This window comes from Buchnera aphidicola (Symydobius americanus), assembly GCF_964059135.1.
GTDB lineage: Bacteria > Pseudomonadota > Gammaproteobacteria > Enterobacterales > Enterobacteriaceae > Buchnera_L > Buchnera_L aphidicola_AJ.
In genome coordinates, this window is record NZ_OZ060393.1 from 57,672 (window position 1) to 288,357 (window position 230,686).

Sequence of the window (230,686 nt, forward strand, 5' to 3'; positions counted from 1 at the left end):
AGTATGTATTGATATATTTATTAATTTTTTTATAATTTTTATATGTTAATATTCTAATTTTAGGTAATTTTATTATGGAATCATTCAAAGAAAAAATTTTGAAGTTACGTATATTATTACGTTATCATGATTATTTATATTTTTCTTTAGATAGTCCTATTATTTCTGATTTAGAATATGATATTTTATTAAAAAAATTAGAAAAATTAGAAACAAAATCAGGTCTTTACTCGTTAGAAAAAAAATATCATCCAATTGGTTCAGTATTATCATATAATTTTGATACATGTAATCATATTGTTCCCATGTTATCATTAGATAATACTTTTACTGTCCAGGGTTTGAAAAATTTTTACCGAAATATTTATAAGAAGATTAATAATAATCAAAAAATAAATTTTTTTTGTGATTTAAAATTTGATGGGTTAGCTTTAAGTTTATTATATAAAGACGGAAAATTTATTAGAGCATTAACTCGTGGAAATGGAATTAAAGGGGAGGATGTTACTCAAAATGCTAAATTTATAAATAATATACCATTATTTTTATCTGGAGATGATATACCAGACTTATTAGAGGTTAGAGGTGAAGTATGCATGTTAAAGTCTGATTTTCATCGTTTAAATTCTTTAGCTATTAAAAATAATGATCGTATTTTTTCTAATACTCGTAATGCTGCGTCTGGCTCTTTACGTCAACATGATGTTTTAGTCACCAAAAAAAGAAATTTATTTTTTTATTGTTATGGATATAGTTATTTAAAAGGATTGCATAATTATTATTTTCATTCAGAACAATTAAAGATTTTACGTCAGTTTGGTTTTTTCATCCATGATTATTGTTTATTGACTTCAACTATAGAAGAAATATTAGATTTTTATTTTAATACTATTAAAATACGTGAATCCTTAAGTTTTGATATTGATGGAGTTGTTATTAAATTGGATTCTATTATTTTACAAAATAAAATAGGATATACTTCAAAATTTCCAAAATGGGCAATTGCTTTTAAATTTTATTCAAAATCAGCATATACTAAGATTATTAATGTAAAGTATCAAGTGGGTCGAACTGGTATTATTACTCCAGTTGCTTATTTTCAGCCAGTATTTTTATCTGGTGCTTTTATTCAAAAAGCTTCTTTATATAATAAACGGGAAATGAGTAAACTAAATCTCCGTTTTGGTGATACAATTATTATTGAAAGAATTGGAGATGTTATACCAAAAATTACAGGTGTTCTTACTTCGAAACGTTCTTATAATATGAAAAGAATAGTTTTTACGAAATTTTGCCCTTCTTGTAATTCTATTTTGTATCATAATAAAAATAACACATTTTCTAAATGTTATGCTTTCGATATTTGTATGGATCAAAAAGTACGAGTTATTGAACATTTTTTTTCTAAATTTGCATTGAATGCTGTAGGTTTTGGTATTAGTTTAATTCGTACTTTAGTATTTCAAAAATATATTAATAAACCTATCGATTGTTTTTATTTAGAAATAAATAATTTATCTAAATTAAAACATTTAGGAAAAAAATCTCTTACAAAAATTGTTTATGCTATTAAAAAGTGTAAGTATACTACGTTAAATAGATTTATTTATGCTTTAGGTATCGATGACATAGGAATAGAGTCTTCTAATTCTATTGCAAAATATTTTGGTTCTTTAGAGAAGATTATGAATTGTAATCTTCAACAGTTACATGATATTAAATATCTTGGATCAGTCAGTGCTAATAATTTTTTTAAATTTATCCAGAATGATCGTAATATCAAAGATATAAATGATTTGATTTTACAGGTTGGAATTGTATTTATTCAACAAGTCCCCTCGAAACTAATGCTTGAATCCAGTTTTTTATTGAATAAACGTGTTGTATGTACTGGAACTTTTAGTAGATTTTCTCGATCTCAAATAAAAGATCGACTTTTAAATTATGGTGCTATTTTTTCTAACAATGTTTCTAAAAATACTGATTTTTTAATATCTGGAAAAAATCCTGGTTCAAAGATTTTACGAGCTCGTCAATTAAATATAAAAATTATTAAGGAAAACGAGATAGATGATTTAATAAAATAATTTTTTTTTTTTGGGTCGTGCAGGATTTGAACCTGCGACCAATTGATTAAAAGTCAACTGCTCTACCAACTGAGCTAACGACCCGAAATTTTTATGGGTAATGACGGGTTCGAACCGCCGACTTCCTCCGTGTAAAGGAGGCGCTCTACCAACTGAGCTAATCACCCGTAAAATAACAAATTATAATATATTTTAAAGGGCAAATAAAAACTAGTCAATCTTTTTAATTGAAAATATTGATTTTTTTTTATTTAATTTACAAAATTATTAAAACTCATTTGAAAATTTGATAATTTTTACAAGAATATTTATATATGAAAATTAAAACTCGATTTGCGCCTAGTTCTACGGGTTTTTTACACCTTGGAAGTATGAGGACCGCTTTGTATTCATGGTTGTTTGCAAAGCGTTTTAATGGATCTTTTGTGTTACGTATTGAAGATACTGATATTAGTCGATCAAATACAGTATATATAAAAAATATTTTAAGTACTTTAAAATGGTTAGGTATTACTTGGGATGAAGGACCATACTTACAAAGTACGAGATTAAGATTTTATAAAAAAGTTATTCATTATATGTTGGAATCAAATCTTGCTTATAAATGTTATTGTTCTATTGATAGACTAAATATGATTCGAAGAAATCAAATATTAAATGGAAAAAAACCTCGTTATGATAGAAAATGCAGAGAGATTTTTTTTAATAATCGTAATAATGAATCTTATGTTATTCGATTTAAAAATCCTTTAGATGGGCAAGTAATTTTTGATGATCAAATTCGAGGAAGAATTATTTTTAATAATCATGAATTGGATGATTTAATTATTCAACGTCGAAATGGTATTCCAACTTATAATTTTTGTGTAGTTATGGATGATTTAGATATGCAAATTACTCATGTTATTAGAGGAGAGGATCATATTAATAATACTCCTAGACAAATTAATATTTTAAAATCTTTAAATGCTAATATTCCAATTTATGCTCATGTTTCCATGATAATCAATCATGATAAAACTAATTTATCTAAACGAAAGAATTCTGAAAGTCTCTTAGATTATAAAAAAGAAGGAATTCTTAAAGAAGCAGTTTTAAATTACTTATTAAAATTAGGATGGTCTCATAATGATCAAGAAATTTTTAGTCTTGAAGAAATGAAGCAATTTTTTTCTTTAAAAGGAATTAGTAAGTCTTCTAGTACTTTAAATAAAAAAAAACTTTTATGGTTTAATCATTATTATTTGAACCATTTACCAATTGATTCTAATTTGATTGATAATTTTAAGAAATGTTTACATGCATTAAATATCTCTTTTGAAAATGGTCCAGATTTATTTTTGATAATTAGTATTTTACGAGATCGGTGTAATACTTTAAAACAAATGGCATTGCAATCCAAATATTTTTTTAGTGATTTTTTTGATATAAATACTAATTTATTAAGAAAATATTCGTCAATACATTTCTATAATCTCTTAAGTATTATATATAACAAATTATCGTATTTTTCTATTTGGAATGCTAAACATATTATGTTATTAGTTGACGAAATATCGTTAAAATATAAATTTTCTTTAAAAGATATATATGTATTATTACGTATATCAATTACTGGTTCAAGTGTTTCACCTAGTATAAGTAAAGTGATGGAAATTATTGGTCAATCATCTTCTTTAGTTAGAATTAAAAATATGTTGTTTCTTATTCAGGATTAGTTTATTTTATTACATTTATTATATTATAAATATTTCTTTAATTTTATGATGTATTTATAGGGGCTATAGTTCAATTAGGTAGAATTTTTGCATGGCATGCAAAAGGTTAGTGGTTCGAATCCGCTTAGCTCCAAGATGATTTTAATATATTATTTTTATAAGATTTTTAGAATAGATTTTAAATAATTTTTTATTCTTTTAATATATTAAAATCTTTGATGTATTTTATTTAATTTTAGTTTCTTTGTATAAGACATGTTTTCGTTTAATTGGGTCATATTTTTTTAATTCTATTTTTTCTGATTTAGATTTTTTATTTTTAGTGGTAGTGTAAAAATGTTTAGTACCAGATGAAGAAATAAGTTTGATATTTTCTCTTTTACTTTTTGCCATGTTTTTTTCCTATTTTATTCAGATTTTTTATAGTTTCTTCAATACCTTTTTTATCAATTATTCTGATTCCTTTTGCTGAAATTTTTAATTTAATAAATTTTTTTTCTTTAGGTACCCAAAATCTGTGATATTGTAAATTAGGTAAAAATTTTTTTTTTGTTGCATTCATTGCGTGTGACCGGTTATTTCCAAACATAGGTTTTTTATTAGTTACTTGACATTTTTTGCTCATTTTTGATCTCTTTAAATAAATATATTATGATATGTAGTATTTTTTTATAATATTAGATATTCGTTTATTTTTATTTTTTTTTAAATCGATTAATTGATAAATTAATTTCTTTTTTTGCGGATTTAGAATCTTCAAATCCTATAATTTTTACCCATTTATTTTTTTCTAGATCTTTATAATGTTTAAAAAAATGAACTATTTGATTTTTAATGTGATTGGATAAATCTTGAATATCTAAAATATTTTTAGATTCTGGATAGATTTGTTCATTGGGAATAGCAATAATTTTTGCATCTTCTCCCGATTCATCTACCATTTTTAATATTCCAATAGGTTTACATTGAATGACGCATTTTGGTTCTAACCGGTATGGTATAGGAATAAGTACATCTAATGGATCTCCATCTTTAGAAATTGTTTGATTAATATATCCATAATTACAAGGATATAGCATTGGAGTAAGTATAAATCTATCTACAAATAATATTTCTGATTTTTTATCAATTTCATATTTTACTGAGTGAGAATGTAGAGGAATTTCAATAATAACATATATATCATTTGGGATATTTATCCCTGATATAATATTTTTAAGATTCATAGTATTTTTTACTTTATTGAATATATAAATAAATTATTTTCATAATATCATAAACTTTAATTAAATACTATAATAATCTTTTAAGGGAATTTTATGCAATATGATCTTAATAAATTATGGAATAATCAAAGTGATTTTAAAGAACTAATTTTATATATTTTGAGTATTTTAAAAAAAGATACTCATAGTTCTGAAGTAGTTATTAAAAAAACTCTCGGTATTAGTTTAAATACTAGAAATTATAAAGTAGAAAATGTAGAGTTTCGGAATGATAATTTGATTTGTATTACTGTATATAAAAATTTTAAAAAAGGTGTTTCTTTTTCAACTGATTTAAGTATACAAGGTATTCAAAAAACAGTAAATGCTGCCTTAGATATTATGAAACATACTTCTGAAGATTATTTTTCTGGTTTACCGGATCCTAATTTATTATCTTTTAAAAGTGTTAAAATTAAATTATTTTATCCCTCGAATTTTAATATTTTAGAAGCAATAAAACGTTCTAATTTAATCGAAAAATATTCACGGGATTATGATTCCAAAATTTTAAATATTGAAAATATAAATTTTTCAAGTTATATGAATAGTTATGTTTTAGGTAACAGTTATGGAATGTTACAGGGGTATGAAACAACCTTACATTCAATTTCTAATACAGTTATTTCTCGAGCAAGTACAGGAATGGAGCGTGCTTTTTCTTATACTCTTTCGCGCGAATTATGTGATTTAAAAGATTGCAAATGGATAGCTCATGATGCTTCTAAGAAATCAATCTCTCGTTTATATTCTCGAAAAATAAAAACAATTAAATCTCCAGTAATTATATCGTCTGAAATTACAGATGATTTTTTTTCATATTTTGTTTCTGCAATTAGCGGAATTAATGTTTATAGAAAATCTACTTGTTTATTACATTCTTTATACAAAAAGATTTTTCCAGATTGGTTAAGTATTACAGAAAATCCTCATATAGATAAAGGTTTATTTTCTAAACCTTTTGATTCTGAAGGAGTGATGACTCAAACAAGGATTATTGTCAAGAAAGGTATTTTAAATACTTGGTTGTTAAATAATTATTATGCAAAAAAGAATAATCTTGTTACTACTGGTCATGCTGGTGGAATTTATAATTGGTTTGTATCGGGGTCTTCAAATATTAGTTTTAAAAATTTATTAAGAAAAATGTTCTCTGGACTAATAGTTACTGAATTTTTGGGGGAGGGTGTAAATATCGTTACTGGTAATTATTCTATAGGAGTTTTTGGATATTGGGTGGAAAAGGGAGAAATAATTTTTCCAGTACATGAAATTACTATTTCTGGAAATTTAAAAGATATGTGGAAGAACATTTTGGATATTAGTAATGATTTTGAAGATAGAACATCTATTCACTGCGGTTCGATATTATTGTCTGAAATGCAAATTTCAGGTATATAAAATTTATAAATTTTATTTGAAGTTGACCAATAAGCCGGGTTCTGTTTTAGACAGTCATTTATCTAGACCAAAAATTTCTTTATGGTTCAAGCGGTCTACCCAGATTATGCGTACGAGTCATACATTAATCTTGTTTGACCTTTCTCCAGGTGGAGTTTACATTGCCATACTTATTACTAAATATGCGGTGTGCTCTTAACACGCCTTTTCACCCTTGCTTAATTATGTGAAATCATCATATTTCAGCGGTTTTTTTTCTGTTGCACTTGTCGTAAGTATTATACTTCCCAGGTGTTACCTGGCACCATGCTCTATGGAGCCCGGACTTTCCTCTGATTAATCATTTATTTTTTTAATCAGCGACTGTCTGGTCAACTGTTTTAATTATAATATATTTTTAGTTATTTGTCATATTTTTTATAATAAATTTATATAAATCATTTTTATTTATTTTATATATTGATGCAGTCAGTTTAATTGAGGTTTTTGTTGATAATTCCTGTTTTAATATTAGAAATGTATTGAAAATTTTTGAAGAAAATATTTTTTTTTTTTTTTTTTCTCCTTCAATAATAATTACTATTTCTCCTTTTTCTCCATATTTATCATTTTTTAACCATGATAATATTTCAATTGGTTTTCCATATTTTATTTTCTCCCATTTTTTAGTTATTTCTTTGGCGATAACTATATTTTTTTTATTTCCTATGATTAAATCAATATCTTGCATGGTTTTTAAAATTCTATGACATGATTCGTATAATATTGTTGTTTTTGATTTTTTAGAAATTTTTTTTAAAAAATTTATTCGTTCAGTTTTTTTTTTAGGTATAAATCCTTCATAACAAAATTTTTTATTTGATATTCCTGATGCGCTTAATGCAGAGATTGCTGCACATGGTCCTGGTATGGGGTGGATAATAATATGATTTTTATGACACATTTTTACTAATTGATATCCAGGATCGTTTATAGTAGGAGTACCAGCGTTTGAAACTAAGGCTATTTTTTTTTTTTTTAATATTTCAATTAATTGAGGTATTTTTTGATTTTCATTGTGTATATGTAATGAAATTATTTTTTTATTAATTTTAAAATTTCTTAAAAGATTCTTTGTATGTTGAATATTTTCTGCCGCAATTAGGTCTACTTTTTGTAAAGTATTAATCGCTCTTATACTAATATCTTGTAAATTTCCAATTGGTGTTGCGATAACATATAATGTTCCATTATATTTTTGATTCATATATTTATATTTTTAATTTTTTAGTTTGAAATTTTATATACCATAATTATATTTTATTAACATTGTTTTATATAATTTTTTTAATATTTTAATGATTTATTTAAAATTATTGATATCGAAATATATTAATTTGGTTAAAGTATATTTATTCTAAATTATTAAATTAATCATAAATATATTATTTATTAAATTTTCATTTTCGTATAACATTTATAATTAATTTATAACTAAAATTGTTAGGATTTTTTAGTGAAACGTGTTGTAATTACTGGAATGGGTATTATTTCTAGTATTGGAAATAACAAGGTAGATGTTTTATCTTCTTTAGAGAAACAAAAATCTGGAATTGTTTTTTCTCCCGAAATGAAAGATTTTGGTATGAAAAGTAATGTATGGGGGGAAATTAAATTACCAAAACAAAATTATATTAAAAGAGATTTATTTCGATTTATGAATGATGCATCATATTATGCTTATTTATCAATGCAACAGGCAATTAGAGATGCTAATTTAAAAAATAATATTTATAAAAAAAATCCTAGAATAGGATTGGTTGTAGGTTCTGGGAATTTTTTTATTAATAAAATATTGTATGATATTAAAAAATTCTCTATATCAAACTATAAAAAAATATTTCATCCATATTTCTCTATACAAACTATGCATTCTAATATATCTGCTTGTTTGTCAACTGCTTATAATATTTATGGTATTAGTTATTCTATTAGTTCCGCCTGTGCTACTTCAGCTAGTTGTATTGGACATGCAGTTGAATTAATTCGTTTTGGAAAACAAGATCTTGTTTTTGCGGGCGGATCCGAAGCATTAGATTGTGAATCAGTGTTTGGATTTGATATAATGAACGCTTTATCGGTAAATTATAATCATGTTCCCGAACATGCTTCTCGAGCGTATGACATTAATAGGGATGGTTTTGTTGTTTCTGGAGGATCAGGTATTTTGGTCCTTGAGGAGTTATCACATGCGCTACTCCGAAATGCTCGAATTTATGCTGAAATTATTGGTATTGGTATGAATTCCAGCGGAGATCATATGTATTTACCATCAAAATCAGCATATATTCGAGTGATGGATATGGCAATGTTGGATGTTAGTTGTTCTTCTATAGAATATATTAATACTCATGCTACTTCTACTAAGATTGGTGATATAATTGAATTAGAAGCTATTCAAGAAGTGTTTAAAAAGAATAAGCCATATATTTCTTCTACAAAATCGATTACTGGTCATTCTTTAGGAGCTTCTGGTGTACATGAAATAATTTATATGTTATTAATGATGAATAATAATTTTATTGTTCCTAGTGTCAATATTGATAATTTAGATTCATTTTCAAAAAATATGAATATTTTAATCTCGAAGAATAATTTTAGATTTTCAGTAGGAATGTCTAATACATTTGGTTTTGGTGGTGTAAATGTATCCATTGTAATTAAAAAATATATTTGATATTTTAAATGTTTTAGTTTTAAATATTAAATAAATAATATTTTCATTTGTTTTATTTATAGGATAGATTAAATGAATCAATTGTTAGCATTGAAAAAATTTACAAAGATTGTGGTTGACAGTGGTGATCTTAATGAGATTATTAAATATCAACCAGAGGATGTCACTACTAATCCTTCTCTAATTTTAAAAATTATAGATTTACCAATCTATCAAAATTTAGTTATTAATGCTATTTTATATGCTAAAAAAATTGGAGGAAATACTAATACTCAAATTATTAATGCTACTGATAAGATATTGGTAAATATTGGAAAAGAAATTTTAAAATATATATCTGGTAAAATTTCTAGTGAAATTGATTGTAGATTATCTTTTCATAAAGATTTATGCATTACTCGAGCAAAAAAAATTATTTCTATGTATGAAGAAGAGGGTATTGATAGATCAAAAATTTTAATTAAATTAGCTGCTACTTGGGAGTGTATTCGGGCCGCTGAAGAATTAAAAAAAGAGAATATTAATTGTAACTTAACCTTATTATTTTCATTTGCTCAAGCGAGAGCATGTGCCGAAGCTGGTGTATTTTTAATTTCTCCTTTTGTAGGTAGAATTTATGATTGGTATTCCGAAAGAAATCTTTTAAAATCTAAGAATAATATGAATGATCCGGGTGTCTTATCTGTAAAAAGGATATATAAATATTATAAAAAGCATAATTATAAAACTATTATTATGGGCGCTAGTTTTAGAAATATTAATCAAATACTATCTCTTGTGGGATGTGATTATTTAACTATTTCTCCTAATTTATTGAATGAATTAAATAAATATCAAGGAATCATTAAAAAAAAATTATCTTTACCAACAATATTTTATGAACAACCTATTCCCTTAAATGAATCTGATTTTCGTTGGGAACATAATTCAGATTTAATGGCTGTTGAAAAATTATCTTATGGAATATATCAGTTTAGTCAAGATCAAGAAAAGTTAGAGAAAATTTTATATTCAATGATGTAATAAAATTTTTTATATTTTACTTTATTTATGATAATGAAAGGATAATTAATATGTATTCACGAAAAGAATTATCTAATGCGCTTCGTATATTAAGCATTGATGCTATTCAAAAATCAAATTCTGGACATCCTGGTGCGCCAATGGGTATGGCTGATATCGCGGAGGTATTATGGAGAAGTTTTTTAAAGCATAATCCTAGCAATCCGTATTGGGATAATAGAGATCGTTTTGTATTATCTAATGGTCATGCTTCTATGTTATTATATAGTTTATTACATTTAACTGGTTATGATCTTTCAATTGATGATTTAAAAGATTTTAGGCAGTTATATTCTAAAACTCCTGGACATCCTGAATTTGGGCATACTCCTGGTATTGAAGTTACTACTGGACCTTTAGGTCAGGGTTTAGCTTCTGCGGTAGGTATGGCTATTGCAGAAAAAATTCTTAGCATGCAGTTTAATCGTAAAAAATATAATATTGTTGATCATTATACCTGGGTTTTTGCTGGAGACGGATGCCTTATGGAAGGAATTTCGCATGAAGCTTGTTCTTTAGCTGGTGTTTTAGGATTAGGAAAATTGATTTTATTTTATGATAATAATCATATTTCAATTGATGGAAATACAAAAGATTGGTTTAATGATAACACTGAAAAAAGATTTGAAGCATATAACTGGCATGTTGTTTCTGGAATTAATGGTCATAATTCTGATGAAATTTTTAGATCTATTCAAATAGCAAAACAAGTTATTGATAAACCTTCTATCATTATCTGTGATACTACGATTGGTTTTGGTTCTCCCAATAAATCTGGACAAGCGGATGTTCATGGTGCTCCTTTAGGAGAAGAGGAGGTGGATTTATCCCGAAAAGAATTAAATTGGAAATATCCCCCTTTTTATATTCCTGATGAAATTTATCATGCTTGGAATGCTAAAACGGACGGTTTGAAAGCAGAAACTCAATGGGACGAATTATTTGCAGAATATAAAATTGATTATCCAGATTTATCAGATGAATATGTTCGTCGTATGTCTGGTTTATTACCTGAAAATTGGGAAAAAAATATTTTTAGATATCTTGAAAAAATTAATAATCATCCTATTAATATTGCTACTCGACAATCATCTCAAGGTGCATTAGAATTATTTGGTAAATTATTACCTGAATTAATTGGAGGATCTGCAGATTTAACGCCGAGTAATTTAACCACTTGGTCTGGTTCTGTTTCTATTAAAAAAGATTATTCTGGAAATTATATACATTATGGTGTACGAGAATTTGGTATGACTGCAATAGCTAATGGTATTGCGCATCATGGTGGATTTATTCCATATACTGCTACTTTTTTAGTATTTTCAGATTACGCAAAGAATGCAATTCGAATGGCATCTTTAATGGGTACTCGGCAAATTTTATTGTATACTCATGATTCTATTGGTTTAGGTGAAGATGGTCCAACTCATCAACCAATAGAACATTTATTTCATTTACGTTCTATACCTAATATGAGTGTTTGGAGACCTAGTGATTCTGTAGAAACTATTATTGCTTGGAAAAATGCTATTGAAAGGTATCAAGGTCCAACTGCTTTAGTGTTATCTCGACAAAATTTAAAACAATTTTCAAGGACAAAGCAGCAAATTAAAGATATTAATCGTGGTGGATATATATTAAAAGATTATGGAAAAAATATTGATATTATTTTTATATCTACTGGATCGGAACTAAGTTTAGCTATTTTATCTGCAAAACGATTATATCAATTAGGATATCATTCTCGTGTAATATCCATGCCTTCTATTGATTTATTTGAAACCCAAGATCAAAATTATAAAGAATCGATTCTTCCAAAATATGTATTGAATAGAATTATTATAGAAGCCGGAATATCAGATTCTTGGTATAAATATATTGGGTTAAATGGAATTTGCATTGGAATGGATACTTTTGGGGAGTCTGCTCCTGCTCATGAATTATTTAAAACATTTGGATTTACTGTAGATAATATCGTAGAGCAGTCAATAAAATTATTAAAAAAATAAATTTATTGATTATGATATAATATATTATTTTTAATTATATTTTTATTTAAAAATATATATATTATCAGAAGAGTATTCAAAAATGGATTGTCCTATTGTTAATTTAGCAAAAGAATTAATTTCTATTCCATCTATTAGTCCATCAGATTTAGGTTGTCAAAAAATTATTTCAGATCGATTATCTTATATGGGTTTTAAGTCAGTATATTTAAATTATAATAATACAAATAATTTATGGTCTTATCGTGGAGAGGGGGTGACATTATCTTTTGCAGGACATACTGATGTTGTTCCTGCAGGAAATGTCAATTTTTGGCATTCTCCTCCGTTTATTCCTACTATTCGTCATGGATGTTTATTTGGTAGAGGTGCTTCTGATATGAAAGGGGCATTAGCAGCTATGATTATAGCAGCTGAAAGATTTATTTATTCTTTTCCGAATTATAATGGAAGGTTGTCTTTTTTAATTACATCTGACGAAGAGTCTACTGCTGTAGATGGTACGGTAAAGCTTGTAAATTATTTAGAATCTATTCAAGAAAAAATTGATTATTGTATTTTAGGTGAGCCTTCCAGTACTAACATTATTGGAGATATGGTTAAAATTGGACGTCGAGGATCATTAAATGTAGATTTATTTATTTATGGTTCGCAAGGTCATATTGCTTATCCTGAAAATGCAGATAATCCAATACATAATTCTTTATCTTTTTTAAACGAGTTAACTTCTTTTCAATGGAGTCATGGAAATAAGGATTTTTCTCCTACTAAATTACAAATTTCCAATATTTCTTCTGGAACAGGTAGTGATAATATCATTCCAGGAGAATTAAGGGTTAGTTTTAATTTTAGATTTGGTTCAGATATTTCTTTACATAATATCAAGAACCATGTTTTATATTTATTATCAAAGCATAATTTGAAGTATAAAATTTTATGGAGATTATCAGGAGAGCCGTTTTTGAATATATCTCATAACTTAGCAGATATTGTTATGCATTCTGTAAAAAAAATTTCTAATATTGATACAACCTTTTCCACAACAGGAGGAACTTCCGATGGTCGATTTCTTTCCAGAATATGTTCTGAATTAATTGAATTAGGTTTAATAAATAATACTATTCATCAGATTAATGAACATGTTAAAATTACAGATTTAAAGTGTTTAAGTTTGATATATGAAAATATTATGAAAAAAATATTAGTATAATTGCATCATATCTCTATTATTTGAATTATATAATATGTCATATGAGATATATTTATATATTTTTCAGAGTATCTGTTTTTGATACTCTGTTTTTCTTATATATTACTTTAAAATATAAAAATTTTTTAAATTGATTGTAAATATTTTAATTGAGATATAATTTTTTATATATTTTTAAAGTGGTTTTTAATATTTGATTGTTTTAAAGCTTTTTTTAAGATGTTTTGAGAATTAAACGATAAGGGTGTTAATGGTAATCTTAATGTATGATATTTAATCATACCTAATTTCCAAGCAGCCCACTTAATTGGTATTGGATTTGATTCTATAAATAGTGCTTCATGTATTGATTGGAGTTTATTGTTGATAATTCGTGCATTGATAAAATCATTTTTTAATGCTAAATTACACATTTTGGACATTTGTTTGGCGGCAATGTTAGCTGTTACGGATATTACTCCGTTACCTCCTAGTTGTATAAAATCTAATGCAGTGTTATCATCTCCACTAATAAGCAAAAAGTTTTTATTAACGTTTTTTTTAATTGTATTTATTCTAGATAAATCTCCAGTAGCTTCTTTAATACCTATAATATTATTTAATTTAGATAATTTAATTACTGTTTTAGGTAACATATCACAGCCCGTTCTGCTGGGTACATTATATAAAATTTGAGGTATATCTGTATTTTCTGAAATTAATTTAAAATGTTCGTATAGTCCCTTTTGTGTGGGTTTATTATAATAAGGAACTACTGTTAAACAACCTAGAATTCCTGATTTTTCGAATTTATTTGTTAAAATAATAGCTTCTGAGGTAGAATTTGCACCTGTTCCAGCGATGATTGGAATTTTCCCTTCCGAAAATTCTAACATTAATAATACGGTATGAACATGTTCTTCTTGATTTAAAGTGGATGATTCTCCTGTTGTTCCAACAGCTACTATACCTTTTGTTTTATTTTTAATATGGTATTGTATAAGGTTTTTTAAGCTGGTTTTGCAAATCTTTCCTTTTTCATCCATAGGTGTAATTATTGCAACGATACTGCCTTTAAGCATTTTTTTCTCACAAATATTGATTTATTTTTTAAAATATTTATTTTCCGCATTGTGCTTTAAATCTTAATATATGATCCATTATTACTATTGCTACCATTGCTTCTGCAATTGGTACTGCACGAATTCCCAAACATGGATCATGCCTTCCTTTTACTTGGATATTAGTTGCCTTTCCGTCTTTTGTTATTGTATTAATTGGTATATTAATGCTTGATGTTGGTTTAATTGCAATTTTAGTAATAATTTGTTCTCCATTACTAATTCCTCCTAATATTCCACCAGCGTGATTACTTGTAAATCCATTTGGGGTGATTTCATCTCTACTGTTACTTCCAAATTGTTGGATTACAGAAAACCCATCTCCGATTTCTACTCCTTTAACAGCATTAATACTCATTAATGCATGTGCTAAATCTGCATCTAATCGATCAAATACAGGTTCTCCTAATCCTATTGGGACATTTTCGGCAATTATGGTTACTGCGGAACCAATGGAATTTCCGTTTTTTTTAAGATTTTTAATAATATTTTTAATGTTTTCGAGATTCTGTTCATTTGGACAGAAAAAAGGATTATTATTAACATCATTCCAAGATCGGAATTTGCATACAGTAGATCCTATTTCTGATAGATACCCCCGAATTTGAATATTATAAATTTCTTTTAAATATTTTTTTGCAATTGCTCCAGCTGCAACTCTCATTGTTGTTTCTCGGGCGGATGATCTTCCTCCTCCTCGATAGTCTCTAATTCCGTATTTTATACTATATGTATAATCTGCATGACCTGGTCGAAATTTATTTTTAATATCATTATAATCTTTTGATCTTTGATCGTTATTTGTAATCGTTAAACCAATACTTGTTCCTGTCGTTATTCCTTCAAATGTTCCAGAAAGAATATTAATTTTATCTTCTTCACGTCGTGGTGTAGTATATCTTGATTGACCTGGTTTTCTTCTATCTAATTCTTTTTGCAAATCTTGTTTCGATATTTTAATCCCTGGTGGCATTCCATCTACTATGCATCCTAGTGCTAATCCGTGTGATTCCCCGAATGTATGAACGCGGAATAGTTTACCAATTGTATTTCCAGCCATTCTGTATCCTTAAAAATATTTTTATTATAATAAAATTTTAATGTATTTTATTTATCTTTTAAATTATTATGTTGAATATAATATATATATTCTTATTTAAATACATAATATATATTATATTTTAAATTAATATATTAAAATATTTTTTTTATTTAAGAAAATACTTTATTATAATTATATTATTTAAAAGATTTAAAAATTAATTTTAATTTGGCATAAATTTTTATGAATAAAAATTCTGATTTTTTTTCTGAAGATATTTCTTTTTTTTATAAATATCTCACCGGAGTTCGTAAAATTAAACAAGATACTGTTTTTCATATTTCTAAGAAAAAAAGTAATAAGAATGTTTCTTTAAGAAAAGAAATTGAAGAACAAGAATCTCATAGCTACTTTTTTAATAAAAATTCTTCTAATCATTATTTTTTAAATAATCCTATTTCATATGTTAGGACAGTGTTATTTAAATCAGAGTTAAATAAATTAAAATCGGGAGGATATATTCCAGATATTTGTATTGATTTACATGGTTTAAATCAATATGAAGCCAAAAAAGAATTAGGTAAAATAATTTACTTATGTTGTAAAGAAAATTTTTTTTGTTTTTTAATTATTCATGGACATGGTAAGAACATTTTAAAATATACTATTCCTATATGGTTATCTAAACATCCAGATATTTTAGCTTTTCATCAAGCTTCTAAAAATTTTGGTAGTAGTGCAGCTTTGTTAGTATTGATCCAAAAGAACAGGTGATAAATTATAGTTATATATATTATCATTATTATTATTTCCATGATATATAATTATAATAATTATATATGTCAATTTAATAAATGTTGATTTTTAATAATATTTTATTCTTATAAGGTAGTTTTATGTTAAGTTCAAATCGATTATGTATTGCGATGCAAAAATCAGGTCGTTTAAGTAAAGATTCTAGGGAATTATTATTTCGATGTGGAGTTAAAATTAATTTGAAACGTAAACAATTAATTTCTTTTTCTGAGAATATGCCTATTGACGTTGTTCGAGTTCGAGATGATGATATCCCTGGATTAGTTATGGATAAAGTAGTAGATTTAGGTATTGTTGGAGAAAATGTCGTTAAAGAGGAATCCTTAAAGCGACAGGCAAATTTTCAGGAATTTAGTTATAAGGTTATAAAACGTTTAGATTTTGGTATGTGTAGATTATCTTTAGCTATTCCAAGAAATAAATCATATTTTGATATAAATTCCTTAAATAATTCTCGTATTGCTACTTCGTATCCTTATTTATTAAAAAAATATCTTTTTAAGAAGGGAATTAAATTTAATTTTTTTATATTAAATGGTTCGGTTGAAGTTGCCCCAAGAGCAGGTTTAGCAGATGCAATTTGTGATTTAGTATCTACAGGTGCTGCTTTGGAGGCAAATGGTTTACGAGAAATTGAGGTTATTTATTCTTCAAAAGCTTGTTTAATATCTCGTACGGGAAACTATTCTATTGAAAAAAATATATTAATTAGCAAATTGATCACAAGAATTCAGGGGGTAATAAAGGCTAGAGAATCTAAATATATTATGTTACATGCCCCATCATCAAAATTAAATGAAGTAATGTCTTTATTACATGGAGCAGAATATCCTACTATATCTAATTTAGCGGGAGAGACAGATAAAGTAGCTTTGCATATGGTAAGTAGTGAAACAGTTTTCTGGGAAACTATGGAAAAATTAAAAGCTTTAGGTGCAAGTTCTATTTTAGTTTTACCTATTGAAAAAATGATGGAGTAAATATATGATTTTTAATTGTGAGGTAATTCATTGGAATATTTTAAATGATTTTCAAAAAAAAAATATTTTATCTAGGCCTGGTATCTCAAGAATGAACAGATTAAAAAAAGAGGTAGAAAAAATTATTTTTAACGTTCGTAATTTTGGAGATATTGCACTTAAAAAATATACCACTAAGTTTGATAATATTTCATTAAATCATTTTAAAGTACCTCAAGATAGAATTAATCAATCTGAATATCAAGTTAGTTCAGAATTTAAAAACGCTATTTTAACTTCTTTTAAAAATATTCATTTTTTTCATAAACAGCAAATTAATCAAACAATTGATGTAGAAACTTCAAATGGTGTTCGTTGTCAACAAATTACTTCACCCATTGAATCAGTAGGATTGTACGTACCTGGCGGTACTGCTCCATTATTGTCGACTGTTTTAATGCTAGCAATACCTGCTCAAATTGCTGGTTGTAAAAATATTTTATTATGCTCTCCTCCACCAATCATTAATGAAATTCTGTATATTGCTAAAATATGCGGATTGAATAATATTTTTGAGGTAGGTGGAGCTCAGGCAATTGCATCTTTTGCGTTTGGAACAAATACTATTCCCAAGGTTGATAAAGTATTTGGTCCAGGAAATGCATATGTAACAGAAGCAAAATCACAATTAAATCAATTGTTACCAAATTTTTCTATTGATATGGCTGCTGGTCCTTCAGAATTACTTATAATTGCTGATGATCAATCGAATGCTTCTTTTATTGCATCGGATTTATTATCGCAAGCTGAACATGGTATAGATTCTCAGGTTATATTATTAACTACTAGTATAAATATAATAAAACATGTCATATTAGAAATTAATAAACAAATATTATATTTATCTCGATCTCAGATTATTATTGAGTCATTAAAACATAGTAAATTTATTTTGACTAAAAATTTGCTACAATGCGCAAAAATATCTAACATGTATGCGCCAGAGCATTTAATTATTCATATCAAGAAACCAAGAAATTTATTAAAAAGTATTACTAATGCTGGTTCAATTTTTTTAGGACCTTGGTCTCCAGAATCTGTAGGCGATTATTCTTCTGGAACAAATCATGTTTTACCAACCTATGGGAGTGCAACTTATTCCTCTGGATTAGGATTGATGGATTTTCAAAAAAGGATAAATATACAAGAATTAACTTATTTAGGTTTAAAAAATTTGTCTCATATTGTTAAGTCTCTATCTTTATCTGAAAAAATGGATGCGCATAATAATGCTATTCAATTACGAATTGATTCTATCAGGAATAAAAATGAATAATTATATAAAAAAAATTGCATGTAAACATATTCGATCATTAAAGCCATATAAATCGGCTAGAATGATTGGTGGGGTTGGGAGCATTTTTTTAAATGCTAATGAATTTCCTATACCAATTCCATTTAATTTAAATAATTCAATGTTTAATAGATATCCTGAATGTCAGTCAAAAGATTTACTTTTAAAATATGCTAATTATTCTTCTGTTTCTATTCAAAACATTTTGATTAGTAGAGGTTCTGATGAAGCTATTGAATTATTAATGAAAGTATTTTGTACCCCTAAAAAAGATTGTATTATTACTTTTCCCCCTACGTATTCTATGTATTCCAAAATTTCTGAAATATATAATATTAAAAATAAATCTATTTTTTTAAATTTTGATCATGGTTTTAGTCTATCTAATTTCATGAATGCTCTTGATGATGTGAAATTAATTTATATTTGTCGACCAAATAATCCCACTGGTGAATTTTTAAGTTTTTCTAATATTATTAATATTCTAAATGTTACATATAAAAAAGCATTAGTTATTATTGATGAAGCATATATTGAATTTTGTTATTCTTATAGTTTAGTATATTTATTAAATTTTTATTCTCATTTAGTTATATTAAGAACTTTATCGAAATCTTTTGGTTTAGCTGGTATCAGATGTGGTTTTACATTAGCGAATAAACAGACTATTAATTTATTAAAAAAAGTAATTGCCCCATATCCCTTACCATCTCCTGTAATAGATATTGCGATTCAAGCGTTAAGTAATTTTCATATTAATATCATGAAAGATAGAATTTTAAAATTAAATCGTAATAAAATATGGTTATTACAGAATTTAAGAAAAATTTCAATTATTGAAAAAATATTTAATAGTGTAACTAATTATATATTAATTAAAACTATTTCTTCGAAAAATGTATTTCAAATTTTATGGAAACAAGGAATTATAGTTCGTAATCAAGATCATGAATTTAGTTCTAAAGGATATATTAGAATATCGGTTGGAACTACTATGGAATGTTTAAACATCATTCATTCACTAAAAAATATTAAATAATATTTTTATTAAATATTTTTTTATAAGGTTTATATATGCAGGAAAAAACATTATTTATTGATAGAGATGGAACATTGATACATGAACCCATGGATAATTTTCAAATAGATTCTTTAGAAAAGTTAGTTTTTGAGCCTCATGTAATTTCTGTTTTAAAAGATTTGATTCAACGAAATTTTAAATTAGTTATGGTAACTAATCAAGACGGTTTGTATACAAGAGGTTTTTCTTATGATTCATTTATTCTTCCGCATAAATTTATGTTAGATACATTTTTTTCGCAAGGAGTTTATTTTCATGATATTTTAGTTTGTCCTCATTTTGTTAGTGACAATTGTGATTGCCGAAAACCTAAAACCGGTTTAGTCCAATATTGGATTTCTAATAATCTTTTAGATAAAAAAAATAGTTATGTGATCGGAGATCGATTAACGGATTTAGAATTTGCAAAAAATATTGATATTAATGGTATTTTGTATAATCAAAAAACTATGAATTGGCTTCATATTCAAAATATTCTATCTAGTCAAGATAGATCTTCTGAGATTTGTCGTATTACAAAAGAAACTCGAGTTGTAATTAAATTATGGTTAGATCGTTCTCAGAATAGCATTATTCATACTGGTATAAAATTTTTTGATCATATGTTAGATCAAATTGCTGTACATGCTAATATTACTATGCATATTAATGTAGATGGTGATTTTGATATTAATGATCATCATATAATAGAAGATACTGGTATCGTTTTAGGTAAATCTATTTTAAAATCTTTAAGAAATAAGCATGGAATTGGAAGATTTGGTTTTTATGTTCCTATGGATGAAAGTTCTTCTTATTGTTTATTAGATTTATCTGGCAGGCCTTATTTAAAATTTTTAGGTAATTTTGGTCATCAATATGTTAATGATTTTAGTACGTGTATGGTAGAACATTTTTTTAGGTCTTTATCAGTTTCTATGAAAAGTACAATTCATTTAGTGAGTACTGGAAATGATGATCATCATCAAATAGAAAGTTTATTTAAAGCATTTGGTAGATCTTTAAGACAGGCAATTGTTATTGAAGGAAATCAATTACCTTCTTCAAAAGGGATTTTATAGTTATGTCTATAGTAATATTAGATACAGGTTGTGCTAATCTTGCTTCAATGAGATTAGCGATTGAGAAATTAGGATATTATCCTATCATTACAGATAATCCCAAAATTATTTCTTCTGCTAAAAAAATGTTTTTACCTGGAGTTGGAAGTGCTTCGTCAATTATGAATCGATTAATTAAAAAAAAATTAGTTTCACTTATTAAAAATTTAACTTTTCCTATATTAGGGATATGTTTAGGAATGCAGATATTTTCTTCGTTCAGTGAGGAATCTCGCGGGATTAACATGTTAAATATTATTGATGAACCTGTTGTATTATTGGATACTAATAATTTACCATTACCACATACAGGTTGGAATCAAGTTTTTTATTATGTAAGAAATCCATTATTTCATGGTATTAAAGAAGGTTCATGGTTTTATTTTATTCATAGTTATGCATTTAAAATTAATAAATATAGTTCTTCTCAAACTTATTATGGAGCTTATTTTACTTCAGTTATTCAAAAAAATAATTTTTTTGGTGTACAGTTTCATCCAGAAAAATCTGGTAAAGTTGGTTCTCGTTTATTATTAAATTTTTTAGAGATGTAACATAAATGATTATTCCAGCGTTAGATATTATACAAAATAAAATAGTAAGGTTATATCAAGGGGATTATAATTTGATTAAATATTATGATTATAATATTCATGATATGTTAGAACAATATCAATTATTAGGTGTTAAAACAGTACATCTTGTTGATTTAGATGGTGCCCGTAATCCTCGATTAAAACAAAAAAGTTTTTTTCGAGATATAATAAATTATTTTCCAGATTACATACAAGTTGCTGGTGGTATTCGAGATGAACGTGATATAGATTATTTTTTATCCTTAGGGGTAAAAAGGGTTGTTATTGGTTCTTCTGTTATTCAAAATATTGAGACAGTTAAGAAATGGATTAAATATTATGGCAACGAATATATTGTAGTTGCATTAGATATTCAAATCGATAAAAATAATATTAAAAAAGTTTTTATTCATGGATGGAAACAAGATACAGGAAAAAAAATAGAAGATATTTTGCAAGAATTATTATCTGTACAGATTAAATATGTATTATGTACGGATATTTCTCGAGACGGAACGTTATCAGGACCAAATTTTCGGTTATATCAAGAGATGATTCATCAATTTCAAAATATTAATTTTCAGGCTTCTGGCGGTGTTAGTTCAATAGATGACTTATCTAAATTAAAAACAATTGGAATACATGATGTGATTATTGGAAAGGGTTTATTAGAAAATAAGTTTACTATTTTAGAGGCAATGCAATGCTGGCAAAACGAATTATTCCATGTCTTGACGTAAAAGAAGGGTTAGTAGTTAAAGGAATACAATTTAAAAATCACAGAGTTGTTGGAAATATTCTTCAATTAGCTGAAAAATATGCTCTTGAAGGTGCGGATGAATTAGTATTTTATGATATTTGTGCTTCGTCTGATAATCATTTAGTGGATAAAAGTTGGATTATCAAGGTAGCTGAAGTTATCGATATTCCATTTTGTGTTGCGGGTGGTATAAAAAGCGTTCAAGATGTTAAAGAAATTTTATCTTTTGGGGCTGATAAAGTATCAATTAATTCTCCGGCAATCAATGATCCTGATTTAATTACTCGTATTGCAGATCAGTTTGGTCAGCAATGTATTGTTGTTGGTATAGATTCTTGGTTTGATGAATTTACCAAATGTTATTACGTTTATCAGTACACAGGTCGTTCAGAATTTACTAAAAAGACTATATGGGATACTATTTCATGGGTAAAAGAAGTGCAAAAAAGAGGAGCTGGAGAAATTGTATTAAATATGATGAATCATGATGGTATGCGACATGGATATGATTTAAAACAATTAAAAAAAATTAAATCTGTATGTAAAATACCATTAATAGCTTCTGGTGGTGCGGGCAGTATGCAAGATTTTTATAATGTTTTTCAGGAATCTAATGTGGATGGCGCTTTAGCGGCTTCTGTTTTTCATAATAATATTTTTAGTATTCAGAAATTAAAAAACTTTTTAATTAATATGGGAGTAACTATCAGAAGATGTTAAATGATGAAAAACTATCAAGTATTGATTGGGAAAAAGTATCTGGATTAATTCCATGTATTATACAAAATATTTTTTCTAGTGAAGTATTGATGCATGGATATATGAATCCAGAAGCATTATCTATTACACAAAAGGAAAAAAAAGTTACTTTTTATTCACGAACTAAAAAAAGACTATGGACAAAAGGAGAAAAATCAAAAAATTTTTTAAATGTTGTAAAGATTATATTAGATTGTGATCAAGACAGTTTATTAATTTTAGTTAATCCTATAAATCAAACGTGTCATTTAAATGAAAATAGTTGTTTTATTGGACAAAGATCATATTTTACTGATTTTTTTTATTTAGAGAAGAATATTAATGCTAAAAAAAATAGCAATTGTAATCTTTCTTATACTGCTCGTTTACATTCTACAGGAATTTCAAGAATTGCTCAAAAATTAGGAGAAGAAGCGGTGGAGTTAGTTATTTCTTCTTTAAGTAATAATAGAATCGACATAATTAATGAATCTTCTGATTTAATTTATCATTTGATTGTTTTATTACATCAAAAAGATTTGGATTTTTTAAGTGTAATTAAAAATTTAATTCAAAGAATATCAAAATGATATTTTTAAAATTATTTTTTGAATTATATAAATTTTTGATATCTTATTTTTAATAATTTATTTTTATTTTTAAAAAGTTACTTTAAAATCAATAGGGATCAATACTAATGAAAAAAAATGATATTGGTGTATTAGGTATGGCAGTTATGGGTCGAAATTTAGCTTTAAATATAGCAAATCATGGATATAATGTTTCTTTATTTAATCGAACATCGAAAAGAACAAAAGATGTTTTTCTAGAAAATCAAGAAAAAACAATTTTTCCATATTTTTCGATCCAAGATTTTGTCTATTCTTTGAATTCCCCAAAATGTATTTTATTAATGGTACAAGCAGGTTCTGCTACTGATGAAATTATTTCTAATTTAATTCCCTTTTTAAAGAAAGGAGATATTATTATTGATGGCGGAAATTCTTTTTATAAGGATACTGTAAGAAGATATCATGATTTATTAAATTATAATATTAATTTTATTGGATCTGGAATTTCTGGTGGAGAATATGGAGCGTTAACAGGACCGTCAATTATGCCTGGAGGGAAAAAGGAAGCATATGATATTATTTCTCCTATTTTAAAATCCATCTCTGCACATGTTGAAAGTGAACCTTGTGTATCTTATATAGGTCCAGATGGTGCTGGTCATTATGTAAAAATGGTTCATAATGGGATTGAATATGCAGATATGCAATTAATTTCAGAAACTTATGCAATATTAAAAAATCTTTTATTTTTAAATAATCAACAGATTTCTGATGTATTTTGTAATTGGAATAAAGGTGAATTAAGTAGTTATTTAATTGAAATTACTAAAAATATTTTTCTTAAAAAAGATAATGATGGAAATGATTTAATAGATATTATTGTAGATGAAGCTTCTAATAAAGGAACTGGAAAATGGACTTGTTTGGATGCTTTAGAATTAAATGAACCATTAACATTAATTACCTCATCAGTTTTTTCTAGATATTTATCTTCTTTAAGATCTCAAAGAGTTTTAGCTTCTAAAATATTGAAAGGACCGAAGGTTAATTCTATCTCGATGAATAAAGATTTTTTTATTGAACAAATTCGAAAATCTTTATATTTAGGAAAAATTATTTCTTATGCTCAGGGTTTTTCTCAGTTGCATTGCGCATCAAATAAATATGATTGGAATTTAAAATATCATAATATTGCTAAAATTTTTCGTGGAGGATGTATTATTCAAGCATCTTTTTTAAAAAAAATAGTCAAAATGTATGAGTCTGACAATGCGATAATTAATTTATTGTTTTCTTCATATTTTCAGGAGATTGCTAATAATTATCATACTGCATTACGTGAAGTAGTATCTTATGCTATTCAACAAGGTCTTTCTGTTCCTGCTTTTTCTGCTGCTATTTCTTATTATGATGGATATCGTACTTCTTTTTCATCAGCAAATTTAATTCAAGCTCAGAGGGATTATTTTGGTGCTCATACGTATAAACGATATGATAAAAATGGTTCATTTCATACTAATTGGTTATAACAGATTATTTAGATTTAATATATTAATTATTTGTTTTTTTTGTTTATTAAAAAATATTTCAATATGATATAATATTTTACAAAAGGTTTGTATATATTATTATCAATTGATAATTATTTTTTTAAAAAAAATTATATTAATTTTATTCTAAATTAATTATTACTAAAAATATTTATGTATTTTCATATTAACGCAATATTACTTTTATTTTATAATTATGAATATATTAAAAAAAAAATTTTAGTTACCTGCGCATTACCTTATGCTAATGGATCTATTCATATAGGGCATTTATTAGAGCATATTCAAGCAGATATATGGGTTCGTTATAAAAAAATGATAGGTCATGAAGTGTGGTTTTGTTGTGCTGATGATTCTCATGGTACAGCAATTATGATAGAGTCTAAAAAATCGTGCATTTCTCCAGAAAGTTTAATATCTTGTGTTTCTAAAGAACATCAATCTGATTTTAAGAAGTTTAATATTTCACACGATCATTATTCTTCTACTAATAGTAGAATTAATAAAAATTTTGTAAAAAATATATATCTTACTTTAAAAAAGAATAAATTCATTATAGAAAATAATGTTGAACAATTATATGATTTAAAAGAAGGTATGTTTTTACCAGATAGATTTATCAGGGGAATATGTCCAGTATGTTATCAAAAAGATCAATATGGAGATAATTGTGAATCATGCGGTTCTATTTATAAGGCAGTTGAATTAATTAATCCAATTTCTAATCTTTCATTAACGAAACCAGTTTTAAGAAATACAGTTCATTTGTTTTTTAGTTTATCTGCATTAGAAGATAAATTAAAAAAATGGGTTTTTTCTGGTGTAATTGAACAAAAAGTATTAAATAAATTGAAAGAATGGTTTCAATTTGGATTAAAAGATTGGGATATTTCTCGGGACTCTCCTTATTTTGGATTTAAAATACCAGATTTTTTAGATAAATATTTTTATGTTTGGTTTGATGCTTTGATTTCTTATATTAGTTCTTTTCAAGAACTATGTCAAAAAGAACAATTAAATTTTTATGAATTTTGGAAAGAAAATTCTAATGTTGAGCTATATCATTTTATAGGGAAAGATATTATTTATTTTCATGCTTTGTTTTGGCCTGCCATTTTAGAAGCTATTAATTTTAGAAAACCAACTAAAATTTTTGTTCATGGTTATTTAACTTATCAAGGTATCAAACTTTCCAAGTCTAGAGGATCAATTATTTCAGCAAAAAAATGGATTAAATATCTAGATTCCGATAGTTTAAGATATTATTATGCTTCTAAGTTATCTTCTAATATGGATGATATTGAAATGAATTTAGAAGAATTTACAAAAAAAATTAATTCTGATATTGTAAATAAAATTGTTAATTTAGCCGCTCGAAATGCAAGTTTTTTGAATAATTTCTTTGAAAATCATCTATCTTCTCAACTAGATGATATAAATTTATATCAATTTTTTGTTAATTCTACTCATGCTATAGGTCGATATTGGGAAGATAGAAAATTTAATTTAGCTATTCGAAAAATTATAGAATTATCTGATTTAGCAAATGAGTATATTAATAACAAAAAACCCTGGAATATATCAGATATAACAATTAATTCTGATTTGCATAATATTTGTTCAACTGGGATAAATTTTTTTCGTATTATTATAATTTGTATTAAACCTGTTATGCCTGATTTAATTAAACGTTCTGAAAAATTTTTAATAACTAAATTAAATTGGGAAAGCATTAAATTTCCTTTATTAAATCATAAAATTTCTATTTTTAAACCATTATATAAAAGAATTGATTTTAATTTTTTAAAAGATCATTTTTAAGTAATATAATTACTCCATGAAATTTTCCAATATTTTTTTTTAGAATTATTATATTGATATTTAGGTAAAACTAATATTCCAAGTATTGAAACTAGTTCATTATTGTAAAATAAACAAGGTATTTTATTTCTCATCCAGGGTGGAATATTATTTTCTTGCCAGATTATTTTTATTTTTTTTTTATATTTTTCATGAATTAATATTTTTTTTTCTGTTTGAAATCTAATATTAACCAGATCATTTTTTTTGGGATGAATTATTTTTGTTCCATTTGGATCTTGATTGATATTTCCTAGTTCTTGTGGTAGTTTTAGTGGTTTATTACTTTCTTTCCAAAATAATATTAAGTTTTTAATTGATGGATTTATTGGTATTTGGAACAATTGATTTTTATATTTATTTATTTGAAAATTTTGTATATTTACTTTGTGTTTTGTTTTCTCATTATCATGATTGATTAAGAATTGGTAAATTTCCTGTGTTTTTTTATAAGAGATAATTATTTTTTGATATAAATATATCCATCTTCGGATTAATAATATCTTTGTATTTGTTTTTATATTTTTAAATATTTTTGTATGTAATATATTATTGAAAGTAGAGTACTTTTTAAGCATTGTATCTAAAAATTCATTTAAAGATTTTATTTCATTTTTGCAAATTTTCATACTTTTAAAGCAGTTTTTAATAAAAAATGGCCATTTTTTTTGTATTTTATAAATAATTTTATTTCTAATAAAATTTCTATCGTATTTATCACATAAATTACTATCGTCTTCAATCCATTTTATTTTGTTTAATACAGCCCAATTTTTTAATTCGATTTTACTGTATGGTAGTAATGGTCTAATAATATTTTGTTTTTTATGAAAGATACTTACATATGATATTCCAGATATTCCGTTTAAACCGCTTCCTCTTTTAAGTGATAAAAATAAATTTTCGCATTGATCATTTAAATGATGTCCTGTAACTAATATTTCTTCTGGAAGAATACTTTCTTTAATTGCTTGATATCGTAATTTTCTTGCTATAGATTGTATATTTTTTTGATTTTGAATTTTAATTTTTTTTGAAATAAATTCTATTTTTTTTTTTTTACATACTTGTTTACAATGTTGATTCCATATATCTGATTGTGGGTTGATTTGATGATCAATATAAATTGCTCTTATCTTTATAAATGGGTATTTGTTTGTAAATTTTAATAATTGATATAATAGAACAGTCGAATCTAGCCCACCACTATACGATAATAAAATTTTTTGATATTTTTTAATAGAATTTATAAAATTTTTTATCAATTTATAATACTCTTTTTTTTGGATATAAATATTTATGTGTTTTTTAATTTATTTTTTATATATAATTTATACGTTCGAGTGGAATTGAACCACCGACCCTCACCGTGTCATGGTGATGCTCTAACCAACTGAGCTACGAACGTAAATATATTTAATATATAATAACATATATTTAAATTTAATATAATATAATTATAATAAATTTTATTTTTATTCTTTCTAACTTTTTGGGGGTATTATGTTTACTGGTATTATACAAGGTATAGGTACTGTTTTTGATATAAAAAAAAAAAAGAATTCTTACATTGTGCAATAGAATTTCCATGTAATTTATTATTTAATTTAAAAATTGGTGATTCTATATCAAATAATGGTTGTTGTTTAACAGTTGTAAAAATTTTAAATAATCTTGTGTATTTTGATATTGTGAAATCAACTTTAAAGATTACTAATTTTTATTTATTATCTGTTGGTTTGATAATTAATATTGAAAGAGCATTAAAATTTGGAGATGAAATTGGTGGACATTTAGTATCTGGTCATATCACAAATACGGCAATTGTATGTGATATTTTACATTCTAAAAATAATAAAAAAATATATTTTAAGCCGAATGATATATCCATTATGAGGTATATTTTTTCCAAAGGTTTTATTACTATTGATGGAGTAAGTTTAACTGTATATGATATTTTAAAAGATATGTTTAGTGTGTATTTTATTCCAGAAACTTTATTAAAAACCAATTTATCTCATAGAATAATTGGAGATATTGTTAATATTGAAGTAGATTATTATACTAAAATTATTGTGGATCAAGTAAAAGATTATTCTGAAGGTATAAAAAAAATAGTTTAATAAAACAATATAGCTGTAAATTATTTTTTTATAATTATGATATAATGATTTTTTTAACAAATTAATACAAAATATTTACTATATTAATTTTTTTAAATATATGAAAAATTTAAATATTTTAAATGAATTAAAAATAAGAGGTTTTATTTCTCAAATAAGTAATATCAATGATTTTGAAAGGTTTTTACTTTTTAATCAAATTTCCCTGTATTGTGGTTTTGATCCCACTTCTGATAGTTTACATGTGGGACATATTTTACCTTTAATATGTTTAGCATGGTTTAAAAAATATAATCATAAAGCGATTGTTTTAATAGGTGGTGCTACAGCTTTGATTGGTGATCCTAGTTTTAAAAATCAAGAAAGGTTATTACATGATTCGAATTTTACATCTTTTTGTAGTAAAAAGATTATAGATCAAATATTATTATTTTTTAAAAATATTAATCTTTCTCCACCTATAATTGTAAATAATTATGATTGGTTTAAAAAAATTAATCTTATTTCGTTTTTAAGGGATATTGGAAAATTTTTTTTAGTCAATCAAATGATAAGTAAAACATTTGTTAAAGATAGAATCAATCGATCAGATCAAGGAATATCATTTACAGAATTCTCTTATAATCTGTTACAATCATATGACTTTTTAGAATTATATAAAACGTATAAAGTTCATTTACAAATAGGAGGATCTGATCAATGGGGAAATATTTTATCAGGAATTGATTTAATCCGTAAATTATATCATGACCAAACATTTGGTTTAACTGTTCCGTTACTCACTCAACCGAATGGCGTAAAATTTGGAAAAACAGAAAAAGATAAAATTATTTGGTTAAATCGCGATAAAACTAGTCCTTATGCTTTTTATCAATTTTGGTTAAATATTCAGGATGAAAGTATTATTGATTTTTTAAAATTATTTACTTTTTTAGAGATTTCAGAAATTCAAAAAATTAAATATGATTTTGATATTTTAAGTAAAGATTATTTTTATTTTAAATCCATTTTAGCTGATCATATTACAAGGATTATACATGGTCAACATGAATTAGATGCTGCTAAACGAATTACAAATAGTCTGTTTTTTGGAAATATAAATCATTTAAAAGAATCTGATTTTGATCAATTGAGACAAGACGGTATTCCTTCTATTGATTTAAATGGTTCAGAAGATTTACGTCAGGCATTAGTTTTATCAGGTTTATCTTCATCTCGAAATGATGCATATAAATTAATTAATTCCAATGCAATTTCTGTTAATAATAAGAAAGAAAAAAATCCAAATTATTTATTTCATGCTACAGATAAGTTATTTGGTAAATTTACAATATTGCTAAAAGGAAAAAAGAAATATTCTTTATTATGTTGGCGAGGATATTAATATTAAAAATATTTATTTTGGAATAATATTAAAACTTTCTCCACAACCACAAGATTCTTTCGCTTGAGGGTTGTTAAATTTAAAACTCATGTTAATGCCATCACTTTCTACAAAATCTATTTTTGTTCCATCAATGAGTTTCATATTTTCATTTTTAATGTATATTTTAGCATCTTGGTTTTGATAAATATAAAAATTTTTCTTATTTATTTGTGTTTCAAGATATATTAGTGATAAATAATATCTAAATCCAGCGCATCCTGATTTTTTTATGTTGATTTGAATGCCTTTTATATTTTGATGTTTTTTTATTAAATTTTTAATTTTTTTATATGCTGTTTGTGTTAGACTAATTCCTTTCCATTTTTTTTGATTAATGTTTTTATTCATATGATTTTTATTTTTTAATATATTTAAAAGATTGTATTTTTAATATCTCAAATGATATAAATATTAATTTTACGTTTTAATGTAATTATAATATATTTTGTAAGATATTTACAATAATTTACGTATTTTAAATGATTATTTTTTTTGTTTGTTTTTTATTGAAACATGTTTATTTTTTTAAAATATCAAAATTTTTTAAATAATTAATTTGAATTTGTGTATTTATTAGTTTACTTTAATATCATAATCATAATGATATAATATTAACTTTAAGTAAATTAATTAATTTTAGAGAATAAAATGAAAAAAACAGATGAACTGCGTACCATACGAATTGATTCATTAGTTACTCCAGCTGATTTAGCAAAACGTCATTCTTTAACCCCAGAAATTATTAAAAATGTTATTACAGCTAGAAAAAATATTTCTAATATTATGACAGGAAAAGATAAGCGTTTATTGGTTGTAATTGGACCATGTTCGGTACATGATCCAATTGCTGCTATTGAGTATGCAAATCGTCTGAATGTGTTGCGAAAAAAACATTATTCTCGACTTGAAATTATTATGCGTACTTATTTTGAAAAACCTAGAACTGTTGTTGGTTGGAAGGGATTAATTTCAGATCCGGATCTTGATAATAGTTTTCGGGTAAATCATGGTTTATCTATTGCTCGTAAATTATTATTAGATATTAATTCGTTAGGTATGCCTGCTGCTACAGAGTTTTTAGATATTGTAATTGGACAATTTATTGCTGATTTAATTAGTTGGGGCGCAATTGGAGCTAGAACTACAGAAAGTCAAATACATAGAGAAATGGCTTCTGCTCTTTCCTGTCCAGTGGGATTTAAGAATGGGACAGATGGAAATATTAGTATTGCTATAGATGCAATTCGCGCAGCTCAGGTGCGTCATTTATTTTTTGCGCCGAACAAAAATGGTCAAATGACTATCAATCATACCAGTGGTAATCCATTTAGTCATATTATTATGCGTGGAGGTAAACGTCCAAACTATCATTCAAAAGATATTCTATTAGCGGTCGAAAGATTACGCGAGTTTTCCTTACCAGAATATTTAATGGTGGATTTTAGTCACGGAAATTGCTTAAAACAACATATTTTACAATATCAAGTTGCCGATTCAATTTGTAAACAAATTCGCGATGGTTCAAATAGTATTACAGGAGTAATGATTGAAAGTTTTTTAGTAGAAGGATCTCAGAAAGTTATTAATAAAAAAGAATTATCATATGGTCAATCTATTACCGATCCTTGTTTAGGTTGGGAAGATAGTATCTCAATTATTTCTGAATTAGCAAAAGCGATTAATAATCGTTTTTAATCTTTTTGATACCAGTCACAATTGACTGGTATCGTATATATTTTATATTTATTTAATAATATTATTTATTAAAAATATAGTATTTTAAATCTAATGTAAATTAAAATACGTTTTTAAAATAAATTAGAAATTAACTATTTAGATGATTATGAACATATCATTTGTTTAATATTTTATTAGGTTTATATTTTTATAAAAGTGATTTTTATATTCATTCAGTTTTTAAAATTCATAAATATTATTTTTAAATCCTAAATTAAATTTTTTTTTGTATTTTTTTTTGGATTAAGAAATTTTAATAAAATATCATAAAAAATTTATTAAATATGTTAATTTAATTATCATTAATTATTTGAATGTTTAAATAATGTTAAATTTATGAAAAATAATGATCACAGAATAATTAACAAAAAAATGAAGTTGTATCATTCTCAAGAAGAAGCTGCTGGTATGATATTTTGGCATCATAATGGTTTGATTATTTTTAAGGAATTAGAGAATTTTATTCGTTTTCAATTAAAAAAATGGAAATATTATGAAGTTAAAACTCCATTAATTATGAATAAATTATTGTGGAAAATGAGCGGCCATATTGATAATTTTGATCATTCCATATTTAATATGGTATCAGAAGGTCAAGAATATTGTATTAAACCAATGAATTGCCCGGCTCATATACAAATTTTTAATTATAGTTTAAAATCATATCGAGATCTTCCCATAAGAATGGCAGAATTTGGAATATGTCATCGAAATGAGCCTTCTGGTGCGTTACATGGTTTAATGCGTTTAAGAAGTTTTACGCAAGATGATGCTCATATTTTTTGTACTCCAGATCAAGTTCAACATGAAATACAAAAATGTATTCAAATGATTTTTGATGTTTATAAAATTTTTGGTTTTAAAAAAGTTCATGTTAAATTTTCAACCAGACCAAATAAAAGAATTGGTAATGATCAAATATGGGATCAAGCAGAAGAAAATTTAAAAAATGCATTATTGACGAATAATGTTGATTTCCAATATCAATCAGGGGAGGGTGCTTTTTATGGTCCTAAAATTGAGTTTATTTTAGAGGATTCATTAGATAGATTTTGGCAATGTGGTACAATCCAGCTTGATTTTTATTTACCAAAAAGATTTGGTTCTATTTATATTGATGATAGTAATCATCGAAAAACACCCATTATGATTCATCGTGCAATATTAGGATCAATAGAGCGTTTTATTGGTATTTTGCTAGAGGAATATTCTGGATTTTTACCGGTTTGGTTAGCACCAGTTCAGGTTGTAATTATTAATATAAATATTAATCATATAGAATATGTATCTACATTATATAAAAAAATTTTTAACTTAGGAATTAGAGTCCAGCATGATATTACCAACGAAAAGATGAATTTTAAAATTCGAAAATATACAATTCAGAAAATTCCGTATATTTTAATTTGTGGTGATCGCGAAGTGCAAAATCATAGTATTAATGTTCGTAATAATATTAAAAATATTATTGAATCATTAGATTCTGAAAATTTTATACAGCGATTAAAATTGGAAATTAAAAATCGTGATTGTTATTTATAGAAAGGGAGGAATCAAGTATTAAATTTGGAAAACAAATCAAATCAGTTAAATCTAATCGTATTAATGATGAAATTAAATCAAATAAGGTTAGATTAATTGCGATCAATGATGAACCAATTGGAATTGTTGATTTAGATTATGCTTTAAAAAAAGCAGAAGAGTTAGCTTTAGACTTAGTCGAAATTAGTCCCAATTCTGATCCGCCGGTTTGTAGAATTATGGATTATGGAAAATTTTTATATAAAAAAAATAAGAATATTAAAGAACAACGAAAAAAACAGAAAGTTTTACAAATTAAAGAAGTCAAATTTCGACCTAGTACTGATGAGGCGGATTATCAAGTTAAATTACGTAATTTAATACGATTCTTAAATAATGGAAATAAAGTAAAAATTACTTTAAGATTTCGAGGGCGTGAACTGGCTCATCAAAATCTTGGTGTTCAAGTTTTAAAAAGAGTCCAGAAAGACTTAATAGAATTATCTACTTTAGAATCATTTCCTTTTAAAATAGAAGGACGTCAAATGGTGATGATTTTATCTCCTAAAAAAAAATAATTTAAATTATTTTGAATCATGTAAACTCAGGTATGAAAAAATTATGCCTAAAATGAAAACATTAAAGAGTGCTTCTAAAAGATTTAAAGTTACTGCTTCCGGTCAGTTTAAACGTAAACAATCTAATTTACGACATATTTTAACTAAAAAAACATCTCATCGAAAAAGACACCTTCGTCCTAAAATAATTATTTCAAAAGGAGATAAATCATACATGCAATCTTTTTTTCCATATATTTAATTAATATTTTATATTTGAAGCTATTTTTTTTATTTTAGAAGGGGATGCAATGGTTCGTGTTAAACGAGGTGTAACTGCTCGCGCTCGACATAAAAAAGTTTTACAAAAAGCAAAAGGATATTATGGAGCTCGATCGCGTGTTTATCGAGTTGCTTGTCAAGCAGTTGTAAAAGCTGGCCAATACGCGTATCGCGATAGACGTCAGAAAAAGAGACAATTTCGAAAATTATGGATTACTCGAATTAATGCGGCAACTCGAAAAAATCAAATTTCGTATAGTAATTTTATTTATGGTTTAAAAAAATTACATATTCAAATTAATCGGAAAATTTTATCTGAAATTGCTATTTCAGATCAAAGAACATTTAGTACGTTAATAGAACAGGTAAAAAATAATTTATAATTTTTTATTTTTTATTAATATTTATATATTTTTTAATATAAGCTTCCTTTTTTGGAGGCTTATATAATAATTATATTTTGGTGATAATATTGCACGTTAAACATGTATCGTTTGATAAAATTGGATTTATTAATTCATTTAATATGGATATTAATGTTATAAATGATCATAAAGAATTAGAAAATTTGAGGATTAAATATCTTGGTAAAAAGGGGTTAATCGCTCATCAAATAAATTTATTAAAACATTTACCCCTTGTAGAGCGTAAACGGTTTGGGAAAATAATTAATAATGTAAAACATTATATTTATACCAAAATTAATAATAAAAAAATATTTTTAGATGATTTATTAATTAATAAAAATATATCTTTAAATAATTTAGATCTTTCTCTTCCTGGTAGAAGAAGTAATATTGGTTCTATGCACCCTATTACTAGTACTATTTATTATATAGAGCGTTTTTTTAATAGTTTAGGTTTTGATATTCTTTCGGGGGGTTTTGAATTAGAAGACCAGTATCATAATTTTGATGCTTTAAATATTCCAATATATCATCCCGCTCGGAATGTTCAAGATACTTTTTGGTTTGATTCTAATTTTTTATTAAGAACACAAACTTCTAATATGCAAATTCATGAAATCAAAAAAAATAAATTTCCAATTCGAATGATTATATCGGGAAAAGTTTATCGTAAAGATTCTGATAAAACTCATAGTCCAATGTTTCATCAGGTAGAGGGATTGGTAATTGATAAGAATGTTAATTTTTCTAATTTAAAGTGGGTAATCAGTAATTTTTTAAATGATTTTTTTAAAAAAAATATAGAAATTCGATTTCGTTCTTCTTATTTTCCTTTTACGGTATTATCTTGTGAAGTAGATATTAAAAGTTCTGACGGTTCATGGTTAGAAGTTTTAGGTTGTGGAATAGTACATCCAAATATTTTAAAAAGATTTAATATTAATTCCAAATTATATTCTGGTTTTGCTTTTGGAATAGGGGTAGAAAGAATTATTATGTTATATTATGGGATTAAAGATTTGCGTTGTTTTTTTAAAAATGATATAAAATTTCTTTCTCAATTTAAGAAAAATAGGTATTTTTAATGCGTTTTAATGAAAAATCGTTACGTAAATGGATTAACCCCCAAATTGGAATTGATATGATTTGTAATCAGATTACTAGATCTGGTTTAGAAGTAGAAGATATTCAAGATTTATTAAATTTTGGTGGTGATTTGATTATTGGTAATATTGTTTCATTTCGTAAAGATATAAGTTTGAATCATTTATATATAGTATGTGTTCAAATAAGTGAAAAAAATATACTTACTGTTATATCTGATGCAAATAATATTCGAAATAATATGAAAGTTGTTGTTGCTCCAATTGGTTCTAAAATTTTTCCCGATAAAATAATTAATGCATTTACATTAAGCAATATCACTTCAGAAGGAGTATTATGTTCTTTTTTTGATATAAATATGTTTGGTAGTAAATCAGAAATTATTGAATTACCTAAGAATGCTCCTTTAGGAAGGAAATTAAAAGATTATGATTTTTATCATGATAAAATTATTAAATTGAGTATTACATCAAATAGAATGGATGTTTTTGGAGTATTTGGAGTCGCAAGGGATGTATCAATATTAAATAATTTATCTTATCCTATATTTACAGAAAAGAATATTTCTGTTTCTATTTCAGAAAAATGTATTATAAATTTACAAGATTGTAATTTTGTTTGTAAATATAGAGGAAGATTAATAAAAAATATTAATTTACGTGTTAAAACTCCTTTATGGATAAGAGAATACTTAAGAAGATGTTTTGTTCATCCAGTAAATGTTGTTGTAGATATTTTAAATTACGTATTTTTAGAGCTGGGGCAATCTGTAAATGTTTTTAGTTATTTTAGTAATCTAAAAAATGTTTTTCTTAGATTTGCTAATAATAATGAAACCATTAAAATAAATAAAAAAAATCAATTGATTTTGAATAATAAGGTTATAGTTATTTCTGATGAGAAAAATATTATTTCATTTCTTGGAAATGTTAATTTTGATATATTTCCTATAAATTTAGATTATACAAATTTATTTATTGGTTCTATTTTTATTGATCCTGAATTATTACAATATTCAAATTATAACTTAAAATTAAATAATCCAAATTTAATATTGAATGATTATAATATTGATCCTGGATTTCAGATAAAAACTATAGAATATGTAACGTATTTATTTCTTAGTATTTGCAAGGGGGAGCCTGGTCCTATTGTAAAATATACTTCTTTAAATTATTGTACTTTTATAAAAAAAATACGGTTATATTTTACTCATATTAAAAGAATTTTAGGATATGATATTCATTCTACTATTTTATATAGTATTTTAAATAAATTAGGTTATCAAGTTGTTCAATCAAACAATTATTTTATAGTTACTCCTCCTACCTGGAGATTAGATATAGCCATTGAAGAAGATGTCATTTCTGATATCATGAGGATTTATCAATATGATAACATTGTTTCTGAAAAATTATGTATTTTTAAAGAAGATATTGTTTATGATTTACCCCAAAGTATGTTGAAAAGAGTTAAATTTTTATTAATAGATAAAGGTTATCATGAAGTAATTAATTATAGTTTTGTTGATCCAACAATACAAAATGTACTTTTTAAAAATCAAAAATTTGTATCATTAAAGAATCCTATTTCATTTGATATGTCTTCTATGCGATTTTCGCTTTTTTCTGGTTTAATTAAAAATATTTTGTATCATCAAAATAGACAACATGAAGAAATTCGGTTATTTGAGAGTGGTTTATGTTTTTCTTCTGATTTAAATAATACATTATGTATTAAACAGGATTTTATGCTTGCTGGTGTAATAGGGAGTATAAATTATAAAAAATATTGGAATGTATCTGATTATAAAGTAGATTTTTATGACCTAAAAGGAGATTTAGAATCTATCTTTGATGTTCTTGGTTGTTTTGAAGATATTCGGTTTACTTCAGGAAAAATAAATTTATTACATTCACATCAAAGTTTATTAATTTTATTTAAAAATGAAGTAATTGGTAGTTTAGGTGCATTAAACCCATTTTTGTTACGACAATTTCGTTTAAATTATTCTATATTTTATTTTGAATTATTTTGGGATAAGTTATCTTTTCAAGAGTTGGTGAGTATTAAAAATATTTCAGAATTTCCAAGTAGTAAAAGAGATATTTCTGTAATAGTTTCTGAAGATATCTTAGTTGGAGATATTCTGGAAGCTTGCAAAAATGCATTGTCAGATAATCTTGTTGAAATTAGGATTTATGATATATATCGAGGAAGTACTATTCCTATCAATAAGAAAAGTATATCTTTTTCATTGATTTTTCAACACATGAGTCGCACATTACAAGAAAATGAGATTGACTTTATGATAAATATTTGCATAAATATTTTAAAAATAAAATTTCAAGCTATTTTAAGAAATTAAAGATAAATATTATTTATTTTTACTAAATACGTATTAATATAATTTATTTTTTGTGATCCAATTATAGATATTTATCAATTTTTAAATTATGGATATAAATATGCTTCTTAAATATTTTTCATTTCATGTTCCAAAATCATTAATATCTTTTTACCCACATAATATTAGAACTCGTTCTAGATTACTATCTATTAACGGACAAACTGGAAAGATCACTCATGGAATATTCTCGGATATTGTTCATAAATTTAAAACGGGAGATGTATTAGTTTTAAATGATACGAAAGTTATTCCAGCTAGATTATTTGGTTATGTTTCATTTAAAAGTAAAAAGATAGAATTTTTAATTCAAAAAATTATTGATCAAAAATATATTTTAGTATCGACAAATGATTATAAATCTATTTCTATTGGAGATTTAATTCTTTTTAAGAAAGATATAGAAATTACAGGAAGAGTCGTTTCTTTTAAAAATAATTGTTTTTTAATTTTATTTAGTTATTTTGGTTCTATTTTTGATCTTTTAAATAAAATAGGATATATTCCATTACCTCCGTATATTAAGAGAAATTTGCAATCTTTAGATGATTATGCGTATCAAAATGTTTATAGTAAAAAATTAGGATCTATTGCAGCTCCTACTGCAGGATTGCATTTTGATCAGGATTTATTGCATACTATTATTAATAAGGGTGTAAAAATATGTTTTATTACTTTACATATTGGATCTTCTACTTTTAAATTAGTACATTCAGAAGATATTTCAAAACATGTTATGCATGAAGAGTATATGGAAATATCTTTTGATACAGTGAATTTAATTCATGAAGAAAAGAAAAAGGGTAATCGCATTATTGCGGTAGGTACAAGTACTTTACGTGCTTTAGAAAGTGCGAAATGGTTTGTTTTAAATAATCCTATTTCTTCTATTTCTTTAAATACTAATATTTTTATCATACCTGGATATCGTCATAAAATTGTAGATATATTAATTACAAATTTTCATTTTCCAAAGTCTACATTAATTATGTTGGTATCTTCTTTTTTAGGGTATCAATATACTATGTATGCTTATAAAGTAGCAATTAAAAATAAGTATAGGTTTTTTAGTTATGGTGATGCAATGTTCATTACAAAAAATTATAAAGCTCCTTTTGAAAAAATATTACATATTGAAAATAAAATAAATAATTTTTAATTTTATAAATTATATATATTAAAATTAGTTTTTTGGAGAGAGTATGAAATTTCAAGTATATAAGAATGATGGATATGCTCGATATGGTATATTATCTTTTTATAATCAAAATATTGAAACTCCTTTATTTATGTCGGTTGGCACTTATGGAGCTATAAGAAGTTTAAGTATTGATGATTTATTACTTACTAAAACTCAGATGATTTTGTCTAATGCTTTGCATTTATTTTTGAGGCCTGGTATAGATATTATAAAATTACATGGTGATTTACATAATTTTATGAATTGGCATGGACCTATTTTAACTGATTCAGGGGGTTTTCAAATATTTAGTTTATCGAAATTTTGTTCTATCATAGAAAAAGGTGTATATTTTAAAAACCCTATTAATGGGAAAGTGCTATTTTTTACTCCCGAATTGTCTATTGATACCCAGTGTTATCTTAATTCAGATATTGTAATGGTATTTGATGAATGTATTAATTCTTTTTCTTCTTTTAGAGAAGTAAAAAAATCTACGGAAATGTCATTAAGATGGGCATTGAGAAGTAAATATAGATTTGAATTTAAAAAAAACAAAAATGCTTTATTTGGTATTATCCAAGGTGGAATTTACAAATCTTTGCGAACATTTTCTATTAATGAATTACTTCAGTTAAATTTTGATGGATATGCCATTGGGGGGTTATCTGTTGGTGAACCTAAAGAAATCATGTACAATTTATTAAAATATATTTGTTGTAATTTACCGTTAGATAAACCTAGATATTTAATGGGTGTTGGTAAACCAGAAGATATTATAGAAGCTGTTCGTTGTGGTGTTGATATGTTTGATTGTGTAATTCCTACCCGACATGCTAGAAATGGATCTTTATTTACTACTTTTGGTGTTATAAATATTCGAAATAAAAAATACAAAACAGATATTTCAGTTTTAGATAAAACATGCAAGTGTTATACTTGTATGAATTATACGAGATCTTATTTGCATCATTTATTTCGTTGTCGTGAAACGCTAAGTTATAAATTAAATTCGATACATAATTTATATTATTATCAATCTTTAATGTGTGATATAAGAAATTCTATTCAAAATAATACATTTGATGATTTTTGTTATGATTTTTATAAAAATATAAAAATAAATAAACATTTTAAATAATTTTTTATTTAATGAAATAATATATTTTTTAAAAATCAGCAATGTTTAAAAATAATTTCTTTGCTTCTATTAATAATGCAATTCTATTAATTTTTATATTTTCATTTTCATATTCAATAGAAATTTTATCTAAGAAATTATTTATAAAAATATTTAATTTAAATAAACTATGTAATATTTCATCATATTTTTTGTTCTTAATAAAGGGATAGATTGTTTTTTTTGTTTTTTGGATTTCTTGAAATAATATTTTTTCTTCTTTTTTTTTCATTAAATTAAAAGAAACTTGTTGGTATCGATTAATGTTGCAATTTAATTTTTTTATTAGTTTGTTTATTCTTTTTTTTGTTACTATTAAGTTTTTAAATGATATTTCATGTTGAAATTTAGAGATTGTTTGAATTTTTTTATGTATATCTAATAGGTTCTCATGATTACATATAAATACCGACTGAATAATATTTGTATTATATTTTTGTTTTTTATACCATATGTATAATCTATTGAATATGAATTCTATGATTTTTTTTTTGATATTTTCGTTGTTGTTTAATAAGTTATATGTATTTATTGATTTATCGATTAATTTATGTAAATTAATATTAATGTTTTTTTTTATAATAATTCGTATTATTCCAATAGTTAATCTTCTAATTCCAAATGGGTCTTTTTTTTTTTTAGGTTCTTGGTTTATTAAAAAGAATCCTACAATACTATCTATTTTATCGGTAATAGATAATGAATATCCAACTTTATTAGATGGTATTTTATCTCCCGAGAATGTAGGTTGATATTGTTCTTTTAAGGCAATTGCAACATTTTTAGATTCTTGAGAATAATTAGCATAGTTCATACCTACTATTCCTTGTAATTCTGGGAATTCATATACCATTTGTGTTTTTAAATCACACTTTGATAAATATGCTGATCTTATGCTATCTTTTGGATCGGCTTTAGTATAACGAATAACATATTGAATTAATTGAATTAATCGTTTAGATTTTTCATACATTGATCCTAAATTTTCATGAAAAATAATTTTTTTAAGAAGAGGAAAATATTTTTCTATTTTATTTTTTATATCATTTTCTAAAAAGAAATGAATATCAGATAATTTTGCGTGTAATACTCTTTCGTTACCAAGGATTATATGGTTTTTAATTTCAGAGATTGTATTAGCAATAATGATAAAATAATTGGTTAGTTGATTATTTTCATGATATATTGGAAAACATTTTTGTACGGATTCAATAACATATATAAGTATTTCTTTTGGAATTTTTAAAAAATTTTTTTGAAATTTTCCATATAAAATTACTGGCCATTCTACTAAACATGCAACCTCTTCTAGCATTTGATTACTAATATTTAGTTTTCCATTTAATTTTTTTGCTATTTCATTTGAATTATCAAATATTATTTGTTTTCTTTGTTCAAAATTTGCAATTACTTTTCCTTTTTCATAAAGTATTTTTTCATATTCTTTTGCGTGAGAAATTTTGATTTTAGATGGTATGGTAAATATATTTCCATATAAAAATTTTTTTGAGTTAATTTCAAGAATATTCGTTTTTATAGATTTTTTATCCAATAGAATTGTGATACTTCTGACGGGTCTTATAAATTTTATATGTTGTTTATTCCATATCATGTTTTTATATTTTTCTAGCTTTTTAATTGAAGAAATAATAATTTTAATTAATATATCTTCTATATTGGTATTTTGTTTATAGCTTTCGTATAATAACCATTCTCCTTGATTAGTAATCATTTTTTTTGTTTGTTGAATGTTAATATTCATTTTTTTTAACCACTTTAATGCAGATATGGTTAATTTACCTGTATCGTCGAATGAACTTTTTATTGATGGCCCCCGATAGGTATTTTTTTTTTTAATAATATATGTATTTAATTTTTCAATATTAATCGCTATTCTTCTTGGTGAATGAAATAAATTAATTGTAGAATATTTGATTTTATTTTTATTTAATTCAAATTTGAAATTATTATAAAAATTTTTTGAGATTTCTATAATTAATTTCGGTGGCATTTCTTCAGTTCCAATTTCTATTAAAAAAGTTTTATTATTCATGATTCTATTTTTTACCATTTAATAATAATGGAAATCCTTTATTTTTTCTAAATTCATAATAACATTTTGCAATGCTTATTGCTGTTGACCGTATTTTAAAAATATATTTTTTTCTTTCAATGTTTCCTAAAATTTGCCTTGCATCTAATAAATTAAAATTATGTATAGCTTTTAAAATATTTTCATACGCGGGTAAAATTAATGGTTGTTTAAATGAAATTAATCTATTAGATTCTAGTAAATATTGTTCAAATAAATTTAATATAGATTGTGTATTTGAATATTGAAAGTTATATAAAGAATGTTCTAATTCGTTTTGGTAAAATAACTCTTTATAGGTCATTTGATATATTTTATTTTGATCCCAAATTACATCATAAACATTATTTACATTTTGAATATTCATTGCTATTCTTTCAATACCATATGTTATTTCTACACTAATTGGTTCACATTCTATTCCTCCAATTTTTTGAAAGTAAGTAAATTGTGTAATTTCCATTCCATTTAACCATATTTCCCAACCAATTCCCCAAGCTCCTAAAGTAGGGTTTTCCCAATTATCTTCTACAAAACGGATATCATTTTTTTTAATATCTAAGTTTATTTTTTTTAATGACTGTAAATATAAATTTTGGATATTTTCGGGAGCTGGTTTTATGATTACCTGAAATTGATAATATTGTTGTAATCTATTAGGATTATTCCCATATCTTCCATCAGTTGGTCTTCTTGAGTTTTGTACATATGCCATATTTAATGGTTCGGGTCCAATAGAACGTAGAAAAGTACAATAATGAAATGTTCCCGCTCCTACAGATATGTCTAGTGGTTCTACTATAATAGATCCTCTTTTTGACCAGAATTTTTTTAAATCTGAAATTAAATTACAACATGTGTATGTTTTTTTTATTTTCATAATGATTTAGTGGGATTAAAATGTATTAAAATACATTATTTTTATTATGATTTAAATATATTAAATTATATTTAATGTTTTTATTTGATTAGTTTATATTTTAATAATACGAAATATATTTTTAAAATTATATTTATCTATTATATTATTATATTTTTTTATATGTGTGTTTATTTTTTTTGTGTATTGAATTTTTTTATATACAGTGATATATTATTAAATTAAAATATTTTATTTTTTATTTAATATATAATACAAATATATATTTAGGAAGATTATGTTTTTAATACATGGTATTAAACGTATAAAAACAGGGAAAAGTGCTAGTAGACAGTTAAGAAGAATAAGTAATCAGATTCCGAGTATTATTTATGGTATTAAAAAACCAGAAATATATATTTCGTTAAATCATGATGAGATTTTTAATATGCAAAAACATCCTGATTTTTATTCTAGTAAAATTACTATTAAAATTCAGGATATTAATTATTTAGTTTCTATTAAGAATATTCAATATCATTGTTTTAAATCAAGATTATTACATATTGATTTTTTACATTTATAAAAATATATTTTTTCGGTACGTAGCGCAGCTTGGTAGCGCACTGTCATGGGGTGTCAGTGGTCAGGGGTTCAAATCCTCTCGTACCGAATAGATATATTTATTTTAAAATTTTTTGAACCTAAAAATAAAATATTTTCATCAAAATTTCTTTAATGATCATGATATGGTTCATGTATTTTTTTATGTAAAACAATCCTATCATACTAATGATTAAGTTAGTTATTGCCAATAATATTAGTTTTTTTTTGGATATTTTTTCAAATAATTTATATTTTTTTTTATTATTCCAGCACGACCATATTAACCAACAATTTATCCAAATAAAAATTAATAAACTTATTAAAATCCATTTAATGGAATTATTCTTTTTATAACCAGGGTGTTTAATAATTATTCCAGTAATTATTCCTGGAAGGAAATATATTAATGGCCAAAAAAAAGATCCAATTAAACTAGGTAGTATAAATTTTTTAATTGGTAGTTTTATCATTCCGGCAATCATTGGCACTAATGGTCTCATTGGTCCAATGAATTTCCCAAAAAATATAGTAAACATACCATATTGATATAAAGTTTGTTTAATTTTATTAAATAATAAAATATTTTTATTAATTAAATTTATTTTTTTTATCCAGTTTTTACATTTCCATCCTACATAATAGGATAAATAATCTCCTAATAAGCATCCTATCATTCCAATAATCCAAGCAGGATGAATTGGAAGTTGGTCATTTCCTATAAGAGCGCCTAATGTTGTCATAAATACAATACCAGGTAAAATTAATCCTATTAATGCTAATGATTCTAGAAATGTTACTAAAAAAACTATTATTAAAGCATGTGATATAGATTGTGTAACTATATATTGCAACCAGTCTTTCATAATATTGTTCATTTTTCATGTATTCTGTTAGATAAAATTTTTATTAAAATTTTTAACTATTTGATTTTAATATATTTATTATTATTTGATATTATATTAATCATATATTTAAAATAAGTTGTAAAAACTTTTCAAACAAAATAATATTTATAATTTTAATATTTTAATTTTTAAAATATTTAAGTTGATTAAATATTTATAAATATATTATTTTAAAATTAATATAATATTTAAAAATATTATTTGAAATATTTTCAATATAATTATTAATTTTGATTTGGATATTTAACACATATTTAATATGTTTATATTTTAAAATAATAATGGAAATTATTTATGTATTTTTTTATTTCTAAAGAATATATACCAAAAAAACGTTTTGGTCAAAATTTTTTATATGATAGAAAGATAATTAATCAAATTATGAATGTTATTTTTCCTCGTTCTAGAGAATTATTTATCGAAATTGGACCAGGTTTTGGTTCTTTAACAAAACCTATGTGTAATATTGTGGAGCAATTGATTGTAGTAGAATTAGATAAAGATTTGTTACATTTTTTAAAACAGAATAATTTTTATAATAAATTACAAATATTTTTACAAGATATAAATACATTTAATTTTAAGAAAATTTTTAAAGAGAAAAAAATTTTATTGCGTATTTTTGGAAACTTGCCATATAACATTTCTGTAAAATTTTTATTGTATTCGATTCAATTTTCAGAATATTTTTTTGATTTAAATATTATGCTTCAAAAGGAAGTTTCGAAACGTTTATTAGCTTCTATAGGATCAAAGGAATATGGGAGGTTATCTATCATTTTACAATGTTATTATGATATTTTTTTTTGTTTTGAAATTCTTCCAAAATCATTTTTTCCTATTCCAAAAGTAAAATCACATTTTATTAGAATAAAACCTAAAGTTTTTCCATTATATCCAATTAACCAATGTGATCATTTACGATTGATTACATGGTTAGCCTTTCAAAAAAGAAGAAAGATGATACGAAATAGTTTATCAAGTATTTTTACTGAAAATATGTTGATAAATTTAGGAATTAATCCTTGCTTACGAGCAGAGAATTTATCAGTATATCAATATTGTAAATTAGCTTATTTTTTTAATAAATATCTTTAATAAGTATACAGATACTTGTGTGACTTAATTTTGATGGTTTTATATTTTAAAAGTATTTATATAAAATATTAGATTTTTAAATTTATCGATTTTAAAGAATATATTTATTTTTTTAAATTGTAATTTATTTTTTTATTGATTTGTTGTATGTTATTTATATTTTTGTAAGGATTAATTTGTAATGACATAATGGTAGCAAAAGCTGCATTTAATGTAGTGTCATAATGGACATTATACTCTAAAGCAACTGCACAAATTAATTTAGAGTATTGCATATTATTTGATATTCCTGTATTGATAATATAACAATATTCTTGATTTTTTAAATGATCTTGAATATTTGGTCTACCTTCTCGAATTTTATTTACTATTCGGGAATTGATTCCTGTTTTTTTTAATATCAAATAAGTTCCTTCAGTTGCGTCTAAATGAAATCCGAGTTTAATAAGTTGTATTGCTAAATCAGGTGCGTGTTTTTTATCTTGATCTTTTATAGATAATAATACTCTTCCTTTTTTTTTAATTTTTACTTTTGCGCCTAACAGGGCTTTAGAAAATGCATATTTAAAATTTTTACCAATTCCCATCACTTCTCCAGTAGATTTCATTTCGGGACCTAAAATTGGGTTAATTCCTTGAAATTTATTAAATGGAAAGACAGATTCTTTTACAGAAAAATATGATGGATTTATTTTATATAGAGAGTTTTGTTCTTTTAATGTTTTTCCATTCATGACTTTGGCTGCAATTTTAGCTAGTGGAATCCCGGTAGCTTTTGAAACAAAAGGAATTGTTCGAGCTGCTCTGGGGTTTACTTCTAAGATATATATTTTTTTGTTTTTAATAGCTAATTGTATATTCATTAGTCCTTTTACAGATAACGCAAAAGCTAGCTTGGTCACCTTTTTTTTAATGGAATTTTGAATATTTTCATTTAATGTGTATGTTGGTAAAGAACATGATGAATCTCCTGAATGTATTCCTGCTTGTTCAATATGTTCCATAATACCTCCAATTAAAACATCTTTTCCATCACAAATAATATCAACATCTATTTCTGTAGCATTTTCTAAATAATGATCTAATAATATTGGTGTTTTTTGAGATGGTGTTAATATATTTTGAAAGTATTTTTCTAATTCTTTTTGATTATATACTATTTCCATAAATCTTCCTCCTAATACATAGGAAGGTCTAACCATAATAGGATATTTTATTTTTTTAGCTTGTAATATACCATCTTTTATACAAGTAATGGTAGAATTTTTAGGTTGTTTTAATTGTAAGGATGATACAATTTTTTGAAATTGATCTCTGTTTTCTGATTGATCGATAGATTTAGGGCTTGTTCCAATAATTGGAATATTAAGTTTATGCAGTTTGTTTGCTAATTTTAATGGAGTTTGTCCACCGTATTGTATTATTAATCCTTTTGGATTTTCTATTCTTACAATTTCTAAAATATTTTCTAATGTAATTGGTTCAAAATATAAACGATCAGATATATCGTAATCTGTTGATACTGTTTCGGGATTGCAATTTATCATAATAGTTTCACAACCATCTTCTCTTAAAGCTTGCACTGCATGTACACAACAGTAATCGAATTCTATTCCTTGACCAATACGATTCGGACCTCCTCCTAAAATAATAATTTTATTTTGAGAGTTTTTGGTAGGTCGAGATTCACATTCATCTTCCCATGTTGAATACATATATGCCGTTTCTACATCAAATTCTGCAGCACAGGTGTCAATTCTTTTATATACAGGATGTAAATTAAATTTATAACGTAATGCACGAATTTCATCTTCTTTTGAATTCGTTAATTTTGCAATTCTTAGGTCAGAAAATCCAGACCTCTTTAGGGTTTTTAAAAAATTTATATCTATGTCATAATTTTTTTTATGAATAATTTGTTTTTCAAGGTTGATTATTTCTTGAATTTGAGCTAAAAACCAAGGATCGATTTTTGTTAATTCGTAAATTTCTTGCATTGATAGTCCAATTCTAAAGGCATCACCAATATACCATAATCTTTCAGATCCTGGGTTTTGTAATTCATATTTAATTTTTTTAATCATTTTGAAGTCATTAGTATTTACTTTAGAATCTAATCCGGTTGCTCCAATTTCTAATCCTTGTATTGCTTTTTGAAGAGATTCTGGGAATGTCCGACCTATTGCCATGACTTCACCAACAGATTTCATTTGTGTTGTTAATCGATCATTGCATCCTAAAAATTTTTCAAAATTAAATCTTGGTATTTTAGTTACAATATAATCTATAGATGGTTCAAATGATGCTGGTGTATTAATTCCTTTTATATCATTTTTTAATTCATCTAATGTGTATCCAATAGCAAGTTTTGTTGCTATTTTTGCAATCGGAAATCCTGTAGCTTTAGAGGCTAAAGCTGATGATCGAGAAACTCTTGGGTTCATTTCAACTACTATCATTTTTCCTGTATTTGGATGAACTGCAAATTGTACATTAGATCCTCCTGTTTCAACACCTATTTCTTCTAAAATTTTTATAGATGCGTTACGCATAATTTGGTATTCTTTATCAGTTAAAGTTTGTGCTGGTGCTACTGTTATTGAGTCACCTGTATGAATACCCATAGGATCTATATTTTCAATACTACAAACTATAATACAATTATTATTTTTATCTCGAACTACCTCCATTTCATATTCTTTCCATCCTAATAATGATTCATCAATCAATAATTCTTGTGTAGGAGATAAATTTAAACCTCTTTCGCAGATTTCCTTAAATTCTTCCTGATTATATGCAATTCCTCCACCTGATCCTCCCATAGTAAAAGATGGTCGAATAATACATGGAAATCCAATATTTTTTGATATTTTTAATGCAGATTTCATATTATTTGCAATTCCACATTTTGCAGTATTTAATCCAATTTTTTGAATAGCATTTTTAAATAAATTTCTATTTTCTGCTTTTTTAATTGCATCAATACTTGCTCCAATCATTTTAATTTTGTGTTTGGATAAAATTCCTTTTTCATATAATTTTAAAGCACAATTTAATGCAACTTGTCCTCCCATAGTAGGTAATAATGCATCAGGTTTTTCTTTTTCAATAATTTTTTCGATAATTTTCCAATGGATGGGTTCAATATATGTTACATGAGACATTTCAGGATCAGTCATAATAGTTGCGGGATTAGAATTTACTAAAATTACTTTATATCCTTCTTGTTTAAGCATTTTACAAGCCTGTGTACCAGAATAATCAAATTCACATGCTTGGCCTATTATAATAGGTCCTGCTCCAATAATTAAAATAGATTTAATATCAGTACGCTTTGGCATTTTTTCCTCTATTTTATTAGATTTTGTTTTTGTTTTTTTATACTATTAATAAATTTATTAAATAGTGATTCTGCTTCATTTGGTCCTGGACTTGCTTCAGGATGTCCCTGAAAACCAAAAGCATTTTTTTTATAGATACGAATACCTTGTATGGTTTGATCAAATAATGAAATGTGTGTTATTTTAATTTTTTTGGGGAGTGTAGTAATATCAATTGAAAAATTATGGTTTTGTGAGGTAATCATTACTTTATTAGATTTTTTATGTTTTACAGGATGGTTGCACCCATGATGTCCAAATTTCATTTTTATAATTTTTGCACCATAAGCTAATGCTAGTAATTGATGTCCAAGACAAATACCAAAAATTGGTATATTTGTTTTTAATAATTCTTGGATTGATAAGATTATATTAGAGTATAATCTAGGATCTCCTGGTCCATTTGACAATAGAATTCCGTCTGGTGAAAATTTTAATATTTCTTTAATTTGTGTTGTTGATGGTACAACTGTTATGTAACATCCTCTTTCAACTAACATTCTTAATATATTTTTTTTTACTCCAAAGTCATATACAATTATATGAAATAGTTTTTCTTTTTTTTTATGTATAGATTGTTTTTCGTAATAAATTGATTTTTTTCCCTTGTTCCATGTATAAATATTTTTTGTACTAACCTTTTTAACTAGATCTATTGTTTTAGTATTTGGTTTTTTTTCTGTTTTATGATTTTTTATTATATGATAGATTTTATTATTACTATATATATATCCATATTGAGTACCTTCATCTCGTAATATACGCGTTAATTTTCTGGTATCAATTTCTGAAATTCCTATAATGTTATTTTTTTTTAGGTATTCAGATAAATTACTTTTACTTCGATAATTACTTGCAATCAGTGATAGTTTTCGAATAATGATACCTTTAACTTGAATATTATCAGATTCTTCATCTTCTATATTAATTCCAGTATTTCCTATGTGAGGAAAAGTGAATGTAACTATTTGATTTTTATATGATGGGTCAGTTAATACTTCTTGATATCCTGTCATAGATGTATTAAATACTATTTCACCGCATGTTTTTCCTAATGCGCCAATTGATATTCCTTTAAAAATTATTCCATTTTCTAAAATTAATACCGAAGGTGTCTGCAAGACGTTCTCCAAATTATATAAAATATTATATTTTTATAAGGTTGTATTATGATTTGAAGTAATTACAACAATTAATTTGATTTATTTATTTTTTATTTTTGTTTATTTAATACATGAAGCATATTATATAGACCGGGTTTTTTATCTAATAACCAAATTGCTGCTTGAATTGCTCCTTTGGAGAATGCATTTCTATTATTTGCACTATGTTTGATTTCAATTTTTTCTCCCATATTTGAAAACATTACTGTATGTTCACCAATAATATTTCCACTACGTATAATAGAAAATCCGATTTCGTTTGTTTTTTTTGGTTGTTGATTTTCTTTTTTTCTATATATACTGCATTTTTTTAAATTCCATCCTTTATTTCTTGCAATAATTTCTCCCATAGTTAGCGCAGTCCCTGAAGGGGAATCGATTTTATTTTTATGATGTGCTTCTATAATTTCAATGTCATAAGAAGAATCGAGTATATTAGTTATATTTTTTAATAACCTAAAAATGAGATTAATTCCGATACTAAAGTTGGATGAAAACACAATACCAATATTTTTAGCGTAATTTTTAATAATATTTTTTTCTATTTCATTAAATCCTGTAGTTCCAATTACTATTTTTTTTTTATATTTATTACAAAATTTTAAATTATTTAATGTTGTTTGTGGATTACTAAAATCTATTAAAATATCAAATGAATTCTGATAATTTGTTATTTCTGAGATATTTTCAATTATATTAATTTTTTTTTGATTTTTTAGAATAATTGTTTGATTATTTTTTTTAACTATTGCATAGTTTAATATAATATTTTTATATTCCTGAATTTCTTTTATTATATTTTTTCCCATCCTTCCGTATGCGCCAGATATTGCAAGTTTAATTGTCTTTATGTTCATTTTTTTATTTCAATACAGTTAAATAATTAATTTATATTATTTATTTGATAGTTTGGTTTAAGATATTAAAGTATGGATATTTTAGTCTCAATATTTAATATATGTTATGTTTAAAATTTAAAAATATTATCATTCCTATGAATATGCTTAGGTCTGATATATTAAAAATTGCAAAGTGATAATTTTTAATATGAATATCTATAAAATCAATGACATATCCATAATATAATCGATCAAATAGATTTCCTAAAGATCCTCCTAAAACTAAAATATATCCAATATTTTTATTAAAAACTGGATATTTTTTTATAATATATATAATAATTATTATATTAATTATAAATAATATATATTTAAAATATTGTGAATTTCCTTCGAAATAATTAAATGCTATTCCATAATTTTTAATATAAATAAAATTTATAAAATAACATATGAATTTTGATTCATATACCTTGAAATGATTTTTTATACATACTTTAGTTAGATAATCTAATATAAAGATTGTGTATAATAATACTAAATTAACATATTTAGACAAAATTTCTTTCTTCTTCTTTTTTATAAAGATTTTGATCGCATCGATTACAAAGATTTTTATCTTGATTTTGGAGATTTGTAAAATTAAAATAATGCCAACATCTTGGACATTTTATTCCTATATATTTTTGAACGTCAATTTTTAGTCCTTTGATGGTTTGATTTTTTTGAATATTCAGGGGGGATGATTTATAATTTTTAATTTTTGTAGAAGATACTAATAATATAAATTTCAATTCATTTTTTAATAAATTTATAACATTTAATAATTCTTCTTTGATATATAATATTACTGTTAATTCTAATGAATTACCAATAATTTTTTTTTTTCTTTTTTCTTCGATAATTTTATTAACTTCTGCTCGAAGTAGTATTAGTGTTGACCAGTTTTTGTTATTAATTATTTCTTTTTTTGAAAATGGGGTTAATAAGTTATACCATTCTTCAATAAATATATATTTTTTATTATTTTTTGGTATGTAATTCCAAACTTCATCTGCTGTAAATGGTAAAATTGGTAATATCCATTTTACCATGGATTGTATAATATGATACATTGCTGTTTGACAGCTTCTTCTAGCTCGACTGTTTTTTTGAAATGTATATTGTCGATCTTTAATGATATCAAGATAAAATGATCCTAATTCAATTGAGCAAAATTTTATAATTTTTTGTATTATTTCATAGAATTTATAATTATTATATAATTTAATAATTTTTTCTTGGATTATATATGTTTGACCAATGATCCATTTATCTAAAATAATCATATCTTGGTATTTTATGATATTTTTTTTAGGATCAAAATCATTTATATTAGCCAATAAAAATCGATGAGTATTACGAATTTTTCTATATTGATTAGAGATTTGTTGTAATGTTTTTTGGTTTACATAGATATCATTAGTATAATTATTTGACGCAATCCAAAATCTTAAAATATCTGCCCCAAAAGATTTAATAATTTCGTTAGGTGTAATAATATTACCTAATGATTTAGACATTTTTTGTCCTTTTTTATCTATTGCGAATCCATGTGTTAATACAGTTTGATAAGGTGCAGGTATATGTATAGCTTGTGATATAATTAATGAAGACATAAACCATCCTCGATATTGATCCGATCCTTCAACATACATATGGTGATTTTTTTCATTAAGATCTTGATATTCTTTTACGTTTTGTGTACAACCAGATTCAAACCAAACATCTAATATATCCGTTGATTTTTCGTATTCTTCGTGATTTTCTGGGATAAGATTTTTTATATCTAATTTCCACCATATTTCTGAACCATATTTTTTAATTTTTTTTTCTATTTTTTTGATTATTTGATTCATCTCTGGGTGTAATATACCATTTTTTTTATGTATAAGAATTGTTATTGGTACCCCCCATGTTCTTTGTCTTGAAATACACCAGTCGGGTCTTTTTATGACCATATTTTTCATATGATTATAACCCCATTGAGGTATCCATTTTACATCACGAATTGCATTTATTGATTTCTTTTTGAGTGAACTATTTTCGATATTAATGAACCATTGTTTGGTTGCTTTTATAATAATTGGTGTTTTATGTCTCCAGCAGTGAGGGTACGAATGATTAATTTTTGTTTGGTGTAATAATTTGTTTTTTTTATTTAATAATTCAATTATTGTTTGATTAATATTTAAAATATTTTTTTTATTGATCTTTGGATGTATATTATCTATATATTTTCCTTCATCATCAATAATGTTGGTCATGGGTATTTTATATTTTAGACTAATATCATAATCGTCATTTCCATAATCGGGAGCTATATGTACAACACCAGTTCCTAATTCTAGGGTTACATGTTTAGATAATATAATTGGTATTTTAATTTTTAAAAATGGATGTATGCATGTAGTGTTTTCTAAATTTTTTCCAATTGTTGTTCCAAGAATTTTCCAAGAATTTACATTAATTTGTGACATGAGACTTTTAACTAAGGATTTTGCAATAATTAAAATATTTTCTTTAAATTGAATTAGTTGATATTTATATTCTGGATGTACTGCGATTGCTCGATTTGCTGGAATAGTCCAAACCGTTGTGGTCCATATAATAATATGGATATTTTTTATTTCGATAGATGTTAAAAAAATTTCTTTTAATCTATTGATATTTTCAATTGGAAACATAACCGTTATTGCGGTTGATTGTTTATCGTAATATTCTACCTCTGCTTCTGCTAAAGCAGATTTACAACTTAGACACCAATGTACTGGTTTAAAGCCTTGATATAAATATTTATTTTGTATTATTTGACCTAATATATTGATTACGTTTGCTTCTAAATGTGGATCCATTGTTAGTTTGGATTTTTCCCATTCTCCAAATATACCTAATCTAATAAAATCATTTTTTTGTTGTTTTACTTGTTTAGTTGCGTATATTTTACAAATTTCTCTAAATTTTTTTTTTGTAATTTTTTCTCCTGGCTTTCCAAATTTAGATTCAATTTTATGTTCGATTGGTAGGCCATGACAATCCCAAAATGGAATATATGGTGCATCAAATCCAGATAGTGTTTTTGATTTGATAATAATATCTTTTAATACTTTATTTATTGCATGACCAATATGAATTTTTCCATTTGCATAGGGTGGTCCATCGTGTAATAAAAAAATTTTTTTACCTTTTTTTTTGTTTCTAATTATTTGATAAATTTTATTTTGATTCCATTTTTCTAAAATTTTTGGTTCTTTGTTTGGTAAATCTCCTCTCATTGGGAAATTTGTTTTAGGTAGATTTAAAGTATTTTTATAGTGATTCATTTTTTTTCTCATATTAGCCTGGCATTCATTTGAAGATTTTATTTTTGAAAATATTTTATTTTTTATATAATTTTTTTTGAATCATAAATTTTGAAATATTTTATTTTTAATTTTATTTATATGATATATGTGTATATTAATTTTGAAATAAATTAAGTATATTATAATTTTTTATGTATTATATTATTTATTTGTTTATAAATAATTGTAATAATATTTATTCTCATGTATATTTATTATATTCTATTTGTATTTGTTTGATTTTGATGATTAAAAATATATTTTTTTTGGAGAGATTTGGATTATGTCAAATATTAAGTCATCTCAAAAACATGCTATAAAATCTAAAAAACGACGGAATCATAACTTTAGTCGTAAATCTATGTTACGTACATTCATGAAAAAATTTTCTTCTTTGATTAACACTGGTGATTTAGTAAAGATAAAAAATTTATTTCATAAATTACAATCTTTATTGGATCGTTTTTCAAGGAAAGGTTTAATTCATAAAAATAAAGCTTCTAGGCACAAATCAAGATTATTTTTAAAAATAAAACATCTCTCAGGTTATACCAAGAAATAGATATATCAGTATTGCTCCAAATCATTTTTAAATGAAGCAATACTACAAAAAATTTTCATTTTGTTAAATTATCAAAAAATTTTTTTACTCCATCAAAAAATCTTTTTGATTTTGGGTTATTTGTCACTTTTTTTTGTTGATTTAAACTATTTCCTAGTTCTCTAAGAAGTTCTTTTTGTTTTTCGTTTAATTTTACAGGCGTTTCTACTATTACTCGACATAATAGGTCTCCTACCCTTCTTGTTCGTATTGAATTTACCCCTCGACCTTTAATTCTGAATAGTTTTCCTGATTGTGTTTCTGATGGTATTTTTAGTTTAATTTTTCCATCTAATGTTGGTACTTCAATATTTCCACCTAATGCAGCCATAGAGAAATTTATTGGGACTTCACAATAAAGGTTGTTCTCTTGCCTTTCAAAAATATGATGTTTTTTTACTGAAATTTGAATATATAAATCTCCAGATGCTGCGCCGTTTTTTCCTGCTTCTCCTTCATTTTTTAATTTAATTTTATCATTAGTGTCAATTCCTGCTGGTATTTTAATTGCGATTTTTTTGGATGATTGAACTCTTCCATTTCCTTTACATGACATACAAGGATGGGTAATAACTTCTCCTTTTCCTTGACAATTTGAGCAAGTTTGTTGTACTGAAAAAAAACCTTGTCTTATATGTATCTGTCCACTACCTTGACAGGAATAACATTTTTTTGGTTGTTTTCCAAGATGTGAACCACTGCCATGGCATGCTAGGCATTTTTGTAATTTTGGAATAAGAATTTCTTTATTAATACCTCGTACTGCTTCTTCCAATTCTAGTTCAATATTATATTGTAGATCTGATCCTCTTCTGGATCTGGATGTTTGGTGATTTCCAAATATATCTCCAAATACATCGCCAAATATGTCATTAAAGTCTGCAGAATTACCAAAATGATGTTCAAATGAACTATTTGAATTGCCCTGTTTAAATGCAGAATGTCCATATTGATCATATGCTGTTCTTTTTTCAGGATTAATTAATATTTCATATGCTTCTTTAATTTCCTTAAATTTTTTTTCGGCATTTTTATCACCTTGATTTCTATCTGGATGATATTTTATTGCTAATCTTTTGTAAGATTTTTTTATTTCTCGGTCATTTGCTGATTTGGAGATTCCCAAAATTTGATAGTAATCTTGTTTTGTCATTCGTATGTTCTCACATAACATATATTTATACGAACGAATTATTCGTTCGTATAGTATTTCTAGAAGAATTTTATTAATTAAGTATGATAATTATTGTTTTTTATTTTTTTGGATCTTTTACTTCTTCGAATTCTGCATCGACAACATTATCTTCTTTTTGAACAGAAGATTCATTTTTATTTGGTTCTGTATTTTGATTTTTATTTTTTTCTAATTCTATTAATTTTGAAGATTCTTTAATCAGGGTTTGTATTTTATTTTCTATATCAGATTTATTTTCTGTTTTTAATGCTTCATCTAATGCATTGATTGATTTTTGAATATTTTCGTATTCTGTAGTACTTAATTGATCTTTAAGGTTTGATAATTGTTTTTTTGTGCTATGAGAAATTTGATCTCCTTGATTTCTAATTTTAATTAATTCTTCAAATTGTTTATCGGATTCAGAATTTTCTTCTGCATCAGAGATCATTTTTTTAATTTCATTTTCATTAAGTCCAGAAGAGGATTGGATTTTGATTTTTTGTTCTTTTCCTGTTTTTTTATCTTTTGCAGAAACATGTAATATTCCATCAGCATCAATATCAAATGTTACTTCGATTTGTGGTATTCCCCGTGGTGCAGGTTGAATGCCATCTAAATTAAATTGACCTAATGATTTATTATCTGATGCTCTTTTTCTTTCTCCTTGTAATACATGTATTGTTACGGCAGATTGATTGTCTTCTGCTGTTGAAAATACTTGACTATGTTTAGTAGGAACTGTGGTGTTTTTATTAATTAATTTTGTCATTACTCCACCCATGGTTTCAATTCCTAGTGATAATGGAGTAACATCTAGTAGTAAAACATCTTTGACATCTCCTGATAATACTCCACCTTGTACTGCTGCACCTATTGCAACTGCTTCGTCTGGATTAACATCTTTTCTTGGTTCTTTTCCAAAAAATTCTGCTACTTTTTTTTGTACCATAGGCATTCTAGTTTGTCCACCAACTAGTATAACATCATGTATATCAGTAACAGATAATTTAGCATCTTTTAATGCAGTTTTTAATGGGATAATTGATCTTTCAACTAGATCTTCGACTAGTGATTCTAGTTTTGATCGAGTTACTTTAATATTTAAGTGTTTTGGTCCATTCGAGTCTGCTGTTATATATGGTAAATTCACATCTGTTTGTTGAGTAGAAGATAATTCAATTTTTGTTTTTTCAGCAGTTTCTTTTAATCTTTGCATGGCTAAGGAATCTTTTCTTAAATCTATTCCTTGTTCTTTTTGGAATTCGTTGACTAAAAAATTGATTAATCGACTATCAAAATCTTCTCCTCCTAGATGTGTATCTCCATTGGTTGCAAGCACTTCAAATGTTTTTTCTTGATCGACATTATCAATTTCAATGATGGAAATATCAAATGTTCCTCCCCCTAAATCATATACTGCGATTATTTTATTTCCTGAACTTTTATCTAATCCGTAAGCAAGTGCTGCTGCTGTTGGTTCATTAATAATACGTTTGACTTCTAATCCAGCAATTCGACCAGCGTCTTTGGTTGCTTGTCTTTGTGCATCATTAAAGTAAGCAGGTACAGTAATTACGGCTTCTTTTATTTTTTCACCTAAATAATCTTCTGCTGTTTTTTTCATTTTTTTTAAAACTTCTGCAGAAATTTGTGGTGGAGCCATTTTTTTTCCTGTTATGTCAATCCAAGCATCTCCGTTATTGGAATTAATAATTTTATATGGCATAATTTTCAAATCGCGCTGAACTTCTTCATCTTGAAATTTTCTACCAATTAATCGTTTAATTGCAAATAATGTGTTTTGTGGATTAGTAATTGCTTGTCTTTTTGCTGGTTGTCCTACTAAAATTTCTCCATTTTTAGTATATGCAATTATAGATGGTGTAGTTCGTTCTCCTTCAGAATTTTCTAAAACTTTAGCTTGTTTTCCATCCATAATAGCTATGCAAGAATTGGTGGTTCCTAAATCGATTCCAATAATTTTGCTCATTTTTTATTTTCCGTAAAATATTGATTGTATTTATTATAATATATTTATATTGTTTTTAATCAAATTTTTTTTATATTTGCTTATATTTAAAATAAATGGGGTCTTTTTATTATCCATCAAGGGTTTATAATAAAAAAAATATATTATTGATTATATTATTATCAATATTTGAAATATTTATTATTCTCAAATAATGATATCATTGTATTTTTATATAAATATTATATTTAATATGGATTATAATTATATATTATTTAATATATTTTAGTTATATAGTAAATTTTTTTGGAGAAGATTAATTGTGCGATCAAAATTATAGTTTTTTATTTTTTATTTGTTTTTCTTTTTTTGTTTGTTTTATTATGTTATTAGGAGGATGGCTTTTAGGAAGTCGATCTATTTCTCGTAATAAACATACTCCTTTTGAATCTGGTATTGATTCTTTTGGTAATACTAATTTAAAATTATCTATAAAATTTTACTTAATAGCTGCATTTTTTGTTATTTTTGATGTAGAATCATTATATTTATATGCATGGTCTATAAATATTACAAAAATTGGTTGGTGTGGTTTTTTAGAAGTTTTAACTTTTGTTGGGGTTTTATTATTATCGATTATATACCTTACTCTTAATGGAGTTTTTGATTGGGTATCAAATAAATCAACTATACATTATTAAGATAACTTTATAATATCATATTTTATATAATTTTGAATATTTATCAGGAAATATCATGAAATATACTTTAACTCGCATTAATTTAGATAATAGTAAAGAAAAATATCCACTACATACTAAAAAAATAGTAGACGATCCTTTACAAGTTCGATTACAGAATAATATATTTATGGGAAAATTAACACAATTATTACATAAATTGGTTAATTGGAGCCGAAAAAATTCTTTATGGCCATATAATTTTGGATTATCATGCTGTTATGTCGAAATGGTTACTTCATTTACTGCTGTTCATGATATTGCTAGGTTTGGATCGGAAGTATTACGATCTTCTCCTAGACAAGCGGATGTTATGATTATTTCTGGTACTCCATTTATTAAGATGGTGCCTGTTATACAAAGATTATATGATCAAATGTTAGATCCCAAATGGGTAATTTCTATGGGATCTTGTTCTAATTCTGGTGGTATGTATGATATTTATTCGGTCGTACAAGGTGTTGATAAATTTATTCCGGTGGATGTATATATTCCAGGTTGTCCTCCAAGGCCGGAAGCTTATATTGATGCTCTAATGTTACTCCAGAAATCTATTTCTTATGAACGTCGTCCTTTATCTTGGGTAATGGGAGATCAAGGTGTTTATAAAGCAAATTTAAAATCTCAAAAATTAAAGAAAAATGATATTCGTTCTCAAGTAAAAGATTTACGTACTCCAAATAATGTTTAAATTATATTATATCTTATTTTAAAGTATTTTTTTTGAAATATTTTAATATTTATTTTATTTGTAATAATTCTTGTGACTGATACAATTGTTTATATTGAATATATTTTTGAGTTATTTATGACCAAATCTATTATAAAAGAATTGTATAATTATTTTTCAAATCAAATATTATATAATCAAAAGACATTAGTTGGGTGTCCAGTCATTTGGATTCAGAGAGAGATATTATTAGAGTTGAGTCAATTTTTAAAAAAAAATCCTAGATCTTATTCTATGTTATTTGATTTACACGGTATTGATGAAAGGTTAAGAGTATATCGTAAAGATTTTCCTATTGCTGATTTTTCGGTATTTTATCATTTTTTTTCTCTTGAGCAAAATATTGATATTTTAATTAAAGTTCCTTTATTAGAAAATGATTTAAATATTCCAACTTTAACAAGTATTTTTAAAAATTCAAATTGGTATGAACGTGAAACTTGGGATATGTTTGGAATTAATTTTCAAAATCATCCTAATTTAACTCGTATTTTGATGCCTAATACTTGGGTTGGTCATCCGTTAAGAAAAGATTATCCTGCACGAGCTACTGAACATCTTCCATTTTTTTTAGATGCATCTAAAGAAAAGAAAGAGATGGATGCTTTAGTTTTTAATCCGACAGAATATGGTATGCATGTAAAACATAAAAATTCTGAATTTATGTTTTTAAATCTTGGTCCAAATCATCCATCAGCTCACGGAGCTTTTCGTATTATTTTACAATTAGATGGAGAAGAAATTATAGATTGTGTGCCTGATATTGGTTATCATCATCGTGGAGCTGAAAAAATGGCGGAACGTCAATCTTGGCATACTTATATTCCATATACTGATCGTATTGAATATCTCGGTGGTTGTGTTAATGAAATGCCATATATATTAGCTGTAGAGAAATTAGCTAATATTTCAGTTCCAAAAAAAGTGGAAGTAATTCGTGTTATGTTATCTGAGTTGTTTCGAATTAATAGTCATTTATTATATATTTCAACTTTTATTCAAGATGTTGGAGCTATGACGCCTGTATTCCTTGCATTTACTGATCGTCAAAAAATATATGATTTGATTGAAGCAATTACTGGAGCAAGAATGCACCCCGCTTGGTTTAGGATTGGGGGTCTTGCAAATGATCTTCCGAAAGGTTGGAATCATTTATTATATGATTTTCTTATTTGGATGCCTAAAAGGTTAGATGATTATATTAAAGTTGCTTTGAAAAATGTTATTTTAATTAATCGATCTAAAGGTATTGCTTGTTATGATCGAGAATCAGCTTTATCTTGGGGTATAACGGGTGCTGGTTTACGAGCTACTGGAATTGATTTTGATGTTAGAAAAAAAAGACCATATTCTGGGTATGATAATTTTGATTTTTTGATTCCAGTAGGTAATGGAGAAAGTGATTGTTACTCTAGAGTGATGATTAAAGTAGAAGAAATACGGCAAAGTTTAGTAATTTTAAAGCAGTGTTTGCATAATATGCCATCTGGTCCATTTAAAGCTGATCATCCATTAACTACACCTCCTTCCAAAGAATTAACTTTACAACATATTGAAACTATGATTTCGCATTTTTTACAAGTATCTTGGGGTCCTGTGCTTCCTCCCAATGAAAGCTTTCAGATGATTGAAGCCACTAAAGGTATAAATAGTTATTATTTAATTAGTGATGGTAATACAATGAGTTATCGAACCAGAATTAGAACACCAAGTTTTCCACATTTACAGCAAATTCCTTCTGTTATTCGTGGTAGTTTAATTTCTGATTTAATTGTTTATTTAGGAAGTATTGATTTTGTAATGTCGGATGTTGATCGATAAATTATTTTCAATATCAAATTATATAAAATATAAATTATGTTAAATAAAAATATATTAACTGATTTTGAGTTGTCTCAAATTGAAAAAGAACTTACACATTATGAACACCCCAGAGCAGTATTAATTGAAGCTTTAAAGATTGTACAAAAAACAAGAGGATGGGTATCTGATAATTTAATTAAAGAAATTTCTCGAGTTTTATCAATTTCTGTTGTTGAAGTTGAAGAAATAGCGACCTTTTATAGTCAAATTTATCGATGTCCAGTTGGTAGAAATATTATAAAATATTGTGATAGTGTTGTGTGTTATGTAATGGGTTATAAGAATATTAAAAGAAAAATACAAAAAATTTTGAATATAAAACCAGGGCATACTACTAATGATAATAAATTTACTTTATTACCTATTTCATGTTTAGGAAATTGTGATAAAGCACCTGTAATTATGATTAATAATCATACTTATTCAAATGTAAATATTGATTTTATTCCTATATTACTAGAGAAATTTCAATGAAAGAAATATTACGTTTTCCTGAAACACATCCTTTAACATGGTGGTTAAATGATGTTCAAGATAGTGTTTTTATCTCTGAATATTCCAAAAAAAATGGATATTCTGCTTTAAAAAAGGTTTTTAAACAGATGACTCCTCAGGAAATTATAACCATGGTTAAATCTTCAGAATTAAGAGGTAGAGGAGGTGCTGGATTTTTTACTGGTATAAAATGGGGTTTAATGCCTTCTAAAAAAGAGGGTGTACCACGGTATTTAGTTTGTAATGCTGATGAAATGGAACCCGGGACCTATAAGGATAGATTTTTATTAGAAAAAATTCCCCACCAGTTAATTGAAGGTATGATTATTGCTGGATTTGCATTACAAGCTTGTAAAGGATATATTTTTTTACGTGGGGAATATATAGATGCAAAAAATATTTTAAAACGTTCGCTGATTGAAGCAAAAAATATGGGGTATTTAGGGAAAAATATTCTTGGTAGTTTTTTTAATTTTGATATTATTTTGCACACTGGAGCTGGCAGATATATTTGTGGAGAAGAAACAGCTTTATTAAATTCTTTGGAGGGTTATAGGGCAAATCCTAGACTTAAACCCCCTTTTCCTGCCGAGATTGGTTTATGGGGTAAACCTACTTGCGTTAATAATGTAGAAACATTATCAAATATACCATCTATTATTTTAAATGGTCCTAAATGGTATAAAACATTATCAAATAGTAAAGATCATGGAACGAAATTAATGGGATTTTCAGGAAAAGTGAATAATCCTGGATTATGGGAAGTACCCTTTGGAATATCTGCCCGAGAAATTTTAGAACGTTATGCGCGCGGGATGAAAAAGGGTTTTTCACTTAAAGCATGGCAGCCAGGAGGGGCAGGTACTGATTTTCTTACTGATAAGGATATTGATGTTCAAATGGATTTTGAAAATATTCAAAAGATAGGCAGTAGATTTGGAACTGGTCTTGCAATGGCTGTGGATCATACTATTAATATGGTCTCTTTAGTTCTTAATTTAGAAAAATTTTTTTCCCGAGAATCATGCGGTCTTTGTACGCCCTGCCGGGATGGATTGCCTTGGATAGTAAACATCTTAGATTCTTTAGAGAAAGGTTGTGGTCGACCAGGTTCTATTGAAATATTAGAAGATTTATGTTTTCAATTAGGTCCTGGTAAAACTGTATGCGCACATGCCCCTGGGGCAATTGAACCTTTACAGAGTGCAATGAAACATTTTAGATCTGAGTTTAGTCAAGGAATTAATTTGAAATATCATTCAATCTATCATAACTCAGTTGGTATTTCTGGTATTCAATCAAATTATTTTAAGCTTGATTTATGATGTATTAAAATTCAAGTTTCAATAATAAAATTAATTTTGTTTTGTACATTCATATTTTACTTTGTTCTTGGAATATGTAATTATGGCTATAATTTATATAAATGATACTAAATATAATGTAGATATATCAAAAAATTTATTAGAAACATGTCTATTCTTAGGAATAGATGTACCATATTTTTGTTGGCATCCCGCTTTAGGGAGTGTAGGAGTATGTAGGTTATGTGCGGTAAAACAATATTTTAGTGCTGATGATGATATAGGAAAAATTGTCATGTCTTGTACTTTATCAATTGTGGAAAATATGAGAATTTCAACCGTTGATTTTGAGGTACAAAAATTTCGAAAAGGAATTATTGAATTAATTATGACTAATCATCCTCATGATTGTCCAATTTGTGAAGAAGGAGGAAATTGTCATCTTCAAGATATGACAGTAATGAATAATCATTATCATCGTCGTCATACTTTTGCAAAACGTACACATAATAATCAATATTTAGGGAGTTTTATATCTCATCAGATGAATAGATGTATTGGTTGTTACCGTTGTGTTCGTTATTATAAAGATTATGCAGGCGGGACAGATTTTGGAGTGTATGGTATTAGTAATAATATTTATTTTGGTCGATTTCAGGATGGTGATTTACAGAATGAATATTCTGGGAATTTAATTGAAGTTTGTCCTACTGGGGTATTTACAGATAAATTATATTCTAAAAATTATAATAGAAAATGGGATTTACAGTATTCTCCTAGTATTTGTCAGCACTGTAGTATTGGTTGTAATATTTCTGTTGGAGAACGATATGGAAGATTAAATAGAATAGAAAATCGATATCATAAACATATCAATCGTTATTTTTTGTGTGATTTAGGTCGATTTGGGTATGGTTATGCGAACTTAATGGATCGAATTTATCAACCTGTACAAAATATTCGTTTTGAAAAAGAAATATATATCGATTCAACGCAATCAATTAGTTTAATTACAAATATATTAAAATATTCTTCTAAAGTAATTGGAATAGGATCAGTTCGTTCTAGTATAGAAAATAATTTTTCTTTAAGAAAATTAGTTGGAAAAAATAATTTTTCTACTGGTATGTCAAATATTGATCATAATTGTATTAAATTGATTATAGATATTTTACAAAATAGCGGTATTTATGTGCCAACATTAAGAGAGATTGAAAGTTATGATACTATCTTAATCATAGGGGAAGATATTACTCAATCATCTTCTTTAATGGCTCTTTCAATTCGACAAGCTATGAAAAAAAATAATATTGATCAAAACGCTTTTAAGAATATTCCAGAATGGCATAGTGCTGCTATTTTAAATATTTCTCATGTAAATAAGAAATCTTTATATATTATATATAGTCACGAAACGCGTTTAGATGATTTATCTGGTTTAAGTTATTTTGGTTCTGTTCAAGATCAGGAAAATTTTGTACATGCTATTTCTAATATAATTAATAATTTACCAGAGGTTGTAAATCACGTCAGTTCTGTTTTTAAAAAGGAAATTTCTATTATTTCGGATGCATTATGTTCTTCTAAAAAGCCGTTAATTATTTCCGGATCACACTCTGGGAGTATAAATTTAGTAAAATTTGCAACAAATATTGCGCAAGGATTGAGAGTTTTAAATAAAAATGTTGGATTAGTTTTTTTAACCCCCGGTGTAAATAGTTTAGGGGTTGGTATGCTTTCAGATCTTTCATTAGAGAATGTAATAGATAAATGTATTAGTTCAGAGGTAGATACTTTAATTGTATTAGAAAATGATTTATATCGTCATTCTATGAGCAGAGATATAGATCTTGCATTAAAAAAAGTAAAACATTTTATTATTTTTGATCACCAATTAAATAAAACTGTTCAAAAAAGTACTTTATTTTTTCCAACATCCAATTTTGCAGAAGGATCAGGAACAGTTGTGAATTATGAAGGTAGAGCGCAAAGATTTTTTTCTACTTTTAATCCAATGACATATAATCCAAATTCTTTTATTCAAGAAGGTTGGAAATGGATATATAAAATATATTTTAGCATTCATAATATATCTAATAAAAATATTTATTTAGATGATGTAGTTCGGGAGTATGTAAAAGATATTTCTTTTTTTTGTCAAATTAAATATCTTGCACCAGGTGCAAATTTTCGAATTGTTGGTCAAAAAATAGCTCGTTTTCCTCATCGAGCGAGTAGTAGGACTGCTTTTTATTCTAAAGTGAGTATACATGAACCTGGTCAAATAAAAGATCAGGATACTATGTTTTCTTTTTCCATGGAAGGAATTCAAAATATTCAAAATAATTCTGAATATATTCCGTTTTTTTGGTCTCCTGGGTGGAATTCTTCTCAATCATCTAATAAATATATTGGTAAAATAAATTCTTTTAATTCTGGCATACGTTTATTTAAAAAAAATGATAAAAATACGAAGTATTTTTTTGATTTTTTAAAAATTAAAAATATTTCTAAGGTAGATTGGAATATTATTCCGTATTATTTGTTATTTGGAAGTGAAGAAATGAGTTATTATTCTCCTGAAATTAATCAAAAATGTTCTAAAGTTTATGTTTTAATAAATATAGCATATGAATCAATTTTAGATTTAAAAAAATACTCTATGATTGAATTTGATTGTTTAGGTGAAATTTTTAAATTTTCATTTAAATTTTCTAATAAATTACCATTACGACATATAGGATTACCTATTGGTTTTCCAGGTTTACCTCGTTCTTTAATTGGTAATTCAGTTAAAAGAGTAAGAGGAATAATATAAAAATTTTATGATAATTTTATTAAGTAATACTGTAAAACCAATTGTTATCGTTTTATTGGTTATTTTTTTTGGAGCAATGTTAAGCCTTGTTGAAAGAAGATTATTAGCGGTATTTCAAAACAGATATGGTCCAAATAGGGTTGGTTATTACGGTTCGTTGCAATTGTTTGCAGATATAATTAAAATGTTATTCAAAGAAGATTGGGTTCCTATTTTTAGTAGATCTTTTATTTTTATTATAGCTCCTGTTATATCGTTTATTTCTTTTTTATTAGTGATGGGTATTATTCCGATAGATTATAATTTTTTTATTATTAATTTAAATATTGGTATTTTGTTTTTTTTAATGGTAGCTTCTTTATCTGTGTATGCTATATTATTTGCTGGTTGGTCTAGTAATAATAAATATGCTTTATTAGGATCGATACGCGCAGTTGCTCAAACATTAAGTTATGAGGTTTTTTTAGGATTATCTTTAATGGGGGTAGTTGCTCGCGCTGGTTCATTTAATTTAATTGATATCGTTAATTCTCAGAAATGTTTATGGAATATTATTCCTCAATTTTTAGGTTTTTTAACTTTTTTTATTGCTAGTTTAGCATTATGTCATCGTCATCCATTTGATCAACCTGAGGCTGAACAAGAATTAGCTGATGGATATCATATTGAATATTCTGGAATGAAATTCGGATTATTCTTTATTGGTCAATATATTTCTATGATTTCTATTTCCTCATTAATTACGACATGTTTTTTTGGTGGTTGGTTTGGTCCATTTTTTTCAGGATTTTTCTGGTTTTTAATAAAAACTATGTTTTTTTTAGTTTTTTTTATTTTAATTCGAGCTTCTTTACCCAGACCGCGATATGATAAAGTATTATCTTTTAGTTGGAAAATATGCTTGCCAATTACATTGTTTAATTTGATATTTACTGCATTAATATTATTATATTAACTTATATGGATTATTTTATGACAGTAAAAGATATTATATTTGGTTTTTTTAATCAGGTTTTTAGTATATTTTTAACGATGAAAAATATTTTTAAGACACGTGAAACGCGTTTATATCCTGATCATTCGATTTATCTTGCTCCTAGATATCGGGGTCGAATTATATTAACAAAAGATCAAGATGGAAATGATCGATGTGTTGCTTGTAATTTATGTTCTGTTGTTTGTCCTGTTGGTTGTATATCTATTCAAAAATCTAAAACAAATTCTGGTCGTTGGATTCCAAAATTTTTTACAATTAATTTTTCACGTTGTATTTTTTGTGGATTATGTGAGGAAGCTTGTCCTACTGCTGCTATTCAATTAATTCCTGAATTTGAATTAAGTGAATTTAATAGAAAAGACTTAATATATGAAAAAAATAATTTATCTATTTCGGGTTCTGGAAAGTATCCAGATTACAGTTTTTATAAACGGTCAGGTGTATATATTACGGACGATCAAAAAAAAGATATTAATATATATGCTAAACCTATTAATGTGAAAGATTTATTACCTTAGGAATGAGATAAAATGGAATATTTTTTTTTCATACTTTCATTGTTTACGATTATTTTTACGATTTTATCTGTTTTTCAGACACATGCAATATATTCATTATTTTATTTTTTTTTATCTATTATAACTACTGCGAGTATATTTTTTTTATTTAGTTCTTATTTCATAGGATCGTTACAAATTATTATTTATGCTGGTGCAATTTTGGTTCTTTTTGTTTTTGTGATGATGATGTTTGATAATTATGAGTTGATTGAAAGTGTAAATTGTTGGAAGTTTATTTCTACTTTTTTTATATATTTAATAATATTATTTTTTTCTTTTATTATATGCATGGTGCATATGTTATTTTTTTTACAAAATAAATATATTAATTTAACAACAGTTTATTTAAAATCGTTAGGTTTAAATTTATTTGGTCCTTATATATTGGTTACTGAATTTTCGTCAATATTATTATTATCTGCTTTGGTTATTATTTTTATTGTTTCGAAAAATCAAAGATTTTTGAAATCATCTATTACTACAATTAATCATCAGGATTTATAAATATATGGTGTCTTTATTTTATCCTCTTTTATTGTCTTCTATTTTATTTATTATTGGGATAATTTCTTTAATTGTTCGTAAGAATTTATTGTTTATATTAATTAGCTTAGAAATTATGATTAATTCTGTTTCATTAGCATTAATTTCTGTTAGTAGTTATTGGGACCAAATAGATGGACAAATTATGTATATTTTATTAATTACTTTATCTGCTTCAGAAGCAAGTATTAGTTTAATATTATTATTACAATTTTTTCGTAATAAAAATACCTTAAATCTTGTTAAATTGAGTGAGATTTATAAATGAATCTTATTTATTTAGTAGTTTTATTTCCATTAATAAGTTTTGTAATAATATCTTTTTTAAAACAATTCTTGTCTTATTTTTATGTTACTGTAATTAGTATAGGATCTATAATATTATCTTTAATAACATTAATTATTTCTGGAAAATATTTTTTATTTATTTCAGATGGTGTTTTATCAAAAAAATTATGGGTATGGTGGACTATAGCTAATTTTAAAATTAATATCTGTTTATTATTAGATAGTTTATCATTATCATTTTTAAGTATTATTATTGGAATAGGGTTATTAATTCATATATTTTCTATTTGGTATATGAATCATCAATGTAATAAAAAAATATTTTTTGCATTAATAAATTTATTTATAGCTAATATGTCTTTGTTGGTATTATCAGATAATTTTATTTTAATGTATTTTGGTTGGGAAGGTGTAAGTATTTGTTCTTATTTATTGATTAATTTTTATTATTTTAAAAAAGATGTTGGTTTTTCTGCGATTAAATCTTTTTTAATGACTAGAATTGGTGATTTATTTTTAATGATCGCAATATTTATTTTATATTTTTATTTTTCTACCGTTAGTTTTTATAACATACAGTTTTTAATTAAAATTCATTTAATTAATTATAAAATATTTTTAAATTGTATAACTCTTTTATTATTATTTGGTGCTATAGGAAAATCAGCTCAAATTCCATTACAAACTTGGTTACCTGAGGCGATGGTTGGTCCTACTCCAGTGTCTGCATTAATTCATGCAGCTACTATGGTAACTGCTGGTGTTTATTTAATTAGTAGAAACCACGATTTATTTATTTTAACACCAAATATATTATATTTAGTTGGAATTATTGGTATTTTAACTTTTTTTTGTTCTAGTTTTTCTGCTTTGGTGCAAACAGATATCAAGCGAATATTAGCTTATTCTACAATGGGTCAAATTGGATTTATGTTTGTATCATTAAGTATTGGGGCTTGGGGTGCAGCAATTATACATTTGATGACACATGCAATTTTTAAAGCTCTTTTATTTTTATCAGCTGGTTCGTTGATTTTAAAATGTAATCATGAAAAAAATATTTTTAAAATGGGTAATAATTTATGGAAGAAATTACCTTTTTTATATATTTGTTTTCTGTTGGGTGGTTCATCTTTATCTGCTTTTCCTTTTTTGACGGCTGGTTTTTATAGTAAAGGAGATATTTTATTTAGTCTTTTCATGAGTCATTCAAAAATTTTTTTTATATTTTCTGTTTTTTCGTCATTTTTAACAGTGTTTTATATTTTTCGTTTGATTTTCATTGTTTTTCATAATAGATCGAATATTATTCATATGCATACCTCAAATTCTTGGATTAAAAAATTATCTATATCTTGGATTCATAATATTCCGTTAGTAATTCTTATGTTATTTTCTACTGTATTGATGACATATATTTTTCCGATTTTATCAGGTGTATTTCCTGAGAATCATATAAATTATAATAAACAATTTTATTTTGAGTATTTTTCTGGAGTATGTGTAATTTTTTCTATATGTATGACATATTATTTTTGTTGTTTTAATATGTTTTTTATTCAAAAAATATCAAATTTTAAATATTTTTATTGGTTTATTAGGTTTTTTTACAATGGTTGGGGATTTTATAAACTTTATAATACGATATTTTTAACGTCATATTTAAAATTTAATTCATATTTTTCTATTGATCCTATTAATAGTTTTATTAGTATTATTTTAATATGTATTAAAAGAATTAATCTTTATTTGTTATTACTTGAAAATAGATTTTTAAATGTATATATTAGTTTAATAATTTTTTCATATATTTTAATTATGATTCTTATTTCTTTAAATATTAGCATATAATAATTATAATGATATTTAATGTGATAAATAGGGTATTATTACATGTTACTTTTTTTATTAATTATTATTCCATTGTTGGGCGGTTTATGTTGTGGTAAATCGGATTATTTTTCGGTTAAAATACCTCGATTGATAGCTCTAACAATTACTACGATAGTATTTTGTTTATCTATTCTATTATGGTTAAAATATTTTTATTATCATGATTTTTTATTATGTCATGAACATTGGAATGAAGAATTATTAATTCCTTGGATACCACGATTTGGCATTTCATTTCATCTAGCTATAGATGGTTTATCTCTAGCAATGATCATATTATCTAGTTTTTTAGGGATAATATCGGTTTTATGTTCTTGGAATAATGTAAAAGAAAAACATGGTTTCTTTTATTTTAATTTAATGTTTATTTTGTTTGGAACAATCGGAGTATTATTATCGATAGATCTATTTTTATTTTTTTGTTTTTGGGAAATTACGTTAATACCTATGTATTTTTTAATTGTTTTTTGGGGCGATAGTCACAGTAGTCAAAAAACAAGAGCATTTTTTTCTAATAAATTTTTAATTTATACTCAATTGTCTAGTTTAATTATGTTGTTTTCGATTATATTGTTTTCTTCCATATATTATTACAACATGCATATTTGGACATTTGATTATAATCAATTATTACATTTTTCTATTAATTATAAATTAGAATTTTTAGTTATGTTGGGTTTTTTTATTGCTTTTGCGGTAAAAATGCCAGTTTTTCCTTTTCATAGTTGGTTACCTGATGCACATAATCAGTCCCCAGTAGCTGGTTCTGTAGATTTATCTGGTATGTTAATCAAATTAGCTGCTTATGGTTTATTAAGATTTAATATTAATCTTTTTAAATATTCTTCTGAGAAATTTTCGATGGTTGTTATGTTATTAGGTATTATGACTGTTTTTTATGGGTCATGGATGGCCTTTTCTCAAAATAATATAAAAAAAATATTAGCTTATAGTTCAATTTCTCATATGGGTTTTATTTTAACCGCAATATATTCTCAGAATGAAATTGCATATCAAGGCGCAATTATTCAAATGATTTCAAGTGGTTTATCAAGTTCTGCATTATTTATTTTATTTAGTCAGTTATATGTTCGATTTAAAACAAAAAATATTATTAAGATGGGTGGTTTATCTGCTTGTATCAATTGGATTCCAGGGTTTTTTTTATTTTTTATTTTTTCTAATTTGGGTATTCCTGGTACTGTGAATTTTATTGGTGAGTTTACTATTCTTTTAGGATTGTTTCATACATTCCCTATTATTGCTTGTATATTAGTTTTTGGTTTATTATTTTCTGCAATTTATTCATTAAATATTATGCATAAAGTTTTTTACGGACCTTTAGTTAATCAGGATTATAAAAATTGTACTCAAATTAATAATCTTGAGTTTTATATAATAATTGTTTTAATTGTAATTACATTACTCATTGGATTGTTTCCTCAAAATATTTTAAATGTTACTCATTTTTTAATGAAATAATATTTATGTCCCATTTAACTATTTAAGGTTTTTATAAAGATGATGAGTTCGATTTATTTGGCAATTGCATTAATTCCATTTGTAATTTTAATGATAAGTATATTTATTATTATATTATCTATGATTTTTAAGCGTAATCATATGTTTGTTGCTATCGTTTCTGGTATGAGTTTAATTTTATTATTATGGTCGTTATTTATAATTCGTCGTATTATTCCTATATATATTACGTCTTTAATTTATATTGATTTTTATACATTATGGTATGTTTTTATAATTGTATTTTCTGGATTATTTATTAACATATTAGCTTATTTTAGTCTTAGAAATGTATTTCTATATAAAGAGGAATTCTATTTATTATTTCTTATTTCTATATTGGGTGCGATATTTTTAGTTTTTTCCAATCATATGTTTTCTTTATTTCTTGGAATAGAATTAATGTCATTGCCTGTTATAGGTTTAATGACATATTCTTATTTTCAAAAAAAATCTATTGAGGTTGCATTAAAATATATAATTTTATCTATTATTTCATCTAATTTTATGTTATTTGGAATTTCTTTAATATATGTTACATGTGGAAATTTAGATTTTAGTAGTATAAAAATTTCTTTTTTAATAGATAATTTATCAAATAATAAAGTTTTACTTTTTGGTATAGGATTTTTATTGATATCATTTTTTTTTAAACTTTCTTTATTTCCTTTGCATTTTTGGATTCCTGATATTTATAAGTATACTTCTCCTGTAGTTTTATGTTATTTAACTACGGTGATCAAGGTTTCCATGTTTGGAATATTAATTAAATTATTTTTATATTTTCCTTATCATCAATCTAAAATATTATATCTTTTAATATATGTAGTTTCAATTTTTTCAATTTTTTTTGGTAGTGTAATGTCATTATTTCAAAATAATATAAAAAAATTGTTAGGATATTCTTCTATTTCACATATAGGTTATATTATTATTACGTTATTGATAATTGAAAAATATAAAATTGCTAACGAATCTGCTTTAATATATCTGATTAGTTATACTATTAGTAATGTAAGTATTTTTGGAATATTAAGTATTTCAGAAATATTGCAGGATGTTAAACAAATTAGGATAAATGATTCTTTAAGTTATTTAGGTTTTTTTAAGGAACAGCCTGTATTATCGATTGCAATGACTATTGTTATGCTTTCTTTTTTAGGAATTCCTATGACATTTGGTTTTATTTCTAAATTTTATATTATTATGTTATCTACTTTAGAGCATTTTTGGTTAATAAATTTTTCTATATTAATTAATTCAGTTTTAAGTCTGTATTATTATTTACGGATAATTATAAATTTATATTCTACTAATAAACAAGCAAATTTAAATTATAGTTTTCTTGGATATTTAAGTTTTAATATTCAAATTGTTTTATTTGTATTAATCTTATTAATTATATTGTTAGGTATTTTCCCTCAAATAATAATTAATTTTTTTTAAATAAATTATTTTGATATCTTATAATGTTTTTTAATTATATGAATTTATATAATTATCTTTAAAAGGTTTATTATTTTTCTTGAACCATGAAAGGTGTATCTCTTGAATTTTATTCATTATCCTATTTTGTTAATAGGATTTTTTATAATAGTAATTATTGGTATTATAATAGATATTTTTTTTTTAAAAAAATATTTAGTTAAGTATGATGGGTTTAAACATTCCTGTATTATTTGTATTTTTTGGATTTTTTTATCTTTTTTATTTTCTATTTTTTTATGGATATATTTTAGATATTTTTTTGGTTTATTTATAGCGAATAACAAAATTATATTGTTTTTAATTTGTTATTTTATTGAACAATCTCTTTCGATAGATAATGTTTTAACATGGTTTTTGTTATTTCAATATTTTTCTATTCCTTTACAGTTTCAAAAAAAAGTATTATTTTATGGATTGATTGGCGCAATCTTCTTGAGAAGTATTGTAATTTTTTTTGGGTCATGGTTATTATTAAATTGGAGTTGGATACTTTTTTTATTTGGATTAATTTTATTATTTACTGCTATTGAATTACTTGTTTTAAAACATGATGATATTAATAATTTTAAAGATAATTTAGTATTAAAATATATTCAAAAAATTTTTCCAATTACTTATACTTCATATCAGGAAAATTTTTTTATTTGCAATAAGAATAATTGGCATATTACGCCATTATTTATTGCATTATTAATGATTGAATGTAGTGATATAATATTTTCTATTGATAGTATTCCTGCTATTTTTTCAATCACGACTGATTCTATCATTGTTTGGACTTCAAATATTTTTGCAGTTTTGAGTTTGCGTGCTTTTTATTTTTTAATATCTAATATAATTAATCGTTTTTCTTATATAAAACCTATTTTATCTCTAATTCTAATTTTAATTTCTATAAAAATGTTATTTGAAAATTTTGTTTATGTTTTTCATGGTGTTTTTCCGATGTTTTTTAGTGTATTAGTAATTATATTTTTGGTATATAATTTTATTTTAAAATATTTATCATAATGATGTTTATAATATATTTATAACATTTTTAAACTGATTGTGTTATGAATGCTCGGAATATTATACGTTCTAGATCATTAGATGATTGGTTATTATATATTGAGAATATATATACTAAAAATATTCATTTTTCTTTGCATAGAATTAAGTTGGTTGCAAAAAAATTAAATATATTAAATTTTAAATCGTTTGTTTTTACTGTATCCGGAACAAATGGGAAAGGAAGTACTTGCGCAATTTTAGAAAGATTTTTTTTAAATGCAGGTTATCAAGTGGGATTATATACTTCGCCTCATTTAATTCATTATTATGAACGAATCAGAATTAATGGAAAATATTTAAAAGATGATTTATTACACATTAAAGTTTTTCAAACTGTAGATACAGTTCGTCAAGGTATTCCATTAACATACTTTGAGTTTATTACTTTATCTGCATTATTAATATTTCAAGAATATAGTTTAGACATTATTATTTTAGAAGTAGGGTTAGGTGGAAGACTAGATGCAACAAATATTATCGATCCTAACATTTCTATTATTACTAATATTGCTCTAGATCATACAAATATTCTAGGTGATAGCAGAGAAAAAATTGGTTTTGAAAAGTCTGGTATTTTTCGAAAAGATATTTATGCTATTTTAGGTGATAGAAATCTACCTAATTCTATATATCAAAAATCTCATTCTCTAAATACCTGTCTTCATCGTATTTATTATGAATGGGATTGGCATAAGATAGGTGATGTTTGGAATTTTTATGATCATCGTGGGGGATTATACAATTTACCTATTCCGAAAGTTTCTTTGCCAAGTGCTGCTATTGCTTTATCAGCTTTAAGAACGTCTAATTTTACTTTTGAAAAAAGAATTTTTTCAAAGTCTTTAAAGGAGGTTTATTTACCCGGTCGGTTTCAAATAATTTTAAATCATCCTCGAATTATTGTAGATGTTGCTCATAATCCTCATGCTGCGTATTTTTTGCGTAAACAACTAGAAGAACTATTGTTACATGAATCTAAAAATGTTAATTTATACGCAGTAATTGGAATGGTTTTTGAAAAAGATATTAAAAGTACGTTATTTCCTTTTTTTGATATTATTAATTATTGGTACTTTTCAACTATTAAAACCAATCGAAGTTCAACTTTTTCTGTTTTAAGAGATATATTACCCAAAAATTCTGTTGCTTGTTCTAGTATATCATCTGCTTTAAATATATTAATTAACCAAGTACGTAAAATAGATATAATATTAGTATTTGGTTCGTTTTTTACAGTTTCTGAAGCAGTTTTATTTATTAAACAAAAATATCATTTTAAAGGCATCTAAATTTTTTGTATTTTATTGTTTTAAATATGTTTTCATAGATTTTTGGTATTCAAACATTGCTGAAATCGATTCTTCGTTTTTAATGCGAAGAATTGCTTCTGCAAGCATTTCCGAGACAGTTAGAGTTCTAATTTTTTTTTTGGATATAATTTCTTTTTCTAAAGGGATAGTATCACATACAATAATTTCATCGATATTTGACTGTTCAAGCTTTTCTGCAGCATTACCAGATAAAATAGGATGAGTTGCATATGCGAATATTTTCTGTGCTCCATGATTTTTTAAAGCTCTTGCAGCTTTACATAAAGTATTTCCTGTATCAATCATATCATCTACTAAAACACAATCTCTATTAGAAACATTCCCAATAATATTCATGACTTCCGAAACATTTGGTTTTGGTCTTCTTTTATCAATTATTGCCATGTCTGTATCGTATAATAGTTTAGCAATTGCTCTGGCTCGTATAACCCCTCCAATATCGGGAGAAACTATTACTGGATTTTTTAAGTTTAGTTTTAACATGTCTTCTAATAAAATAAAGTTTCCAAAAATATTATCTACTGGAATATCAAAAAATCCCTGGATTTGTTCAGCATGTAAATCTATAGTAAGTATTCTATCTATTCCAACATGAGAAAAAAAATCTGCTATAATTTTTGCTGTTATTGGCATACGAGCAGATCTAATTCTTCGATCTTGTCTAGCGTATCCGAAATATGGAATTACAGCAGTAATTCGTCCTGCTGATGCTCTTCTTAAAGCATCTACGATAATTGCTAATTCTATAATATTATCATTTGTTGGAGAACAGGTTGATTGTACAATAAAAATATCATCTCCACGAACATTATCATGAATTTGTACACTAATTTCTCCATCACTAAATTTACTTACAGTAGCTTGACTTAAATTTTTGTATAATTTTTGTGCAATTAATTGTGCTAATTTTGGTACAGAATTTCCAGAAAATATTTTCATATTATTCATAATTATCTCTTTATGGTAAATTTAATTTTTTTTGATTGGAATCTTATAAATTTATGATCGTTTATAAATCTTGTTTTTTAAATAAAATCATTTCATATATATATCAAAATATAATATAATAATTTAGTTTACATAATTTTTAATCGTTTTAAAATTTTTAAATATTTATATTAAAATATTTTATATGATATTTTTATTTATTTATTCTTTAGGATGTTTATTTATGAAAGATTCTATAATTGTTAAGTTAGAGGGATTATATGAGAAATTTAAACAACTTGAATCTATACTCTCTAAACCAGAAATTATTTGTGATCAAAAAAAAGCGCAAAAATTATCTCAAGAATATTTAAAATTATCTAATTTAGTTCATTGTTTTTTAGATTGGAAAAATATTAACCAAGAAATTAAATCTTTAAAATCATTATTGAACGATTCTGAAATGTTTAATATTGTTTTAGAAGAGTTAAATATATTAAATAAAAAACATATAATTTTAGAAAATAAGTTAAAGAGTATGTTGATACCTGAAGATCCTGAAGATAAAAAAAGTTGTTTTATAGAAATTCGCGCTGCTACAGGTGGTAATGAAGCTGCAATTTTTGCTGGTGATCTTTTTCGTATGTATGGTCGTTATGCAGAAAATTGTAATTGGAATATAGATATTTTAAGTTGTCATGAAGGAGAACAAGGTGGATTTAAACAAATTATTATTAAAATAAATGGATTAGGTGTGTGTGGTAGATTAAAATTTGAATCAGGTGGTCATCGCGTTCAACGCGTACCCAAAACAGAATCTCAAGGAAGGATTCATACATCTACTTGTACTGTGGCAGTAATTCCAGAGGTCCCCCAAACAAATAAGGTTATCATTAACCCCTCTGATTTAAAAATAGATACTTTTCGTTCTTCAGGCGCAGGAGGTCAGCATGTTAATACTACCGATTCTGCTATTCGTATTACTCATATACCAACTGGAACTGTAGTAGAATGCCAAGATGAGCGTTCACAACATAAAAATAAAGCAAAAGCATTATCAATTTTATCGGCAAGAATTCTTGCAAACGAGAAATCAAAACAACAAAAGGAGAATTCTTTTATTCGACGTAATTTATTAGGTACTGGTGATAGATCTGACCGAAATAGAACTTATAATTTTCCACAGAATCGTATTACTGACCACCGAATTAATTTAACTTTATATTGTTTAGATGATGTATTAAATGGTAATTTAAATCTTTTAATAGAACCAATTACACAAGAATATCATGCAGATTTATTATCTAATTATGAATGATTGAATATCATATGAATATTAAATCATGGTTAAAATATGCTGTATCATTACTTTCTCATTTAAATACTCCCTTATTAGATGCGGAGGTATTATTAAGTTATGTTTTAAGAAAACCCCGAGCTTGGATTATGGTATTTAATGATTTTTTATTAAGTAATACTCAACTAAATCTTTTATATAAATTAATTCACCGTCGCGTAAAACATGAACCAATTGCTTATATTACTAAAGAAAAAGAATTTTGGTCTTTATCCTTTCAAATTTCAAAGGGTGTTTTAATTCCCCGTCCTGATACTGAGATTTTAGTTGAGAAAATTTTAGAGAGAATGTCAACGAATGATTATATTTTAGATTTAGGGTGTGGTTGTGGAAATATTGCTTTATCTGTAGCTTATGAAAGATTAGATTGTTTTGTTTTTGGAATTGATTGCCTTCAAGAAGCAATTGTACTTTCTAAAAAAAATTCAGTTATTTTAAATATTAATAATGCAAAATTTTTTTATAGTAATTGGTTTTCAGAAGTACAACAAAAGTTTAATATTATTATTAGTAATCCTCCTTATATTAGTAGTAAGTCTATTTTTTATTTGGATAAGGAAATTTTGTTCGAACCTAAGATATCGTTAATTTCTCCAGATAATGGGTTATCGGATATAAAATTAATTATTAAATATTCTAAAAATTATTTATTTTCAAGAGGTTGGTTATTAATAGAGCATGGGTGGAATCAGAAAAATCAAGTCATTGAATTATTTAAAAAATATAATTTTTCTGATATTACGTCTTATCAGGATTATCATGGTCAAGATCGTATAGTTTGTGGAAGAAATCATTTTTAAAATAAATTATTCTATTATTATATTTTTAAAATTTATATATAAATTTAATTATAATATTTTTAAAAGTATTTAAATGCTTTTATTTCTTAAAAATATTTAAATAATATTTTATTTAATATTTGGTGTAATTATGTTAAAAAATTTAATATTAGTTTTGAATTGTGGGAGCTCTTCTGTAAAATTTGCTGTTTTAAATCCAATTAATAAAAAAAAATATTTATTTGGATTAGTAGAGCGATTATATATTTCTCGTTCGATGATTACATGGAATACAAAAGAAATTCGAAATCAATTAGTTATTGGAGATAATTTATCACATGAAAAAGCTTTTCATTTTATTATTAATAAGATTTTTAATTGTGAGAAGAGTTTATTTTCTCGGATTTTAGCAGTTGGTCATCGTGTTGTACATGGTGGTATGAGTTTGAAAGAATCAGTAATTATTAATGATTTTGTGATTCAGGAGATTAAGAAAAATATTATTTTTTCTCCTTTGCATAATCCTATAAATTTATTAGGAATTGAAGCATCTTTAAAATATTTTCCACATTTATCTAAAAAAAATGTAGCTGTTTTAGATACTGCTTTTTATCATACTCTGCCAGAATCCTCTTATTTATATGCTATTCCATATAATCTATATTCTAAGTATGGCATTCGTCGTTATGGAGCTCACGGGATTAGTCATTTTTATGTTTCTCAACAAGCATCAAATATTTTAAATATTCAATTTCAGGGTTTAAATGTTATTAGTTGTCATTTAGGGAGTGGTTCATCTGTTACAGTAATTAAAAATGGAAAATGTATGGATACTTCTATGGGATTAACACCACTAGAAGGTTTAGTAATGGGAACACGTAGTGGTGATATTGATCCTGCTATCATATTTTTTATGAATAAAGAAATTGGAATGTCTTTGATCGATATTGAAGATATTTTAATAAATCAATCAGGTATTTTAGGTTTAACCGATGGAATTACCAGCGATTTTCGATATATTGAAAATAATTATGATACTGACACGATATCACAAAGAGCAGTAAATATTTTTTGTCATAGGTTAGCAAAATATATTAGTGCTTATACCTCTTTATTAGACGGAAGGTTAGATGCAATTATATTTACAGGAGGAATTGGTGAAAATTCTACTTTAGTTCGAGAGATTATTATATCTAGATTATCTATCTTTGGAATGAAAATCAATAATGAGCTAAATAGATCTACTCGATTTGGAAAATCCGGGTTTATTAATAAACGAAATACTATTCCTATTTTAGTAATTCCTACTAATGAAGAATTAATTATTGCTCAAGAAACTATCAAATTATTTAATTAGTTTTTTATACTATTAAATTAACATGATTATTGATATAATATTTTAAAATTTATATATTATATGGATGATTTTACTGTGACACGTACGATTATATTAGTTCCTGTTGGATATCATATTGGTCTTACAAGTGTTAGTTTAGGTATAATTGATATTTTACAACAAGAAAAGAATAAAATTTTGTTTTTTAAACCTGTTTTTGAATATTCTAATGATTGTGGTAAATTAGATGATACTTCTTCAATCATTAAAAAATATTCTATTACATCATATTTAAAACCTATTGATTGTAACATTCTTGAAATAGTATCATCTACATCTAAGGAAAAGTATTTTTTTAAGAAGAATTTAGATTTATATTTTTTATATCAAAATAAATATGATATTATTTTGATTGAAGGTATTAAGAGTAAATCGAAGCATTTTTTAATTAATGATTTAAATTTTAAGTTAGCGAATCATTTACATGCAGAATTAATTTTTGTTGTTTCTAATCATTCGAATTATACTTCATGGTGTATACAAAAAAAAAATATTTTTAATAAATATATTAATATTAAATATAATATTTTAGGGACAATTATTAATCATATTTTTTTAAATTATAAAAAAATATATATTCATAATTTTGCTAAGGATTTAAATTTTAAACAAAATAATAAAAAATTAATTGAAAATATTTTTTTTTCTCCTATTATTGGAGATATTTCATGGAATAAGGATTTGATTTATCTTCCAATTGATAAAATTTTTAGATATCTTCAAATTAATACGTTGCAAAATAATTGTAATATGCATTTAATAAATTCTTTTTTATTGTATAATGATTCTATTTTAAATACTATAACAAGTTACGAAAATACTGTATTAATAATTCCATTTAATATTTTTTATAAAAAATGTTCTATTTTGTTTTTTGATATTTTAAATAATTTAAATTTTCATTCCATTTTGTTTACTGATAAATATTGTATGAGTTTTTCACAACGCAATATTTTTTTAGAGTATTTACATAATACTATAAATATTTTTTATACTGTTTTAAATCTTCAAAATGTTGTATTTCTTTTAAAGAATTTTAAATTAAATATACTACAAAAAAATAACATTCAAATTAAAAATTCAAATATTTATTTTTCAAAATGTATTAATGAAAATTTAATTTTATCTTCTAATCAATCTTCAAAATTTACTAATTTTAAGACAATGTCTCCTTTTTATTTTTCTAATCATATTAAGTCATACGCCAAAAAACTTAAACGATCAATTTTATTTCCTGAAGGTCATGATCTTCGTATTATACAATCTGCTTCTATTGCGACAGATTTAGGGTTAGCAAAATGTATATTATTAGGAAACAAAAAAAGAATACACGAAATTGCTTCTCGTGTGGGTATTAATTTTTCTAAAAAAATTAAAATTATTGATCCTGATTTAGTTCGTTTAAATTATATTCCTGCCTTATTAGAACTTCGTCATTCTAAAGGTATGAATCATCAAATAGCTCAATCTAGTGTTTATGATAATATGGTATTAGGTTCTTTAATATTAATGAAGGAAAATTTTGACGGATTAGTTTGTGGAATAAAATATACTAGTTCTCATGTATTACGTACTGCTTTACAATTAATTGGAGTAAGATCACATATGCATAAGTTTTCTCTGGTTTTTTCAAGTTTTTTCATGTTATTACCAGATCGTGTATTAATATATGCTGATTGTGCAATGAATATTAATCCAAATGCAAATGAATTATCTGAAATAGCAATTCAATCTGCTGATTTTGCGAAGATACTTGGTATTGAGCCTAGAATTGCCATGCTTTCTTATTCCACTGGTGATTCTGGTCAAGGAGAAACTGTTAATAAAGTAGCTCAAGCAACCCTATTAGTTCGTAAAAAACGACCTGATTTGATTATTGATGGACCAATACAATATGATGCATCAGTAAATATTATTATTTCTAATATTAAATCTCCATCATCTCCTTTACATGGAAATGCTACAGTTTTTATTTTTCCTGATTTAAATTCTGGAAATATTTCATATAAAGTGATACAACAATCTTTAAATATTATTTCGGTTGGTCCGGTTTTGTATGGTTTAAAAAAGCCGGTTAATGATTTATCCCGAGGAGCATCGATTGATGATATAATTTATACTATTTGTATGACGGCAATTCAATCAGATTATTTTCATTTAGATCAATAAATTTTAATTATATTCAAATCAATAAAAATATTTTATATAACATATTAATTTAATACTTTCATTTTATTTTCAGAAATTTTTTGTAGTGCAACTACTTTTTCTTGTTTTGATGTTCTAATTAAGATGACACCTTGTGTATTTCTACCTAATATACTAATTTCGGATACTCTCGTTCTAACTAAAGTGCCTGCATTTGTAATCATAACAATTTGATCAGTTTCGTGAACTTGTATTGCGCTTATCATCAAACTATTTTTATTTGTAATTTTGATAGATCTTATTCCTTTCGTTGCACGCGATTTAATAGGGAATTGTTCAATATTAGTTCGTTTTCCATATCCATTTTCTGTAACCGTTAAAATTTCTCCTATTTTATTTGGTACTATTAAAGATACTACTTGATCATCATTTTCAATTTTTATTCCTCTTACTCCTGATGCTGCTCTTCCCATTTTACGAACTTCTTTTTCAGAAAAATGCACTACTTTTCCTTTTTTGCTAAATAGCATGATATTATTTTTTCCATTAGTTAATGCAGCACCGATGAGTTCATCATTATCTCTTAAATTAATTGCAATGATCCCAGTAAATCTTGGTTTTTTAAATACATTTAATGAAGTTTTTTTAACAATACCTTGAGCGGTTGACATGAAAACATTGATATTATTTTTAGATTCATTTAAATTAAGAATTGCTGTAATACGTTCTTTTTTATTGAGCGGTATTAAATTGATAATAGGTTTTCCTCTTGCGTGTCTGGAAGCTTCTGGTAATTGATATACTTTTATTCGATATAAAATTCCCTGATTTGAAAAGCATAAAATAGTATCATGCGTATTAGTTATTAATAAACTTTCTATGCAATCTTTTTCTTTGGTTTTTGCTGCAGAACGTCCTTTTCCTCCACGATGTTGTGCGTTGTAGTCTGATAGTGGTTGATATTTTACATATCCTGAATGTGATAAGGTTACTACTACGTTTTCTTTATTAATCATATCTTTTATGTTTAAATCAGTATTACTTTCTTTAATTTCAGTTTTTCGATTATCTCCAAAGTTTTTTTTAATTTCTTGCAGTTCTTCTTGCATTATTTCTAACATACATGTTTCATTATTTAGTATGTTTGATAATGATGCAATTTTTTTTGATAATAGATTATATTCATGTAATATATTTTGATTTTCTAACGTAGTTAATGTATGTAATTTTAACTCTAAAATTGATGTTACTTGTTTTTTGGTAAATTGATATGTTTTTGGTTGAATTGTATACTGTTTAAATTTTGTTTTGTTCATTAATTCGTTCAATTGAGTATTAATTTTCCATTTTTGATTGAGTAATATACGTTTTGCATGTTTTGGTTTTTTAGATATTTTAATTAATTGAATAATCTTATCAATGTTATCTAGTGCAATATTTAATCCTTCTAATATATGTGCTCTTTCTTGTGCTTTTTTTAATTCAAATATACTTCGTCTAGTGATAATGTTTTTTCGATGCAATAAAAAAAATTTTAAAATGTTTCTTAAAGACATTACTCTTGGTTGCCCATGGTATAGTGCTACCATATTGATACCAAATGAAACCTGCATTGGTGTAAGAGTATATAATTGATTTAATAGTATTTCTTTCATAACATCTTTTTTAATTTCTATAACAATCCTCATTCCTTCTTTATCGGATTCATCTCTTAAAGCATAAATTCCTTCTATCTTTTTTTCTTTGATAAGTTCTGAAATTCTTTCAATTAATTTAGATTTATTAATTTGGTATGGAATTTCATATATTATTATCGATTCTCTTCGATTTTTGGGGTTGATTTCAATTTTGTGTTTTGCTTTGATATAAATTTTTCCCTTTCCAGTACGGTATGCATTTTTAATTCCATTTTTTCCACTGATAATTCCAGCTGTAGGAAAGTCTGGTCCTGGAATATGTTTCATTAATTCTTTTAATGAAATTTGATTATTTTGAAGATATGCTAAGCATCCATTGATAATTTCTGTTAAATTATGTGGTGGAATATTTGTAGCCATCCCGACTGCAATTCCGGAAGATCCATTAATTAATAAATTTGGTATTTTTGTTGGTAGTACTTCTGGTATTTGTTCTGTTTCGTCATAATTGGGTAAAAATTCAACTGTATTTTTTTCTAAATCACTTAACATTTCATGTGCTATTTTTGACATTCTTATTTCTGTATATCTCATAGCAGCTGCTGCATCTCCATCAATTGATCCAAAATTTCCTTGCCCTTCAATCAAATTGTATCTTAGAGAGAAATTTTGAGCCATTCTTACAATCGCTTCGTATACTGCAGTATCTCCATGGGGATGATATTTTCCTATTACATCTCCTACAATTCTTGCGGATTTTTTATATGGTTTATTCCAGCTATTTTTCAAAATATTCATTGCAAATAATATTCTACGATGTACTGGTTTTAATCCATCTCTTACGTCTGGTAGAGCTCTTCCGATTATGACTGACATTGCGTAATCAAGGTAGGAAGATTTTAATTCTTCTTCGATATCGATTTGTGTGATATTTTTAGAAAAATTTTGCATAAATTTATTTTCTCTTAAAATTAATATATTATTTTATTTAATTTAAAATTATATCATAATAGTAGTATTCGGTGAATGTGAAAAATGTTTTAATTTTATTTTTTTTATATAATTACTAACATTAAAACGTTTTAATTAAATATTTTATAAGCATATAAATATGTTATATATTAACATATAGGTTAATAATATTAATAAGGATTATATGAAAAATTCAGAAAAAATATTAATACAAAATTTGTTTGATCGATTAAGAAGCATGGAAAAAACAGCATCAGATAAAGATAAAGAGGCATGGAAATTTATTGAAAGTTTATTAGATCATCAAAAAAATTCTATATATTATATGGTTCAAACTATTTTAATACAGGAAACTATTATTCATGATTTGAAAAATAAGATTAATTTTTTAGAAAAACAAGTTGCAAATTATAGTCAATCTAGTTTTTTATCACCGTCTTTACAAAAACAAGTTTTAAATGATGATCATTGCTCTTCTGTAAAGAATTCAAAAAATATTCAGGATGATACCAATTATAATATTCAAAACAAGAGAACAATATCTAGCTTTCTAGGGAATGCTTTACAAACAGCAGCAGGTGTTGCTGGAGGAATATTTGCTGGAAATATATTAACAAATCTATTTAGTTATCCTCAAGAAAATAGTTCTGTGGATACTATAGATAATATACATCATAATCAATCAGACCATGAAAACTCTCAACATTTTTCTGAAAATCATGTTGTGAATCAAGATGAATCATTTGATTATGATACAGATCAAAATAGTGTTGAATATATTGATTATTATGATGATGATTATGATTCTATTGATAATTAATTATATTTTTTCTATAATGTAATTTTATTGATTGTTTTAAAAAACCAGCATTTTTGCTGGTTTTTAAGTTTATTTTGTTTTGATACTATGATGAATCGTTTTTATTCAAATATTTTATTAATCCTTTTTGTGAAGGGTGGATTGTTTTTTCTCCATTTTTCCAATTTGCTGGACAGACTTCTCCGTTATTTTCATAAAATTTAATTGCATCTATCATGCGAATTATTTCGTTAATATTTCTACCAAATGGTAAATCATTGACTATTTGATGTCTGATAATCCAATTTTTATCAATTAAAAATGATGCTCTTAATGCAACACCTATTTCTGGATGGACTATATCGTAAGCACTTTGGATTTCTCCTTTAATATCTGATATCATGGTATATTGAATATTTCCAATTCCACCTTGTTTAATCGGTGTATTTCTCCATGCATGATGCACAAATACGGAATCTTTTGAAATTCCAATGATTTCTGTGTCTCTTTTTACAAATTCAGAATATAATTTATTAAAGGCGATAATTTCTGTTGGGCATACAAATGTAAAATCCATAGGCCAAAAAAATAATACTACTAATTTATTTTGAATTTGTTCTTTCAAATTAAATTCATTAATAATTTTTCCATCTTTTAATATGGCAGGTGCAATAAAGTTAGGAGCGGATTTGGTTACTAAGTTCATAATTTTTCCTTTAAAAAATATTTATTTTATTAAACAATATATTTTTTATAATTCAATTATTTTTTATAAATATTTCTTAAATTTATCTTGATTTATTATAATAATAAATTTGATTATAAAAATATATGCTAATATTTTAATTTTGTTTGATAATTTAATTATATATATTATATATAGTTAAATAATTTTGTATAATAATATAATATCGTTAAAATATAAATAATTTTTTATGAATTGGAAATATATTTTTTTTCAAGAAAGAGGGGTATTATCTAAAATTTTATTAAAAGTGAAAAAAGAACGCTTAAAAAAAATTATTTATCCCCCAGAAGAGGATGTATTTAATGCGTTTTATTTAACCCCATTTAATACAATTAAAGTAGTAATTATTGGGCAAGATCCCTATTTTCATAAAGATCAGGCTCATGGTTTAGCGTTTTCTGTTCGATCAAATTGTTCTATTCCTCCTTCTTTAAAAAATATTTATAAAGAAGTAATCAATGATTTATCTTTTCCCGTTACGTATTATCGTAATGGGTGTTTAGATTCATGGGCACGGCAAGGAATTTTATTACTTAATTCTGTTTTGACTGTGGTTTCTGGTTGTCCAAGGTCTCATATTGCTTTAGGTTGGGAGGATTTCACAAATAAAATTATTTGGTATATTAATATTTATTTAAAAAATGTTATTTTTTTATTATGGGGAAATGATGCACAACAAAAAAAACACATTATTGATTCTAAAAAGCATCATATTTTAAAAACTTCTCATCCATCTCCATTTTCAGCTCATTTAGGTTTTTTAGGGTGTCGTCATTTTTCTAAAGTAAATAAAATTCTAATTAATCAAGGAAGGAATACAATCCTTTGGTAAGTATCAATGTTATTGAATGATTTGATATATTCAAGTATTTTATATTAGGATTTATGTTGTTGAATTTTTTGTAAAGTATTTGATATTGATTTTATTGTTAGAATAATACCTTGTACTGTTGCATTTTCATTCAATGCATGATTTTGAGATAATTCTAATATTGTATCAAATTTTTTGGTAATTTTAATTAATTTATTTACAAAATCTTCAAAATTTTTTTTTTGAATTTCTTCTATTTTTGTTTTTGTTTGTTTTTTAAGATTTTCAAGATTAGCTTGTGTTCTTAATATAATATCTTTTTGTTTTTGTTTGAGTTTTATTAATTCGTTTTTAAGTTGATTGGATTCTTTTGAATGATCCATTTGATTGGATTCTTTTGAATGATCCATTTGATTGGATTCTTTTGAATGATCCATTTGATTGGATTCTTTTGAATGATCCATTTGATTGGATTCTTTTGAATGATCCATTTGATTGGATTCTTTTGAATGATCCATTTGATTGGATTCTTTTGAATGATCCATTTGATTGGATTCTTTTGAATGATCCATTTGATTGGATTCTTTTGAATGATCCATTTTCATAGTATTTTAGTCCTTAATATTTTATTTAATTTTACATTTTATTATAAGAATTTTAATGATAAATTCAAGTATATATTATATGTTATTAACTTTTATTTATAAAGAAGAATAATATGAGTAATGAAAAAAACATGCAATGGATTTCTATTTTAGGGTATCCTAGACAGAAAAGTTCATTTCTAACTCATAAAACCTTGTATGATTGGTTGATACATCAAGGTTATAATGTTGTTACAGAATATAATATTGCAAAAACCTTAAATTTAAAAAAAATACATGTTTTAAAATTAGATGAAATTGGACAAAAATGTGATTTAGCTATTGTGGTGGGTGGTGATGGAAATTTATTACGTATCGCTAGAAAATTATCTTATTATTCTATTAAAATTATTGGGGTGAATCGGGGAAATTTAGGTTTTTTAACAGATCTGAATCCTAATAATGTAATTGTTATGTTATCTAAAATTTTAGATGGAGAATATTTTTTAGAAAAGCGTTTTTTATTAGAGTTAAATATATTTAAAAAACGTACTGGTGGGATAAAAAAGATTATTGTAGTTAATGAATGTATTTTGCATCCAGAAAAAATTTCTAATATGATAGAATTTGAAGTTTATATTAATAAAAAAATAGCGTTTTCTCAGAGGTCAGATGGTTTAATTATATCCACTCCAACTGGTTCAACAGGATATTCTTTATCAGCAGGGGGACCCATTTTATCTACTTTATTGGATGCTATTTTATTAGTTCCAATGTTTCCCCATACTCTATCTTCTCGTCCTATAGTATTGGATGGAAATAGTATAATTATGTTAAAAGTATTTAATTTCGAAAAGAAAATTAAAATTACTTGTGATGGTCAAACTATTTTTTCTATTTCTCGAGGAGATAAAATTATAATTCGAAAGAGTAAATATTGTTTAAATTTAATTCATCCTAAAAGTTATAGTTATTTTCAAGTATTAAATTCGAAATTAAATTGGTCAAAAAAATTATTTTAGTTTTTGGAGCTGGCGGGATTTGAACCCGCGTCCAAAACCTCTTCAACTTTAGTACTACATGTTTAGTTTTTTATTTTTTTCAGTATTTTAGTATAAAAAACAATACGTAAAATATGTATTCTAAAAGGTATTAAGTAAATTTATCTTGAATAAGATTTTTAAATATTATAATTATTTCAATTAAGCCTTTATATATTAATTTTATAAAAGTATTAAAAATTAAAAAAAAGGCTATATAATTCTTTAAGCTGCTAAAGCGTATTTTTCTTGTTTTGCATTTATTAAATTACGGTTTTTATCGAGGCAACCGTTCCTCGACATGCACTAAAAGTTTTTGAAAATTTTGTCGAATCCAAATATCAGCCCCATCGTGTTTACTTTATACATTTAAATTTAAATTTTTAAAATTTATATTTAAACTTTTTATTTATTATCCTTATAATTATTATTAGTGTCAATATAAATTTTTTATTATATTAATGTTAATTTCAATAACTATTTAATAAGAGTATAATATGGATGTTATTAAAAAAATTAAAAAACAAATTAAAGATAATTCTATTTTAATTTATATGAAAGGTTCACCTGATTTTCCAAGTTGTGGTTTTTCTGCAAAAGTCGTAGAGATTTTATCTAACTTAAACATTCGATTTGCTTATGTCGATGTTTTAGAAAATGACGATATTCGTTCTTCTTTACCGCAATATTCTAATTGGCCTACTTTTCCTCAATTATGGGTTCATGGTGAATTAATAGGTGGATGTGATATTGTAGTAGACATGTTTAATAATGGAGAGTTAAAAAAAGTATTAGGTCTTGATAAATAATTTTTTTAAATTAATATATTTTTTTTAGATGAATTTTTCATATTTCTAAATAGCATTTTATGATTTTGAATTTTTAGGGGGCCATCCTCCTAATTTTTTCCATTGATTTACTAATTTACAAAATAAATTTGCTGTTTGTAAAGTATCATATAGTGCTGAATGCGCTTTATTATTATCAAATGATAATCCAAACGCTTGACATGCTCTTGCTAGTACTGTTTGTCCAACGGCTAATCCGCTTAATGTAGCAGTATCAAAAGTAACAAAAGAATGAAATGGATTATTTTTTATTCCACATCTTTTTGAAGCTGCCATTAAAAAACTATGATCAAAATTTGCGTTGTGTGCTACAATAATTCCTTTATTACATTTGTTAGTTTCAATTCGTTGACTAACTATATTAAATATGAATTGGATCGCTTCTTTTTCATTTACAGCTTGTCTGAAAGGGTTAAAGGGATCTATTTTGTTAAATATTAATGCATCTGTTTTAATTAATGACCCCCGAAATGGTTTAATATGAAAATGTATAATTTTTTCTTTTTTTAACCATCCATATTTATCCATTTTTAATGTGATTACTCCAATTTCGAGTAAAGCATCATGATTATGATTCAATCCTGCTGTTTCAAGATCAATTACCACAGGATAAAAATTACGAAATCGATCTTTTAAAGAGCTTAATTCTTTCATAATTTATATTATTATTTTATTTCATAAGAATATAATAAATATTATATTCTGTTTTTATTTTTTTTTAGAAAAAAAAATAAAAATTATTTTAATTTTGATATTTTTTGTATACAAATATTTTTGATTCATTTAATATTTTGTTTTTATTTGAAAGGAAATTAAATTTATGTTTTATAAACTTCCTGTATTATCATATTCATATGATAGTTTAGAGCCGTTTTTTGATGAAGAAACAATGAAATTACATCATTTAAAACATCATCAAACATATGTAAATAATTTAAATCGTTATATAAAATATACAAATTTTTTAAATCTTTCGATTGAAGATGTTGTAAAAAATCTTGATCGAATTGATGTAAAATATAGAGATATTATTAAAAATAATTCTGGTGGTCATATTAATCACAGTTTTTTCTGGAAATTGCTAAAGGTTGGTACTAATATATCAGAGGAGTTAGAAAAGGTAATTAATAATCAATTCGGATCAATAGATGATTTTAAACAAGAATTTGAAGACAAGGCTATGAGTCGTTTTGGATCTGGTTGGATATGGTTATTATTACAAGATAATCATTTAGTCATTGATTCTACCGCAAATCAAGATAATCCTTTGATGGGAATAAGATTTTCTGGTACTTTTGGATATCCTATACTTGCATTAGATCTTTGGGAACATTCATATTATTTAAAATATCGAAATAAAAAATTAGATTATATTAATGCTTTTTGGGAAGTGATTAATTGGGATGTTGTTTTAGATCTTTTGAAGAATATTACTTATATTAGGTTTTAATTATTTTTATCAAATTATTTTTTAAATATTTTATTAGGAAACTTATTTTGTCACATATTAAGATGATAGTAGGATTAGGTAATCCTACTTTAAAATATCATCATACTAGGCATAATTTAGGAGCTTGGTATGTAAAATTATTTAGTCAAATTAAAAATATTCAATTTCAAGAAAAAAAATCTTTTTATGGTAATATATCTATATATAAATTGCAAAATATTAGTATAAAAATATTCATACCAAATGTATTTATGAATTATTCAGGTATTTCTATATTTTCAGTTTCTTCATTTTATAATATTCGTTTAAATGAAATATTAGTAATACATGATGATCTCGATCTACCCCCTGGAGTTATAAAATTAAAATATGGTTATGGTCATAATGGTCATAATGGTTTGAGGAATATTATTTCTAAATTTGGTATGAATCGAGAGAAATTTTGTAGGATTCGGATAGGAATTGGTAGACCGAATTGTCTAAGTCAAATTAGATCTTTTGTTTTATCTTCTCCAACAATATTTGAAAGAAATATTATTTTTAAAGTGATAAATTATGTTATCAATGATATTGATATTTTAATTAATAATAAAAAATATTTTATTACATCAAAATTGTATCATGTTGACTAATTAATTTTTAATATTTTATATATATATTAATAGGGTAAATAAATTATGGGTTTAAAATGCGGTATTATAGGTATGCCAAATGTTGGAAAATCTACTTTATTTAATGTCTTGACGAAATCTCAAGTGGCAGCCAAAAATTTTCCATTTTGCACAATTAAACCAAATATAGGAATTGTTCCTGTATTTGATGTTAGGTTAAATAAAATTGCAGAACTTGTTTCTCCTAATACCGTTACACCTACTTATATAGAATTTATAGATATAGCTGGATTAGTTAAAGGTGCATCTAAAGGAGTGGGTTTAGGAAATTTATTTTTAAGCGATATACATCAAGCAGATGTTATTTTTCATGTTGTTCGTTGTTTTTTTGATGATAATATTGTTCATATGCATAGTAAGATTGATCCAATTGCTGATGTTGAAAGTATTCATCAAGAATTAATTTTGTCTGATTTTCAAGTTTGTACCAAAGAATTGATTAGAATTAAAGGGTCTAGTAATATTAAAGAATTTTATAATCAAAAAAAAATATCTCTTATCGAATATTTTTTAAGTTATTTAAAAGAAAAAAAACTTTTAAGAAATTTAAAACTTACCTTAGAAGAATTAAAATTAATTGGTTATTTAAATTTACTCACATTAAAACCCCTAATTTATATTGCTAATATTTCAGATAATAGAAAAAATACTGTTAGCTTAAGTGAATTATCAGAATTAGCTTCAATTGAAAATACTGTTATTATCCCGATTTGTATATTACACGAATATCAAAATTATAATCAAAATATTAAAAAAAATTATGTTCTTAAAGTCTTACCAAAAAATATGTCAGATTTACATTTAGCCGTTAAAAAGGGTTATGATTTACTTCAATTACAAACTTTTTTTACAGTCGGTAAAAAAGAAGTCCGAGCATGGTCCATAAAAAAAGGAACAAATAGTTTACAAGCAGCTCGAAAAATACATACTGATTTACAAAAAGGTTTTATTCGAGCTAAAGTAATTTCTTATGAAAATTTTATTAAATATAAGGAATTAAATAAAATACGTGAATTAGGTAAATTAAGATTTGAAGGAAAAGAATATATTTTACAGGATGGGGATATTGTACATTTTTTATTTAATGTTTAGAATTTTAGAGAAGAAATTATTTTATTCTTCTCTAAAGGTAAAATATTATGATTTAAATAATAAAAATTCTTTTAATTTATTAAAATCTGGTTTCATATAATATGATAATAAAGGAAATTTAGATGGTTTTTCTAATTCTATTGGTAATTTAATATTTTCTTGTAATATATCATCTACAATATTTTTAAATTTTGCAGAGTGCGCTGTACCTAAAAATAGTCCGTACTCATCTGGCTGTATTTGATCTTTTAATAATCTATATGCGACTGCTGCGTGCGGTTCTGAAATATATCCAAGTTGTTTTAATTCACATAAAGTATTTTTTGTTACATCATCTGATACACTTCCAAATCCCAAGTCGTTTAGTTTCCATTTGTTTCTAAAAAATAATTCTTCTACTCTTGGCCAATTGTTTGGTCTACTAATATCCATAGCATTAGAAATTGTGGAAACACAATTATTAGGTTCCCATTTTCCAGTTTTTAAAAACCTAGGTACAGTATCGTTTATATTAGTTGAAGCAATAAACGATTTAATAGGTAGTCCCATAGATTTTGCAATTAATCCTGCGGTTAAATTTCCAAAATTTCCACAAGGAATAGAAATTACTAATTTTTTTTGATTGTTCCTATTAATTAATGCATAAGCTTCGAAGTAATAACAGATTTGTGCTAATAATCTACTAATATTAATAGAATTAGCAGAATTCAATCCTGTTGCTTTTTTAAGTTGATTATCGTGAAATGCTTTTTTTACTAATTCTTGGCATTCATCAAAACTACCCTGGATAGCTATTGTAGTTATATTTTTTCCTAACGTACAAAATAGAGCTTCTTGTAATTTGCTAATTTTTCCATGTGGATATAATATTATAACTCTCACGTTTTTTGCTTTATAAAATGCATGAGCTACTGCTGCTCCTGTATCTCCTGAAGTTGCGGTTAGTATCGTTGTAATATTATTTTTTTTATTTAAGTGGGATAATATTTGTGCCATAAATCTAGCGCCAAAATCTTTAAATGCTAATGTCGGTCCGTGGAAAAGTTCACAACATGATATATTATTTGTTACTGGAATAATCATAGGACCTGGAAATGAAAAGGCATTTCTCACGTATTTTTCTAATTCTGTTAGTTTAATTTCATCCCCAATAAACATCGATAAAATTTTTACACTTCTTGTTAAGAAGTCCATTTCTAACATTTCTTTTAATCTATTTTCTTTAATCAATGGTAAGTTTATTGGAAAAAATAATCCTTGTCTTTTTCCTAATCCCATTTTTACTGCTTGTAAAAAGCTTACTTTTTCATTACGATATTTTAAATTATATAATTTCATATTGATTATAATCCTATTTCTCTTGTACCATTTAAATCTAATTTACAAATATGAACAAATCCATTCTTATTCTTTAAATAGTTTTCTGATAACCATGTGTATATTTTATTTGCAATTTTTTTGTCATTGCATATAGTAAATATTGTTGGTCCAGATCCAGATATTCCACAATTTATGGCTCCTAGATTTAGCAGATTTTGTTTAATTTGTATAAAATTTGGAAGTAATTGAATGCGATATGGTTCTGCAATAATATCTCGCATTGATTTTAATGCTAATTTTGATTGGTTAGTATGTGATGCATGTATGAAACTAGCTAATAATCTACTATGCTTGATACATGTTTCTATCTTATATTTTTTTGGCAAAATTGATCGAGCTTCAGATGTAGAAATTTTAATACCAGGCCAAGCAACTAACCATATCCAATCTTTAAAAAATGGTATTGGTTGACTAACACAATTGTTTTCTTTTATAATTAATTGCAGTCCTCCATAATAACAAGGTGCTACATTATCATAATGCGGTGCACCAGAAATTTCTCCTTCCACTTCGCCCATTAATTTTAATAATTCTTGTTCATTTAATGGTTCATTACAAAATTTATTTATTGCTACCAGTGTAGCCGCAATTGAACAAGCACTTGATCCTAAACCGGAACCAATAGGCATATTTTTTTCTAATGTAATTGAAATTAATATCTTTCTATTTAAAATTCTACAGAAATGATTCCAACATTTCCATACGATATTTTCTTCTATTTTTTTTGGTAATTGAAAACAAAAATTTCCTTTATTAATTAATTTAAAATTTTCATTTGATTTAATTGTAACACAATCTCCTAGTAATTTTCCATCTACGGGTTTAATCGCAACCCCTAATGTATCAAAACCAACATTAATGTTACCAATTGAAGCAGGTGCGTAAATTTTTATCATGTTTAAACTCCTAGATATCATGATAATATGCGTAATAAATCAGAAAAAATTCCAGCTGCTGTGACATCATTACCTGCACCATAACCTCTTAATACTAGTGGAATGGGTTGATAATATTTACTATAAATTGTGAGTGCATTTTCGCCATTTTTAACATTATATAATGGATCAGTGATATCAATTTCTTTTAATTCTACTTTACAATTTTTTTCTTCGTCAATTGTTCCGATCAATCTTAATACTTTATTTTTTTTTTGTGCTTTTTTAATTTTATATAAGAATTCTTGATCTAGTTTTTTTAGTTTAGATAAAAATATTTCAGGTTCTTTAATATTTAGCAGTTCTTTTGATAAAATTGGTTGAATTTTGATATTTTCTAATTCTAATTTATATCCTGCTTCTCGTGCTATAATGAGTAATTTTCTAGCAACATCTATTCCAGATAAATCATCTTTTGGGTTTGGTTCTGTAAATCCTAATTTTTTTGCCATATTAGTTGCTTGTGACAGTAACATCCCTTCTTCTAATTTTCCAAAAATGAATGATAAAGATCCTGATAATATACCTCTAAACCGAATGAGTTGATCTCCTGAATCAAGTAAATTTTTTAATGTTTCTATAATTGGTAATCCAGCGCTCACGTTTGTTTCATACAAAAATTTTTTGTTTGTTCTTATAGCGATTTTTCTAATGTGATTATATTCTTTCCAGCTTGTAGTATTTCCCTTTTTGTTAGGAGTAACAACATGAATTCCATTTGATAATATGTTAGGGTATAAATTTGATATTTCTTTACTTGAAGTGCAATCAACAATAACTGGGTTAATAAAATTATGATTTTTTGCTATTTGAATAATCTGATTAATGCAAAATGTTTCGTTATTTGATGTTAAATGAATTTTTTCGTTTTTTAATTTAATTCCTAATGGATTAATTATCATATTTTTAGAATTAGCAATACCACAAATTATGATTTTTATATTTTTTGATTGTAGTTTTTCTTGTTGTTTAATAATTTGTTTGATTAGCGCTGTTCCGACACCACCAATTCCAATAATAAATAATTCAATTATTTTTTCATTATTAAATAGTATTTCGTGTATTTTATGAATATTATTATTAATATTTTTATTATTTGTAATGAAAGAAATCGAATTATTTGATAATTGTTGTGTGAAATTAATAATTTTTAGATCAGTGTGTTCTAATGCAAAACAAATTTTAGTGTGTATTTTTCTATTATTTTTTATATTATTTCCAATAATTGAGATAATTTTTATCTTATTTAGTATATTTATTGATTTTAATATTTTTTTTTGTATTTCAATTTCAAATTTTTTAGATAATATGTTTTTAATTATAATATTTTTATTATCTATTATGTATATATGAATTTTATGATCATCTAAAGATTTTATTGTGAATATAATGTTTATTTTTTCTTGATTTAATATAGAAATTAATTTATTTATAATTTCATAAATATGGATTGTTTTATTAATCTTGATTGTAATTATTTCGATGTTATCAAGATATGTGATTCCTTTGATTGATTGTTTATTTTTATCGTTAATTTGGTTTTCAATTGTTGTTCCATCATGTTGAGGATTTAGTGTATTTTTAATTATACATTTTATTTTAAATTGAGATAACGGAAATATTGTTTTTGGATGTAAAACTTTTGCCCCTAAAGTTGATAGTTCCATTGCTTCTTGATAAGATATTGATGGTAATAGTTTTGCTGATGGTACTATTCTCGGATCTGATGTATAAATACCATCAACATCCGTCCAAATTTCGCAAATTTTTGATCTTAAACATACTGATAATATCGCAGCAGAATAATCTGAACCATTTCTTCCTAATAATACCAATTCTTTATTTTTGTTTCCTGCAATAAAGCCAGGCATAAGTATAATGTGATTTTTAGGTATTTTTAATTTTTGGATCATATCTTTTGATGCGTTAATATCTACTATAGAATTAGTAATATCTCCCATAGCTAAAATATTTTTTACAGGATTAATCACTGTAACGTTATATTTTTTTGCCATTAAAATATATTCCATAGTTTTAATAGAAAACATTTCTCCAAAAGATATAATATTTGCATAAATTGTTTTAAAATTTATTTTGAAGGAATTTATATTTTTTTTAATTTTTTGAATTTCAGATAATTTTTTATCAATTTTTTTTAATATATTACGATCGATAAAATTAGATTGTTTATTTTTTATTTCACAAATTAGTGTGTAAAAAATTTCTTTTAAATTATTTAATAAATTATTTATATCGTTATCAAATTTAACAGATTGGGCTATTTCTTCTAAGATATTTGTTACCTTTGCTGGTGCAGATAATACTACTGAAATTTCTTCTTTTTTGATTTTTTGAATAATAATATCCGATACTTCTAAGAATTTTTGTGAGTTAGATAAAGATGTTCCACCGAATTTTAAGGTTCGCATGAATAATTTATTTCCTTGATTTAAATAAATAGATTTTTGTGATTGAGGTTATTTATTTTATATAATTATATTATTATATAATAAAAATTTTTTAATAAATAATTTAATATATTATAAATGTTTGTTTTTTATAAAAAATATATATTTTTATGTGGATCGTCTAATGTTTTGTTTTGCTCTAATTTCTGATAATGTTTTACAATCAATACATAGATTTGCTGTTGGTCTTGCTTCTAATCTTTTAATTCCAATTTCAATTTCGCATAATTCGCAATATCCAAATGTCTCATTTTGTATTTTTTTTAACGTTCGTTCTATATTTTCAATAATCTTATTTTGTCGATCTTGGTTTTTTAAAATTAAGTTAAATTCTTCTTCTTGTACGGCTCTATCAATTGGATCCGGAAAATTAATGGATTCAGTTTTTTGATATAAGGTTATTTGGTCGTTTTTTTTATTTAATTGTTCTTTCCATGCTTGTAGAATTTTTTTAAAATGATTAGTCTGTTCTTTATTCATGTATTTTTCGTTTTTTTTTTTTTCGTATGGATTTACTCCAGCTATTTTTAGTATACTTAAAGGTATTTTATATTTTTTGATATTCATATTCTTCTCTATAACTTTGATGAATAAAATTTGTGAATTTATAGGTTTTATTTTAATTAATTTTAATTAATTTTGAAATTATTTATTTTTAATATTTTAAATAATTAATATAATTATATGTTTATTTTCTTTCGAATTTGATTTTTTTTTGATTTTGAGGTTTTACGGACATAATGAAAAATCTTTTAAAATTTGCATTAGGATTAGAATATGATGGTAGTAATTATCATGGATGGCAAAGACAAAAAAAAAACATTACAACCATACAAGAAGAAGTTGAAAAAGCAGCTTCCATTATTGCAGATCATAATGTAAATATTATTTGTGCCGGTAGAACTGATGCTGGTGTACATAGTTTAGGTCAGGTAGTGCATTTTGAAACAACTTCTGTTAGAAAAAATATTTCTTGGGTATTAGGTATGAATACTTATTTACCGAGCGATATATCTGTTAAATGGATTAAAAAGGTTTCTAGTGATTTTCATGCCCGATATAGTGCTGTTTCTCGTAGTTATCGGTATATAATTTATAATAATTTTTCTCGATCTGCTTTGTTTTATCATCGATCTAATCATATTCATTATACTTTAAATATAAAAAAAATGTATCAGGCTGGACAATTAATTTTAGGAGAACATGATTTTACTTCTTTTAGATCTAAACAATGTCAATCTAAAACACCATATAGAAAAATTTTATATATTAATGTATTTAAATTTAAATCCTTTATTTTAATTGATATTACAGCTAATTCTTTTTTACAAAATATGGTTAGAAATATTGTGAGTTGTTTAATTGAAATCGGTATGATTAAACAAAAAGAAGAATGGATTCTTGATATTTTACATAAAAAAGATCGTACTTTTTGCGCTTCTACTGCAGTTCCTCAAGGATTATATTTAGTTTCTGTAGATTATCCTAATTTTTTTAATATTCCAAGTAGTTTTTTATCTCAAAAAAATATATTTTAATTATTTTTTAATTTATTCTGGGATTGTTTTTAAATATATTTTTTTTAGTTGTACAAGATTAAATATATTTCAAAGATATATTATATATGTATTTTAAATATATTTAATCTTTTTATTATTTTATTGCATTGGATTTGTTTTAATTGAATTGTATGACGTATTAAATTAGGTTATATAAGGATATGTGATATGTTTATAAAATTATTTCAGAAAATTTTTGGTACAAAAAATGATCGTTTTTTAAAATCTATTAAAATTATTGTAGATCATATTAATTTTTTAGAAAAAAAAAATAATCAATTAACAGATCATGAATTACAACAGAAAACTCAATTTTTTAGAGAGTGCTTAATTAATGGAAAAACATTAGATGACCTATTACCTGAAGCGTTTTCTGTTTTAAGGGAAGCTAGTAGAAGAGTATTAGGTATGAGACATTTTGATGTTCAATTATTAGGTGGTATTGCATTACATAAGGGTTATATTACTGAAATGTGTACTGGTGAAGGAAAAACATTAACTGCTACTTTACCAGCTTATTTAAATGCAATTGAAGGAAAAGGTGTTCATATATTTACTACGAATGAATATTTGGTTAAAAGAGATTTTAAAAAGCACGCTCCATTATTTAAGTTTCTTGATTTAAAAGTAGGGATTAATTTATCTAATATGTCTACTGCATTAAAACATAATGCGTATTTGTCAGATATTTTATATGGAACTAATAATGAATTTTGTTTTGACTATTTACGTGATAATATGATATTTAATCCTACAAATCGCGTGCAACGTGAATTAAATTATGCTCTTATAGATGAGGTTGATTCTATTTTAATCGATGAATCTCGTACTCCATTAGTAATTTCTGGACCATCGTATTCTTCGGTTGAAATTTATATTCAAATTAATAATATTATTCCGTATTTTATTAAAAGCCGACAAATTCGTTTAGATATTTTAAATCAATCAGGATATTTTATTATCGATGAAGAATATAAACAAATTTCTTTTACTGAAATAGGATTAATTTACATAGAAAAATTACTTATTAAACATGATATGATGTGCATGAATGAATCATTATATTCTTCAAATAATATTGTATTATTATATCGCCTAATTACTGCATTACGTGCTCATATATTTTTTAAAAAAAACGTAGATTATATCATTAAACATAATAAAGTTTTGATCATTGATGAACATACCGGTAGAATTATGTTAGGTCGACGATGGTCTGATGGATTGCATCAAGCTATCGAAGCAAAAGAAAATGTTAAAATTCGTGATGAAAATAAAGTATTAGCATCAATTAGTTTTCAAAATTATTTTAAGTTATATCAAAAAATTTCTGGCATGAGTGGTACAATCTCAACAGAGTCAGATGAATTTTATTTTGTGTATAATTTAGATACAGTAATTATACCTCCTCATCGTCAAATGATTCGAAAAGATATGCCAGATTTAATATATATGACAGAATCAGAAAAATTTGATGCAATTATTCAAGGCATACGTTCTTGTTTTTTAAGGAAACAACCTGTTTTGGTCGGAACAATTTCTATTGAAAAATCTGAAATTATTTCAAATAGATTGCGTTATTTAAATATTCCGCATAGTATTTTAAATGCTAAATTTCATGAAAAAGAAGCTGATATTATATCTTATGCTGGTAAATTAGGAGCCGTTACTATCGCAACTAATATGGCTGGAAGAGGCACTGATATAGTTTTAGGGGGTATATTTACTAAACGATCCCAATTTAATTCTAAATTAGATTATGAGAAATCAAAATTAATTTGGAAGAAGAATCATGATCTTGTAGTATCTCTTGGTGGTTTACACGTTATTGGTATAGAAAGGCACGAATCACGTCGTATAGATAATCAATTAAAAGGTCGTGCTGGAAGACAAGGAGATCCTGGATCTTCTCGTTTTTATTTATCTATGGAAGATACATTAATTCGTATTTTTTCTCCAAAAAATATAAAAAATGTAATAAGGAATTTGGGTTTGACTAAAGGGAAAGCTATTGAACATCCTTGGATTAATAAAGCAATTTTACATGCTCAAAAAAAAGTAGAGAATCAGAATTTTGAAATAAGAAAACAACTTTTAGAATATGATAATATTTTAGATGAACAAAGATATATAATTTATTTAAAAAGAAATAATATTGTTAATCAAGAAAAAATCCATTATATGATTCAATCAATTTTAAAAGATGTAATTTTTAATATTATTCATACATATTGTCCTAATAATTTTTCGGAGGGATTATGGGATATTACGGAAATAAATCGTATTTTTAGTACAGATTTTAATTTATTTGTGCCAATTTTTTCATGGATAAATAAAATACATTATATTTCTGATGTGATTATTTTTAAAAAAATTTTTCATATTATAAAACTTTATTATGAAAAAAGAAAAAATGAAATCGGAGAGATAAGAATGTATAAGTTAGAAAAATATACTATGTTACGTGTTTTAGATTCACTTTGGGTAGATCATTTATTAAATATGGAGCATTTAAGAAAGGTAATTCATTTTAGAGGTTATGCTCAAAAAGATCCTTATCAAGAATATAAACGGGAATCTTTTATATTATTTTCTAAAATGCTAGATATATTAAAATATAAAGTTATTTCTAATATAATTAAAAATTGTATATTTTTAAAGTTATATTATTTATAATTTTTTTATAAAATATTTTTTACTTGCATATGGTTTGTTTAAATTATATGTTTTAATCAATTAATAAAATTTTTATTTGATTATACTTTGATCAATTTATATAAATTTATATAAAAGAAATAATTAAAAATATACAATTTTTCTAAAATAATTAAATATAATATTTTTGATTATATTTATTAAAATTCATAAATTTTTTATGATGTTGATTATATTTTTTAAGATTGACTATTTATATTTGAGAATTTATGTTTATGTGATTAAAGTATTTTAATTATGTTAAAATATTAATTATATTAAGCTTTATTAAGGATTTAAAGTATGACAGATTGTTCTAATTATGATATTGATCCCGCTGAAACTAATGATTGGATAGATTCTATTGAATCTCTTATTGATCGTGATGGTATTGATCGTGCAGAATTTATTATTTATTCTATTCTTAAAAAGGTCAAGAAACACGGTTTATATTTTTCAAATAACAGAATAATTACAGATTATATTAATACTATTTCTATGGAGAATGAATTAAAATATCCTGGTGATTTAATCTTAGAAAGAAAAATTCGCTCTTTTATTAGATGGAATGCTATTATGATGGTTTTACGAGCTTCTAATAAAAATTTGGATTTAGGAGGACATTTATCTTCATTTCAATCTTCTGCTACTATATATGAAGTATGTTTTAATCATTTTTTTTGCTCCTCTCAGGATGGATCTAATGGAGATTTAATTTATTTTCAAGGTCATATTTCTCCTGGTATTTATTCTAGAGCTTTCTTAGAAGGTCGATTAAATGAAGAACATATGGATAATTTTCGACAAGAAGTTGATGGTCATGGTTTATCTTCTTATCCTCACCCTAAATTAATGCCATATTTTTGGCAATTTCCAACTGTTTCAATGGGATTGAGTCCTATTAATGCCATTTATCAGGCAAAATTTTTAAAATATCTTGAAAATCGGGGTTTAAAAAATACTTCAGGTAGAACAGTATATGCATTTTTAGGTGATGGCGAGATGGATGAACCTGAATCTAAAGGAGCTATCACTATAGCATCTCGAGAAAAATTAAATAATTTAATTTATGTTATTAATTGTAATTTACAAAGATTGGATGGTCCAGTAGTTGGAAATGGTAAAATTATTAATGAGTTAGAGGGTTTATTTCATGGAGCTGGATGGGAGGTTATAAAGGTTATTTGGGGAGATCGATGGGATATTTTATTAAAAAATGATCATAGTGGTAAATTAATTCAATTAATGAATGAAACGATTGATGGTGATTATCAAACATTTAAATCAAAAAATGGAGCATATGTTAGAAAATATTTTTTTGGAAAATACCCTGAAACTATCGAATTAGTAAAAAATATGACCGATGAAGAGATCTGGTTACTAAATAGGGGTGGTCATGATTCGAAAAAAATTTTTTCTGCTTTCATGAGAGCTAAACAGTCTATAGAGAAACCGGTGGTAATTTTAATTCATACTATTAAAGGTTATGGTATGGGAAATATTGCTGAAGGAAAAAATATTGCTCATCAAATAAAAAAAATGGATTTGAATGGATTAAAATATATACGTGATCGATTTAATTTACCTATAGAAAATCAAGATTTATCTTCATTTCCATATATTAAATTTTCTAAAGATTCAGTTGAATATCGTTATCTTCATAATCAACGTAACAAGCTTGGTGGATATATTCCAATTAGGTTATCAAAATTTACAGAACGTTTAGAATTACCAAAATTAAGTGATTTTCATTCTATTTTAATTGAACAGAAAAAAAAGATTTCTACTACTATGTCATTTGTTCGTATATTAAATATATTATTAAATTATTCTACAATTAAAGAAAAAATTGTACCAATTATTGCTGATGAAGCTCGTACATTTGGTATGGAAGGTTTATTTCGTAAAATTGGTATTTATAGTTTTAATGGACAAAAGTATATTCCCCAAGATAAAGATCAATTATTATATTATAAAGAAGATAAAAAAGGTCAAATTTTACAGGAAGGAATTAATGAGTTAGGAGCTGCTTCTTCTTGGTTAGCTGCTGCTACTTCTTATAGTAATAGTAATTATCCAATGATTCCATTTTATATTTATTATTCTATTTTTGGTTTTCAGAGGATTGGTGATTTATGTTGGGCGGCAGGTGATCAACAAGCTAGAGGTTTTTTAATTGGTGCTACTTCCGGTAGAACTACTTTAAACGGGGAAGGTTTACAGCATGAAGATGGACATAGTCATATTCAATCTTTAACAATACCCAATTGTGTTTCTTATGATCCGTCTTATGCGTATGAAATAGCTGTCATTATTCAAGATGGGTTATATAGAATGTATGGTCCGAAACAAGAAAATATATATTATTATATTACTACTACTAACGAAAATTATTTTATGCCATCTATTCCTAAAAATGTTGAGAAAGGAATAAAAAGAGGAATTTATAAATTAGAATCATTTTATGGTTCAAAAGGAAAAGTCCAATTAATGGGTTCGGGTGCTATTTTAAGAATTGTGAGAAAGGCCGCGAAGATATTGTGTAACGATTACTATATTGGATCTGATGTATATAGTGTTACTTCTTTTACAGAATTAGCTAGAGATGGACAAGATTGTGAACGTTGGAATATGCTTCATCCTAACGATCATCCTAAAATACCCTATATTGCTCAAATTATGAATAATTCTCCCGCGGTTGCTGCTACTGATTATATGAAATTATTTGCTGATCAAGTGCGTAATTATATTCCTTCAATTTCTTATAGAGTATTAGGAACAGATGGTTTTGGTCGTTCTGATAGTCGCGAAAAATTGAGATGTCATTTTGAAATAGATGTATTTTATATTGTAATTGCTGCTTTGACAGAATTAGTTAAATGTAATTTTTTAGATAAAAAAATAGTATCTGAAGCGATGTTGAAATTTAATATTAATATTGAAAAGGTTAATCCACGTTTAGCATAAGAGGTTATATTGATTGGATATTGAGATTAAAGTTCCAGATATTGGAATAGATAAGGTAGAAGTAATAGAAATTTTAGTCAAAATTAATGATTTTGTTTCAAAAGAACAAACTTTAATAGTAGTTGAAGGTGAAAAAGCTTCTATGGAAATTCCTTCTCCTTATTCTGGTCGTATCAAAGAAATTAAGGTCCGCGTTTCTGATTTTGTGAAAACTAATTCTGTGATTTTTTTAATTGATACATTGTCTGATAATGTTATTTTAAATAAATCTTCTTTAGATCATATTAATACTGAAAGTGATCATGATAATCACAAAAAAATACAAAATAATATTACTGTTCATGCTTCTCCTTTAATTCGTCGTTTAGCTCGCTCTTTAAATATTGATTTAAATAATATTATTGGTACTGGAAGAAAAAATCGAATTATTAAATATGATCTAGATAATTATTTAACTAAAAATCACTCTAATTTATTTAATACATCTTCGAATTTTATTAAAAAAGATAATTTTATTAAAAAAAATGATTTTTCTCGTTTTGGTCAAGTAGAAGAAGTTTCATTAAATAAAATTAAAAAATTTTCGGGAGAATCTATTTTTCAGAATTGGGCGAATATTCCTCATGTTACTCAATTCGATCAAGTTGATATTACAGAATTAGAATTATTTCGAAAAAAATATAATTCTGAAAAATCAGGTGATTTTAAAAATAAATTGACTATTTTACCATTTATTATAAAGGTAATATGTAAAGGATTAAAAAAATTTCCGTATTTTAATAGTTCTATTTCCTGGGATAATAAAATTATTTTTCTTAAAAAGTATTTTAATATTGGTATAGCAGTGGATACTTTAGATGGGTTATTGGTTCCTGTTATTAAGGATGTGAATAATAAGAGTGTATTAGAAATTTTTAAAGAAATATTGGAAAAATCCCAAAAGGCCAGAGATGGTAAATTAAGCATATTAGATATGCAAGGTGGTTGTTTTACAATATCTAATTTAGGTGGAATCGGCGGATCCTTTTTTTCACCGATTATAAATGGATCTGAAGCTGCTATTTTGGGTGTTTCTAGAGCTTCTTATCAACCATTTTGGAATGGAGAAAAGTTTATACCCAAATTAATGTTACCATTATCATTATCTTATGATCATCGTATTATTGATGGTGCAGATGGTGCACGATTTATTTCTTTTATTAATCAAAATTTATTTGATATTCGTTTATTATTAATGTAAATGATATATGATTTTTTATATTATTTGTGTTTAATATAATAATTTTATGTATTTTATTTAATATTTTTATAAAGGATAATAATATGACTCGAGATATTCATACTCAAGTCTTGGTTCTTGGATCCGGTCCTGCAGGATATTCAGCAGCTTTTAGGAGTGCAGATTTAGGACTAAAAACTGTATTAGTAGAAAAATATAATCAATTAGGTGGTGTTTGTTTAAATGTTGGATGTATTCCTTCTAAATTTTTATTACATATATCTAAAGTTATTCGAGAAGTGGATGAAATTGCTGTACATGGAATATCTTTTAAAAAACCTCAAATTGATATTGATATTATTCGATCTAGTAAAGATTCTATTATTTCTAGATTATCTCAGGGTATAAATTATATGGCTAAAAAAAGAGAAGTAAATACTTTATATGGTGTTGCTTCTTTTATAAATAATAATACAGTTTTAGTATTGAATAATGATCAAAATACTTATATACATTTTGAAAATGTTGTAATTGCAACTGGATCTAAGCCAATTGGATTAAAAAGTTTACCTACTTCAGAACAATATATTTGGAATTCAAATCAAGCATTACAATTAAATCAAATTCCTAATCGTTTTTTAATTGTAGGGTCTGGTATTATTGGTTTAGAAATGGCAACCTTTTATAGTTCTATAGGATCAGAAGTAGATGTTATTGATCGATGTAATCAAATTTTTTCATTCCTTGATAAAGATATTTCAGATTTTTTTGTTAATTCTTTGAAAGGAAAGTTTAATATTCTGTTAGAAACCGATATAATAGATACACAAATTAAAGATAATGGTGTTTTGGTGAAATTAAAAAATTCTTCCGGAATACAAGAAATATTTTATAATGCAATATTAATTGCCATTGGTCGTACACCAAATTTTAATGAATTAGATCTTGATAAGGTCGGTGTAAAATTAACTAAACAAGGTTTTATAAAGGTAGATAATCAGTTACGAACAAATATTAATAATATATACGCAATTGGTGACGTTGTAGGACAACCTATGTTAGCCCATAAAGGTATACATCAAGGTCATATTGTTTCAGAAGTAATATCGGGTTGTAAACATTATTTCGATCCTATTGTTATACCATCTGTTGCTTATACTGATCCTGAAATTGCTTGGGTTGGGATGAGCGAAAAGGAAGCTATTAATCAGAATATAAATTATGAAATTTCAATATTTCCATGGAAATCATCTGGTAGAGCGATTGTTTCTAATTGTACTAATGGTATGACTAAATTAATTATTAATAAAGATGATAATAAAATTATTGGGGGTATAGTTATTGGTAGGCAGGCAGGTGAATTATTAGGTGAAATTTCTTTAGCTATTGAAATGGGCTGTGATGTCGAAGATATTGCTTTAACAATACATGCTCATCCTACATTATATGAATCTATAGGATTAGCGTCTCAAATATTTCAAGGAACTATTACAGATTTAATTAATTTAAAATCTTTTAAAAAGAACACATAAATATTTAGTTTTATCAAAGAATTATTTGGAATTTTAATCTCAAATAATTCTTTATAAAAATATTTATTTTACTTTTTTTGTTACCAAAAAAAGTAAATTGTATTTAAAATTTGATTTTATTTATGATATTCTTAAGAATTTTATAGGACATTTTTGCAATCACATGAATATTTTTTTTAAATTCAATATATGAAGATTTATTAGAATGATCTGATATTATCTTAATAATTATATAAGGTATTTGGAATTGAAAACATGCTTGACTTATAGCGGAAGATTCCATATCTACTGCAATAGCATTTGGAAAATTCGTTAAAATATATTGTTTTTTTTTTGTATTATTTATAAATTGTTCTCCGCTTACAATTAATCCTTCTATATATTTCATTTTAGATAAAGATAATATTTTTTTAGTATGATTTTTTAAAGATTTATCTATTTTAAATATTTTTGGAAAATTTGGAATTACTCCAATTTCGTATCCAAAATTTTTTAAATTAATATCATGATGACATATTTTATTTGCTAATATTATATCGAAAACTTTTATGTTATCTGTTAATTTTCCTGCAGATCCAATATTTATAATCAAATTTACATGATATATTTTAATTAATATTGTGCATGCTATACTGTTTGAAACTTTTCCGATTCCTGATTTGGTTAAAATAATTTTAGTTTTATTAAAATATCCTGAATATAATTTGATTCCGTAAATTTCGTATTTTATTATTTTAAGTTTTTTTAATTTTTCGAATAAAATAGTTATTTCTTCATTAATAGCAATTACAATTCCTATTTTCATATATTATATACTAAATGAAGCACCACACCCACAAGTAGTTTTTGCATTTGGATTAAAAACAATAAATTTTGATCCTTCTAAAGTTTCTTGATAGTCTATTTTACCACCTATCACGTATTGTAAGCTAATCGGATCAATCAAAATAGTACATTGATTTTTTATAATTATATCATTTTTATTTATTTTATCATCTATTTTAAATTTATATTGAAATCCATTACATCCTCCACCAGTAATATAAATACGAAATTTTGAATTTATATTTTTTTTTTTTTTATTAGTTGATTAATTTTTTTTATCGCTTTTTGAGTAAATTGAATATTTATTATATATTGATTTATCATATATTTTATATTTCCTTTCAGAATTTTATTTTTATATTATTGTTTATATGTATCATGTATACACAGATTTTAAATGATAGTTTAAAAAAACAATAGATTTTAATATTTTTATTTTTTTCTTAAAAAAGAAGGAATATCTAGATAATATGGTGATTTTTTAATTTTATTTTTTGTATCTGTAATTCTTGTATTTATGTAATTTGTATTGTTTTTTTTTATGTATTTATTAAAATTTTGATAATGATAATCTGATGTTTTTTTATGTTGAATAGGTGTGTTATTTGTATTTTTTTCTATTCCTATTCCAGTTGCTACAACGGTAACTCGTAATGTGTCGTTCATATCTGGATCAAGCGATGTTCCTATTACTACTGTTGCATTGTCTGAGGAAAATGATCTTACTGTATTTCCTACAGTTTCAAATTCATCTAGTTTTAAATCTATTCCTGCAGTAATATTCACTAATACTCCTCTTGCTCCAGATAAATTAATATCTTCTAATAGTGGACTAGAAATTGCAATCTCTGCTGCTTCTTCTGCTCGGTTTTCTCCTGAGGATAATCCTGTTCCCATCATTGCATAACCCATTTCAGACATTACAGTCCTGACATCAGCAAAATCAACATTCATTAGTCCTGGTCTAGTAATTAATTCTGCAATACCTTGTACTGCTCCTCGTAATACATTATTTGCTGCGCTAAAAGCGTCTAACAAAGAAATTCCTTTGTTTAATACTTTAAGTAATTTATCATTCGGGATGATGATTAATGAATCGACATATTTTGACAGTTCTATAATACCCTGATCAGCAAATACCATTCTTTTTTTTCCTTCAAAAATAAATGGTTTAGTAATTACTGCTACAGTTAAAATACCTATTTCTTTTGCAATGGAAGCCACTATGGGGGCAGCTCCAGTTCCTGTCCCTCCTCCCATACCAGCTGCTATAAATACCATATCCGCTCCTTCAATTGCGGAATGTATAGTTTCTCGATCTTCTTCTGCCGCGTGTTTTCCAATTTCTGGATTTGATCCTGCTCCTAATCCTTTAGTAATATTACTTCCAATTTGAATGGTATTTTTAACTTCTATTTTTCTTAGTGCTTGAGCGTCAGTATTAATTGCAAAGAATTCTACTCCTTCTATTTTTTCTTTAATCATGTGTTCTACAGCATTTCCCCCTCCACCTCCAACACCAAGTACTTTAATTACTGCTTCATTGCTTAATTCTATTGATTCGAACATATCTTATCCCTATTTAATTTTTGTATAAATATGTTAATTTGGAATATTTTTTTATCCATTTTTTAAAAAATTGAAAATATTTTGTAAATATATTGTATTTATTTATATTTTTTTCATAATTATTTTGCTCATTACTTCCATAACGCAGTAATCCAACAGTAGTCGAATAACTTGGGTTAATACTGAAATCAGTATGTGTTGTAATTTTGATAGGATTTCCAATACGTACTTGCATATTGAATATTTTTTCTGCAAATGATTCTAAATATTTCATTTGTGAACTCCCGCCGGTAATAACAATTCCAGATCCAAGTAGATATGGTTTTTTTAAATAGTATAATTTTTCTTGAATTTTAATAATATTTTTATTTACTATATTTAATAATTCTTCGTATCTAGATTCAATTACTTCTATTAATGTTTCTTTTTGTATTTTTCTAATATAATATTCATGAATATTAGAGATTTCAATTATTTTTTTTGATATCGATAGGGGGGATAACATGGTAGAACCGTATTTAAGTTTTATTTTTTCTGCATTTTGAAATGAAATATTAAAAACATGAGCTATATCGTTAGTTATTGTATTTCCTGCGTATGGTATTACTTGACTGTGTTGAATACTATTATTTATATAAATTATGATGTCTATACTACCCCCTCCGATATCTATTAAGCAGACACCAGATTTTTTTTCTTCTTCTGTTAGTACTGCTTCACTTGAAGCTAATCCAGAAAATATAATTTGTTTAATTTTTATATTGCATATTTTTAAAGCTTTTATAAAATTTTGTTTTAAATCTTCACGGCATGTAATTAAATGCAATTTTGCTTTCATTCTAATACCGGATAATCCAATTGGATTTTTAATACCATTTTCTTGATCAATAGAATATTCTTGAGGAATAGTATGGAGTATATGATAAGAATGATTAAGCTTAATTGATTGAGCTGTATATATTGCATATTTTACATCATGTTGTGTAATTTCATTTTTTGAAATTGGGACGATACCTATTTCATTCGTATAATTGATGTATTTATTTGATAATGCTAAATATACAGATGAAATGTTATATTTTGCCATTTTTTCTGCTTCTTGTATGGCTTTTTTTATACAAAAAATTATAGCTTGTAAATCATTTATACTTCCTTTATCTATTCCTTTAGAAGGACAATTTCCTATTCCAATAATATTAATCATTCCATCTGGTAACATCTCTCCTACTAAAACAGAAACTTTTGTAGTTCCTATTTCTAATCCGACCAATATTTTTTTATTTTTTTTGATCATTTTTAATGTGTTTAACCTATCTCTATAATAATATTATAGACATTATTTGAAAGATTAAGATTAAATGATATTTTTTTTAATATTTTATGATTAGTTGTATTTTATATGTTTAAAATTTATTCATGTTATTTACATTGTTATATAAAATATTTATATCGTACATTCTGCGGTACGTAAAATAGCACTTCTTGATCTTGGATTATGAGAAATTTCTGTTTTACTAGGAAAAATACGATTAATAATTTTTATTTTTTTCTTTTTTAAAATATGTATTTTGTTTTCTTCAATGGGTATTTCTATTGGTAAAATAGGATTAGTACTGTTTTTTTTCATAAATTGTTTTACTATTCTATCTTCTAATGAATGAAAGCTAATAATTACTATTCTGCCTTGGAAATTTAGAATATTTAATATTTTTTTTAATACGCACTGAATTTCATAAATTTCTTGATTAATAAAAATACGAATTGCTTGAAAACTACGTGTTGCTGGATGTTTATTTTTTTTTGTATATGGTATAATTTTTTTAATAATTTCTGATAATTTTTTAGTATCTAAAATAGGTGTTTTTTTTTTTGTTTTTTCAATGGCATAAGCAATTTTTTTTGAAAATTTTTCTTCTCCGAATGTTTTTAAAACATATGAGATTTCATGCTGATTGCTTTGATTGATCCATTGTGCTGCTGATATTCCCTGTGATGGATTCATTCTCATATCTAATGGCCCATTAAGATTAAATGAGAATCCTCTACTTGCATTCATTATTTGTGTCGAGGAACATCCTAAATCTAATATTACTCCATCAATTTTTTTTACAGAACTATTTTTTATAAAATAATGATCAATATTTGAAAAGATATCATGAATTACATGAAATCTAGGATCTTGTATTTTTTGTGCTATTTGAATAGCATATGGATCTCTATCTATTGCATATAATTTTCCATATTTACCGATTTTTTGTAAAATTTTTAATGAATGTCCTCCACATCCAAAGGTGCAATCAACATATGTTCCATTTTTTTTGATATTTAAAGATTCTATGGATTCATCTAATAATACTGTTTTATGTTTTTTGTTATTTATCATTTTGAGTATTTTATTTTAATTGTTTGATTTATTTAAAATAAATATTTTTTTTATTCTCTCGTAATTCCAATTACTCCAGATCGTGATATTTCATTAATTTCAGATATTTCTTTTATAATTTTTAGAAATGAGTTAATTTTTTCATTTGTTCCTGATATTTCGATTGTATATATATTTGGAGTAACATCAATAATTTTTCCTTTGAAGATTTCAATAATTCTTTTTACTTCTTCTCTTCCATATCCTATGCTTTTAATTTTAATGAGTGCAATTTCTCTTTCTATGCGATTCGAAGTTTCAATTTCAATTACTTTTAATACATCTACTAATTTATGTAATTGTTTTTCGATTTGTTCAATAGTTTTTTTGTCTCCTATTGTTTGTATGGTTACACTAGATAGTGTTGAGTCTTCTGTAGGTCCTACAGTAATGCTTTCTATGTTATAACCTCGTTGAGAAAATAACCCTACTACACGAGATAATGCGCCGGGTTCATTTTCTAATAATATTAGTATTATCCTTTTCATATTAATTTTCCTTTATTGCCGTATTCGCATTTCATTCATTCCACCTCCTCGTATTTGCATTGGATACACATGTTCTTCGTGATCAACTACTATATCTATAAATACTAAATGTCCGCGAATCATTTTTTTTATAGCACTTTTCATTTTTTTTTCTAATTCTTCGTTTTGAGTAATTGATATTCCAATATGTCCATACGATTCAGATAGTTTAACAAAATTTGGTAATGATTCCATGTAAGAGTGGGAGTGCCTTCCTTCATAAATAATATCTTGCCATTGTTTTACCATTCCTAGAGATTTGTTATTGATATTTATTATTAATATTGGAAGTTTATATTGCATTGCTGTAGATAGTTCCTGAATATTCATTTGAATACTTCCATCTCCTGTAATACAAATTACAGTTTCTTCTGGTAATGCTATTTTAACTCCTAATGCAGCTGGAAATCCAAAACCCATAGTTCCTAACCCTCCGGAATTAATCCAGCGTCTTGGTTTATTAAATTTATAATATAGCGCTGTAAACATCTGGTGTTGTCCAACATCGGAGGTAATATATGCTTCTCCTTTTGTAAGTTTACATAGGGTTTCAATAACATATTGTGGTTTAATATTTTTACTATTTTTATCATATTTTAAACTATTTTTATTTTTCCATGTATTTATTAATTTCCACCATTCTTTTAAACGATTTGTTTCATAGCAGATTTTTTTTTCTTTGATTAATTTTAATATATCTTTTAGAATATGTTTTGCGTCACCAACAATTGGAATATGTGCTATAACTGTTTTTGATATTGAAGTAGGATCAATATCTATGTGTAAAATTTTAGCATATGGGCAATATTTTTTTAAATTATTTGTTGTTCGGTCATCAAATCGAACCCCAATGGCGAATATAACATCAGAATTATGCATTGCCATATTTGCTTCGTATGTACCATGCATACCTAACATTTGAAGATTTTGGGGGTGTTTACCAGGAAAAGATCCTAATGCCATTAAGGATGTTGTAACTGGAATATTAAAATATTCTGCTAATTGAATTAGTTCATTGGAACTATTTGAACTTATTACTCCTCCTCCGGCATAAATAATTGGTTTTTTAGATGTTAATAATGTTTCTAATATTTTTTTGATTTGTCCTTTATGGCCTTTTGTAACGGGATTATATGATCGTATATGAATGGAATCAGGCCAAACATATGGTTTTTTATTTAAATTGCTTAAAATATTTTTTGGTAAATCAATCACTATTGGTCCTGGTCTACCAGTAGATGCTAACCAAAATGATTTTTTAAAAATTATTGGAATATCTTCAGTTTTTTTGACCAAAAAACTATGTTTTACTATTGGTCGTGATATACCTAACATATCACATTCTTGAAATGCATCATATCCGATTAGAGAAGCATCTACTTGTCCCGATATAATTACCATAGGTATAGAATCCATATATGCTGTTGCAATTCCTGTAATTGCATTAGTAGCTCCTGGTCCTGAAGTGACCAATACTACTCCTGTTTTTCCGGTACATCTTGAATAACCATCTGCCATATGGGTTGCGCTTTGTTCATGTCGTACTAATATATGTTTGATTTGTTTGTATTTTTTTAAAGCATCGTAAATATCTAATACTGCTCCACCTGGATAACCAAAAATATATTCTATACCTTGATCGATTAGTGATCGAATTACTGTTTCTGCACCTGATAATGTTTCCATTTTTACTCCTGATTTTTTTTTAATTAATATATTCAAAACATAAAGAATAAATGTATTATATATTAGAAATTTATATTTATTTAATTTTTGTGTTTTTTTAATTTTAAAAATGTATTTTTTTAAAATTGTTTTCAGATCCGTTATATTGTGTTTCGGATCTGAAGATTAAATATTTTAAAATACTTTTAAATATTTTCTCGTAATATTTGATTAATTCCAACTTTTTTTAAAGTTTTTTGATCTACTTGTTTGACAATTATTGCACAATATAAATTATATTTGTTATCTTTTGATGGTAACGTTCCCGGAACGACTACGGATCCAGCTGGTACTTTACCATAGGTAATTTCTTCTGTTTTTCTATTATAAATTTTTGTACTTTGTCCAATATATACTCCCATAGAAATGACTGATCCTTTTTCTACTATTACTCCTTCTACAATTTCAGATCGTGCTCCAATAAAACAATTATCTTCAATAATAGTTGGGTTGTTTTGTATTGGTTCTAATACTCCCCCAATTCCAACTCCACCAGAAAGGTGGACATTTTTTCCGATTCGAGCACATGATCCAACTGTAGACCATGTATCTATCATTGTGCCTTCGTCAATATATGCTCCAATATTTACATAACAAGGCATTAAAATAGTATTTTTTCCAATGAACGAACCTTTTCTAATGATTGCATTTGGAACAATACGAATATTTTGTTTTTTTAATTCTGCTTCTGAATAATGTTCGTATTTTAAATTAATTTTATCATAGTAGGTATTTTTCATTCCTTTCGTGATTTGATTTTTTTGGATTTGAAAATACAATAAGATTGCTTTTTTTATCCATTGATGAGTAATCCATTCGTTAGATATTTTTTCTGATACTTGTAATATTCCATTATCTATCATATTAATTGTTTGTTGAATAGCATGGTAGTCTGATATACTAATGTTTTTATAATTAATTTGATCTTTTATTTGAAATATTTGATTAATAATATTTTTTAATTTTTTCATATTACGTTCTCTTTTTTAATTCCAATATATTTTTAAATCATTTTAAATATATTATGTAATTTATGATTTAAATATTTATATATGTTGAATGAATATTTTCTGTTTCTCTTAATGTTAAAATTTCACAACCTGATTCAGTGACAAGTATTGTATGTTCATATTGAGCAGATAAACTCCCATCTTTAGTTTTTACTGTCCAACCATCTTTTTCGCAAAATACTTCTTGATTTCCGGCATTAATAATTGGTTCTATTGTGAATGTCATACCTTTTTGAAGCTTAATTGTATTAAATTTATTTTTATGATGTAAAATATGTGGATCTTCATGAAAATTATTTCCAATACCATGTCCGCAATATTCTTTTACAATAGAAAAAGGTGTTTTGCAAATATATTTTTGTATAGTATTTCCAATAACATTTAATTGCATGCCTGGTTTAATTATTTTAAATGTTGAATATAGACTATCTTTTGCTGCTTTACATAAGTTTTTTGCTTTTTGGTGACATTTCCCTACAAAAAACATTTTAGAACTGTCTGCGTAATATTGATTTTTTATGATAGTTACATCAATATTGACTATGTCTCCTTCTTTTAGTTTTTGATGTTTATTTGGAATACCGTGACATACTACTTCATTAACGGATATACAAACGGATTTTGGAAATCCATGATATCCTAAACAAGCAGGAGTTGCTTTTTGATAATATACAATATAATCGTGACAGATATCGTTTAATTCTACTGTGCTGATATCAGGAACAATATATGATTTTATCATATCTAATACTTTTCCTACTAATTTTCCAGCAATTCTCATTTTTTCAATTTCTTGATTATTTTTAATAGAAATTTTCATATTAAATATATTATTTTTATTTTAAATATTATGTAAATTATAATAAATTTTAAAATTTTTATGCGTCTAAACTGTTAATTATATTTTAATTTACAAAATATTATAAAATTTATTTATAGTATGAAATATTTTATATATTTTTTTTTAAAAATTAGTTATATAATATTATTATTTAAAATTTTATTTAAAAATAAATAATATATTATGTTAAATTAATATTTTTTATGAAAAATTGAAAATTTTTAAATAAAAAGTATTATTCTGTATCAACTATTTAATTTATTTATGGGGTGAAATATTTTGAAAATAACTTCTATGAAAGATATGATAAAGGCCGGTGTACATTTTGGTCATCAAACTCGTTACTGGAATCCAAAAATGAAACCTTTTATTTTTGGTATTCGTAACAAAGTACATATTATTAATTTAGAAAAAACCGTTCAGATGTTTCGTATTGCTTTATTAGAATTAAAACGCATTCATTTAAGACAAGGAAAAATACTTTTTATTGGTACAAAGAGACCAGCAAGTCGTTTTATCAAACAAGCTGCTATTCATTGTAATCAGTTTTATATTAATAAACGTTGGTTAGGTGGTCTTTTAACTAATTGGAGAACCGTTCGTCAGTCCATTCAGCGTTTAAAGGATTTAGAACTTCAGACAAAAGATGGAACTTTTTTAAAATTAACCAAAAAAGAAGGTTTAATACGATCTCGAGAGTTATTGAAACTAGAGAATAGTCTAGGTGGTATTAAAAATATGGGAGGATTACCTGATTTAATTTTTGTAATTGATGCGTATCATGAAAAAATTTCTATTCGTGAAGCAAATAATTTAGGAATTCCTGTATGTGCAATTGTAGATACAAATTCCAACCCGGACGGTATTGATTACATCATTCCAGGAAATGATGATGCAATACGTTCTATTAAATTATATTTAGATGATATTATTTCTTATATTATGAATGATTATGCTAATATTTCTACGGATAATTTGATTTCTTGAGGCAAATAATTTATTTCATTTAAATACATAATATTTTAATTATTTTAGGGAAATTATGATTAATATTACTTCTTATCTTGTTAAAAAATTACGATTAAGAACTGGAATTGGTATCATGGATTGTAAGCAAGCATTAATTAATTCTAAAGGTGATTTTGAACAAGCAATTATATATTTAAGAAAACATGGTAAAATTACTGCATTAAAGAAAAATGCAAATATTGCTGCTCGAGGAGTTGTCTCTACTTATTTAAAGGATAATTTTGGTTATATGATAGAATTGAATTGTGAAACTGATTTTGTATCTCGACATATTGAATTTATCAATTTTGCAAAAAATATTTTAATTCAATCTCATTTACAACAATTGAAAGATTTAGAATGGTTGAGAACTGTTTTTGAAGAAGATAGAATTTCTTTAATTTCAAAATTTAATGAAAATATTATTATTCGTAGATTTTGTTTTTTGGAAGGAAATACTATTTTATCGTATGACCATATTGGTCGGGTTGGGGTTTTATTAAATGCTCAATCTTGTGATAAAGAAGTTTTAAAGTATATTGCTATGCATATTGCTGCAAGTAGACCAGAATATATAGATGTTTCAGATATTCCTAAGGAAATTGTTCATCAAGAACGTGAAATTCAATTAGAAATTGCTTTAAAAACTGGGAAAAATAAAGAAATAGCACAAAAAATTGTTCATGGTAGAATTAATAAATTTATTAATAGAATTTCATTATTAGAACAAGATTTTATTATTGATCCTACAAAAAAGGTAAAAACAGTTTTAAATGAAAATAATATAAAAATTTTAAAATTTTTTCGTTTTGAGGTTGGTGAAAATATTTAATTGATCTTTTATTCTACAAATTATTGATTATACGTATATGGTATTTAATGTGTGTAATATTATTAAATTAACTTATAAACGAGTACTGTTAAAAATTAGCGGAGAAGTGTTAAATGGAATTAATACATCTAAATTTAATATTTCTTTTATTAAAGATATAGCGGATGATATTAAAAAATTGCTCCATTTTGGAATAGAATTCAGTATTGTGATTGGTGGTGGTAATTTATTTCGAGGAAGCAGTTTATCGAGTTTTGGATTGAATCGTATTGTATCTGATCGTGTTGGTATGTTATCAACAGTAATCAATGGATTACTTTTAAATGATATATTTAGTCAATTTAAAATTCGTACTTATTTAATGTCTTCTATTTCTGTAAAAAAAATATGCGCAGATTATTGTATAGAAAAATCGCTTGACCTTTTATCTAAAAAATACGTTTTAATTTTTTGTGGAGGATTAGGTCATCCTTTTTTTACTACTGATTCTGCTGCATGTTTGCGTGCTATTGAGACTAATTCAGATATTTTTTTAAAAGGTACCAAAGTAAATGGCATTTATTCTGAAGATCCTTCTATTACACAGTCGGCAATTTTATACAATCAATTAAATTACCAAGAAGTATTACAAAAAGAATTAAAAGTTATGGATCTAACAGCTTTTATTCTTGCAAGAGATCATAATTTACCAATCGGTGTTTTTAATATGTATCATACTGGAGCTTTAAAGCGAATTTTAACAGGTTGTAAAGAAGGTACAATTATTACTGGTTAAGATTTTTTCTAATGTGTTTAAAATATATTAATAATATGAGGTATTTGAATATGATTGATAGTTTTAAGAATGATATTGATATTCGAATGATGAGGTGCTTAGAAATATTTAAATCTAAAATTCATAAAATTAGAACAGGTAGAATTTCTCCTTCTATTTTAGATGGATTACATATTGAATATTATGAAAAAAAAACTTTATTAAATCAATTAGCTAATATTATTATGGAAACATCGAATACATTAAAGATAAGTGTTTTTGATCATTCTGTAGTAAATTTAATTGAAAAAGCTATTTTAAATTCTCATTTAGAAGTAAACCCTATTGTGGTTGGAAATAATATTAAAATTATTTTTCCTCCTTTAACTGAAGAACGTCGTAAAAAATTATTTAAGATTGTTCGATCTGAAGCTGAGGCAGTTCGTATTTGTATACGAAATGTTCGTCGTGATGCTAATGATTTTTTAAAGAAAAATATTAAAAAGAAAATAATTAGTAAAGATATTGAATATTTTTTACAAAATGAGGTTCAAATATTAACAGATTCTTATATTCGTAAAATTGATCATTTATTATTACAAAAAGAATCCGAAATTATGAAATTTTAAGACGAGTGATATATTTTAATACTATTTAAATTATTCGTGATTAAAAATAAATTGTATAGATGTTCTATTTTTTAAATTTTAAAGATATTTATTTTATATTATATAATTATATCAAATAAATTTAAATATTTTTCTTGTTATTTTAAATATGAATAATTTTAATTTTAATATTCAAGATATTTTAAAATTTATACCTCATAGGTATCCATTTATTTTAATTGATCGTGTATTAGATTATAAGAATGATGGTTTTCTTCTTACTCTTAAAAATATTACTGCTAATGATCCTTTTTTGCAGGGTCATTTCACTGAATGTTTTGTATTTCCTGGTGTATTAATTTTAGAATCTATTGCTCAATCTGCAGTAATTCTACTTTTAATGAAATATCCGAAATATAAAAAAAAGAGCGGTTTTTACTGTATTACTGGAATTGATTCTGCACGATTTAAACGATTTGTTATTCCAGGAGATCAGTTATTGATTCAAATAACTTTTATTAAAGAACGTAGAAATATGTTTTTTTTAAATGGTATTGTTTTTTCTAATCATAATGTAATTTGTTCTGCCAAAATTATTTGTGCATATATTTCTAATTTTTCGGCTGTTTTAAATAAATTGTAAAAAATATTTTTTAATATTTATAATTATTTGATGTAATTTAGATATAAATTATTTTTTTTATTTTGGAGCATATAATATTTTGGATCCTAAGTTTGTTCATTTATCTGTTCGTAGTGATTATTCGATTACTAGTGGATTATCAAAGCCTAATGAATTAATTCAAAGAGCATTTGATTTAAACATGCCTGCATTAGGTATGTTGGATTATGGTAATTTTTATGGTGTAATTAAATTTTATAAATCTGCAATATCAATGGGTATTAAACCTATTTTAGGTGTGCGTTTTAAATTGCGGTCTAATTTTTTAAATCAAGCAATTAGTAAAATAAATATTTTAGCATATAATAATCAAGGTTATTATAATTTAATTGCTTTGATTTCTAAGTCACACAAACAAAAATATTTGTTTTTATCAGATGAAATTATTATTCATCAAGATTGGTTAGTGAAGTATAAAGATGGATTAATTATTTTATCAGGAGGTTATAATGGTGATTTTGGAAAATATTTAATTCAGAATAATGATTTTGTAATTAAGAGTTTTATAAAATTTTATAAAAAATATTTTCCTTCTTTTTATTATTTTGAAATTTTAAGAACAAATAATGAATTTGAAGAAGATTATATTAAACATGTTATTTTGTTATCTAAAATATATCATATACCTATTGTAGCAACTAATAATGTTTGTTTTCTTAATAAGTCTGATTCTGAGACTCATAAAATTAGAGTAGCTATTTATAAGGGTGAAACCTTACAATCTAAAAGTTTTGGTTATCAATACAGTAAAGAACAATTTTTAAAAACTGAAAAAGAAATGTGCGATTTATTTTTTGATCTTCCTGAAGCTCTTGAAAATAGTGTAGAAATTGCAAAGCGTTGTAATGTATTTATAAAAACTGGTAAATATTTTTTACCTACTTTTCCAACTAAATTAATGAGTACAAAAAATTTTTTAATTTCAAAAAGTTTATCGGGAATGAATAATCGATTAAAATTATTATATTCAGATAAAATATTTAGAAATTCAATTTTTAAAAAATATCAAGATCGATTATTTATGGAATTAGAAATTATTAATAAAATGGGTTTTCCTGGATATTTTTTAATTGTTATGGAATTTGTAAAATGGGCAAAAAATAATAATATATCAGTTGGTCCTGGTCGAGGTTCTGGTGCGGGCTCATTAGTTGCTTATTGTTTACAAATTACTGAAGTAGATCCATTATCACATGATTTATTATTTGAACGATTTTTAAATCCTAAACGTGTTTCTATGCCAGATTTTGATATTGATTTTTGTATGGAAAAAAGAGATTTAGTGATTGAACATATTGCTCAATTTTATGGGAAAAATACTGTATCTCAAATTATTACATTTGGTACGATGTCTGCTAAAGCTGTTGTTCGAGATGTAGGTCGAGTGTTTGGTTATCCTTATGGTTTTGTAAATAAAATTTCTCAGTTAATACCATTAGATCCCGGAATTACATTAAAAAAAGCATTATCTAATCAATCCGATTTATTGAGATTTTATATCCAAAATATCGAGGTAAAAAAGATTATTGATACTTCTCAGAAATTAGAAGGAGTTATAAAAAATATTGGAAAACACGCTGGTGGTATTGTAATTGCTCCAAAAAAATTAATTTGTTTTACTCCTATACAGTATGATGATCATGGGGTATTTGTTACTCAATTAGATAAAGATGATATTGATTACATAGGATTATTAAAATTTGATTTCTTAGGATTAAGGACGTTAACAATTATTCAATCTGCTGTAAAGATGATTAATCAGATTCAAAAAAAAAATAATTCAGAATTTATTTATTTAAATCACATTCCACTAGATGATAGAAAAAGTTTTAATTTATTAAAATCCGCAGAAACAACAGCTGTCTTTCAGTTAGAATCATATGGAATGAGAGATTTAATTACTAGATTACAACCAGATTGTTTTGAAGATATTGTTTCTTTAATTGCTCTTTTTAGACCCGGACCATTACAGTCTGGAATGGTTGATAATTTTATTAATAGAAAAAAGAAAAAAGAACCTATTGCTTATCCTGATATTAAATGGCAACATGAATTATTACAGCCAATTTTGAAATCAACATATGGGATTATATTATATCAAGAACAGGTAATGAAAATTGCTCAAGTATTATCAGGTTATACATTATCAGAAGCAGATATTTTACAAAGAGCTATGTCAAAGAAGAAATATAATGAAATGTTTAAACAAAGAGAATATTTTCAAAAATCTGCACAGGAAAGGGGTATTTCAAAAAAACTTGCAATAAAAATTTTTGATTTACTTGAAAAATTCGCTGGATATGGTTTTAATAAATCACATTCTGTAGCATATGCTTTAATTTCGTACCAAACTTTATGGATTAAGTCGAATTATCCTTCTGAATTTATGTCTGCCGTAATGAGTGCTGATCTTGATAATACTAATAAAATTCAAAGATCTATAAGGGAATGTTTTAGAATGAATCTAAAAATTCTTCCTCCAGATATTAATATTAGTCAATATTATTTTACAACAAATCAACAAGGAGAGATTATTTATGGTTTGGGTGCAATTAAAGGTGTTGGAAGATCTATAGTGGATTCTATTATTTGTTCGAGAAATAAGGTGAAACGATTTAATAGTTTATTTGATTTTTGTATTAATGTGAATTTAAAAAAAATTGGTAAAAAAACTTTAGAAAAATTGGTTTTTTCTGGTGCGTTGGACTCTTTCAATATAGAACGATCTCTATTATTTAAATTGATTAATAAATCGATTCTCTTATCTCATCAATATTTTCAATCTCAAAAAAAAAATCAGTTAGAATTTTTAAAACCACTTGTATCTGATAATAACACATTTTATAATAAAAATTATTTTAATAATTTTCGTTTATCTTCATCTGTTTGGTCTCAGAAAATGAAATTAGACTTTGAAAAAGATGTATTAGGATTTTATTTAACTGGTAATCCTATGGATGAATATCGACGTGAGTTATCCTTTTATACTAATAATTATTTTATAAAGAATCTTTACAAGATGAAAAATAATTCTATGGTTACAGTGTCTGGGGTTATTTCTTCTATAAGATTTCAAACAACTAAAAATCGAAAAAAAATTATTTTTTTAGAATTACTGGATGGTGTTGATCAAATAGAAATAATTATTTTTGGTTCTTTAATTAGTAAATATAAATTTATGCTGATTAAAGATACTATTTTAATTTTAACTGGTCGTATATTTTTAAATCAGTTTACTAAAAAACTTAAATTAATTGCACATGTTTTAATGAATATTCCAATAGCTCGTAATAAATATCTTAAAAAATAATATTTGATATAATTTATTATTTTAATTTATATAAAAATTTATATTATATTTAAAAAATTATCATTTATGATTTTTAATGTTTTATTTATTTGATATTTATATGTTATTTTGTATTTTTTTTGTAATATATGGTATGATATTTTTAATATGTATATTAATTTTTTTTCTTTCTTTTCTCGTTTGATATTCTACAATGTTTTCATTAATAGTCTGTTGATTAATAATTATAATATTTGGAATACCAATTAAATTAGCATCAGAAAAAATTATTCCAATTCTTTCATGTCTATCTTCTAGTAATACTTCGATTTTTTTTTCTTTAAAATCTTTGTATAATTTTTCTGATATGTTTTGAATTTTTTGACACTTTTTAAGATTAATAGGGATAATTAATACCTGAAATGGTGCTATTTGATTAGGCCAGATAATTCCATTTTGATCGTGATTTTGTTCAATAATTGCTGCTACTATTCTACTGATTCCTATTCCATAACATCCCATATGTATAAAATCTTTTGTTCCATTTTTATTTTTTACCTGAGCATTCATAATTTTTGAATATTTTTTACCGATTTTAAAAATATGACCTATTTCAATTGAATTGCTTATTTTTAAAATATCATTTTGGATTTTAATGTTTTGAATTTTAGCTCCAGTAAAATTTTGATTTAAATTATATTCGATAAAATATTCATTATTAATAATTACTATAGGAAGAGTTTCATTCATTTTAGCAACATTAATATCCATAATTAATGGAATAGATAAATTAATATTTTTTTTATTTTTTAAAATATTATTTAATATTTCTATTTTATTTGCAAAATTTAATTGTTTTTTTTTTAAATAAGAATTTTGATTTATATGAAATTGTTCATCACCTCTTATAAACAATGCTATAAAATTTTGATGCTTTTTTAAAATAAAAATTTTTATAATTTTATCTTTAATATAAAATAACATTTTTTGAAGATTGATGATTTTTTTTTTAAAATAATCATTTATTTTTATATATTTTTTTATATAAAAAATTTTAATTTTTTGTGCGTTTGGTTGATATGAATTGATTTGATTATTTTTTTGATGATTCTGGTTATCTTTAATAATAATTTTATCTTCTCCATTATTAGATATCGCTTGAAATTCGTGTGAACATTTTCCACCAATAAGTCCTGATTCTGCTTTTACAGAATAGAACTTTAAATTTAATTTATTAAATATTGTAGTATATGTTTTGTAAATTTTTTGATATGTCTTTTCTAAAGATTTGTTAGTATGATGAAAAGAATATGCATCTTTCATGATAAATTCACGTGATCTAATAGTTCCGGATCGTGGTCTAATTTCATCTCTGAATTTTGTTTGTATTTGATATAATAGAATTGGTAATTTTTTGTAAGATATAATTTCTGTACTGATAAAATCAGTTATTATTTCTTCATGTGTTGGGCTGAGTATAAAACAGTTTTGATTACGGTCATATAATTTAATTAATTCTTTTCCATATTGTTCTAATCGATTACTTTTTTTCCACAATTTATCTGTTTGCATAATTGGAAAACAGATTTCTATACCTCCACATCGATTCATTTCTTTTCTAATAATTTTTTTAATATTTTTGATTATTCGAATTCCATTTGGTAACCAAATATATAATCCGGATGCTGATTTTCTAATTAATCCAGCTCTTAACATTAGTTGATGGCTAATTGTATTTGCGTTGTGTGGTATTTCTTTTAATGTATATAATAAGTATTTACTTGTACGCATAATAATGTTTTCTGATTTTCATTTATTTGTAATGAATTGATAAAATTGGTATTAAAAATATATTTATTTATTATATAATATAAATATTTTTTAATTACATATATTTTAATGTTTGTATTCCTAATATATTTAATCCCTTTTTAATAATACGACTTGTTAATATAGATAATTTTAGTCTACTGTTTCGGATACTTATTTTTTTAGCAAAAATAATTGGGTATTTTTCGTAAAATTTACAGAATATTGATGCTAATTTAAATAAGTATGTGCATAAAATATGAGGATTTCCTTTTTTTGAAATTTCCAGAATAATTTCTTCAAATTGTAATAATTTTATGGATAATTTAATTTCAATTTCTTTATTCAATACAATTTTTCCTTTAATTTGTTCTGTTTTTAATTTTGATTTTTTAATGATAGAATAAATACGAGTATATGTATACTGTATGTAAGGTGCTGTATTTCCATCAAATGATAACATATTTTTCCAGTCAAAAATGTAATTTGTTTCTCTTTTTCTAGATAAATCTGAATACTTAATTGCGCTAATTCCAATAATTTTAGATAATTTTAATATTTTTTTATTATTAAAATGTGGATTTTTTATTTTAATTATTGTTTTTGCTTTATTTATTGATTTTTCTATTAGTTTTTTTAATTTAATTAATTTTCCATCTCTTGTTTTAAAAGGGCGTTTATCTTTTGAAAGTATCATACCAAATGCATGATGTTCAAGTGTACATTTTTTAGAAATATATCCAGCTTTTTCTGAAATAATTTTTATTTGTTGTAAATGTTGTTTTTGACGTGTATCTGTATAGTAGATAATACGGTCTGCTTTTAATTCTTTTACTCGATATTTTAAACACGCTAAATCAATTGTAGAATATAAAAATCTAGTATCTTTTTTTTGAATAGTAACACCCATTGGTTTTCCTTTTTTATTTTTTATTTCATTTAAATATATTATTATTTTTCCTTGATGTTGCGTTGCAATATTTTTACTTTTTAGTTCTTCTATCATATTTGGAATGAAACGAATATAAAAACTTTCTCCTAAAATATGTTTATTTTTTAAGGTCACATTAAGTGTTTGATATATTTGTTCGTTATTTTTTATTGTTTTATGAATGATATCTTTCCATATAGATATACAATTTTTATCATTATTTTGAAGGTCAACTAAACATTTTTTAGATAAATCTTTAAATAATTGATAGTTTTCATACATTTTTTTTGATTTTTGATAAATTGTTTCAATTTTTTTTAAAGATGGGTTAATGGATTTGTAGTTTTTATAATCTTTTTTAAAATATGCAATTATCATTCCAAATTGTGATCCCCAGTCTCCAATATGATTTACTCGCATAACATTATGATTTAAAAATTCCATAGTTCTAGCCATTACATCTCCGATAATAGTTGATCTTAAATGTCCTACATGCATTTCTTTTGCCATATTGGGAGATGAGTAATCTATAATAATTTTTTTTGGTTCTTGTTTAGAAATTTTTAATCTTGAGCATGTTATAAGTTCTTCTAATTTATTTGATAACCACTCTTGTTTTAGAAAAATATTGATAAATCCAGGAGAAGAGATATTCATTTTATTGTAAAAATTTTCTTTTTTTAATTCTTTAATAATTTTTTCTGATAATTTTAATGCATTGATTTTTAACTTCTGAGATATGTTAACAATTCCATTAATTTGATAATGTCCTATTTTTGCATGTGACGTTAAATAAATTTTGTTTAAATATTTAGTAGGTATTCCGAGATTTAATATAGATTTTTGAATTTTTTCTGAAATTCTTTGTTTAATATTCATATATTTACTCAAATTATTTTTTTTTATAAAATTATAAAAATATTTTTATATATTTTATATAATTATTTAATTATAAGTAAATAATTATATAAATTTATTTATGATTTTTTTTTATAATCTAATATTTTTTTATAAAAATGTTATAAAAAGATTGACATTTTTTTTAAAAAATGTAAGATGTATAGAAGCTTAGTTAAAACATGCTCTTTAAAAAATAAATCAGATAATTTGTGTGGGCACAGAAAAAATTAATTTTAAATTATTCCTTTTAGAAGGAATAAATTTTTAAGTAATACTATTATGCTATTTGAGATAATAGTAAATAATCGAAGAGTTTGATCATGGCTCAGATTGAACGCTGGCGGCAAGCTTAACACATGCAAGTCGAGCGGCATCGAAAGAAAGTTTACTTTCTTGTCGGCGAGCGGCGAACGGGTGAGTAATGTCTGGGGATCTACCTAAAAGAGGGGGACAACCACTGGAAACGGTGGCTAATACCGCATAATGTTGAGAAACCAAAGTAGGGGACTTGATTTTTTGAGCCTTACGCTTTTAGATGAACCCAGATGAGATTAGCTTGATGGTAAGGTAATGGCTTACCATGGCAATGATCTCTAGCTGGTCTGAGAGGATAACCAGCCACACTGGAACTGAGACACGGTCCAGACTCCTACGGGAGGCAGCAGTGGGGAATCTTGCACAATGGGCGAAAGCCTGATGCAGCTATGCCGCGTGTATGAAGAAGGCCTTCGGGTTGTAAAGTACTTTCGTTGGGGAAGAAAAAAAAATAACTAATAATTATTTTTCTTGACGTTACCTGAAAAAGAAGCACCGGCTAACTCCGTGCCAGCAGCCGCGGTAATACGGAGGGTGCGAGCGTTAATCAGAATTACTGGGCGTAAAGAGCTCGTAGGCGGTTTATTAAGTTAGATGTGAAATCCCTGAGCTTAACTTAGGAACTGCATTTAAAACTAACAGACTAGAGTCTCGTAGAGGGAGGTAGAATTCCAGGTGTAGCGGTGAAATGCGTAGATATCTGGAGGAATACCCGTGGCGAAAGCGACCTCCTAGACGAAGACTGACGCTGAGGTGCGAAAGCGTGGGTAGCAAACAGGATTAGATACCCTGGTAGTCCATGCTGTAAACGATGTCAACTTGGAGGTTGTTTCCTTGAGAAATGGCTTCCGAAGCTAACGCATTAAGTTGACCGCCTGGGAAGTACGGCCGCAAGGCTAAAACTCAAATGAATTGACGGGGGCCCGCACAAGCGGTGGAGCATGTGGTTTAATTCGATGCAACGCGAAGAACCTTACCTGGTCTTGACATCCATAGAATTTCTTAGAAATAAGAAAGTGCCCTCGGGAACTATGAGACAGGTGCTGCATGGCTGTCGTCAGCTCGTGTTGTGAAATGTTGGGTTAAGTCCCGCAACGAGCGCAACCCCTATCCTTTTTTGCCAGCGGTTCGGCCGGGAACTTAAAGGAGACTGCCGGTTATAAACCGGAGGAAGGTGGGGATGACGTCAAGTCATCATGGCCCTTACGACCAGGGCTACACACGTGCTACAATGGTGTATACAAAGAGAAGCAACTCTGCAAAGACAAGCAAACCTCATAAAGTACATCTTAGTCCGGACTGGAGTCTGCAACTCGACTCCACGAAGTCGGAATCGCTAGTAATCGTGAATCAGAATGTCACGGTGAATACGTTCCCGGGCCTTGTACACACCGCCCGTCACACCATGGAAGTGGATTGCAAAAGAAGTAGGTAGTTTAACCTCTTTTAGAGGAGGACGCTTACCACTTTGTGATTCGTAACTGGGGTGAAGTCGTAACAAGGTAACTGTAGGGGAACCTGCGGTTGGATCACCTCCTTAAAAAAATGCACTTTAATTTTTAAAGTGCCCACATAAATTATCTGATTAAATTTTTTTCGGAGGCTTGTAGCTCAGTTGGTTAGAGCGCACCCCTGATAAGGGTGAGGTCGGTGGTTCAAATCCACTCAGGCCTATAAAGTTTATAACAACCAAAGGGGCTATAGCTCAGCCGGGAGAGCGCCTGCTTTGCACGCAGGAGGTCAGCGGTTCGATCCCGCTTAGCTCCAAAATTAGATCGAATTTTTATATCTAACAATTATATATCTTTTTATTAAAATCGTTTTTATTTTTTTTTATAAAAAAAGTATTTTTTAAAATATTTGAAATTTGTTAAATTAAAAATATTAAATATTTTTAAAAATATTTCAAAAATTTATTATTTTCATATATTTCATATATTTGAATATTTTAAATATATTGAAAAATTTCATCAATTATGTTTTAATTATATGTAAATTTTAATCAAATATTTAGAAATATCGTCTTGGATAGAAAGATAGTAATAGATACTGAAACTACTGGAATGAATAGGAATAAAAAATTTTATCTTGATCATTGTATTATTGAAATTGGAGCAGTCGAAATTATTAATCGTGAGTTAACCGGAAATAATTTTCATACATATATTCAAACCAATCGATTAATAGATTTTGAGGCTTTTAAAATTCATGGTATTACTAATGATTTTTTAATGGATAAACCATTTTTTTATGAAATTATTTTAAAATTTATCAAGTATTTAAATCAATCTGATATTATTATGCATAATGCTAATTTTGATTTAGGATTTTTAAATTATGAGATTCAAAAATTAAATAAAAATATTAAAAAAATTTCTGAAATGTGCAAAGTTATAGATACTTTACAGATAGCTCGGTCAAATTTTCCAGGAAAAAAAAATAATTTAGATGCTTTAAGAAAAAGATATCAAGTTAATATTCCCAGAAATTTACATAGCGCTATTATTGATGCTGAAATTTTGGCAAAGGTTTATCTTCGTATGACGAGTGTACAAAAAACAATTATTTTTAATAATCTATTTAATCAAAAAAATATTTTAAAAAATAATTTCATTAAAAATAAAAAACATTTTGAAAATATTCCACCTTTCGTTTTAAAGGCTACAAAAAATGAATATCATAAACATGAAAAGTATTTAAAAAATATAAATAAAGATAATTCTTGTTTATGGTTAAAATTAAAGAATATTATTTGACTATTTGGTTATAATTATATATTATGATAACAACGTAATTTTTTTTATGTTTTATTTTTTGGTGCGGTAGTTCAGTTGGTTAGAATACTGGCCTGTCACGCTAGGGGTCACGGGTTCGAATCCCGTCCGCACCGAATGTTAAAAAAAAATAACAAAATTTTATTATTTATAAAAAAATACAATTTTTATTTAATTTATTATAATGAAATATTTTATAATTAATTGAATAATATATATTTTACATGAATTTAATAAAAAGAATAAGGTTGTTATATGAAAAAAAAATTTATTGTTACTTGGGAAAGGTTTCAAATATATTCGCGTCAATTAGCTTATAAATTATCTTTAATTAAGAAATGGAAAAAAATTATTGCTGTTAGTAGAGGGGGACTAGTTCCAGCTGCATGTATTGCTCAAGAATTAGGTATTCGTTTTGTAGATACTATTTGCATTGCAAGTTATAATGATCAAAAATTACAAAATGATGTAAAAATTATTAAAATTGCTAAAAATTATAATCAATCTACTTTAATTATAGATGATTTATCAGATACTGGAGGTACAGCAAGGATTATTCATAAGATATATCCAAAATCTTATTTTTTTACAGTTTTTGCAAAACCAATGGGTTGTATGTTCGTTAATGGATATATTGTTAATGTACCTCAAGATGTATGGGTTGAACAACCCTGGGAAATACCAGAACATGGTTTTTTTTTGACGTTTAGAAAATCTAATTATATATAATATAAATATATTTAATTTATGGTTTAATCATATGCAAAAAAAAAATAGTGAAATTAAAAATTTAATTTTAAAAAAAAAAAAAAAAATATTATACCTTAAAAAACAATCAAAAAAAAAGCTTAAAACTTTAATGGATAGAATTGAAAAAGATATTAGTAATACCTATAAGTATTCTCTTTCTAGCTTTATTATTGATTTATTACCTGATATTGATAATTTAGAAAAAGCAGTTTTTTCATCTAGAAAAGAAAATTCTGATATTCCTGATATTCCTGATATTCCTGATATTCCTGATATTTCTGAAATTCATGTTCAATTAACTTCTATTTTAGAATTATTTTTAAAATTATTTAATTCATATAATATTAAAATAATTAATGAAGTGAATGTTCCTTTTGATCCAAATATTCATCAAGCAATCATGTTATCCGAGTCTAAGACTGTTCAGTCAAATTATATTATTCAAATTATGCAAAAAGGATATAAATTACATAATCGTTTATTAAGACCAGCTATGGTTATAGTTTCGAAATAAATTGTTTACATATATAGTATAAATTATATTATAATATCATTTATAATTTTTTAATATATTAAAATATAATAAAATTATGATATACAAAAAAAATGATAAAAATTTTAAAAATAATATTATTGTTAATAAAAAAGCATATTATAATTATTTTATAGAAAGTACCCTTGAAGCTGGTTTAGTTTTACAAGGTTGGGAAGTAAAATCATTAAGAAAAAAGCAAGTAAATATTAATAGTGGTTATTTATTATTTAACCATGGAAAAATGTATCTAGTTAGTATAGATATTCAACCATGTTTAACATCTATTTCTAATGCATTTCATAATCAAACACATCGAGACCGACAAATATTATTACATCGTAGGGAAATTTTTTTTTTATATGGAAAATATCAAATTAAAGGATATAGTTTAATTGCTCTTTCTTTATATTGGAAGAATGCTTGGTGTAAATTACAAATTGGAGTTGCTAGAGGTAAAAATGTACGCGATAAAAGAGAACATAAAAAAAAACAAGAATGGATAATTCAAAAAAATAGATTAATTAAAAATTTTTTGTAACATTATATAGAGATAAATTATATTTTGAATAATAATTTTTTAAATATAAAAGATACTTTTTGGATGCAATATGCTTTGATTTTAGCTAATCAAGCACAATTAAATGGTGAAGTACCAGTAGGTGCTGTATTAATCTTTAATAATCGAATTATTGGTGCTGGTTTAAATTCATCGATTTCTAATCATGATCCTACTGCACATGCAGAAATTCTTGCCTTGCAAGAAGGTGGAAAAATTTTAAAGAATTATAGGTTAATTAATACTACATTATATGTCACTTTGGAACCATGTATCATGTGCTTAGGAGCTATTTTAAATAGTCGTATCAATCGTTTAGTATTAGGATCTTGTTCAAATAGAAATGTTAAAAAATCACAGATTACAGTTGATTTGTTAAAAGAAATTAAAAATAATACTAAGATTCAAGTTGATTATTCTATATATAATTCTATATGTACTAATTTAATAACAAATTTTTTTAAAAATAAAAGAAATTAAATAATAAATTTTTTTATATTTAATTTCTTTTATTTTATTCGGATTATTTTGACTCAATAATTATAACAGCACAAGCATATTTTTTTTCATCTGTTATACTAATATGTATTGATTTAATATTTAATTTTTTTAAAAAAATTTTTGCTTGTTTTAAAAAATTTATTTTTGGTTTTCCAAGATGATCATGGTATACTTCAAAATGGTTTAATTGAATATTATTCTGTATACCTATCCCTAAAGATTTTGATGCTGCTTCTTTTGCTGCAAAACGTTTAGCAAGAAAAGAAATATCTTTTGGGTTATTTGAAAATTCTTGAAATTCTTTTTTAGATAAAATACGTTTGATAAATTTTTTTCCAAATTTTTTAACTATATTTTTTAATCTTGATATTTTAATAATATCTATTCCTACTCCAATAATTGACATATCTTATTTTTTATATATTTTTACCCATAATTTTAAATAAATTGATTTATTAAATTTTTTTTCTATTTCTTTTCGAGCTTTTATTCCATACAATTTAATTTTTTCTCCATTTTTTCCTATAATAATTTTTTTATGTCTATTATTCTTTACTATAACAAAAGCATCAATATAATTTTTATGACATTGATCTATTTTATATGAATTAATTTTAATTTTGATTAAATATGGTAATTCTTTTCCTACAAGACGAATAATTTTTTCTCGTATTATTTCGGTAATTATAAATTCTGAAGAAACATTGGTAATGCATTTTTTTGGGAAAAGATGTTTAGATTTTGGAATATATTCTTTTATTTTTTGTGATAATATATCAATATTTTTTCTAAATTTTGCAGAAATTGGAATAATTTCCATAAAATTGTGTTTTTTTCGGACTTGTTCAATATAAGGTAATAATTTTATTTTTTGAGTAATACAATCAATTTTATTAATTACTAAAATAGTTGATGTAAATAGTTTTTGTATTTTATTTAATATTAATTCATCTAATTTTGACCAAGTATTTTTATTCACTACAAACAAAATAAGCGATAATTTATTATTAATACGAAGCATATAATTATTTTTTTCTTTTAATTTCATTCCAGGTGTATCAATATAAATTATTTGATAATTTTTTTTTGTTTGAATTCCCAATATATTTTTTTGGGTTGTTCCTGGTTTACGAGAAGTAATAGACACTTTATTTTCTATTAATTTATTTAATATTGTGGATTTTCCGACATTTTGTTTTCCGAAAATTCCAATATAACCACAATAATAATCGATTTTATTCATTCTATTCCTAGTTTTATTAAAGCTTGATTTGCAGAGTTTTGTTCTGCTTGTCTTTTACTTGATCCCATACCAATAAATTCTCCTTTTATTTCGTAAATTTTACATTGTATTGTAAATAGTTGGTTGTGCGCTTCTCCATATATTTGAGTAATTATATATGAAGGTAATGGAATATTTTGAGATTGTAGATATTCTTGAAGACGTGTTTTAGAATCTTTTTGTAAATCTTTAGGGTCAATAGTTTTTAATCTTTTTTTATACCATTTTAATATTAATTTTTCTACTATTTGAATATCACTATCTATAAAAATACTACCAATTATTGCTTCAATAGTATTAGCTAATATTGATTCTCTTTTAAACCCCCCGCTTTTAAGTTCACCCTGTCCTAGTTGTAAATATTCTCCTAAACTAAATTCGCTAGCTATTTTTGCTAATGTATTTCCCTGTACCAGTGTTGCTCTCATTCTACTCATGTCGCCTTCATTAATATATGGAAAATCTCGATATAAGGTGTTCGCAATCACAAAACTTAAAATAGAATCACCTAAAAACTCTAATCTTTCATTATGTTTTACGCTCGCACTTCGATGTGTTAGAGCTTGATTTAAAATTTCTTCTTTTTCAAAAGTATATCCTAAAGTTTTTTGTAATTTATTTATCATAGTGTAATTCATAGATTATAAAATATCTCTTTTAAAATTAATTAATTTTTCCAATGCGATTAAATCTAATTTTTTTAAGCCAACTATTAGGTTGTTTTTCAAAACTCATCCATATATAATTAGCCTTTCCAATTATATTTTTTTCTGAAATTAATCCAAAATATCTACTATCTAAGCTATCATTTCGGTTATCTCCCATGACAAAATAATATCCTTTTGGTATTATCCAAGTATTTTTTTTGGAAAAATTATATAATTTTAATGCGTTTTGATTGTTTTGGATTATTAATATATTATGCTTACAAGGATTTATATTTTCTATATAAATTTTAATCATTATATATTTTTCTTGTTTGGTTTGGTCTAAATATCTATTTATTTGATTATTTAAAACATAATAGTTAATAAAAATTTTTTGATTATATTCATTTTTAAAGTTATAATTTTTATAAATTGTTAATTTTTTGTTGATTTCGTCGTAATAAATTTTATCTCCAGGAATTCCTATAATTCTTTTTATATAATTTTTATGATTATCTTTAGAATGGTTAAAAATAACAATTTCTCCTCTTTGAGGATGATTATATTGTATAAGATTTTTTTTTGTAAACGGATTATTAATTCTATAATTAAATTTTGTAACTAATATGCAATCTCCAGGTAGGAGTGTTGGCATCATTGATGGAGATATAATATTAAATGATTCAAATACAAAAAATCTTATAAACAATACTATAATTAAAACCGGAAAAAATGATCCTATAGTATTTATAAAAGATTTATTATTTATTGTTTTATGATTATCTTTAGAATTATTCTTACATTGTATAATATTTGATTTTCTAAAATCAGATATTTTATTAATTATTAAGTAAATTATATTAAATAACCAAACGATTCCTGTAATTAAAATTAAACTATATAATACATTAAAAAAAATATTTTTCATAAATAAAAACTCCTATATGTTTTATTTTATTGAAAGTATAGAAAAAAAAGTTTCTTTTGGTATTTTAATATTTCCAATTTGTTTCATTTTTTTTTTTCCTATTTTCTGTTTTTTTAATAATTTTTTTTTCCTACTGACATCTCCGCCATAACATTTAGATAATACATTTTTTCGGAGTTGTTTAATTATAGATTTAGCAATTATGTTTTTACCAATAGCAGCTTGTATTATAATATTAAATTGATGTCTAGGAATTAGATTTTTAATTTTTTTAACTATATTTTTTGCTTGAATATATGAGTTTTTTCTATGTATTATTAAAGAAAAAGCGTCAATTTTTTCAGTATTAATTAATATATCTAAGCATATCATATCTGATTTTTTAAAATATTTAAAATCATATTCTAATGATGCGTATCCATTAGAAATAGATTTTAATTGATCAAAAAAATTTGTTATGATTTCTGACATAGGAATATCATATTTTAATGTTATTTGATGTTCATGATATATTATATCTTTCTGTATTCCTCTTTTTTGCAAACATAAATTAATAATATCTCCAATATATTTTTCGGGGGTTAAAATATTGCATCTTGCAATTGGTTCTCGTAATTCTTTTATTTTTTTTAATTTAGATAATTCATATGGATTATTTAAGTATATTATACTTTTATCCATCATTTCAATTTGATATATTACGGTTGGAATAGTAGAAATAATATTTAAGTTATATTCTCTTTCTAATCGAGCTTGAATGATTTCCATATGTAATAATCCAAGAAAACCACATTTAAACCCAAATCCTAGTGCATTAGATGTTTCTGTTTGATAAAATAATGAAGCATCATTTAAACTTAATTTTTCTAATGCTAGTTTAAAATTTTCATATTGTTCAGTTTCAAGTGGAAATAATCCAGCGTATATTTTGGGTTGTATTTTTTTAAATCCAGAAATTGATTGTTTTACTGGATTCGAAAAAGATGTTAAAGTATCTCCTACAGGAAAAGATTTGATATTTTTAATTCCGCATATAACCCATCCAACTTCACCACATTTTAAATTATTTTTATATTTTGGTTTTGGTGTAAATATCCCAATTTTATTTATACAATATTTTTTTTTTGTACTAATAACTTGTATTTTATCTCCTACTGATATTTTTCCATTTTTAACTTTAATTAATGATACTACACCTAGGTAGTTATCGAACCAGGAATCAATAATTAAAGCTTGTAATGGCATATTTATATCACCTTCTGGAGAAGGAATGTGACTGATAATTTTTTCTAATATATTAGTTATTCCAAATCCAGTTTTAGCGGAACAGAGAATTGTATCTATTTCTGAAATACCTATAATATCTTTAATTTCTTTTAATACTCGTTGTGGATTTGAAGTAGGTAAATCAATTTTATTTAATACTGGAATTACTGTAAGATTCATATTTAATGCCATGTTACAGGTAGCAATAGTTTGTGCTTCTACACCTTGAGTTGAATCAATTACTAAAAGTGCTCCTTCACATGCTGATAATGATCGTGATACTTCGTATGCAAAATCTACATGTCCGGGTGTATCAATAAAATTTAAATAGAAAATTTTTTTTTTAGAACTAATATATTGTAAAGTAACGCTTTGTGCTTTAATAGTTATTCCTCTTTCTTTTTCTAAATCCATAGTATCTAATACTTGTTCTGACATTTCTCTATTTGTTAATCCGCCACATATTTGAATAAATCTATCTGAAATAGTTGATTTTCCATGATCAATATGAGCAATAATTGAAAAATTCCGAATATTATACATGTTTTTATTGTAAATCATAATTAAAAATTTTTAATCATTATTTAAATGGTGGATAATTTAATATTTTTATATAAAATATTAAATTTTTAATAAATATTATAATAAAACTTTTATTAATCTTTTTTGTATTATAAATATATAATATATCTTAAATGAATTTATTAATATTATATTTTAATGAATAGTAAAAATATTAAAAAAGTAATTGTTGCTATGTCTGGTGGAGTGGATTCTTCTGTTGCTGCATATATCTTATTACAACAAGGATATATTGTCGAAGGTATGTTTATGAAAAATTGGGAAGAAGATGATACAATTGATTATTGTGCATCTTCTCAAGATCTAAACGATACAAGAGCAGTTTGTAAAAAATTAAAAATATACTTACATGAAGTAAATTTTTCTGAAGAATATTGGAATGATGTTTTTAAGAAATTTTTATTTGCATATAAAACAGGAATAACACCTAATCCTGATATTTGGTGTAATAAATATATTAAATTTAAAATTTTTTTAAATGTAGCAACAAAATTATTTAAAGCGGACTATATTGCTACAGGTCATTATGCACAAATTAAATATTTTAATCATAAACCAATGTTAATTCGGGGTATTGATGTCAATAAAGATCAAAGTTATTTTTTATATACATTAAATCATAAAAAACTAAAAAAAATTTTATTTCCAATTGGTAAATTTCAAAAAAAAAAAGTACGTAATATAGCAAGAGAATTAAATTTATCTGTTGCAGAGAAACCGGATTCTACAGGAATTTGTTTTATTGGTTCTTATAAAATACAAAAATTTTTAAGTCGTTTTATCACGAGTTTACCTGGAAATATATTAACTGATCGTGGTTATATTATTGGAAAACATTCTGGGATTATAAATTATACTATTGGACAACGGAAAGGACTTGGTATTGGTGGAAAGTACGGAAAAAAAAATATACCATGGTATGTTTGTGATAAAAATTTATTTCTAAATACTATTACTGTTGTTCAGGGTTTTAATCACCATAAATTAATGTCCATTGGATTAATTGCAGATAAAGTGAATTGGATAAACTCTGAAAATATATCAAATATTCTAAATTGCACAGCAAAAGTAAGATATCGTCAAATAGATGTACCATGTATTATAATATTAAAAAATTTAAAATCAATAAAAATTTTTTTTAAAAATCCAGTATTTGGTGTTACCCCAGGACAATCTGTTGTATTTTATTCTTGTGAAATTTGTATAGGTGGGGGTATTATCAAAAAATCCATCCCTTTTTTAAATAAATAATGTAAATATATTTAATTTATTTATTTTGTATTATATGATTTTAATATTAGGAAAATTTATATGAATAATTTTTGTTTAACAGCTATTTCCCCTATAGATGGAAGGTATCATAAAAACACATCTATTTTAAAAAATATATTCAGTGAATATGCATTTTTAAAATTTAGAATAAAAATTGAAATTTGTTGGTTAAAAAAATTATCTTCTATACCTGATGTTTTTCAGTTACCTACTTTTAATGAAAATACAAATAAAATTTTATCCGATATAATAAAAAACTTTGATTACGAAGATGCAAAAAAAATTAAAGAAATTGAAAAATCTACTTGTCATGATGTAAAAGCTATTGAATATTTCTTAAGTCAAAAAATATCTGTTAAATTAAATGACCCAACTATTCTAAATTTTATTCATTTTGCTTGTACGTCTGATGACATTAATAATTTAGCTTATGCTGTCATGTTAAAAAAAACTCGAAGTAAAGTATTAATTCCTTACTGGAAAAAAATACTTTTAACTATTAAAGATATGGCAATAAATTTTCAAAATGTTACTATTTTATCTCGTACTCATGGACAACCGGCTACACCTTCAACTGTAGGTAAAGAGATGCTGAATTTTTATTATCGACTATATCGTCAATATAATCAACTCAAAAATATTATAATATTGGGAAAGTTTAATGGAACTGTAGGAAATTATAATGCCCATATGACAGCATATCCATTAATTAATTGGAGTGAAATTTCAGAAGAATTTGTTAACTCTTTAGGGATTGATTGGAATCCATGTACTACTCAAATTGAACCTCATGACTATATTTCAGAAATTTTTAGCTGTATATGTCGATTTAATACAATATTAATTAATTTTAATCAAGATATTTGGGGATATATTTCATTAAATTATTTTAAACAAAAAACAAAACAAAATGAAATTGGATCTTCTATTATGCCGCATAAAGTCAATCCAATTGATTTTGAGAAATCTGAAGGAAATTTAGGTCTATCGAATTCAATTATGAATCATATGATTGCTAAATTACCTATTTCAAGATGGCAACGTGACTTAACTGATTCAACAATATTACGAAATATTGGTGTGACTATGGGTTATTCAATTATTGCTTATGAATCATTATTAATTGGTTTAAGTAAAATTACAGTTAATTTTTCTGAATTAAAAAACTCTTTAAATGATAAATGGGTTTTATTAGCTGAACCTATCCAAACCATGATGAGAAAATATGGTATTTCAAACGGATACGAAGAATTAAAAAAAATCACTAGAGGAAATTATGTAGATGCTTTAATTATAAGTCAATATATTGAAAATTTAAATATTCCTGATTATGAAAAAGATAGATTAAAAAAGATTACCCCTCATAATTATATTGGAGATGTTATAAATATAATCCAAAAAAATCAGTAATCAATGTTTAAATTATATATTTTTTAATAATATAAAAAATTTTTATATAGCATAAAAAAAATTATTATTTTCAGGATAATTATGGAATTATTAAAAGGTAAAAAAATATTAATTACAGGTATTACTAATCAACGATCTATTTCATATGGAATTGCTAAATCATTTTTTCAACAAGGTGCTACATTGGCATTCACTTATTTAAGTAAAAAAAATCAAAAATATATTTACAATATTGCAAAAGAATTTAATTCAAATATTGTTTTAAAGTGTAATTTTTTAAATGATAATAATATTAAAAAACTATTTATAAATTTGTTAAAATATTGGAAAACCTTTGATGGTTTTATTCATTCTATTGCATATGCTTCAAAAAATCAATTTCAAAAAGATTATATTTCATCTATTAATTATCAGAATTTTAATATTGCGCATAATATTACTTCATATAGTTTAGTATCTATGGTTAAAGAGTCTAAAAAATATTTAAATAATCATTCATCAATAGTTACATTAACTTATTTAGGCTCTAAACAAGCAATACCATATTATAACGTAATGGGTTTAGCAAAAGCTTCATTAGAATCTAATGTTCGTTATATAGCTAATGTAATTGGTCGTCAGAAGTTGAGAATTAATGCTATTTCTGTTGGTCCAATGAAAACTATTTCTACTTATAATATTAAAAACTTTAACAAAATATTATCTTATTCTGCTAAATATTCTCCTATTCATAGATTAGTAACATTAGAAGAGGTTGGAAATACAGCTGTTTTTTTATCTTCTAATTTATCTACTGGAATTACCGGTCAAGTAATTTATGTTGATGGAGGTTTAAGTATATCCATGATGAATCATACACTATAGTGTTCTTTTATTGTTGGTTATTTTTTTAAAGATATATTCATAGAATTAATTTTAAAAAATATATTTTAATTATAATATTTTAAAAATATATGGATTATTTATAATCATTTTACATATTTTGTAAAATACAAGATCATTCCTTTTTAGATTTTAATGTTCTAAATAATATATGCATTATAACTTTCAGTTATAATATATAATACTATTAACATATTAGTGATTTTCAGGAAAATATGTGAAATATATTATTTTGGATTTTTCAATTTATTTAAATTTTTTTATAGGATTATTTGCTTTAGTAAATCCTATAGGTATGATTCCAATTTTTATAGGAATAACCGGTTTTCTTTCTGATAGAGAAAGAAGTAAAATTAATATTATTGCAAATCTTGCTGCTTGTACAATTTTAATTATTTCATTATTTATTGGTGGTATTATTCTAGATGTGTTTGGTATTTCTGTAGAATCTTTTCGGATTGCTGGTGGTTTTTTAATTATTGGAATTGCATTTTCGATGATTAATGGCACATTAATGAATGATTTAAATAGTATTGCAAAAAATAGTCAATTAAAATATAAAAATGAAAATATTAGTATTATCCCATTAGCTATGCCTTTAATTGCTGGACCCGGTTCTATTAGTACTACTATTATTTGGAGCACTCATCATACATCCTTAGATAATATGTTTTTTTGTAGTATAACCATGGTTTTATTTTTCATATTGTGTTGGTTATTATTTCAAATTGCTCCTATATGTATAAAAATTTTAGGAAAAACAGGTATTAATATATTAAATAAAATTATGGGTTTGTTATTAATGTCTTTGGGTATTGAATTTATTATGACCAGTTTAAAGGTGGCTTTTTCAAACATTTTTTAAATATTATACTCAATATTTTTAATATAAAATATATAATATTATATAATAATTACAGTGAATTAAAAAGGAGTGATTTTGAATAAAACACCGATTATTATTCGTAATTTAGGATTATTACCCTGGAAAATAGTATTTGATAAAATGAATTATTTTGTAGATACTCGTAATTTAAAAACAATAGATGAAATTTGGTTGGTAGAACATTATCCAATATTTACAACAGGACAAAGTGAAGGTAAACTTAAAATAGATAGTATTAGAAATATTCCAGTAATGGCAAGCAATCGAGGAGGAAAAATTACATACCATGGTCCTGGCCAACAGGTAATATATTTTTTATTAAATTTAAAAAACAATCATATTGATCTTCGAAAATTATTATTGTTGATTGAAAGTATTCTGCTAAATACATTAAAATCTTTTTTAATTTTTGGATCTTCTAATAAAACATACCCTGGAATATATGTAAATCAAAAAAAAATTTGTTCTATTGGTTTAAGAATTAAAAATGGATGTTGTTTACATGGATGTTCCATAAATGTAAATATGAATTTAACTCCCTTTACTTACATTAAACCATGTGGTTTAAATAATATTAAAATGACACAAATAAATGATATTCAACATAATATAACTATGTCTATGACTAGAAAAATTCTTATTAAAAGTATTCAAATGATATTTAATAAAAATATATTTTTTTTATTTTAAAAAATTATTTAATTGCGATATAATATAATTTATTAATATTATATTTTACATAAAATATTATTATTGAAAGAAGATTGAAACAATTAATCATTTAAATTTAATACATTCTAATTATTTACATCATATGAAAGATTTACATTCCATTCCTAAACCAAATTGGATTAAAATAAAATTACCAATAGAATCATCTCGAATTAATCATGTTAAAAAAATATTAAAAATGAATTTATTACATTCAGTTTGTGAAGAGGCATTATGTCCCAATTTACATGAATGTTTTAATAACAAAACAGCAACTTTCATGATTTTAGGTAACATATGTACTCGTAAATGTCCTTTTTGTGCAATTTCAAATGGTCGACCTCGTTTAATAAATTCTGATGAACCAAAAAAATTATCAAATACTGTATTACAAATGGGAATTAAATATGTTGTTATTACTTCCGTTGCACGAGATGACTTAAAAGATGGAGGGGCAATACAATTTGTAAATTGTATTAAAAATTTAAGAATGCAAAAAAATATTCAAATTGAAATTTTAGTTCCTGATTTTCGAAATTCTTTAGAATATTCCATCGATATTATATCTAAATATCCTCCAGATATTTTTAATCATAATCTAGAAAGTATTCCAAGATTATATAATATTGTTCGACCTGGTGGAAATTACCATCATTCATTAAAATTATTGAATATTTTTAAAAATAAAAATCCAGGCATTCCCACTAAATCTGGTTTAATGTTAGGATTAGGAGAAACTGATAGGGAAGTTATAAAAGTATTACAAGATTTAAGAAATAATAGTGTTGATATGTTAACATTAGGACAATATTTAAGACCAAGTATTTCTCATTTGCCAGTTAAACGTTATGTAACCCCATTAAAATTTCAGTATTTTCAAAAAAAAGCATTATCTATGGGTTTTTCTAATGCATTTTGTGGTCCTTTAGTAAGATCTTCATATCATGCACATTTTCAAACTCAATAAAGATTTATATAATATTAATAAAATATATTTTATTTTATTACTTTATGTAAGAATATTTTTTATTAGATATATTTTTAGAGGTGTTGTAATGTCATTAGAATTTTCTCATGTAAATTATCCAATTCGATCTAATATTAAAATTATTATAGCATTAGATTATTCAAATAAAAAATCAGCGATGCAATTAATTAATTTTCTAGATCCAAGCATGTTTAGAGTTAAGATTGGACAGGAAATGTTTATTAGATTTGGAATAAAATTTATTGAAGAAATACATAATTTGGGGTTTAAAATTTTTTTAGATTTAAAATTATATGATATTCCTAATACTATTGCAAAATCAATTTATGCTCTTTCAAATTTAAATATATGGATGCTTAGTATTCATGCATGCGGTGGTATAAATATGTTAAAAAATGCTAAAATAGCATTAAATCGTTTTCAATCTAAAAAACCATTGTTAATCGCCATTACTCTACTGACTAGTATATCAGAATCAGAATTGAAACACCTTGGTATTACATTGTCGTTATCAAATTATATTTTAAAATTAGCAAAATTAAGTTGCATGGCTGGTTTGGACGGAGTAGTTTGTTCAGCAAAAGAATCAAATCAAATAAAAAGAATATTTGGAGATCGATTTAAAACAATTGTTCCAGGTATTCGATTTTCCGATCATATGTTAGATGATCAGAAGATGATATTTTTTCCTCAAGATATTAAGAAATATAATATTGATTATCTAGTGGTCGGGAGAATAATTACACATTCTAATAATCCTATTCAAGCATTAAAAAAATTTCTTGTTTATTTGAAATAAAAATTTTAAAAGAAATTACATATTAATGTTTCATATGTAATTTATTATATTTTTAATTTATTAATATCATGAAATAATATTATTTAGCGCAATTTATTTATAGAGTACATATGAAAATTCGACGTATACAAGATGCTATATTACCAACTCCCTGGGGAGATTTCGTTATTATAGGTTTTGAAGAAAAAATAAACAATAAAAATCATATTGCATTAACTTATGGAGATATTAGTCAAAAAAAACCTATTTTAGTTCGAATTCATTCAGAATGTTTAACTGGAGACGCTTTATTTAGTTTAAGATGCGATTGTGGGGCACAATTAAAACAAGCGTTAATAAAAATTTCAAAAGAAGGTTCTGGAATATTAATTTATCATAGACAAGAAGGTCGAAATATTGGTTTATTAAATAAAATTCGTGCGTATCATTTGCAAGATCAAGGCTTAGATACAGTAGAAGCTAACCATAAATTAGGATTTTCTGCAGATGAAAGAGATTTTACCATTTGTTCAGATATATTAAAATCTATGAATATAAATAATATTAAATTACTTACAAATAACCCGTTAAAAATGAAGATACTCGTTAATTCTGGTATTAATATTGTTGAACGGGTCGATTTAATTACCAAAAAACATTCTAATAATGAAAAATATTTAGTTACTAAAATAAAAAAAATGGGTCATTTAATTCCAAAATAAATGTTTATTTATGAAATATATTAAATATACTTCAAGTATTTATTTAAAATGTAATTATTTAATTTTTTAATTAAAAACAATGATTTACAAAATTATAATAACGGGCTACATAAATAAAATATCTTTTCTATTAATTTTTTCCAAAATGAACGCACTTTCCATGTTTTATAATCTAATAATTTTGATTGAGATACGTAATAATTATGTATACACTTTAATTGTTTTGCAAATAATTGATTGTCAATTGCTAAAGTAATTTCAAAATTTAACCAGATACTTCTCATGTCTAAATTAGCAGTACCTATTAAACTTAATTGTTCATCAATCAAAATACTTTTAGTATGTAATAATCCTTTTTGAAATTGATAAATATTTACACCGGAATCTAATAGTTTATTAAAAAAATATTTACTAGCCCATTTTACTAAAAAAGAATCACTATATAATGGAATTATAATATTTACTTCTATTCCTTTTTTTGAAACAATGCAAATTGCATTTAATAGTTCATGACTTGGAATGAAGTATGGTGTAGTTATAGTGATTTTTTTACGGGCAGAATAGATAGCAACTAATAATGTTCGATGTATCATATTTTTTGGAAATCCCGGTCCGGAGGGAATTGCTTGAATAATTGGGTAGCATTTTTTTTTTTTTAAAATTAGATTTTTATGTTTATTGATTTTTGGAAGAATTTTTTTTTCAGTTTCCATCTCCCAATCGCATGAATAAACAATACCCATTGTGATTGCTAAAGGACCTTCTATGCGAATCATTAAATCAATCCATTGTCCTATTTTATAAGATTTCTTAAATAAATATGGATCTACTAGATTCATGCTTCCAGTATATGTAATATAGTTATCAATTAAAATAATTTTTCGATGTTGTCTAATATCAATTCTTCGGAAAAACATTTTTAATAAATTTAGTTTTAAAGATTTTACTATTTTTATTCCAGATTGTTGCATCATATTTAGCCAGGGACTATGAAAAAATTTTAAACTTCCAGCAGCATCTAAAATTAATCTACAATGTATACCTTTTTTTGCTGAATAGATTAATGCTTTGGCTACATCATCTGCTATTCCGCCTGGATTCCAAATATAAAATACCATTTCAATATTTTTTTTTGCTAACTTAATATCTTGAATTAATGTATTTATAACATCAGTAGTATTATGCAATAATCTTATTTCATTACTTTTTACACCCAAAATACCCTGTCGATAATTGCATAATTTAAATAATGATTTTGCTACTTTACTATTTTTAGATTCAAAAATATATTTTATTTTTTTTAGATCATACATCCATGATTCAGTTATTGACCATACTTTTTTAGCAATTTGTTTTCGCCGATTATTTAAATATATTTTTCCTATAAAAAACCATATTATTAATCCTAATATAGGAAGCAAGTAAATCATTAATAGCCAATTAATTATTTCAGATGTTTTTCGATATTGTTTAAGTATCTTTAGACTACTTATAATAATTAATAATCCATATATTATAGGATATAATTCAGAAATGATATTTAAAACAATATTCATATATTGAATTTCCGTGAATTTTATTATGAATTAAATACTTTTTTTTGAATACATGTAATATTTTAAAGATTTTATTTATTTTTAGGATATTGAATGATTTAATATAGATCTAGGATTTCCATCTTGATCTATCGCAACATAAATAAATGTTGCTTTTGCAGTTTTAAAATAATCACCGAAGGGTTCAGAAGAAATTTTTTTTATCCACATTTCAACTTTTACTTTCATTGATGTTCTTCCAATCGAAACACAATTAGCATAACAACTTACTAAGTCTCCTATTATAATTTTTTTTAAAAAAATCATGTTTTCAATTTTTAATGTAGTTACTTTTCCTTTTGCAATTTCTTTAGCTAAAATTGCTCCTCCTAAATCCATTTGAGACATAATCCAACCACCAAAAATATTTCCATTTACATTGATATTAGCTGGCATTGCTAATGTTCTTAAAACCATTTTTTTTTTATTGTTTTTATTTTTATCTATCATGTATTTTATTTTATAGATTATATTATAGAAGAAAATTTTAATTGTTAAATATCATAATGAATATATTCTTAAAAAATATTTTGAATATATCATGTTTAATCACAAATTAAACAAATTTAGTTAAATGGATATTAATAAAATATACATTTTATTATTACTTCATAAAACTAAATTTGTATCTATTTAATATACAATTAATACATTAATATAAAATATTTAGTAAATATTTTTTTTATAATAAAAATTTATTATTTTATTTAAATTTGATAATAAAAAAGTAATAATTAAGAAATATATTGAAAATTTTAATAAATTATTAAGAAATATAATACAAAAAAAAAAATAAAAAATATAATATTGAATGAAAAAATATTATTAGTATTTTTAATAAAAAATAAAAAAATATTACCAGGAATAGAATAAATATCATATTTTTAAATTGAAAAAAAATATCTTTATTATTTATAACTATAATATTATTTTTTTTTATAATAAAAAAAAATATTATTCCGAATAAAAATAGTAATAATAATATATTAGGAATAATTAAAATAATTAATCCAATCTGGAAAATAAATTTAATTAAAATTAAATATATTAATAATTTTAAAATCGTAAAATTTATTAATTTTTCATCTGAATATTTGAAATAAATATTTTTGATGAAAATGATGATGATTCCAATAAAAAAAATATTTTCAATTAATAATAGCATAGTTTTTAGAATAGAATGTTCATTATTTTTTTAAATATGTTACGTAAAATATTTCAAAAAAAAGAAAAAATTAATATTTGATTTAATACAATAATTGATATTGATTTTAATAAATTTCAATATTTTAGTTGATTTTTTGTTGCATTTTTAAATTTTTTAATTAATTTTCTAATTGTTTGAATCATAAATTCAGGATTATTTTGATATTTTTCAATTGATTCAATAATAACAGAACCACAAATTATTCCATCTACACCCAAAGATAAGGAAGATAATATTTGAGATGTATGAAAAATTCCAAATCCTTGTAAAATTGGGATTGTACTGTATTTTTTTAATTGTTGAATAATATTTATTTTAGGTTGATTAATATGATCTTGATGTCCTGTTACTCCAGACCTTGACAATAAATAAATATAACCTTTTGCAATTTTAGATATTTTTTTTAATAAAATTTTGTTCGCATTGGGGGGGCATATAAAAATAGATGATATATTATCTAAAATAATATCTTTATGAAAATTAAAATATTCTTCTATTGGAATATCCGGAATTAGTACTGAATCAATATCGATTTCTTTACATAATTTATAAAACATATTGATTTTTGTATGAAAAATAATATTTGCATATACTAATATACCAATAGGTAATGTATAATATTTTTTTCGTATATATTGAATAATTTCAAAAGCTTTAAATATATTTATTCCATTTTTTAATGCTCTTAAATTAGCATTTTGTATAATTGGACCATCAGCTAATGGATCTGAAAATGGTATTCCTAATTCTATTGCATCTATTCCCTCTTCGATTAAAATATCGATAATTTTTAAAAATGATTCTACAGAAGGGTCTCCAATAGTTAGAAATGGTACTAAACATCCTTCTTTTTTAGATTTTAATTTATGAAACATATTTTGATATCGATTCATTTTTTTTCCTGATTGTTGTTGAACATATATTTTTCAACTGTAGATATATCTTTATCTCCCCTTCCAGATAAATTAATTACAATAATTTGTTTTTTGATAGGATCTTGTTTCATAAGTTTTATTGCATATGCTATAGCGTGTGATGATTCTAGAGCAGGAATAATTCCTTCATATTTACATAAATCTTTAAAGGCAAATAATGCTTCTTCATCAGTAACTGAATGATATTCAGCTCTTTTTATTTTATTTAACCAAGCATGTTCTGGACCTACGGATGGAAAATCTAAACCTGCAGAAATTGACCAAGAATTTTTTATTTGACCTTCTGTAGTTTGCATAATTTTTGATCTCATTCCAAAATAGATTCCAGTTTTTCCATGTTTGAGTGGTGCGCCATGTTTTCCTGTTTTTATTCCTTTCCCACCAGGTTCAATTCCTATTAATCTCACTTTTTTATTATTAATAAAATCAAAAAATATTCCGATTGCATTTGATCCACCCCCAACACATGCTAAAATAATATCTGGTAATTTTCCTATTTTTTCTAAAATTTGATTTTTTGTTTCTATTCCTATAATTTTTTGAAATTCTCTCACTATAGTTGGATAAGGGTGTGGCCCTGCTACTGTCCCTAACATATAATAACTATTCTCGTAATTTGCAGACCAATCCCGTAATGCTTCATTACAAGCATCTTTTAAAGTAGAAGATCCGTTTTTAACTGATATAATTTTAGCTCCCATTAATTTCATTCGTACAACATTTGCGGATTGTCTTATAATATCTTTTTCTCCCATATAAATTCGACATTTTAACTTTAATAGTGCACATGCAAATGCAGTAGCTACTCCATGTTGACCAGCTCCAGTTTCAGCAATAACTTCTTTTTTTTTCATATTTTTAGCTAATAATGCTTGTCCTAATACTTGATTGGTTTTATGTGCACCTCCATGTAATAAATCTTCTCTTTTTAAATAAATTTGAGTATTTGTCCCCCGTGTAATATTTTTACATAATGTTAATGGAGTTGGTCGACCTGCGTAATTTTCTAATAAGTCAAGAAGTTCTGTTTGAAATTTTTGATTATTTTGTGAATCTATAAATTTTTTTTCTAAATCATGTAGTATAGGAATTAAAATTTGGGGAACATACATTCCACCAAAATTACCAAAATAAGGGTTTAATAATGTCATAAATAAATATTTTCCTTATGAATGAAAAAATATAATATTATTCTATAGAATTTTAATTTAGTCTAAGTTGTTGAAAAAGTAGTTTTAGTTTATTATGATCTTTAATTCCTGGTGTTTTTTCTATTTTAGAATTAAAATCTAATCCAAAACAATTTAATTGCATAGCATCTAAACAATTATTTAAAGATAATCCTCCTGATAGAAAAATATTTTTTAAATTATATTTTTTTAATATTTTCCAGTCAAAACATTTTCCACTTCCCCCTTGGGGGTTATCAAAAATATAGTAATTAATATATTTTAAATTTAACTTTATATTTTTTTGAAAAACATTTATTGCTTTCCAGATTTGAATATTTTGTGATATATTTTTTTTTAAATTAAAAATATACTTTTGATCTTCTTTCCCATGTAATTGTATAGCAAATAAAGGTATTTTTTTTGTGATAGATACAATATTTTTAATTTGTTCATTTTGAAATACGCCGACATATTCTAATTTTGAATTTTCTACAATATATTTTGCTAAATTTAATTCAACGTAACGAGGAGAGTTTTTAACAAAAATTAAACCTCCATATACTGCTCCTAATTTTTCTGATAATTTAGCATCTTCTAGTTTAGTTAATCCGCATATTTTATTATTTCCAAAAATAAGTTTATTAATAAATATATTAATTTTTTTTTCTTTCATAATAGATGAACCAATTAGAAATCCATCTACTATTTTTGATAATTTTTTTATTTCAAAATTATTTTTAATTCCAGATTCACTAATAATAATTTTATTTTTAGGTATTAATGGAGCAAGTTGATATGTTCGGTTAATATCAATAGATAAATCTTTTAAATTTCTATTATTAATTCCGATAACTTTTGCATTTAATTGAATTGCCCGATTTAATTCATTGATATTATTTATTTCTGTTAAAATACCCATATTTAAACTATGGGCAATATTAGCTAAAATAGAATATTCCTCATTGTTTAATACAGAAAGCATTAACAAAATAGCATCTGCTTGATAATATCTTGCTAAATAAATTTGATATGGATCTATAAAAAAATCTTTACATAAAATAGGAATATTAATTATATTATGCGCTTCTGTTAAAAACTCAAATTTTCCATTAAAATATTTTTCATCTGTTAATATTGACATGACCGCGGCATGTGTTTGATAATTCTGAGCAATTTTTTGAATATTAAATTTATAATTAATTATTCCTCGAGACGGAGAGGATTGTTTTGCTTCTAAAATAAAAAATGGACGTGTTATTTTTAATGATTGATAAAAATTTCGTTTTGAATGAGTAATATCTTTTTTAATTACATTCAATGGTTGTTGTTTTTTTTTTTTTTTTAACCATGTTAATTTATAATTAATAATTTTTTTTAAAATGTTTTCTTGCATGCTGATCCTGTTTTTACAATTTTATTAATGTGTTGAATAACTTTTCCGCTTCGAATAATTTCTAAAATAATTTTTGTATTTTCTTTTAAATTTTCGTATCCAAATAATTTAAATAGGATTGCTGTGTTTATTGCTATTAAATTTTCATATTCAATTTGTCCATTTCCTGAACATATTTCTTTTGTAATTTTATAGTTTTCGTTCACGTTATTTTTTTGAAAATAATTTGAGGAACATCTTTTAATTCCAAAGTCTTCAGGATTTAATTGATATGAAGAAATTGTATTATTTTGAACTTCTATAATGTCTGTTGAATGATATAATGTCATTTCATCTGTTCCATCACTATTAATAAGAATTACTCTTTTATATTTTAGTTTTTTTATAACTTTCGCAAATGGGAGTAATAATTTTTTGGAATATACTCCAATAATTGCGTATGGTGGATTAGATGGGTTTAACAATGGACCTAAAATATTAAATATAGTTCGAGTACGTAATTGTTTACGAACCGCATGAACATATTTAAAACCTGGATGATATTGGGGCGCAAATAAAAAACAAATATTTAATTTATCTAATAACATTCGAGATTTTTGAGGATTAAGGTGGATATTAATATTTAGCTTATTTAATATATCTGATGATCCTAATGTACTAGATATTCCTGTATTACAATGTTTAATAATTTTTAAACCATAACATGAAGCAACTAATGCGCTAATTGTAGATATATTAATATTATTTTTTCCATCACCTCCAGTACCAACAATATCAGAAAAACAATATTCTGGTTTAGGAAAATATATTGAAGATTTTTTAAATGCTTTTATAGCACCAATAATTTCTTCTATGGATATTTTTTTTATTTTCATTGCTACTAATATAGCTGTTAATTCTATCGATTTAATCTGGTTGTTAATAATTTTATCAAATATATAATAACTTTCTAATTCAGTGAGTGATTTTAAATCATATAATTTTTTTAATATATTATGCATAATTTCTTATTTTAATTGAAGTATAGTTAAATATAATTTTAGTTTTATAAATATATACTTTAATTGTTTATTATTTAAATATTATTTGAATATTTTTGGATGATGAAAAGATTTTTGTATAATGTGTATATTTTATAAATCAAATATGATGTATTAACATTATAGTATAAAATAAAAAAAATGATTTATAAAAAATTATTATTTTATTAATAAAATTAATATATTATTTAATATTTTACATAAAATAGATAATTTTTTGTTTTTAAATTTTATTTTTTTTAAAAAATATTTATTTTAAAATATATTAAATATATTTTTTTTGAATAAATATTTCACATTCTATTTTAATGTTATAATTTGATATAAAACTACTATTTTATATGATTTATTGATCATATAATAAATATAATATGAAAATTATACAAAATGATAATTTCAATTTCCGTGAAAAAATTAATTTGTTAAATTTTGATCGACATCAAATGCGTAACTTCTTTTGTTCTATTGGAGAAAAATCATTTTGTGCTGATCAAATTATGATTTGGATATATCATCATTTTTGTTGTGATTTTGATAAAATGACTAATCTTAAAAAAAATTTGAGAAAAAAACTTAAAAAAATTAGTACAATTTTTGCGCCAAAATTTATACAAGAAAAAGTTTCTATTGATGGAACAATTAAATGGATGGTGGATTTAAATAATCAAAATATAGAAACAGTATATATTCCAGAAAAAAATAGAGGAACATTATGTATATCATCACAATCTGGTTGTATATTAAACTGCCAATTTTGTGCGACAGGTCATCAAGGTTTTAATCGTAATTTATTAGTTTCGGAAATTGTTGGACAAATTTGGAGGGCATATAAAAAAATTAATATTTTAAAAAAAAATATATTTCATCCTATTACGAATATAGTTATTATGGGTATGGGGGAACCTTTATTAAATTTTAATAATGTTATTACAGCATTAAGAATTATGTCAGATAATTTAGGTTTTAATATTTCTAAAAGAAAAATTGTATTATCTACTTCAGGTATTATTCCAGCAATAGATAAATTATCAAAAATTATGGATGTGAAGTTAGCAATTTCATTACATGCATCTAATAATACAATAAGAAATAAAATTATGCCAATTAATAAAAAATATAACATTGAATCATTGTTATCTGCAATATTACGATTTTTAAAAAAATCAAAAATTAATAAAGATGGAATCACTATAGAATATGTTATGTTAAAAAATATTAATGATACTTTATATCATGCTCAGCAATTAATAAAACTTTTAAGATATATACCCAGTAAAATTAATTTAATTCCATGGAATAATTTCTTAAACTCAAATTTTACAGCAAGTGATTCAAATCAAATAAAAAAATTTGCAAATTTTTTAATAAATAAAGGTTTTGTTACTACTATTCGAAAGCCCCGAGGGCAAGATATTCAAGCTGCTTGTGGACAACTAAATGGTAATTTATCATATAGTATAAATAAAAAAAAAATGTTTCTTAAATAATAATTTTAAAAATATTTCTTATGAATATATATTGTTATAATAATAAAATATATTTACTTGATTATTAATTTTAGGAAAATTTGTGAATAATTCTATTCAATCTATTAAAGGTATGCATGATTTAATTCCGGAAGAAGTATTTATTTGGAATAAAATAGAAAATTTATTTAGAAAAGTATTATTAAATTATAGTTATTCTGAAATTCGATTTCCTATTTTAGAAAGAACTGATCTGTTTAAAAAAACTATAGGAAAAAATACAGAAGTTATTGAAAAGGAAATGTATTCTTTTAATGATAAAAATGGTCAAAATATTACTTTACGCCCAGAAGGTACAATTGGTTGCGTAAGATCAGTCATTCAAAATGGATTAATACATCATCAAAGGCAGAAATTATGGTATTATGGACCTATGTTTAGGTATGAACGACCACAAAAAGGACGTTACCGACAATTTTATCAATTAGGAATTGAGACTTTTGGATTTAAAGAATCCAATATCGAATTAGAATTAATTATGTTAATAAATAGATGTTGGAATATGTTAAATATTTCTAATTATTTAAAATTAGAAATCAATTTAATTGGATCTATTGAATCACGTAAAAAGTACCAAAAATTATTAACAAAATTTTTAATTGAACATAAATCTATTTTAGATGAAGATTCTTTACGTAGATTATATGTAAATCCTATTAGAATTTTAGATAGTAAAAATCCCAATATTCAAAAATTATTATTACATGCTCCTGTTTTAATTAGTTGTATTGATACAATTTCGAAAAATAATTTTAATAATTTATGTAATTCTATGGATTTATTAAATATTAAATATGTTATAAACCCTCGGTTAGTTAGAGGATTAGATTATTATAATAATACTGTATTTGAATGGAAAACAGATTTATTAGGATCACAAAATACTATTTGTGCTGGAGGGAGATATGACATGTTAGTAAAAAAATTAGGAGGAAATTTTACTCCAGCCATAGGTTTAGCTGTTGGAATGGATCGTTTAGTATTATTAATTAATTCCTTACCTTATGTGCAAAAGAATATTAAACATACGGATGTTTATATATTTTTTTCAACAGAAAAAATTAAATTATTTGTTATTTCTTTTTTAGAAAAAATAAGAGATATAATCAAAAATGTTAAATTTTTTTTAGAATTAGATCCTATAAATATTAAAAAAATTTTAAAAAATTTAAATAAATATTCTGCACGTATTGTATTATATTTTGAAGAAGAAGAAATAAAAAAAAAATGTATAAAAATGTATGATTTAGAAAAAAAAACTTATAAATATCTTTCGAAGTCAGATGTTATTAATATATTTAAATGTATTTTTACCAAAATATATAATTAATATAATTATTTAATTAAATAAATATTTAATATTTATCAATGAGGTTTATATGTTTGAAAAAATCAAAATTTCTAATTATGATCCAGAATTATGGGGTTATATTCATAAGGAATCTATTCGACAAGAAAATCATATTGAATTAATTGCGTCTGAAAATTATGTTCATCCTTATATTTTAGAATTACAAGGATCAAAATTAACTAACAAATATGCTGAGGGATATCCAGGAAAGCGGTATTATGGTGGTTGTGAATATGTAGATGAAATAGAAAAAATAGCTATTAATCGTGCTAAAATATTATTTAATGCAGATTATGCTAATGTTCAACCGCATTCTGGTTCTCAAGCAAATTTTTCTGTTTATTCTGCTTTATTAAAACCTGGTGATTTAATATTAGGTATGAATTTATCACATGGTGGTCATTTAACTCATGGTTCATCAGTTAATTTTTCTGGTAAATTATACAAAACAATTTCTTATGGAATTAATGAATTTGGTGATATAAATTATTTAGAATTAGAAAAATTAGCAAAAAAATATCATCCCAAAATGATAATTGGAGGATTTTCTTCTTTTTCTGGGATTTGTGATTGGAAAAGAATGAAAAGTATAGCAGATTCAATTAATTCATATTTTGTTGTTGATATAGCTCATGTTGCTGGATTAATTGCAGCAAATTTATATCCTAATCCAATTAAGTACGCTGATGTTGTTACATCTACTACTCATAAAACATTAGCTGGACCTCGAGGTGGATTAATTCTTTCGAAAAATAAAAATGAAAATTTTTATAAAAAGTTAAATTCTTCGGTATTTCCAGGAAGCCAAGGAGGTCCATTAATGCATGTAATTGCAGCTAAAGCAATTGCTTTTAAAGAAGCTTCTACTTCTTCATTTAAAGAATATCAAAAAAATATTTTAAGAAATTCTAAAGCCATGGTAAAAATATTTTTAAGTGAAGGGTTTGAAATCGTTTCAGGAGAAACTAACAATCATTTATTTATAATTAATTTAAGTAAACAGAATTTAACAGGAAAGGATATTGAATATGTTTTAGGATTAGCAAATATTACTGTAAACAAAAATAGTGTTCCAAATGATAAAAAAAGCCCTTTTGTAACTTCTGGAATTCGTATTGGAACTCCAGCAATTACACGTAGGGGTTTTATGGAGAGAGAATGTCAAAAATTAGCTTATTGGATTTCTGATATTATTAAGAATATTAACGATCAAAATAAGATTACTGATATTAAAAAAAAAGTATTAAATTTATGCAAGAAATATCCTGTATATACCTAATTATAATAAATATATTAATTGAACAAATAACATTTTTATTTTGGTAAATGAATATTAGCTGAAATTTTAGAAAGATTTTTAATATTTTTTATATATGGAACTTTTCCTAAAAACGGTGCATAAATATATTTTTTAAGAGTATTAATATAATCTAAAACATACTTGTTTTTATTAGATATACAATTAGCGATCCAACCAGAAAATATCAAACCGGATTTTAAAATGGCTTGATTTGTTAAAATTGCATGATTTATACATCCTAATTTTAATCCAATAACTAAAATTATTGGTATATTTTCTTTTTTTACCCAATCCGAAAATTTTAATATGGGAGATATTGGTGTATACCACCCTCCAACTCCTTCAATAATTATCCAATTTGCTTTTTTTTGTATATTATATAATTCATTGGATATTTTTTTAAAAGTAATATTGATTTTATTTTTTTGACTTAATATATGAGGAGGTTCAGAATCATAAAATGCAAATGGATTAATTGTATTATACGGAAATTTAATTATGCTATATTTTTTTAGAAGTAAAGCATCTAGATTTCGCAATCCTTTTTTTGTTTTTATACAACCTGTAGATATAGGTTTATATCCTGCTGTGTAAAATCCATGTTTTTTAGCTTTAATTAACATAACACTTGAAACAATTGTTTTTCCTATATTTGTATCTGTTCCAGTAAGAAACCATGTTCTTTTCATATTTTAATATTTTAATATTCTAATATTAATTAATTTATTTTATGTTCAATTAATTTATGATATATTTTAAACTACCTATTATATTAGATAGGTAGATTTAAAAATTTTTTATTATTCTTATAGTTAAGTACGAATAGCATTATAATATAATTTATTTTTTTTAGTAGTTTGAGATTTTTTAAATTTATTTGGATCTAAATTTGTTAATTTTGGGTGTAATCCTAATTTTTTAAATAGTTTTAAATCTTCTGATTCTGTTGAATTATTTACTGTTAGTAATTTACAACCATAAAATATAGAATTTGCTCCTGCCATAAAACACATTGTTTGCATTTTTTTGCTCATTTTTTCACGTCCTGCGGATAAACGAATATATGATTTAGGCATCATAATACGGGCAACAGCAATAGTTTTAATAAATCTAAAATCATCAATTTTTTTATTTTTTTCCATTGGAGTTCCTTGTATTTTAATTAACATATTGATAGGTACGCTTTCAGGAGATGGTTTTAAATTTGCTAATTCTATTAATAATTCTATTATATCATTCTTTTTTTCACCCAATCCTAATATTCCCCCTGAACAAACCTTAATTCCTGATTTTCTTATAATTTTGATTGTATCTAAACGATCTTGATATGTTCTGGTAGTAATAATTTTTTTATAAAAACTAGGAGAAGTATCTAAATTATGATTATAAAAATCTAATCCAGCGCTAGCTAATTCTTCTGCTTGATTTTTATTTAAACTTCCTAGGGTCATGCATGTTTCCATACCCAGTTGTTTAATTTGTTTAATAATTTTTAATAAATATGGCATATCTCTTTGTTTTGGGTTTTTCCATGCAGCTCCCATGCAAAAACGATTTGATCCATTTCTTTTTGCTTTTTTTGCTTCTTCTATCACTTTGTTAAAATCTAACAATTTTTCATTTTGAACATCTGTTTTATATCTAGAACTTTGTGAACAATATTTACAATCTTCTGGGCAAAGTCCAGTTTTAATGGATAATAAAGTACTAATTTGAATTTCATTAGGATTAAAATATTTTCGATGAATTGTTTGTGATTCAAATAGTAAATCTAGAAATGGTTTCTTAAATAATAAATCTACTTCTTGTTTTTGCCATATTTTTTTCATATTAAATTCCATAAATTGTATACTTTTTCTTGCAATAAGGTTTATACTAATAACATTCTATATTTTAAGAAATTTTAATTGTGAATACAAATCATCTGATATTTAATTTAAAACATATTTGGCATCCTTATGATTCTATGACAAAACCATTACCATGTTATTTTATTTCTTCAGCAAATGGAATTTATATGCAATTTAAAAGCGGATTAAAAATAATAGATGGAATGTCATCATGGTGGTCTGCTATACATGGTTATAATAACTTTAGATTAAATAAAGCATTAATTCAACAAATTAATAATATGTCTCACATAATGTTTGGTGGTATTATACATCAACCAGCAATTTTATTATGTAAAAATTTATTAAAATTATTACCAGATGAATTAGAATGTATTTTTTTAGCTGATTCTGGATCTGTATCTATAGAAATAGCAATGAAAATGATATTACAATACTGGAATGCTTTAAATAAGTCTAAACAAATTTTTTTAACTATTCGTAATGGATATCATGGAGATACCTTTTCTGCTATCTCTGTATGTGATCCTTATAATTCCATTCATGCTTTATATTCAGGATTTCTTCCAAAACATATATTTGCAAATTCTCCTAAATTATCATTTCAAGATATTTGGAATAATTATGATATTCATTCTTTTGTAAATCTTTTAGTAAAAAACCATGATAAAATTGCAGCTGTAATCTTGGAACCTATTATTCAAGGAATAGGTGGTATGAAATTTTACCATCCTACGTATTTAAAACAAATTCGATTATTATGTAACATATATAATATTCCATTAATTATAGATGAAATTGCTACTGGGTTTGGTCGTACTGGAAAAATGTTTGCGTATCAATATTCTAATATTGTTCCAGATATATTATGTATAGGAAAGGCATTAACAGGAGGAATGATGACTTTATCAGCAACTATTACTACAAAAAAAATTTCTGATATTATCAGTCAAAATAAACCCTATAAATTAATGCATGGACCAACATTTATGGGAAATCCATTAGCATGTGCTGTAGCAAATGAAAATATTTTAATATTGCAAGAAAATATTTGGAAAATACAAGTTTCTAATATTGAAAAACAATTTAAAATTGAATTATTTCCATTACTACAACACCCAAAAGTATTAGATGTACGAATTCTTGGTGCAATTGCTGTGGTTGAATGTCATCAATTTATTAACATTAAATTAATGCAAAATTTTTTTGTCAACCATGGAGTTTGGCTCAGACCTTTTAAAAATTTAATTTATTTAACCCCTCCCTATATTATTGATTCATTTTCTTTAAGTAAGTTAACCCGAGCTATTAAGTTTGCATTAGAAAACGAATATTTGTTTCAATAATTTAAATATTATGCGCTAATACCCATATTGGATTTTTACCAACTTTATATTCTTTTAATTGATTTAAAGAACCATCTTCAGAAGAAATTGTATGTACCATAATAGTATTAGAAAGCTCACCAGCCGCTATTAAATATTGATTATTTTTATCTATACAAAATGATCTAGGTTGATTACATGTATGATATTGATCAATAATACTTAATTTATTATTTGAATGTACTTGAAAAGCAGTAATTTTACTATTTTGACGATCAGCGGCATATAAATATTTTCCGCATGTTGTTAAATGAATATCAGAGCACCAATATTTTTTTAATTCATTATTTTCATATAAATGGATATTTTGAATATTTTGAATATTTTTTTTGATATGATTAATTTTCCAAACATCAACTGTTCCATTCATTTCATTAATACTATATGCATATTTTTTATTAATATGAAAATCTATATGTCTTGGTCCAGATTTCTTATTACATTGAAAATGTTTAATTTCTGTTAATGGAGATTTTATGTTTGATTCATTAAATTTATATAAGTAAATATGATCTTCTAATAATGCTGATGTAAAAACTAATTCATAAGATAAATCGAACTTTGTAAAATGACAACCTTTAATGTTGTTAATAATTTGCATTGGAGGGTTAGGAGTATGATTTTCGTTTAATTTATGCACACTAATACAATTAGCATGATAGTAACTACAAAATAAAAATTTTTCTTTTTTGTCACAAGATAAATAATTCGGACTATAAGGCGTAATTAATGATCCTATTTTTTTTAACGTACCATCCCATAAAATATCATAAACTAAAATAGCGCACTTGGGTTTTATTCCTATATATAATTTATTTCTTTTCTTTAAAATTGTTATAGGTTGTCCTTGTCCGTCATCAGTATTAACAATTTGCATTAAAGACATATTTCCTGTATCTGATATTTTCCATACTTCAATTGATTGGCTGTTAGAAGCAACTACATATATAATCTGTGTCATAATAATAACCTATAAAAAATTAATAATATATAATATGATGTATATTATAAGAAATTTCTATATTTCAGATTCAGCAAAAATTTTTTATTTTTTTTAAAAATTTTAATACCCAATTAATTCTACCATGATAATCAAATAGATTATGTGTAAATTGTATGGAATATGAATTATTTATTTTCCAAATGTTAGGTTCTTTTTGAAGAATTTCAGTTAACCAATTTATATCATTAAAACAATTATTTTTAGAAAATTGAATAATTCCACCATGTTGATCACATTCAATTTTAGTTATTCCAATTATATTTGATAATATTCTAATTTTATTAATTAGAATTAAATATTTTGCTTGAATTGGTAATTTTCCAAATTTATTAATTAAATTGAATTGAATTTTTAATAAATCGTCATTTTTTTTAGTTAAGTATATTTTTTTATAAAAATACAACCTTTGACTTGGATCTGGGATATATTTTTCTGGTAAAAAATACGGTACAGATAATTTTATTTTGGGTTGATAGTTTTTTAATTCCGTTAATGATAAATTGAGACGATTTTTAGAAAATTCAATAGTTTTTTGTAGTAGTTCAATATATAAAGATAGTTCTACATTATTTATTTTTCCACTCTGATGATATCCTAATAATTCTCCAGTACCTCGAATATTTAAATCATGCATTGATAAATCAAATCCAGATCCTAATTCATTTAAAGATTGAATAACCTGAAGTCTCTTTTTTGCATTAGAAGATAAAGAATCTAGATTCTCTACTAAGAACCATGCGTATGATTGAATATTTGATCTTCCAACTCGACCTCTCATTTGATGCAATTGTGCTAATCCAAATAAATCTGCATTTTCAATAATAATAGTATTGACAGTTGGTATATCTATTCCTGTTTCAATAATAGTAGTTGATATCAATACTTGAAATTTTTTATCATAAAAATCATGCATAATTTTTTTTAATTCATTTCCATGCATTTTTCCATGACCAATTTGAAATTTTACTTCTGGCATCGAAGATCTTAATTGAATTAATTTTTCTTCTAAATTTTGAATTTTATTACATACATAATATACTTGTCCTTTTCTAGATAATTCATTTAAAATGATTTTTTTAATTAAAAAATTATCATACTCCTTAACAAAAGTTCTAATAGGAATTCTATTTTTTGGTGGAGTAGAAATAATAGAAAGATCACGTATACCTTGTATAGCCATATTTAATGTACGAGGTATTGGAGTAGCAGTTAAAGTAAGTATATCAATATTTTTAAATCTTTTTTTAATACTTTCTTTTTGATACACGCCGAAACGATGTTCTTCATCAATAATTAATATTCCTAAGTTAAACCAATGTAATTTTTTAGATAAAATTTTATGTGTTCCAATAAATATATTAATTTTTCCTTTTTTGATTTGATCTATACAATATATTTCTTCTTGCATGGATCGAAATCTAGAAAAAATATCGATTGTTATCGCATAATCAGAAAATCTTGCTTTAAAATTTTTATAATGCTGTTGAGCTAATAAAGTTGTAGGAACCAAAATTAATACTTGTTTTTTATTTAAATATGCTACAAAAGAAGCTCTCATTGCAATTTCTGTTTTTCCAAATCCGACATCTCCACAAATGATTCGATCCATAGGAATTTTTTTTTTCATATCAAGTAATACAGATTGCATAGCTTTATTTTGATCTTTTGTAATTTTAAACGGAAATTTTTTACAAAACAATTCATATTCTTGATGATAATGATTAAAAGAAAATCCTAATTGTTTCATCCTTTGAGATTGTATATCTAATATTTTAATTGCACTATCTTGTATTTTTTTAAAAATACATTTTCTTTCTTTATTCCATTTACTACAACCTAATTTATTTAATGTAATTTTTTTTTTTGATGATCCAACTATATAAGGTTTAACTAAATATAAATGAGTAATCGGAACATATATTTTTACTTCATTAGCATATAGAATAACTAAATAATCAGCTTTAAAAGAATTATGAGCAATATTAATTAATCCTTTATATTGACCCAGCCCATGTTTTAGGTGGATAACTAGATCGTTATGTTTTAATTCAGAAATATATTTTTTTGTCATATTATTTTTAATTTTTTACATTCTGTATTAAATTATATTATTCTATTATTATAAATGATATTATTTTAAATGAATATAAAATAATATTTTTTTTATTTTTATTAATTCAAAAAATTTTAAATACTATTTTTTTATACTATATAATAAAATACTTAATTTTAAATTATATTGTTTAAGTTAAATTATATGGATAATAAATAATATGATCAACTAAATATATTTTAAATAATATTTTTTTAAAATGTAAGCAATCAATATATTTTGACGTAAAATAAAAATATTTATATTTAAAAAAATATTAATTTTAGTAGTATTTTAATATAAAATAGAAATATACTATTTCTTTTGATTTAATATTGTGATAAACGGTAGATATTATGACGATTAAAATAGGTATTAATGGATTTGGTCGTATTGGAAGAATTTTATTTAGAATTGCCCAAACAAGATCAGATATTGAAATAGTTGGTATCAATGATTTAATTGATATTGATTATATGGCTTATATGTTAAAGTTTGATTCTACTCATGGTGTTTTTCCAGGTTCTATTAAAATTAAGAAACCTTATATAATAGTTAATAATAAAAAAATCAGAATTCTTTCTGAAAGAGATCCAAAAAAATTAATGTGGAAAGAACTATCAACGGATGTTGTAATTGAATCTACTGGAATTTTTTTAACTACAGAATCTGCAAAACAACATATTTCCGCTGGTGCAAAAAAAGTAATTATTACTGCTCCACCTAAAGATAATACTCCCATGTTTGTAAAAGGGGTAAATTTTAATGAATATTCAGGTCAATTAGTTGTTTCTAATGCCTCTTGTACAACAAATTGTTTAGCTCCATTAGCAAAAGTTATAAATCATTATTTCGGTATTGAAGAAGGGTTAATGACTACAGTACATGCTGCTACTGCAACACAAAAAATTGTTGATTCACCTTCACAAAAAGACTGGAGGGGAGGAAGAAGCGCATTACAAAATATCATTCCATCTTCTACTGGAGCTGCTCTTGCTGTTGGAAAAGTATTACCAGAATTATATGGAAAATTAACTGGTATTGCATTTCGCATACCTACTGCTAATGTTTCTGTAGTAGATTTAACAGTGCGTTTAAATCAAACTGCTACTTATTTAGAAATTTGTAAAAAAATTCAATTAGCTTCTGAAACTTATATGCATGGAATATTAGGATACACTGATGATCATGTTGTATCAACAGATTTTAATGGATCGCAATTAACTTCTATTTTTGATGCAAAAGCTGGCTTATCTTTAAATAAAAATTTTGTAAAATTAATTTCTTGGTATGATAATGAGAGCGGTTATTCTAGTAAAGTATTGGATTTAGCTGTTTTAGTTTCAAATTATTAATAATAATGATTATATTATTATAATCATTTTTTATAAAAAATAGATAACAGCATATATTAAACATATTATAAATGCTGTTATCAAAAAAATACTTAAAATTCATATCATGATACAAAAATTAATAATTGTTAAAAATATATTATATAAATTATTATTACAAAAATATACATTTTATTTAAATAATATTCATCATTTTTAATTCTTTTAAAATATTATTTACCCATGTATCAACTCTATTTTTAGTTTTTTCTGGTTGTCTATCCTCATCAATAATTAGACCAACAAAGTTATTTTTATCAAGTAAAGCTTTTGAAGATTGAAATTTATAATCTGTTTTTGGCCATTTTCCAATAAAACTACCATGTTGATTTTTGATGATTTGATATATAATTCCAATAGCATCACAAAAATATTCACTATAATCTTCTTGATCTCCGCAACCAAATAATGCAATATTTTTATTTTTAAAGTTGATATTTTTTAAAATTGGCACAAATTCATCCCAATCGCATTGTAATTCTCCATAATACCAAGTTGGTATACCAAAAATTAAAATATCAAATTTTTTTATTTCAATTTCTGAAGTTTGAGCAATGTCATATAATTTTGATATTTTATTTCCAATTTTTTTATGTATCATCTTTGCTATTTTTTCTGTGTTTCCGGTATCACTTCCAAAAAAAATGCCAATTTTTTTCATTTATTTACTCGCAAATTTATTTATTTTAAATTTTAAAAATTAAAAAAATTAATTTTATTTATATTTAAAAATATAATTTAAAATTAAAAATTTTATTATTTTTTAGATAAAGAGATTAATATGAATAATTATAAATTAGAAACAATTATTAATCAAAAGTTAAACACTCATTTATTTAAAGATTTTTCTCCAAATGGATTACAAGTTGAAGGTTGCAATAAAATAAAAAAAATTATAACAGGAGTTTCGATTTGTCAGGAATTAATTGATTATGCTATTAAAGATTCCGCACAAGCAATTATAGTACATCATGGATTATTTTGGGAAAATGAATCAAAAACTATTAAAAATATAAAAAAAAATAGAATAAAATCTCTTTTATGTAATAATATTAATTTATATAGTTGGCATTTACCATTAGATGCTCATGAAGAATTAGGAAATAATAGACAAATTGCAAAACAATTAGATATTATAATTTGTGGTAAAATATCCGATTTTGTTTTATGGGGGAAATTTAATCCTGCAATTACAGTAAAAAATTTATTAAATAAAATTAAATTAAAATTTCATAAAAATCCTATTTTTTTTGGAAGATCTAAAAATCATTATCTTCAAAGTATTGCATGGTGTAGTGGAAAAGGACAAAAATTTATTAAACATGCTCATTATTTACAATTAGATGCATTTTTAACTGGAGAAGTATCTGAAGATACTATGTATTATTCTCGTGAAAATAATATTAATTTTTTTTCAGCAGGTCATTATGCAACTGAAATATATGGAATAAAAGCTCTTGGAAATTGGATTTCTAAAACATATCATCTAGATGTTTCATTTATTAATATTAATAATCCTATATAGGTTATTTAATATTTATAAAAATTAATACATATTTAATAGGAATTTTATATGACAGAAAAATGCAATATTTTTAATCTTAATTCTTCACAGATTACCGGTATAAACATATTATATATTGAAAAAATGCATCAAAAATTTTTAAATAATTCACATGATATTTCAAAATTTTGGAAAGATTTTTTTATAAAAAATAATATTAATACTTTTGAATTACAGTATCAAAAATATCAATTTAATGAATTTAATTCAAATTACGATATTTTAGAATTTCAATTAATTAATTTTTTTAGAACACATGGACATAAATATTCAAAATTAGATCCGTTAAATCTATTACAAAAAAAAAATATTTTTGAAGATATTATATCATTACATCAATTAGATATCTCATTTTTAAAAACAGATAATAAAAACAGTAAAAAATTATCAGATAAAAAATTACAAATTAAATTTAATAATATTTATCAAAAATATAAAAAAATATACTGTTCTAGTGTTGGTATAGAATATATGTATATTGATGATATAAAAGAAAAAATATGGATTCAAAATTATGTAGAAAACAAGTTTCTAAATTTTAAACTAAATAAAAAAAAAAAAATTCATATATTAAATAAATTAATAAAATCAGAAACATTAGAAAAATATCTTAATACTAAATTCCCGGGATCAAAACGTTTTTCATTAGAAGGGTGTGAAGTTCTTATTCCGGTTTTAGATTATGCAGTAAATTATGCAAATAATTGTTTATCTTCCAAGGTAATTATTGGAATGGCTCATCGAGGAAGATTGAATGTATTAGTAAATATTTTAAAAAAGAATATATCCCACGTGTGTTATGAATTTTCAGATCATTATCAAAATTATGATATTACAGGAGATGTAAAATATCATATGGGTATGATATCGGAAAGAAATATAAATAATAAAAAAATTGTAATTGATTTAAAACCTAATCCATCACATTTAGAGATTATTAATCCTGTCATGATGGGTTCTGCAAGAGCATACATAGAAGAATACTCAATGTTTGATTCAAATAATATTTTACCGATTAATATTCATGGAGATGCTGCAATTATTGGACAGGGAATTAATCAGGAATTATTAAATATGTCTAAAACTGTTGGATATGAAGTTGGTGGTACAGTACATATTATTATAAATAATCAAATTGGTTTTACTACATCTAATAAAATTAATTTAAGATCTAGTAAATATTGTACAGATATTGCTAAAATTACTCAATCTCCTGTATTTCATGTTAATGCTGATCATCCGGAATCAGTAATATTTATTATAAAATTAGCATTAAATTTTAGATATAAATTTAAGAGAGATGTTTTTATAGATTTAGTATGTTATCGAAGAAATGGTCATAACGAAGTGGATGATCCATATGTCACTCAACCTTTAATGTATAAAAAAATTAAAAAACATCCTACAATATGTGAAATATATTCTCAAGAATTACAAAATAAGCAAATTATTGATGCAATATATTTTGATAATTACAAATTATATTATCGCAATAAATTAGAAAAACAAAATAAAAATACTATATTTAAAAAAAAAAATATTCATCAAAATAACATTAAAAAAAAATTTTATTTAGAAAAAAATCACCTTCAAGATTTAGCAAAAAAAATTAGTTATATACCAGACAATTTTAAAATACATGATCGTGTATTAAAGATATATCAATCCAGATATAATATGGCTGTTGGAAAAATCCCATTCGATTGGGGAGCAGCAGAAAACCTTGCATATGCTACTTTATTAAACCAAGGAATATCATGTAGATTATCCGGCGAAGATGTAAGTAGGGGAACATTTTTTCATCGTCATGTTATATTGCATGATCAAAAAACAGGAGAAAATTATATTCCTTTGCATCATTTAAATAATACAAACGGAAAATTTTATGTATGGGATTCTGTTTTGTCTGAAGAAGCGGTTTTAGCTTTTGAATATGGTTATTCGATTAATTCATACAATACATTAAATATTTGGGAAGCTCAATTTGGTGATTTTGTAAATGGAGCGCAAATTATTATTGATCAATTTATTAGTTCAGGAGAACAAAAATGGAACATAAATTCTGGTTTAGTAATGTTTTTACCTCACGGATACGAAGGTCAAGGACCAGAACATTCTTCTGCTAGATTAGAACGTTTTTTACAACTTGCTTCTCAAAAAAATATGAAAATATGTTTTCCTAGTAATGCTTCACAAATTTATCATTTATTAATTAAACAAGCTTTTAGTCATATTAAAAAACCATTAATTATAATTTCTCCTAAATCATTGTTAAGACATCCTCTAGCTAGTTCATCTTTTAAAACAATTCAAACAGAGGGTTTTAAAAAAATCATACATGAAGTGGATGAAATCAAACTATCATCTGTTAAAAAAATAATTTTTTGTTGCGGTAAAATATATTATGAATTATTACAAGAAAGAAGAAAATGTAATCAAAAAAATATTGTATTAATTAGAATCGAACAATTATATCCTTTCCCTAAAGAAAAAATATTTAAATTATTAAGTGCATATTCTCGAGTAACAGATTTTGTCTGGTGCCAGGAAGAGCCAAAAAATCAGGGTGCATGGAATTATATAAAAAGTAAAATACAAAAAATTATTCCTATAAATGCTAAATTGAATTATGTTGGCAGATTTTCTTCTGCTTCTCCGGCTGTTGGATCTATATATACTCATGTTATGCAACAAAAAAAAATCATTCATGATGCTTTAAATATAAATTAAAGAGATATTATATATGAAAGAAGTAAATATTTTAGTACCTGATTTACCAGAATCAATCAACCATGCCAAGGTAATTAATTGGCATAAAAAAATAGGGGATATAGTTAAACAAGAGGAAATATTATTAGATATTGAAACCGAAAAAGTAATTGTAGAAGTTCCTGCTACTGTAAACGGCATATTATTATCAATTCTGAAATTTGAAAATGAAATAGTATATAGTAAAGAGATTTTAGGAATAATTCAAAATATTAATAATATACCAAAAAATGATTTTCAATTGAAAAACAATAATACTCAAAACATAACTAATCAAAATACTATATTAAAAAAAAAAATATGTCAAAAATATCATTTTAGTCCATCTATTCGTAAATTAATTGCAAAAAATGATTTAAGTGTTTCACAAATATTAAAAAATAAAAAATATTTCCATTTAAATCAAAAAAATATTTCATCTTTTGAAAAACATGAAATAAATGAAAATGTAAATATTAATAAACGCACTATAAAAAAAATCCCAATTCCTCCGATTCGAAAAAGAATAGGAGAAAGATTGTTACAAACTAAAAATAATACTGCTATGTTAACAACGTTTAATGAAGTAAATATGAAATATATTATTGATCTTCGAAATAAATATTCTAAGTTATTTTACGAACAAAATAATATTAAATTAGGATTTATGTCATTTTTTGTTAAAGCAGTAGTAGAATCTTTAAAAAAGTTTCCGGATGTAAATGCTAAAATTGAAGACAATAATATTATATATTATAATTATTTTGATATAAATATTGCTATTTCAACAAAGATTGGATTAGTTACTCCCGTATTAAAAAATGCTGATAACATGACAATGTCGGAAATTGAAAAAAAAATTAAAGATTTTGCATTTAAAGGAAATAATGGAAAATTAGAATTATCTGATTTAATAGGAGGAAATTTTACGATTACTAATGGTGGTGTTTTTGGTTCATTAATTTCCACGCCGATTATTAATCCACCGCAAACAGCTATTTTAGGAATGCATGTTATTAAAGATCGTCCGATGGTTATTAATGGACAAATTAAAATTTTGCCTATGATGTATTTAGCGTTATCATATGATCATAAATTACTTGATGGAAAAGAAGCGGTAGGTTTTTTAAATGAAATAAAAAACATATTAGAAGATTTTTCAAAGATATTATTAAATTTATAATAAATTTAATTTTAATTTATATGACATATAAAAATATTCAATATTAGTATGTTTATTTTTTTTAAATAAATATATAATATAAAATGATATATTATAATTTATCATTGATGATAAAATATAAATTAAATAGAAATACATTTTATTTTAGGAAATTATATGAAAATTATTCAAGTAGTCTTAGTAAGGCACGGAGAAAGTGAATGGAATAAATTAAATAATTTTACAGGATGGACAGATGTAAACTTATCAGAATTAGGAAAACAAGAAGCTATATTATGCGGTAAACTATTAAATAAAAAAAATATTTATTTTGATTGTGCTTATACTTCATTTTTAAAACGCGCTATTCATACATTATGGAAAATTTTAAAAGAATTAGATCAAGCATGGATACCAGTTAAAAAAACTTGGCGTTTAAATGAAAGACATTATGGTAAATTACAAGGATTAAATAAATCAGAAATAGCAATAAAATATGGCGAACAAGAAGTATATCAATGGCGTAGAAGTTTTGAAGCTATCCCCCCAGAAATGAAGATTACAGATAATTTAACTTCATGTTATGATCAAAGATATCAAAATTTAACAAAAAATGAAATTCCAAAATCAGAAAGTTTAGAATTAACACTTAAAAGAGTTTTACCATATTGGGAAAATATAATACTTCCGAATATTAAAAATCAAAAAAAGATTTTAATTGTTGCGCATGGTAATTCATTAAGAGCATTAATGAAATATTTATCTAATATAGATGAAAGTGTTATACCAGATTTACATATACCAACAGGTGTACCAATTATATATAATTTTAATCAAAATGGAATTCCAATCAATTATTATTTTTTAGAAAAATAATATTTTTATTTTTTTACCAATTTATTAATATAAAAATATAAGAGTTAATATTAAAAATAAATTTTTTTATATAAATAGATACATAAATTTTTTAGTGATTTATTGTATCTCCACTTTAATAATACCTATATTATTTTTTAAGGTTAATGATGATTAAAAGAATTGGTGTATTAACAAGTGGTGGGGATGCTCCAGGAATGAATGCTGCTATTCGTGCTATAGTACAAGCTGGAATGAATGAAAATTTACAAATTCTTGGAATATATGATGGATATTCAGGATTATATAAAAATCATATAATTTATCTTGATCAACATGTTGTATCTAATATTTTGAATCAAGGGGGGACTATTTTAGGGTCCACAAGATTTCCAGAATTTTATAAAGAAAATATTAGATCTATTGCTGTTAAAAATATTAAAAAAAATAATATTGATGCAATAATTGTTATTGGAGGAAATGGGTCTTATGCTGGAGCAAAAGAATTAACTAATATGGGTATACCCTGTATTAGTCTTCCCGGAACAATCGATAATGATACACCAGGAACAGATTATACAATAGGTTATTTTACTGCTTTACAAACTGTTGTTGATGCAATTGATCGATTAAGAGATACATCTGCTTCACATCATAGAATATCAATAGTAGAAATTATGGGAAAAGATTGTGGGGATTTAACTATATCTGCATCTATAGCTTCAGGGTGTGATTTTTTTATTATTCCAGAAATTCCTTATGAAAAAAAAATGTTATTAAAAAAAATTAAAAATGGTATCAAACGACAAAAAAAACATGCCGTTATTGCAGTTACAGAATATGTTTGTGATATTATAGAATTATCAAAATACCTAGAAAAAAATACATCTTTAGAAACTAAAGTAACTATTTTAGGACACATACAAAGAGGAGGAAGACCAGTAGTATATGATCGTATCCTAGCATCTCAAATGGGTGCTTATGCTATTAAAATATTACTTAATGGATATTCAAGTAGATGTATTGGTATTAAAAATAATTGTATAGTACATCATGATATTGAATTTGCTATGCAAAATATGAAAAAAACATTTCAACGCGATTGGTTTGAGACCGCCCAAAAATTATATTAATATTTATGTTAGTGCCGGAATTTATACCGGCGCTGATTTTTATAATTTATATAAATTTCAAATGATTGTTATGTGATATATTTTAAAAAAATATTTTATGAAATATTTTCAACATTTTTTGCGATTTCTATGATTTTAATAAATGTTTCATAAGTTAAAGAAGATCCACCTAATAATACTCCATTAATGTCAGATTCTTGTAAAAAATATTTAATATTATTTTCATTTACTGATCCTCCATATTGCACAATGATTTCATGATAATTTATTTTACTGTTTTTAGAAATATAAGTTTTAATAAATTGATGTACACTTTGAACATATTTAGGATCTGCACTTTTTCCAGATCCGATTGCCCAAATCGGTTCATATGCAATAATGGAATCTTTGAAGGCATATTTGCCTGAAGTGGATAAAATTACGTCTATTTGTTGTTTACAAATTAATTGTATTTGATTTTTATTTTTTTGTTCTAAATTTTCTCCAATGCATAAAATAGGAATTAGACCAATATATTTTAATAATTGAAATTTTTTAGCAACTATTTGATTATCTTCTTTATGGTACGTTCTTCTTTCAGAATGACCAATAATTACATATTTTACTCCAATATCTTTTAACATTTCAGCTGAAACTTCTCCAGTAAACGCTCCCTGTCGGTTTAAATCTACATTCTGAGCGCCTAAAAAAAAATTCCGATTGTTAATGATTTGATTGACGGATTGTAAGTAAATTATAGGAGGAGCGATAATTATTTTATGATTAATACGATTGTTAAGAAAATAATCTTTTAATTTTAAAAAAAAACCCAATGTTGTAGATTGATTTCCATGTAATTTCCAATTACCTGCAATAATAAAATTTTTCAAAACATTCTCCACTATTAGAAACTAAGTTTTGATAATTATCAATTATTAATTATTCGCTTAGTTTCTATCATTTTGATAATTAATTCGTTTTGTATAATACCAAAAATGTTATATATTTTTAAAATTGTATATAAATTATTTTAAATATTTCATTTTTTTTAATTTATTTCAAATTTTCATTTATTTGAAATTTTTTAAAAATTATTTCAGAAAATAAAAAATTACTTTTTATTTTATTTAAATAATTTTCATATTCTGTATTATTAATTATATGAACATGATAAAAAAATAGATTGATAATACGATTTTTACGATCAAAATTTTTTATTTTACATTGAATGATATCTTCTACCATTAAAATATTAGTAATATCTTTAAATCTTGAATTTTTTGAAGTAGAAATATCATGAATATTTAAAATACCTAAAACATCATATGATAATTTTACAGTAGCAATACTATTATTAATATTTACTATTTTACCGATTACAAGATCTTCTTTTTTATGCGCAGTAATATAAGTATATAATGGATCTTCTTGTAACTGTTTAATACCTAAAGATATTCTTTCTCGATCCGGATCAACCTGTAATACAACAGCAGAAATTTCTTGTCCTTTTTTATATTCAACTAAATATTCTTCACCGGAAGCATTCCATTTAATATCTGATAAATGAACAAGCCCATCTATTCCCCCTGTTAAACCAATAAAAATACCAAAATCAGTAATTGACTTAATTTTTCCTTTAACATGTACACCTTTTTTATGTGTTTTTGAAAAAATTTTCCAAGGATTTGGTTTGCATTGTTTTAAACCTAATGAAATACGACGTCTGTCTTCATCAATATCTAATACTGTGACCTGCACAATATCTGAAACAGAAACCATTTTTGAAGGATGAATATTTTTATTTGTCCAATCCATTTCAGATACATGAACAAGACCTTCTACACCTTCCTGGATTTCAACAAAACATCCATAATCTGTTAAATTAGTTACTCTTCCAGAGACAATTGCCCCTTCAGGATGACGAGTTGAGATAGAAATCCAAGGATCTGCGCTTAATTGTTTTAATCCTAATGATACTCTATTACGATCACGGTCAAATTTTAAAATTTTTACGTTAATTTCATCCCCAATGTTAACAATTTCATTAGGATGTTTTACTCTTTTCCAGGCCATATCGGTAATATGTAATAAACCATCTACACCACCTAAATCAATAAATGCTCCATAATCAGTTAAATTTTTTACTATTCCCGAAATTTTCATACCTTCTTTTAAATTTAATAATAACTGATCTCTTTCAGCACTAGTTTCAAATTCAATAACAGCTTTTCGAGAAACAACAACATTATTTCTTTTTTGATCTAACTTGATAACTTTAAATTCCAATTCTTTTCCTTCTAAATGACTAGTATCTCTTAAAGGTCTAATATCAACTAACGAACCAGGTAAAAAAGCACGTAAGTCATTTAATTCAACAGTAAAACCTCCTTTAACTTTACCGCTGATTACCCCTAATATAGTATCGGTATTTTTATATGCATTCTCTAATTGAATCCAGGCTTCGTGTTTTTTGGCTTTTTCTCTAGATAGAAGAGTAGAACCAAAACCGTCTTCTATTGCATCTAATGCAACATCAACACTATCACCGACTTGAATTTCTAATTTTCCTTGATGATTTTTAAATTGTTCAATAGAAATATATGATTCAGATTTTAATCCAGCATCCACCAAAACTGTATCTTTTTCTATAGAAATAACAATTCCAGAAATAATTGATCCAGGCTGTGTTTTAACTTCATTTAGAGATTCTTCAAATAATTTAGAAAAAGATTCATTCATATAAATATTTTATAAATATTGTAATTTACCATCTATTTAACATCATGTAGAATAGGGTTTGTTAATATACTCTATAATCATCCTAATTATAGACAGATTTGATCTTAAAATTATTATTATTTTTTATATGTTGTAAAACAATTTTTAACACATGACTGATTGATAATTTACTTGAATCTAATATAAATGCATCATGAGCGGGATTCAATGGAGAACATATCCTATTTTTATCACGATAATCTCTTTTATAAATTTGATTCAATACATCTTGATAATTAATATCAGTACCTTTCTTTTTTAAATCAATCATTCTTCGATATGCTCTTGCCTCTAATGTGGCATTTAAAAAAATTTTAATTATTGCATCAGGAAATACAACAGTCCCCATATCTCTTCCATTAGCAATTAATCCCGGATATCGACGAAACAATCTTTGTTTGATTAATAAATAATTTCTTACATATGGAATGGTAGCTAATTTAGAAGAAATATATGTTATTTTTTTAGACATAATATATCTATACGAAAAATGTTTTTTAATCAAATTATATATCAAACCATTTTTATAAATAAAATAAAAATCTAAATTACGTAAAATAGGGGTTAAAAATTTTTTTAACATAGGGACATTATATTGTACAAATAAACAAGCTAGTATTCTATAAATTACGCCTGAATCAAGATGAAACCATCTTAAATTGTTAGCAAGCAATTTACAGAGCGTACTTTTTCCAGATGCACTTGGACCATCTACAGTTATCACAAGAGGAAGTATCATAATTACAAATTCTCTAATGAAAATTAAGTATTAAATTTATTAAATGTATAATTTTTATACTATTATTTCTGAAAATATAATCTGATAAATTTATTTGTATTTTAAAATTTTTTTAATGAATTATATACACTAATTTTGTTAAATTCCTGAAAATATTGAGGAAAAGTTTTTGAAACGCATTTAGGATTCATAATAGTAACACTTTGATTAGATAGTGCAATTAAAGAAAAACACATTGCCATTCTATGATCATTATATGTATTAATTTTTGCATAAATAAATTTTTTAGGAGGAGTAATACAAATATAGTCTTTTCCTTCTATCACAAAAGCTCCAATTTTCTTTAATTCAATAGTCATTGCCTTTAATCTATCTGTTTCTTTTAATCTCCAACTATATATGTTTCGAATAATAGTCGTTTTTCCATTATATGTAAATAAAGCAAGAATAGCAATTGTCATAGCTGCATCAGGAATATCATTTGCATCTAAATCAATTGCTTTTAATCTACCTTCAGAACATTTAACAAAATTCTTTCCCCAATTTATTTTTCCACCCATTTTTTTTAAAATATTTACAAATTGAATATCTCCTTGAATACTATTTTTATCAATTCCTATTACACGAACTGATTTTCCTTTAATTGCTGCAGCTGCAAGAAAATAAGAAGCTGAAGAGGCATCGCCTTCTATATAAATATTTTTTGGAGAATAATAAATTTGATTTCCTTTAATGAAAAATTTTTGATAATTTTCATGATATACTGTAATTCCAAAATTTTTCATTAATTTCATTGTGATATCTACATATGGTTTTGAAATAAGAGGTTTTTTAAGTGTAATATTAGTATCCAATTTTGCTAAAGGAGCAGATATTAATAAAGAAGTTAGAAATTGACTAGATATGTTTCCATTGATAATAATTTTACCACCTAGAAATCCACCTTGAATTTTAATAGGAGGATAACCTTCATTTTGTAAATATTTAATAATTGCACCCCCCTGTCGTAAAGCAAGAACAAGATCTTTAATAGGACGTTCTTGCATTCTGCTGTCTCCTGTTAATATAATATCATTATTTAATAATGAAAAGGCTGCTGTTAATGGTCTCATTACAGTACCAGCATTTCCTAAAAATAATGAAATATTATTAGAATAATATAATGGACCAGAACATCCCTCAATAATACAATTTTTATAATCATTATTAATATTAAATTTTATTCCAATTTTTTGAAAAACTTTTAACATATGATTAACATCATCACTATTTAATAAATTTTTTATACATGTTACACCATTGGACATTGCTGACATTAATAGAACACGATTTGAAATACTTTTTGAACCAGGTAAATATATATCTCCATATACTGAAGATATAGGATTTAACGTTAAAAATTTCTCCATTCAAAAATTTTCCTTATAAACAATGTAAATAAAAAAAATAACTATTTATATTTATACTCAAAATCTGTCATAAATTGAATTAATGCCTTAACTCCAGAAATTGGCATAGCATTATAAATAGAAGCTCGAAAACCTCCATAAAATTTATGTCCTTTTAAAAAATTTAATCCATTCATTATAGATTCTTTTAAGAAAAGATCATTTAATTTTTGATCAACTAAATTAAAGACAACATTCATATAAGATCGGTTTTTAATATGCACATCATTAATATAAAAATTACTACTATCAATTTTTTGATATAATAATTTTGCTTTTTTATAATTTAATTTTTCAAAAAAACTTATTCCACCATTCTTAATCATCCACTTAAAAACTAACCCAGAAACATACCAAGAAAAAGTATTTGGTGTATTAAACATAGATTGATTTTTATAAATTGTTTTATAATTTAAAATCGTTGGTAATAAAATATTTGTTTTATATTTTAATAAATCTCTACGCATAATAATTAATGTAATCCCAGCAGGACCAATATTTTTTTGAGCGCTAGCATAAATTACACCATACTTTTTGACATCAATAGAACGCGATAAAATTGATGAAGAAAAATCACCTACTACAATTTTCCCCTGAAAATTAGGTTCTTCATGAATTGCAATACCCTCAATAGTTTCATTAGGACAATAATGTACATAATCAGTATTTTTATTTAAATTCCATTGACTCATTGGAAGAATAGATTTTTTAGATTCTGTAATGGATTTTACATTAATTTGATATGGAGTACAATATTTGGAGGCTTCTACCATGGAATGGTAAGACCAATATCCACTATTAATATAATCTGCTGTATAAAATTTATTTAATAAATTCATTGGAACTGCAGAAAACTGTCCTCGAGCACCACCTTGACAAAATAAAATAATATATTCATCTGGAATAGATAATAATTTTTTTAAATATTTATAAGAATTTTTAATAATTTTTAAAAACTCTGAACTTCTATGACTAATTTCAATAATAGATGATCCTATATTATTCCAATTTAAAAATTGGTTCTTAACTTTTATTAATACTTCCTGAGGTAACATAGCCGGTCCGGCACTAAAATTGTATATTATTTTTTTCATATATTTTATGATAATTTTTAAATGTAAAATATATTATATGATATGTATGTTATATTTAATCAATCAAATTCATGTCATTCATATATTTTTTTTGTAATACTTTTGGTATTTTAACAGTTCCATCGCATTGTTGATAATTTTCTAATATCGCAGCTAATGTTCGACCAATTGCCAAACCTGACCCATTAACTGTATGTACTAATTTTTTTTTACTCGTTTTATTGGTACAATACTTAATGTTAATTCTTCGCGCTTGAAAATCTGACATATTAGAACAAGAAGATATCTCTCTATAATTATTTTGAGAAGGAAACCATACCTCTAAATCATATGTTTTTGACGCGGAAAATCCCATATCTCCTGTGCATAATAAAATTTTTCTATAAGGCAGTTCTAGTAATTGTAAAATTCTTTCTGCATGATAAGTTAAATTTTCTAGAGTTTTTATAGATTGATTTGGATGACTAATTTGAAATATTTCAACTTTATCAAACTGATGCATACGAATTAATCCTTTTTTATCTTGACCATAAGATATATTTTCAGCACGAAAACAAGGGGTATTAGCAGTTAACATAATCGGTAAATCATTTTTATGAATAATTTTATTTTTAAACATATTAGTTAATGCAACTTCAGCAGTAGGTATTAAAATATATTTATTTTGATGTATTTTTTTGTATTTTGTAGATACATAAAATAATTCGTCTTCGAATTTTGGTAATTGACCTGTTCCATATAAACTTTCATGGTTTACTAAATATGGTACATATGTTTCTGAATAACCATGTTGATTAATATGTACATCTAACATAAATTGACCTAATGCTCGATATAATAATGCTATTTTATTTTTCATAATTACAAAACGAGAACCAGAAATTTGAACAGCAGAGAACCAATCAAAACCATTATGTTGTTTTCCAATAGAAATATGATCTTTCACTTTAAATGAATATTTTTTAATTTTACCCCAATATTGAATTTTTCGATTATCACTATAATTTATTCCAATTGGAACTGTTGGATCTGGAATATTAGGTATAGATAATAAAAATTTTTTCATATCTAGTTTTAATTGAAATAGTTTTTTTTTATTAATAATTAACAATTTCTTAATTTCTAAAACTTGATTTTTTAATTCTTGAAAATTGTTTTTAATATTTTTATTTTTTCCAATTTCTTTAGATAAATTATTACATTTTGATTGTAAATTTTCTGTTTGTATTTGTATTAATTTACGAGAATTTTCAATAGAATTAAATAAATTGATATTTAAAATAAATCCTCTTGTTTTTAATTTATTCGCAATGATATCAATTTCATTACGTAATAGAGAAAGATCAATCATATTATTTTTATATATATTAGAATTTTTAAATTAATACTAAATATAATATATAAAAAATTATATCGTTTGATAATATTTTTTTAAATACAATATAAATAATATTAATTATATTTTATTTATTAAATGAATATAATATATTTATTATTTATAATATAATTATATATTATATTTTAGAATATAAGAATTTCACATGTTTAAATAACATAGAAAATAAAATAGTTTAATATTAATTCATAAAAATTCGCAAATTTTGTATTATTCACGTATAATCTGAGAGAAATACATGAAAGAATCATTAAAAATAACACATAAAAAATTAATTATTATTGGTTCTGGTCCAGCAGGATACACAGCTGCTATATATGCAGCACGTGCTAATCTTAATCCTTTATTAATTACTGGATTACAAAAAGGAGGGCAATTAACAACAACATATCAAATCGAAAATTGGCCTGGAGATTTTGAAAAAACTTTAGGAATTGATTTAATGAATCGCATGGAAAAACATGCTACTCAATTAAATACTGAAATTATTTTTGATTATGTTATAAATATTCAATCTAAAAAAAAAATATTTTATGTAAATTGTACTGAATATCAATATACATGTGATGCAATTATTATTGCCACCGGTTCATCTCCTCGATATTTAGGTTTACACAATGAAATAAAATTTCTTGGAAAAGGAATATCGACTTGCGCAACATGTGATGGTTTCTTTTTTAAAGAAAAAGAAGTAGCAATAGTTGGTGGTGGAAATACTGCAATAGAGGAAACATTATATTTATCAAATATTGTTAAAAAAATACACTTAATTCATCGCAATCAAACTTTTAGAGCAGAAAATATTTTAATTAAAAGATTAGAAAAAAAAATTCTAGAAAAAAAAGTAATACTATATACTCAATATTTTATTCAAGAAATTTTAGAAAATAATTTAGCTTTCTCTGGTATAAAAATTCAATCTAAAATCAATCCTCAAGAAATTAAAACAATTAATGTATCAGCATTATTTATTGCAATTGGACATACTCCAAATACAGAATTTATTAAAAATAAAATAAAATTAGATCATGGTTATATTAAAATTATTTCTGAAAATACTGAATTTCATACACAAACTAATATACCAGGTATTTTTGCCGCAGGAGATGTTGCGGATCCATTTTATCGACAAGCAATTACATCAGCTGGTAGTGGATGCATGGCTGCACTAGATGCAGAAAAATATATAAATACCTTAAATTTAACTAAAATAAATGATATTGAAATTTAAAAATAATTGGGAAATTATATGATTAAAGAAAACAATATTGAAATGCAAGGTATCATAATTGATACATTACCAAATACTATGTTTAGAGTAGAATTAGAAAATAAACATATTATTACAGCACATATATCAGGAAAAATGAGAAAAAATTATATTCGAATATTAACAGGTGATAAAGTAACTATTGAGCTTACACCATATGATTTAACCAAAGGAAGAATTATTTTTAGAAGTAGATAAAATTTATATTGATATTTTAAAATAGATAAATTTTAATTATTTAAAAATAAATAATATTTAATATAATATTTAAAATATACAAATACATGCTTAAATAATTTATTAAATAATTTTATAAAAATGTTATTTATTATTTTATAAAAATTTTTATTAATTATCCATAAGGATAACATATGCGAACAAAATATTGTGGAGAAATTCGACTACTAGATATTGACAAAAAAGTTACTTTATGTGGATGGGTAGATCGAATACGAAAATTTAAAAAATTTATTTTTCTTGATTTAAGAGATAGAGAAGGAATTATACAAATATTTTTTCATCCTATAAATTATGAAAGTTTTCAAATTGCTTTAAAATTAAAAAATGAATTTTGTATTCAAATCATTGGTAAAGTACAAGCAAGATCTTTAAAAAATCGAAATAAAAATCTTGTTACTGGAGATATTGAAATTATTGCATTTAAAGTAAAAATTTTAAACACTTCAGAGGTATTACCAATAGATATAAATCAAGTTAATCATGAAAAAATGAGATTCACATACCGTTATTTAGATTTACGTCACCCTAATATGATTAGAAATCTTACAATTCGAAATAATATTACAAATATTATTCAATCTATTATGCAAAAAAAAAAATTTTTAAATATAGAAACACCCCTATTAACTAAATCCACTCCGGAAGGAGCAAGAGATTATTTAGTACCTAGTCGATTATATCGAAACAAATATTATGCATTACCTCAGTCTCCACAATTATTTAAACAATTATTAATGATTTCTGGAATAGATAAATATTATCAAATTGTAAAATGTTTTAGAGATGAAGACTTGCGATCAGATAGACAACCGGAATTTACACAAATTGATATCGAGATATCTTTTGTAAATTCAAAACAAATACGTCATCTATCTGAATATATAATTAAAATATTATGGAAAAAAATTATTAATTTTAAATTATCAGATTTTCCAATTATCTCTTTTAATGAAGCAATGAAAAAATATGGATCTGATAAACCTGATTTAAGAAATCCACTTAAATTAATTGATGTTGAGCATATTTTTGAAAATAATCCTTATAAAAATAAAAAAATTAATATGATTTCAAGATCAGCCGCTTTATTAATTCCAAAAGGTTTATTTTTAAATTCAAATCAAATACATATTTATAACACCATAATAAAAAAAAATAAAAATATTAATTTTTTTTATATTAAAATATTTTCAATACAATCTGGTAAAAAGGGTATTTTTAGTGCTACTAAAAAAACTTTGAATATCCAAAATATATTTAAAATTATAAAAAATATAAAAGCAAATAACGGTGACATGATACTAATATTATCTGGAAAAAATAATTTAGTTAATAAAATTTTAGGTAATTTAAGAATAAAAATAGGAAATGAATTAAATTTAACAATTAAAAATAGCTGGAAACCAGTTTGGATCATAGATTTTCCAATGTTTATGAAAGATGATAAAAATCATTTATCTTCTATACATCATCCATTTACAGCGCCTAAAAATTCTACCATTCAAGAATTAAAAAATAAACCAGAATTAATTATTGCAGATTCTTATGATCTTGTAATTAATGGATATGAAATTGGTGGAGGATCAGTAAGAATACATGATTTTCATATGCAAAAAACTGTCTTAAAAATATTAAATATAAAAAATTCATATCATAATGAAAAAGAATTTGATTTTTTTATTAATGCTTTAAAATACGGAACACCCCCACACGCTGGAATAGCATTAGGTTTAGATCGCATTACCATGCTATTAACAAATAGTAATAGCATAAAAGATGTGATTGCATTTCCTAAAACCAATTCTGCAACCTGCTTAATGACTGGTGCCCCCAGTAAATTAACATATTAAATAATCTTAAATATTTAAATTATTTAACATTATTATAATTTATTTCAATAGGATATTTAAAACATGTCAGGACATAGTAAATGGTCTAATACAAAACATAGGAAAGCTAGACAAGATAAAAAAAAAAGTATAATTTTTACAAAAATCACTAGAGAAATTATTATTGCTGTAAAATCAGCTGGTAAAGATCCAGATTCAAATTTTCAATTAAGAAAAATCATTAATAAAGCTTTATCAAATAATATGACTCGAAATAATATTAATCATGCTATAAATTATTATGATCTTAAAAAAAAAAAAAAAAATTATGCTAAAATTTTTTTTTACGGAGGTCACGGACCAAAAGGAATAGCGCTATTAATTCAATGTTTAAGTAATAATCACCAAAAAACAGTTTCAAATATTAAATATATATTCTCACAATGTAATTATTCTTTAGGAAAAAATACTTCTGTAGAATATTTATTTAATAAGAGAAACGAATTAATATTTATAAATAATGATAACATTCAAAAAGAAATCAATAATTTTTCGGAATATATAGAGAATATTAAAATTATTAATCATAAATTTATACAACTTATTTGTGATATGAATGCATCAAATATTATACAACAGGAATTTCAATCCAAAAATCAAAAAATATATTCAAAAAAAATCATTTTTACACCAAAACTAAAAATAGATTTAAAAGATACTTATAATTTTACCAAAATTCTAAAAAATCTTAAAAATCTTAATGATGTTGAAAATATTTATCATAATATAAATATTTAATATTTAAAAAAAATAAATTGTATATCATAACATTATACTAATAAAAAATATCATTGATTCAAATAATATAATAATTGGACTAATAGGAAGATTATAAAAAATAGAAAATATTACTCCAAATGTTATTGATATCATGTTTATAATAATTGAATATATTACCATCTGTTCTGGAGATGAAATAAATTTTTGAACAGTTATTGGTGGAATAATTAATAATGAGGTAATTAATAAAGCACCGATTAATTTTGTGGAAATACCTATTAACAAAGCAGTCATAATCATTAAAATTAAACGCATTTTAAATACATTAATCCCATTAATATATGATAGTTCAGAACTAATAATAACAGATATCATATTTTTCCAAAAATATATTAATGTTATTAATATTATTGCACTCATTAATAAAATAATAATAAAATCATGTTTTTTTAATAAAAGTAAATCACCAAATAAATAAGCAGATAAATCTGTTTTTTTATCTTTTGGAATAATATTAATAATAATCATACCCAGAGATAAAGAACTATATGTTATTACTCCTAATATAGCATCTAAAGATAAATCTGAAGAATATTCTAAATATACAATAATTATTGTTAAAATAATAACAATGAATAACACTACATAAAATGCATCTATATTTAATAATAAAGAAATGGATAAACCTAATAAAGAAGCGTGTGATAAAGTATTTCCAAAAGATGACATTTTACGCCAAACAACAAATGCACCTAAAAAACCACATGATAAAGATAATAATAAACCCGAAATCCAACTTAAATATAAATTTGAATGAATTTGTATAACTTTCTGTAAAATTATTAATAATTCCATATTATTTATTAAATAAAATTGATGTGATTATGATCATGATTATGACGATATAAAGCTAAATTTTTTTCTTTTATATCACCAAATATAGAAATAAATTCTAAATTTTTTGAAACTATTTCTGGAGCACCTGAACAACAAATATGATTATTTAGACAAATGACTTCATCAGTATATGACATTACTAAATTTAAATCATGTGATACTATTAACATAGAACATGACAACTGCTTTCTTAATTTATTAATTAATTTATATAAAATCATTTGACTAGACATATCTATTCCTTGATTGGGTTCATCTAAAATTAATAGTTCTGGTTTGTTTAATAATGCACGAGCTAATAGTATTTTTTGTATTTCTCCTCCAGATAATTTAGTAATCTGAAAATTTTTTAAATGTTCTGCTTGTACATTCTGGAGAGCTTTTAAAATGTTCTGTTTCTGTTTATCATAATTAAATAATTCCATAAATTTAATTACTGAAATTGGGAATGTAATATCTAAATTAATTTTTTGAGGAACATAACCAATTTTTAAATTTTTACGACGAATAATATTTCCTTTATTTGGTTTTAATAAACCTAATATTACACGCACTAATGTAGATTTCCCTGCTCCATTAGGCCCAATAATTGTCAAAATACGATTAGGTATTATAGATAAAGATATATTTGATAAAATGCTACGATTAGATAAAGTAATAAATACATTTTTTAATTGAATCATAAGTTAAGAATATTTGAAAATATTAAAGATAACATTAATAATAATATATAATATTATTATTAATCATAATAAGAATAAGATATTTTAAAAATTTAATTACATTACTTGTAATATTCTAATTGTATTAGTTGTTCCAACAATACCCATGATATCACCCTGGGTAAAAATTATTAAATCCTTAAGAAATAAAAATTTTTTTCGAACAAGCAATTTAATAGCTTCATTTGCTACTTTTAATCCATCATTTTTACTATTGAAATAAATAGGAATAACACCCCTATATAATGTTACTAAATTAAGTGTTTTTTGATTTTTAGATAACGCAAAAATTGGTAAACCCGATGTAATTCTAGATGTTAATAGTGCACTTTTCCCCGATTCTGTCATACATAGAATTGCGCTCACCCCGGACAAATGATTAGCTGCATACATAGCAGACATTGTAAGAGCTTCTTCAATATTATCAAATGTGATATTCAATCGATGTTTAGAGACATTAATACTTGGTATTTTTTCAGCTCCCTGGCATATTTTTGCCATAAACCTTACTGTTTTAGAAGGATATTTCCCTGAAGCTGTTTCAGCGGATAACATAACAGCATCCGTCCCATCTAAGACAGCATTAGCAACATCCATCACTTCTGCTCGAGTAGGCATGGGATTATTAATCATAGATTCCATCATTTGAGTAGCTGTAATTACAACACGATTAAGTTTTCTAGCATATCTAATCAATTTTTTTTGTACACCAATAATTTCAGAATCGCCAATTTCAACCCCTAAATCACCCCGAGCAACCATAATAGCATCTGAAGCTAATATCATTTTTTTCATTATGTATTTATTCGCAACAGCTTCTGCTCTTTCAATTTTTGCAATTATTTTAGCATGACTACCCGCTTGCTTTACTAGAGTTTTTGATTCAATGATATCTTGGGGATCTCTTGGAAATGATATTGCTAAATAATCCACTCCAATTTTTGCTGCAAGTAAAATATCTGATTTATCTTTATTAGTTAATGATATTGCAGATAATCCACCACCTAATTTATTAATTCCTTTATTATTCGATAATTTTCCTCCAACAATGATTCTTGTAAAAATCTGCATTGTATTTACTTTAATAATTTTTAATTGTATTCTACCATCATCCAATAATAAAATATCATCAACATTAACATCTAATGGTAATTTTTTATAATCTATTCCTACTTGATTTTCATTCCCTTCATTCGGTTGAAGGGTAGAATCTAATAAAAATACATGACCCGGAATAAGAATAGCAAAATTATTACGAAATGTGGAAATTCGAATCTTCGGACCTTGTAAATCCCCTAAAAGAGCTATATTAAATCCAGTTTTTTTAATTACTTTTAGAGCATGATAGGCACGTTTCTCATGTTCTTCAGAATTACCGTGTGAAAAATTTAATCGTAATACATTTGCTCCGGATAATATAATTTTTTCAAGAATATTATTTTTATCTGTTGATGGACCTAATGTTGCAACTATTTTTGTTCTTCTAATCTTTTGATTTAACATATTTGTTATCCATTTGATGTTTAAGAAATATTTTTATATATTCTTACTATTTTATGAATTTAAATGATATATTTTTAAAAATAAATATAATTTAATATTATAATAAATAAAATATGATTCAAAAAAATGTATATATTCTAAAATAATTTTAAATAAATATAATTTATATAAAAATTTAAAAATATATAAATTATTTTTATAATATTCTTTGCTATATTGATTTTTTTTAAAATCCTATAATAAAAAATATTTTTTCTTTATAATATAAAAATAATCATTAAACAATGAGGGTAGAGTGAATATTGCAATTATACAATCATATAATTTAGTTATCTTTGGAATAAAAGGTGATTTATCTCGTAGAAAATTAATACCTGCTTTGTATCAATTAGAAGAATATAATTATTTACATAAAAATACTCGCATTATTGGAATCGCAAGAGGAAATTTAAAATATGAAAATTATATCCAAATAATTTTACAATCATTAAAAACATTTTATAAAAAAAAAATAAAATTAATTTCATGGAATCGATTTAAAAATCGTTTAATATTTTTTAATTTAGATATTTGTAAAATTCAAAAATTTTTTAAATTAAAAAACATATTACTTCAAAATAATAATACTAATATTTATTATCTTGCTGTACCTCCCAATAAATTTTCGAATATTTGTGAAGGTTTGGGTAAAATTGAATATAATATTATTCCAAATAGAATTATTGTAGAAAAACCAATTGGAACATCATTATATTCTTCCAAAAAAATTAATCATAAAATTGGAAAATATTTTAAAGAGAAACAAATATTTAGAATTGATCATTATTTAGGAAAAGAAACTATTTTAAATTTATTAGCTTTGCGGTTTTCAAATCCTCTATTTTATAATAATTGGAATTATAAAACAGTTAAATATATAAAAATTATTATTGCAGAAAAAGTGGGTATTGAAGGAAGGTGGGGATATTTTGATAAAATAGGGCAAATGCGAGATATGGTACAAAATCATCTATTACAAATATTAAGTATTATTGCAATGTCTCCTCCTAAAACATTAACTGATCAACATATTCAAGAAGAAAAAATTAAAGTATTAAAAAAATTACGAAAAATTGATATAAATAATATTACACAAAATACACTTATTGGACAATATGATTCTGGTATAATTGATGGAAAATTTGTACCTTCATATTTAAATGAAAGGGATGCTAATAAAAATAGCCAAACCGAAACCTTCGTATCAATTAAAACATATATTGATAATGATCAATGGAAAAACATACCATTTTATCTTACCACCGGAAAACGTCTATTTGATAAAAAATCCGAAATTATTATATGTTTTAAAAATATATCAAAAAATTTATTTAAAAATAATTCTAAAAATATATTAAAAATTAGACTTGAACCAAATGAAGGTATAGAAATTAATTTTTTAAATAAAGTACCAGACCTAAATTCTAAATATACCTTAGAAAATCAAAAACTTAATTTTAATTATCGATCAAAAATAAAACAAAATAATATATCAGACGCATATGAAAAATTATTATTAGAAAGTATGAAAAATAATCAAACATTATTTGTTTCTAAACAAGAAATAGAAGCGTCTTGGATATGGGTAGATTCTATTATAAATGCATGGTCTCATACTAATACAAAACCAACATTATATAAATCTGGTTCATGGGGTCCAAATTTACATCAAAATTTCATGAAAATGAATTATGATATTTAAAAAAATATATAATATATAAATATTTTTAAAAATATAAAATTTTTATATAATATTAATATACTAAATATATAAATTAATTTATAAATATTTAAAAAATATCTTTTTCAATGTTATAATATTTTGTATTAGATAAAAATATATTGTATAAAATATTTTTTAAATATTTATAAATATTAATTTTAATTTAATGATAATTATTTACACATTTTAATAATATATGTAATGATATTTATTATAAATATTTATTAAATAATTTTAATCGTATATTTTATTAAATATAAAATTCACTTAAAACAAGGAAGATATAATTTGATTATTCGAATTTTTCTTTTTTTAATCACAAATTTTGCTGTAACAGTTATCTTTGGTACAGTATTATTTTTAACAGGAATGCAGTCTGACAGTATTGCTGGATTGATCGTATTATCTATATTAGTAGGATTTTCAGGTTCAATAATATCATTGATTTTATCAAAACAAATAGCACGATTATCATTTAATGGACATATAATTACTCAAAATTCAAGAAATCAATTTGAATTGTGGATTTTTCAAACAATACAAAGACAATCCAAACAAGTAAATATTCAACCTCCAGAAATATTTATATATTATACGCCAGAAATTAATGCATTTGCTACAGGAAAATCTAAAAATTCTGCATTATTAGCGCTTTCAACTGCATTATTAAAGAATATGAATAAAAAACATATTGAAGCAGTTATTGCTCATGAAATGAGTCATATTATTAATGGGGATATGGTGACACTATCTTTAATGCAGGGTGTAGTAAATACTTTTGTATTTTTTATATCTTACCTAATTACAAAAGTTATTTCATATATAATTAGCACTCAAAAAGAATCTATTTATGTAAAATATGCTACTGTATTTATAAATTTATTTTTATCCACAATATTACAAATTATTTTTGGTGCATTAGCAAGCATGATAGTTATGAAATATTCTAGATATCGAGAATATCGAGCAGATGCAGATGCTACAAAATTTGTGCCAAGAAAACAAATGATCAGTGCACTAGAACGATTTAAACAAATTCGTGAACCATCGGTTTCTCATAATATGAGTACTCATTATATTCACGGTAAATCAAAATCTATTTTAAACTTATTTTCTTCACATCCTTCAACACAAGACAGAATTATTGCTTTATATAATAAAACATACATATATCATTAAAACTATATCAAGAATAATAAAAATTTTTATTTTATTATTCTTGGTTATATACATTTTTAAAATATAAACATATTTATTATTTTTATGGAGTATTTTCATGGGATTTTTTCACCCATCTAATTGGATTGGATTATTAACCCTTGTTTTATTAGAAATAGTATTAGGTATAGATAATTTAATATTTATTGCTATTTTATCAAAAAAATTACCTCCACATGAAAGGGATAAAGCACGCTTAATAGGGCTAGGGCTATCACTAATTATGAGATTAATATTATTATCCACGATATCTTGGATGATTACATTAACTCATCCTATATTTAATAATAAATATATTAGTTTTTCTGGTAGAGAAATTATATTATTAACAGGAGGTTTATTTTTATTATTTAAAGCAACAATTGAATTACATGAAAAACTTGAAGGACATCAAAATAATAATAAAACAAATAAAAATTACCCTGGATTTTGGACTATAATTTTACAAATAGTTATTTTAGATGCAATTTTTTCATTAGATTCTGTAATTACAGCAATTGGTATGGTAAATAAATTGTTTATTATGATGTTAGCGGTCGTTATTGCTACAAGCATAATGTTAATAGCCTCAAAACCATTAACAAAATTTGTCAATTTACACCAAACAATTATAGTGTTATGTCTAAGTTTTTTATTAATGATTGGATTAAGTTTAGTATCAGAATCATTAGGATTATATATTCCAAAAAAATATATATATGTTTCAATTGGATTTTCCGTGCTTATAGAAATTTTTAATCAAATTGCATTATATAACTTTATTAAACATGAATCTCATCGACCCATTCGGCAAAGAGCTTCTGAAACTATTTTAAATTTTATGCGTGCAGAAGTTAAAAATCAAAAAAAAAATAAAAAAAAATTCAAAAATAAAAGTTTTTTTCAATTACATTCAACAGAATCAAATTTAGCAAGCTTAAAGGATGAAGAAAGATATATGATTCATGGTGTATTAGGATTTTCAGGACGATCTATCCAAAGCATGATGACACCTAGAAATGAAATTTCATGGATTAATGTAAAAAATAATACTACAGAAATTAGAATAAAATTATTAGATACACCGCATAGTTTATTTCCAGTATGTAAAGGCGAATTAGATAAAATTATTGGTATTGTTAGAGCAAAAGAATTACTAGTTACATTAGATAATGGTTTAGAAAATATTTTTGAATTTGCTTCTAAAAATCCCCCAATAATTGTTTTGGATACTTTAGATCCAATTAATTTATTAAAAATTCTAAAAAAATCTAAAGGGATTTGTGTAATTGTAATGAATGAATTTGGAGTAGTACAAGGATTAATTACTCCATTAGATTTATTAGAAGCCATTGCAGGAGAATTTCCAGATGCTGATGAAACACCAGAGATTATTGTTGAAAAAGATAGTTGGTTAGTAAAAGGTAATACAGATATTCATTCCCTAGGTCAATTTTTTAAAATACAAGAGTTTGTGTATGAAAAGAAAAAATATGCTTCTTTAGCTGGATTATTAATTTCACATTATGGAAAACTACCAAAAGTTGGAGAAAATATTTATATTCCACCATTAAATTTTAATATTGTTTCGATTAAGAAATATCAAATTAATTTAATCCGAATCACTAAAAATAAATCTAATTAAATATATTTATTTTTAATAAAATAATATTTATAAAATGAATTAAGATATTTTATAATAAATAAAATATGTTATATTCATTATAATACTTCCAAATAATTTTAAATAATTAAAATATGTATGAAACTATTCTTTCTATTGATACTTCATTAAATTATTGTTCCATTTCAATATTAAAAAATGAAAAAATTGATAGTGAATTTAAAATATGTAAAAAAAATCATGAAAAATATGTTTTATCATGTTTAAAATTGCTATTGATTCGAAATAATATAAAAATGAATCATATCAAAATGATTTCATTTTCTAATGGTCCTGGAAATTTTACTGGTATTAGAATTGCAAGTAGTATTGCGCTGGGATTATCAATTCCTTATAATATCCCCGTAATTGGAATATCTACATTAATAGTATTAGCAGAACAAGCATGGCGCAAAGAAAGATTAAAAAAAGTGATTATATGTATCAAATCAGGAAAAAAAAATATATATTGGGGGCAATATATTAAAAATCCAAAAAATATTTGGGTAGGAAAAAAAACAGAAGTTTTATTAAATATAGATGAAGCATATAAAAAAATTTCGTCATTAAAAAATCAGTGGAATATTATTGGAGATGGGAATATTTATTTTAAATCTATACAAAATACATTTTTAAAATTCTATAATATTATAGAACCGCATTCTCAAGATTTAATTCCACTAACCATATCAAAAATACGGAAAAAAAAAATAAATTTTTTTTCAATAAAACACATAAAACTAAATTATTTAAATACCCCAATTTATAAAAAACATCTTAAATCATAAAAATGTATTAAACTACATAATTGAAAATTAATAATTATATGTAGTTTAATAAGTTATATTGAAAATAAATTGCATTTGTTTATTGATAAAAAACAGGTATATTTTTTTCATATTTTGAAATATATCTTTCGTATTTCATCGTCAAGTCAATACTATCAAATCCGTTTAATAAACAATGTCGATGAAAATCATTAATTTTAATAATATATTTTTGATTTTTTAATATAATAAAATTCATTTTTAAATTGATAGTAGCCTGTATACCTGGATTTTTAAAAACAATGTTAAATATACTATCAATATGTACTTTTGATAAAGTAATTAAAAGTAATTGATTATTAAAACTATTATCATAAAATATATCTGCAAAATCTGGGGCAATAATTGATTTAAAACCATAATCTAATAAAGCCCAAACAGCATGTTCTCGTGAAGATCCACAACCAAAATTCTCGCGAGATATTAAAATACTAGCTGATTTATAATGTTTTTGATTTAATACAAAATTTAAATCAGGAGTTTTTGTATTTCCATTTAAAAATCTCCAATTATGAAATAAATGTTCAGAAAACCCAGTTCTGTTAATTTTTTGTAAAAATTGTTTTGGTATAATAGCATCCGTATCTACATTCGATCTATCCATAGGAGCAATAATACCAGTATGACTAATAAATGAAGTTAACATCATAAATCCTCTATATAATTATAAATTATAATAATTCTCTAACATCTGTAAACTTTCCGAATATTGCTGCCGCTGCTGCCATAGCAGGACTAACTAAATGTGTTCTACCACCTAAACCTTGACGATTTTCAAAATTTCTATTACTAGTTGAAGCACATCTATCTCCCGCATTTAATTGATCATCATTCATTCCTAAACACATCGAACATCCAGGTAATCTCCATTCAAAACCTGCGTTAAGAAATATTTGATCCAATCCTTCTTCTTCAGCTTGTTTTTTAACTAATTTTGAACCCGGTACAACAATTGCTTTAACATTTTTATGGACATATTTATTTTTTATAACTTTAGCTGCTATTCTTAAATCTTCTATTCTTGAATTAGTACACGATCCAATAAATACTTTATTAACTTTTACATTATTCAAAAAAACACCGGGTTTTAATCCCATATATAATAATGATTTTTTGGCAGATTCCTGTTCTATAGAATTTGAAAATGATTCAATTGGGGGAATGGGCTGATTAATTGATACTACCTGGCTAGGATTAGTGCCCCATGTAATCTGGGGGGATAAATGATTCAAATCAATAGATATAGATTTATCAAAATAGGCATTTTTATCAGATTTTAATGTTTTCCAAAATTGAACGGCATTATTCCATGTATTTTTTTTTATAAGGGGTTTATTTTTTAAATAATTAAAAGTTACTTCATCTGGAGCAATTAATCCAGATTTTGCTCCCATTTCAATCACCATATTACATAAAGTCATACGACTTTCCATACTGAAAGATGAAATAATATTTCCAAAAAATTCTACAACATATCCTGTTCCACCTGAAACACCCAGTTTATTAATAATAAATAATATTATATCTTTAGTACTTATAATTGGATTAATACTTCCAACAAGCTCTATTTTCATATTTTTGAATCGTTTTTGTTTAATTGTCTGTGTAGCAAAAACATGTTCCACTTCAGATGTTCCAATTCCAAATGCTAAAGAACCAAAAGCCCCATGAGTAGAAGTATGAGAGTCACCACAAACAATTATCATACCAGGTAATGTCATCCCCTGTTCAGGTCCGACAACATGTACAATACCTTGGTTTGGATGATTTAAATCATATAACGATATATTAAAATCATTACAATTTTTTATTAAAGTTTCTATTTGAATTTTAGCCATACTATCTAAGCTATTAATATCTTGTATTTTAGTGGAAACATTATGATCCATAGTTGCAAAAGTTTTTTGAGGGCATCGTATACTTCGTTTGTTTAGTTTTAATGAATGAAAAGCTTGAGGAGATGTTACTTCATGGATTAAATGAAGATCAACATATAAAATTGATGTATCATTCGTGTCTTTGTAAACTATATGACTATCATATAATTTATCATATAATGTTTTTCCCACTTCATACCTCTTTTATAAATAATTTAGAAATTATATCTCCCATTTGATCAGTACTAATATAATCTGTATTATCGGTAATATCAAATGTTCTATATCCCTGTTTTAGTGCAGTATTTACTGATGAATAAATTGCATCTGATAATTCATGTAAATTCATACTATAACGTAACATTAAAGCAATTGAAAGTATTTGAGCAATTGGATTTGCAAGATTTTTATCCTGAATATCTGGTGCAGATCCTCCTGCTGGTTCATATAAACCAAAATTATTTTCATTTAAACTAGCAGAAGCTAACATTCCAATTGAACCTGTTAACATTCCGCAAGCATCTGATAAAATATCACCAAATAAATTAGAACATAAAATAATATCAAATGTATTAGGATGTTTTATAATTTGCATGACTGCATTATCAATATATAAGTGCGATAATTCTACATCAGGATAATTTTTAGATACTTCTTCTACTGTTCTTCTCCATAATTTAGAACTTTGTAATACATTTGCTTTATCAACAGAAACAATTTTTTTTTTACGCTTTTGTGCAGTTTTAAAAGCAAAATGAGCTATGCGCTCAATTTCAAATTTATAATATATTTCTGTATCAAATGCATACTCCTGTAATTCTTGATTAAGATTATTTCCCGAGTTTCCAAAATATATTCCACTCGTTAATTCACGTATACACAGTATTTCAAAACCAAAACGAGTTATACGAGAATGTAAAGGAGATAAGTTTTTCAATTCAGGATGTAATATAGACGGACGAATATTAACAAATAAATTGAAATGTTTTCTTAATGGTAACAAAGCACTTCTTTCAGGTTGTTGTTTATCTGGTAATGATTGCCATTTAGGACCACCTATTGAACCCAATAAAATTGCATCGGATTTTTGGCAACCTAATAATGTTTTTTGTGGTAATGCAACACCATATTTATCAATTGCAATACCTCCAATATCATATTCCATAAATTGAAGATTGAGTAAACACTTATCTTTTAAAATATTTAAAATCTTATACGCTTGTTGCATAACTTCAGGACCTATTCCGTCACCCGGCAGAACTGCAATGCAAAAATTATTTTTCATATTAAATTATTGTTAAATTAAAAAGATAATTTAATTATAACATTTCTACTAAAAATAAAATCAAATATTTTAATAAAAAATGATTAATTACATTTGTCTTAATTTTAAAATAACTTGATTTGCTCTCCAAATATTATTTAAAACATTAACCATAGCTTTGGCAGAAGATTCAATAATATCAGTTTCTAATCCAATTCCATGAAATATTCGTTTATTATATTCCACTAAAATGTCTACTTGTCCTAGTGCATCTTTTCCTTTTCCTTTAGCAACAAGTTGAAATTTTTGTAAAATAATTTTATATTCCGAAATTTTATTTAAAGCACGGTAAACTGCATCAACTGGACCATTACCAGTTTTTGCGGATTGAGTAATAGTTTCTTTTCCGCAAATCAGGGTTACCGAAGCTTCTGCAGATCCGGTAGAACTAGATTTAACATGAAAATACTTTAATTTAAAATATTCTGAACTTTCTTGTTGATTATTTATAAAAGCCAATGCCTCTAAATCATAATCAAAAACTTGACCCTTTTTATCTGCTAATTTTAAAAAAGAAGAATATAATTCATTAATATCATATTCACTATCTTTATATCCCATTACACGCATGCGATGTCTAACTGCTGCACGTCCAGATCGTGAAGTAAGATTTAATTGTACTTCCTTTAGACCTATATCTCTTGGAGATATAATTTCATAATTTTCTCTATTTTTTAATACTCCATCTTGATGTATACCAGAAGAATGTGAAAAAGCATTACTACCAACAATCGCCTTATTAGCTGGTATTGGTGTATTACAAATTTGGCTAATAATTTTACTCGTTCGATATATTTCGGTTGTATTCACAGTAGTATGTACATTCAATAAATCTTTTCTAGCTTGAATTGCCATTATAATTTCTTCTAACGCTGCATTACCTGCTCTTTCCCCAATACCATTAATCGTACCTTCTACTTGTCTAGCTCCAGCCATAATTGCGGAAATTGAATTTCCAACAGCCATCCCTAAATCATCGTGACAATGTATAGAAATAGTTGCTTTGTCAATATTGGGAACTTTCTGGTATAATGATTTAATAATTTTACCAAATTGATCAGGAATTGTATAACCTACTGTATCTGGAATATTAATTGTAGTTGCACCATGTTTAATGGTTTGTTCTACAATTCTACAAAGATTGTCTATTGAGGTTCTACCAGCATCTTCACATGAAAATTCAATATCGTCAGTATAACGTTTTGCGCGTTTAATAGAGCGTATCGCCATAGATATGATTTCATTAAAATTCTTTTTTAATTTAGAATGAACATGTAAATTAGAAGTTCCTAAAAATATATGAATTCGAAAAAAATCTAATATTGACATAGCGTCTGCTGCCACGTCAATATCTTCATCAATACAACGAGCCAAACTACATATTCTAGTATTTTTAATGTTTTTTGAAATAGTACGAACAGATTCAAAATCCCCAGGGGATGAAATAGGAAATCCCACCTCAATAATATCAACATTCATTCTTTCTAAAGCCATGGCAATTTGTAATTTTTCTTTTACACTTAAACTAGCCTGTAAAGATTGTTCGCCGTCTCGTAATGATGTATCAAAAATAATAATTTTTTCACTCATTTGTGATTCCCTACATAAAATATTTTAAATATTTTAAAAAAATAAAATACAAAATATTAAAAGTTAAATATCAAAATTAAAATCATTGAGATATTTTGAATAAAATTTCACATATTAAGAGTGATAAAATAAAATATATCCTAATAGTAAATATATCATGTTTTATTTCCTTTAATAATTTATTAAGCAGTATTTTATTCGGGTAAAATAATATTCAATTCTAAAATTGAAAAATCTTCTCTTTTTTGATTTAATTGGATTTTTATCATATTTGGGTTAATTTTCACATATTTACAAATAACAGTAAATATTTCTTTTTTTAATTTTAGAAAATATTTAGGTCGAATATTATTATTTTTTCTATCTGATATAATAATTTTGAGTCTTCTTTTGGCTATATGTGCTGTATTTTTATTACGAGAAAGAAAAAAATCCAAAATTGTCATATATTATCTCCAAAATAATCTATGAAAAAAACTTTTTTTTTCTTCTTCAAGGAATCTAAAAGCACATTTTTTTCCTAACAATCGATCAACTGTATCAATGTATGCTTTTCCTGCTAGAGAATTCGAGTCTAAAATAATCGATTCACCTTGATTAGATGCTTTTAATACTGAAGAATCTTCGGGAATTACTCCAATAAGAGGAATTCTTAATACATCTAATACATCTTGCATACTTAACATATCTCCTTTATTTACTCGAACTGGGTTATAACGAGTTAACAATAAATATTCTTTAATAGGAAATTCATTATTTTTAGATCGTTTAGATTCTGATGATATAATTCCTAAAATTCGATCAGAATCACGTACAGAAGAAACTTCAGGATTTGTAGTAATAATAGCCTCATCTGCAAAATAAATTGCTAATATTGCACCTGTTTCAATTCCGGCTGGAGAATCGCAAATAATAAATTCAAAATTCATATCTAACAATTGTTTAAAAATTTTTTTAATTCCTTCTTTCGTTAAAGAATCTTTATTTCTTGTTTGAGATGCAGGTAAGATAAATAAATTTTCTGTGTATTTATCTTTTATAATCGCTTGATGAATTGTAGCATCTCCTTGAATAACATTGATTAAATCATATACTACTCTTCTCTCGCATCCCATAACTAAATCTAAATTTCTTAATCCAATATCAAAATCAATAACTATTGTTTTATTTCCCTTTTGAGCAAAACCAGTTGCAATTGCTGCACTAGAGGTAGTTTTACCAACTCCCCCCTTACCCGAAGTAACCACAATAATACGAGTCATGTGCTTATTACCTTTTATAAATGTTAATATTATTTACGTCAATGGATAAATTAATAAAATATTATTTTTTAAAAAAATATGTACTGATTTTCCTAATAAATCCAATGGTATTTGATCAATCAATAAATATTCTCCAGAAATTGAAATTAATTCAGCAAATAACTGCGTACAAAAAATATTACGAGTTTTATCTCCATTTACACCAGCCAATACTCGACCTCGCATCATACCGTAAATATGTATATCTCCATCAGCAATTAATTCTGCGCCAGGATTAACATGATTTGTAACAATTAAATTCGATTGATTTACATAAATTTTTTGTCCAGATCTAACAGGAGTATTAATAATTTTTGTATTAAATTTTTTTTTATTAATGAATTTATTATTTTTTTGATTTTTTTGTTTACAATATACTTCATTTTTTCCTTCTAATAAAATTGGAATACCAGATTTTATTATTTTACATTTTAAAATTTTATCTATACATCCACTTACACCAATAATATGTAATCCTGTAGATATAATAGATTTTTGCATATCATTCCAATTTACAGTATTTGATAAACTAGATACATTGATTACAATAGGTGCATTTTTAAAAAATTGGGGTGCTTCCATGATTTTTTCTAAAATAGCATTTTGAACAGAAGAAACTGATTTATTTTTAATATATAATACTAATAATGTAAAAACACTGCCTTTTAACTCAATAAAATTATTTTTTAACATGTAATTATATTTCTAAAATAATAAAATGATTTTAACATGATATTTTAAATAATAATATTATAAGCTTTTGAAAATATAAAAGAATGATTTAATATATTTATAATATAAAATTAGTCATTTTAGATGGAGCATAATACACTTGAATGTACATAACGCAAACATAATAGTTATGAAATATTTAAAAAATTTCAAAAATCAAAATATACTATTTTCTGGAAATATTTCAAAAGATTTTTTCTTATATTTTAAACTAACTAACATTAGAATACATGTACAACAAGATTATCACCCTATGTTATTAAAAATTTTAAAAAAAAATAATATTTGTTTCAGAATCATTCCAAGAAAAAATTTTGTTTTAGATTGTAATATTCTAATATTTTTTTGGAGAAAAAATAAATTAGAATCTCAATTTCAAATAATTTATTTTTTATCCGTTTTAAAAAAAGATACTGAAATATTTATCATAGGAAAAACAAGAAGCGGTGTGAATTGTGTCAAAAATTTTTTAAAACATTGGGTAGATATAAAAAAAATATATTATAAAAATAGATATGCTTTATATTATGGAAAAATAATTCAAAATTCTATTTTTATATTCAAAAAATATTTTAAAAAATATATTTGGAATAATTTAATTATTTATACTCTACCAGGAGTATTTGATTATAAAAGAATAGATAATGGAAGTATATTATTGATTTCAACATTTGATACAAATCTTCAAGGAAAAATATTAGATATTGGATGTGGTTCTGGAATTTTATCTATTGCATTAAATAAAATTTCTGATAGAACTAAAATAACATTAATTGATAATAATAGTACTGCAATTTTATGTAGCAAAATTAACTTACGGAAAAATCACGTAAAAGCTAAAATTATTTTAAGTAATATATATTCTGATATACAAGAAAAATTTAATTTAATTATATCTAATCCTTCTACTCATTCAGATATAAAAAATAATTTTAATGTAATTAAAAAAATTATTCAAAATTCAAAAAAATATTTAAAAAAAAATGGTGAGTTAAGAATGGTGGTTCATTCTCATATATCTTGCAAGAAAGAATTTTTAAGTGTTTTTAATCATTATAAAATTATAGCAAAATATAGACATTTTAATGTACACCAAGGAATATTAAAATAAAACTGTGGTACCCAGAGCGGGAATCGAACCCGCAAAGCCGTTAAGCCGAGGGATTTTAAGTCCCTTGTGTTTACCAATTTCACCATCCGGGTAAAATAGGCGCGTTCTGGAATCGAACCAGATTATACGGATTTGCAGTCCGCTACATCACCAATCTGTCAACGCGCCGAAAATTTTTTTATAAAATTTAATTATAAGCTTTTTTATATACATTGTCCAATATATTTTATAATATTTTACATATGATATTTATTATAATATGAAAAATTTTTTGAATAAATCTTTACATTCATGAAAACCTATATTATTATAAATTTATTTTAAGAATAAATATCAAGAATTTATATTTACTAAAAAAATGGAGGAGTGGCCGAGTGGTTTAAGGCAGCGGTCTTGAAAACCGCCGATGAATAATATTCATCCGAGAGTTCGAATCCCTCCTCCTCCAATTTTTTTTAAAAATATTTAAAAACAGAATTTTATTATAATCCAGTTAATATATTATTTTTTTTAATAAAATATTTTGTACTCTTATAAAATATAAATTTTAAATTTCATTTAACATGTACAACATGATTTAATTTAAATAATTACAAAGAAAATAAAATTTGAATTAAAATTCTATAAATATATTTCGATTTCTTTCATTCATTTATTCATCCCTTCATGCTTTCCTCTTCTATTTAATCTTGATAAAAACCAATCAAATATAAATTATAAATACTATTATGTAATATAATATTTTATAAATAATTTATACTTAATAACATGATTATCCAATTAATAAAATCAAAAAAAATTGTATTTATATTTTAACTTTAAAATAAAAATGACTTAAACGAACACCTAATAGAAATAAAGTAGTAAAATATATCAAAATAGCACAAAATAAAACAAATAATAAACGAAATAATCTGTATATAATAATTCCAACATCCCAAGATGTTATAATATGTAAAATAAAAATTAAAAAAATTGACATTGCAAATGATGCAATAATTATTTTACTAATAAAAGAACACCAACCAGGTTGAGGAAAGAAAATTTTGTTTTTATATAAATACCAATATAGTAATGCAGAATTTAACCATGCTGATATACTAATTGAGATGGATAATCCAAAATAACCCAGAGAAGTAGATAATAACACTACATTTATAGATTGAGTAATAATGATTGTAATAATAGAAATAATCATTGGAGTAATAGTATCTTGTCTAGCATAAAAAGCAGGAGACAAAATTTTTACTAAAATTAATGCAATCAATCCAATTGCATATCCTATCAATGATTTTTCTGTCATGATAGTATCAAATTGTGTAAATTTTCCGTATTGAAATAAAACAGCAATAATTGGATGTGATAAAATATATAATATAATCGAACTAGGTAAACTAATTAATAAACCGACACGTAAACCCCAATCAAGTAATTTAGAAAATGCAACCTCTGCATTATTAGCAAAGCTTTTAGTTAAACATGATAGCAAAATTGTTCCAAGTGATATACCTAATATACCTACAGGTAATTCAATAAGTCTATCGGCATAATACATCCACGATACTGAGCCTGAAATAAATAGTGATGCTAAAATACCATTAATAAACAAAGAAACATGATTTGCTGATACTCCTAATACACCAATTCCAATCTTACTAACTAAACTTGATATTTCCGGAATATGAAGGTTAATTCTTGGCCTAACTAACATATTAATTTTTTTTAAATATAAAAACTGATATAAAAACTGTAAACAACCTCCTATAATTACTGACCATGCTAGAGATAATATAGGAATTTGAAAATATTTTGTAAAAATTAAAATAAAAGATATCATACTTATATTTAATAAAATAGGAGAAAAAACTGGTATTAAAAAATATCCCCAAATATTAAGTATAGCGGTAGTTAAAGAAGCTAATGAAATAAAAAAAACATAAGGAAAAGTAATTCGTAATAATTTTGTAGCTAATATAAATTCTTCTGGTTTTTTAAAAAATCCCGGTGCAACAATTAAAACGATATAAGGAGCAAAAAAAAACCCTAAAAAAATTACACAAGATAATATTAAAATCATGAATCCTAAAATATAAGAAAAAAATTGTCTAGTTAAATTGATATTTTCTTTTTTTTTATATTTTACAAAAATTGGAATAATTACCTGTAAAAAAGCACCTTCCGCAAAAATACGTCTTAATAAATTTGGAACTTTAAAAGCAATAAAGAAAGAATCAGTTGCTATAGATACCCCGAATGTATATGCAATAATAAAATCTCGTAAAAAACTTAAAATACGAGATAAAAACGTAATCATACTAATATTAATTAAAGACTTTAAAAGATTCATAATTTTAATAATATTCAAATTAATATTTTAAATTGATCAACTCATATTTAAAATATTATTGTTTATTTAATTAATTTAAATATATTATATAACAATATTTCTAAAATCTAAATATTTATTGCATAATCTTGAATATTTTTAAACATATTTAAGTAATTTATACATGAATTATTAAAATTTAATCAAATAATAAAATTTTTTAAAATTTAAAATGATATTTTTAAAGAAATAAACAAGTTAAATATAAAAACATTAATATATTCTTAAAATAAATATGATATTATACTATATGCATAATTTTAATTATGAGAATTTAATATATTTCAGGTAAAATATTAATGAAAAAATGTTTTTTATTTCAAAAAAAATACTATTTTATAATTATGATGTTATTTATATTAAATGGATGCGCATCATGTATAAAAGAACCAATCAAAAAAAATTTTATAAAAAATATATCCTTAGAAAAAAAATACAGTTACTCTACAATTTATACTAATATCAATAATGATGAAACTAATGATTTATTTCAAGACAATCATAAATATAAAATTGGAGATACTATTACTGTTTTAATTCAGGAATCTTTTCAATCTAAAAACCAAACATCTTATCATTTTATAAAACAAAATAATCAAAAAATAAACATTAACATACAAAAAAATTTCCTGAAAAACGATAAAGATCATGCTAAAAAATCTATTGAAAATAATGATAAAAAATATATTTCTAGATTAAATAAATATTTAAATAAAAATATATTTATAACAACCATTACTACACAAATAACTGATATTGATTCTTATGGAAATTTCAAAATATATGGAGAAAAAAAAATTTCTTGTAATGAATATTCAGAAAATATTCAATTTTCTGGAATAATTAATCCCAAGATGATTGATATGCATAATTCTATTCCATCATCATTAATTTCAAATTTACATATTAAATATTGCAATAAACAGGATTATCCTGTTCAAAAAAATAATTGGATAAAACAAATATTATTTATGATTTAAAAAATATGTAATGTAAATATCATTAAATTATTCTTATGCTTATTATATAAAGGTTTAAAATATGTCATGGTTAAAAAAAATTTTAGGAATATGTTTAGTTTTGATTAGTTTAAATGTCTATGCAGAAAAAATTAAAAATATATCTATTATACAAACTAATCTTGAAGATAAGTTAATAGGATATGGATTAGTTGTTGGTTTAGACGGTACTGGTGATCACATTTCAGAAGCTATATTTACCTCAAATGCATTAAATAATATGTTATTAAAATTGGGTATTAATAATATAGGCAACAAAAATTTAAAATTAAAAAATATAGCATCAGTAATTGTAACAGCAAATTTATCATCTTCTTTTAGAAAAGGAGAAAAAATTAATGTTATGGTTTCATCAATAGGAAATTCTAATAATTTAAAAAATGGAATATTATTAAATACTCCCTTAAAAGGAACAAATAATAAAATTTATGCTATTGCTCAAGGAAAAATATCTACTAAAAATCATATGAAAAATTTTTCTACAAAACAAGATACATTTAAATGTAATGGAATTATTCCTTTTGGAGCATTAATAAAAAAATCTTTAAATAATCATCATAGGAATCACGAAAAAATCAATTTACAAATTTTTTCAGAAAATTTTAATTTAATTCAAAAAATCAGTAGCGCAATCAATAATTATTATCCTAATGTAGCAATTCCTATTAATAATAAAACCATTGAATTAAAATTACCACTTGATCATATCAAAAAAAATTACATGCTATCTAAAATTCAAAATATAGATATACCAATCTTTAAAAAAAAATATCAAATTATTTTTAATAAAAAAGATGGTTTAATCATGATGAATAATATTATTCATATCAATGAATGTATCATAGAAAATAATAATATATCAATTTTTATTAAAAAGAATCAGCATTATATTATTTATAATAAAAACAATCATAAAAAATATTTTTTTTTAAAATCCTATAACCATCTTGATGAATTAATTAATCTTTTAAATACATTAAAACTTCAAAAGAATGAAATTCTTTCAATATTAAAAAATATGAAAAATATGAATTGTTTTCAAGCTCATTTAAAAATCGTATAAATATTATTAAAATTTATTTTTAAATTATTTAAATCTGACCAATGGAGGACAAATATAATTATATTTTTTATCAGAATGTGTATTGAGCTTTTCGCGCGATAATTCTAATATTCCAAAATTAGAAATACGTCCTACTTGAATACGAGCTCGATCTTCTAAAAGATTTGTTTTTAATATTTTTTCAATCATTCTACAATTTTTCATAACTTTCATATTAATTAAATCGATTAAAATTAATCCACCAATATCTCTTAATCTTAACTGACGAACAACCTCAATAACTGCTTCTAAATTAATTTTAAAAGCTGTATCTTCAATATTTTTACCTACATATGAACGTGACGAATTTACATCAATAATTGTACATGCTTCTGTAAAATCTAGAATTAAAGATCCTCCCGAAGGTAATCTAATTTCTCTTTTAGATAATAAATTAATTTGATTATCAATATTATAATATTTAAAAATTGGAATAGTATTAGAATACAATCTCATTTTTTTATAAATATCAATTTTTTTAAAAAAAAATGTATAAAAATGAATCATATTAAATATCTCTATATTATCAATAATAATTTGATCAATATCATTATATAAATAATCTTCAAATATTCTCATAATAATTTTATTTTTATAAAAGATTATTCCAGGATATAGAGAATATTTAGAAATTTTAAAAATTTCATTTAAGCAATTTAATAATAATGCAAAATCATATTTAATCTTTTTGATATCTTTTCCTAAACTAGAAGTACGAACAATTAAACTGACATTATTGGGTATATCAAATGTTAAAAGATTATCTTTAATTGTTTTTCTATCTTTTCCTTGAATTTTTTTTGATATAAAAATATTTTTTTTATTACTTAACTTTAATATTAAATAAATCCCTGATAATTGAATAAAAGTAGTTAATTTCACACCTTTTTTTTTATTTTCTTCACGAATAATTTGTACAATTACTCTTTGATTTTTTTGAAGCATATTTTTTACATTTGATATATCTAAATAATTTTGATTTTTTAAAAAATAATAATCAGCAATTTCTTTAAATGGAAGAAATCCATATTTTTTTTCCCCATAATCCACAAAAACAGCTTCTATACTAGGTATGATATTAATAATTTTTCCTTGATATATATTTAATTTTTTTTTAATACAAGTTAAATTATTTAATTCTAAATTATATAAAATATTATTATTTAAATAAGCTATTCGAAACTCTTTATTTTGTTGAAAATTAATTATCATTTTTTTCATAGTAAAATTTAATCATTTAAAAAAAATTAATATTAATATTATAATAAATTTACTATATTAAATATTATTAAAACACATGTAAATATTTTATATATATGAAAGTTATATTATGAGGATAAATATTGGATAAAAAAATATCTGTATCAATTGTAAAGATTGATAAAGAAATGATAAATCAACGTATAGATAATTTTATAAAATCTCAATTTAGAAAAATACCAAAAGGTTTATTATATAAAATTATAAGAATTGGTCGTATTCGAGTAAATAAAAAAAGAGTTAAACCAGATTATAAATTAAAAATAGGTGATATATTAAGAATTCCACCCTTTCATGAAAAAAAAATAAAAAAAAATATTACAATCAACTTAAATATTAAAAAAAAATTATTATCTAGCATTTTATATGAAGATGAATATTTATTGGTAATTAATAAACCACCAGGAATAGCAGTACATGGAGGAAGCGGATTAAATTTTGGTATTATTGAAGGCTTTAGATTATTAAAAGAAAAATATCAATATTTAGAATTAATACATCGATTAGATAAAAATACATCTGGAATATTAATGCTTGCGAAAAAAAAATCCTGTTTAAAAAATATTCATGAACAATTTAGAAAAAAAATCATCGAAAAACAATACATAGCTTTAGTTCATGGAAAATGGAAAGATAATATAAGAATTATATCAAAACCATTAATAAAAAATAAATTATTTAATGGAAAAAAACACGTTACAATCAGTTGTAATGGAAAACAATCAAAAACTATTTTTATAGTAAAAAAACGTTTTGATTTAAATACGATGTTATTAATCATTCCAAAAACTGGTCGTACACATCAAATTAGAGTACATGCTGCATATGCAGGACATCCAATTATTTTTGATAACTATTATGGAAATAAAAAATTAGATTACCAAATTAATCAAAAATATCAACATGAAAAAATTTTATTACATGCAATAAAAATTTCTTTTTTTCATCCATTAAGTAAAAAAAAAATTTATATTAAAGCACCTTTAGAAAATAGATTTAAAAAATATTTAAAATAATTGTTATTTTAAATAAAGTATATAATATATGTAAAAATTCATTTTTAAAAATATTATTTATGAAATCAATTTATTAATAGAATATATAATAAATTATTAATTATCATTTTAAGGGAGAAATTAAAATTATGGCAGTACAAAAAAGTAAACCTACTAGATCAAAAAGGGGTATGAGAAGATCTCATGATCAACTAAAAAAATTATCTTTATCCTGCGATAAAGTAAGTAAAGAAATACATATTCGACATTGTGTAACTAAAAAAAAATTTTATAAAGGAAAAAAAATTATCACTGATAACAAATAAATTTATCACAATAATTTTTAATATCACATAAAAATAAAATATTAAATATATATATAATTAATATATACAACCAATGTATTAAATATATTTAATATTTTGATAAAATTTTATCATAGGTACATTATGTATGGTATCCATAGCAATGATTTTCCCGGGTCAGGGTTCACAAAAAATTGGGGCACTATCTCAATTATCAAAACAAAATATTATTATTAAAGATACATTTGAAGAAGCATCAGAATATTTAAAATACAATTTATGGAAGTTAATAAATTACGGACCTTTTAAAAAAATAAATCAAAGTAAATATGCACAACCGTTGATATTAGTTTCGTCTATAGCTATTTATCGACTTTGGAAAAAAATGGGGGGATGTAACCCACATATATCCGCAGGTCATAGTTTGGGAGAATATTCTGCATTAGTTTGTGGCAATTCCATAAATTTTGAAGATGCTGTAAAATTTATTCAGCAACGAGGAAAAATAATGGAAAATTGTGTGCAAAATCAAGAAGTTTGTATGAAAGTAATTTCAGGATTACGCGAAAAAACAATATTAAATTTATGTAAAAAATATTCAAATTATAATATTGTAAATATTGCAAGTATCAATGCAAAAACACAAATCGTAATATCTGGACACAAAATTGCAGTTGAAAAAACTGCTCAAGAATGCAAAAAAATTGGAGCTAAATTAATTGTAAATATACCAATTAATATCTCTTCACATTGTGAAATTATGAAAAAAATTTCTATAAAAATATCCCAAAAACTAAGAAAAATTTCTTTTCAAACTCCTTTATATACAATATTAAATAGCATTTTTATAAAAAAATACCAAACAAAAAAAGATATTTGTGATAATTTAACTAAACAATTATATCATCCTGTACAATGGGAAAAAACAGTTAAAGTACTTCAAAAAAACACAGATATTACGTTAGAAGTTGGACCTAGAGAAATTTTAACTAATTTATATAAAAAATATTACTTTTCAAAATGTATTTCAATTAATAATCCCCAAAATTTTTTCTTAGCTCTAGAATTATCTCAAAACAAAACAAACAAAAAAAATAATAGTATAAACTAAAAATGAAAAATAAAAAAAAAATAGCTTTAGTTACTGGAGCAAATCGGGGGATAGGACAAGAAATTGCGAAAAAATTATCAAAAAATAATATTATTGTTATTGGAACAGCAAAAAATTTGATAGAAAAAAATAAAATTAATTCAATGTTAGGAAAAAATGGATTTGGAATAATTTTAGATGTTACAAATAAACTCGAAATATCACAATCTGTTCAAAAAATTCATAACAATTTTGGAATTATTGATATATTAATTAATAATGCTGCTATTAAATATGATAAATTATTAATTCAAATGAGCGATCATGATTGGAATAAAACTTTAAAAACTAATTTAACTAGTATATTTCATATATCAAAAGCAGTAATAAAAAAAATGATTCAACAGAAATATGGAAGAATTATTACTATTGGTTCAGTTATAGGAGAATTAGGTAATATTGGACAAATTAATTATTCTACCTCTAAATCTGGAATTATTGGATTTAACAAAACATTAGCTTTAGAAGTGGCTGATAAAGGAATAACAGCAAATGTTATTTCTCCAGGGTTAATAAATACAGATATGATAAACGATATTTCCCTAGAAAAAAAAAAAAAATATTTATTAAATATCCCCATGAAAAAATTTGGATCTAAAAAACATATTGCAAGTATGGTGTTATATTTAATTTCTAAATCAGCTGCTTATATTACTGGACAAACAATTCATATTAATGGTGGAATGTATATGAACTAATGATATATATTTAAATTAATTAATATTTAAATTCTATATAATTGCATGAAATTAATATATATATGATAATATATATTTATTATATGCAATTATATTTTATAAAAAATGAATAAAATTTCTAATCAAATCAAAAAAATTATTTCTCAAAAAATGGAAATACCAATTTCAAAAATTCATAATGATACTCATTTAAGCAAAGATTTAAATATAGATTCTTTAGATATGATTGAAATTATTATGACTATTGAAGAAAAATTTAACATCGAAATACCAGAAAATATTAGTGATTCGTTTGAATCAATCAATTTTATAACAAAATATGTCAAAAATATAATAAATTCATCACATGATAATTTAAAAAATTAAAAAATATAATATTCAATAAATTATTTTAAACAATAAAAATATTCAAATGATAAATAGTAAATTTATTGTAGTAGAAGGAATAGATGGTTCTGGAAAAACTAGTGTTTGTCAAACCATTAAAAAAATATTAAAAAAAAATGGAATTAAAAAAATTATAATTGTACACGATCCTGGAGGAACCGTAATTTCTGAAAAAATTCGGAAAATTATTAAAAATTCTTATCAAAATGAATATATTCATCATAAGACAATTTTATTATTATTTTATGCGGCAAGAATTCAATTAATTGAAAATATAATTAAACCAGCATTAAAAAATAAAACATGGATAATATCTGATAGACACGATTTATCTTCATTAACATATCAAGGAGGGGGGTTTGGAATTAAAAAAAATATTATTATGAAATTAAAAAAAATGATGATCGGAAACTTTTATCCGGACTTAACTATATATTTAGATATTCTTCCTAAGTTTGGATTACAACGTATTATAAAAAGAGGAAAATTAGATACAATAGAAAAAAATAATTTAGATTTTTTTAATAAAGTTAGAAATAGTTATTTAAATTTTATCTCTAAAGATAATAAAAGTATTAAAATTAATGCTAATTTAAAATTCAATATTGTTAAACAAGAAATTCAAAATAAATTAGAAGCATGGTTAAAAAAATGAATATAACATTTTATCCATGGTTAATTATACCTTATAAAAAAATTATTAATAGCTATAACAAAAATCATTTACATCATACTATCATTGTACAATCTAACAATCTACAAGATACATTTAAATTAATATGGGCGATTATAAGATGGATTGTATGTACTAAACGTTTAAAATTTAAAAGTTGTGGAATATGCAAGGGATGTACTTTAATACTTAATAAGAATCATCCAGATTGTTACTTTTTATATCCTAAAACAAATAAAAATTTTTTAGAAGTTGAACTGATTAGAAATACAATTAAATCACTTTTAAACACTGCTCAACAACATGGAAAAAAAATCTTTTGGATTCCAAATTATAGCACATTAACAACATTTGGAATAAACGCATTATTATCAATAATAGAAACACCTCCAAAAAATACATTTTTTTTTATTGGGCATGACGTATCAAAAAAAATCCATCTTACATTTCGCAGTCGATGTTTAATATATCACATTGTTAAACCAACAGAAAAAATAGCATTACAATGGATACAAAAACAAATAAATCTTACAAAACAATCATATCTAGTAGCAATTAGAATATCTGAAAACAATCCAATACTTGCAAAAAAAATATTAACAAGCAATATATGGAATCAACGAAAAGAATTATACCATCAAATACATTTGTCAATTCAAAATAATAATTTTATCAAATTATTATCAATATTAAATTATAATACAATAATTAAAATTAATTGGATTATTTTATTATTATTAGATGCAATGAAATTTAAAAAACATCTTCTTATATTATTAATTAATTTAGATCAAAAATTATTAATCGAAAAAATTATTCAAAATTACTCATACAAATATTTAAATAAAATTACAAAATCATGGATTAAATGTAGATATCAATTAATAAATATAAAAAATATTAATTATGAATTATTAATCTTAAAACAACTGATAAAATGGGAAAAAAAATATAAAATATTATAAATTAATATCATATTAATACAAATAAAGAGAATATTATATGTACTTTATTGATTCGCATTGTCATTTAAATTTATTAAAACATAAAAATTCAAAACAAGAAATAAATAAATTTTTAAAACAAGCAAATAATACATTTGTAAAATTATTTTTAACAGTTGCAACTTCTATAAAAGATTACCAACAAAATTTTAAATTATTTAAAGAATATTCCAGCGTATTATACAGTATAGGAATTCATCCACTAAACAGTAGTATCACCAATCTTAGTGATATATCAAAATTTAAAAAAGAAATTTCTCAAAACAACAAAATTATTGCATTTGGAGAAACTGGTTTAGATTACTATCATCCATTACATAATAAAATTATACAAAAAAAAATATTTTTAGAACATCTTAAAATGGGATGCGAATTAAAAAAACCGATTATTATCCATACTCGAAATTCTGAGATAGATCTTTTAAATATATTATCAAGCAAAGAATGTAAAAATTGTACTGGTGTAATACATTCTTATACAGGTGATATATTCACGGCAAGAAAATTATTAAATTTAGGTTTTTACATTTCATTTTCAGGTATTGTAACTTTTAAAAACGCAAAAAATATAAAAAATACTCTTAAATTTATCCCAATAGATAGAATATTACTTGAAACAGATTCTCCATATTTAACACCAGAACCATATCGGGGAAAAGAAAACCAACCATCTAATCTATTTATTATTGCAAAATATATATCAAAATTAAAAAATATTGATTTATATACTTTATCACAAGAAACAAAAAAAAATTTTAATAAATTATTTAATACAAAATATTAATTAAATAATAAATTTAAAATATAATTTATTCAAATATTATAAAAAAATAAGAAAAATTAAATGTTTAGGAAACACATAACATGATAAAAAACATGTTTTCAAATTTACAAAAAATTGGTAAATCACTAATGTTACCAGTATCGGTCTTGCCTATTGCTGGAATTTTACTTGGAATTGGATCTGCAAATTTTTCAATTATACCTTCAATAATATCTCATGTTATGGCTGAAGCGGGAAGTGTAATATTTAAAAACATGCCTTTAATATTTTCAATTGGAGTTGCACTAGGATTTACCAATAACGATGGTGTTGCCGCATTAGCTGCTCTAGTCTGTCAAAGTATTATGGTACAAACTACATCTATAATTATTCCATGCTTTTTAAAAAATGTCATTATTCAATCAAATTATCAAAACTTTTGCGATACTGGAATTTTAGGAGGAATTTTATCTGGTTCCATTTCAGCATATTTATTTAATAAATTTTATAAAATCACATTACCAGAATATCTAGGATTCTTTTCTGGTAAAAGATTTATTCCCATAATATCTGGTTTAACAGCAATATTATTTGGATTTTTATTATCTATTATATGGCCTACTATTAGTAACGCAATCCAAATATTTTCAAAATGGGCCGCATACCAAAATCCCATGCTTGCTTTTGGAATATACGGTTTTGTGGAACGCGCATTAGTTCCGTTCGGATTGCATCATATTTGGAATGTTCCATTCCAAATGCAAATTGGGGAATATACTAATTCTGCAGGACAAGTATTTCATGGTGATATTGCAAGATATATGGCTGGAGATAATACAGCCGGAAAACTAGCAGGAGGTTTCTTATTTAAAATGTATGGCTTGCCAGGAGCAGCATGTGCTATTTGGCGTTGCGCAAATAAAGAAAATAGAAAAAAAATCGGCGGAATGATGCTATCTGCAGCTTTAACAGCATTTCTAACCGGCATTACAGAACCAATTGAGTTTGCATTTTTATTAACAGCTCCTATATTATACTTTATTCATGCAGTTTTAGCAGGATTAGCTTTTCCAATCTGTATATTTTTTGGAATGAATGCTGGAGCTAGTTTCTCACATGGATTAATAGATTTTATTATATTAAGTAGTCGTGTAAATTCAATTTGGCTATTTCCTGTGGTCGGAATTGTATACGGTTTCATTTATTACATAATATTTTATTCATTAATAAAATATTTCAATTTTATCACACCTGGAAGAGAAAAAATTCAACATAATGAATTTGAAAATAACATACAAAAAATAGCTCCATTACTAGTATCTGCTTTTGGTGGAAGTAATAATATTGATAATTTAGATGCATGTATTACAAGATTAAGAGTAACTGTTAAAGATATTTCAAAAGTTAATCAAAAAAAAATCAAAGAATTAGGGGCAGTAGGAGTAGTAATTTCTGGTTTAGGAGTACAAGCTATTTTTGGAACAAAATCAGATAATTTAAAAACTGCTATGGATGATTATATCAATCAAAAATAAACGTATTTTAATTAAAATTCATACATTTCAAAAAAAATATAAATAATTATTATTTTTAAAAAACGTAAAATAAAAAACCAATCAAAATATGTTAATTATAAACAATTATCAATATAATTTATATAAATAAATAAAATTATATTACACATAACAATATTAATATGTAATTTTATAATATATACATCATAATTAATTATAATATAATATATATTATATATAATAATTAAACTTGATTATAATAAAATTGCTTTAATATATTAAAATGATATTACATCTCTCTAATAATCATTATAAATACTTTAAACTAATAAACATTTATATGAGAGATGTAAAATACATATAAAATTAAAATATGTAATTTCAATTTTATCATATATTATATTAACATAATGCATGATTTATAGTTCTTGGAAATGGTATTAAATCTTTAACATTATAAATTCCAGTAATATAAGATATTAACCTTTCAAAACCCAAACCAAAACCGGAATGAGGAACACTACCATATCGACGTAAATCAATATACCAAGAATAATCTTTTTTATTTAAATTTAATTCTAATAACCTATTTTTTAAAATAGATTTATTTTCTTCTCTTTGAGAACCTCCCAATATTTCTCCAATACCTGGAATCAATAAATCCATTGAAGAAACTGTATGACCATCATTATTTAATTTCATATAAAATGCTTTTAAATGTTTGGGAAAATTTTTAACAAATACTGCATTAAAAAAATAATGATCTACTAAATATTTTTCATGTTCTGAAAATAAATCCATCCCCATAGAAATAGGGTTTTTAAAATTATAATCCGAATCTTGTAAAATTTGAATAGCATCTGAATAATTTATATGAACAATTTCAGAAGATAAGAATTTTTCTAATCTTTGAAAAATATTAGCATCAATCTTATTCTGTAAAAAATTCATTTCATTACTACAATGCTTTAAAACAAAATTTATAATATATTTAATTATTTGTTCAGATAATTCAGAAATCTCATTTAAATCAAAAAATGCTTGTTCAACTTCTAGCATCCAAAATTCTGAAAGATGACGAGTAGTATTAGAATTTTCAGCTCGAAAAGTAGGACCAAAAGAATATACTTTCCCCATAGAGCATGCATACGACTCTAGAGTTAATTGGCCTGAAACTGTTAAAAAAGATTCTTTTCCAAAAAAATCCTGTTTAAAATCAACCAATCCATCTTTTTGTCTAGGGGGATTACTAATATCTAATGTAGATACTTTAAACATTGCTCCAGCACCTTCTGAATCTAAACTAGTAATAATTGGGGTCGGAATCCAGTAATATTTTTTTTTATATAAAAAATGATGCATAGCATGAAACATAGTATTACGTATTCTCGTAATTACCCCAATAAAATTTGTTCGTGATCTTAAATGAGGAATTTCTCTCAAATATTCGTAAGTATGATTTTTAGCTGCCACCGGGTATTTTTCTGGAAAATCTACCCATCCAATTACCATAAGTTTACTCGCTTGTATTTCATATTTTTGTTTTTTACCAATAGATAATACTAATCTTCCATCAATACAAACAGAACAACCAATTGTTAATCTTAATACTTCTGTATTATAATTAAATATACTTTGATTAACTATAACTTGTACTGTTTTAATAGAAGACCCATCATAAAGATCTAAAAAAGAAATACCGCATTTAGAATCTCTGCGATTTCGAATCCAACCAAATACTGTAATATGTTGATTAATTAAAAAACGATTTTTATGTATATCATCTATTGATATTATGCTCATAAATTTTATTCAACCCTCAATATAATATAAATTAACAACCATTTTTTATATTTGTAATATTTTTATAGTTATGTAAAATATTTTAGAAATAAATTTTATTTTACAATTTAAAAATATATTTTTTAATAATATAAAACATGTATTCAAAAAAAAATAGTTTTGTATAAAATTAAAAATTATAAATACATTTCAAAATATTTTAATTTATAAAAACCATAACATATCGATTACTGAATATAAAATTTATAAATATATATGTTAAAAAAAATATTATATTAATATTTTTTTTTGAAAATAAATATTTTTTTAAAATGCACTATAAATTTTAATTATCAAATAAAATTAAATATATTTAATTTGACAATTAATAGAACAATACCCAGAATATTTAATGTAACAATTTTTACATTGTAAAAATAAACGATGACAAAAATAATTATTACAATTCATATAATCATTATAATGTTGTCCGCAAGTTTCACATAAACTAAATATATGAGAAGATATAAATTCTGAAATCCTATTATCAAAGACAAAATTTTTTCCATAAAACTTGATTGGTAAATTTTTTCTATGCGATTCATTAACATAATTTAAAATACCCCCCTCTATATGATAAACATTTTTAAAATTATGAAATTTTATTAAAGCTGTAGCTTTTTCGCAACGAATACCACCAGTACAATACATAACGATCGATTTATTTTTATAAGGTGTTAAAAATTTAACCATATTATTTAATTGATCTCGAAAAGTTGATCCGGGTACATGAATTGCTTTTTTAAAATGACCAATTTTATATTCATAATCATTACGTAAATCAACAAAGATTGCCTTTTTATCTACTAACATGTTATTAACTTCATGAGGTTTCAAATAAATCCCAGAATTTTTATAATTAAATTTAAAATTTAATAAACCATCTGCAACAATTTTATTTTTTACCTTTACTTTTAAAATAAAAAAAGATGTTTTATTATTTAAACCGCGATTTATTTTCATTCCTTTAAAATCGTGATGCATCTTATATATAAATTTCTTAAATATATGGTAATTTGTATTTAAAACACTAATCTGTGCATTAATTCCTTCTCTTGATATATAAACTCTACCTAAAATATTTAATATATTAAATACTTTATATATAATTTTTTTAAAATTATACGGATCATAAATATCACAATATTTATAAAAAGATAATGTAACACGAAATTCATTATTTGAAAGCATAAAAAACCATCATATTTTGTTAAATAAAAATAATATAATATTAATTATTTATTTATATTTTATAATTAAATAATATTTTAAAATAAAATCATAAATAATAAATTAATTCTTTTATATGAATAATATAATATTTATACTAATATTCTATGTTATACAGATAAAATATTATTTTTTTGAAAAATTAATTTATTATATGTAGTAATCAATTCATTCAGATTTTCTTTTTTTTGTAATATTATTTTATTTGGGGCTTTTTTTATAAATTCTTGATTATTTATCAACTCTTTCAATAAATTAATTTTGGTAGATAGAATATTAATTTTTTTCTTTATTTTTTTTAATTCTAATGAATGATCAATATCTTTTACAACAATAATAAATATTTTAACATTATCTATAATACCTAAAATAGTATCAGGAATAGAAACGTTTTCGTTGAATAAAATAGTAATATTTTCTAAATATGCTAATTTTTTGATAATATTTTTATAATATAAAAATATATTTTGTAAATTAATATGTAAATTAGAAATAAATATAGATAATAATTTTTTAGAATGTATTTTAAAATTGACTCGAGTATTTCTGATAAATAAAATCATATCTTGAATGAAATACATCATTTTTAAAATACTATTATTTAATATTTTTTTATTAAATATAGGAAATGGTTGTAACATAATTGTAGATTCTGATATATTCATAATATGTTTAATATCTTTCCAAATTTTTTCAGTAATGAATGGAATAATTGGATGCGAAAGACGTAAAATAGACTCAAAAACATAAAATAAAGTATATTGGGCATTTTGAACTTGTTGGATAGATCCAACCTCAACTATAATTTTGATAATCTCTAAATACCAATCACAAAATTTATGCCAAACAAAATTATATAATTCATTAGCTGCAATATCAAATCTATATATATCTAAAGAATCGCGATAAATTTTAATTACATTATTTAATTCTAATAATATCCAATGATCAAAAAAATATAAAATCTTTCTAAAATATTTCATATCAATATTAATATTTTGAAAATATATTAAAATAAATCGACCAGCATTCCAAATTTTATTACAAAATTTTTTATATCCTTGTAACCTATTCATATCCCAATTAATACTTCTAGTAGGAGAAGATAAAGAAGAAAAAGTAAATCGCAATGCATCAGAACCGAAACTACTAATTCCTGACGGAAATTGTTTTTTAGTGTTTTCAGAAATTTCTTTTAATTTTGACTTATCTATAATAAACTTAGTACGTTTTTTTAATAAATCTGATAAATTAATTCCATCTATAATATCTAAAGGATCTAATACATTTCCTTCAGATTTAGACATTTTTTTTCCATTTTCATCTCTAATTAAACCTGTTATATATACCGATTTAAAAGGAATATGAGAAATATTTTGATTATCTTTAATACAATACATAGTCATTATAATCATTCGAGCAATCCAAAAAAATATAATATCAAAACCAGTAACAATTACATTGGTAGGATGAAAAGTATTTAATAAATTATTTTTTTTGGGCCAATCTAATGAAATAAACGTCCATAAACTAGAAGAAAACCATGTATCTAATACATCTTCATCTTGTAATAATTCTTCGTTATCAGGGATGAAATATTTTTTTCGAATATCTTTTTCATTTTTTCCAACATATATTCTTCCCCGAATATCATACCATGCCGGAATACGATGCCCCCACCATAATTGACGAGAAATACACCAATCTTGAATATTATTCATCCAGGAAAAATACATATTTTGATATTTTTTGGGAAAGAACTTAATATCATTTTTTAAAACAGCAGATATAGCTGGTTGTGATAAATCTGATATTTTTAGATACCATTGATTTGTTAACATAGGTTCAATAATCGAATGACTTCTATCACCATATGGAAGTGTAATATTTTCTTCAAAAACATTCTCTAATAAATTAAGTTCCTTTAACATATCAATTAGTTTATTTCTTGCTAAAAATTTATTTAAACCGCGCAATTCGATAGGAATAAAATTATCATAAATATTTGAATCATAACCCAAAATATCATACACATTAAAATACTCACAAATATTACCGTCTTTTTGAAAAATATTAATTAAAGGTAAATGATGTCTTAGTGCAATTTCATAATCATTAAAATCATGAGCGGGAGTAATTTTTACACAACCAGTTCCTTTATTCATATCAACATATTGATCAGATATAATAGGAATAATTCGATTTACTAAAGGAACTTGAACATATTTTCCAATTAAAGAAATATATCTTTTATCAATAGGATTCACTGCAACAGCAGTATCTCCCAATAAAGTTTCAGGCCTAGTAGTAGCAACAGTTAAATATTTTTGAATATTAGAATTATTTACATAATCTAATATAGGATATCGAATATACCAAACATTTCCTTTAACAACCTGATAATCTAATTCTAAATCAGAAATAACTGTTCTTAATTTAGTATCCCAATTTGATAATTTTTTTTTACGATAAATTAAATTATGATTATATAAATCTATAAAAACTTTTTTAACACCTCTAGAAGATATAGGATCTAAAGTAAATCTTTCTCTAGACCAGTCAACTGAATTTCCTAAACGTTGCATTTGATAATTAATTTGATTAATTGATATATTTTTCCATTCCCAACATTTTTTAATAAAATTTTTTCTACCAAAAGAATTTAAATTAATATTATGTTTTAATTTAATATGTTTTGAAACCACCATCTGGGTAGCAATACCGGCATGGTCAAAACCAATCTGCCATAAAGTATTGTCTCCTTGCATACGATGATATCGAATTAAAATATCCATAATAGTATGTTGAAAAGCATGCCCCATGTGTAATATACCAGTAATATTTGGAGGAGGCATAATAATACAAAATGATTTTTTTTTGATATTATTATTCGGTTTAAAATAACCATTTTCCTTCCACATGCGATATATTGATTCTTCAATTTCTTTAGGATTATATTTTTTTTTCATATTCTTTCTTAAATAAAATTAATAAAACAGGTAAAATTTTAATTCATTTCAGATATATCTTGATATATTTTATATAAATTCTAATATTTTAAAAAAATGTCATAATAATATAATTATTATTAATTCAAATTATATTTTAATAAAATACTATTTACATAATTTTTAAAAATATCTTATTAAAATAAAATTTATGAAATATATCATAAAATTTAATTTAATTAATAATTAAACTAATACATAATATTATATATCATATTAATATAGTTATATTACTTTAAATAAATATAAAAATCTTAGGAGATTACATAATGAAAAGTTTATTTAAAAAACATATAATAAAAATATCGAATTTTAATAAACATGAAATTCAAAAAATTATTGAATTATCTTTATATTTAAAAAAAAATCGAAATAATCAACAGGAAATTCAATATTTAAAAAATAAAAAAATTGCATTAATTTTTGAACAAGAATCTACACGAACGAGATGTGCATTTGAAATTGCCGCTATTGAACAGGGAGCATATTCTAGTTATTTTGGACCAGGAAATATGCATCTCGGATATAAAGAGTCTATTATTGATACCGCTAAAATTTTAAGTAAAATGTATGATGGTATTCAGTATCGGGGAAATGATCATAATGTTATCAAAATCTTATCGAAATATGCTAGTGTTCCAGTTTGGAATGGATTAACTAATAAATATCACCCCACTCAATTAATTGCAGATTTATTAACTATGATAGAATTTTCAAGAAATAAAAATATATCTGAAATAATTTGTTCTTATTTAGGTGATGCTTCTAATAATATTGGAAATAGTTTAGTAGAATTAGCAGGAATTATGGGATTTCAATTAAACCTTATTGCTCCAAAAAAATATTGGCCAGATCAAAAAATACTCAATAAATACATAAAGAGCAATAATATTATTTGTACTGAAAATATTAATCAAGGAATATATCAATCTGATTTTATCTATACTGATGTCTGGGTCTCTATGGGAGAAACAGAAGATGCATGGAAAAAAAAGATTGAATTATTAAGAAAATATCAAGTTAATAAGAAAATTATTCAAATTGCACAAAATCCTAAAGTAAAAATTCTACATTGTTTACCAGCACTACATGATAAAAATACAAAAATAGGAAAAAAAATTTCTAATTTATACCAATTTAATGATGGTATAGAAATCACTAATGAAATTTTTGATAAATATAATCGTATTATTTTTCAACAAGCAGAAAATAGATTACATACAATTAAAGCAATACTAATAAGTACTTTAACTAATATAGAAAAATTAAAAATTTATTAACTATAAAGAATAATCACCCACATATGCCACAAAGTGGCATAATATCAATATATTTGAAATATATACCACTAAAATATATTCGAAATGTTATTTTAAATAATTTTAATTATATGTTTTTACATGATATTTTTTTTTTGAACGAATAATTCCTTTAACATCATGAGGTAATTTGGATATTACATGATTTTTATTTAACGATGATTTATACATATTATATAATTTTAATTTGATTGGTTTATTTAAAATACGAGTATGAGTTAAGTTTTTTAAAACATTTTTGGTAATATTTTTAGACAATTCAAGAACAGAATATCCTGGAAATATTTTAATGTTACCAATATTTCGACTATGAATATTACCCTCATTAGCAATTGCTCCAACTATATGACGAACTTCTATACCATCATTACTACCCACTTCAATACGATAGATATCCATAGATAATTTAGACTTATTATATTTTTCTATAGAATATGAACCCTTTTTAATATGTTCTTTTTTTTGAATGACAGAATTTAAATAAATTGATTTTTTTTTAAAATCACGCTGATAATATCTTTGAGATATATTGATTGCAGAATCTTTAGGAATAATTAATGAACGTTCCCCCTCTGCCATTTTTAATAAAGCAGCAGCTATTTTTTCTATTGTGAATTCTTTATTGGGATTAATTTTTAATAATAATTCAGAATATTTATCTAAATCCTTGCTCTTTAAATGTTCAAGTACTCTTTTAGAAAATTTTTCTAATCGATATTTACTTAATAATTCAATATTAGGAAGCATCACTTCTAAAATAGGTTGTTTCATAATTCTTTGAATATTTTTTAATAGTCGTTTTTCTCGAAATTCAACAAATAATAAAGCACGACCAGTACGTCCAGCACGACCAGTACGACCGATACGATGAATATAAGATTCTGCATCCATAGGAATATCATAATTAATAACAAAACTAATACGATCGACATCTAATCCTCTAGCAGCTACATCGGTTGCAATTAAAATATCTAATCTTCCATTTTTTAATCGCTCTAAAGTTTGTTCTCTTAATGTTTGATTCATATCACCATTTAGTGCTGCACTATTATATCCATTCTTCTCTAAAGTTTCAGATACTTCTAAAGTAGCGCTTTTAGTACGAACAAAAATAATAGTCGCCGAAAAATCTTCTGATTCCAAAAAACGTATTAAACCATCAGTCTTTCTACCCCGTACTATCCAATAGGTTTGTTTAATATTTGGTCGTGTCATAATATTAGATTGTATTTTAACTTCTTTAGGGTTTTTCATGAACCTTTTCGAAATTCGACGAATAACTTCAGGCATAGTAGCAGAAAATAGAGCTGTCTGATGATCAATGGGTATTTCTGATAAAATATTTTCTACATCTTCTATAAAACCCATACGTAACATTTCATCAGCTTCATCTAATACCAATCCCTTTAAATGTGATAAATTTAAAGTTCCTCTTCTTAAATGATCTAATAATCGTCCAGGAGTACCTACTACAATTTGAGGACCTTTTCGTAAAGCTTTTAATTGTACTTCGTATCTTTGTCCACCATATAATGGTAAAACTTTAATTCCTGTAATATATTTTGAAAATTCTGAAAACGATTCAGCCACTTGAACAGCTAATTCTCTTGTTGGTGCTAAAACTAAAACCTGTGGAAATTTCAAATTTAAAATAACATTATTTAATAAAGGTAATGAAAAAGCAGCAGTTTTACCACTACCAGTTTGTGCCATTCCTAACACATCTTTCCCTGATAATAAATATGGAATACACGCTTTTTGAATAGGAGAAGGTTTGACATAACCCATTTCTTGTAATGCTTTTACAATTAACGGATTCAAACCGAACGAAGAAAATATATTTTTAATTTGAATCATATAATGCATGTACCTCTCATAATAATAAAAGCCAGTTTACATAAATTATTATGAAAAATTTAATATTTTCATATAAAACATGCTAACCGGCAAAATAAATCATTTCATAAAAATATTAATATATAAATTCAAAACAATACAATAATTAAGATTATTATTTATATATGTTTAAATTTTTCTACTTCTTTTATACTAAGTCGTAAACGACCCTGACGATCAATTTCCAAAACCTTTACAGAAACTATTTGCTCTAATTTTAAATAATCTGTTACATTCTCAACTCGTTTGTTAGAAATTTGTGAAATATGTACTAAACCCTCTTTTCCAATACCAATAGAAACAAATGCACCAAAATCTGTAATACGAATTACTTTCCCTTGATATATCTTTCCTACCTGAATTTCTTCAGTAATTTCTTCAATACGTTGAATTGCATGTCTAGCATTTCTTTCCATAGTAGCAGAAATTTTAACAGTCCCATCATCCTGAATTTCAATTACTGTACCAGTTTCTTCAGTAAGCATACGAATTACAGAACCACCTTTCCCAATAACATCTTTAATTTTTAAGGGATTAATTTTAATAATATGAATTCTAGGAGCAAATTTTGAAATTTTTTTTCTTGGAATATCAAGAATTTTTTTCATTTTATTTAAAATATATATTCTTGCTTTTCTTGCTTCATATAAAGCATGTTTTAAAATTACATTTGTAATACCTTCTATCTTCATATCCATTTGTAATGCAGTAATTCCAATTTCATTACCAGCTACCTTAAAATCCATATCCCCTAAATAATCTTCATCTCCAATAATATCAGACAAAATAATATAATCTTCTCCTTCTTTTATCAAACCCATAGCAATTCCAGCAATATGTGATTTAATAGGAACTCCAGCATCCATTAATGCTAAAGAAGCACCACATACAGAAGCCATAGAAGAAGAACCATTAGATTCAGTAATTTCCGAGACTACCCGAACAGTATATGGAAATTCAGATAATTTGGGCATAATTGCTAATAAACTTCTTTTAGCTAAACGACCATGTCCAATTTCTCTTCTTTTAGGAGAACCTACTACACCAATTTCTCCAATAGAATAAGGAGGAAAATTATAATGAAATAAAAAATTATCTACCCGATCTCCTAATAATTCATCTAAATTTTGAGCATCACGGGATGTTCCTAGGGTGGCTGATACCAAAGACTGAGTTTCACCTCGAGTAAACAGAGAAGATCCGTGAACACGAGGTAATATTCCAATACGAATATCTAAAGGTCTAATAACACTTGGTTTTCGACCATCAATATGACATTTGTCACGTAAAATTTTTTCTCTGACAATAATTTTTTCAATCTCATATAAAATATCCTGAAATTCATATTCTTCTAAAATTATACCTTTATCTTGTAATTGTTTAAAAATATCATTCTTAATTATCTCTAATTGTTCAGAACGTTTTTTTTTCTCAAAAATACAATATGCTTGAATAATTTTAGGATGAGATAATTCTAAAATTTTGTAAAAAAACTGATGATTTCTAATATTGTATGGAATATAATTCCAGGATTTTATACCTACATCACTACAAAATAGAATAATATTGTCAATTAAAACTTGTTGTTGTTGATGTCCAAATAAAATTGCATCTAAAACTTGTTTTTCATTTAATAATGATACTTCTGCTTCTACCATTAAAATAGCATTTTTGGTACCAGAAACAATTAAATCCAATTCAGTATCTTGCATATCTTCTACTGTAGGATTTAAAATATATTCATTTTTAATATAACCTACTCTAGCAGCTCCAATTGGACCTAAAAATGGAACACCAGATAATTTTAATACTACTGACGCTCCAATAATAGCAACAATATCAGGATTAATTTGCGAATTTACAGAGACAACAGTAGCAATAATCTGTACTTCATGAAAAAAATCTTTCAAAAATAACGGACGAATAGGACGATCAATTAATCTTGAAATAAGAATTTCATTTTCACTCGGTCGCCCTTCTCTACGAAAAAAACCACCAGGAATACGACCTGCAGCATAAGTTCTTTCTTGATAATTAATAGTAAGAGGAAAAAATTTTTGACCAGTAGCTGATGTTTTATTTACAACAGCAGTAACTAATACAGAAGTATCATCCATAGTTACCATAACAGCTGATGTTGCTTGACGTGCAACCATTCCAGTTTCTAAAGTAACCGTATGTCGACCATATTGAAATTTTCGAATAATTGAATTTAACAAAATCACATCCTTGACTTACATTAAAAATTTTATATTATATATTAAAATCTTAATATTAATTCACCTAAGTTAATAATCACTATTTATAAAATAAATAGCATTTTAATATTATTTTGATAAGAATATCATATCACAAAAAAGGGCTAATATAGCCCTTTATTATAAACTATTTCATATTCATCAAATATTTAAAATATAAGAAAAAATTTTAGAAATTTATAATATTTTAACGACGCAATCCTAAATCCTGAATTAAAATATTATATTGAGGTAAATTTTTAGTTTTTAAATAATCTAATAATTTTCGTCTACGCGATACCATTCTTAATAAACCGCGTTTGCTAGAAAAATCATGTTTATGAGTATCAAAATGCTGTTTTAAATAATTAATCTTATAACTTAGTAATGCTATTTGTACTGAAGAAATACCACTATTCTCTACATACTGTCCGTATTTTAAAATAATATCTTTCCTATTAAACGCTTTCATACAACAACACCAACCTTAAATGAAATAAAACAACTTAAAATATATAAATTAAATATTTAATAATTTATATGAAATTAACTCTCCTAAATTTCCAACCATACCTATTATAAATATTTTTTTATTTTCTTTAATAGTAATTCTTACAAAACTATTTCGTGTTAGAGGAATTGGACAAAATTTTTGTTTTTGATAGAGTGTAGATAAAGAATCAATTTTAATTTCAGGTAATGTAAAAAAAATATCCTTTAACGATAATAATAAATTGAACATAATGTTATTATTATCTAACGCATCAGAAAATTGACGTAACTTATATAAATTCATGAAATTTATAGCCTTTGAAACATGATATATACCAACCATTAATCTCCTTAAAAAAATTACATGTGCTCCACATTTTAACAATTTTCCTAAATCATGAATTAATGTACGAATATACGTTCCTTTCGAACAAGTAATTTCCAATTCAACTATTTCGTTATTAAACTGAATACAATTAATATGATATATAAATACTGTTCTTTGAATTTTAGGAACAGAAATATTTTTCCGAGCATATTTATATAATGGCAAACCTTGATATTTAATTGCTGAATAAACTGGAGGAAATTGAATAATTTTACCTTGAAAATTCTGTAAAGCATTATAAAATTCAATTTGGGTAAAATTAATTGAATGAGTTTCTACAATAGATCCTTCAGAATCATAAGTAGAAGTAACTTGACCTAATTTGCCAATCACATGATATGACTTTATTGAATTTGTTAAATAATTTGATAATTTAGTTGCTTCACCAAAACAAATAGGTAAAATGCCTGTTGCTAATGGATCTAATGTACCTATATAGCCAGCTTTATGAGCTCTAAAAATTTTTTTAATTTTTTGTAATGCCTGATTGGAAGATATGCCTTGGGGTTTGTCTAATAACAATACACCATGAATATTTTTTTTTTAAAATATGCATTTTATAAGCTTTTTGAAGTTGTTTTATTATTCTTATTATTTTTTAAAGAAGATTTAATTATATTAGAAATTTTCATTCCAGTAAGTAAAGAACTATCATGATAAAAATATAAAATTGGAATTTTTCGTAAATTAAATCTTTGATACAATAATTTTCGTATATAATTAGAAGAATTCTGTAATATATTTAATATTTCAGAAATTTTATATTTACTATTAAAAAAATTTTTTGCATTACTATACTGTTCTAAATAACTAAAAAATATTTTTGCACAGGATAAATCACGAGATACACGTACCATAGAAATTGTAACTAAAAAATTAATTCTAGGATCTTTAATATATCGCATTAAAATAATTGATATTTCTTTTTTTAATTCCTGCGAAACACGAATAGCACGTGTAAAATTTTTTTTTTGATTCAATTGAGGGTATTTCATAAAATTTAAAAAATATTGTTAAAAGTAATTAAATAAAATAAATACATAAAATAAATTTTAAAACACGCTATATTTGAGTATTTTCAAATGATTCAATAATATCACCAACACAAATATCATGATATTTTTTTATTCCAATTCCACATTCTTTACCGCTACTCACTTCTTTGACATTTTCTTTAAATCTCCTTAATGAATCTAATTCACCCTCATGTATTATATTATTTCCGCGTAGAACTTTAACTGGATTAGTACGCTTAATTATTCCGTCTATAACCATTACTCCAGCAATGACAGAACATTTAGAAGTTTTAAAAATATTACGAACTTCTGCTTTTCCAACGTGTTTTACTTGATACGCAGGAGAAATCATGTTTTTCATAGATGATTTTATAGCCTTTATAATATCATATATTACTGTATAATAATATGTACTAACTTTCTCTTTCTGAATCATCTGCTTTGCTAAATAATTAGATTTTACGTTAAAACCAATAATTTTAGCCCGAGAAGCTATAGCTAAAGAAACATCAGTTTCAGTAATATCTCCAACATTGGAACTAATAATTTTTATTTCTATAGATGGAATAGATAAAGATTGTACTGTATGAACAATTGCTTCTAAAGAACCTTGAGCATCAGCTTTTAAAATTAAATTAAGTTTAGAATTCGATTCATTTTGTAAATCCTGAAACATGTTTTCAATATTAGATGTTTTATAAGTCAAAAATTTATCTTCTCTAGACCTTTTTTTTCTATATAAAGCAACTTCTCGTGCTTGTTTTTCGGTTGTTACAACATTAAATATATCTCCACTAATAGGAATGCCTGATAATCCTAATATTTGTACTGGAATAGCAGGTTCAGCAATTTGTAATTCTTTTCCAAACGCATCAAGAATTAAACGAATCTTGCCATATTCAAAGCCACATAAAATAATATCCCCTTTCTTTAAACTACCTTCTTTAATTAAAATAGTAGCTATTGGACCTTTACTACTATCTAAAAAAGATTCAATAACTACACCAGAAGCCATACCAGAATATGTAGTAGTTAATTCTAATAATTCAGATTCTAATAATATCGCGTTTAATAAATCATTAATTCCTTGACCTGTTTTTGAGGAAATGGTAACAAATACATGTTTACCACCCCATTCTTCTGGAATAATATCATGTTTCATTAATTCTTTTTTGACGTTTTCAGGATTAGAATCTAATTTATCAATTTTATTAATTGCTACAATTAATGAAACATTAGCAGCTTGAACATGTTGAATAGCTTCAATTGTTTGAGGTTTAACACCATCATCTGCTGCAACAACTAATATTACAATATCTGTAATCTGTACTCCTCGGGCTCTCATTGAAGTAAAAGCAGCATGTCCAGGGGTATCTAGAAAAGTTATCACTCTATTATTGTTTTTAACATGATAAGCACCAATGTGTTGTGTAATTCCTCCAGATTCGTTTAAAGCAATACGAGTAGAACGAATATAATCTAATAAAGAAGTTTTACCGTGATCAACATGACCCATAATAGTTACAATAGGCGGCCTAGTTTGTTTAGTATATTTTTGATTTTCGATATTACGATAATTAATTATTGAATCTTCTAATTTATTATCATTACGTAAAATTACCTTATGTCCCATTTCTTCTATTACTAATTGTGCTGTTTCATGATCAATAACTTGATTTATAGTAACTACAACACCCATGCGTATCATTCTTTTTATTAATTCAGATACTTTTATTGAAAGTTTATTAGATAATTCTAATATTGTAATAGTCTTATTAAGAATAATTTCTCTTGAAATAAAATTAGAAGGTTTAGTAAAATTTTGTTGTAAAACACTACCTCTTTTATTATAAAGAACATGTTTTTTTTTACGCAAACGAATTTTCGGAATTTCAGTCTCTTTAGTGTTATCATAATATTTTAATTTATTTTGATAATTTGTATATTTAATATTTTTAATATTAGAGTACTTATTTTTTTCAATCAATTTCTTTTTTTCATTATCTTTTTTAGTTACATGTAAAAATTTTTTAACATGATTATTTGAAATAGAATCTTTAACAAAAAATTCAGAAGATAAAAAAGAATTAATTTTATTTGAACATTGTAAAATACATAATAATTTAATAATTATTATTTTATAATTATTACTATAATTTCTACTAATAATTACAAAAAATATTTTCTTTAAAAATGGTATTTGATAAAATAACATTTTAAAAATTAAATATCTTAAATTAATTTCTTTCATGATCTCACCTTATATAAATTTAATTAATTATTTAATAAATAAATATTACAACCAATAATCTACTGTAAAATCAATAAAATTTTTAAATATTTATATTTATAAAATTTTAAATAAAATAACTTAATTAATTTTATATTATAAAAACAATAATTTTAACCAATCACGTTATAATATTTTTTATTTTTAAGATTATTCGAAAAAAAAATATTAGTTGTTGTTTTAATAAAATGTGCTGTTTTTCTATCTATTCCTGGAATATTTAATAAATCAGAATACGAAATATACATTAAATCTTTTAATGAAGATAACCCAAATTGAATTAAAGAAGTTATAATCTTTCTATTAAAATTAAAATATTTTATAAATACATTATGAAAATGATACGTAGATTTTTGATCTTCACCCATAATATCTACAATAATAATATTTAACGACCAACCAAGTAATTGAGAAGCTAAACGAACATTTTGGCCATTTTTCCCAATTAATTGAGATATGTTTTCGGAATCAACAAATATATCTATGAAATGATTATTTTTATGAATTACAAGATCATGAATATCAGCTGGTGCAATCACATTCATAGCAAACTTAGAAAGATTATTATCCCATAAAATAATATCTATTCGTTCACCTTGTAATGTATTAGAAATTGATCGAATTCTATTACCTCTCAAACCAATGCAAGCACCAACTGGATCAATTCCATTATCAATAGATTCAACTGCAATTTTTGAACGATAACCAGGATCACGAGCAATAGATTTAATTTTAATTAAACCTTCTTTAACTTCTGGTATTTCAATATTAAGTAATGCTAATAACATTCGAGAATTTGATTGACTAAGTAATAGTTTTATATGAT

General features: G+C 24.3%; 192 protein-coding genes, 11 tRNA genes, 1 rRNA gene, 2 other RNA genes and 3 pseudogenes (1 of these 209 running past the window's edge). 120 read left to right on the forward strand and 89 right to left on the reverse strand.

Going from position 1 to position 230,686, the window contains the following annotated elements; translation table 11 throughout:
• Positions 1-74 precede the first annotated feature (74 nt).
• Positions 75-2,087 carry an NAD-dependent DNA ligase LigA gene (gene ligA / locus AB4W55_RS00270; RefSeq protein WP_367672547.1) on the forward strand — a complete coding sequence of 671 codons (2,013 nt, stop codon included), beginning with the start codon at positions 75-77 and terminating at the stop codon, positions 2,085-2,087.
• 11 nt (positions 2,088-2,098) lie between these two features.
• Here ligA and AB4W55_RS00275 read toward each other — a convergent pair.
• Positions 2,099-2,171: transfer RNA gene (locus AB4W55_RS00275), tRNA-Lys, on the reverse strand.
• Between the two features lie 10 nt (positions 2,172-2,181).
• Positions 2,182-2,254 (reverse strand) — tRNA-Val (locus AB4W55_RS00280).
• A gap of 147 nt (positions 2,255-2,401) precedes the next feature.
• Here AB4W55_RS00280 and gltX point away from each other — a divergent pair.
• Together gltX and AB4W55_RS00290 are read left to right on the forward strand one after the other, a co-directional pair.
• Positions 2,402-3,805, forward strand: a complete 1,404-nt coding sequence (gene gltX, locus AB4W55_RS00285; protein ID WP_367672549.1) for a glutamate--tRNA ligase — start codon at positions 2,402-2,404, stop codon at positions 3,803-3,805.
• A gap of 59 nt (positions 3,806-3,864) precedes the next feature.
• Positions 3,865-3,938, forward strand: a tRNA-Ala gene (locus AB4W55_RS00290).
• Between the two features lie 92 nt (positions 3,939-4,030).
• Here AB4W55_RS00290 and rpmG read toward each other — a convergent pair.
• From rpmG to ppa, 3 genes are all read right to left on the reverse strand, one after another.
• Positions 4,031-4,198 (reverse strand): 50S ribosomal protein L33, encoded by a 168-nt coding sequence (gene rpmG, locus AB4W55_RS00295; RefSeq protein WP_367672551.1) that lies wholly within the window; start codon positions 4,196-4,198, stop codon positions 4,031-4,033.
• Entirely contained in the window at positions 4,185-4,430 is a 246-nt protein-coding gene (rpmB, locus tag AB4W55_RS00300; RefSeq protein WP_367672553.1) for a 50S ribosomal protein L28, read from the reverse strand. Before rpmB ends, rpmG begins: the two co-directional genes overlap by 14 nt.
• Before the next feature lie 70 nt (positions 4,431-4,500).
• On the reverse strand, positions 4,501-5,031 hold the full coding sequence (ppa, locus tag AB4W55_RS00305; protein WP_367672555.1) for an inorganic diphosphatase: 531 nt from the start codon (positions 5,029-5,031) through the stop codon (positions 4,501-4,503).
• Between the two features lie 93 nt (positions 5,032-5,124).
• Between ppa and pmbA the strand changes: the two genes are divergently transcribed.
• The gene (gene pmbA, locus AB4W55_RS00310) at positions 5,125-6,471 is read left to right on the forward strand and encodes a metalloprotease PmbA (RefSeq protein ID WP_367672556.1); all 1,347 of its coding nucleotides are present in this window, start codon (positions 5,125-5,127) and stop codon (positions 6,469-6,471) included.
• A 14-nt stretch (positions 6,472-6,485) separates the two neighbouring features.
• Here the strand turns inward: pmbA and rnpB are convergent.
• An RNA gene (gene rnpB, locus AB4W55_RS00315) (RNase P RNA component class A) lies at positions 6,486-6,850 on the reverse strand.
• An 18-nt stretch (positions 6,851-6,868) separates the two neighbouring features.
• Positions 6,869-7,717 carry a 16S rRNA (cytidine(1402)-2'-O)-methyltransferase gene (gene rsmI / locus AB4W55_RS00320; RefSeq protein WP_367672558.1) on the reverse strand — a complete coding sequence of 283 codons (849 nt, stop codon included), beginning with the start codon at positions 7,715-7,717 and terminating at the stop codon, positions 6,869-6,871.
• A gap of 249 nt (positions 7,718-7,966) precedes the next feature.
• Here rsmI and AB4W55_RS00325 point away from each other — a divergent pair, with 249 nt between their 5' ends.
• The 4 genes from AB4W55_RS00325 (at position 7,967) to dapE (ending at position 13,468) form a co-directional block, all read left to right on the forward strand.
• Positions 7,967-9,187, forward strand: coding sequence for a beta-ketoacyl synthase N-terminal-like domain-containing protein (locus AB4W55_RS00325; protein ID WP_367672559.1), 1,221 nt, complete (start codon positions 7,967-7,969; stop codon positions 9,185-9,187).
• A gap of 72 nt (positions 9,188-9,259) precedes the next feature.
• Entirely contained in the window at positions 9,260-10,210 is a 951-nt protein-coding gene (tal, locus tag AB4W55_RS00330; RefSeq protein ID WP_367672560.1) for a transaldolase, read from the forward strand.
• Positions 10,211-10,260: 50 nt separating this feature from the next.
• On the forward strand, positions 10,261-12,258 hold the full coding sequence (gene tkt, locus AB4W55_RS00335; protein ID WP_367672562.1) for a transketolase: 1,998 nt from the start codon (positions 10,261-10,263) through the stop codon (positions 12,256-12,258).
• Between the two features lie 82 nt (positions 12,259-12,340).
• On the forward strand, positions 12,341-13,468 hold the full coding sequence (gene dapE, locus AB4W55_RS00340) for a succinyl-diaminopimelate desuccinylase (RefSeq protein WP_367672563.1): 1,128 nt from the start codon (positions 12,341-12,343) through the stop codon (positions 13,466-13,468).
• Between the two features lie 164 nt (positions 13,469-13,632).
• Here dapE and dapA read toward each other — a convergent pair whose 3' ends face one another.
• Positions 13,633-14,529 (reverse strand): 4-hydroxy-tetrahydrodipicolinate synthase, encoded by an 897-nt coding sequence (gene dapA / locus AB4W55_RS00345; protein ID WP_367672565.1) that lies wholly within the window; start codon positions 14,527-14,529, stop codon positions 13,633-13,635.
• 37 nt (positions 14,530-14,566) lie between these two features.
• A complete protein-coding gene (gene aroC, locus AB4W55_RS00350; RefSeq protein WP_367672566.1) occupies positions 14,567-15,628 on the reverse strand; it encodes a chorismate synthase in 1,062 nt (353 codons plus the stop codon).
• Positions 15,629-15,853: 225 nt separating this feature from the next.
• Between aroC and smrB the strand changes: the two genes are divergently transcribed.
• The 11 genes from smrB to metG all read left to right on the forward strand — a co-directional run bounded on the left by smrB (position 15,854) and on the right by metG (position 26,936).
• The gene (gene smrB / locus AB4W55_RS00355) at positions 15,854-16,384 is read left to right on the forward strand and encodes an endonuclease SmrB (protein ID WP_367672568.1); all 531 of its coding nucleotides are present in this window, start codon (positions 15,854-15,856) and stop codon (positions 16,382-16,384) included.
• 122 nt (positions 16,385-16,506) lie between these two features.
• Positions 16,507-17,406: an ATP phosphoribosyltransferase gene (gene hisG / locus AB4W55_RS00360; RefSeq protein WP_367672569.1), complete on the forward strand. Its 900-nt coding sequence runs from the start codon at positions 16,507-16,509 to the stop codon at positions 17,404-17,406.
• 4 nt (positions 17,407-17,410) lie between these two features.
• Positions 17,411-18,721: a histidinol dehydrogenase gene (gene hisD, locus AB4W55_RS00365; RefSeq protein WP_367672571.1), complete on the forward strand. Its 1,311-nt coding sequence runs from the start codon at positions 17,411-17,413 to the stop codon at positions 18,719-18,721.
• The gene (gene hisC, locus AB4W55_RS00370; RefSeq protein ID WP_367672572.1) at positions 18,714-19,778 is read left to right on the forward strand and encodes a histidinol-phosphate transaminase; all 1,065 of its coding nucleotides are present in this window, start codon (positions 18,714-18,716) and stop codon (positions 19,776-19,778) included. Before hisD ends, hisC begins: the two co-directional genes overlap by 8 nt.
• A gap of 35 nt (positions 19,779-19,813) precedes the next feature.
• Positions 19,814-20,881, forward strand: a complete 1,068-nt coding sequence (gene hisB, locus AB4W55_RS00375; protein WP_367672573.1) for a bifunctional histidinol-phosphatase/imidazoleglycerol-phosphate dehydratase HisB — start codon at positions 19,814-19,816, stop codon at positions 20,879-20,881.
• 2 nt (positions 20,882-20,883) lie between these two features.
• Complete coding sequence (gene hisH, locus AB4W55_RS00380) at positions 20,884-21,474, forward strand: imidazole glycerol phosphate synthase subunit HisH (protein ID WP_367672575.1); 591 nt, start codon at positions 20,884-20,886, stop codon at positions 21,472-21,474.
• Positions 21,475-21,479: 5 nt separating this feature from the next.
• The gene (gene hisA / locus AB4W55_RS00385) at positions 21,480-22,235 is read left to right on the forward strand and encodes a 1-(5-phosphoribosyl)-5-[(5-phosphoribosylamino)methylideneamino]imidazole-4-carboxamide isomerase (RefSeq protein WP_367672577.1); all 756 of its coding nucleotides are present in this window, start codon (positions 21,480-21,482) and stop codon (positions 22,233-22,235) included.
• Positions 22,199-22,975 carry an imidazole glycerol phosphate synthase subunit HisF gene (gene hisF, locus AB4W55_RS00390; protein WP_367672579.1) on the forward strand — a complete coding sequence of 259 codons (777 nt, stop codon included), beginning with the start codon at positions 22,199-22,201 and terminating at the stop codon, positions 22,973-22,975. Before hisA ends, hisF begins: the two co-directional genes overlap by 37 nt.
• A complete protein-coding gene (gene hisIE / locus AB4W55_RS00395; RefSeq protein ID WP_367672581.1) occupies positions 22,969-23,583 on the forward strand; it encodes a bifunctional phosphoribosyl-AMP cyclohydrolase/phosphoribosyl-ATP diphosphatase HisIE in 615 nt (204 codons plus the stop codon). Before hisF ends, hisIE begins: the two co-directional genes overlap by 7 nt.
• 107 nt (positions 23,584-23,690) lie before the next feature.
• Complete coding sequence (gene gnd, locus AB4W55_RS00400; protein ID WP_367672583.1) at positions 23,691-25,094, forward strand: decarboxylating NADP(+)-dependent phosphogluconate dehydrogenase; 1,404 nt, start codon at positions 23,691-23,693, stop codon at positions 25,092-25,094.
• A 174-nt stretch (positions 25,095-25,268) separates the two neighbouring features.
• Positions 25,269-26,936, forward strand: coding sequence for a methionine--tRNA ligase (metG, locus tag AB4W55_RS00405; RefSeq protein WP_367672585.1), 1,668 nt, complete (start codon positions 25,269-25,271; stop codon positions 26,934-26,936).
• Here metG and tilS read toward each other — a convergent pair.
• Positions 26,933-28,240, reverse strand: coding sequence for a tRNA lysidine(34) synthetase TilS (gene tilS, locus AB4W55_RS00410; RefSeq protein WP_367672586.1), 1,308 nt, complete (start codon positions 28,238-28,240; stop codon positions 26,933-26,935). The two genes, metG and tilS, sit on opposite strands and share 4 nt — an antisense overlap.
• 69 nt (positions 28,241-28,309) lie before the next feature.
• Positions 28,310-28,383, reverse strand: a tRNA-Val gene (locus AB4W55_RS00415).
• A 169-nt stretch (positions 28,384-28,552) separates the two neighbouring features.
• Here AB4W55_RS00415 and AB4W55_RS00420 point away from each other — a divergent pair.
• Both AB4W55_RS00420 and tyrS read left to right on the forward strand, forming a co-directional pair.
• Positions 28,553-29,098 (forward strand): riboflavin synthase subunit alpha, encoded by a 546-nt coding sequence (locus AB4W55_RS00420; RefSeq protein ID WP_367672783.1) that lies wholly within the window; start codon positions 28,553-28,555, stop codon positions 29,096-29,098.
• Between the two features lie 100 nt (positions 29,099-29,198).
• Complete coding sequence (gene tyrS, locus AB4W55_RS00425; protein WP_367672588.1) at positions 29,199-30,482, forward strand: tyrosine--tRNA ligase; 1,284 nt, start codon at positions 29,199-29,201, stop codon at positions 30,480-30,482.
• Between the two features lie 12 nt (positions 30,483-30,494).
• On the opposite strand, the gene AB4W55_RS00430 is transcribed toward tyrS, so the two are convergent.
• Complete coding sequence (locus AB4W55_RS00430) at positions 30,495-30,872, reverse strand: iron-sulfur cluster assembly accessory protein (RefSeq protein WP_367672590.1); 378 nt, start codon at positions 30,870-30,872, stop codon at positions 30,495-30,497.
• Positions 30,873-31,172: 300 nt separating this feature from the next.
• Here AB4W55_RS00430 and AB4W55_RS00435 point away from each other — a divergent pair, with 300 nt between their 5' ends.
• The 9 genes from AB4W55_RS00435 to tgt all read left to right on the forward strand — a co-directional run bounded on the left by AB4W55_RS00435 (position 31,173) and on the right by tgt (position 40,860).
• The gene (locus AB4W55_RS00435) at positions 31,173-32,219 is read left to right on the forward strand and encodes a 3-deoxy-7-phosphoheptulonate synthase (protein ID WP_367672592.1); all 1,047 of its coding nucleotides are present in this window, start codon (positions 31,173-31,175) and stop codon (positions 32,217-32,219) included.
• Positions 32,220-32,597: 378 nt separating this feature from the next.
• Positions 32,598-33,803, forward strand: a complete 1,206-nt coding sequence (gene thrS / locus AB4W55_RS00440; protein ID WP_367672593.1) for a threonine--tRNA ligase — start codon at positions 32,598-32,600, stop codon at positions 33,801-33,803.
• 17 nt (positions 33,804-33,820) lie between these two features.
• Complete coding sequence (gene infC, locus AB4W55_RS00445; RefSeq protein WP_367672784.1) at positions 33,821-34,360, forward strand: translation initiation factor IF-3; 540 nt, start codon at positions 33,821-33,823, stop codon at positions 34,358-34,360.
• A 43-nt stretch (positions 34,361-34,403) separates the two neighbouring features.
• Complete coding sequence (gene rpmI / locus AB4W55_RS00450; RefSeq protein WP_367672594.1) at positions 34,404-34,601, forward strand: 50S ribosomal protein L35; 198 nt, start codon at positions 34,404-34,406, stop codon at positions 34,599-34,601.
• A 49-nt stretch (positions 34,602-34,650) separates the two neighbouring features.
• Positions 34,651-35,004, forward strand: coding sequence for a 50S ribosomal protein L20 (gene rplT / locus AB4W55_RS00455; protein WP_367672596.1), 354 nt, complete (start codon positions 34,651-34,653; stop codon positions 35,002-35,004).
• Between the two features lie 89 nt (positions 35,005-35,093).
• Complete coding sequence (gene pheS, locus AB4W55_RS00460; protein WP_367672597.1) at positions 35,094-36,113, forward strand: phenylalanine--tRNA ligase subunit alpha; 1,020 nt, start codon at positions 35,094-35,096, stop codon at positions 36,111-36,113.
• A complete protein-coding gene (pheT, locus tag AB4W55_RS00465) occupies positions 36,113-38,500 on the forward strand; it encodes a phenylalanine--tRNA ligase subunit beta (RefSeq protein WP_367672599.1) in 2,388 nt (795 codons plus the stop codon). The genes pheS and pheT overlap by 1 nt, the downstream gene beginning before the upstream one ends.
• A 100-nt stretch (positions 38,501-38,600) precedes the next feature.
• On the forward strand, positions 38,601-39,698 hold the full coding sequence (gene queA, locus AB4W55_RS00470; protein ID WP_367672601.1) for a tRNA preQ1(34) S-adenosylmethionine ribosyltransferase-isomerase QueA: 1,098 nt from the start codon (positions 38,601-38,603) through the stop codon (positions 39,696-39,698).
• Between the two features lie 43 nt (positions 39,699-39,741).
• Positions 39,742-40,860, forward strand: coding sequence for a tRNA guanosine(34) transglycosylase Tgt (tgt, locus tag AB4W55_RS00475; RefSeq protein ID WP_367672602.1), 1,119 nt, complete (start codon positions 39,742-39,744; stop codon positions 40,858-40,860).
• A gap of 28 nt (positions 40,861-40,888) precedes the next feature.
• Here the strand turns inward: tgt and glyS are convergent, their stop codons facing one another.
• Positions 40,889-42,952, reverse strand: a complete 2,064-nt coding sequence (gene glyS / locus AB4W55_RS00480) for a glycine--tRNA ligase subunit beta (RefSeq protein WP_367672604.1) — start codon at positions 42,950-42,952, stop codon at positions 40,889-40,891.
• Positions 42,953-42,956: 4 nt separating this feature from the next.
• Positions 42,957-43,871 carry a glycine--tRNA ligase subunit alpha gene (glyQ, locus tag AB4W55_RS00485; protein WP_367672606.1) on the reverse strand — a complete coding sequence of 305 codons (915 nt, stop codon included), beginning with the start codon at positions 43,869-43,871 and terminating at the stop codon, positions 42,957-42,959.
• Between the two features lie 277 nt (positions 43,872-44,148).
• Here glyQ and rplY point away from each other — a divergent pair, with 277 nt between their 5' ends.
• Positions 44,149-44,436: a 50S ribosomal protein L25 gene (gene rplY, locus AB4W55_RS00490; protein ID WP_367672608.1), complete on the forward strand. Its 288-nt coding sequence runs from the start codon at positions 44,149-44,151 to the stop codon at positions 44,434-44,436.
• A gap of 13 nt (positions 44,437-44,449) precedes the next feature.
• Positions 44,450-44,523, forward strand: a tRNA-Pro gene (locus AB4W55_RS00495).
• Between the two features lie 31 nt (positions 44,524-44,554).
• Here the strand turns inward: AB4W55_RS00495 and AB4W55_RS00500 are convergent.
• The gene (locus AB4W55_RS00500) at positions 44,555-45,331 is read right to left on the reverse strand and encodes a DedA family protein (RefSeq protein WP_367672610.1); all 777 of its coding nucleotides are present in this window, start codon (positions 45,329-45,331) and stop codon (positions 44,555-44,557) included.
• A gap of 324 nt (positions 45,332-45,655) precedes the next feature.
• Between AB4W55_RS00500 and rsmA the strand changes: the two genes are divergently transcribed.
• Complete coding sequence (rsmA, locus tag AB4W55_RS00505) at positions 45,656-46,459, forward strand: 16S rRNA (adenine(1518)-N(6)/adenine(1519)-N(6))-dimethyltransferase RsmA (RefSeq protein WP_367672612.1); 804 nt, start codon at positions 45,656-45,658, stop codon at positions 46,457-46,459.
• A gap of 104 nt (positions 46,460-46,563) precedes the next feature.
• Here the strand turns inward: rsmA and carB are convergent, their stop codons facing one another.
• The 5 genes from carB to ileS all read right to left on the reverse strand — a co-directional run bounded on the left by carB (position 46,564) and on the right by ileS (position 55,203).
• Positions 46,564-49,800 carry a carbamoyl-phosphate synthase large subunit gene (gene carB / locus AB4W55_RS00510; RefSeq protein ID WP_367672614.1) on the reverse strand — a complete coding sequence of 1,079 codons (3,237 nt, stop codon included), beginning with the start codon at positions 49,798-49,800 and terminating at the stop codon, positions 46,564-46,566.
• Positions 49,801-49,808: 8 nt separating this feature from the next.
• A complete protein-coding gene (gene carA / locus AB4W55_RS00515; protein WP_367672616.1) occupies positions 49,809-50,960 on the reverse strand; it encodes a glutamine-hydrolyzing carbamoyl-phosphate synthase small subunit in 1,152 nt (383 codons plus the stop codon).
• A 92-nt stretch (positions 50,961-51,052) separates the two neighbouring features.
• The gene (gene dapB, locus AB4W55_RS00520; protein ID WP_367672618.1) at positions 51,053-51,859 is read right to left on the reverse strand and encodes a 4-hydroxy-tetrahydrodipicolinate reductase; all 807 of its coding nucleotides are present in this window, start codon (positions 51,857-51,859) and stop codon (positions 51,053-51,055) included.
• Positions 51,860-51,953: 94 nt separating this feature from the next.
• A complete protein-coding gene (lspA, locus tag AB4W55_RS00525) occupies positions 51,954-52,400 on the reverse strand; it encodes a signal peptidase II (protein ID WP_367672620.1) in 447 nt (148 codons plus the stop codon).
• Positions 52,393-55,203: an isoleucine--tRNA ligase gene (ileS, locus tag AB4W55_RS00530; protein WP_367672622.1), complete on the reverse strand. Its 2,811-nt coding sequence runs from the start codon at positions 55,201-55,203 to the stop codon at positions 52,393-52,395. Before ileS ends, lspA begins: the two co-directional genes overlap by 8 nt.
• A 304-nt stretch (positions 55,204-55,507) precedes the next feature.
• Here ileS and rpsT point away from each other — a divergent pair, with 304 nt between their 5' ends.
• Positions 55,508-55,786 (forward strand): 30S ribosomal protein S20, encoded by a 279-nt coding sequence (gene rpsT / locus AB4W55_RS00535; RefSeq protein ID WP_367672624.1) that lies wholly within the window; start codon positions 55,508-55,510, stop codon positions 55,784-55,786.
• 55 nt (positions 55,787-55,841) lie between these two features.
• On the opposite strand, the gene dnaJ is transcribed toward rpsT, so the two are convergent.
• Entirely contained in the window at positions 55,842-56,978 is a 1,137-nt protein-coding gene (dnaJ, locus tag AB4W55_RS00540) for a molecular chaperone DnaJ (protein ID WP_367672625.1), read from the reverse strand.
• 100 nt (positions 56,979-57,078) lie between these two features.
• Positions 57,079-58,992 (reverse strand): molecular chaperone DnaK, encoded by a 1,914-nt coding sequence (gene dnaK, locus AB4W55_RS00545; RefSeq protein ID WP_367672626.1) that lies wholly within the window; start codon positions 58,990-58,992, stop codon positions 57,079-57,081.
• 299 nt (positions 58,993-59,291) lie between these two features.
• On the opposite strand from dnaK, the gene ndhC reads away from it, so the two are divergent.
• The 15 genes from ndhC (at position 59,292) to folC (ending at position 76,553) form a co-directional block, all read left to right on the forward strand.
• Positions 59,292-59,672 (forward strand): NADH-quinone oxidoreductase subunit A, encoded by a 381-nt coding sequence (ndhC, locus tag AB4W55_RS00550; RefSeq protein ID WP_367672627.1) that lies wholly within the window; start codon positions 59,292-59,294, stop codon positions 59,670-59,672.
• A gap of 55 nt (positions 59,673-59,727) precedes the next feature.
• Positions 59,728-60,402, forward strand: a complete 675-nt coding sequence (locus AB4W55_RS00555) for an NADH-quinone oxidoreductase subunit B family protein (RefSeq protein ID WP_367672629.1) — start codon at positions 59,728-59,730, stop codon at positions 60,400-60,402.
• A gap of 117 nt (positions 60,403-60,519) precedes the next feature.
• Positions 60,520-62,262: an NADH-quinone oxidoreductase subunit C/D gene (nuoC, locus tag AB4W55_RS00560; protein WP_367672630.1), complete on the forward strand. Its 1,743-nt coding sequence runs from the start codon at positions 60,520-60,522 to the stop codon at positions 62,260-62,262.
• Positions 62,263-62,298: 36 nt separating this feature from the next.
• The gene (nuoE, locus tag AB4W55_RS00565; RefSeq protein WP_367672631.1) at positions 62,299-62,778 is read left to right on the forward strand and encodes an NADH-quinone oxidoreductase subunit NuoE; all 480 of its coding nucleotides are present in this window, start codon (positions 62,299-62,301) and stop codon (positions 62,776-62,778) included.
• Positions 62,775-64,124, forward strand: a complete 1,350-nt coding sequence (gene nuoF, locus AB4W55_RS00570; protein WP_367672633.1) for an NADH-quinone oxidoreductase subunit NuoF — start codon at positions 62,775-62,777, stop codon at positions 64,122-64,124. The genes nuoE and nuoF overlap by 4 nt, the downstream gene beginning before the upstream one ends.
• Positions 64,125-64,206: 82 nt before the next feature.
• On the forward strand, positions 64,207-66,921 hold the full coding sequence (gene nuoG, locus AB4W55_RS00575) for an NADH-quinone oxidoreductase subunit NuoG (protein ID WP_367672635.1): 2,715 nt from the start codon (positions 64,207-64,209) through the stop codon (positions 66,919-66,921).
• A gap of 7 nt (positions 66,922-66,928) precedes the next feature.
• Positions 66,929-67,876: an NADH-quinone oxidoreductase subunit NuoH gene (gene nuoH, locus AB4W55_RS00580; protein WP_367672636.1), complete on the forward strand. Its 948-nt coding sequence runs from the start codon at positions 66,929-66,931 to the stop codon at positions 67,874-67,876.
• Between the two features lie 17 nt (positions 67,877-67,893).
• Positions 67,894-68,436 carry an NADH-quinone oxidoreductase subunit NuoI gene (gene nuoI / locus AB4W55_RS00585; RefSeq protein WP_367672637.1) on the forward strand — a complete coding sequence of 181 codons (543 nt, stop codon included), beginning with the start codon at positions 67,894-67,896 and terminating at the stop codon, positions 68,434-68,436.
• A gap of 12 nt (positions 68,437-68,448) precedes the next feature.
• A complete protein-coding gene (locus tag AB4W55_RS00590; protein WP_367672639.1) occupies positions 68,449-68,982 on the forward strand; it encodes an NADH-quinone oxidoreductase subunit J in 534 nt (177 codons plus the stop codon).
• A gap of 4 nt (positions 68,983-68,986) precedes the next feature.
• Complete coding sequence (gene nuoK, locus AB4W55_RS00595) at positions 68,987-69,289, forward strand: NADH-quinone oxidoreductase subunit NuoK (RefSeq protein WP_367672641.1); 303 nt, start codon at positions 68,987-68,989, stop codon at positions 69,287-69,289.
• Complete coding sequence (locus AB4W55_RS00600; RefSeq protein ID WP_367672643.1) at positions 69,286-71,160, forward strand: NADH-quinone oxidoreductase subunit L; 1,875 nt, start codon at positions 69,286-69,288, stop codon at positions 71,158-71,160. The genes nuoK and AB4W55_RS00600 overlap by 4 nt, the downstream gene beginning before the upstream one ends.
• A gap of 42 nt (positions 71,161-71,202) precedes the next feature.
• Positions 71,203-72,684, forward strand: coding sequence for a NuoM family protein (locus AB4W55_RS00605; protein WP_367672645.1), 1,482 nt, complete (start codon positions 71,203-71,205; stop codon positions 72,682-72,684).
• A 39-nt stretch (positions 72,685-72,723) separates the two neighbouring features.
• Entirely contained in the window at positions 72,724-74,169 is a 1,446-nt protein-coding gene (locus tag AB4W55_RS00610; RefSeq protein WP_367672647.1) for an NADH-quinone oxidoreductase subunit N, read from the forward strand.
• 102 nt (positions 74,170-74,271) lie between these two features.
• Positions 74,272-75,222, forward strand: coding sequence for a TerC/Alx family metal homeostasis membrane protein (locus AB4W55_RS00615; RefSeq protein ID WP_367672648.1), 951 nt, complete (start codon positions 74,272-74,274; stop codon positions 75,220-75,222).
• A 44-nt stretch (positions 75,223-75,266) separates the two neighbouring features.
• Positions 75,267-76,553 carry a bifunctional tetrahydrofolate synthase/dihydrofolate synthase gene (gene folC, locus AB4W55_RS00620; protein ID WP_367672650.1) on the forward strand — a complete coding sequence of 429 codons (1,287 nt, stop codon included), beginning with the start codon at positions 75,267-75,269 and terminating at the stop codon, positions 76,551-76,553.
• 12 nt (positions 76,554-76,565) lie between these two features.
• On the opposite strand, the gene AB4W55_RS00625 is transcribed toward folC, so the two are convergent.
• Positions 76,566-77,543, reverse strand: coding sequence for a ribose-phosphate pyrophosphokinase (locus tag AB4W55_RS00625; protein WP_367672651.1), 978 nt, complete (start codon positions 77,541-77,543; stop codon positions 76,566-76,568).
• A gap of 223 nt (positions 77,544-77,766) precedes the next feature.
• Here AB4W55_RS00625 and prfA point away from each other — a divergent pair, with 223 nt between their 5' ends.
• The 4 genes from prfA to pta all read left to right on the forward strand — a co-directional run bounded on the left by prfA (position 77,767) and on the right by pta (position 83,223).
• On the forward strand, positions 77,767-78,840 hold the full coding sequence (gene prfA / locus AB4W55_RS00630) for a peptide chain release factor 1 (RefSeq protein ID WP_367672652.1): 1,074 nt from the start codon (positions 77,767-77,769) through the stop codon (positions 78,838-78,840).
• Between the two features lie 11 nt (positions 78,841-78,851).
• Complete coding sequence (gene prmC, locus AB4W55_RS00635; RefSeq protein WP_367672654.1) at positions 78,852-79,679, forward strand: peptide chain release factor N(5)-glutamine methyltransferase; 828 nt, start codon at positions 78,852-78,854, stop codon at positions 79,677-79,679.
• A gap of 130 nt (positions 79,680-79,809) precedes the next feature.
• Complete coding sequence (locus AB4W55_RS00640; protein ID WP_367672656.1) at positions 79,810-81,015, forward strand: acetate kinase; 1,206 nt, start codon at positions 79,810-79,812, stop codon at positions 81,013-81,015.
• A gap of 75 nt (positions 81,016-81,090) precedes the next feature.
• The gene (pta, locus tag AB4W55_RS00645) at positions 81,091-83,223 is read left to right on the forward strand and encodes a phosphate acetyltransferase (RefSeq protein ID WP_367672658.1); all 2,133 of its coding nucleotides are present in this window, start codon (positions 81,091-81,093) and stop codon (positions 83,221-83,223) included.
• A 44-nt stretch (positions 83,224-83,267) separates the two neighbouring features.
• Here pta and gyrA read toward each other — a convergent pair whose 3' ends face one another.
• Positions 83,268-85,790, reverse strand: a complete 2,523-nt coding sequence (gyrA, locus tag AB4W55_RS00650) for a DNA topoisomerase (ATP-hydrolyzing) subunit A (RefSeq protein ID WP_367672659.1) — start codon at positions 85,788-85,790, stop codon at positions 83,268-83,270.
• A 205-nt stretch (positions 85,791-85,995) separates the two neighbouring features.
• Here gyrA and AB4W55_RS00655 point away from each other — a divergent pair, with 205 nt between their 5' ends.
• Positions 85,996-86,631, forward strand: a complete 636-nt coding sequence (locus tag AB4W55_RS00655; RefSeq protein ID WP_367672661.1) for a DUF2076 domain-containing protein — start codon at positions 85,996-85,998, stop codon at positions 86,629-86,631.
• Positions 86,632-86,716: 85 nt separating this feature from the next.
• On the opposite strand, the gene AB4W55_RS00660 is transcribed toward AB4W55_RS00655, so the two are convergent.
• Positions 86,717-87,316 carry a peroxiredoxin gene (locus AB4W55_RS00660; RefSeq protein WP_367672662.1) on the reverse strand — a complete coding sequence of 200 codons (600 nt, stop codon included), beginning with the start codon at positions 87,314-87,316 and terminating at the stop codon, positions 86,717-86,719.
• Between the two features lie 229 nt (positions 87,317-87,545).
• Here AB4W55_RS00660 and ung point away from each other — a divergent pair, with 229 nt between their 5' ends.
• Positions 87,546-88,190 carry a uracil-DNA glycosylase gene (gene ung / locus AB4W55_RS00665; protein WP_367672664.1) on the forward strand — a complete coding sequence of 215 codons (645 nt, stop codon included), beginning with the start codon at positions 87,546-87,548 and terminating at the stop codon, positions 88,188-88,190.
• Positions 88,191-88,234: 44 nt separating this feature from the next.
• Here ung and grpE read toward each other — a convergent pair whose 3' ends face one another.
• A complete protein-coding gene (gene grpE / locus AB4W55_RS00670) occupies positions 88,235-88,774 on the reverse strand; it encodes a nucleotide exchange factor GrpE (protein ID WP_367672665.1) in 540 nt (179 codons plus the stop codon).
• A gap of 113 nt (positions 88,775-88,887) precedes the next feature.
• Between grpE and nadK the strand changes: the two genes are divergently transcribed.
• Entirely contained in the window at positions 88,888-89,775 is an 888-nt protein-coding gene (gene nadK / locus AB4W55_RS00675) for an NAD(+) kinase (RefSeq protein WP_367672667.1), read from the forward strand.
• Between the two features lie 3 nt (positions 89,776-89,778).
• On the opposite strand, the gene ssrA is transcribed toward nadK, so the two are convergent.
• Positions 89,779-90,142: a transfer-messenger RNA gene (gene ssrA / locus AB4W55_RS00680) on the reverse strand.
• Between the two features lie 148 nt (positions 90,143-90,290).
• On the opposite strand from ssrA, the gene grxD reads away from it, so the two are divergent.
• A complete protein-coding gene (gene grxD / locus AB4W55_RS00685; RefSeq protein WP_367672669.1) occupies positions 90,291-90,602 on the forward strand; it encodes a Grx4 family monothiol glutaredoxin in 312 nt (103 codons plus the stop codon).
• A gap of 57 nt (positions 90,603-90,659) precedes the next feature.
• On the opposite strand, the gene rnt is transcribed toward grxD, so the two are convergent.
• Positions 90,660-91,295: a ribonuclease T gene (rnt, locus tag AB4W55_RS00690; RefSeq protein ID WP_367672671.1), complete on the reverse strand. Its 636-nt coding sequence runs from the start codon at positions 91,293-91,295 to the stop codon at positions 90,660-90,662.
• 166 nt (positions 91,296-91,461) lie between these two features.
• Here rnt and AB4W55_RS00695 point away from each other — a divergent pair, with 166 nt between their 5' ends.
• From AB4W55_RS00695 to ychF, 3 genes are all read left to right on the forward strand, one after another.
• Positions 91,462-92,091, forward strand: coding sequence for a Fe-Mn family superoxide dismutase (locus tag AB4W55_RS00695; protein WP_367672673.1), 630 nt, complete (start codon positions 91,462-91,464; stop codon positions 92,089-92,091).
• Between the two features lie 62 nt (positions 92,092-92,153).
• Positions 92,154-92,723, forward strand: a complete 570-nt coding sequence (pth, locus tag AB4W55_RS00700; RefSeq protein WP_367672786.1) for an aminoacyl-tRNA hydrolase — start codon at positions 92,154-92,156, stop codon at positions 92,721-92,723.
• A 45-nt stretch (positions 92,724-92,768) separates the two neighbouring features.
• On the forward strand, positions 92,769-93,854 hold the full coding sequence (gene ychF / locus AB4W55_RS00705) for a redox-regulated ATPase YchF (RefSeq protein ID WP_367672674.1): 1,086 nt from the start codon (positions 92,769-92,771) through the stop codon (positions 93,852-93,854).
• A gap of 45 nt (positions 93,855-93,899) precedes the next feature.
• On the opposite strand, the gene thrC is transcribed toward ychF, so the two are convergent.
• The 4 genes from thrC to dksA form a co-directional block, all read right to left on the reverse strand.
• Positions 93,900-95,192: a threonine synthase gene (gene thrC, locus AB4W55_RS00710; protein ID WP_367672676.1), complete on the reverse strand. Its 1,293-nt coding sequence runs from the start codon at positions 95,190-95,192 to the stop codon at positions 93,900-93,902.
• Positions 95,193-95,197: 5 nt separating this feature from the next.
• Positions 95,198-96,130, reverse strand: a complete 933-nt coding sequence (gene thrB, locus AB4W55_RS00715; protein ID WP_367672678.1) for a homoserine kinase — start codon at positions 96,128-96,130, stop codon at positions 95,198-95,200.
• 17 nt (positions 96,131-96,147) lie between these two features.
• Positions 96,148-98,598, reverse strand: coding sequence for a bifunctional aspartate kinase/homoserine dehydrogenase I (gene thrA, locus AB4W55_RS00720; protein WP_367672679.1), 2,451 nt, complete (start codon positions 98,596-98,598; stop codon positions 96,148-96,150).
• Between the two features lie 147 nt (positions 98,599-98,745).
• The gene (dksA, locus tag AB4W55_RS00725; protein WP_367672681.1) at positions 98,746-99,204 is read right to left on the reverse strand and encodes an RNA polymerase-binding protein DksA; all 459 of its coding nucleotides are present in this window, start codon (positions 99,202-99,204) and stop codon (positions 98,746-98,748) included.
• 173 nt (positions 99,205-99,377) lie between these two features.
• Between dksA and truA the strand changes: the two genes are divergently transcribed.
• The 5 genes from truA (at position 99,378) to lpdA (ending at position 108,608) form a co-directional block, all read left to right on the forward strand.
• The gene (gene truA / locus AB4W55_RS00730; protein WP_367672682.1) at positions 99,378-100,175 is read left to right on the forward strand and encodes a tRNA pseudouridine(38-40) synthase TruA; all 798 of its coding nucleotides are present in this window, start codon (positions 99,378-99,380) and stop codon (positions 100,173-100,175) included.
• Between the two features lie 189 nt (positions 100,176-100,364).
• Entirely contained in the window at positions 100,365-102,872 is a 2,508-nt protein-coding gene (gene secA / locus AB4W55_RS00735) for a preprotein translocase subunit SecA (protein WP_367672684.1), read from the forward strand.
• A gap of 321 nt (positions 102,873-103,193) precedes the next feature.
• Positions 103,194-105,857, forward strand: a complete 2,664-nt coding sequence (gene aceE, locus AB4W55_RS00740) for a pyruvate dehydrogenase (acetyl-transferring), homodimeric type (RefSeq protein ID WP_367672686.1) — start codon at positions 103,194-103,196, stop codon at positions 105,855-105,857.
• Positions 105,858-105,870: 13 nt separating this feature from the next.
• Entirely contained in the window at positions 105,871-107,097 is a 1,227-nt protein-coding gene (locus AB4W55_RS00745; protein ID WP_367672688.1) for a 2-oxo acid dehydrogenase subunit E2, read from the forward strand.
• Between the two features lie 83 nt (positions 107,098-107,180).
• A complete protein-coding gene (gene lpdA / locus AB4W55_RS00750) occupies positions 107,181-108,608 on the forward strand; it encodes a dihydrolipoyl dehydrogenase (RefSeq protein ID WP_367672690.1) in 1,428 nt (475 codons plus the stop codon).
• Positions 108,609-108,711: 103 nt separating this feature from the next.
• Here the strand turns inward: lpdA and AB4W55_RS00755 are convergent, their stop codons facing one another.
• The 9 genes and pseudogenes from AB4W55_RS00755 to map form a co-directional block, all read right to left on the reverse strand.
• Complete coding sequence (locus AB4W55_RS00755; protein WP_367672692.1) at positions 108,712-109,413, reverse strand: 5'-methylthioadenosine/adenosylhomocysteine nucleosidase; 702 nt, start codon at positions 109,411-109,413, stop codon at positions 108,712-108,714.
• Positions 109,414-109,416: 3 nt separating this feature from the next.
• Positions 109,417-109,757 (reverse strand): annotated as a pseudogene (gene erpA / locus AB4W55_RS00760) (iron-sulfur cluster insertion protein ErpA).
• Positions 109,758-109,865: 108 nt separating this feature from the next.
• On the reverse strand, positions 109,866-111,002 hold the full coding sequence (ftsZ, locus tag AB4W55_RS00765; protein ID WP_367672694.1) for a cell division protein FtsZ: 1,137 nt from the start codon (positions 111,000-111,002) through the stop codon (positions 109,866-109,868).
• Positions 111,003-111,015: 13 nt separating this feature from the next.
• A complete protein-coding gene (ftsA, locus tag AB4W55_RS00770; protein WP_367672696.1) occupies positions 111,016-112,296 on the reverse strand; it encodes a cell division protein FtsA in 1,281 nt (426 codons plus the stop codon).
• 150 nt (positions 112,297-112,446) lie between these two features.
• On the reverse strand, positions 112,447-113,385 hold the full coding sequence (gene rsmH, locus AB4W55_RS00775) for a 16S rRNA (cytosine(1402)-N(4))-methyltransferase RsmH (RefSeq protein WP_367672698.1): 939 nt from the start codon (positions 113,383-113,385) through the stop codon (positions 112,447-112,449).
• A gap of 50 nt (positions 113,386-113,435) precedes the next feature.
• Positions 113,436-113,912: an acetolactate synthase small subunit gene (gene ilvN, locus AB4W55_RS00780; RefSeq protein ID WP_367672699.1), complete on the reverse strand. Its 477-nt coding sequence runs from the start codon at positions 113,910-113,912 to the stop codon at positions 113,436-113,438.
• Positions 113,913-113,924: 12 nt separating this feature from the next.
• Entirely contained in the window at positions 113,925-115,637 is a 1,713-nt protein-coding gene (locus tag AB4W55_RS00785; RefSeq protein WP_367672701.1) for an acetolactate synthase 3 large subunit, read from the reverse strand.
• Positions 115,638-115,822: 185 nt separating this feature from the next.
• Positions 115,823-116,647 (reverse strand): 2,3,4,5-tetrahydropyridine-2,6-dicarboxylate N-succinyltransferase, encoded by an 825-nt coding sequence (gene dapD, locus AB4W55_RS00790; protein ID WP_367672703.1) that lies wholly within the window; start codon positions 116,645-116,647, stop codon positions 115,823-115,825.
• Positions 116,648-116,714: 67 nt separating this feature from the next.
• Positions 116,715-117,506, reverse strand: coding sequence for a type I methionyl aminopeptidase (gene map, locus AB4W55_RS00795; protein WP_367672704.1), 792 nt, complete (start codon positions 117,504-117,506; stop codon positions 116,715-116,717).
• Between the two features lie 324 nt (positions 117,507-117,830).
• On the opposite strand from map, the gene rpsB reads away from it, so the two are divergent.
• The 6 genes from rpsB (at position 117,831) to dnaE (ending at position 124,721) form a co-directional block, all read left to right on the forward strand.
• Entirely contained in the window at positions 117,831-118,514 is a 684-nt protein-coding gene (gene rpsB / locus AB4W55_RS00800) for a 30S ribosomal protein S2 (RefSeq protein ID WP_367672788.1), read from the forward strand.
• A 55-nt stretch (positions 118,515-118,569) separates the two neighbouring features.
• A complete protein-coding gene (gene tsf, locus AB4W55_RS00805; protein ID WP_367672706.1) occupies positions 118,570-119,367 on the forward strand; it encodes a translation elongation factor Ts in 798 nt (265 codons plus the stop codon).
• Between the two features lie 37 nt (positions 119,368-119,404).
• Entirely contained in the window at positions 119,405-120,142 is a 738-nt protein-coding gene (gene pyrH, locus AB4W55_RS00810; RefSeq protein WP_367672708.1) for a UMP kinase, read from the forward strand.
• 50 nt (positions 120,143-120,192) lie between these two features.
• Positions 120,193-120,750, forward strand: a complete 558-nt coding sequence (frr, locus tag AB4W55_RS00815) for a ribosome recycling factor (protein ID WP_367672710.1) — start codon at positions 120,193-120,195, stop codon at positions 120,748-120,750.
• A 148-nt stretch (positions 120,751-120,898) separates the two neighbouring features.
• Positions 120,899-121,372: a 3-hydroxyacyl-ACP dehydratase FabZ gene (gene fabZ, locus AB4W55_RS00820; RefSeq protein WP_367672711.1), complete on the forward strand. Its 474-nt coding sequence runs from the start codon at positions 120,899-120,901 to the stop codon at positions 121,370-121,372.
• Positions 121,373-121,451: 79 nt separating this feature from the next.
• Complete coding sequence (gene dnaE, locus AB4W55_RS00825; RefSeq protein ID WP_367672713.1) at positions 121,452-124,721, forward strand: DNA polymerase III subunit alpha; 3,270 nt, start codon at positions 121,452-121,454, stop codon at positions 124,719-124,721.
• Positions 124,722-124,817: 96 nt separating this feature from the next.
• Here dnaE and AB4W55_RS00830 read toward each other — a convergent pair whose 3' ends face one another.
• Positions 124,818-126,491, reverse strand: coding sequence for a proline--tRNA ligase (locus AB4W55_RS00830; protein WP_367672714.1), 1,674 nt, complete (start codon positions 126,489-126,491; stop codon positions 124,818-124,820).
• Positions 126,492-126,585: 94 nt separating this feature from the next.
• On the reverse strand, positions 126,586-128,319 hold the full coding sequence (argS, locus tag AB4W55_RS00835; protein WP_367672715.1) for an arginine--tRNA ligase: 1,734 nt from the start codon (positions 128,317-128,319) through the stop codon (positions 126,586-126,588).
• Positions 128,320-128,642: 323 nt separating this feature from the next.
• Here argS and AB4W55_RS00840 point away from each other — a divergent pair.
• From AB4W55_RS00840 to tadA, 9 genes are all read left to right on the forward strand, one after another.
• A 16S ribosomal RNA gene (locus AB4W55_RS00840) occupies positions 128,643-130,195 on the forward strand.
• 60 nt (positions 130,196-130,255) lie between these two features.
• Positions 130,256-130,329: transfer RNA gene (locus tag AB4W55_RS00845), tRNA-Ile, on the forward strand.
• 20 nt (positions 130,330-130,349) lie between these two features.
• Positions 130,350-130,422, forward strand: a tRNA-Ala gene (locus tag AB4W55_RS00850).
• Positions 130,423-130,679: 257 nt separating this feature from the next.
• Positions 130,680-131,411 (forward strand): DNA polymerase III subunit epsilon, encoded by a 732-nt coding sequence (gene dnaQ, locus AB4W55_RS00855; RefSeq protein ID WP_367672717.1) that lies wholly within the window; start codon positions 130,680-130,682, stop codon positions 131,409-131,411.
• A gap of 60 nt (positions 131,412-131,471) precedes the next feature.
• Positions 131,472-131,545 (forward strand) — tRNA-Asp (locus AB4W55_RS00860).
• Between the two features lie 139 nt (positions 131,546-131,684).
• Positions 131,685-132,158: a xanthine phosphoribosyltransferase gene (gpt, locus tag AB4W55_RS00865; RefSeq protein WP_367672719.1), complete on the forward strand. Its 474-nt coding sequence runs from the start codon at positions 131,685-131,687 to the stop codon at positions 132,156-132,158.
• Between the two features lie 31 nt (positions 132,159-132,189).
• Complete coding sequence (locus AB4W55_RS00870) at positions 132,190-132,693, forward strand: nucleotide exchange factor GrpE (RefSeq protein WP_367672721.1); 504 nt, start codon at positions 132,190-132,192, stop codon at positions 132,691-132,693.
• A 76-nt stretch (positions 132,694-132,769) separates the two neighbouring features.
• Positions 132,770-133,252 (forward strand): SsrA-binding protein SmpB, encoded by a 483-nt coding sequence (gene smpB, locus AB4W55_RS00875; protein WP_367672723.1) that lies wholly within the window; start codon positions 132,770-132,772, stop codon positions 133,250-133,252.
• 24 nt (positions 133,253-133,276) lie between these two features.
• A complete protein-coding gene (tadA, locus tag AB4W55_RS00880) occupies positions 133,277-133,750 on the forward strand; it encodes a tRNA adenosine(34) deaminase TadA (RefSeq protein ID WP_367672725.1) in 474 nt (157 codons plus the stop codon).
• A 43-nt stretch (positions 133,751-133,793) separates the two neighbouring features.
• On the opposite strand, the gene acpS is transcribed toward tadA, so the two are convergent.
• The 5 genes from acpS to lepA are packed head-to-tail and all read right to left on the reverse strand — an operon-like array spanning position 133,794 to position 138,437.
• On the reverse strand, positions 133,794-134,177 hold the full coding sequence (acpS, locus tag AB4W55_RS00885) for a holo-ACP synthase (protein ID WP_367672727.1): 384 nt from the start codon (positions 134,175-134,177) through the stop codon (positions 133,794-133,796).
• A 3-nt stretch (positions 134,178-134,180) separates the two neighbouring features.
• Positions 134,181-135,014 (reverse strand): GTPase Era, encoded by an 834-nt coding sequence (gene era, locus AB4W55_RS00890; protein WP_367672729.1) that lies wholly within the window; start codon positions 135,012-135,014, stop codon positions 134,181-134,183.
• A complete protein-coding gene (gene rnc / locus AB4W55_RS00895; protein ID WP_367672730.1) occupies positions 135,011-135,691 on the reverse strand; it encodes a ribonuclease III in 681 nt (226 codons plus the stop codon). The genes era and rnc overlap by 4 nt, the downstream gene beginning before the upstream one ends.
• 25 nt (positions 135,692-135,716) lie before the next feature.
• Positions 135,717-136,628, reverse strand: coding sequence for a signal peptidase I (lepB, locus tag AB4W55_RS00900; protein ID WP_367672732.1), 912 nt, complete (start codon positions 136,626-136,628; stop codon positions 135,717-135,719).
• A 21-nt stretch (positions 136,629-136,649) separates the two neighbouring features.
• On the reverse strand, positions 136,650-138,437 hold the full coding sequence (lepA, locus tag AB4W55_RS00905; protein WP_367672734.1) for a translation elongation factor 4: 1,788 nt from the start codon (positions 138,435-138,437) through the stop codon (positions 136,650-136,652).
• 177 nt (positions 138,438-138,614) lie between these two features.
• On the opposite strand from lepA, the gene mnmA reads away from it, so the two are divergent.
• The 8 genes from mnmA to ribA all read left to right on the forward strand — a co-directional run bounded on the left by mnmA (position 138,615) and on the right by ribA (position 146,125).
• The gene (mnmA, locus tag AB4W55_RS00910; protein WP_367672736.1) at positions 138,615-139,727 is read left to right on the forward strand and encodes a tRNA 2-thiouridine(34) synthase MnmA; all 1,113 of its coding nucleotides are present in this window, start codon (positions 138,615-138,617) and stop codon (positions 139,725-139,727) included.
• 60 nt (positions 139,728-139,787) lie between these two features.
• Positions 139,788-141,158 carry an adenylosuccinate lyase gene (purB, locus tag AB4W55_RS00915; RefSeq protein ID WP_367672738.1) on the forward strand — a complete coding sequence of 457 codons (1,371 nt, stop codon included), beginning with the start codon at positions 139,788-139,790 and terminating at the stop codon, positions 141,156-141,158.
• Between the two features lie 81 nt (positions 141,159-141,239).
• On the forward strand, positions 141,240-142,022 hold the full coding sequence (locus AB4W55_RS00920; protein WP_367672740.1) for an enoyl-ACP reductase: 783 nt from the start codon (positions 141,240-141,242) through the stop codon (positions 142,020-142,022).
• A gap of 235 nt (positions 142,023-142,257) precedes the next feature.
• Entirely contained in the window at positions 142,258-142,905 is a 648-nt protein-coding gene (locus AB4W55_RS00925) for a YchE family NAAT transporter (protein ID WP_367672742.1), read from the forward strand.
• A gap of 75 nt (positions 142,906-142,980) precedes the next feature.
• Entirely contained in the window at positions 142,981-143,616 is a 636-nt protein-coding gene (lipB, locus tag AB4W55_RS00930; protein ID WP_367672744.1) for a lipoyl(octanoyl) transferase LipB, read from the forward strand.
• 124 nt (positions 143,617-143,740) lie between these two features.
• A complete protein-coding gene (lipA, locus tag AB4W55_RS00935) occupies positions 143,741-144,604 on the forward strand; it encodes a lipoyl synthase (RefSeq protein ID WP_367672746.1) in 864 nt (287 codons plus the stop codon).
• Positions 144,605-144,692: 88 nt separating this feature from the next.
• Positions 144,693-145,424 carry an orotidine-5'-phosphate decarboxylase gene (gene pyrF / locus AB4W55_RS00940; RefSeq protein ID WP_367672748.1) on the forward strand — a complete coding sequence of 244 codons (732 nt, stop codon included), beginning with the start codon at positions 144,693-144,695 and terminating at the stop codon, positions 145,422-145,424.
• 110 nt (positions 145,425-145,534) lie between these two features.
• Entirely contained in the window at positions 145,535-146,125 is a 591-nt protein-coding gene (gene ribA / locus AB4W55_RS00945) for a GTP cyclohydrolase II (protein ID WP_367672750.1), read from the forward strand.
• Between the two features lie 92 nt (positions 146,126-146,217).
• On the opposite strand, the gene cls is transcribed toward ribA, so the two are convergent.
• The 6 genes and pseudogenes from cls to trpD form a co-directional block, all read right to left on the reverse strand.
• On the reverse strand, positions 146,218-147,681 hold the full coding sequence (gene cls / locus AB4W55_RS00950) for a cardiolipin synthase (RefSeq protein ID WP_367672752.1): 1,464 nt from the start codon (positions 147,679-147,681) through the stop codon (positions 146,218-146,220).
• An 81-nt stretch (positions 147,682-147,762) separates the two neighbouring features.
• The gene (yciA, locus tag AB4W55_RS00955; RefSeq protein WP_367672754.1) at positions 147,763-148,170 is read right to left on the reverse strand and encodes an acyl-CoA thioester hydrolase YciA; all 408 of its coding nucleotides are present in this window, start codon (positions 148,168-148,170) and stop codon (positions 147,763-147,765) included.
• Positions 148,171-149,001: 831 nt separating this feature from the next.
• Entirely contained in the window at positions 149,002-149,820 is an 819-nt protein-coding gene (trpA, locus tag AB4W55_RS00960) for a tryptophan synthase subunit alpha (RefSeq protein WP_367672756.1), read from the reverse strand.
• Positions 149,817-151,013, reverse strand: a complete 1,197-nt coding sequence (gene trpB, locus AB4W55_RS00965; RefSeq protein WP_367672758.1) for a tryptophan synthase subunit beta — start codon at positions 151,011-151,013, stop codon at positions 149,817-149,819. The genes trpA and trpB overlap by 4 nt, the downstream gene beginning before the upstream one ends.
• A 52-nt stretch (positions 151,014-151,065) precedes the next feature.
• Positions 151,066-152,427, reverse strand: coding sequence for a bifunctional indole-3-glycerol-phosphate synthase TrpC/phosphoribosylanthranilate isomerase TrpF (gene trpCF / locus AB4W55_RS00970; RefSeq protein ID WP_367672760.1), 1,362 nt, complete (start codon positions 152,425-152,427; stop codon positions 151,066-151,068).
• Positions 152,396-153,428 (reverse strand): annotated as a pseudogene (trpD, locus tag AB4W55_RS00975) (anthranilate phosphoribosyltransferase). Before trpD ends, trpCF begins: the two are co-directional and overlap by 32 nt.
• Before the next feature lie 410 nt (positions 153,429-153,838).
• Here trpD and rlmN point away from each other — a divergent pair.
• The 3 genes from rlmN (at position 153,839) to glyA (ending at position 157,623) form a co-directional block, all read left to right on the forward strand.
• On the forward strand, positions 153,839-154,954 hold the full coding sequence (rlmN, locus tag AB4W55_RS00980) for a 23S rRNA (adenine(2503)-C(2))-methyltransferase RlmN (protein ID WP_367672762.1): 1,116 nt from the start codon (positions 153,839-153,841) through the stop codon (positions 154,952-154,954).
• 82 nt (positions 154,955-155,036) lie between these two features.
• Positions 155,037-156,323, forward strand: a complete 1,287-nt coding sequence (gene hisS / locus AB4W55_RS00985; protein WP_367672764.1) for a histidine--tRNA ligase — start codon at positions 155,037-155,039, stop codon at positions 156,321-156,323.
• 49 nt (positions 156,324-156,372) lie between these two features.
• Positions 156,373-157,623 carry a serine hydroxymethyltransferase gene (gene glyA, locus AB4W55_RS00990; protein ID WP_367672766.1) on the forward strand — a complete coding sequence of 417 codons (1,251 nt, stop codon included), beginning with the start codon at positions 156,373-156,375 and terminating at the stop codon, positions 157,621-157,623.
• A 35-nt stretch (positions 157,624-157,658) separates the two neighbouring features.
• Here the strand turns inward: glyA and bioD are convergent, their stop codons facing one another.
• Positions 157,659-158,333 (reverse strand): dethiobiotin synthase, encoded by a 675-nt coding sequence (gene bioD / locus AB4W55_RS00995; protein ID WP_367672768.1) that lies wholly within the window; start codon positions 158,331-158,333, stop codon positions 157,659-157,661.
• Positions 158,334-158,534: 201 nt separating this feature from the next.
• A pseudogene (bioB, locus tag AB4W55_RS01000) lies at positions 158,535-159,473 on the reverse strand (biotin synthase BioB); the annotation flags it as partial.
• Between the two features lie 80 nt (positions 159,474-159,553).
• Here bioB and bioA point away from each other — a divergent pair.
• Complete coding sequence (gene bioA / locus AB4W55_RS01005) at positions 159,554-160,840, forward strand: adenosylmethionine--8-amino-7-oxononanoate transaminase (protein ID WP_367672770.1); 1,287 nt, start codon at positions 159,554-159,556, stop codon at positions 160,838-160,840.
• A 1-nt stretch (position 160,841) separates the two neighbouring features.
• Here bioA and AB4W55_RS01010 read toward each other — a convergent pair whose 3' ends face one another.
• Both AB4W55_RS01010 and mfd read right to left on the reverse strand, forming a co-directional pair.
• A complete protein-coding gene (locus AB4W55_RS01010) occupies positions 160,842-161,840 on the reverse strand; it encodes a beta-propeller fold lactonase family protein (RefSeq protein WP_367672772.1) in 999 nt (332 codons plus the stop codon).
• 70 nt (positions 161,841-161,910) lie between these two features.
• Positions 161,911-163,953, reverse strand: a complete 2,043-nt coding sequence (gene mfd, locus AB4W55_RS01015; RefSeq protein WP_367672774.1) for a transcription-repair coupling factor — start codon at positions 163,951-163,953, stop codon at positions 161,911-161,913.
• A 377-nt stretch (positions 163,954-164,330) separates the two neighbouring features.
• Here mfd and gap point away from each other — a divergent pair, with 377 nt between their 5' ends.
• Positions 164,331-165,329: a type I glyceraldehyde-3-phosphate dehydrogenase gene (gap, locus tag AB4W55_RS01020; RefSeq protein WP_367672776.1), complete on the forward strand. Its 999-nt coding sequence runs from the start codon at positions 164,331-164,333 to the stop codon at positions 165,327-165,329.
• 175 nt (positions 165,330-165,504) lie between these two features.
• Here gap and fldA read toward each other — a convergent pair whose 3' ends face one another.
• Positions 165,505-166,029: a flavodoxin FldA gene (gene fldA, locus AB4W55_RS01025; protein ID WP_367672778.1), complete on the reverse strand. Its 525-nt coding sequence runs from the start codon at positions 166,027-166,029 to the stop codon at positions 165,505-165,507.
• Between the two features lie 120 nt (positions 166,030-166,149).
• Here fldA and AB4W55_RS01030 point away from each other — a divergent pair, with 120 nt between their 5' ends.
• The 5 genes from AB4W55_RS01030 (at position 166,150) to pfkA (ending at position 172,830) form a co-directional block, all read left to right on the forward strand.
• Positions 166,150-166,893 (forward strand): Nif3-like dinuclear metal center hexameric protein, encoded by a 744-nt coding sequence (locus tag AB4W55_RS01030; RefSeq protein ID WP_367672780.1) that lies wholly within the window; start codon positions 166,150-166,152, stop codon positions 166,891-166,893.
• A 48-nt stretch (positions 166,894-166,941) separates the two neighbouring features.
• Positions 166,942-169,662 (forward strand): 2-oxoglutarate dehydrogenase E1 component, encoded by a 2,721-nt coding sequence (locus tag AB4W55_RS01035; RefSeq protein ID WP_367672782.1) that lies wholly within the window; start codon positions 166,942-166,944, stop codon positions 169,660-169,662.
• Positions 169,663-169,675: 13 nt separating this feature from the next.
• A complete protein-coding gene (sucB, locus tag AB4W55_RS01040) occupies positions 169,676-170,863 on the forward strand; it encodes a dihydrolipoyllysine-residue succinyltransferase (protein WP_367672157.1) in 1,188 nt (395 codons plus the stop codon).
• 156 nt (positions 170,864-171,019) lie between these two features.
• Positions 171,020-171,718 (forward strand): 2,3-diphosphoglycerate-dependent phosphoglycerate mutase, encoded by a 699-nt coding sequence (gpmA, locus tag AB4W55_RS01045; RefSeq protein ID WP_367672158.1) that lies wholly within the window; start codon positions 171,020-171,022, stop codon positions 171,716-171,718.
• A gap of 149 nt (positions 171,719-171,867) precedes the next feature.
• Positions 171,868-172,830, forward strand: coding sequence for a 6-phosphofructokinase (gene pfkA / locus AB4W55_RS01050; protein ID WP_367672159.1), 963 nt, complete (start codon positions 171,868-171,870; stop codon positions 172,828-172,830).
• Between the two features lie 95 nt (positions 172,831-172,925).
• Here pfkA and tpiA read toward each other — a convergent pair whose 3' ends face one another.
• The 6 genes from tpiA to serS all read right to left on the reverse strand — a co-directional run bounded on the left by tpiA (position 172,926) and on the right by serS (position 180,219).
• Positions 172,926-173,699: a triose-phosphate isomerase gene (gene tpiA / locus AB4W55_RS01055; RefSeq protein WP_367672160.1), complete on the reverse strand. Its 774-nt coding sequence runs from the start codon at positions 173,697-173,699 to the stop codon at positions 172,926-172,928.
• A 163-nt stretch (positions 173,700-173,862) separates the two neighbouring features.
• Positions 173,863-175,548 (reverse strand): 30S ribosomal protein S1, encoded by a 1,686-nt coding sequence (gene rpsA / locus AB4W55_RS01060; protein WP_367672161.1) that lies wholly within the window; start codon positions 175,546-175,548, stop codon positions 173,863-173,865.
• Positions 175,549-175,630: 82 nt separating this feature from the next.
• Entirely contained in the window at positions 175,631-176,326 is a 696-nt protein-coding gene (gene cmk / locus AB4W55_RS01065; protein WP_367672163.1) for a (d)CMP kinase, read from the reverse strand.
• Positions 176,327-176,427: 101 nt separating this feature from the next.
• Positions 176,428-177,735: a 3-phosphoshikimate 1-carboxyvinyltransferase gene (aroA, locus tag AB4W55_RS01070; RefSeq protein WP_367672165.1), complete on the reverse strand. Its 1,308-nt coding sequence runs from the start codon at positions 177,733-177,735 to the stop codon at positions 176,428-176,430.
• A gap of 41 nt (positions 177,736-177,776) precedes the next feature.
• Entirely contained in the window at positions 177,777-178,868 is a 1,092-nt protein-coding gene (gene serC / locus AB4W55_RS01075; RefSeq protein WP_367672167.1) for a 3-phosphoserine/phosphohydroxythreonine transaminase, read from the reverse strand.
• A gap of 55 nt (positions 178,869-178,923) precedes the next feature.
• Positions 178,924-180,219, reverse strand: a complete 1,296-nt coding sequence (serS, locus tag AB4W55_RS01080) for a serine--tRNA ligase (protein WP_367672168.1) — start codon at positions 180,217-180,219, stop codon at positions 178,924-178,926.
• A gap of 283 nt (positions 180,220-180,502) precedes the next feature.
• Between serS and trxB the strand changes: the two genes are divergently transcribed.
• From trxB to AB4W55_RS01100, 4 genes are all read left to right on the forward strand, one after another.
• Entirely contained in the window at positions 180,503-181,495 is a 993-nt protein-coding gene (gene trxB / locus AB4W55_RS01085) for a thioredoxin-disulfide reductase (RefSeq protein WP_367672170.1), read from the forward strand.
• Between the two features lie 18 nt (positions 181,496-181,513).
• Positions 181,514-181,732 (forward strand): translation initiation factor IF-1, encoded by a 219-nt coding sequence (gene infA, locus AB4W55_RS01090; protein ID WP_367672171.1) that lies wholly within the window; start codon positions 181,514-181,516, stop codon positions 181,730-181,732.
• Between the two features lie 173 nt (positions 181,733-181,905).
• Entirely contained in the window at positions 181,906-183,621 is a 1,716-nt protein-coding gene (aspS, locus tag AB4W55_RS01095) for an aspartate--tRNA ligase (protein WP_367672173.1), read from the forward strand.
• 63 nt (positions 183,622-183,684) lie between these two features.
• Positions 183,685-184,398 carry a YebC/PmpR family DNA-binding transcriptional regulator gene (locus tag AB4W55_RS01100; protein WP_367672175.1) on the forward strand — a complete coding sequence of 238 codons (714 nt, stop codon included), beginning with the start codon at positions 183,685-183,687 and terminating at the stop codon, positions 184,396-184,398.
• A 24-nt stretch (positions 184,399-184,422) separates the two neighbouring features.
• Here the strand turns inward: AB4W55_RS01100 and AB4W55_RS01105 are convergent, their stop codons facing one another.
• From AB4W55_RS01105 to pyk, 3 genes are all read right to left on the reverse strand, one after another.
• Entirely contained in the window at positions 184,423-185,235 is an 813-nt protein-coding gene (locus AB4W55_RS01105) for a metal ABC transporter permease (RefSeq protein WP_367672176.1), read from the reverse strand.
• A gap of 8 nt (positions 185,236-185,243) precedes the next feature.
• Entirely contained in the window at positions 185,244-185,960 is a 717-nt protein-coding gene (znuC, locus tag AB4W55_RS01110) for a zinc ABC transporter ATP-binding protein ZnuC (protein ID WP_367672178.1), read from the reverse strand.
• A 96-nt stretch (positions 185,961-186,056) separates the two neighbouring features.
• Positions 186,057-187,502 carry a pyruvate kinase gene (pyk, locus tag AB4W55_RS01115; protein WP_367672179.1) on the reverse strand — a complete coding sequence of 482 codons (1,446 nt, stop codon included), beginning with the start codon at positions 187,500-187,502 and terminating at the stop codon, positions 186,057-186,059.
• A 295-nt stretch (positions 187,503-187,797) separates the two neighbouring features.
• On the opposite strand from pyk, the gene zwf reads away from it, so the two are divergent.
• From zwf to tsaB, 4 genes are all read left to right on the forward strand, one after another.
• Positions 187,798-189,243: a glucose-6-phosphate dehydrogenase gene (gene zwf / locus AB4W55_RS01120; protein WP_367672180.1), complete on the forward strand. Its 1,446-nt coding sequence runs from the start codon at positions 187,798-187,800 to the stop codon at positions 189,241-189,243.
• Positions 189,244-189,555: 312 nt separating this feature from the next.
• The gene (gene htpX / locus AB4W55_RS01125; protein ID WP_367672790.1) at positions 189,556-190,443 is read left to right on the forward strand and encodes a protease HtpX; all 888 of its coding nucleotides are present in this window, start codon (positions 189,556-189,558) and stop codon (positions 190,441-190,443) included.
• A 97-nt stretch (positions 190,444-190,540) separates the two neighbouring features.
• The gene (locus tag AB4W55_RS01130) at positions 190,541-192,106 is read left to right on the forward strand and encodes a TerC family protein (RefSeq protein ID WP_367672181.1); all 1,566 of its coding nucleotides are present in this window, start codon (positions 190,541-190,543) and stop codon (positions 192,104-192,106) included.
• A 113-nt stretch (positions 192,107-192,219) separates the two neighbouring features.
• Positions 192,220-192,912 carry a tRNA (adenosine(37)-N6)-threonylcarbamoyltransferase complex dimerization subunit type 1 TsaB gene (gene tsaB, locus AB4W55_RS01135; RefSeq protein WP_367672183.1) on the forward strand — a complete coding sequence of 231 codons (693 nt, stop codon included), beginning with the start codon at positions 192,220-192,222 and terminating at the stop codon, positions 192,910-192,912.
• A gap of 79 nt (positions 192,913-192,991) precedes the next feature.
• On the opposite strand, the gene leuD is transcribed toward tsaB, so the two are convergent.
• The 7 genes from leuD to minC form a co-directional block, all read right to left on the reverse strand.
• A complete protein-coding gene (gene leuD / locus AB4W55_RS01140) occupies positions 192,992-193,597 on the reverse strand; it encodes a 3-isopropylmalate dehydratase small subunit (protein WP_367672184.1) in 606 nt (201 codons plus the stop codon).
• Between the two features lie 25 nt (positions 193,598-193,622).
• On the reverse strand, positions 193,623-195,020 hold the full coding sequence (leuC, locus tag AB4W55_RS01145) for a 3-isopropylmalate dehydratase large subunit (protein WP_367672186.1): 1,398 nt from the start codon (positions 195,018-195,020) through the stop codon (positions 193,623-193,625).
• 1 nt (position 195,021) lies between these two features.
• Positions 195,022-196,113: a 3-isopropylmalate dehydrogenase gene (leuB, locus tag AB4W55_RS01150; protein WP_367672188.1), complete on the reverse strand. Its 1,092-nt coding sequence runs from the start codon at positions 196,111-196,113 to the stop codon at positions 195,022-195,024.
• 87 nt (positions 196,114-196,200) lie between these two features.
• Positions 196,201-197,742, reverse strand: coding sequence for a 2-isopropylmalate synthase (gene leuA / locus AB4W55_RS01155; RefSeq protein ID WP_367672190.1), 1,542 nt, complete (start codon positions 197,740-197,742; stop codon positions 196,201-196,203).
• Positions 197,743-197,936: 194 nt separating this feature from the next.
• Positions 197,937-198,188: a cell division topological specificity factor MinE gene (gene minE / locus AB4W55_RS01160; protein WP_367672192.1), complete on the reverse strand. Its 252-nt coding sequence runs from the start codon at positions 198,186-198,188 to the stop codon at positions 197,937-197,939.
• Between the two features lie 3 nt (positions 198,189-198,191).
• Positions 198,192-199,004: a septum site-determining protein MinD gene (gene minD, locus AB4W55_RS01165; RefSeq protein WP_367672193.1), complete on the reverse strand. Its 813-nt coding sequence runs from the start codon at positions 199,002-199,004 to the stop codon at positions 198,192-198,194.
• Positions 199,005-199,037: 33 nt separating this feature from the next.
• Entirely contained in the window at positions 199,038-199,736 is a 699-nt protein-coding gene (gene minC / locus AB4W55_RS01170) for a septum site-determining protein MinC (protein ID WP_367672194.1), read from the reverse strand.
• Between the two features lie 139 nt (positions 199,737-199,875).
• On the opposite strand from minC, the gene rsmC reads away from it, so the two are divergent.
• Positions 199,876-200,886 carry a 16S rRNA (guanine(1207)-N(2))-methyltransferase RsmC gene (rsmC, locus tag AB4W55_RS01175; RefSeq protein WP_367672196.1) on the forward strand — a complete coding sequence of 337 codons (1,011 nt, stop codon included), beginning with the start codon at positions 199,876-199,878 and terminating at the stop codon, positions 200,884-200,886.
• Between the two features lie 5 nt (positions 200,887-200,891).
• Here rsmC and AB4W55_RS01180 read toward each other — a convergent pair.
• A tRNA-Leu gene (locus AB4W55_RS01180) sits at positions 200,892-200,978 on the reverse strand.
• Between the two features lie 5 nt (positions 200,979-200,983).
• A tRNA-Cys gene (locus AB4W55_RS01185) sits at positions 200,984-201,054 on the reverse strand.
• Positions 201,055-201,246: 192 nt separating this feature from the next.
• On the opposite strand from AB4W55_RS01185, the gene AB4W55_RS01190 reads away from it, so the two are divergent.
• Positions 201,247-201,334 (forward strand) — tRNA-Ser (locus AB4W55_RS01190).
• Between the two features lie 357 nt (positions 201,335-201,691).
• Here AB4W55_RS01190 and murJ read toward each other — a convergent pair.
• Complete coding sequence (gene murJ, locus AB4W55_RS01195) at positions 201,692-203,233, reverse strand: murein biosynthesis integral membrane protein MurJ (RefSeq protein WP_367672198.1); 1,542 nt, start codon at positions 203,231-203,233, stop codon at positions 201,692-201,694.
• A gap of 338 nt (positions 203,234-203,571) precedes the next feature.
• On the opposite strand from murJ, the gene AB4W55_RS01200 reads away from it, so the two are divergent.
• Together AB4W55_RS01200 and AB4W55_RS01205 are read left to right on the forward strand one after the other, a co-directional pair.
• On the forward strand, positions 203,572-204,252 hold the full coding sequence (locus tag AB4W55_RS01200) for a flagellar basal body L-ring protein FlgH (RefSeq protein ID WP_367672200.1): 681 nt from the start codon (positions 203,572-203,574) through the stop codon (positions 204,250-204,252).
• A 61-nt stretch (positions 204,253-204,313) separates the two neighbouring features.
• Positions 204,314-205,354, forward strand: coding sequence for a flagellar basal body P-ring protein FlgI (locus AB4W55_RS01205; RefSeq protein ID WP_367672202.1), 1,041 nt, complete (start codon positions 204,314-204,316; stop codon positions 205,352-205,354).
• Between the two features lie 24 nt (positions 205,355-205,378).
• Here the strand turns inward: AB4W55_RS01205 and AB4W55_RS01210 are convergent, their stop codons facing one another.
• The gene (locus AB4W55_RS01210; RefSeq protein ID WP_367672204.1) at positions 205,379-206,614 is read right to left on the reverse strand and encodes an Rne/Rng family ribonuclease; all 1,236 of its coding nucleotides are present in this window, start codon (positions 206,612-206,614) and stop codon (positions 205,379-205,381) included.
• A 122-nt stretch (positions 206,615-206,736) separates the two neighbouring features.
• Between AB4W55_RS01210 and AB4W55_RS01215 the strand changes: the two genes are divergently transcribed.
• The 9 genes from AB4W55_RS01215 (at position 206,737) to ptsG (ending at position 214,163) form a co-directional block, all read left to right on the forward strand.
• Positions 206,737-207,669 (forward strand): RluA family pseudouridine synthase, encoded by a 933-nt coding sequence (locus AB4W55_RS01215; protein WP_367672205.1) that lies wholly within the window; start codon positions 206,737-206,739, stop codon positions 207,667-207,669.
• A 128-nt stretch (positions 207,670-207,797) separates the two neighbouring features.
• Positions 207,798-207,974, forward strand: a complete 177-nt coding sequence (gene rpmF / locus AB4W55_RS01220; protein ID WP_367672207.1) for a 50S ribosomal protein L32 — start codon at positions 207,798-207,800, stop codon at positions 207,972-207,974.
• Positions 207,975-208,101: 127 nt separating this feature from the next.
• A complete protein-coding gene (gene fabD / locus AB4W55_RS01225; RefSeq protein ID WP_367672209.1) occupies positions 208,102-209,064 on the forward strand; it encodes an ACP S-malonyltransferase in 963 nt (320 codons plus the stop codon).
• Between the two features lie 2 nt (positions 209,065-209,066).
• Positions 209,067-209,801, forward strand: a complete 735-nt coding sequence (gene fabG / locus AB4W55_RS01230; protein ID WP_367672210.1) for a 3-oxoacyl-ACP reductase FabG — start codon at positions 209,067-209,069, stop codon at positions 209,799-209,801.
• 105 nt (positions 209,802-209,906) lie between these two features.
• Positions 209,907-210,167 (forward strand): acyl carrier protein, encoded by a 261-nt coding sequence (locus AB4W55_RS01235; RefSeq protein ID WP_367672212.1) that lies wholly within the window; start codon positions 209,907-209,909, stop codon positions 210,165-210,167.
• Positions 210,168-210,213: 46 nt separating this feature from the next.
• Positions 210,214-210,843: a dTMP kinase gene (gene tmk / locus AB4W55_RS01240; protein ID WP_367672214.1), complete on the forward strand. Its 630-nt coding sequence runs from the start codon at positions 210,214-210,216 to the stop codon at positions 210,841-210,843.
• Positions 210,840-211,826: a DNA polymerase III subunit delta' C-terminal domain-containing protein gene (locus AB4W55_RS01245; RefSeq protein WP_367672216.1), complete on the forward strand. Its 987-nt coding sequence runs from the start codon at positions 210,840-210,842 to the stop codon at positions 211,824-211,826. Before tmk ends, AB4W55_RS01245 begins: the two co-directional genes overlap by 4 nt.
• 37 nt (positions 211,827-211,863) lie before the next feature.
• Positions 211,864-212,649 carry a TatD family hydrolase gene (locus AB4W55_RS01250; RefSeq protein ID WP_367672218.1) on the forward strand — a complete coding sequence of 262 codons (786 nt, stop codon included), beginning with the start codon at positions 211,864-211,866 and terminating at the stop codon, positions 212,647-212,649.
• An 80-nt stretch (positions 212,650-212,729) separates the two neighbouring features.
• Entirely contained in the window at positions 212,730-214,163 is a 1,434-nt protein-coding gene (ptsG, locus tag AB4W55_RS01255) for a PTS glucose transporter subunit IIBC (RefSeq protein ID WP_367672220.1), read from the forward strand.
• 381 nt (positions 214,164-214,544) lie between these two features.
• Here the strand turns inward: ptsG and asnS are convergent, their stop codons facing one another.
• From asnS to AB4W55_RS01270, 3 genes are all read right to left on the reverse strand, one after another.
• On the reverse strand, positions 214,545-215,945 hold the full coding sequence (asnS, locus tag AB4W55_RS01260) for an asparagine--tRNA ligase (RefSeq protein ID WP_367672222.1): 1,401 nt from the start codon (positions 215,943-215,945) through the stop codon (positions 214,545-214,547).
• 342 nt (positions 215,946-216,287) lie between these two features.
• Entirely contained in the window at positions 216,288-217,175 is an 888-nt protein-coding gene (locus AB4W55_RS01265) for a rhodanese-related sulfurtransferase (RefSeq protein ID WP_367672224.1), read from the reverse strand.
• 149 nt (positions 217,176-217,324) lie between these two features.
• Complete coding sequence (locus AB4W55_RS01270) at positions 217,325-220,183, reverse strand: valine--tRNA ligase (RefSeq protein WP_367672226.1); 2,859 nt, start codon at positions 220,181-220,183, stop codon at positions 217,325-217,327.
• A 308-nt stretch (positions 220,184-220,491) separates the two neighbouring features.
• On the opposite strand from AB4W55_RS01270, the gene argF reads away from it, so the two are divergent.
• On the forward strand, positions 220,492-221,502 hold the full coding sequence (gene argF / locus AB4W55_RS01275) for an ornithine carbamoyltransferase (protein WP_367672228.1): 1,011 nt from the start codon (positions 220,492-220,494) through the stop codon (positions 221,500-221,502).
• A 102-nt stretch (positions 221,503-221,604) separates the two neighbouring features.
• On the opposite strand, the gene AB4W55_RS01280 is transcribed toward argF, so the two are convergent.
• The 7 genes from AB4W55_RS01280 to nusA all read right to left on the reverse strand — a co-directional run.
• Positions 221,605-223,398 (reverse strand): DEAD/DEAH box helicase, encoded by a 1,794-nt coding sequence (locus AB4W55_RS01280; RefSeq protein ID WP_367672792.1) that lies wholly within the window; start codon positions 223,396-223,398, stop codon positions 221,605-221,607.
• Between the two features lie 158 nt (positions 223,399-223,556).
• Entirely contained in the window at positions 223,557-225,656 is a 2,100-nt protein-coding gene (pnp, locus tag AB4W55_RS01285; protein ID WP_367672230.1) for a polyribonucleotide nucleotidyltransferase, read from the reverse strand.
• Between the two features lie 226 nt (positions 225,657-225,882).
• Positions 225,883-226,146 (reverse strand): 30S ribosomal protein S15, encoded by a 264-nt coding sequence (gene rpsO, locus AB4W55_RS01290; protein WP_367672232.1) that lies wholly within the window; start codon positions 226,144-226,146, stop codon positions 225,883-225,885.
• Positions 226,147-226,194: 48 nt separating this feature from the next.
• Positions 226,195-227,076, reverse strand: coding sequence for a tRNA pseudouridine(55) synthase TruB (gene truB, locus AB4W55_RS01295; RefSeq protein WP_367672234.1), 882 nt, complete (start codon positions 227,074-227,076; stop codon positions 226,195-226,197).
• Between the two features lie 35 nt (positions 227,077-227,111).
• Entirely contained in the window at positions 227,112-227,534 is a 423-nt protein-coding gene (gene rbfA, locus AB4W55_RS01300) for a 30S ribosome-binding factor RbfA (protein WP_367672236.1), read from the reverse strand.
• Between the two features lie 82 nt (positions 227,535-227,616).
• Positions 227,617-229,821, reverse strand: a complete 2,205-nt coding sequence (gene infB, locus AB4W55_RS01305) for a translation initiation factor IF-2 (RefSeq protein ID WP_367672238.1) — start codon at positions 229,819-229,821, stop codon at positions 227,617-227,619.
• A 152-nt stretch (positions 229,822-229,973) separates the two neighbouring features.
• Positions 229,974-230,686, reverse strand: the 3' portion of a protein-coding gene (nusA, locus tag AB4W55_RS01310; protein WP_367672240.1) for a transcription termination factor NusA. Its footprint extends 571 nt past the window's final position; only the last 713 of its 1,284 coding nucleotides appear in the window; its start codon lies beyond the right edge, outside the window — the gene reads right to left on this strand; its stop codon occupies positions 229,974-229,976.

Excerpts from the sequence above, each read along its gene's own strand:
- ligA (WP_367672547.1), top strand. The coding sequence starts at position 75 with ATGGAATCATTCAAAGAAAAAATTTTGAAGTTACGTATATTATTACGT.
- gltX (WP_367672549.1), top strand. The coding sequence starts at position 2,402 with ATGAAAATTAAAACTCGATTTGCGCCTAGTTCTACGGGTTTTTTACAC.
- rpmG (WP_367672551.1), bottom strand. The coding sequence starts at position 4,198 with ATGGCAAAAAGTAAAAGAGAAAATATCAAACTTATTTCTTCATCTGGT.
- rpmB (WP_367672553.1), bottom strand. The coding sequence starts at position 4,430 with ATGAGCAAAAAATGTCAAGTAACTAATAAAAAACCTATGTTTGGAAAT.
- ppa (WP_367672555.1), bottom strand. The coding sequence starts at position 5,031 with ATGAATCTTAAAAATATTATATCAGGGATAAATATCCCAAATGATATA.
- pmbA (WP_367672556.1), top strand. The coding sequence starts at position 5,125 with ATGCAATATGATCTTAATAAATTATGGAATAATCAAAGTGATTTTAAA.
- rsmI (WP_367672558.1), bottom strand. The coding sequence starts at position 7,717 with ATGAATCAAAAATATAATGGAACATTATATGTTATCGCAACACCAATT.
- tal (WP_367672560.1), top strand. The coding sequence starts at position 9,260 with ATGAATCAATTGTTAGCATTGAAAAAATTTACAAAGATTGTGGTTGAC.
- tkt (WP_367672562.1), top strand. The coding sequence starts at position 10,261 with ATGTATTCACGAAAAGAATTATCTAATGCGCTTCGTATATTAAGCATT.
- dapE (WP_367672563.1), top strand. The coding sequence starts at position 12,341 with ATGGATTGTCCTATTGTTAATTTAGCAAAAGAATTAATTTCTATTCCA.
- dapA (WP_367672565.1), bottom strand. The coding sequence starts at position 14,529 with ATGCTTAAAGGCAGTATCGTTGCAATAATTACACCTATGGATGAAAAA.
- aroC (WP_367672566.1), bottom strand. The coding sequence starts at position 15,628 with ATGGCTGGAAATACAATTGGTAAACTATTCCGCGTTCATACATTCGGG.
- smrB (WP_367672568.1), top strand. The coding sequence starts at position 15,854 with ATGAATAAAAATTCTGATTTTTTTTCTGAAGATATTTCTTTTTTTTAT.
- hisG (WP_367672569.1), top strand. The coding sequence starts at position 16,507 with ATGTTAAGTTCAAATCGATTATGTATTGCGATGCAAAAATCAGGTCGT.
- hisD (WP_367672571.1), top strand. The coding sequence starts at position 17,411 with ATGATTTTTAATTGTGAGGTAATTCATTGGAATATTTTAAATGATTTT.
- hisC (WP_367672572.1), top strand. The coding sequence starts at position 18,714 with ATGAATAATTATATAAAAAAAATTGCATGTAAACATATTCGATCATTA.
- hisB (WP_367672573.1), top strand. The coding sequence starts at position 19,814 with ATGCAGGAAAAAACATTATTTATTGATAGAGATGGAACATTGATACAT.
- hisH (WP_367672575.1), top strand. The coding sequence starts at position 20,884 with ATGTCTATAGTAATATTAGATACAGGTTGTGCTAATCTTGCTTCAATG.
- hisA (WP_367672577.1), top strand. The coding sequence starts at position 21,480 with ATGATTATTCCAGCGTTAGATATTATACAAAATAAAATAGTAAGGTTA.
- hisF (WP_367672579.1), top strand. The coding sequence starts at position 22,199 with ATGCTGGCAAAACGAATTATTCCATGTCTTGACGTAAAAGAAGGGTTA.
- hisIE (WP_367672581.1), top strand. The coding sequence starts at position 22,969 with ATGTTAAATGATGAAAAACTATCAAGTATTGATTGGGAAAAAGTATCT.
- gnd (WP_367672583.1), top strand. The coding sequence starts at position 23,691 with ATGAAAAAAAATGATATTGGTGTATTAGGTATGGCAGTTATGGGTCGA.
- metG (WP_367672585.1), top strand. The coding sequence starts at position 25,269 with ATGTATTTTCATATTAACGCAATATTACTTTTATTTTATAATTATGAA.
- tyrS (WP_367672588.1), top strand. The coding sequence starts at position 29,199 with ATGAAAAATTTAAATATTTTAAATGAATTAAAAATAAGAGGTTTTATT.
- AB4W55_RS00430 (WP_367672590.1), bottom strand. The coding sequence starts at position 30,872 with ATGAATAAAAACATTAATCAAAAAAAATGGAAAGGAATTAGTCTAACA.
- AB4W55_RS00435 (WP_367672592.1), top strand. The coding sequence starts at position 31,173 with ATGAAAAAAACAGATGAACTGCGTACCATACGAATTGATTCATTAGTT.
- thrS (WP_367672593.1), top strand. The coding sequence starts at position 32,598 with ATGAAAAATAATGATCACAGAATAATTAACAAAAAAATGAAGTTGTAT.
- rpmI (WP_367672594.1), top strand. The coding sequence starts at position 34,404 with ATGCCTAAAATGAAAACATTAAAGAGTGCTTCTAAAAGATTTAAAGTT.
- rplT (WP_367672596.1), top strand. The coding sequence starts at position 34,651 with ATGGTTCGTGTTAAACGAGGTGTAACTGCTCGCGCTCGACATAAAAAA.
- pheT (WP_367672599.1), top strand. The coding sequence starts at position 36,113 with ATGCGTTTTAATGAAAAATCGTTACGTAAATGGATTAACCCCCAAATT.
- queA (WP_367672601.1), top strand. The coding sequence starts at position 38,601 with ATGCTTCTTAAATATTTTTCATTTCATGTTCCAAAATCATTAATATCT.
- tgt (WP_367672602.1), top strand. The coding sequence starts at position 39,742 with ATGAAATTTCAAGTATATAAGAATGATGGATATGCTCGATATGGTATA.
- glyS (WP_367672604.1), bottom strand. The coding sequence starts at position 42,952 with ATGAATAATAAAACTTTTTTAATAGAAATTGGAACTGAAGAAATGCCA.
- glyQ (WP_367672606.1), bottom strand. The coding sequence starts at position 43,871 with ATGAAAATAAAAAAAACATACACATGTTGTAATTTAATTTCAGATTTA.
- rplY (WP_367672608.1), top strand. The coding sequence starts at position 44,149 with ATGTTTTTAATACATGGTATTAAACGTATAAAAACAGGGAAAAGTGCT.
- AB4W55_RS00500 (WP_367672610.1), bottom strand. The coding sequence starts at position 45,331 with ATGAACAATATTATGAAAGACTGGTTGCAATATATAGTTACACAATCT.
- rsmA (WP_367672612.1), top strand. The coding sequence starts at position 45,656 with ATGTATTTTTTTATTTCTAAAGAATATATACCAAAAAAACGTTTTGGT.
- carB (WP_367672614.1), bottom strand. The coding sequence starts at position 49,800 with ATGCCAAAGCGTACTGATATTAAATCTATTTTAATTATTGGAGCAGGA.
- dapB (WP_367672618.1), bottom strand. The coding sequence starts at position 51,859 with ATGAACATAAAGACAATTAAACTTGCAATATCTGGCGCATACGGAAGG.
- ileS (WP_367672622.1), bottom strand. The coding sequence starts at position 55,203 with ATGAATCACTATAAAAATACTTTAAATCTACCTAAAACAAATTTCCCA.
- rpsT (WP_367672624.1), top strand. The coding sequence starts at position 55,508 with ATGTCAAATATTAAGTCATCTCAAAAACATGCTATAAAATCTAAAAAA.
- dnaJ (WP_367672625.1), bottom strand. The coding sequence starts at position 56,978 with ATGACAAAACAAGATTACTATCAAATTTTGGGAATCTCCAAATCAGCA.
- dnaK (WP_367672626.1), bottom strand. The coding sequence starts at position 58,992 with ATGAGCAAAATTATTGGAATCGATTTAGGAACCACCAATTCTTGCATA.
- AB4W55_RS00555 (WP_367672629.1), top strand. The coding sequence starts at position 59,728 with ATGAAATATACTTTAACTCGCATTAATTTAGATAATAGTAAAGAAAAA.
- nuoC (WP_367672630.1), top strand. The coding sequence starts at position 60,520 with ATGACCAAATCTATTATAAAAGAATTGTATAATTATTTTTCAAATCAA.
- nuoE (WP_367672631.1), top strand. The coding sequence starts at position 62,299 with ATGTTAAATAAAAATATATTAACTGATTTTGAGTTGTCTCAAATTGAA.
- nuoF (WP_367672633.1), top strand. The coding sequence starts at position 62,775 with ATGAAAGAAATATTACGTTTTCCTGAAACACATCCTTTAACATGGTGG.
- nuoG (WP_367672635.1), top strand. The coding sequence starts at position 64,207 with ATGGCTATAATTTATATAAATGATACTAAATATAATGTAGATATATCA.
- nuoH (WP_367672636.1), top strand. The coding sequence starts at position 66,929 with ATGATAATTTTATTAAGTAATACTGTAAAACCAATTGTTATCGTTTTA.
- nuoI (WP_367672637.1), top strand. The coding sequence starts at position 67,894 with ATGACAGTAAAAGATATTATATTTGGTTTTTTTAATCAGGTTTTTAGT.
- AB4W55_RS00590 (WP_367672639.1), top strand. The coding sequence starts at position 68,449 with ATGGAATATTTTTTTTTCATACTTTCATTGTTTACGATTATTTTTACG.
- nuoK (WP_367672641.1), top strand. The coding sequence starts at position 68,987 with ATGGTGTCTTTATTTTATCCTCTTTTATTGTCTTCTATTTTATTTATT.
- AB4W55_RS00600 (WP_367672643.1), top strand. The coding sequence starts at position 69,286 with ATGAATCTTATTTATTTAGTAGTTTTATTTCCATTAATAAGTTTTGTA.
- AB4W55_RS00605 (WP_367672645.1), top strand. The coding sequence starts at position 71,203 with ATGTTACTTTTTTTATTAATTATTATTCCATTGTTGGGCGGTTTATGT.
- AB4W55_RS00610 (WP_367672647.1), top strand. The coding sequence starts at position 72,724 with ATGATGAGTTCGATTTATTTGGCAATTGCATTAATTCCATTTGTAATT.
- folC (WP_367672650.1), top strand. The coding sequence starts at position 75,267 with ATGAATGCTCGGAATATTATACGTTCTAGATCATTAGATGATTGGTTA.
- AB4W55_RS00625 (WP_367672651.1), bottom strand. The coding sequence starts at position 77,543 with ATGAATAATATGAAAATATTTTCTGGAAATTCTGTACCAAAATTAGCA.
- prfA (WP_367672652.1), top strand. The coding sequence starts at position 77,767 with ATGAAAGATTCTATAATTGTTAAGTTAGAGGGATTATATGAGAAATTT.
- prmC (WP_367672654.1), top strand. The coding sequence starts at position 78,852 with ATGAATATTAAATCATGGTTAAAATATGCTGTATCATTACTTTCTCAT.
- AB4W55_RS00640 (WP_367672656.1), top strand. The coding sequence starts at position 79,810 with ATGTTAAAAAATTTAATATTAGTTTTGAATTGTGGGAGCTCTTCTGTA.
- gyrA (WP_367672659.1), bottom strand. The coding sequence starts at position 85,790 with ATGCAAAATTTTTCTAAAAATATCACACAAATCGATATCGAAGAAGAA.
- AB4W55_RS00655 (WP_367672661.1), top strand. The coding sequence starts at position 85,996 with ATGAAAAATTCAGAAAAAATATTAATACAAAATTTGTTTGATCGATTA.
- AB4W55_RS00660 (WP_367672662.1), bottom strand. The coding sequence starts at position 87,316 with ATGAACTTAGTAACCAAATCCGCTCCTAACTTTATTGCACCTGCCATA.
- ung (WP_367672664.1), top strand. The coding sequence starts at position 87,546 with ATGAATTGGAAATATATTTTTTTTCAAGAAAGAGGGGTATTATCTAAA.
- grpE (WP_367672665.1), bottom strand. The coding sequence starts at position 88,774 with ATGAAAATGGATCATTCAAAAGAATCCAATCAAATGGATCATTCAAAA.
- nadK (WP_367672667.1), top strand. The coding sequence starts at position 88,888 with ATGAGTAATGAAAAAAACATGCAATGGATTTCTATTTTAGGGTATCCT.
- grxD (WP_367672669.1), top strand. The coding sequence starts at position 90,291 with ATGGATGTTATTAAAAAAATTAAAAAACAAATTAAAGATAATTCTATT.
- rnt (WP_367672671.1), bottom strand. The coding sequence starts at position 91,295 with ATGAAAGAATTAAGCTCTTTAAAAGATCGATTTCGTAATTTTTATCCT.
- AB4W55_RS00695 (WP_367672673.1), top strand. The coding sequence starts at position 91,462 with ATGTTTTATAAACTTCCTGTATTATCATATTCATATGATAGTTTAGAG.
- pth (WP_367672786.1), top strand. The coding sequence starts at position 92,154 with ATGATAGTAGGATTAGGTAATCCTACTTTAAAATATCATCATACTAGG.
- ychF (WP_367672674.1), top strand. The coding sequence starts at position 92,769 with ATGGGTTTAAAATGCGGTATTATAGGTATGCCAAATGTTGGAAAATCT.
- thrC (WP_367672676.1), bottom strand. The coding sequence starts at position 95,192 with ATGAAATTATATAATTTAAAATATCGTAATGAAAAAGTAAGCTTTTTA.
- thrB (WP_367672678.1), bottom strand. The coding sequence starts at position 96,130 with ATGATAAAAATTTACGCACCTGCTTCAATTGGTAACATTAATGTTGGT.
- thrA (WP_367672679.1), bottom strand. The coding sequence starts at position 98,598 with ATGCGAACCTTAAAATTCGGTGGAACATCTTTATCTAACTCACAAAAA.
- dksA (WP_367672681.1), bottom strand. The coding sequence starts at position 99,204 with ATGAATATCAAAAAATATAAAATACCTTTAAGTATACTAAAAATAGCT.
- truA (WP_367672682.1), top strand. The coding sequence starts at position 99,378 with ATGAAAAATCTTTTAAAATTTGCATTAGGATTAGAATATGATGGTAGT.
- secA (WP_367672684.1), top strand. The coding sequence starts at position 100,365 with ATGTTTATAAAATTATTTCAGAAAATTTTTGGTACAAAAAATGATCGT.
- aceE (WP_367672686.1), top strand. The coding sequence starts at position 103,194 with ATGACAGATTGTTCTAATTATGATATTGATCCCGCTGAAACTAATGAT.
- lpdA (WP_367672690.1), top strand. The coding sequence starts at position 107,181 with ATGACTCGAGATATTCATACTCAAGTCTTGGTTCTTGGATCCGGTCCT.
- AB4W55_RS00755 (WP_367672692.1), bottom strand. The coding sequence starts at position 109,413 with ATGAAAATAGGAATTGTAATTGCTATTAATGAAGAAATAACTATTTTA.
- ftsZ (WP_367672694.1), bottom strand. The coding sequence starts at position 111,002 with ATGTTCGAATCAATAGAATTAAGCAATGAAGCAGTAATTAAAGTACTT.
- ftsA (WP_367672696.1), bottom strand. The coding sequence starts at position 112,296 with ATGATCAAAAAAAATAAAAAAATATTGGTCGGATTAGAAATAGGAACT.
- rsmH (WP_367672698.1), bottom strand. The coding sequence starts at position 113,385 with ATGATAAATAACAAAAAACATAAAACAGTATTATTAGATGAATCCATA.
- ilvN (WP_367672699.1), bottom strand. The coding sequence starts at position 113,912 with ATGAAAAGGATAATACTAATATTATTAGAAAATGAACCCGGCGCATTA.
- AB4W55_RS00785 (WP_367672701.1), bottom strand. The coding sequence starts at position 115,637 with ATGGAAACATTATCAGGTGCAGAAACAGTAATTCGATCACTAATCGAT.
- dapD (WP_367672703.1), bottom strand. The coding sequence starts at position 116,647 with ATGAAAAAATTAAAAAATATTATTAATCAAATATTTCAAATAAAAGAT.
- map (WP_367672704.1), bottom strand. The coding sequence starts at position 117,506 with ATGAAAATTTCTATTAAAAATAATCAAGAAATTGAAAAAATGAGAATT.
- rpsB (WP_367672788.1), top strand. The coding sequence starts at position 117,831 with ATGATAAAGGCCGGTGTACATTTTGGTCATCAAACTCGTTACTGGAAT.
- tsf (WP_367672706.1), top strand. The coding sequence starts at position 118,570 with ATGATTAATATTACTTCTTATCTTGTTAAAAAATTACGATTAAGAACT.
- pyrH (WP_367672708.1), top strand. The coding sequence starts at position 119,405 with ATGGTATTTAATGTGTGTAATATTATTAAATTAACTTATAAACGAGTA.
- frr (WP_367672710.1), top strand. The coding sequence starts at position 120,193 with ATGATTGATAGTTTTAAGAATGATATTGATATTCGAATGATGAGGTGC.
- fabZ (WP_367672711.1), top strand. The coding sequence starts at position 120,899 with ATGAATAATTTTAATTTTAATATTCAAGATATTTTAAAATTTATACCT.
- AB4W55_RS00830 (WP_367672714.1), bottom strand. The coding sequence starts at position 126,491 with ATGCGTACAAGTAAATACTTATTATATACATTAAAAGAAATACCACAC.
- argS (WP_367672715.1), bottom strand. The coding sequence starts at position 128,319 with ATGAATATTAAACAAAGAATTTCAGAAAAAATTCAAAAATCTATATTA.
- gpt (WP_367672719.1), top strand. The coding sequence starts at position 131,685 with ATGAAAAAAAAATTTATTGTTACTTGGGAAAGGTTTCAAATATATTCG.
- AB4W55_RS00870 (WP_367672721.1), top strand. The coding sequence starts at position 132,190 with ATGCAAAAAAAAAATAGTGAAATTAAAAATTTAATTTTAAAAAAAAAA.
- smpB (WP_367672723.1), top strand. The coding sequence starts at position 132,770 with ATGATATACAAAAAAAATGATAAAAATTTTAAAAATAATATTATTGTT.
- acpS (WP_367672727.1), bottom strand. The coding sequence starts at position 134,177 with ATGTCAATTATTGGAGTAGGAATAGATATTATTAAAATATCAAGATTA.
- era (WP_367672729.1), bottom strand. The coding sequence starts at position 135,014 with ATGAATAAAATCGATTATTATTGTGGTTATATTGGAATTTTCGGAAAA.
- rnc (WP_367672730.1), bottom strand. The coding sequence starts at position 135,691 with ATGAATTACACTATGATAAATAAATTACAAAAAACTTTAGGATATACT.
- lepB (WP_367672732.1), bottom strand. The coding sequence starts at position 136,628 with ATGAAAAATATTTTTTTTAATGTATTATATAGTTTAATTTTAATTACA.
- lepA (WP_367672734.1), bottom strand. The coding sequence starts at position 138,437 with ATGTATAATATTCGGAATTTTTCAATTATTGCTCATATTGATCATGGA.
- mnmA (WP_367672736.1), top strand. The coding sequence starts at position 138,615 with ATGAATAGTAAAAATATTAAAAAAGTAATTGTTGCTATGTCTGGTGGA.
- purB (WP_367672738.1), top strand. The coding sequence starts at position 139,788 with ATGAATAATTTTTGTTTAACAGCTATTTCCCCTATAGATGGAAGGTAT.
- AB4W55_RS00920 (WP_367672740.1), top strand. The coding sequence starts at position 141,240 with ATGGAATTATTAAAAGGTAAAAAAATATTAATTACAGGTATTACTAAT.
- lipA (WP_367672746.1), top strand. The coding sequence starts at position 143,741 with ATGAAAGATTTACATTCCATTCCTAAACCAAATTGGATTAAAATAAAA.
- pyrF (WP_367672748.1), top strand. The coding sequence starts at position 144,693 with ATGTCATTAGAATTTTCTCATGTAAATTATCCAATTCGATCTAATATT.
- ribA (WP_367672750.1), top strand. The coding sequence starts at position 145,535 with ATGAAAATTCGACGTATACAAGATGCTATATTACCAACTCCCTGGGGA.
- cls (WP_367672752.1), bottom strand. The coding sequence starts at position 147,681 with ATGAATATTGTTTTAAATATCATTTCTGAATTATATCCTATAATATAT.
- yciA (WP_367672754.1), bottom strand. The coding sequence starts at position 148,170 with ATGATAGATAAAAATAAAAACAATAAAAAAAAAATGGTTTTAAGAACA.
- trpA (WP_367672756.1), bottom strand. The coding sequence starts at position 149,820 with ATGAATCGATATCAAAATATGTTTCATAAATTAAAATCTAAAAAAGAA.
- trpB (WP_367672758.1), bottom strand. The coding sequence starts at position 151,013 with ATGACATTATTAAACCCTTATTTTGGTAATTTTGGTGGAATGTATGTT.
- trpCF (WP_367672760.1), bottom strand. The coding sequence starts at position 152,427 with ATGCAAGAAAACATTTTAAAAAAAATTATTAATTATAAATTAACATGG.
- rlmN (WP_367672762.1), top strand. The coding sequence starts at position 153,839 with ATGAAAATTATACAAAATGATAATTTCAATTTCCGTGAAAAAATTAAT.
- glyA (WP_367672766.1), top strand. The coding sequence starts at position 156,373 with ATGTTTGAAAAAATCAAAATTTCTAATTATGATCCAGAATTATGGGGT.
- bioD (WP_367672768.1), bottom strand. The coding sequence starts at position 158,333 with ATGAAAAGAACATGGTTTCTTACTGGAACAGATACAAATATAGGAAAA.
- AB4W55_RS01010 (WP_367672772.1), bottom strand. The coding sequence starts at position 161,840 with ATGACACAGATTATATATGTAGTTGCTTCTAACAGCCAATCAATTGAA.
- mfd (WP_367672774.1), bottom strand. The coding sequence starts at position 163,953 with ATGACAAAAAAATATATTTCTGAATTAAAACATAACGATCTAGTTATC.
- gap (WP_367672776.1), top strand. The coding sequence starts at position 164,331 with ATGACGATTAAAATAGGTATTAATGGATTTGGTCGTATTGGAAGAATT.
- fldA (WP_367672778.1), bottom strand. The coding sequence starts at position 166,029 with ATGAAAAAAATTGGCATTTTTTTTGGAAGTGATACCGGAAACACAGAA.
- AB4W55_RS01030 (WP_367672780.1), top strand. The coding sequence starts at position 166,150 with ATGAATAATTATAAATTAGAAACAATTATTAATCAAAAGTTAAACACT.
- AB4W55_RS01035 (WP_367672782.1), top strand. The coding sequence starts at position 166,942 with ATGACAGAAAAATGCAATATTTTTAATCTTAATTCTTCACAGATTACC.
- sucB (WP_367672157.1), top strand. The coding sequence starts at position 169,676 with ATGAAAGAAGTAAATATTTTAGTACCTGATTTACCAGAATCAATCAAC.
- gpmA (WP_367672158.1), top strand. The coding sequence starts at position 171,020 with ATGAAAATTATTCAAGTAGTCTTAGTAAGGCACGGAGAAAGTGAATGG.
- pfkA (WP_367672159.1), top strand. The coding sequence starts at position 171,868 with ATGATTAAAAGAATTGGTGTATTAACAAGTGGTGGGGATGCTCCAGGA.
- rpsA (WP_367672161.1), bottom strand. The coding sequence starts at position 175,548 with ATGAATGAATCTTTTTCTAAATTATTTGAAGAATCTCTAAATGAAGTT.
- cmk (WP_367672163.1), bottom strand. The coding sequence starts at position 176,326 with ATGATACTTCCTCTTGTGATAACTGTAGATGGTCCAAGTGCATCTGGA.
- aroA (WP_367672165.1), bottom strand. The coding sequence starts at position 177,735 with ATGGAGAAATTTTTAACGTTAAATCCTATATCTTCAGTATATGGAGAT.
- serC (WP_367672167.1), bottom strand. The coding sequence starts at position 178,868 with ATGAAAAAAATAATATACAATTTTAGTGCCGGACCGGCTATGTTACCT.
- serS (WP_367672168.1), bottom strand. The coding sequence starts at position 180,219 with ATGATTGATCTTTCTCTATTACGTAATGAAATTGATATCATTGCGAAT.
- trxB (WP_367672170.1), top strand. The coding sequence starts at position 180,503 with ATGAAAGAATCATTAAAAATAACACATAAAAAATTAATTATTATTGGT.
- infA (WP_367672171.1), top strand. The coding sequence starts at position 181,514 with ATGATTAAAGAAAACAATATTGAAATGCAAGGTATCATAATTGATACA.
- aspS (WP_367672173.1), top strand. The coding sequence starts at position 181,906 with ATGCGAACAAAATATTGTGGAGAAATTCGACTACTAGATATTGACAAA.
- AB4W55_RS01100 (WP_367672175.1), top strand. The coding sequence starts at position 183,685 with ATGTCAGGACATAGTAAATGGTCTAATACAAAACATAGGAAAGCTAGA.
- AB4W55_RS01105 (WP_367672176.1), bottom strand. The coding sequence starts at position 185,235 with ATGGAATTATTAATAATTTTACAGAAAGTTATACAAATTCATTCAAAT.
- znuC (WP_367672178.1), bottom strand. The coding sequence starts at position 185,960 with ATGATTCAATTAAAAAATGTATTTATTACTTTATCTAATCGTAGCATT.
- pyk (WP_367672179.1), bottom strand. The coding sequence starts at position 187,502 with ATGTTAAATCAAAAGATTAGAAGAACAAAAATAGTTGCAACATTAGGT.
- AB4W55_RS01130 (WP_367672181.1), top strand. The coding sequence starts at position 190,541 with ATGGGATTTTTTCACCCATCTAATTGGATTGGATTATTAACCCTTGTT.
- tsaB (WP_367672183.1), top strand. The coding sequence starts at position 192,220 with ATGTATGAAACTATTCTTTCTATTGATACTTCATTAAATTATTGTTCC.
- leuD (WP_367672184.1), bottom strand. The coding sequence starts at position 193,597 with ATGTTAACTTCATTTATTAGTCATACTGGTATTATTGCTCCTATGGAT.
- leuB (WP_367672188.1), bottom strand. The coding sequence starts at position 196,113 with ATGAAAAATAATTTTTGCATTGCAGTTCTGCCGGGTGACGGAATAGGT.
- leuA (WP_367672190.1), bottom strand. The coding sequence starts at position 197,742 with ATGAGTGAAAAAATTATTATTTTTGATACATCATTACGAGACGGCGAA.
- minE (WP_367672192.1), bottom strand. The coding sequence starts at position 198,188 with ATGACAATTTTGGATTTTTTTCTTTCTCGTAATAAAAATACAGCACAT.
- minD (WP_367672193.1), bottom strand. The coding sequence starts at position 199,004 with ATGACTCGTATTATTGTGGTTACTTCGGGTAAGGGGGGAGTTGGTAAA.
- minC (WP_367672194.1), bottom strand. The coding sequence starts at position 199,736 with ATGTTAAAAAATAATTTTATTGAGTTAAAAGGCAGTGTTTTTACATTA.
- murJ (WP_367672198.1), bottom strand. The coding sequence starts at position 203,233 with ATGAATCTTTTAAAGTCTTTAATTAATATTAGTATGATTACGTTTTTA.
- AB4W55_RS01200 (WP_367672200.1), top strand. The coding sequence starts at position 203,572 with ATGAAAAAATGTTTTTTATTTCAAAAAAAATACTATTTTATAATTATG.
- AB4W55_RS01205 (WP_367672202.1), top strand. The coding sequence starts at position 204,314 with ATGTCATGGTTAAAAAAAATTTTAGGAATATGTTTAGTTTTGATTAGT.
- AB4W55_RS01210 (WP_367672204.1), bottom strand. The coding sequence starts at position 206,614 with ATGAAAAAAATGATAATTAATTTTCAACAAAATAAAGAGTTTCGAATA.
- rpmF (WP_367672207.1), top strand. The coding sequence starts at position 207,798 with ATGGCAGTACAAAAAAGTAAACCTACTAGATCAAAAAGGGGTATGAGA.
- fabD (WP_367672209.1), top strand. The coding sequence starts at position 208,102 with ATGGTATCCATAGCAATGATTTTCCCGGGTCAGGGTTCACAAAAAATT.
- fabG (WP_367672210.1), top strand. The coding sequence starts at position 209,067 with ATGAAAAATAAAAAAAAAATAGCTTTAGTTACTGGAGCAAATCGGGGG.
- AB4W55_RS01235 (WP_367672212.1), top strand. The coding sequence starts at position 209,907 with ATGAATAAAATTTCTAATCAAATCAAAAAAATTATTTCTCAAAAAATG.
- tmk (WP_367672214.1), top strand. The coding sequence starts at position 210,214 with ATGATAAATAGTAAATTTATTGTAGTAGAAGGAATAGATGGTTCTGGA.
- AB4W55_RS01245 (WP_367672216.1), top strand. The coding sequence starts at position 210,840 with ATGAATATAACATTTTATCCATGGTTAATTATACCTTATAAAAAAATT.
- AB4W55_RS01250 (WP_367672218.1), top strand. The coding sequence starts at position 211,864 with ATGTACTTTATTGATTCGCATTGTCATTTAAATTTATTAAAACATAAA.
- ptsG (WP_367672220.1), top strand. The coding sequence starts at position 212,730 with ATGATAAAAAACATGTTTTCAAATTTACAAAAAATTGGTAAATCACTA.
- asnS (WP_367672222.1), bottom strand. The coding sequence starts at position 215,945 with ATGAGCATAATATCAATAGATGATATACATAAAAATCGTTTTTTAATT.
- AB4W55_RS01265 (WP_367672224.1), bottom strand. The coding sequence starts at position 217,175 with ATGCTTTCAAATAATGAATTTCGTGTTACATTATCTTTTTATAAATAT.
- AB4W55_RS01270 (WP_367672226.1), bottom strand. The coding sequence starts at position 220,183 with ATGAAAAAAAAATATAATCCTAAAGAAATTGAAGAATCAATATATCGC.
- argF (WP_367672228.1), top strand. The coding sequence starts at position 220,492 with ATGAAAAGTTTATTTAAAAAACATATAATAAAAATATCGAATTTTAAT.
- AB4W55_RS01280 (WP_367672792.1), bottom strand. The coding sequence starts at position 223,398 with ATGATTCAAATTAAAAATATATTTTCTTCGTTCGGTTTGAATCCGTTA.
- rpsO (WP_367672232.1), bottom strand. The coding sequence starts at position 226,146 with ATGAAAGCGTTTAATAGGAAAGATATTATTTTAAAATACGGACAGTAT.
- infB (WP_367672238.1), bottom strand. The coding sequence starts at position 229,821 with ATGAAAGAAATTAATTTAAGATATTTAATTTTTAAAATGTTATTTTAT.